We start from the raw sequence: 228432 nt of genomic DNA, 5'->3' as shown, positions 1-228432 counted from the left end.
CGCGGTCGGGCCGAGCATCGGGGCGTTGTCGGGGGAGCCGGGGCGCAGCCCGGCGCAGGTCTCCACCAGCGGCAGTTCGGTGATGCCGGGCACCACCTCATGGGCGTCCCGCAGCAGTTCGTACACCCCGCCCGCGGTGACCGTGGTGTCCCAGCCCAGCTCCTCGCTGGTGGCGCCGATGACCAGCTCGCCGTTCTCGCGCGGTACCAGGTAGACCGGCCCGCCGCGCACCACGGCCCGTACGGTCCGGGAGAGGAACGGCGCGTACCGCTCGGGCACCGACAGCCGCAGCACCTGCCCCTTGACGGGTCGTACGGGCGGCAGGACGCCGTCGGGGACGCCCGCGAGCCGTCCGCTGAGGCTGCCGGCGGCCAGGACGGTCCGCTCGGCGGCCAGGTGCGTGCCCCCGGTCAGCTCGATCCCGGTGGCGCGGTCGCCGTCCAGCAGCAGCCGCTCCGCGCGGGCGCGGTGGAAGGCGACCCCGGCCCGCTCGCACGCGGTGAGCAGCGCCGCCGTCAGCCGCCGCGGGTCGACCTGGTTGTCGCCGGAGACGCGCAGCCCGCCGTGGACGCCCGGCGCGAGCATCGGTTCCAGGCGGCGGCATTCACGCCCCGTCAGCCATTCGGACTCCAGCCCGAGCCCCTGCTGGAACGTGTGGAGCTCGCGCAGATGGGCGCGGTCGTCGGCGTCGAACGCCACGGCGAGCGTGCCGCACGCACGGTGTCCCACGTCCTGTCCGCTCGCCTCCTCCAGCTCGGCCACGAAGTCCGGATAGCGGCGCGCGGAGGCCAAGTTGAGGCCGAGCAGGGTCTGCTCGCCGTAATGAAGCTCGGTGACGGCAGCCAGCATCCCCGCCGCCACCCAGGCGGCTCCGCCGCCGGGTGCCGGGTCGGCGAGGGCGGTGCGCAGCCCCCGCTGGGCCGCCCGCCAGGCCGTGACCAGGCCGATGATGCCGCCGCCGATGACGAGGGCGTCGTAGCGCCCGTCGGGCGGCTCACCGCCAAGCCCTGAGGTGTGTGGTCCATCGTCGTGACCTGGTGCGTGCGTGGACACGCTGCCCCTCCCTTCGCCGGCATGACCCGGATCAGGTTCGTACGGTCGGAGGCCGTTTCAGCCTCCCTCTCAGCCCGGTACGTCCGGGCTCCCGCGAGTGCTCTGCCCCGCCACCCTAGTACGAGCCCCGAACCCCCCGAAAGACCGGTCACCCCCCACACAACAAGCCCGCACCGCGTTCCCCCGAACCCCACCGGCACCCCACCCCAGCCCCTCCGACGCCTCAACTCAGCTCCCGGCGCTTCCGGCAACTCCAGCCCCTCCGGCGTTTGAGGAGCGGGGTCCGGGGCGGAGCCCCGGCGGGGGTCGAGGGGGCGGAGCTCCTTCGTTCCGGGAAGGGGCGGGGTGGGGGACCACCCGCCGTAGGCGCCCACAGGCCCGCATCCGCTGTCCGACCGCCACCCCAGGTCTCGCTCGAAGCCCCAGCGGCAGCCGAGCAGGCCCAGCGCGGGGCCGAGCAGGACTCAGGGCGAGGGCCGAGCCGCACCCCGCCGGGAGCCGAGCCGCACCCCGCCGGGAGCCGAGCGCACCCCCACCGGGCCCCACCAGCCCCCACGGGGCCAAGGCGGGCCGGAAATCACCCCCACCCACCCCTCCCCTCTGTGCCCGAGATCTCCCCTCGCCCTCTGCGGTCCGCCCCACCAGCCGCAATACAGTGATCGTGTGAGCGATGAGACGACGACGAAGCCGTCCTCGAGCGGCGGCGGCGAACAGCGGGTGGTGATCGTCGGAGCGGGCATGGCGGGGGTGCAGACCGCCGTCGCGCTGCGCGAACAGGGCTGGACGGGGGAGATCGTCCTGCTGGGCGCGGAGACCCACCAGCCCTACGACCGGCCGCCGCTGTCCAAGGCCGTGCTGCTCGGTAAGGCCGAGGGATCGACGCTCGACGTGGACTTCGCCGGGCTCGGCGTCGCGCTGCGGCTCGGCGTCCAGGTCACCGGGCTCCGCACGGACAAGCGGCTCGTCGAGACCGCGACCGGGCAGCTTCCGTATGACGTCCTGGTGATCGCCACCGGCGCCGAGCCGGTCCCGCTGCCGGGCGGCGAGGGCGTGCCCGGCGTCCATCTGCTGCGCACCCTGGACGACGCGGTGCGGCTGCGCCCGGTGCTCGCCCGGCAGCGCGAGATCGCGGTCGTGGGGGCGGGCTGGATCGGTGCGGAGTTCGCCACGGCGGCGCGCGAGGCGGGCTGCGCCGTGACCGTCGTCGAGGCCGCGGACCGGCCGCTGGCGGGCGCCCTCCCGGCCGAGGTCGCGGCCCCCATGGCGGCCTGGTACGAAGACTACGGCGCCCGGCTGGTGACCGGCGCCCGGGTGGCCTCCGTGGACGAGAGCGGGCTGCTGCTCGGCGACGGCACCCGGCTGCGGGCGGGCGCGGTGGTCGTCGGGATCGGGGCCCGGCCGGCCACGGACTGGCTGGCGGGCTCGGGCGTGGAGCTGGCCGAGGACCGCTCCGTCGCCGCCGACGACCGGCTGCGCACCTCAGCGCCGGACGTCTACGCGGTCGGCGACTGCGCCTCCTTCCCGTCCGCCCGCTACGGCACGCGGCTGCTGGTGCACCACTGGGACAACGCGCTGCAGGGGCCGCGCACCGTCGCCGCCAATGTGGTCGGGAGCCGGACGGCCGCCCACTTCCCCGGCGCGGTCTACGACCCGGTGCCGTACTTCTGGTCCGAGCAGTTCGGGCGCTTCGTGCAGTACGCCGGGCACCATTCGGAGGCCGACGAACTGGTCTGGCGCGGCGATCCGGCCGGTGCCGCCTGGTCGGTGTGCTGGCTGCGCGAGGGCGCCCTGGTCGCCCTGCTGGCCGTCGGCCGTCCGCGCGATCTGGCCCAGGGGCGCAAGCTGATCGAGCGCGGCGCCCGGCTGGACCGGACGCGGGCCGAGGACCCCTCGGTGCCGCTGAAGTCGGCCGTCTGCTGACCGGCCGGCCGACCGGTGGGCGGGGCGTGTGGGGCGGGCCGGACGGCCCGCGCGGCGGGCGCCCGGCTACCCACTGTCAGTCCCAGATGGCAGGCTTGTTCCGTGACCGAGATTGACGCAAAGATCGATGCTCTCGTCCCCGCCTGGCTCACCCTCCCCGACGTCGCCGAACGGCTCGGTGTGGAGGTGACGCGCGTCCGGCAGCTGGTCAAGGAGGGCCAGCTGATCGCGGTGCGCCGTGGCGAGAACAGGGTGCTTCAGGTGCCCGAGGAGTTCATCGCCGACGGAAAGGTCGTCAAGGGCCTCGTGGGGACCTTGACGCTGTTGAAGGACGACGGCTTCAGTGACGAAGAGATGCTGGAGTGGCTCTTCACTCCCGACCCGAGCCTGCCCGGCACCCCGGCACGGGCCCTGGGCGAGAATCGCGGTACGGAAGTGAAGCGGCGCGCGCAGGCGCTCGCCGTCTGACGCCGTTTCCGTCCAGCCTTCCGCCGTCTTCCGTACGGGGCTCGTACACAGCTCGTACGGGGCGTGCACAGGGCTGGTCGCTCTCGCGCTTACGTCGACCTTGTCGCACGTAGTCGCACCTAGTCGCACGTTGTCGCACACGGCGTACGGGCCGGGCTCCGCGCACGGCCCGTACGCCGCCGACCCTCCGGGGGTACCGAACCATGTCCACCACCGCCACCGCTCGTGAGCAGCTGGCCGACGCCCGCCTCTATCTGTGCACCGACGCACGGAAGCGCCAGGGCGACCTGCCGGAGTTCCTGGACGCCGTCCTGGCGGCGGGGGTGGACATCGTCCAGCTGCGGGACAAGGAGATGGAGGCGTCCGAGGAGGTGGAGCACCTCCAGGTCTTCGCGGACGCCTGCCGCCGCCACGGAAAGCTGCTCGCCGTCAACGACCGTGCCGATGTCGCGCATGCCATCGGCGCGGATGTGCTCCATCTGGGCCAGGGCGATCTGCCGGTGCCCGCGGCGCGCGCGATCCTCGGCGCGGACGTGCTGATCGGGCGCTCCACGCATGCGGAGGCGGAGGTGGACGCGGCGGCCGTCCAGCCCGGTGTGGACTACTTCTGCACCGGCCCCTGCTGGCCCACCCCCACCAAGCCGGGCCGCCACGCCCCCGGGCTGTCCCTGGTGCGCCACGCCGCGGCGCTCGGCACCGAGCGGCCGTGGTTCGCCATCGGCGGAATCGACGCGTCCAACCTGGATCAGGTTCTGGATGCGGGCGCCCGCCGCATCGTCGTGGTCCGGGCCATCACGGCCGCCGACGACCCGGCGGCGGCGACGGCGGAACTGGCCAAGCGGGTGCGCGCGGCCTGACCGGAGCCCGGCCCCGGCTTTTCACCTGACTTTCACCCGGTTTTCATCCGGCCCGGCCCGTCCGCCGGTCGAGAACGCATCGAACTGTCCGCACTGCGGACAGAAAGCTGGCAAAACCCCCAAATCTCCGGGGTCGGGTGGGCGTAGCCGAGCCGGGTGGATAGCCTGCTCGTATGGCCCTAGGCACCGCTTCCACCAGGACCGATCGCGCCCGGACCGTGCGCGATCTGCTCGCATCGGGCGAGCAGTCGTATTCCTTCGAATTCTTCGCCCCCAAGACGGCGAAGGGCGAGCAGACGCTGTGGAACGCCATCCGCAGGCTGGAAGCCGTCTCGCCCACCTTCGTCTCCGTGACCTACGGAGCCGGCGGATCCTCCCGTGAGGGCACCGTGCGCGTCACAGAGCGCATCGCGACGGACACCACGCTCACCCCCGTCGCCCATCTGACCGCCGTCAACCACTCCCGGGCCGACCTGCGCAACATCATCGGGCAGTACGCCGATGCCGGGATCCGGAACATGCTGGCCCTGCGCGGCGACCCGCCGGGCGACCCCACGGGGGAGTGGATCCGGCACCCCGACGGCCTCACCTACGCCGTCGAGCTGGTCCGGCTGATCAAGGAGTCCGGGGACTTCTGTGTCGGCGTGGCCGCGTTCCCCGAGATGCACCCCCGCTCGCCGGACTGGGACACCGACATCCGTCATTTCATCGACAAGTGCCGCGCGGGCGCCGACTTCGCCATCACGCAGATGTTCTTCTACCCCGAGGACTATCTGCGGCTGCGCGACCGGGTCGCCGCGGCGGGCTGTACGACACCGATCATCCCTGAGATCATGCCCGTCACGAACGTCAAGCAGATCGAGCGGTTCGCGCAGCTCAGCAATGCGGCCTTCCCGCCCGAACTGGCTGAACGGATCCTGGCGGTGAAAGACGACCCGGCGGCGGTACGCTCGATCGGAATCGACTACGCCACAGAGGTGTGCGCGCGGTTGATGGCCGAGGAGATCCCCGGGCTGCACTTCATCACCCTGAACCACTCCCCGGCGACGCTGGAAATCTACGAGAATCTGGGACTGCATCAGCGGTCCTGATCCTGATGACGGCAGCCGACGGGCGGCCGCATTGAGAGGGGCGGGCATGGGCTGGACGGTCCTCTACATCGCATTCGGCGTCGTCGCGCTGTGGCTGCTGGGGGAGGTCCTCCTGCAGTACAAGGCGCGGTTGCGCTGGCGGCTGCTGGCCTTCGTCGGCTTTCTTGGCGTGGTCGTCGGCGTGCTGATCCCGTCGGTTCCGGTGATCGGGGTGGGGGCGATCGCCTTCGCCATAGGCCAGACGTATGTGACGCTCTCCTTCCGGCGCGGCTTCGCCGCGGGCTGGGCGCTGAGCGGCGGGCTGCCCGGGCTGCTCGGACGCGAGGAGCGCGGCCCCCGGCCGGACGACGCGGACAAGGAGCCGATCCTCGAGGTGTCCGACCTGGAGGCGGTCCCGGCGGCGCAGCCGGAGCCGCCCACGTACCGGCCTCAGCCGCTGCCCGACGACACCGGCGAGTACGGCGTCTACGAGGAGCCGTCGGCCTTCACCCCGGCCGCGGGCGCCTACGGCGGCGAGGCGGCCGGTGGCTACAGCGCGTACGAGACGTACGGCGGCTACGGCTCACAGCAGGATCACAGCCAGGGGCACGGCCAGAACTACGGCCAGGATGTCTACGCGGACCAGATGGGCCAGGGCGGGCAGTACGGCTACGGGAACGAGGCGTACGCGGCCTACGGCCAGGACCCGTACGGCGGCGCCCAGCCCGAGCCCCAGGCCCAGCCCTATGAGCAGCAGGCTTACGACCAGCAGGCTTACGGTCAGCAGCAGTACGGCGACCAGTACGCGGCCTACGGCCAGCAGGATCCGTACGGCGGCGGGGCCTACGGCGGCGACCACTGGGCGGCCGACGCCTCCTACCCCTCGCCGGATCCGGCGTACGACGTGATGCAGCCCGGCGGGCCCTGGGTGCCGCAGCAGCGCGAAGGCGACGCCGCGCCCGCGCCGGACCAGCAGGCGTACCCGTACCAGCAGCAGCAACAGGGTCAGGCCCAGGGCCAGGGCTACCCCCAGGGCTTCGACGAGCAGTACCGCTACTGAGCAGACGGCAGCGCCGCTGAGCCCCGCTGCCAGATGAGCCCGCTGCCAGATGAGCCCGCTCCCCGGGAGCGGGCTCGGGTGTTTCCTGGGGTCGCTCTACTGGGAGCCGCGCCAGTCCTCGCCCTCGACGATCAGCCCGGCCACCAGCGCGCCCGACATCCCGGCATGGGCCAGCCCGCCGCCCGGATGGGCCCAGCCGCCCGCCAGATACAGGCCCGGGAGCCGGGTGACATTGGCGGGCCGCAGAAACGCGCCGTCCGCCCCGGCGAGCACCGGGGCCGGCACGGCGCCGCCCCTGGCGCCCGTCTGGGCGCCGGTGTCGGCGGGTGTGCGGACCTCATGCCACAGCATCCGGTCCCGCAGCCCCGGTATCGCGGCCTCGGCGGCCGTGATCAGCCGCTGGGCGTCCCGCTCCGCCGCCGCGCCGTCCGTCCAGTCCACCGGGCCGTGCGGGGCGACGACGGCGGTAAGGGTGACGGCCTCGTGCTCCTCGTCCGGGCGCACCGTGGGGTCCTCCGGGCGCAGCACGGTCACCGTGGGGTGGGGGCAGGGCTCGCGGAGCCCGTGGCCGTCGCCGAAGACGGCGGCCAACTCCGCCTCCCGGTCCGGGGCGTGGACCACGGTGCGGTGTGCGGTGTCCTCGGTCCGGGCGCCGCGCAGCGCCAGAAAGACGGTCAGCCGCCCCGGTGTGCCGCCGTCCGTGCCGGGCTCCGGCCGCACATCCCCCTCCCGCCAGGGCGCCTGCCCGCCGAGCAGCGGGGGCAGCAGGGCGGGGTCGATGCCCGAGACCACCGCGTCGGCCTCCGCGACGGTGCCGTCGGCCAGCTCCACACCCGCCGCGCGGCCGTCCTTCTCCACGATGCCGGTGACCTCGGCCTCGAAGTGGAACTCGACCTTCCGCTGACGGCAGCGCTCATGGAGGGCATCGGCCAGCGCCCGCATGCCCCCGCGCACATACCAGGTGCCGAACGTCTGCTCGATATAGGGCAGCACGGTGGCCGCGGCGGGGGCGGAGCGCGGGTCGAGGCCGTGCGCCAGCGCATGGCTCTCCAGGAGGGCCGTGGCGCGCGGATCCTTCAGCTCACGGCGGGCCACCCCGGCGAGCGTGGGCGGGACATCGGCACCGCCCCGGCCGAACAGGCCGCCGAGCCGCCCGCGCCGCACGGGGGCGGCCGGATAGGGATCGCGGCCCAGGACCCGCCAGTCGGCGCGCAGCGGCTCCTCCAGGAGCGGCCTGCGGGTGGCGTCCCACACCTCGCGCGCCCGGTTGACCAGATCGCTCCAGCGCTCGCCTGCGCCCGCGCCGAAGGCGCCGTCCAGTGCCTGGAGCACCCCGGCCCGTGACGCGTTGGGCAGCCGGACATCCGTGCCGTCGGCGAAGAGATGCCGGCTCGCCGGGTCGACCTGGATGAGCTCGACGCTCTGCTCCAGGGTCTGCTTGCCGGTCTTCACGAACAGATCCCGGTAGACGGCGGGCAGGTGCAGCAGCCCCGGGCCGGTGTCGAAGCGGAATCCGTCCCGCGCGAAGCGGCCGACCCCGCCGCCATGGGTCCGCCCGCGCTCGTACACCACCACCCGGTGGCCCGCCACGGCCAGCCGGGCGGCCGCCGCCATGGCGCCCATCCCGGAGCCGATCACCACAATCCGTGCCATGACCGCGACTTTATCCGCCCCCACCGACAGCCGGGCCACCGCGCCTGGGGACGAGCGCGCAGACCTGAGTACGCGTACTCAGCCGGGGAGATGAGTAGTCGCGCGGATGGGCCGCCACCTGCTCGGACGAGAGAGTGGTGCATACGGAAGGGCCGCGCGCCGCACCGCCGGCACGGGGCGGCGGAACGGCGCGGCGGCCCGGACGAAAGGTGGGAGTCACCGGGAGTCTCCTGGACCAGGAGCCTCCAACGGGGGAAGTACGGGGGAGTTACGGGGGGAGGCGCTGTTCCGGTCAGCTCGACGAGAGTCGATCTGTCGGAACAGCGCCTTCTACGTGTCGCCTTCTACGCGTACCCGGGGGAGCTGAGCCCGCCACACCGGGCCGTCGGGAGGTTGCGGCCGGCTATCCGGAGGCCACGGTCCTGCCGACGCGGCCCTGCAGCAGCCGTGACAGCGCCGCGTGCACATCCTCCAGCGACCGCTCCGGCTGATAGGACTGCCAGTCCAGCGCGGCCACCAGTACCATCCCGAACAGCGCCGACGCCGTCAGCGGGATGTCGATCTCCCCGCTGAACTCGTGCGCGGCCACCCCGGCCCGCAGCTCGGCCTCGATCACCGCTATGGCCCGCTGCCGGACCATCATCAAGGTGGACTGCCAGGCGCGGTTGGTGCGCCACAGCTCGGCCACGTACAGCTGGGTCAGCGACGGATAGCGGGAGATGAAGTCCAGCCCGGCCCGGACCATGGCGTCCAGCGCGTCCACATGGCTGCCGCCGCGCTCGGCGTTCTCGTCGGCGGCGCTCTGGAGCGAGGCGGTCAGCAGCTCGATGCCGTGCTGCAGCAGCTCCTCGAAGAGCACGGTCTTACTGGCGAAGTTGTAGTAGACCGTGCCCTTGGCCACCCCGGCCCGCTCGGCGATCTCGTCCACGGTGGTGGAGGAGAAGCCCTGTTCGGCGATGAGGGTGACCGCTGCCTCGAAGAGTTTCTGGCGTGTGGCCTGGCGGCGCGTGCTGCTGCTGTCCATGGCGCCGATTCTGCCCGTTGTTGATGTTATGCCGCTCATAGGCTCAGCTCCGGATGCAGCCGGTCCACCGACCACACCTGCTTGCGCCGCGCGGACCACGCGGTGAGCGTCAGGGCCGCCACGCTGAATCCCAGGAGCACCCCGCAGGCCAGCCAGACCGGGCCGAGCCCGCCGCCAGTGATGAGCCGGCGCAGCCCGTCCACCACGTACGTCATGGGCAGGAAGGGATGGATGGCGTTGAAGAAGCGCGGACTGGTCTGCACCGGATAGGTGCCGCCCGCCGAGGTCAGCTGGAGCATCAGCAGGGCCAGCACCAGGATCCGGCCGGCCGGTCCGAAGCGGGCGTTCAGCCACTGCACGATCGCCGCGAAACAGGCCGTGACCAGCATCAGGAAGCCGAGGGTGCCCGCGGCCCGCGCCATCTGCAGGCCGATCGCCCAGTGCAACACCGCCATCAGGGCCAGCGTCTGGAACACTCCGATCGCGGCGACCGGCAGCCAGCCCGCGAACGCGATCCGCCAGGAGGATCCACCCACCGCGAGCGCGCGCCTGTTCATCGGCTGGATCAGCATGTAGGCCACCATCGCGCCGACCCACAGGGAGAGCGGGATGAAGTACGGAGCGAAACCGGTCCCGTAGTTGGGCGCCTTGTGCAGCGCCTGGTTGACCAGCCGCACTGGATCCGCCATCACCTCGGTCCGGGCGTCCCGGTCCTGCTTGCCGTAGTCGGGGATCTTGTCGGCGCCGTCGTGCAGCCCGCCGGAGAGCTTGCCCGAGCCGTCGACGAGCCGGAACATCCCGCCGCCCAGGGTGTCCGCGCCGCCGCGCGCCTTACCGACGCCGCTGTCGAGGTCGGAGGCGCCGGTCTTGGCGGTGCTCAGCCCGGTGTGCAGGGTTCCGGCGCCCTTGGCGACCTTCTGTGCCCCGGAGTTGAGGGCGTTGACCTTCCGTACGGCGGTGTCGAGGTCGGTGCCCAGGTGCGGGGCGTTCTGCGCGAGCCAGAGCGCCTGGTCGTGCAGATCGTCCAGATGACCGCCGAGGGCGTCGAGTTGGGTGGTGTTGTCCCGCACCAGCTTGTTGACGTCCTCGGCCACATCGGCGGCGGTGTCGGCCGCCGCCACCGACTTCTTGAGCGCGGGACAGTCCGGGCCGGCGGGCACCGCCCCCTCGCAGCGGGTCCGGTAGTCGGCGGCGAGGTCGTCGGACGCCTTACGGGCCTTGGTGGCCGCCGTGGAGGTCGTCTCGGGCAGGGTGTCGAGGCTGTCGGACGCCTTCTGGGAGGCGTCGGCGACCAGTTGGGAGACGACCCCGATCTCCTTGCCGTGCTCCTTGAGGAACGGGCGGACCTTGGCCGCCACGTCGTTGACCTTGTCGGACAGCGACTGGGTGCCGTCGGCGACGCCGCCCGCGCCGGTCTTGAGCGTCCCGGAGCCCTGGTAGAGCGTGCCGAGCCCGGACTTCAGATCGCGGCTGCCCTCCTTGGCCTTGGCCAGGCCCTTGGCGAGGTCGTCCGCGCCCTTCTTGGCCTTGCCGATGCCCTTACCGAGCTTGTCGGCGCTCTTGGCGGCCTTCTGGGTCTCGCCGTGGATATCGGCGAATGAGATGAAGATGTTGTCGTAGAAGCCGCGGGACGCCTTGGCGGAGGCCGCGGCGCGCACCTCGGAGAAGACCGAGCGGGAGATCTGGCCGACGATGTAGTTGTTGGCGTCGTTGGTGCGCACCTTGAGGGCGCCGGTCTCCGGGGACTTTCCGGAGCTGGTGGCGATCTGCCGGCTGAAGTCCGAGGGCACGGTCAGCGACAGGTAGTACGTGCCGTTCGCGACGCCCTTACGGGCCTCGGCAGCGCTTGTGCGGTGCCAGTCGAAGGTCTTGCTGTCCAGCAGCTTGCCGCTGATGTCATCGCCCGCGGTGAGGCGCTCGCCCTTCACGGTGGCGCCGGTGTCCGAGTTGACGAGGGCGACCGGGATCTTGTCCAGCTTGCCGTACGGGTCCCAGAAGGACCACAGGTACAGCGCACCGTAGAGCAGCGGCAGCAGGAGCAGGGCGGCCAGCGCCGCCCGGGGCAGCTTTCCCCTCCCGAACCGCTTCAGCTCAAGCGCGGCGAGTTTCGGCGAGCGCATCCGCCGCCCCCTTCTCGTTCTCGTCGTGTCCGGCCTCGTGTCCGGCCTCGTGGGCGCCGGGAGTGGCGGAGGCGTCCGCGTCGGCCTTCTGGCTCTTTTCGGCGGGGCTCTTCCGCGCGGTCCGGACCACGACCGCGTCGGCCGGGGCCTGGCTGCACACCGCGAGGACCGTGGTGCCGCCCTCCGCGATCTCCCGCAGCAGCGCCCAGGCGCGCTCGCGTTCGGCGTCCGAGAGCTTCATGTCGGCGTCGTCGACGGCCAGCAGCCGCGGCCGGGCGATGAGCGCGAGCGCGATCGACAGCCGCAGCGCCTCCAGCCGCTCCAGGTCCCGTACGGCCGTACGCGGCCCCTTGGGCAGCGTGTCGAGGTCCAGCCCGGCGGCCGTGAGGGCCGCGCCGATCCCGGCCCGGGACGCGGCGGCCCGCTCCCGGCGCGGACGCAGCAGCCCGCGCGGGGAGTCGGCGAACCGGCGCCGCAGCAGGGCCCGCTCCCGCAGATGCTCGGCGACCGTGAGCACTGGATCGAGCTCGATGACGCCCGGTACGTGCGCGAGCGCGCTGATCCGGCGTATGCGCGCCATCTGTTGGGGAACCCGGAAGCCCCCGATCACGCCGTGTCCCTCGGTGGGGCGCATCCGGCCGGTGAGCGTCAGCAGCAGGGAGGTGCGGCCCGAGCCGGACGGGCCCTCGATCGCGATCAGAGCACCGGAGTCGGCGGCGATGTCGGCACCGCGGAACGCCCAGCCGTGCGACCCCCTGACGCCGAGCCCCTCGGCCGTCACCGCCGCCCCGGTCTCCGCTTCTGGGGTGCCCCCCACACACATCACTTCCTTGATTTTTGAACTGACTGGTCAGTGCAAAAACAAGTATGGGTCATGGCGGGGCGAGGTGCGGCGTCGGGGTCGTTCGCGCTGGTCAGGGCCGATTGTCAGTGGTGTGCCCCACGATGGCCCCATACGGCGGTCGCTCTACCACACGACCGGCCGCCACGCGACGACAGGAGGTTCGTCATGGCCAGTACCGCCGCAGCGCGCCGGCACCGTGCCGCCGCCCCTGCCCCCTCGTTGACCGGCCCCGCGACCGATGTCCACCCCGTGCTGCGCCGCGCGTCCGCCCCGCCCGCCGCCGCCGGTCTGCTCACCCAGGCCCATCAGGGCCTGGAGGAGGCCGCCGCGCTCGAGACTGCCAACGAGCGCTTTGCGACCGCACATCTGGCCGCCCTGCGCACCGCCGCTGCCGTGCTCGCCGTGCGCGGCCGCCCCGAGTCCACCGCGCGCCGCCGCGCCCGGATCCGCAGCGCCTGGGAGGTCCTGCCGGAGGTCGCTCCCGAACTGGCCGAGTGGAGCGCGCTGTTCGCCTCCGGCGCCGAGCGCCGGGCCCGCGCCGAGGCGGGGATACAGGGCGCCGCGAGCCGGCGGGACGCGGACGATCTGCTGCGTGCCACCGGGATGTTCCTGCGGCTGGTGGAGCGCATGCTGCAGCCGACCCTGCCCCACCAGGCCCCGCCGGGTGACGAGCCGGGCCCGTCGGGAGCCTGAGAGGTGGCCCGGTGACCGCCCCGGCGCGGCCCGGTATCCGCTGGGGCGCGATGCGGCATCGGCTTGAGGGCCGTCCGGTATCCGCTCGGGCGCCGGTCGCTGTCCGTCCGGGCATCTGCCGCTATCCGCCGGGTACCGCTCGGGCGCCGGTCGGTGTCCGCCCGGTATCCGCTGGGGGCCGGTGGGGCCGGCCGCCTCGACGCACCCCGCTCCACGGAGGCAGACGCACCCCGCCCACGGAGGCAGACGCACCCCGCCCCACGGAGGCAGACGCACCCCGCCCCACGGAGGCAGACGCACCCCGCCCCACGGAGGCAATAGGCTGGGACCGCCGACGTCAGTAAGCCGTCGTCACCGCCTCCGGGCGGTGGCGGCACCGCGCCGAGGAGCCACCCGCCGTGTCAGACCCGCAGCGCCCCCGTGCGTCCCTCCGTACCGCCGTGGTCTGGGAGGTCCTGAAAGACGCCCTGGAACGGCGGGCCAAGGTCACGGGCCGGGAGGCCGTCGAGGGCGGGGCCGTGCACGGCGCGCTGGACGTCCTGGACACCGGCGGCGGCAGCGGTAATTTCGCCGTTCCCGTGGCCGGCCTCGGCCACCGCGTCACTGTGGTCGACCCGAGTCCGAACGCCCTGTTCGCACTGGAGCGGCGGGCCGCCGAGGCCGGGGTGGCCGACCGGGTGCGCGGAGTCCAGGGCGATGCCCACGGGCTGTTCGACGTGGTCGAGCGGGGCGGCTACGACGTGGTGCTGTGCCATGGCGTGCTGGAGTACGTGGACGACCCCGCCGAGGGCCTGCGGAACGCGGCGGGGGCCCTGCGTCCCGCCGGAACCCTCAGCGTGCTCGCGGCGGGCCTGGGTGGCGCCGTGCTGGCCCGCGCCCTGGCCGGCCATTTCACCGAGGCCCGGCAAGCGCTTACTGACCCCGAGGGCCGCTGGGGCTCCGGAGACCCGATGCCGCGCCGCTTCACCGCCGACCAGCTGTCAGAGCTGGTGGAGGCGGCCGGTCTGGAGATCGCCGCGGTGCACGGGGTGCGGGTTTTCGCCGATCTGGTCCCCGGAGTGCTCGTGGACACCGAGCCCGGGGCGCTGGACGCCCTGTTGCAGCTGGAGGAGGCCGCCGCTGGGCTGCCCGCCTTCCGCTCCGTCGCCACTCAGCTGCACGTTCTCGCCGAGCGGGACTGAGCGGCTCCTCCCGCCCCACCGGACGACGGGCGGCGCAGGTGGAGTCGGCCACAGGAGACCCGATTGGACGCCAGGCCCCGTATGATCGGGGTACACCGTCCGGCATGGCCAATCGGCGGGAGGGGAATGGACGTCTCAGCGTCAACTTTCGCCACGCCCGCGGGGGTGGGCGAATTGGCGTTGAGGGGCGGGTTTCACGGGGGCGATTCCCTGCCTATCCTGAAAGGGTCGCACCCGGTCGCCCCCCGCGACCGACGAGTAGGAGGACTCCGTGCCGCTCTCGGAGCACGAGCAGCGCATGCTCGAGCAAATGGAGCGAGCGTTGTACGCCGAAGATCCCAAGTTCGCGACAGCGCTTGAGGGAAGCGGCCTGCGCACGTACACCCGGCGACGGGTCTACCAGGCGGTCGCGGGTTTTCTGGTGGGCATCGCACTCCTCATGGTCGGAGTGATCGTTCCCCAGATTGCGATCAGCGTGGTGGGCTTCCTGATCATGCTGGGATGTGCGGTGCTCGCGGTGACCGGCTGGCGCAAGGCTCCCAAACCCGGTGAGGCGCAGGGCGGCGGCGGGGCGGCTCCCCGGCGTCAGGGCCGTCAGCGCCGTTCGATGATGGCGCGTATCGAGGAGCGGTGGCAGCGTCGCCGCGATGAGCAGGGCCACTGAGGATAATTCTTGGATGAGCGGTTGAGGGGCGGTCGCCGACTGGCGACCGCCCCTCAACCGTGCGGTAGCGCTCCCGGACCGTAGTCCTTCAACCATGCCCCAGCCCCGCAACCGTGTCCTGGACCGCAACCATGCCCCAGCCCTGCAACCGCGTCCCTGGCCCCCCGCGGGGCCTGGAGTGAGTTCGGGCCGCCCTGAGCCCCGTGGCGTGCCCGAGCGGCCTGAGCCCCCGCGCATGCCGCAGGGGCTCAGTCGCGGGGGGCTCAGCCGCCGGGCCTCAGCCGCAAGACCTCAGCCGCCGGGCCTCAGCCGCAAGGGTTCAGGGCCGCCCGGAGGTCAGCTCCCCTGACCGCGCGGGGGCCGGAGCTGGGAGGCCCAGCGGGCCCAGCGGGGTGCTCCCCACCGCTGGACCAGCGCGGACCAGCGCTGTCCCCACGCCCACACCAGCTGAGCGGCGGACCGCGGCGCCAGCAGTGCCCGCAGCCGCTCCCGCCGCCCCGCCTTGGCCCGGAATCCGGCCAGCACCTGCCGGACGTCGTCCGCGACGCCCGCGAACGGGCGCGGCTGCGGTGCGTACAGCACCTGCTCGACCGCCTCGGCCACCCGCTGCGCCGCCCGGGCCGAATCGTCGTCGAGGTCGGCGATCCGCACCATGCGGGCCACCGCCCTGCGTGAGGTCAGCGAGTCGTCCGGCAGCACGCCGAAGTCCCAGGCCGAATCGGTGAGTTCACGCCATGCGGCGAGGATCCGGTCGGCGGCGTCCTGCTCGGTGCGCCCGCCCGAGCCGTTCAGTCTGCGGGTCCGTATCCGCCGCCGCCACAGCATGGGCAGCAGGGGCACCACGGCCAGCAGCACCGCCAGCGAACTCCAGCTGGTGACCTTGGCCGCCGACCAGCCCCCGCCCGAGGCGCCGTTGTCCGGCTGCTGGGCCGCGGCACCTCCACAGGTGCCCAGCTTCTTCATCTCCAGGGAGCAGCTGTCGGAGGCGGTCGGGGCGGCCGTCGGCTCGGAGGTCGTGCTGGGCTCGGTGGTCGGCTCGTCGGACGGGGTGCCCGAGGGCGTCTGCTCCATCGTGTAGTCGGGCTGGGTGCCACGGCTCGGGGTGGGCTCGAAACGGGTCCAGCCCACGCCCTCGAAGTACAGCTCGGGCCAGGCGTGCGCGTCCTTCAGGCCCACCGACACCGAGCCGTCCGCCTGGGCGGTGCCGGGGGTGAACCCGACCGCCACCCGCGCCGGAATGCCCAGCGTCCGGGCCATCGCGGCCATCGAGAAGGAGAAGTGGACGCAGAAGCCCTCCTTCTGCTTCAGGAACCGGACGATGGCGGCCGAGCCGCTGCCGGACTGCACCTCGGTGTCGTAACGGAATCCTCCGTTCACCGCGAACCAGTCCTGGAGCTTGACCGCCTTCTCGTACGCGTTGGCCGCGCCGGCGGTCACCTCCCGCGCCGTACTGGCCACCACGGACGGCAGCGAGTCCGGCACCTCGGTGTACTCCTTCCGCAGCCGCGAGGGCGGTGCGGGCGCGGCCGCCAGCTGCTCGGCCGTCGGCTCCACCAGCAGGCTGGTGACCCGGTAGCGGGCGCCCCGGGTGGTCTGGCCGCGGTCGCCGACGAGCGTGCGGCCCTCGGGCTCATAGCGCCAGCGCCCGTCGATCTCGACCCTGGACGCGGGGTAGGGGAGGGGCAGCCAGTTCTGCGCGTACCAGTCGGCGGCCGAGATCGAGGTGTCGATCGAGGAAACCCGGACCGAGGGGCCGAGCCCGGCGGGCGAGGGGAGCTGGCCGGGCACATCGGTGACATGCCGCTCGGACGACTTCCACGAGGTGCCGTCGAACCGGTCCAGCGCCACGATCCGCAGATACAGGTCCTGTGTGGTCTGCGAGGAGGTGCGATAGCGCAGCACCTCCTTGTTCTCCGGCTGGTTCAGGCTGTCCTGCAGCGACACCAGCGGATTGACCGCCGAGATCGTGCCGCCGCCGCTGCCCGACCCGCCACCGCTGCCCTGCCGGTCCAGCAGCCCGCCGTCCAGGGACGGCAGCGCCGCGGGCACCACCAGCGCGATGCCGAGCGCCAGCACCCCGATCCTGCGGCCGGTGCGGACCGGGGCGAGCGCCGGGGCGCCTCCGGCCCCGGCCAGGCCCGAGGGCGGCATACCCGCCTGACGCGGGCCGCCGCCGCTGAACACCCGGCCCCACTGGGACAGCCGGTCCCGGCCCTCGGCGAGGAGCAGCAGCAGATAGCCGGCCGCCGCCAGCAGGAACCACAGCCAGTCGCTCCCGGCGTCGGACAGGCCGGCCGCGACCGAGTACAGCGCGAGCAGCGGCAGCCCGGCGGGGGCCGCGCTGCGGTACGTCACCGCGAGTGCGTCGACCACCAGGCCGATGGTCATCACTCCGGCCACCAGCATCAGCCGGATGCCATCGGTGAGCGGCGCGGGGATCGCGTACTGCCCCACATCGTCGGTGCCGTCGCGCAGCAGCAGCGCGAACTCGTGGAGGGCCTGCGGGCTCGGCAGCACCCCGCCCAGCGCCTGCTCGTGCGCGAAGACCAGGGTGAGCAGCAGCAGCGTCACCACGGCCTGCGCGGCCACCGTCAGCGGGCGGGCCAGCGGTACCCGGCGGGCCGCCACGCCCGTCCCGCTCTGGACCGCCAGCAACAGGGTGGCCTGCAACAGCCAGCTCGCCGGGTCCACCAGCGGCAGCAGCGCACAGGCCGCCGCCACCGTGGCCAGCGCCGCACATATCGCGAGCCGAACGCTCCCACTCATGCCCAGCTCCCTGTCATGCCGCCGATCGTGGGACCTCCGGCGTCCGCCCGGGTGGCGCCCTGGGTGTCGGCCTGCCGCCACAGCTGTGCCAGCGAGGCCCCCGGGCCGACCGGCAGCGCCGTCCACCCCGCCTCGCGCAGCTGCCGCAGCCGCTCCTCCAGCTCCCGGGTGCCCCCGAACTCCGCCCCGCGTGACCAGGCCGCGCCGTCCAGTACGAACGCCACCGCGGCCGTGGTGCGGTGGCGCATCCGGGCGGCCGTCGCCGCCTGCTCCTCGTCCAGATCGCCCAGGAAGGCCACCAGCAGCCCCTCACCGCCGCCCCGCAGCACCTCAAAGGCGGGCGAGAGCCCTCCGCCGTCGGAGTGGTCCACCACGGCGAGGGTGTCCAGCATCAGCCCGGCGGTCTCCGCCGAGTCATGGGTGGAGCCGGTGAAGCCGCCTCCGCCGTCCGGGCCCGGCACCGAGCTTCCGGAGTCGGTCAGCAGCCGGACCGCATAGCCCCGCTCCAGCAGATGGACCGCGGTCGAGGCCGCCCCGGAGACGGCCCATTCGAAGGCCGAGTCGGGCCCTGAGCCGTAGTGCGCCGCACGCCGGGTGTCCAGCAGCACTGTGCAGTGGGCCCGCTGCGGCTGCTCCTCCCGGCGGACCATGAGCTCCCCGTAGCGCGCGGTGGACCGCCAGTGCACCCGGCGCAGATCGTCGCCTATGCGATAGCCACGCGGGATGACATCGTCCTCACCGGCCAGGGCCAGCGAGCGGTGCCGTCCGTCCCCGTACCCCGCGGCCTCGCCGGTCAGGCGCACCGGGGGCAGCGGCTCGACCCGGGGGACGACCGTGAGCGTGTCGTAGGCGCTGAACGCGCGGGTGAGCTCGCACATCCCGAACGGATCGCTCAGCCGCAGCTGCAGCGGGCCCAGTGGATAGCGGCCGCGCAGATCCGAGCGGACCCGGTAGGACACCTCGCGCCGGCCGCCCGGCTCCACCCGGTCCAGCACGAACCGGGGGCGCGGCCCGAGCACATAGGGCACCCGGTCCTGGAGCATCAGCAGCCCGGTGGGCAGCCGCGAGACATTGTCCATCCGCAGATGCACCCGGGCCTCGGAGCCCGCCGGCACCCGCGCGGGCGCCAGCCGTCTGCTGCCCGCCACCCGGTACCGGGTGCGGTAGACCACGGCCACGCAGACCAGGGGCAGCGCGGCCAGCAGCAGCCCGACCCGCAGCAGGTCGGCCTGGCCCAGGACATAGCTGCACACCGCGGCGGCCACCCCGGCGGCCAGGAAGGAACGGCCGCGGGTGGTCAGACCGGCGAGGGCGGCCCGCAGCCCGCCCGAGTCCTCGCCGGCGCCGGGGCCCTCGGGGCCCAAGTCCGTCCCCCCTGCGGCCATCACAGCCTCCGCGCGCCCGGCTGCTGCCGGCCGAAGTCGGCCGGGGGCATGGGCGGCATCGGGGGCATCCCACCCGCGCCGCGCGAGCCGGAGGTGGGTACCGGGGTGCGCTGCACGATGTCCGTGACGACCTGCTCCGCGGTGCGGCGGTTCAGCTGAGCCTGCGCGGTGGGCAGCAGCCGGTGCGCTAGCACCGCCACAGCGAGGGACTGCACATCGTCCGGCAGCGCGAACTCCCGCCCGGCCAGCGCGGCCGACGCCTTGGCGGCCCGCAGCAGATGCAGTGTGGCCCGGGGCGAGGCGCCCAGACGCAGATCGGGGTGGTTGCGGGTGGCGGCAACCAGGTCCACCGCGTAGCGCCGGACGGCCTCGGCGACATGCACCGAGCGCACCGCCTCGACCAGCTTGACGATCTCGTGGGCGTGCGCGACGGGCTGCAGGTCGTCCAGCGGGGAGACGCCGCCGTGGATGTCCAGCATCTGCAGCTCGGCCTGCGGGCTGGGGTATCCGATGGAGACACGGGCCATGAAGCGGTCGCGCTGGGCCTCGGGCAGCGGGTAGGTGCCCTCCATCTCGACCGGGTTCTGCGTGGCCACCACCATGAAGGGGTTGGGCAGCTCGTAGCTCTCCCCGTCGATGGTGACCTGGCGCTCCTCCATCGACTCCAGCAGCGCGGACTGGGTCTTGGGCGAGGCGCGGTTGATCTCGTCGCCGATCACGATCTGGGCGAAGATGGCGCCCGGCTTGAACTCGAACTCCTTGCGCTGCTGGTCGAAGATGCTCACGCCGGTGATGTCGGACGGCAACAGGTCCGGGGTGAACTGGATCCGCCGCACGGAGCAGTCGATGGACCGCGCGAGCGCCTTGGCCAGCATGGTCTTGCCCACGCCCGGGACGTCCTCGATCAGCAGATGCCCCTCGGCGAGCAGCACGGTCAGCGAAAGCCGTACGACCTCGGGCTTGCCCTCGATCACACCCTCCACCGACCGGCGGATCCGCTCCGCTGTGGTGGTCAGATCGCTGAGGCTCGCTCGCTCGTCATAGGTCGTCACCCGGCCCTCCTCGGCCCGTTCTCAGGGCCGTTGCCCTCGGAACGGACCGGCCCACCGCAAACGCTGGCATCGGTCCCCCGCGTGGTTGCGGGGGACGATGTCACCTATGCATTCTTGCGGTCTCCGCGGCCTCGCGTCACTCGGCTGTGGATAACCCGGGGTTATTTGTCACGCTTGCACGAGTTCGGGTGCTGAATCCCTTCAGTAACCTCAGCATCCCTCAGGCGCGCGGCGTGACCTCCCGCAGCAGACCCGTCGTCACATCGAAGACGAAGCCGCGGACGTCGTCGGTGTGCACCAGGAACGGCGAGGTGCGCACCCGCTGCATCGACTGGCGGACGTCGGCGTCGAGGTCCTTGAACGCCTCGACCGCCCACGACGGACGCTGGCCCACCTCCTCCTCCAGCTCATGCCGGAAGTCCTCGGTGAGGTTCAGCAGACCGCAGCCGGTGTGGTGGATGAGCACGACGCTGCGGGTCCCGAGCGCGCGCTGGCTGATGGTCAGGGACCGGATGATGTCGTCGGTGACCACACCGCCGGCGTTGCGGATGGTGTGGCAGTCGCCCAGCTCCAGGCCGAGTGCCTCGTGCAGGTCCAGTCGGGCGTCCATGCACGCGACGACGGCGACGCGCTGCACGGGCCGCGCGTCCATTCCGGGGTCGGTGAACTTCTCGGCGTACTTGCGGTTGGCCTCCACGAGGCGGTCGGTGACCGTGTCTCCCGTACGGGCGTCGCGGTCGGTGGACGGATTCGGCTGCGGCGCTGATATCGACATGATGACGACGCTACCTCTCACCAGGGAATTTTGTCTTCTCTTTAGGTAGGGCAAACGAGGGCAACGGGATAGGCCGAGCGGGTGATGTGAGGCAACCCACAGCCTCCTGTGCCCCTCGGTGTGGTGACTGGGGGAGGTGATGCCACCCCCGGGGCGGGACGCGCTGGCCGGTTGGTTGACCGAAGGGACGAGTGGACTAAAGTGGCGCGAAGTGGGAGGCGTGACGCTCCCCTCGGATCCCGGAATTTCGCGTGAGCGCGGTGCGTACGTACCCCTCGGCCTCCTCCCGCTCCGGTCGCCTGACGTCACTTCCCCGGCGCCAGTAGGCCACTTCCCCTTCAGAGCGGGCGGGGACCCGGAGGTGCGTACCATCCTCGCCGATCCTCAGAAGGGCGCACCAGCAGCGCAATGAGCAGCAACGCTCTCCATGTTCCCGTCATGCTCCAGCGCTGCCTGGACATGCTGGCCCCCGCTCTCGCCCAGCCCGGCGCGGTCGTGGTCGACTGCACCCTGGGCCTCGGCGGCCACAGCGAGGCGCTGTTGCGCGACTTCCCCGAGGCCCGGCTCATCGCCCTCGACCGCGACCCGTCCGCGCTGCGACTCGCCGGTGAGCGGCTCGCCCCGTACGGCGATCGGGCCACGCTGGTCCACGCGGTCTACGACGAACTGCCCGAGGTCCTCGGCCGGCTCGGCGTCCCGCGCGTCCAGGGGATCCTCTTCGACCTCGGCGTGTCCTCCATGCAGCTGGACGAGGCCGAGCGCGGTTTCGCCTACGCCCAGGACGCCCCGCTGGACATGCGGATGGACCAGACCACCGGCGTCAGCGCGGCGGAGGTGCTCAACACCTATCCGCCGGGCGAGCTGGTGCGCATCCTGCGGGCGTACGGCGAGGAGAAGTTCGCCAAGAAGATCGTGGACGCGGTGGTGCGCGAGCGCGCCAAGGAGCCGTTCACCAACAGCGCCCGGCTCGTCGAGCTGATCCGCGCGGCGCTGCCGCAGGCCGCCAAGCGCACCGGCGGCAATCCGGCCAAGCGCACCTTCCAGGCGCTGCGGATCGAGGTCAACGGCGAGCTCGCGGTCCTGGAGCGGGCCATTCCGGCGGCCGTAGGGACGCTCGCGGTCGGCGGGCGGATCGCCGTGCTGTCGTATCACTCGCTGGAGGACCGCCTGGTCAAGCAGGTGTTCGCGGCCGGTGCCCGCAATACGGCGCCCCCCGGGCTGCCGGTCGTCCCCGAGCAGTACCAGCCCCGGCTGAAGCTGCTCACCCGCGGCGCGGAGCTGCCCACCGAGGAGGAGATCGCCGAGAACCGGCGGGCCGCCCCGGCCCGGTTCCGGGGGGCGGAGCGCATCCGGGAAGAGGTCGGTCCATGAGCGTGCGGGGGACGGGGCCGAAAGGCCGGCCGGTGCCGGGGGCCACCACGGCCAGGCGCACGCCCTTCGTGCTGCTCGTCGTGGTCCTGCTCGGCTCCGGCCTGATCGCGCTGCTGCTGTTGAACTCCTCCCTCAACCAGGGGTCGTTCGAGCTCAGCAGGCTCGAGAAGCAGACCGAGGAGCTCACCGACGAGCGCCAGGCTCTCCAGCAGGACGTCGACCAGCTCTCCGCGCCCGCCGAGTTGGAGCGGCGCGCCCGGGAGCTGGGGATGGTGCCCGGCGGCAGCCCGGCCTTCCTCAACCCGGACGGCTCAGTCAGCGGGGTGCCCGCCCCCGCCTCGGGGCAGCCCTCGGTGCTCGGCGCGCCCGGCCCGGTGCTGCCGTCCGCGCTCGACCCCACGCCGTCCCAGGCATCGCCCACCCCGTCCGTCCTCGCACCGCCAACCGCCACCCCGTCCGGGGCGGGCACGGGCACGGCGTCCGCCACGGCCTCCGTGACCCCGTGGGGGCCGCCCACCGCCCTCTCCACAACCTCCTCCGCCTCCGGGCAGTCCACCCCGGCCCCTCAGTAGGTGACACGGTGACGCGATCCCCAGCCCGCGCCCAGCCCGGCCCGCCCGCGCGGAGCACCGCCCGCGCGCGGTGGGCGGCCGCCGAGCCGAGGGCGGCCGTCGCGTGAGCGCGCCCCAGGATCCCCGCCGCCGCGGCGTGCCCGGCCCGGCCGGTCCGCGCGGCGACCGCCGCCCGCGCCAGGAGGCGGCGCGGCGCCCCGGTGAGCGCCAGAGAGGATCGTCCGGCCGTCCCGCCCAGCGCCCGCGCCCCGGTGCCGCCCGGCCGCTGCGGCTGGGCAGCCCGCGCCCCCGGCTGCGGCTGATCAGCCTCGGCCTCACCCTCGTCATGCTGGTCTTCGTCGTACGGCTGCTGCAGGTGCAGGCCGTCGACGCCAGCGCTTACGCGGCCAAGGCCAACGTCAACCGCTACATCCCGGTGAAGCTGTCCGCCGAACGCGGCTCCATCACCGACCGCAACGGTGTCGACCTGGCGACCACGGTGGACGCGTACGACATCACCGCCGCCCCCGATCTGCTCACGCCCAAGACGGCCAAGACCCGTGACGCGCCGCGCCAGGCCGCCGCCCTCCTCGCGCCGATCCTCGGCAAGGACGAGGCGGACCTGGAGAAGAAGCTCACCGACAACCCCAAGTCGCAGTACGTCGTGCTCGCCCGGCAGCAGTCCCCGCAGGTCTGGAACCAGATCAAGGACCTGAAGAGCGCCCTGGACGACGCGGCGGCCAAGGGCAAGGGCACCAATGTCCTGGCCGGGGTCAACCGCGAGGCGCACAGCAAGCGGGTCTATCCGAACGGGGATCTCGCCGCCGGGATACTGGGATTCGTGGGCGCCGACGGCCGCGGCGCCGCCGGCCTCGAGCAGCAGCTCAACAAGAAGCTCGCGGGCAAGGACGGCAAACGCGTCTACGCCCAGTCCGGTGGCCACCAGGTGCCCACCGGGGACCTCAAGGAGCAGCCCGCGGTCTCGGGCAGCGATTACGAGCTGACCATCGACCGGGACATCCAGTGGGCCGCCCAGAGCGCCATCGCCGACCAGGTCCGCAAGTCCGGGGCCGACCGCGGCTATGTCATCGTCCAGGACACCCGCACCGGACAGCTCCTGGCGATGGCCAACGCCCCCGGCTTCGACCCCGGCGACATCACCACGACGGACGCCGACGACCTGGGCAACGCCGCGGTCTCCGACGCCTACGAGCCCGGCAGCGTCAGCAAGCTCATGTCCATGGCCGCCGTCCTCCAGGAGGGCGTGGCCCGCTGGGACACCCATGTGGTGGTCCCCAACCGGCTGCCGCGCGCCGACCGGGCCTTCGCCGACGACATCGACCACCCCACCTGGTACCTCACGCTCAACGGCGTGCTCGCCAAGTCCAGCAACATCGGCACGATCCTCGCCACCGAGCAGCTGGGGAAGACCAAGAAGCAGAAGAACCAGATCCTCTACTCCTATCTGCGGAAGTTCGGGATCGGCCAGCCCACCGGGCTCGGCTTCCCCGGCGAGACCCCGGGCATCCTGGCCCGGCCGCAGGACTGGAGCGCCTCGCAGCAGTACACCATCCCCTTCGGCCAGGGGCTGTCGCTCAACGCCGTCCAGGCGGCGTCCGTGTACTCCACCATCGCCAACGGCGGCGAGCGCATCGCGCCCACCCTCGTCCGCGGCACCAAGGGGCCCGGCGGCGATTACACGGCCGCGCCCGCCCCCGAGAAGACCCGTGTCGTCAGCAAGGAGACCGCGAAGACGCTCGCCGAGATGCTCGAATCGGTCGTCGACGACCAGCAGGGCACCGGCGCCAAGGCGAAGATCCCCGGCTATCTTGTCGCGGGCAAGACCGGCACCTCCAACCGGGTAGACCCCAAGACCGGCCGCTACCGCGGCTACACCGCGTCCTTCGCCGGCTTCGCCCCGGCCGACAAACCGCGGCTGACCGTCTACTGTGCCGTTCAGAACCCGACGAAGGGCAGCTACTTCGGTGGTCAGGTCTGCGGACCGGTCTACAAGAAGGTCATGGAGTTCGGCCTCAAGGCCCTGCAGGTCCCGCCGTCCGGGAAGCAACCCAAACGGCTCCCCGTGAGCTACAACCCGGGCCAGTGAACGGACCCAGCAGTGACGACGATCACGCCGGACTCCGGGAACCACGGTCCGGTACGGCCCCGCTTCGCCGCCTCATTTCGCGGGGGAGCGGGTGTCCCGGGTACGCTCACCGCCGTGCCCCACGCTGATCAGTCCCAAACCCCTCAGAAGGACGTTTCTGTGGAATACCCGGGAGCGCCCCGCCCTCTCCAGGTCCGCCCGATCCCGCTGGCGGAGCTGGCGGATCAGCTGGGCGTCGATGCCCCCGAAGCCTCGGAGCGGGCCGCGGCCACCGGGATCACCCATGACTCGCGAGCCGTACGCCCCGGCGATGTGTACGCCGCGCTGGCCGGCGCCCGCCTCCACGGCGCGGACTTCGCCGCCCAGGCCGCCGACCTCGGCGCGGTCGCGGTGCTGACCGACCCGGCCGGGGCCGAGCGCGCCGCCGCCACCGGACTGCCGGTCCTGGCGGTGGACAACCCGCGCGGCCGGATGGGCGCGCTGGCCGCCACGATCTACGGCGAGCCGGGCGCGGACCTGCTGCAGATCGGCATCACCGGCACCTCCGGCAAGACCACGACCGCGTATCTCATCGAGGGCGGCCTCAAGGCCGCCGCGAAGCACGACGGCGGCCTTACGGGTCTCATCGGCACCGTGGAGACGCGGATCGGCGACGAGCGCATCAAGTCCGAGCGCACCACCCCCGAGGCCACCGATCTGCAGGCCCTGTTCGCGGTGATGCGGGAGCGCGACGTCCACTCGGTCGTCATGGAGGTCTCCAGCCACGCCCTGGTCCTCGGCCGCGTCGACGGCTGCGTCTTCGACGTCGCGGTCTTCAACAACCTCAGCCCGGAGCACATGGAGTTCCACTCCGGCATGGAGGACTACTTCCAGGCCAAGGCCCAGCTGTTCACCAAGGCCCGCAGCCGTGCCGGAGTGATCAACTACGACGACGAGTACGGCCGGCGGCTGATCGAGCAGTCCGAGGTACCCGTCACCACCTTCTCCGCCGAGGGCCACCCCGACGCCCACTGGCGCGCCGCGGACGTCGAGGTCGGCCCGCTCGGCTCGACCTTCACCGCCGTCGGCCCGAACGGTGAGTCCGTACGGGCCGCCGCGCCCCTCCCGGGCCCCTTCAACGTGGCCAACGCGCTCGCCGCCGTCGTCGCCCTCGCCGTCGCCGGGATCGACCCGCAGACGGCCGCCGACGGCATCGCCGCCGTCCCCGGCGTACCGGGCCGGCTGGAGCGGGTCGACGTGGGCCAGCCCTACCTCGCGGTCGTCGACTACGCCCACAAGACCGACGCCGTGGAGTCGGTGCTGCGTGCCCTCCGTAAGGTGACCGACGGCAAGCTGCACGCCGTCCTCGGCTGCGGCGGGGACCGCGACCGGCTCAAGCGCGGCCCCATGGGCGCCGCGGTGGCCCGGTACTCCGACACGGCCGTCCTCACTTCCGACAACCCGCGCTCCGAGGACCCGCTCGCGATCCTCGCCGCCATGCTCGCGGGCGCCGCCGAGGTGCCCGCTCACGAGCGCGGTGATGTGCTGGTCGAGGAGGACCGGGCCAACGCCATCGCGGCCGCCGTCGCCCGCGCCGAGCCGGGTGACACCGTCATCGTGGCCGGCAAGGGCCACGAACTGGGCCAGGACATCGCCGGCGTGATCCGTGCCTTCGACGACCGCCAGGTACTCCGCGAAGCCATCGAGCTCAGTGAGCGAGCCCACAGGCGCGATGCCACGCGCCCCGAGGCAAGCCCACAACACCGGGACAATCACCAAGACGACCAGGGATGACAGACCGCCATGCGCGCACCAGCCCCCTCAAGGCAGCTCTCCCGCACGGCCGGAGGTGATCAGTGATCGCACTGTCCCTCACCGAGATCGCCGGCCTAGTCGGTGGCCAGCCGCACGACATACCGGACCCGGACCTGAAGGTCACGGGCCCTGTTGTGATCGACTCCCGTGAGGTGCGGCCCGGCAGCCTCTTCGCCGCGCTCCCCGGGGAGCGCGTGGACGGCCACGACTTCGCCCGAAGGGCGATCGAAGCCGGCGCCACGGCGGTCCTGGCCGCCCGCCCCGTCGGCACCGCGGACGCCCCCGTACCGGCGATCGTCGTGCCCGATGTCATCGCCGCGATGGGGGCGCTCGCGCGCGCCGTCGTGGAGCGTCTGGACGCCACCGTGGTCGCACTCACCGGCTCCGCGGGCAAGACCAGCACCAAGGACCTCATCGCCCAGCTGCTCCAGCGCCGAGGCCCCACCGTATGGACGCCGGGCTCGCTCAACAACGAAATCGGCCTGCCGCTCACCGCGATGAGCGCAGACGAGGCCACCCTGCACCTGGTGCTGGAGATGGGGGCCCGCGGTAAGGGCCACATCCGGTACCTGACGGACCTCACCCCGCCCCGTATCGGACTCGTGCTCAACGTCGGCACCGCCCATATCGGAGAGTTCGGCGGCCGGGAGCAGATCGCCGAGGCCAAGGGCGAGCTCGTGGAGGCCCTGCCGCCCGCCGAGGAGGGCGGGGTGGCGGTGCTCAACGCCGACGACCCCCTGGTGCGCGCCATGGCGTCGCGCACCAAGGCCCGTACCGTCCTGTTCGGCGAGGCCGAGAACGCCGATGTGCGTGCCGTGAATGTCCGGCTCGCCGACGGCGGCCGCCCCGCCTTCACGCTTCACACCCCTACCGGGTGCAGCGAAGTGACCTTGCGCCTGTACGGTGAGCACCACGTGTCGAACGCGCTCGCCGCGGCCGCCGTCGCCCATGAGTTGGGCATGTCCGTCGACGAGATCGCCGTGGCGCTCTCCGAGGCGGGGCAGCTCTCCCGCTGGCGGATGGAGGTCACCGAGCGCTCGGACGGCGTGACGGTCGTCAACGACGCCTACAACGCGAACCCCGAGTCCATGCGAGCAGCGCTGCGCGCGCTGGTCGCCATGGGCGCTGCCACACCGGGGCGTCGTACGTGGGCGGTGCTCGGCCCGATGGCCGAGCTGGGCGAGGAGTCACTGGCCGACCACGACGCGGTCGGGCGGCTGGCCGTCCGGCTCAACGTCAGCAAGCTCGTGGCGGTCGGCGGCCAGGAGGCCGCCTGGCTGGACATGGGCGCCAAGAACGAGGGTTCGTGGGGTGAGGAGTCGGTGCACGTGTCCGACGTGCGGGCAGCGGTCGATCTGCTGCGCAGCGAGCTGCGACCGGGGGACGTCGTGTTGGTGAAGGCATCCAGGTCGGTCGGCCTGGAGCGGCTTGCGCAGGCATTGCTCGACGGTGAGGGTGAGGTCTCCGGCCGATGGGCATGAGGCAGATCCTCTTCTCGGGAGCCATCGGGCTCTTTCTGACCCTGATCGGCACACCGCTGCTGATCAAGCTGCTGGCCCGCAAGGGCTATGGCCAGTACATCCGGGACGATGGTCCGCGGACGCACGGCAGCAAGAAGGGCACGCCCACGATGGGCGGTATCTCCTTCATCCTGGCCACACTGATCGCCTACGCCCTGACGAAGGTGATCACGGGCAGCCAGCCGACCTTCTCGGGCGTGCTGGTGCTCTTCCTGTTCGCCGGTATGGGCCTGGTCGGCTTCCTCGACGACTACATCAAGATCGTCAAGCAGCGCAGCCTGGGCCTGCGGGCCAAGGCCAAGATGGCCGGTCAGCTGATCGTCGGTATCGCCTTCGCGATCCTCGCGCTGAACTTCGCCGACGCGCGCCAGCAGACCCCCGCCTCCGACCGGCTCTCCTTCGTCCAGGACTTCGGCTGGTCCTTCGGCCCCGTGATCTTCGCGATCTGGGCGCTGTTCATGATCCTGGCGATGTCGAACGGCGTGAACCTCACCGACGGTCTCGACGGTCTGGCCACCGGCGCCTCCGTGATGGTCTTCGGCGCCTACACCTTCATCGGCGTCTGGCAGTACCAGGAGTCCTGCGCCAACGCGCAGACCCTCACCAACCCGGCGTCCTGTTTCGAGGTCCGCGATCCGCTCGATCTGGCCGTCGTCGCCTCCGCCCTGATGGGCGCGTGCTTCGGCTTCCTGTGGTGGAACACCTCACCCGCCAAGATCTTCATGGGGGACACCGGTTCGCTCGCGCTCGGCGGCGCGCTCGCGGGCCTCGCCATCTGCTCCCGTACGGAGCTGCTGCTGGCCCTCCTCGGCGGCCTGTTCGTTCTGATCACCATGTCCGTGGTCATCCAGGTCGGCTCCTTCCGGACGACCGGGCGACGGGTCTTCCGGATGGCGCCACTCCAGCACCACTTCGAACTCAAGGGGTGGAGCGAAGTCCTTGTGGTGGTCCGGTTCTGGATCATCCAGGGCATGTGCGTGATCGTCGGCCTCGGCCTCTTCTACGCGGGGTGGCGAGCCTCGTGACATCCGACGCCGGCGCCCTCGACGTGTCCGACCTCGCCGGACGGCAGGTCACCGTCGCCGGACTCGGCGTCTCCGGGGTCCCCGCGGCGCGTGCGCTGCGGGGCCTCGGGGCCTCGGTGACCGTGGTCAACGGCAGCGACGGCGAAGCGCAGCGCGCCCAGGCGGCCGAACTGGAGCCGCTGGGCATCACGGTCCGCCTCGGCGACGGGGAGACGCTCCCCGAATCCACCGAGCTCATCGTGACCACCCCCGGGTGGAAGCCCACCAGCCCGCTCTTCCTGGCCGCCGCCGAGGCGAACGTGCCCATCTGGGGCGATGTGGAGCTGGCGTGGCGGCTGCGCGGCGAGGACGCCCCGCCGTGGCTCGCGGTGACCGGCACCAACGGCAAGACGACCACCGTAAGGATGCTGGCCGCCATCCTGGATGCGGCCGGGCTGCGCACCGCCGCCGTCGGCAACATCGGCGTCTCGCTCCTGGACATCGTTCTGGGCGACGAGCCGTACGACGTACTGGCCGTCGAGCTCTCCAGCTACCAGCTGCACTGGGCGCCCTCGCTGCGCGCCCACTCGGGGGCGGTGCTCAACCTGGCCCCGGACCACCTCGACTGGCACGGCTCCATGGCGGCGTACGCGGCCGACAAGGGCCGGATCTACGAGGGCAACCAGGTGGCCTGCGTCTACAACGTGGCCGACCCGGCCACCGAGGACCTGGTGCGCGCGGCCGATGTCGAGGAGGGCTGCCGGGCGATCGGCTTCACCCTCGGCACCCCCGGCCCCTCCCAGCTCGGCGTCGTGGAGAACATCCTCGTGGACCGGGCCTTCGTGGCGGACCGGCAGAAGCAGGCGCAGGAGCTCGCCGAGGTCTCCGATGTGAACCCGCCGGCCCCGCACAACATCGCCAACGCCCTCGCGGCGGCGGCGCTGGCCCGCTCCTTCGGCGTCCCGCCGAAGGCCGTACGGGACGGCCTGCGCGCCTTCCGGCCGGATCCGCACCGGGTAGAGCATGTGGCGGACGTCGACGGGGTGGCCTATATCGACGACTCCAAGGCGACCAACACCCATGCCGCGGAGGCGTCGTTGGGCGCCTATGAGCACATCGTGTGGATCGCGGGCGGCCTCGCCAAGGGGGCCACCTTCGACGAGCTCGTCCTTACGGCGGCCAAGCGGCTGCGCGGCGTCGTGCTGATCGGCGCCGACCGCGCCCTGATCCGCGAAGCGCTCGCGCGACACGCAGCAGATGTCCCGGTCGTGGACCTCGACCGGACCGACACTGGGGCGATGGCGGCGGCTGTGCGCGAAGCGGCGCGGCTCGCCCGGCCGGGCGATACCGTCCTGATGGCCCCGGCCTGTGCCTCGATGGACATGTTCATCAACTACAACAAGCGGGGCGACGCCTTCGCCGCGGCGGTTCAGGCCCTGGCCTCCGGCCGGGTGCCGGACGATCAGTAGCCCGCCGGTCCCCCGGCGAGGACCGCCCGCGCGGGGAAACCGGAGGGGATAAGAACATGACGCCTGACCAGCCCGCCGCCCCGCGCTCCCGGCCGGCCCGCCCCGGCACCGGCCGCCCCGCGCCGCGCTCGGGCGGCGCCCCCCGGGTGCGGGAGGCCGTCCGGGCGAAGGGCAGGGCGGCGTCCCCGGCCCGCCCGCGTGGCACAGCGGGCGCCTCCCGCCCTCCGCGCCGCCCGTCGAGGGGAAACGCCTTGGACGCGCTGCGCGGGCTGCAGCAGCGCCTCCGGAGGGCCTGGGACCGGCCGCTGACCGCGTACTACCTGCTGCTCGGCGGCTCGCTGCTGATCCTGGTGCTCGGTCTGGTCATGGTCTACTCCGCCTCCCAGATCAAGGCGCTGCAGTCCGGGCTCTCACCGTCGTACTTCTTCCGCAAACAGCTCTTCGCGGCCGTGCTCGGCGGCGCGCTGATGCTGCTCGCCGTGCGGATGCCCATCAAACTGCACCGCGCCTTCGCCTATCCGCTGCTCGCGGTCTCGGTCTTTCTGATGTGTCTGGTGCAGGTCCCGGGCATGGGCATCGCGGTCAACGGCAACCAGAACTGGATCTCCTTCGGCGGCCCGTTCCTGCTCCAGCCCAGTGAGTTCGGCAAGCTGGCGCTCGTGCTGTGGGGCGCGGATCTTCTCGCCCGCAAACAGGACAAGCGGCTGCTGGCCCAGTGGAAGCACCTGCTGGTCCCGCTGGTGCCCGCGACCGGCATGCTGCTCGGCCTGATCATGCTGGGCGGGGACATGGGCACCGCGATCATTCTCACGGCGATCCTTTTCGGCCTGCTTTGGCTGGCCGGCGCCCCCACCCGGCTCTTCGTGGGCGTCCTCGCCTTCGCCGGGGCCATCGGCATGCTGCTCATCAAGACCAGCGCCAACCGGATGTCCCGGCTCGCCTGTATCGGCGCCACCGAACCCGGTGCGCACGATCAGTGCTGGCAGGCAGTCCACGGGATCTACGCGCTCGCCAACGGCGGCTGGTTCGGATCCGGACTCGGGGCGAGCATGGAGAAATGGGGCGAACTACCCGAACCGCATACCGACTTCATCTTCGCCATTACCGGGGAGGAACTCGGCCTGGCGGGGACGCTGTCGGTTCTCGTTCTCTTCGCGGCTCTAGGCTATGCGGGTATCCGCGTGGCCGGACGCACGGAGGACCCCTTCGTGAGGTACGCCGCGGGAGGCGTGACCACCTGGATCACGGCCCAGGCCGTGGTCAATATCGGTGCGGTGCTCGGTCTGCTGCCGATCGCCGGGGTTCCGCTCCCGCTGTTCTCCTACGGAGGGTCCGCCCTGCTGCCGACCATGTTTGCCGTCGGCCTGCTGATCGCCTTCGCACGGGCTGAGCCCGGTGCGCGAGCGGCGCTGGCCATGCGGCAGCCTGCTTTGCGGAAGAAGCTGGCTCGGGTGAGACGGAAGACGATGCGACGGCCCGTCAAGAGGCGGCCGTCCGGAGAGCGGTGAATTTCGGTGCATGTCGTACTCGCCGGTGGGGGGACCGCCGGCCACATCGAGCCCGCGCTCGCCCTCGCGGACGCCCTGCGCAGGCAGGACCCGACCGTGGGGATCACGGCGCTCGGAACGGAGCGTGGGCTCGAGACCCGGCTCGTACCGGAGCGTGGTTATGAACTCGGGCTCATCCCGGCCGTACCGCTGCCGCGTAAGCCCACCCCCGAACTGATCACCGTCCCCGGGCGGCTGCGCGGCACCATCAAGGCCGCCGAGCAGATCCTGGAGCGCACCAAGGCCGACTGTGTCGTCGGCTTCGGCGGCTATGTGGCCCTGCCCGGATACCTGGCGGCCAAGCGGCTCGGAGTGCCGATCGTCGTCCACGAGGCCAACGCCCGTCCCGGGCTCGCCAACAAGATCGGCTCGCGCTACGCCAAGTACGTGGCGGTCTCCACCCCCGACAGCAAGCTCCGCAACGCCCGCTACGTGGGCATCCCGCTGCGCCGCTCCATCGCCACCCTCGACCGGGCGGCGGTCCGCCCCGAGGCCCGCGCGGCCTTCGGGCTCGACCAGAACCTGCCGACCCTGCTGGTCTCCGGCGGTTCGCAGGGCGCGCGCCGGCTCAACGAGGTGGTCCAGGCGGTGGCGCCGTTCCTGCAGCGCGCCGGGATCCAGGTGCTGCACGCGGTCGGTCCGAAAAACGAATTGCCGCATGTGGACAACATGCCCGGAATGCCACCGTACATCCCGGTATCGTACCTGGATCGGATGGACCTCGCGTATGCCGCGGCCGACATGATGCTCTGCCGCGCGGGCGCGATGACCGTCGCCGAACTGTCCGCCGTCGGGCTCCCGGCCGCCTACGTCCCCCTGCCGATCGGCAACGGCGAACAGCGGCTCAACGCCCAGCCGCTGGTCAAGGAGGGCGGGGGACTGCTGGTCGACGACGCCGAGCTGAGCCCCGAGTGGGTGCAGGGCAATGTGCTCCCGGTGCTCGGCGACCCGCACCGGCTGTACGAGATGTCCCGGCGGGCGGCCGAGTTCGGCCGCAGGGACGCCGACGAGCTGCTGGTCGGCATGGTGTACGAGGCGATCAGCGCACGCCGCCAGGCGTGAGAAGGCAGGGAGCGTGGCCGGACCGTCGACCGCCGAGCGCGGCGCACGAGGGACGACTCCGTCCGGCCCGCCCCCACGCTTCCTCCGGGCGCGCCGCAGGTTCCGGCTGCCCGGCCGCCGCCCCCTGGTGGTGACGGCGGTGGCGGTGACCCTGCTCGGCGCCGGCGCCGTCTGGCTGCTCTACGGCTCGAGCTGGCTGCGGGCCGAGCGGGTGCGGGTCGCCGGCACCACCGTCCTCACCGCCGAGGAGGTGCGCTCCGCCGCCGACGTTCCGCTGAACACCCCGATGGTCGCGGTGGACACGGCCGCGATCGAACACCGGTTGCGCGAGCGGCTGCCGCGGATTGCAAAAGTGGACGTATCCCGGTCATGGCCGCACACCATCAGTCTGGTAGTGACGGAACGCAGGCCCGAAGCCATTGTCGAAGAGGGCGGGAAGTTCCATGAAGTGGACGCAGCGGGAGTCCGGTTCTCGACCGTGAGCAAGCGTCCGAAGGCGGTTCCGCTGCTGGAAATGGAGCCGGACCGGTCGCCGAGTTCGCGCCATTTCGGACCCGCCGGACTGCGCCGCGAGGCGGTCCGGGTGGTCACCCAACTCCCCGAGAAGGTCCGCCAGGACACCCGTTCCCTCCGGGTCCGCTCGTACGATTCGATCACACTGGAGCTGACCGGAGGACGTACGATCGCCTGGGGGAGCGGAGAGCGAGGCGAGGCGAAGGCGAAGACACTCACCGCACTGATGAAAGCGCAGCCGGACGCGGACCACTTCGACGTCAGTGCGCCGAGCGCCCCCGCGGTGTCTCGCAGTTGACCTGATAGCGGCAGGCCAGCACCCTGGTTGGCTAGCCCACTGGGTGATCACATAGGGTGAAAAGAAAAGCGGGAGGTTCGGCGTGTTCATTGAACGCGCGCCACTTGTCGACTTAGTGTCCTGTTCCGAAGAGTCCGGGAAACAGAGGCACTGGTAACCCTAAACTTCAGCGTTAGGGTTGGGGTCGGCAATCGGAACCGTCCCATTCGGCATCAGTCGGCGCACCGCGGCAACGGCGGGGTGACGACACGTAACTCGAGGCGAGAGGCCTTCGACGTGGCAGCACCGCAGAACTACCTCGCAGTCATCAAGGTCGTCGGCATCGGCGGCGGTGGCGTGAATGCCATCAACCGGATGATCGAGGTCGGGCTCAAGGGCGTCGAGTTCATCGCGATCAACACCGATGCGCAGGCCCTGCTGATGAGTGACGCGGACGTCAAACTGGACGTCGGCCGTGAGCTCACCCGGGGCCTTGGAGCCGGCGCCAACCCGGATGTCGGCCGTAAGGCCGCCGAGGACCACCGCGAGGAGATCGAGGAGGTCCTCAAGGGGGCCGACATGGTCTTCGTGACCGCGGGCGAGGGCGGTGGCACGGGCACCGGCGGTGCGCCGGTGGTCGCCAATATCGCGCGTTCGCTGGGCGCCCTGACGATCGGTGTGGTCACCCGCCCGTTCACCTTCGAGGGCCGCCGCCGCGCCAATCAGGCCGAGGACGGCATCGCGGGTCTGCGGGACGAGGTCGACACCCTCATCGTGATCCCGAATGACCGGCTGCTGTCCATTTCGGACCGTCAGGTGAGCGTGCTCGACGCGTTCAAGTCGGCCGACCAGGTGCTGCTGTCCGGTGTTCAGGGCATCACCGATCTGATCACCACCCCGGGTCTGATCAACCTCGACTTCGCGGACGTCAAGTCCGTGATGTCCGAGGCCGGATCGGCGCTCATGGGTATCGGATCAGCTCGCGGTGACGACCGCGCGGTGGCTGCGGCCGAGATGGCGATCTCCTCGCCGCTGCTGGAGGCGTCCATCGACGGCGCCCGGGGCGTGCTGCTCTCCATCTCCGGCGGTTCCGACCTCGGTCTGTTCGAGATCAACGAGGCCGCCCAGCTGGTGAGCGAGGCCGCCCACCCCGAGGCCAACATCATCTTCGGTGCGGTGATCGACGACGCGCTCGGCGACGAGGTCCGGGTCACCGTGATCGCGGCGGGCTTCGACGGCGGTCAGCCGCCCCCCAAGAACCGCGACAAGGTGCTGGGTTCCTACGCCGGCAGCCGTGAAGAGGGATCCGGCAGCTCCTCAAGCCGTCCGTCCGGCCAGGACAACAGCCGCCCGTCCTTCGGCGGGCTCGGCAGCGTCACCCCGCGTGACGAGGAGTCCGCCCCGGCGGACCCGGCCCCGGTCGCTGAGGTGCCGCCGCCCCCGGTTCCCACTCCGCACCCCCAGGTCCCGCCGGCCCGCCCCTACCCGGAGAGCCAGGCCGAGGAGCTGGACGTCCCGGACTTCCTGAAGTGAGCCGTCCGGCATGGCTCGACGGCGATTTTGAAGTGAATCAGACGTGATAGCGCAACAGCACGACGCGAGCGGCGCGCACTTCGCCTTCACCGACCGGTGGGGCGGGGTGAGCGCCGCTCCGTATGACGAGCTCAATCTCGGCGGGGCGGTCGGCGACGACCCGCAGGCCGTACGGACCAACCGCGAACTGGCCGCCAAGGCGATGGGCCTGGATCCGGCGGCCGTCGTATGGATGAACCAGGTGCACGGCCGGGACGTCGCGGTGGTCGACGGACCGTGGTCGGACGATGAGATTCCGGCGGTGGACGCGGTGGTGACGCGGCGTCCGGGGCTCGCCTTGGCCGTCCTCACCGCCGACTGCACCCCGGTGCTGCTGGCCGATCCGGCGGCCGGAATCGTCGGCGCCGCCCACGCGGGCCGGCCGGGACTGGTCGCCGGAGTGGTCCCGGCGGTGGTGAAGGCGATGACCGAACAAGGCGCCGAGGCCGCCCGGATCGTCGCCCGCACCGGCCCCGCGGTCTGCGGCCGCTGCTACGAGGTTCCCGCGGATATGCGCGCCGATGTCGCGCAGACGGTGCCGGAGGCGTGGGCCGAGACCCGGTGGGGTACCCCGGCGGTGGATGTGGCGGCCGGTGTGCGGGCCCAACTGGCCCGTGCCGGTGTGCGGATGGACGAGAAGGATGGACAATCTCACATCTGCACCCTGGAGTCGGCGGACCACTTCTCGTACCGGCGCGAGCACACCACGGGGCGGCTCGCGAGCTACGTCTGGTTGGGCGGCTGAGCTGTGACGGATCGCAAGACGGAACTGGCCGCGAATCTGGCGCGGGTGACGGAACGTATCTCTGCCGCCTGTGCCGAGGCCGGTCGCAAGCGCGAAGAGGTGACCCTGATCGTGGTCACCAAGACCTATCCGGCGAGCGATGTCCGTTTGCTCGCGGAACTCGGCGTACGGCATGTCGCCGAGAACCGCGATCAGGAAGCCGCCCCCAAAGCCGCGGAATGCGCGGATCTGCCGTTGATCTGGCACTTTGTCGGGCAATTGCAGACCAATAAGGTGCGTTCCGTATCCAGTTATGCCGATGTGGTGCAATCTGTCGATCGTAAGCGATTGGTCGACGCGCTCTCCCGTGCGACTGTGGGGGCCGCGCGGGAGATGGGCGTCCTGATTCAGGTCGCGCTCGACGCGGACTCCGATGAACGGGGAGCGCGCGGGGGCGTGGGACCGGGCGGAGTGGAACGGCTCGCGGAGTCCGTGGCCGAGACCGAAGGACTCCGGCTCGACGGACTGATGACCGTCGCCCCGCTGACGGGCCCCTACGAGGGGCGGCCGCGGGCGGCGTTCGACCGGCTGATGGAAATCTCATCCCGCCTGCGCGTGGCTCATCCGGCTGCGAACATGGTCTCGGCGGGGATGAGCTCGGACCTCGAGGAAGCCGTGGCGGCGGGAGCGACACATGTGCGCGTCGGCACTGCGGTACTCGGAGTCCGACCCAGCCTCCGGTAACGTCGCGAAGAAGTCGGACCACAGCAGAAAATATGGTCATTCCCGTCAAAAGGCGGGCTGGCCACGTGGATCCATGGCATCCGGTGGCGGAGCCGATCCACCACAGAGCGGAGGACGCAGAGAATGGCCGGCGCGATGCGCAAGATGGCGGTCTACCTCGGCCTCGTGGAGGACGATGGGTACGACGGCCGGGGATTCGACCCCGACGACGACTTCGAGCCCGAGCCGGAGCCCGAACGGGAGCGGGACCGTCGGCGGCATCAGGTAGTGGAGACCGAACCGCGGCCGGAAAGGGGCGAATCTGTGCGAGTCGTCCACCCTCCCGCACAACGTGAACCGGCTCCTCTTGCGGTGGAAACCGGGCGACCCGCGCGAATTGCCCCCGTGGCGTCCATCACACCTGAACGTCAGAACTTGGAGAAGAACGCGCCAGTGATCATGCCCAAGGTTGTGTCCGAGCGGGAGCCGTACCGCATCACCACACTGCACCCCCGGACCTACAACGAGGCCCGTACTATCGGGGAACACTTCCGTGAGGGCACTCCCGTGATCATGAATCTGACGGAGATGGACGACACGGATGCGAAGCGACTTGTCGACTTTGCCGCCGGTCTGGTGTTCGGTCTCCATGGGAGCATTGAGCGGGTGACGCAGAAGGTGTTCCTGTTGTCTCCTGCTAACGTCGATGTCACGGCGGAGGACAAGGCCCGTATCGCAGAGGGCGGGTTCTTCAACCAGAGCTGAGACGCAAAAACGGCAAACCGGCAACACCGAGTCATCCGAGGCCGAAAGGCCGGGTACGAACCAGGGGAGAGGGACGCGCGGGATGGGCATCGCACTACAGGTGATCTACATCGCGCTCTACTGCTACCTGATCGTGCTGATCTTCAGGCTCGTGATGGACTATGTCTTCCAGTTCGCGCGCTCGTGGCAACCCGGTAGGGCGATGGTGGTCATCCTCGAGGCCACCTACACTGTCACCGATCCGCCACTCAAGCTGCTGCGGCGGTTCATTCCGCCGCTGCGTCTCGGGGGTGTGGCGCTCGACCTGTCCTTCTTCGTGCTGATGATCATCGTCTGGATCCTGATCACCGTCGTGAGCAATTTTGCGAGCAGGGTGTGAACGATACGGTCTTGCCGATTGCCGACGACTACGTTGAGGTGAAGTAGAGATGCCGTTGACCCCCGAGGACGTGCGGAACAAGCAGTTCACGACCGTCCGCCTCCGAGAAGGCTATGACGAGGACGAGGTCGATGCCTTCCTCGACGAGGTCGAAGCCGAACTGACCCGGCTGCTACGGGAGAACGAGGACCTGCGCGCCAAGCTGGCCGCGGCGACCCGTGCCGCCGCCCAGAGTCAGCAACAAGGTATGCGCAAGCCTCCCGAACAGCAGGAGAGGCCCGGCGCACCTGTGCCCGCCGCCATATCCGGACCGCAGCCGGTGCCGCCCGGCCAGCAGCAGATGGGTGGTCCGCCCCAACTCCCGGGCGGAGCCCCGCAGCTGCCGGCGGGTCCGATGGGCCAGAACGGCCCCGGACCGATGCAGCAGGGCGGACCCGGTCCGATGCAGCAGGGCGGGCCTGGCCCGATGCAGCAGGGCGGACCCGGCCCCATGGGTCAGAACGGTCCGATGGGGCAGAACGGCCCGATGGGTCCCGGCGGTCCCATGGGTGGGCCGATGGGCGGTCCCGGTGGTCCTGGCGGCCCCGGTGGCCCGCAGCTGCCCCAGCCGGGGCAGGGCCCGGGCGGCGACAGCGCCGCGCGCGTGCTCTCGCTCGCGCAGCAGACGGCCGACCAGGCGATCGCGGAGGCCCGTTCCGAGGCCAACAAGATCGTCGGCGAGGCCCGTAGCCGCGCCGAGGGCCTGGAGCGGGACGCCCGCGCCAAGGCCGACGCGCTGGAGCGGGACGCGCAGGAGAAGCACCGTGTCGCGATGGGCTCCTTGGAGTCCGCTCGTGCCACGCTCGAGCGCAAGGTCGAGGACCTGCGCGGCTTCGAGCGCGAGTACCGCACCCGGCTGAAGTCGTACCTGGAGAGCCAGCTGCGCCAGCTGGAGAACCAGGCCGACGACTCGCTCGCCCCGCCGCGCACCCCGGCGACCGCCTCGCTGCCGCCGTCCCCGTCGATGAGCGGCTCCATGGCCTCGGCCGGCGCCGGCTCGATGGGCGGCCACACCATGGGTGGCAACCAGACCATGGGCGGCCACAACCAGAACGGCGCAGCGCCGTCCTACGGTGGGCAGCAGCAGATGTCTCCCGCGATGACCCAGCCGATGGCACCGGTGCGGCCGCAGAGTCCGCAGCCGATGCAGCAGGCGCCTAGCCCGATGCGGGGCTTCCTCATCGACGAGGACGACAACTGACGCGGGCCGTCTAGCGCGGAGCGTTCGGCAATCACAAGGGCCGGGCCCGGGAGCATTGAGCTCCCGGGCCCGGCCCTTTGCTGTGCGGGTGGGGTGCCGCCGGAGGGCTTTCCCCTACCCGCCCCTTCCCGGCTCCTGTCGATATGCGGCTCCGCCGCGCGTGGGGCTCCGCCCCGGACCCCGGGCGCCCTTCGGGTGTGTCCTCCATCGCCGGACGGGCTGAATATCAGCCCGTCCGGCGTTCGGGAAGAGGGGAAACACAACCCCCGCCGGAGCGTTACGCCCTGCGGAGGCGGAAGGTCAGGCCCAGGGGGGCGTCCTCGAAGGGGGTGCCGTACGCGGCGTCGGCCTCGCCGGCGGCGAAGTCGGTCGCGAGGACCTCATCCGCGATCAGGCCCGCGTGATCCGTGAGCGCCTGCCGCAGCTCCTCGTCCGCAGCCTCCCACCGCAGCGCGATCCGGTCGGCCACATCCAGCCCGCTGTTCTTACGGGCCTCCTGGATCAGCCGGATCGCGTCACGGGCGAGGCCCGCGCGGCGCAGCTCCGGGGTGATCTCCAGGTCGAGGGCGACCGTGGCGCCCGCGTCGGAGGCGACCGACCAGCCCTCGCGCGGGGTCTCGGTGATGATGACCTCGTCGGGGGAGAGGGCTACCGTCTCGCCGTCAACCACGACCGACGCGTTCCCCTCGCGCAACGCGACCGACAGCGCGGCCGCGTCCGCCTCCGCGATCGCCTTGGCGACCGGCTGGGTGCCCTTGCCGAACCGCTTGCCCAGGGCGCGGAAGTTGGCCTTCGCGGTCGTGTCGACCAGCGAGCCGCCGACCTCGCTCAGCGACGCGAGCGAGGAGACGTTCAGCTCCTCCTCGATCTGGGCGCGCAGCTCGGCGCCGAGGGTTTCGAAGCCGGCCGCCGCGACCAGCGCGCGCGAGAGCGGCTGGCGCGTCTTCACACCGGACTCCGCGCGGGTCGCGCGCCCCAGCTCCACCAGGCGCCGCACCAGCGCCATCTGCGCCGAGAGTGCCGGGTCGATCATCGACCGGTCCGGCTCCGGCCAGGTGGTCAGGTGCACGGACGCGGGGGCCTCCGGGACCACCGGGACGACCAGGTCCTGCCAGACCCGCTCGGTGATGAAGGGCACCAGGGGCGCCATCAGCCGGGTGACCGTCTCGATGACATCGTGCAGGGTGCGCAGCGCGGCGGCGTCGCCCTGCCAGAAGCGGCGGCGGGAGCGGCGCACGTACCAGTTGGACAGATCGTCGACGAAGGCCGACAGCAGCTTTCCGGCGCGCTGGGTGTCGTACGCCTCCAGGGACTCGGTGACCTGCTCGGTGAGCGTGCCCAGCTCGCCCAGCAGCCAGCGGTCCAGCAGCGGCCGCTCGGCCGGGGCCGGGTCGGCCGCGGACGGCGCCCAGCCCGAGGTGCGGGCGTACAGCGCCTGGAAGGCGACCGTGTTCCAGTAGGTGAGCAGCGTCTTGCGCACGACCTCCTGGATGGTGCCGTGGCCCACCCGCCGGGCCGCCCACGGCGAGCCGCCCGCGGCCATGAACCAGCGGACCGCGTCGGCGCCGTGCTGATCCATCAGCGGGATCGGCTGAAGGATGTTGCCCAGGTGCTTGGACATCTTGCGGCCGTCCTCGGCCAGGATGTGACCGAGGCAGACCACGTTCTCGTACGAGGACTTGTCGAAGACGAGCGTGCCGACCGCCATCAGCGTGTAGAACCAGCCGCGGGTCTGGTCGATGGCCTCGGAGATGAACTGCGCCGGGTAGCGGCTCTCGAAGAGCTCCTTGTTCCGGTACGGGTAGCCGTACTGCGCGAACGGCATCGAGCCCGAGTCGTACCAGGCGTCGATGACCTCGGGCACCCGCTCGGCCGTCAGCGAGCAGCCGTCGGCGGTGCAGGTGAAGGTGACGTCGTCGATGTAGGGCCGGTGCGGGTCCAGACCGCTCTGGTCGGTGCCGGTCAGCTCGGAGAGCTCGGCGAGGGAGCCGACGCAGGTGAGATGGGACTCGGCGCAGCGCCAGATGGGCAGCGGGGTGCCCCAGTAGCGATTGCGCGACAGCGCCCAGTCGATGTTGTTATTGAGCCAGTCGCCATAGCGACCGGTCTTGACCGACTCGGGATACCAGTTGGTCCTCTCGTTCTCCCGCAGCAGCGCGTCCTTGATCGCCGTGGTGCGGATGTACCAGGACGGCTGGGCGTAGTAGAGCAGCGCGGTGTGGCAGCGCCAGCAGTGCGGGTAGCTGTGCTCGTACGGCACATGCCGGAACAGCAGCCCGCGCTCCTTGAGGTCCGCCGTGAGCGCCTCGTCGGCCTTCTTGAAGAACTGGCCGCCGATCAGGTCCAGACCCTCCTCGAAGGTGCCGTCGGGGCGGACCGGGTTGACCACCGGCAGACCGTAGGCACGGCAGGTCAGCAGGTCGTCCTCGCCGAAGGCGGGGGACTGGTGGACCAGACCGGTGCCGTCCTCGGTCGTCACATACTCGGCGTTGACGACGAAGTGCGCGTCGGGGATCTCCACCAGCTCGAAGGGGCGCCGATAGGTCCAGCGCTCCATCTCGGCCCCGGTGAAGGACTCCCCGCTGACGGTCCAGCCCTCGCCGAGCGCCTGCCCGACCAGCGGCTCGGCGACGACCAGCTTCTCCTCACCGTTGGTGGCGACCACATAGCGCACCTCCGGATGCGCGGCCACGGCGGTGTTGGAGACCAGGGTCCACGGTGTGGTCGTCCACACCAGCAGCGCCGCCTCGCCCGCCAGCGGGCCCGAGGTCAGCGGGAAGCGGACGAAGACCGAGGGGTCGACGACCGTCTCATAGCCCTGGGCCAGCTCGTGGTCGGACAGCCCGGTGCCGCAGCGCGGGCACCAGGGGGCGACCCGGTGGTCCTGGACCAGCAGCCCCTTGTTGAAGATCTCCTTCAGGGACCACCACACCGACTCGATATAGCCGGGGTTCATGGTCCAGTACGCGCCGTCGAGGTCGGTCCAGAAGCCCATCCGCGTGGTGAGCTCGGCGAAGGCGTCGGTGTGCCGGGTGACGGACTCCCGGCACTTGGCGTTGAACTCGGCGATGCCGTACGCCTCGATGTCCTTCTTGCCGTTGAAGCCCAGCTCCTTCTCGACCGCCAGCTCGACCGGCAGGCCGTGGCAGTCCCAGCCCGCCTTACGGTCGACGTGGTAGCCCCGCATGGTGCGGAAGCGCGGGAAGACGTCCTTGAAGACGCGGGCCTCGATGTGGTGGGCGCCCGGCATGCCGTTCGCGGTCGGGGGGCCCTCGTAGAAGACCCACTCGGGCCGTCCCTCGGACTGCTCGAGGCTACGGGCGAAGATCTTGTTCTCCCGCCAGAAGTCGAGCACGGCGTGCTCGAGGGCGGGCAGGTCGACCTGGGCGGGCACCTGGCGGTACTGCGGCGTCATCGGGGCTCTTCTTCCTCCGGCGGACACGTGCTCTTCCGTTTCCGTCGGAGGGACGAGAGCCGTGCGCTCCCGCGGTACCACCCTCCTTGACCGGCAGCTGGTCGGCTCCCGGCCCCCTCATTGGGATCGCGATGCCGGTTCTACTGACCCAGTGCGGGCGTTCTTCCGGCGGCTCCGGGGTGATCCTTCGCATCGCGCTCGCCCCCGGGCTCACACCGTCCCCGGGTCGCTCTGGGCCGCCTACGACGCTACTCGTCCCCATCCACGCCTCTCGCTGCGCCCCAGTGTACGGGGCCGAGGGGACCGGGGCCGACCGAATATGGCGCTGCGCCGAGTGGGGGACGGCCGGCTCCGGGGATTGACCCGAATGGCGGCACGCCGGGTGCTGTGGCCACGGTGGTCACGCTGGGTCACCGGTGGGTACCGGATTCCGGACGGATTACCGGACGCGGAGTGGGGCACAAAGGTGGGGACCGGGTTGTCGTACGGGCAAGCCGGGCGAATCGGGCGGCGTGCCCCGTTGCTGCCCGCCCGGAGTCGATTTATCGTTCCGGAACGATTCGCGCGCAAGATCACAATATGTGAAGGGGCCGCGGCCATGGTGGCGAGAAAGACCGCCGTGCAGAAGAGCACGGCGAAGGCGACGAAGGCCGCGCCCGGCAAGAAGAGCGCCTCGGGCAAGAAGGCCGTCAACAACAAGACCGCGGCGCCCGCCGGAGCCGCCGCGCAAGGCGCCGCCAAGGCGGCCAGGAAGAGCGCCCGGGGGAAGAACTCGGAGACGCCCACCAGGAAGCACGCATCCGCAAGGACGGCCACGCCGGCCGAGGACGGCGTGGCCGAGGAGACCGTGGCCGGGGCCACGGCCGGTAAGACCACGGCCAGAAAGGCCGCGCCCGCCGATGAGGCGGTGCCCGCGAAGAAGACGGGAGCCAGAAAAGTGGTTGCGAAGAAGACTCCGGGTGGTGCGCCGACCGACAAGAAGGCCACGACGACGGCACCCCCCTTGCCCAAGGCCCGTGCGGCGGGCGCGCCCGCCGACCCCAGCGAGCTCGCGGTCCGACCGGGCGAGGATCCCTGGTCCGCCGAGGAGGTGGACGAGGCGCGCGCCGGACTGCTGACCGAGGCCGGCCGGCTGCGTACCGAGATCCTCGCCTCCGAGCAGGCGATCACCGGGCTGATGCGCGACTCCGGTGACGGTGCCGGTGACGACCAGGCCGACACCGGCACCAAGAACATCACCCGCGAGCATGAGATGGCCCTGGCCGGAAACGCCCGCGAGATGCTGCTGCAGACCGAGCGCGCCCTGGAGCGGCTGGACACCGGCACGTACGGGCTGTGCGAGAACTGCGGCAATCCGATCGGCAAGGCCCGGATGCAGGCGTTCCCCAGGGCCACGCTGTGCGTCGAGTGCAAGCAGCGCCAGGAGCGGCGCTGACGCCCGTACGCATGTGCCGTACCCTCGTCCCTCACAGGGGGAGACTGGCCCGGACGAGTTGAGGGACTCACGTGACAGAGGCGGAGCAGGCCATCGGTACGCCGGATGCGGGGAAGGCAGAGGAGGGTGCCGGGACCAGCGCTGCCGGAACCGATGAGGCCGCGGCGGGCAGGGGGAAGCGGCGCGTCGGCGTGCTCCTTACGGTCGCGGCGCTGGCCTATCTGATCGATCTGGTCAGCAAGCTGGCCGTGGTCGCGAAGCTGGAGCACCACGCTCCGGTCGAGGTGATCGGCACCTGGCTGCAGTTCGAGGTGATCCGCAACCGGGGGGCGGCCTTCGGCTTCGGCGAGGCCATGACCATCGTCTTCACGGTGATCGCGGTCGGCGTCATCGTGGTGATCGCGCGGCTGGCCCGCAAGCTCCACAGCCTGCCCTGGGCCATCGCGCTCGGTCTGCTGCTCGGCGGGGCCTTCGGCAATCTCACCGACCGGATCTTCCGGGCGCCCGGGGACTTCCAGGGGGCGGTCGTGGACTTCATCGCGCCCTCCCACTTCGCGGTATTCAACCTCGCCGACTCGGCCATCGTCTGCGGCGGCTTCCTGATCGTGATCCTGTCCTTCCGCGGTCTGGACCCGGACGGCACGGTCCACAAGGACTGACCAGGGCCTGACGCCCCTACGGCCCCGGGAAGGGGCTGGGGCCCCGGGCGGCCGGTATCCGACGGGCGTACGAACCGGTGCTTCCGGTCCGGCATACTCGTCGGGTGAGTACGATTCCCGAGATCCGCACCCTGCCCGTACCGGACGGTCTGGAGGGTGAGCGCGTCGACGCCGCTATCGCCCGCATGTTCGGCTTCTCCCGGACCAAGGCGGCCGAGCTGGCCGCCGCCGGAAAGGTGCAGCTCGACGGCAGCGTCGCCGGGAAGTCCGACCGGGTCTCCGGGGGTGCCTGGCTCGAGGTCGAGATGCCGCAGGCCGCGCCGCCGGTGCGGGTCGTCGCCGAGCCCGTCGAGGGCATGGAGATCGTGCACGACGACGAGGACATCGTGGTCGTCTCCAAGCCGGTCGGCGTCGCCGCCCACCCCAGCCCCGGCTGGACCGGACCCACCGTGATCGGCGGGCTCGCGGCCGCCGGTTTCCGCGTCTCCACCTCGGGCGCCGCCGAGCGCCAGGGGATCGTGCACCGGCTGGACGTCGGCACCTCCGGGCTCATGGTCGTCGCCAAGTCCGAGCTCGCGTACTCCGTGCTCAAGCAGGCCTTCCGCGAGCGCACCGTGGACAAGCGCTACCACGCGCTGGTCCAGGGCCACCCGGACCCGCTGAGCGGCACCATCGACGCCCCGATCGGGCGCCATCCGCAGCACGACTACAAGTGGGCGGTGACGGCGGACGGCAAGCCGAGCGTCACCCACTACGACCTCATCGAGGCGTTCCGGGCCGCGAGCCTGCTGGACATCAAGCTGGAGACCGGCCGCACCCACCAGATCCGGGTGCATATGGCGGCCCACCGTCACCCCTGCGTCGGCGACCTCACCTACGGCGCGGACCCGACGCTCGCCAAGCGGCTCAAGCTGACCCGGCAGTGGCTGCACGCCATGCGGCTCGGCTTCGAGCACCCCGCCCACGGCCAGTGGGTCGAGTTCGAGAGCGCCTACCCGGACGATCTGCGCGGGGCGCTGGACATCGTGAGGGCCGAGAGCGCGTGATCGAGGTCGTGACCGACGGGGACCTGTCCGGCTGCTTCGCGGTCCGCCGGGAGGTCTTCGTGGTGGAGCAGCGGATCCCCGAGGAGGAGGAGATGGACGCGTACGACGCGCACGCCGTCCACCTCCTGGCCACCGACGGCGAGGGCCGCCCGGTGGGCACCGTGCGCTTTCTGCACGGCGCCGCCGCGGACAAGAAGTACGCCCACGCCGGTGTCGACGGCGCCACCACCGCCGTTCTCGGCCGCCTCGCGGTGGCCAAGGCGGCGCGGGGCACCGGGCTGGGGGCCGACCTGGTCCGGGCCGTCGAGGCGGAGGCCCACCGGCGCGGTCTGGCCGTGGTCTATCTGGAGGCCCAGACCCATGCGCTCGGCTTCTACGAGCGGCTCGGCTACGAGGCGTTCGGTCCCGAGTTCGACGAGGGCAGCGGCATCCCCCACCGCGCGATGCGACGGCCGCTGTAGCGGTCCGACGGTGCCCTCACCGTGTGTGCGGGGTGTCCTTACGGAGCCCGTCCTCGAAGCGGGCGAGACGGTCGTGACTGCCGTGGCGGTCGTGGAGCTCACGGGCCCGCTCGCGCTCCAGCCGTGCCAGCGGGGGCTGGGCCGCCGGGGCGGTGGCGATGCGCGGCAGGGCGTGGGGATGGGCGTCCCGCAGCCACGTGATCATCTTCTCGCGCACCTCACAGCGCACGGTCCAGGCGTCGTCCGGGTCCCGCGCCGTGATCAGCGCCCGCACCACGATGGTGCTCGGAGTGGTGTCCGTCACCACCAGGTTCCAGTCCCGGCCGTCCCAGGCCGGGGACTTCTGCACGATCTCGCGCAGCCGCTCGCGCATCTCCTCGATCGGCGCCGTGTGGTCGAGGTGGAAGAGGACGGTGGCCACCTTCTGGGTGCCGCCCCGCGACCAGTTCTCGAACGGCTTGTTGGTGAAGTACGACACCGGCATGGTGATCCGGCGCTCGTCCCAGGTCCGTACGGACAGGAAGGTCAGCGTGATCTCCTCGACCGTGCCCCACTCGCCGTCCACGACCACCGTGTCGCCGATCCGCACCATGTCGCCGAAGGCGATCTGCAGCCCCGCGAAGAGGTTCCCCAGGGTGGACTGGGCGGCGACACCGGCGACCACACCGAGGATCCCGGCGGAGGCCAGCATGGAGGTGCCGACCGTGCGCATCGCAGGGAAGGTCAGCAGCATGGCGGAGACCGCCACCACGCCGACGATCGCGGCCACCACCCGTTGGATCAGCGTCACCTGGGTGCGCACCCGGCGCACCCGCGCGGCATCGTGCGCGCTGGAGGCGTAGCGGAAGTAGGAGGACTCCACGACGGCCGACGAGACCCGCACCACGAGCCACGCCGTCGCCGCGATCAGCACCAGCGCGAGCAGCCGGCCGATCGCCGACTCGTGCTCCTGGACGACCCTCGCCTGCGCCTTGTCGTACGAACCGCTCAGCAGCGCCGTGCACACGGTCACCTGCAGCGGAAGCCGGCAGCGGCGCAGATGGCCCCACAAGGGGGTCTCGGGGTGCCGGGCATCGACCCTCCGCAGCAGCCAGTCGACGGCCCAGCCGATGAACAGCGTGATGGCCAGTGAGCCGCCGATGACGACGAGCGGACGCAGCACGTCCTCCATGGACACCTACCTCATCCTTCCCTCAGGGAGACTCCGGGTGTCCTGTCCCGCCTTCCCCGGATCCGGTCTCCTCAGACCGGGACTGGCACGATGGGAGGGGGCGATCCACGGAAAGGAAGTGACAGCGGTGGCCGATACCTCGACGATTGTTCTGTTCCACTCCGCGTACGGGCTGCGGCCCGCCGTACAGGAGGCGGCCGACCGACTGCGCGCGGCCGGGCATGAGGTGGTCGTGCCGGACCTGTACGAGGGGCAGACCGCCGAAACCGTCGAGGACGGCATGGTGATCAAGGAGCGGATCGGCCGCGACGAGCTGCTGAAACGGGCCATCACCGCCGCCGCGCCGTACTCGGACCGCGGGCTGGTCTACGCCGGTTTCTCGCTCGGCGGCGCCCTGGCGCAGAACCTGGCGCTGGCCGACGACAAGGCGCGCGGACTGCTTCTGCTGCACGGCACCTCGGACATCGCCGACGACACCACGGTCGATGAGCTGCCGGTGCAGCTGCATGTGGCCGACCCCGACCCGTTCGAGCCACACGACTGGCTCAACGCCTGGTATCTGCGGATGCGGCGGGCCGGCGCCGATGTGGAGGTCTTCCGCTACGCCGGGGCCGGCCACATCTTCACCGACCCCGAGCTGCCGGACTACGACAAGGAGGCCGCCGAGGCCACCTGGCGGGTGGCGCTCGGCTTCCTGGCCGACCTCTGATCCCGAGAACCGTCTGTGAACCGGTGCGTCAGCGCACGGGTGCGTCGGCGCGCTCGACCCGCTGGCTGCCCGCCTGGGTGCGGTACGACCGCGCCCAGGCGGTCGTGGCGTTGCGATCGGTCTTGTCGGAGACGGTGTAGAAGTCCATCTGGGCCCGCTGAGCGGTGACATCGAGCACGCCGTAGCCGTGCGAGTCCATGTCCACCCACGTCACATGGCGGTTGGCGGCCCGGATCGCGGCGGCCGCGGCCAAGGAAACCGTCTGCGGCGCCACATGGAGCAGATCGTCGAGGTTGTCCGAGGTTGTCCGAGGTCACCGAGGTGACGACTCGCCGCACTTCCTGCGCCGGGCGGAGAAGCGGCTCAAGAAGGCCCAGCATGCCCTGTCCCGCAAGGAGAAGGGCAGCAGGAACCGGGACAAGGCCCGGCAGAAGGTGGCCCGCGCTCATGCGCGCGTGGCCGACGCGCGGTGCGAGTTCCACCACCGGCTCTCTACTCGCCTGATCCGCGAGAACCAAGCGGTCGCGGTGGAGGACCTCGCGGTGAACGGTCTCGCCCGCACGCGCCTGGCCAAGTCGGTGTATGACGCTGGATGGTCGGCGTTCGTAGCCATGTTGGAATACAAGGCCGCACAGGACGGGCGTACCTTCGTGCGCATCGGCCGGTTCGAGCCCACCAGCCGGGTGTGCTCGCAGTGCGGCGTGAAAGACGGTCCCAAGCCCCTGCACATCCGTACCTGGACGTGCGGGGCGTGTGGGACCGTTCTTGACCGGGACATCAACGCGGCGGTTAACGTCGCTAAGGCCGCCGGACTGGCGGTGACAGCCCGTGGAGCGCAGGTAAGACCAGGATCCTCGATTCCGGCACAGCGCGGTGAAGCGGGAACCCACCCGGCACCGGAGCCGACACCGGCCCGGTAGGCGGGAATCGCGGCCTACCGGGTGGCGAGGATGTCAATTCTTGAGCCCCTGCTTGACGAGCGGGGTGAACTGGTCCGGAGTCATCGGCGGGTTGCCGCCCACCTCCAGCTTCTTCCCGTTGAGCTTGAAGGACGGGGTGCCGGTGATGTCCTTGGTGTCGTTGAACGTCTTGGACATGGCCAGCGCCCACCGGTCGTAGGTGCCGTTCTTCACGGCCTTCTCGAAGGCCGTGTTGCCCTTCAGCTCCTTGACCTGCTGTGCGACGTCGATCAGCTTCTGGTCGTTCGCGAAGGCGTCATCGGTCTCCTCGGGGTGGTTCTTCGGCGCGTACAGCGCCTCCTTGTAGTCCAGGAACGCCTGCGGACTGACGTTGAGGGCCGCGCCGAGCGCGCTCAGCGCGTTCTTCGAGCCGGCGCCGGGCATCTGCTTGTTGTCGTCGAGGAAGGTGCCCATGGTGAACTGCGCCTTGTAGGTGCCGTCCTTGATGTCCTTGAGCACGGTCGGGCCGGTGTACTTCTCGAACTGGGCACAGACCGGGCAGCGCATGTCCTCGTAGACGTGCAGGGTGTTCTTGGCCTTCTTCTCGCCGATGACGACCGTCGTGCCCTGGGAGCCGGTGGTGTTGGCGGGCTTCGCGAACGTCTTCTTCTCGGCCGCCGCCCGCCACTTCTGGTTGGCGTCGTCCGAGTTCATGTTGGTGACGGCGTAGCCGATGCCGCCGGCTATCGCGAGGACCGCGACGACCGCGCCGCCGACGAACAGCTGGCGCCGCGTCCGGTCCTTCTTGGCCTGGCGCTCACGCTCGGCGCGCAGCCGCTCGCGCGCGGCCTGCTTGTTCTGCTGGTTGTTGCGGTTGCTCATGATGGATCGATCTCCGTGGGTGTGCGTCGTCAGTGATGCGTACGGGGGTGTGGATCGCTGTGCTCAGGCAGCGGCCGAGCAGGGCGGTCCGCGACGCACCACGGAGTGCACGAGGAGAGGGAGCGCCGGCGCCGGGCGCACCGGCCGTACGGTCGGCGGGGCCGGGCGGCGACGGGGCCGCAGGGCCGCGGCGTGCACCGCGACGGCCAGCAGCAGCGGCCGGAAGGCGAAGGCGGCCAGGGAGGCCAGCAGACGGCTCAGGGCGGCCTCGCCGCGCCGCAGCCAGGCTGAGGCGATCAGACCCACCGCGACATGCGCGGCGAGCAGCAGCCAGGGGGTGGCGGAGCTCACGGCCGCCGCCAGCGGGGTGCCGACGCCATTCTGGGAGACCCCGGGCAGCGGACTGCCGAGATCGCCGCCGCACAGCACGGTGACCCCCATGGAGCGCAGGGAGCCCGCCACGGGGCCGCCGGACTGGCCGTAACACGCCTGCTGGCCGGTGGTGAAGATCGTGTCGGCGGCCAGCTCCAGCGGGATCAGCAGGGCCGCTATGGACCAGAAGCCCCGCTCCCGGCCCGCGAGGGCGTAGGCGACGGCGAAGACGGCCACCGAGAGCGCCGCGACGGTGCCCAGCGGCAGCGGGGCCGCCGACAGCAGGACATGCGAAGCCGAGGACAGCATGACGCACAGCGCGGTGAAGAGCGCCGCGCGCACTGCCCTCAGCTGCGGTCCGGTGCCGTCCATGACTTCGAATTCTGCCATGAACGGCTGTAGGGACCATGTGAAGAATCGGCCCCGGCGGCCTGCTAACCGCCCTTGAGCTGCTTGTTCACCGCTTCCGTGAACTCCGTCGCGGTCATCGGGGTGGAGCCGCCGCTGCCGGTCAGCTGGGAGCCGTCGAGCTTGACGGCGGGGGTGCCGTTCACCCCGGAGGCGTCGAAGTCGGCGATCATCTTCTGCGCCCAGGGGACGTAGGTGCCCTCGCGCACAGCCTCCCGGAAGGAGTCGTTCCGCTCGAGTGCGGGCACCTCCTGGGAGACGGTCAGCAGCTGGTTGTCGTCGGCGTAGGAGTCCTCGTTCTCCTCGGGGTGGTTCTTCGGCGACATCAGGGCGGCCTTGTAGTCGAGAAAGGCGTCGCTGCTCACGTCCAGCGCCGCCCCGAGGGCGCTCAGGGCACTCGTGGAGCCGCTGCCGCCCATGTTCTTGTCGATGATGGCGGCGAAGTGGAACGAGACCTTGTACTTACCGGCCTCGATGTCCTTCGCGATGGTGGGCCCGACCTTCTGGTCGAAGGTGGCGCACGGTGGGCAGCGGACGTCCGCGTAGACGTCGAGGGTGTGCCCGGCGCCGGCCTTGCCGATCACCACGGTGGTGCCGCTCGGACCGGAGCTGTGGGCGGGCAGGACGAGCTTCTGCGAGCCCCCTGAGCCGCCCGCTCCGCCCGGGTCCTCCGAGCTGTCAGAACCGCTGGAACCGCCGGAGCCCGCCGGGCCCTGGACGACATCGTCCACGGAATCGGCCCTGGAGTCCTTGCCGTCATCTGTGATCAGGAGAGCGCCCGCGACCACCGCGGCGGCCACCGTCACCGCCACCACGGCCGTGAGCCCGGCCTTGCGCTGCGGGTCCGCCGGGGCGGGAGCGCCACCCCAGGGCCCGCCGCCCGGGCCGGGCGGCGGGGGAGCGGGCGGGAAACCCAGGGGCTGGGCCGGAGGCGGCGGATGACCCGGCTGCGGGTGCTCCGGCTGCTGGTACGGGTTCTGCTGCGGGTTTTGCTCGCCCCCCGGCGGCTGCTGTCCAGGCCACATGACCGGTAACGATAGAGGAGCCAACCGGGAAGTGGTGCCGGCGGCCATGGCCGGGGGACGATCAGGGGCCAGGGTGGCGATCAGAGCCCGGGGATGCGGCCGTTGCGGAAGAGGTCCACGAAGATCTGGTGGTCGGCCCGGGCGCGGGCACCGTAAGAGTGCGCGAAGTCCACCAGGAGGTCGGCGAAGCCGTCCTCGTCGGCGGCGATCACCGCGTCGATGGCGCGCTCGGTGGAGAACGGCACCAGCGAGTGGCCGCTTTGGTCGTCGGCGGCCGCGTGCATGGTGGCCGTGGCCCGCCCCAGGTCGGCCACGACCGCCGCGATCTCGGCCGGGTCGTCGATGTCGGACCAGTCGAGGTCCACCGCGTACGGCGACACCTCGGCGACCAGCTGCCCGGCCCCGTCCAGCTCGGTCCAGCCCAGCCACGGGTCGGCGTGGGCCTGCAGCGCGCGCTGGGAGATCACCGTGCGGTGGCCCTCGTGGTGGAAGTACGACCGCACCTGCTCGTCGGTGATGTGCCGGGAGACCGCCGGGGTCTGCCCCTGCTTCATGTAGATCACCACATCGTTCTCCAGGGCGTCGCTGTTGCCCTCCAGAAGGATGTTGTACGAGGGGAGCCCGGCGCTGCCGATGCCGATGCCCCGGCGGCCCACGACGTCCTTGACGCGGTAGGAGTCCGGGCGCGAGAGACTGGACTCGGGGAGCGTCTCCAGATAGCCGTCGAAGGCGGCAAGGACCTTGTAGCGGGTGGCCGCGTCCAGCTCGATGGACCCGCCGCCGGCCGTGAAGCGGCGCTCGAAGTCGCGGATCTCGGTCATCGAGTCCAGCAGCCCGAAGCGGGTCAGCGAGCGGGCGTCACGCAGCGCGTCCAGCAGCGGACCCTCGGCGGTCTCCAGGGTGAAGGGCGGCACCTCGTCGTTCTTGGCGCCGGTGGCCAGGGCGTGAATGCGCTCGCGGTAGGCGCCGGCGTACGTCCGCACCAGCTCGGTGATCTTCTCGTCGCTGAGCGCCTTGGTGTAGCCGATGAGCGCCACGGAGGCGGCGAAACGCTTCAGGTCCCAGGTGAAGGGGCCGACGTACGCCTCGTCGAAGTCGTTCACATTGAAGATCAGCCGGCCGTTGGCGTCCATGTAGGTGCCGAAGTTCTCGGCATGGAGGTCACCGTGGATCCACACCCGGCCGGTGCGGTCGTCCAGGTACGGCCCGCCGGCGCGCTCCCGCTCCACATCGGAATAGAACAGACAGGCGGTGCCGCGGTAGAACGCGAACGCCGAGGCGGCCATCTTCCGGAACTTGACGCGGAAGGCGGCCGGGTCGGCGGCGAGCAGCTCGCCGAAGGCGGTGTCGAATACGGCGAGGATGTGCTCGCCGCGCTGTTCCGCCTGGGTCTGCTGGTTCGACATCGCGGAACGCCTCCTGGGGCATGAGGGATGTGATCGGTGTGGCAGATACGACAGGGTATGTTCCGTCGCGCCAGGTGCGCGGGAAGACCGGATGACCCGTCGGGATCAACGCCTGAGGCTACTCGCGAGTGCCCGGCTCGTGTCAGTGCGGAGGGGTAACCTTCGGAGCTGTCTCGCCCTGCCGTCATCGATTGTTCGCCGGAGGTCTTCCACCGTGACCAAGCCGCCCTTCACGCACCTGCATGTCCATACCCAGTACTCGCTGCTGGACGGTGCGGCGCGGCTCAAGGACATGTTCAACGCGTGCAACGAGATGGGCATGACGCACATCGCCATGACCGACCATGGCAACCTCCACGGCGCGTACGACTTCTACCAGCAGGCGACCGGCGCCGGGATCACGCCGATCATCGGGATCGAGGCGTATGTGGCGCCCGAGTCGCGGCGCTACAAGCGGCGTGTCCAGTGGGGCCAGCCGCATCAGAAGCGCGATGACGTCTCCGGTTCCGGTGGTTACACCCACAAGACCATCTGGGCGTCGAACAAGACCGGTCTGCACAACCTCTTCCGGCTCTCCTCGGACGCCTATATGGAGGGCTATTTCGTCAAGTGGCCGCGGATGGACAAGGAGACCATCGCCCAGTGGTCCGAGGGGCTGATCGCCTCCACCGGCTGCCCCTCGGGCGAGCTGCAGACCCGGCTGCGGCTCGGCCAGTTCGACGAGGCGCTGAAGGCCGCCTCCGAGTACCAGGACATCTTCGGCAAGGACCGGTACTTCCTGGAGCTGATGGACCACGGCATCGAGATCGAGCGCCGGGTCCGGGACGGACTGCTGGAGATCGGCAAGAAGCTGGACATCCCGCCGCTGGTCACCAACGACTCGCACTACACGTACTCCCGCGAGGCGACGGCCCATGACGCGCTGCTGTGCGTCCAGACCGGTAAGAACCTCTCCGACCCGGACCGCTTCCGCTTCGACGGCACCGGCTATTACCTGAAGTCCACGGAGGAGATGTATGCCATCGACTCCTCCGACGCCTGGCAGCAGGGGTGCGCCAACACCCTGCTGGTCGCCGAGCAGATCGACGCCACCGGCTGGTTCGAAAAGCGCGACCTGATGCCGCGGTTCGACGTCCCCGAGGGGTACACCGAGGTGACCTGGTTCCAGGAGGAGGTCCGCAAGGGGATGGCCCGCCGCTTCCCCGGCGGTGTCCCCGAGGACCGTCAGAAGCTCGCCGAGTACGAGATGGACGTCATCATCCAGATGGGGTTCCCGGGCTACTTCCTCGTGGTCGCCGACTTCATCATGTGGGCCAAGAACAACGGCATCGCGGTCGGCCCCGGCCGAGGCTCGGCGGCCGGTTCGATCGTCTCGTACGCGATGGGCATCACCGACCTCGACCCGGTCGAGCACGGGCTGATCTTCGAGCGGTTCCTCAACCCCGAGCGTGTGTCCATGCCCGATGTCGACATCGACTTCGACGAGCGTCGGCGCGGTGAGGTGATCCGGTACGTCACCGAGAAATACGGACACGACAAGGTCGCCCAGATCGGCACGTACGGCACCATTAAGGCCAAGAACGCCATCAAGGACTCGGCCCGGGTGCTCGGCTATCCGTACGCGATGGGCGACCGCATCACCAAGGCCATGCCCGCCGACGTCCTCGGCAAGGGCATCCCGCTCTCCGGCATCACCGATGAGAAGCACCCCCGCTACAGCGAGGCGGGCGAGGTGCGCGGGATGTATGAGAACGAGCCGGATGTGAAGAAGGTCATCGACACCGCGCGCGGTATCGAGGGCCTGGTGCGCCAGATGGGTGTGCACGCCGCCGGCGTGATCATGTCGAGCGAGACGGTGACCGACCATGTCCCGGTCTTCTCGCCGAAGAACGACGGCCAGGTCGTGACCCAGTGGGACTACCCCACCTGTGAGTCGCTCGGCCTGCTGAAGATGGACTTCCTGGGCCTGCGCAACCTCACCATCATGGACGACGCCGTCAAGATGGTGCGCGCCAACAAGGGCATCGACCTCAAGATGCTCGATCTGTCCCTGGACGACCCCAAGACCTTCGAACTGCTCTGCCGCGGTGACACCCTCGGCGTCTTCCAGTTCGACGGCGGCCCCATGCGCTCCCTGCTGCGCATGATGAAGCCCGACAACTTCGAGGACATTTCCGCCGTCTCGGCCCTCTACCGGCCGGGCCCGATGGGCATGAACTCGCATATCAACTACGCGCTGCGGAAGAACGGGCAGCAGGAGATCACCCCGATCCACCCCGAGCTGGAGGAGCCGCTCAAGGAGGTCCTGGGCATCACCTACGGCCTCATCGTGTACCAGGAGCAGGTGCAGAAGGCCGCTCAGGTGCTCGCGGGCTACTCGCTCGGCCAGGCCGACCTGCTCCGCCGTGCGATGGGCAAGAAGAAGCAGGAGGTCCTGGACAAGGAGTTCGTGCCCTTCCAGAAGGGCTGCCGGGAGCGCGGCTACTCCGACGAGGCCATCCAGGCCGTGTGGGACGTCCTGGTCCCGTTCGCCGGATACGCGTTCAACAAGGCGCACTCCTCCGCGTACGGCCTGGTCACCTACTGGACCGCGTACCTCAAGGCCAACTACCCCGCCGAGTACATGGCGGCGCTGCTCACCTCGGTCCGCGACGACAAGGACAAGTCGGCGGTCTATCTGAACGAGTGCCGTCGCATGGGCATCAAGGTGCTGCCGCCGAACGTCAATGAGTCCGAGGCCAACTTCACCGCTCAGGGTGATGATGTGATCCTCTTCGGTCTCACGGCGGTCCGGAACGTGGGTCAGAACGTGGTGGAAGCGATCATCCGCGGCCGTAAGGCGAAGGGGAAGTACGCCTCGTTCCCGGACTACCTGGACAAGGTCGAGGCGGTCGTGTGCAACAAGCGCACCACGGAATCGCTGATCAAGGCGGGCGCGTTCGACGAGATGGGCCACACCCGTAAGGGGCTCACGGCGCACTACGAGGCGCTGATCGACAATGTGGTCGCGGTCAAGCGCAAGGAGGCCGAGGGGCAGTTCGACCTCTTCGGCGGTATGGCCGGTGACGGCGGGGACGGCGAGGGGCCGGGCTTCGGCCTCGACGTCGAGTTCTCGGACGTCGAATGGGAGAAGACCTATCTGCTGGCCCAGGAGCGGGAGATGCTGGGCCTGTATGTCTCCGATCATCCGCTGTTCGGCATCGAGCATGTGCTGAACGAGAAGGCGGATGCCGCGATCTCCGCGCTCACCGGGGGTGAGCACGCGGACGGCGCGATCGTCACCATCGGCGGGATCATCTCCGGTCTGCAGCGCAAGATGACCAAACAGGGCAACGCCTGGGCCATCGCCACTGTGGAGGACCTGGCCGGCTCCATCGAGTGCATGTTCTTCCCCGCCACCTATCAGCTGGTCTCCACCCAGCTCGTCGAGGACGCGGTCGTCTTCGTCAAGGGCCGCCTCGACAAGCGCGAGGACGTGCCCCGGCTGGTCGCCATGGAGCTGATGGTCCCCGATCTGTCCGAGGCATCGGCCAACGCGCCCGTGACGATCACCATTCCCACGGTCAAGGTCACCCCGCCGCTGGTCGAGAAGCTGGGCGAGGTGCTCACCCACCACCGCGGTGCCACCGAGGTGCGGATCAAGCTCCAGGGAGCGCGGAAGACCACCGTGCTGCGGCTCGACCGGCACCGCGTCACCGCCGACCCGGCGCTCTTCGGCGATCTCAAGGTGCTGCTGGGGGCGTCCTGCCTGGCCGGATGACCGACCGGCCCCGCTGACGCGCCCTCGACGCTGACGAGGGCGCTGACGAGGGCGAGAGCGCACCAGGGGCGCGCCCGCATCGGGCGCGCCCCTGGGGGCCACGGTCGCGCGGCCTGCCACCGCGGTGGCCCAGCGCCGGTGCGCGGTGCGTCAGTTGTGGCCGAAGCTCTTCTGCCGGCCCTTGCGGGCCGTCGAGGGGCTGCCCTCCGGCCGCATCGCCTGCGACTGCCCCTCCATCGACGGCTGCTGCTCGGCGGAGCGGTCGGCCGTGCCGCGCTCCTGACGCTGTTCCTGCTGCTTGCGATCGCGGTTCTTGTTCTTGCCCATGGTGGTGTTCCTCCGGTTGGGATCAGCCCCCTGGCGAAGGGCCCTGCCAGGAGAAGCCCTTCGGGAAGAAACAGTGACATGCCGCGGTGACCCGTGCATTTCGGGCAATTACGGTGAGTGAGAAGGGGGGTATTGGCGGGTAAGCCGTATCCGCCACGCCGGTGATCCAGTTCGGACTGATAACCCCCGCACGGTCGGGCAGACTCGAAGGAAAGCCGAAAACCACATCCGGGGCACGGCTGTGCGCGGGGGGCGACCGAGGACTGGACCGTCAGGAAAGAGGGTGGAACGTGGACCGCTGCGTCGTCCTGGTGGACGCCGGGTATCTGCTGGGCGCCGCCGCGAGCCTGCTGGCCGGGGAGCCCGCCCGATCGCGTATCTCCGTCGACCACGCGACCCTCATCCAGGGCCTGCGGGAGCGGGCCGAGGCCGAGACCGAGTGCCCGCTGTTGCGCATCTACTGGTTCGACGGCGCCCCCGACCGTGTGCCTCAGCCCGAGCACCGGCGGCTGCGCGTGATGCCTCGGGTGACCGTACGGCTCGGTGCGCTCACCCGCAGTGACGGCCGCTGGGCCCAGAAGGGCGTGGACGCCGCCATGCACGCCGAGCTCACCGAGCTCGCGCGCAATCGGGCGTGCGCCGACATCGTCCTCGTCACCGGCGACGGGGACCTGCTCCCCGGGCTGATGTCGGCCAAGGAGCACGGCGTCGCCGTCCACCTCTGGGCGGTCCAGGCCGCCGACGGTGACTACAACCAGTCCGAGGACCTCGTCGCCGAGGCCGATGAGCGGCGCGTCCTCGACCGCGCCTGGATCACCAGGGCGGTGCGCGCCAAGGAGCTTCCCGGGCCCTGCGCGCCCGTCTCCGAGCCACGCCCGGAGATCGCGGCCATTCTCTCCGCCCCGCTGCCGGAGACGGCTACCGCCGCGGCCGCGACCGGGGCGCCCGGTACGGCGGAGGCTCCCGGTGGCCGTAACGGTGCCGCCCGGCCCGGCGCCGATGTGACCGGCCCGGCCGCCGCCCCCGGCCGTCCGGCGGCCCCGGCCCCCGAGGCGGGCGCGGACGGCGCGGCGGCGGGTGCCGGCAAAGGGGTGCCCACCCCCAAGGACCTCGCCGACCTGGGCCGCGGCCCGGCCGCGCCCGGCGGCCAGACGGAGCGCCAGCAGGCCGCCGGTGCCACCCTGCGCTGGTCCTCCGACAAGGGCTGGATCGACCGGGGTCCCGGCGCCGTGGGGGAGCCGCCGGAGACCGCCAACCTCCCCATGCTGGCCCAGCTCACCAGCGCCGAGCAGCGCTGGGCCGACCGTGAGGAGGACATCACGGCCGTCAGCGGCGACCCGTTCGAGGTCGGCCAGGTCTTCGCCCGCCGCTGGACCGACCGGCTCGCCGATCCGGGGCCCTTGCGCCAGATCTCCACGGAGTACCCCCGCATCCCGCACCGCATCGACGGTGAACTGCTGCGCTACGCGGCCCGCTTCGGGCTGCTGGCCCACAAGGACGACCAGATCGACGAGCACGACCGCTATGCGATCCGGGCGGGCTTCTGGCGCGAAATCGACCTCCGCTCGGCCGCGGAGCACGCCCAGACGGGCGGCTAGCGCCCTCTTCGGCGGATCTTGACGCCTGCGGCGAGCTGCTCCTCTTCCCGCAGCATCGATGTGGCTCTGCCCCGGACCCCGGCGTCCAGGGTCGGAGCCCCTGCCACGCGGCGGAGCCGCATATAGACGCTGCGGGAAGGGGCGGGGAGGGGAAAGCGTCGATATGCGGCACCGCCGCGTGGTCCGCCGGACGCCCCGCGGCCCCCGCCGTCAAGGGGGCTCGCTGCGGGCAGGGGGCTCGCGGCGGGCGTGCCGGCGCGGCCACCGGAACGTTCCCGCCGCGGACCGACGGCGAGCTCACGGTCACCACGCCCGCCCACACCACCCCCATCGCGGGCTGTACCGACACGGTGGACGTCACCGTCACCTCCCTCGGCCGGAACCAGCGTCCCCATGGGAGCGGCTGCGCGTACACCTCCTACGACGCCCCCAGCGCCGTCTCCGTCACCCCGACGGCGCAGCTTCCCGGCCGGAACGTCGCGATCAGCGGCACCTGTCTGCTCGACGCCACCGCGGTGGCCCTCAGCAACGGACTCACCCAGGCCCCCGCCACCTTCGTGAGCCTCTCGCCGACCCAGATCCTCGCCGTCGTGCCCGTGGTGCTCCCCGGGACGTCCGTTCTCGTCACGACCCCCGGCGGCACCGACACGACCGCGCCGCCGACCCTCCTCGTCCTGTGATCCTCCGATCCGTCCCCGAGGGCCCCGAGGACGGGAGCGGGTGTTTGGGCGCGTACCCTCATAGCTCGTGAGGACGGGCGCGAAACAGGCGACGAGCGGCGATGTGGTGTGCACCGTGCGCGGCCTGGTCAAGACCTATCCCGCGGCGCGCGGCCGCCGCGGCGCCCCCGCCACGCCCGCCGTCCGGGCCAGCGACGGCATCGACCTCGATGTGGTGCGCGGCGAGGTCTTCGGGCTGCTCGGACCCAACGGCGCCGGTAAATCCACCCTCGTACGGCAGCTCACCGGCCTGCTGCGGCCGGACGAGGGCAGCGTGCGGGTGCTCGGCCACGATCTCGTACGCCACCCCGAGCGCGCCGCCCGGCTGCTGTGCTATCTCGGCCAGGACTCGACCGCGCTGGACGAGCTGACCGTCGCCCTCGCCGCCGAGACCACCGCGCGGCTGCGCGGGCTGGAGGCCCGCGCGGCCCGTGCCGAGCGGGACGCGGTGATCGAGGAGCTGGGGCTCGGGGAGATCGCCGGGCGCCCGCTGAAGAAGCTCTCCGGGGGCCAGCGGCGGCTGGCCTGCGTCGCCGCCGCGCTGGTGGGGGAGCGGCCGCTGCTGGTGCTGGACGAGCCCACCAGCGGGATGGACCCCGTCGCCCGGCGCGCCGTATGGGCGGCCGTGGACCGGCGGCGGGCCGAGCGGGGCGTGACTGTGGTGCTGGTCACCCACAATGTGATCGAGGCGGAAACGGTTCTGGACCGGGTCGCCGTGCTGGACCGCGGCAAGGTCATCGCCTGCGACACGCCCGCCGGACTGAAGGCGCTGGTCGCCGACGAGGTACGGCTGGAGCTGGTGTGGCGCACCGAGCCGCCGCTGGACGTGCCCGAGGTCGCCGCTCTGCGGAAGGCCGCCGAGGCGGGCCGGGCCGCCGACGGCGTCTCCGGGCGACGCTGGACGCTCCGGCTCCCGCCGGACGAGGCGCGCGCCGCCATCGGCACCGTGACCGGTGGCCCCGCCTTCGCGGCGTTGGACGATTTCACCCTTGCCACGCCGAGCCTGGAGGATGTGTACATCGCCCTGGGCGGCCGTGCGGAGGGCGCGGAGGGGCTGGTGAAGGCGTGAGTGCCGGGGCGAGCCGGTGAACACGTCGGTGACCGTGACCGTGACCGTGACCGTGACCGTAAGAGCCGTAGAGGCGAAGAGGAGCCGCACAACGTGAGTGTCATGCCCGCCGTGTCCGGTGTGTCCGGGACCACTGGTGTGCCTGGTGTGTCCGGTGCTTCCGCTGGGCTGCCCAGTGCGCCCGGTGTCTCGTCCGGTGCCTCCGGTACGTCGGGGGCGTCCGGTGAGGCCGGGGACATCCCCGCGCCGCTGGCGGCGCGGGCGCGGCTCTTCCCCGCGCTCGCCGCGGTCTACCGCGCCCAGCTCTCGCGGGCCCGGGTCGCCCGGATACCGCTGCTCTTCGTGGCCACCTTCCAGTCCATCGGGATCATGATCCTGATGCGCGGGGTGGTGGACGGCGGGAGCGAGGCGCGGTCGGTGGTGGCCGGGTCGAGCGTGCTGGTCGTCGCCTTCGTGGCGCTCAACCTGCTCGCCCAGTACTTCGGCCAGCTGCGGGCCAGCGGCGGGCTCGACCACTACGCCACCCTGCCGGTGCCGCCCTCGGCCGTGGTGCTCGGGGCGGCCGCCGCCTACGCCTCCTTCACCGTGCCCGGGACCATCGTCACCGCGGTCATGGGCAGTGTGCTCTTCCAACTGCCCATGACGCATCTGTGGATCCTCCTCGCCGTGATCCCCCTCTCCGGCGCCGCCCTCGCCGGACTTGGCGCCGTGCTGGGGTTGCTCGCCCCGCGTCAGGAACTCGCCACGCTATGCGGGCAGTTGGGGATGTCCGCCGCGCTGCTGCTGGGGGTGCTGCCCGCGGACCGGATGCCGCAGGTGGTGTCGTACGCGCGCGATCTGCTGCCGTCGACGTACGGTGTGGAGGCCTTGGCCCGGACCTTCGACGGGCAGCCCGACTGGTGGGTGGTCTGTGCCGACCTCGGGGTGTGCGCCGGGGTGGCCGTGGTATCCCTCGCCGCCGCGACCTGGGCCTATCGGCGGGCGGCCGTGCGGTGACGCGCCGCAGCGAACGTCCCGCCGACCGAAGTACGCCGTCCGCCTGGCACGATGACGGGGTGACCGCACCGTTGACGCCACATGATCCGCCTCCGCCGCACGAGGACCCCGCCGAGGGCCGCCCCCCGGCTCACGGGCAGCCTGCCGGGGACTCCTCCGTGCCGAATCCCTCCGGATACCCGGAGCACCCCGAGCACCCTTCCGGGCATCCGGAGGGCTCGGAGCACTCCGAGTACTCCGAGCCGGGGCCCGAGTTGCGCGCCGAACTGGTGCAGGCGTCGCTGGTCGCCATCGCGGTGGCGGTCTCCGGGGTGCTTCTCGGGCTGCTGTGGCTGTGGTTGGCGCCCAAGGTTCCCCTGGTCTCGGACGGCTCCGCCGTCTATCTGAAGAACTCGGAAGGGGAGGACGCGATCGGCGCGGACGGTGTGTTCACGCTGCTCGGGCTCGCCTTCGGGGCCGTCTCGGCCCTCATCGTCTTTCTGCTCTTCCGCCACGGCGGTATCGCGCTGGTCATCGGTCTGGCGATCGGCGGGGTGCTCGCCTCGGTGATCGCCTGGCGGCTGGGCCTCTGGCTGGGGCCCACCTCGGACGTCGTGGCCCATGCCAAGGAGGTCGGTAAGGGCGTCACCTTCGACGGACCGCTCAAGCTGGGCGCGAAGGGTGCGCTGCTGGCGTGGTCGGTGGCGGCGATGGTGATCCACCTGGCCCTGACGGGGCTGTTCGGCCCCCGGGACCCGGAGCCCGCCCTGCCGCCCCCGACGATGCCGGGAGCGCGCTGAGCGGAACGCGGCGAAGCCCTGCCGGGACCCGGCGCTCAAGCGGGACCCGGCGCTCAGAGGGAGGGCCCGGCGCCGCGGCCCTCTCCTCGGGGCAGGGGCCCTTCCGGGGCAGGGAGCTCCCCTGGGTCAGTGCGAGCGAACGCTGGAGGCGCGGACGATGAGTTCGGGGCGCAGGCGCTTGGACTCCACGGCTTCGCCCTCCAGCAGCCGCAGCAGCGTCCGCAGCCCCTCGCGCCCCATGTCGAGCATGGGTGACCGCACCGTCGTCAGCGGCACCGGCAACTCCGCAGCCAACGGCGTGTCGTTGAAGCCCACGACGGCCACATCGACCCCCGCCCGCAGCCCCTGGTTGCGCAGCGCGCCTATCGCGCCGATGGCCGCGAAGTCGTTGACGGCGAAGATGGCCGTCGGGGGGTTCGGGGTGTCCAGCAGCCGCGCCGTCGCGGCGTGGCCGCCCGAGACGTCGAAGCGGGAGTGGGCGATGCGGTCCGCCGGAACGGACAGCCCCGCCTCGCGATAGCGGTCCACCAGGCCCGCGGTGCGGTCGATGCCGGTGCTGGCGTACGGCTCGCCCGCGACGACGGCGACATCGCGGTGGCCCAGCTTCAGCAGATGCTCGGCGACCAGCCGCCCGCCGAGATAGTCGTCGCAGGTCACCGAGGGGTGGGCCCCGGCGGTGCGGCTGACCAGGACGAACGGAATGCCGCGGCCGGCCACCTCGTCCAGGAACCGCCCGTCCACATACGCGTCGCCGAAGATCATGCCGTCGACGCGCCGTCCGATGACCATGTTGGTGCGGGTGCGCTGCGCCTCGGGGCGGTCGCCGGTGTTGGCGACGAACGTGGACAGCCCAGGGGCGCCTCCCAGCGGTGGCCGGGGGAGCTGGTGCGGTCTATCGAGAGGCGGGGCATCGCGGGCCGTACCCGGGCGCTGCTACAACGCGGTGGGCGGCCGTGCTGGGCGTCGGGAGCAGGGCGCCCCCTGAGACGGCAGGCCCTAGGAGCGGGCGATCGGCGCCAGCACCGCGTCGGTCAGCGACGCCAGGTCCCCCGGCGACAGCTCGACCTCCAGCCCGCGCCGGCCCGCCGAGACACAGATCGTCTCGTAGCCGGTGGCCGACTCGTCCAGGGCCGTGGGAAGGCGCTTGCGCTGACCGAGCGGGGAGATCCCGCCCCGCACATAGCCCGTGCTGCGCTCGGCCGCCGCGGGGTCCGCCATCGTGGCGCGCTTGCCGCCCACCGCCGAGGCGAGAGCCTTGAGGTCGAGCGTGGCCGAGACTGGCACGATGGCGACCGTAAGGCGGTCATCGACGCTCGCGACAAGGGTCTTGAAGACCCGGCCCGGTTCGACGCCGAGCGCCTGGGCGGCCTCCTCGCCGTAGGAGGGGGCTGCCGGGTCGTGCTCGTAGGAGTGCAGGGTGAAATCCGTGCCCGTCGCGGTGAGGGCGGTGGTGGCGGGGGTGCCCGCCGAGGTCTTCTTGGTCTTCTTGGGCATATTCGTCCGCGTCAGTTGGGGCTGGTGGGACCGCGGGTCAGATCGACGGCCGGGAGTGACGGGAGCTTACCGATGACGGCGCTCTCGGCGCGAAGGAGTTTCAGCTCGTCGGCCAGTCGGCTCGCGGTGTCCGGCGCCTGCAGCAGCCGCTGTTTCGCGGGCGTGTCGAGCACGGCCGCGGCCGCCACCAGGTAGGAGAGAACGGACGGTTCGCCCGGCAGGTCCTGCTCGTTCGCCAGGGTCCGCTCACGGGCGCCCGCGAGCCGCTTCTGGTACATGCGGAAGGCCCGTACCACCCCCGAGGCCAGCGCCCCGGCCCCCTCGCCCTGCTCCTCCTCCAGCTCCTTGACCTCGGCCGTCAGATAGGGGCCGGAGGAGTCCACGGAGACCAGTTCGAAGCGGGTGGTGCCGGTGGCCAGCACCTCGAAGGTGCCGTCCTCCTGCTCCCGGATGGTGGCCGCGTCCGCCACGCACCCCACGGCGTAGAAGGACTTGGCGGGATCCGGTCCGAACCCGGCCGTGGGGCCGGGGTCCGGCCGCGTGGCGGAGTCCGGGAGGCCGACCGCGCTCGGGGCGACCTCATGGCCGTCCCGGATCGCGATCACCCCGAACCGGCGCGGCGCGTCCTCGGGAAGCGCTGACAAATCGCGCATCAGGGAGCGGTACCGCTGCTCGAAGACGTTCAGGGGCATGACGAGCCCCGGGAACAGCACCGTGTTCAGCGGGAAGAGCGGAAGGCGCGCGGAGGTCACGGGGCGTAAGCCTAATGGCCCCGCGCGTTTCCTTTCACTGGCGCCGCAGGAGCCGGTCACTGGCGCCGCAGGAGCCGGTCACTGGCGCCGCAGGAGCCGGGACGCGCCGGCGGCTACCGCGGTGGCCAGCACCCAGCCCAGCAGGATCATGACGATGGACGCCCATTGGACGGCGCCGTCCGGCCTCCAGTAGCCGTCCATGCCCAGATCGATCACCGGGATCAGCAGATCGAGCGTGTACAGCGAGGCGTTCCAGTTCGGGGATTCATTCGGCTTCAGCGCCTCCGGCCGGTTGTGGGCGAAGAACACCGAGCCGACCGCCCACAGCACCGCCATCCACACCGCGGCCCGGCCCGGGCGGTAGCCGTAGGCCACCGTCCAGTCCTGGAGATAGCCCCACACCTTCCCGGCGACCGGCAGCGTCTCCCGGCGGCGGCGCTGCTTGGCGAGCTGCACCTCGCGTGCGTCGGCGTCCTCGCCGCTGGCCCGCATGGTGTTGGCCAGCATCTCGTACGGCTCGGGCGCGTACTCGGGGGTCGCCGCGGCCACCCACTCCAGCCGCCGGGCCAGCGGGAAGTGGCCGCGCGGAATCAGGCACTCATAGCTGAACCCGGCCATGGTCAGCCCGCCCGGCCCCGGCCAGCTCACCGACTTGTCGACAAGATTGACCACCCGGGCGCCGGAGAGGATCACCCGCCCGCGCTGCGGCCGCTCCCCGAGGAAGCGCAGTTCGGGCGTCTGGACCCGGCGCAGCGACAGCTCCTGGTCGTTCTCCATGATGAAGCGGGCCTGGTCGAAGTCGATGGCGTCGCCGATCCGCCCGTCGTCCAGCCGGATCCCGCCCTCGCATTCGAAGCGCTGGATCCGGGTGCCCCGGGTGGGGGTGGAGGCGGTGCCGTACGGCGGGGTGGAGCCGCTGGAGTACGTGCTCACCCCGCCCGCGGTGAGATAGAGGCTGCGCTCCACGGTCAGCTGCGGCGCGTTGAGCGCGCGGCGGCCGTAAGGGTTGCGCAGCCGACTGCCGCGCAGGCTGAGGGACACCCCGATCTGCGCCCCGCGCAGGCTCAGCTCGCCATAGGACTCGATCATGTCGGCCTGGAAGTCCTGGGCGACGGTCAGCCCGTCGGCGCTGATCGACATGCCCCGGCGGTCGCGGCGCACGATCAGCTGGTTGAGCAGTAAATCCGTGCCGATATGGGCGTCGGTGAGCCGGATCCCGTGTTCGACCACACACCGCGGCAGATGCAGATCGCCCTCGGTGCGCAGCCGGGCCGCCTCCAGCCGGGGAAGGGCGCAGCCCACCAGGCGCAGAGTGGTGAACTGCGCCTCGGGAAGCAGCACCTCCCGCTCGAAGCGGCAGTTCTTCAGCTCCACATAGGGCTCGATGTTCCCGCCGGCCAGGTCGAGCGTGCCGGTGATGTGCACCCCGTTGAGCTTGAGCGCGGCGACCCGGCCCGGCTGCGCGGGCGGCCCGTCCAGCAGCAGGAGGGCCACGACACGCGCACGGACACTGCGCTCCGGGCCCCAGGCGTACGGGCCGGAGGGATCGTTCCGCTGGGGGTGCGACGTGCGCAGATCATGGGTGCTGCCATTGCGGAACGCCTGCCACATGCCCCATTCGGCGGTGGTCAGATCGAGGCCCGGGGGTGGGTCGCCATCGTGCGGCTCGGTCACAGCCGTGTCCCCTCCTGATTCTCCGTGTCCCCGTACGGAGCACATTCCCGCTGAGTAACCGGTTGAACGCCAACGGTCAGGGTCAACTTAGGGCGTCCGTATCACTGACTGATACGGGGGGAGGGGCGTCGTGGCGGGTCTGAGACAATTGATCGCGTGATCTCCCGTATCGATCTGCGCGGTGCCGCCTTCCCGGAAGGCGGCATCGACCGCGACCTGCTGCCCCGTGCCGAGCTCGACGTCGAGGCCGCCCTGGAGAAGGTGCGGCCCATCTGCGACGACGTGCGCCATCGTGGTACCGCTGCGCTGATCGACTACGCCCATCGGTTCGACGGCGTCGCCATAGAGCGGGTGCGGGTCCCCGCGGAGGCGCTGGAGCGCGCCCTCGCGGAGCTGGACCCGGCCGTGCGCGCCGCCCTGGAGGAGTCCGTCCGGCGGGCCCGGCTGGTCCACCGCGACCAGCGGCGCACCGACCACACCACCCAGGTGGTGCCGGGCGGCACGGTCACCGAGCGCTGGGTGCCGGTCGAGCGCGTCGGGCTGTACGTACCTGGCGGGCGCTCGGTCTACCCCTCCTCCGTGGTGATGAACGTGGTGCCCGCGCAGGAGGCCGGGGTCGGCTCGATGGCCGTCGCCTCCCCGCCGCAGGCGGAGTTCGGCGGGCTGCCGCACCCCACGATCCTCGCGGCGTGCGCGTTGCTGGGCGTGGACGAGGTGTACGCGGCGGGCGGCGCTCAGGCCGTCGCCATGTTCGCCTACGGCACCGAGGACTGCCGTCCGGTCGCGATGGTGACCGGGCCGGGCAACATTTTTGTGGCCGCGGCCAAGCGGCTGCTCAAGGGCCGGATCGGCATCGACGCCGAGGCCGGGCCGACCGAGATCGCCATCCTCGCCGACGCCACCGCCGACCCGGTGCACGTGGCCGCGGACCTGATCAGCCAGGCCGAGCACGATCCGCTGGCCGCCTCCGTGCTGGTCACCGACTCCGAGGAGCTGGCCGCCGCGGTCGAGAAGGAGCTCGAGGTCCAGGTGGGGGCCACCAAGCACGTCGAGGACCGGATCCGTCCGGCGCTGGCCGGGCGGCAGTCCGGCATCGTGCTGGTCGACGGTCTGGAGCAGGGCCTGGCCGTGGTGGACGCGTACGCGGCCGAGCACCTGGAGATCCAGACCGAGGACGCGGCGGCCGTCGCGGCCCGGGTGCGCAACGCCGGGGCGATCTTCGTCGGGGCCTACGCCCCGGTGTCGCTCGGCGACTACGCGGCGGGCTCCAACCACGTGCTGCCCACGGGCGGCTGCGCCTGCCACTCCTCGGGGCTGTCCGTGCAGTCCTTCCTGCGCGGCATCCACGTGGTGGACTACAGCCGGGAGGCGCTGGCCGAGATCGCCGGCCATGTGGTGACGCTGGCCGAGGCGGAGGATCTGCCCGCCCACGGCGCCGCGGTGAAGGCAAGGTTCGACTGGAAGGTGCCACCGAGCAAGTGACCGGCATTGACGATCTCCCGATCCGGGACGAGCTCCGTGGCAAATCCCCGTACGGCGCCCCGCAGCTCGAGGTGCCCGTACGGCTGAACACCAACGAGAACCCCTATCCGCTGCCCGAGCCGCTGGTCGCCCGCATCGCCGAGCGGGTCACCGAGGCGGCCCGGAACCTCAACCGCTACCCGGACCGGGACGCGGTCGAGCTCCGCACCGAGCTGGCCCGCTACCTCAGCCGTACGGCCGGCCTTCAGGTCGGCGTCGCCCAGGTCTGGGCGGCCAACGGGTCCAATGAGGTGCTGCAGCAGCTGCTGCAGACCTTCGGCGGACCGGGGCGCACCGCGATCGGCTTCGAGCCCTCGTACTCGATGCACGCGCTGATCTCGCGCGGCACCGGCACCGGCTGGATTTCCGGTCCCCGGAACGCCGATTTCACCATCGATGTCGATGCCGCCCGTAAGGCCATCACCGAGCACCGCCCCGATGTCGTCTTCATCACCTCGCCGAACAATCCGACGGGGACCGCCGTCGCGGCCGAGACGGTGCTGGCGCTCTACGAGGCGGCGCAGGCCGCCAGGGCGGAGGCCGCCGGGGCCCTCGTCGTCGTGGACGAGGCGTACGGGGAGTTCAGCCACCGTCCCTCGCTGCTGCCGCTGATCGAGGGGCGGCCGCGGCTGGTGCTCTCGCGGACCATGTCCAAGGCGTTCGGCGCGGCCGGGCTGCGGCTCGGCTATCTCGCCGCCGATCCGGCGGTCGTCGACGCCGTCCAGCTGGTCCGCCTGCCGTACCACCTGTCCGCTGTCACCCAGGCCACCGCGCTGGCCGCCCTGGAGCACACCGATACGCTGCTGGGGTACGTCGAGTCGCTGAAGGCCGAGCGCGACCGGCTGGTGAGCGAGCTGCGCACGCTCGGCTGCGAGGTGACCGACTCCGACGCCAACTTCGTCCAGTTCGGCCGCTTCGAGGACGCCCACGCGGCGTGGCAGGGCCTGCTGGACCGGGGCGTCCTGGTCCGTGACAACGGCGTACCGGGCCGGCTGCGGGTCACCGCGGGCACACCGGCCGAGAACGACGCGTTCCTCGACGCGGTACGCGAGCTGATGAAGGAGAAGAGCGCATGACCCGCGTGGGACGTGTGGAGCGCACGACCAAGGAGACCTCGGTCGTCGTCGAGATCGATCTCGACGGCACCGGCCAGGTCGATGTGTCGACAGGTGTCGGCTTCTACGACCACATGCTCGACCAGCTCGGCCGCCACGGCCTCTTCGACCTCACGGTCAAGACCGAGGGCGACCTGCACATCGACACCCACCACACCATCGAGGACACCGCCCTCGCGCTCGGCGCCGCCTTCAAGCAGGCGCTCGGCGACAAGGTGGGCATCTACCGGTTCGGCAACTGCACGGTGCCGCTGGACGAGTCGCTGGCCCAGGTGACGGTTGACCTCTCCGGCCGCCCGTACCTGGTGCACACCGAGCCGGAGAACATCGCGCCGATGATCGGCACCTACGACACCACGATGACCCGGCACATCCTGGAGTCCTTCGTGGCCCAGGCCCAGATCGCCCTGCACGTCCACGTCCCCTACGGGCGCAACGCGCACCACATCGTGGAGTGCCAGTTCAAGGCCCTGGCGCGGGCCCTGCGCTACGCCAGCGAGCGCGACCCCCGCGCCGCCGGGATCCTCCCCTCCACGAAGGGGGCCCTGTGAGCGTCGCGCGCGCGGCCGCCGGGCCGCAGACGGCACGCGACCCGCGCTTTCGCCGCGCGGGCGGAGAAGCGAACGAGGTAGCGTCTTGAACGGCTTGTCGACCGTGTTCATCCTCGTGGGGCTGTTTCTGCTCGGCGGGGTCATCTCCTTCGTGAAGCAGGGCATCTCCAAGAGCATCGTCACGCTGCTCGGGATCGGCGCCACGATGGCGCTGCTCGCCGGGATCCTGCGGCTTGAGGTATGGAATTGAGCGACCTGACGCACAGCACGACCGCGAAGAACGTCGTCGTCTTCGACTACGGATTCGGCAACGTACGCTCCGCCGAGCGGGCCCTCGCCCATGTCGGCGCGCAGGTCGAGATCACCCGCGACTACGACAAGGCCATGGCGGCCGACGGCCTCCTCGTGCCCGGCGTCGGCGCCTTCGCCGCCTGCATGAACGGGCTGCGTGAGGCGCGCGGCGACTGGATCGTGGGGCGCCGGCTGTCCGGCGGCCGCCCGGTCATGGGCATCTGCGTCGGCATGCAGATCCTCTTCGGGCGCGGTATCGAGCACGGCGTCGAGGCCGAGGGCCTGGACGAATGGCCCGGCACGGTCGAGCCGCTGCGCGCCCCCGTCGTCCCCCACATGGGCTGGAACACGGTCAAGGCACCCGAGGACTCACAGCTCTTCGCGGGCCTGGACGAGGACGAGCGCTACTACTTCGTCCACTCCTACGCGGTCCGCACCTGGGAGCTCGAGGTCACCAACCCCCACATGCCCTCCCCCAAGGTCAGCTGGGCCACCCATGGCGAGCCGTTCGTCGCCGCCGTGGAGAACGGCCCGCTGTGGGCCACTCAGTTCCACCCCGAGAAGTCGGGTGACGCCGGAGCGCGGCTGCTCCGCAACTGGCTCGACACGCTCTGACCGGCCCGCGCCGGCTCCGGTCCGCACCCACCCGCACCGCCCGCACGCTCTCACCGAAGGTTGTCCGCAATGCGCTCGAACCGCCTCGAACTCCTCCCCGCCGTCGATGTCCGCGACGGCCAGGCCGTCCGCCTCGTCCACGGCGAGTCCGGCTCCGAGACGTCGTACGGCGACCCGATGGAGGCCGCCCTGGCCTGGCAGCGGGCGGGCGCCGAATGGCTGCACCTGGTGGACCTCGACGCCGCCTTCGGCACCGGGGACAACCGCCAGCAGATCGCCGAGGTGGCCCGCGCCATGGACCTCAGGGTCGAGCTGTCCGGCGGCATCCGCGACGACGCCTCGCTGTCCGCCGCCCTGGCCACCGGCTGCGCCCGGGTGAACCTCGGCACGGCCGCCCTGGAGTCCCCGGAATGGGTCGCCAAGGTCATCGCCGAGCACGGCGACCTCATCGCGGTGGGCCTCGATGTGCGCGGCACCACGCTGCGCGGCCGCGGCTGGACCCGGGACGGCGGCGATCTGTACGAGACGCTGGCCCGCCTCGACTCCGAGGGCTGCGCCCGCTACGTCGTCACCGACATCGCCAAGGACGGCACCCTCCAGGGCCCCAACCTGGAGCTGCTGCGCAATGTCTGCGCCGCGACCGAAAAGCCCGTCGTCGCCTCCGGCGGCGTTTCCTCGCTTGACGACCTGCGTGCCCTTGCGACTCTGGTACCGGAAGGTGTCGAGGGCGCCATCGTGGGCAAGGCACTCTACGCCAAGGCGTTCACCTTGGAAGAGGCGTTGGAGGCGGTATCCGTATGACCTCACCCGAGTCCGCGCGGCGGGTCCAGACCGACAGCCCCTGGGAGGAGACCATCGGGTTCGCCCGGGCCGTCGAGGTCGGTGACCTGGTGCTCGTCGCCGGGACGATGCCGCTGGCGGAGCGCGGCGTACTGGAGGGCGAGGGGGATCCGTATGAGCAGACGCTCGCCGCCTTCCGCCATGCGCTGGACGCGCTGAAGAAGTTCGACCTGGGCGTCGAATCGGTGGTCCGCACCCGTATGTACCTCACCCACGCCCGCGACGTGGACGAAGTGGGCCGTGCCCACAAGGAGCTCTTCGACGCCGTGCGCCCCGCCACGACGCTGGTCGTGGTGTCCGGTTTCGTCGACTCGCGCGTCCTGGTGGAAGTCGAACTGGAAGCATTCCGAGGAGCACGACAGTCATGACCCTGGCGGTCCGAGTCATCCCCTGCCTGGACGTGGACAACGGCCGGGTCGTCAAGGGCGTCAACTTCCAGAATCTGCGCGACGCGGGCGACCCGGTCGAGATGGCCAAGGTCTACGGCGAGGAGGGCGCGGACGAGCTGACCTTCCTCGACATCACCGCCTCCTCCGGCGACCGCGAGACCACCTACGACGTGGTCCGCCGCACCGCCGAGCAGGTCTTCATCCCGCTGACGGTCGGCGGGGGCGTCCGTACCCCGGAGGACGTCGACAAGCTGCTGCGCGCCGGGGCGGACAAGGTCGGCGTCAACACCGCCGCCATCGCCCGCCCCGAGCTCATCCACGAGATCTCCCAGCGCTTCGGCAGCCAGGTGCTCGTCCTCTCGGTCGACGCCCGCCGCTGCCCCGAAGGGACGGTGACCTCCTCCGGTTACGAGGTCACCACCCACGGCGGTCGCCGCGGCACCGGCATCGACGCCGTCGAATGGGCCCACCGCGCGGCGGAGCTGGGCGCGGGGGAGATCCTGCTGAACTCCATGGACGCGGACGGCACCAAGGACGGCTATGACACGGCCATGATCGAGGCCGTCCGCAAGCAGGTGACCATCCCGGTCATCGCCAGTGGCGGCGCCGGGAAGCTGGCCGACTTCCCGCCGGCGGTCGCCGCGGGTGCCGACGCGGTGCTGGCGGCGTCCGTCTTCCACTTCGGCGATCTGCGGATCGGCCAGGTGAAGGACGCGCTGCGGGAGTCGGGGCACCCGGTCCGCTGAGCGAGACACGCCGAAGCGGGGGATCACCGGATGGTGATCCCCCGCTTCGTGGTCTCACGCCATGGCCCTCAGGGCGTCACGGCAACCACGCCCACGCGCGCCACGGGGTGACCGACGGACCACGCGGCGGAGCCGCATATCGATGCTTTTCCCTCCCCGCCCCTTCCCGTTACCAGAGGCTTCCCCCCGGGACCCCGGGGTCTGGGGGAGCGCCCCATATCGATGCTGCGGGAAGGGCGGGGACGGGAGCAGCCTGCCGCGTGGCCCGAGGTTGGTTGTCACTTCGTGGCCCTTGCGGGCGTCACCTCGTGGCGGAGCCCGGCCGCTCGCGGTAGGCATCCACGATGCCGCGCTTCAGCACGGCGGTCTCCTCCATCACATCGCCCTTCTTGCCCGCCCCGACGTCCTTCGTCCGGTAGCCGCGCCGACCGAGGAAGGCCAGGCTGTCCCGGTCGAAGACCCACTCGGTGGCCACCCACGCCCGCTTGTCGACGCGGGCGATGCCGACACCGTGGCGGCCCGCCGCGTCCACCGCGTCCTCCTGCCGCGTCACCCCGGGGATCTTCGCGGCGGCCTTGTACAGGGCGGCGGCGTTCCGCGGCGGCATCACCGTCTCGCCCAGCAGGTAGCCGATCTGGTCGAAGACGGCCTGCGCCTTCTCCTGGCCCTCTTCCGGCTCGGTCATCCGCTCGATCTCCTTGAGCAGGACGTCCGGGTCGGTCGGCAGGGACGCCAGCCACTGGTACGTGGGGCGGTCGATGCCCGCCGGAGACCCGCCCAATTCGCGCAGCGGGGAGTAGCTCCCGCCCTCGCGGATCTCACCGGTCTGGGTGATCCGCTTCACCTGCTGCGACTTCCAGACCTCCCGCTCATGCGACGGCTCCAGCTTCGAAGCGCCGTTCTCCTCCAGCTCGGCCCCCGCCGTCACGCTCTTGACGTAGACGAACTGGTCCTGCCGCACCGGCTTGACGTCCGACTTCGCCGCGGTCCCGGCGATCCGGTCGAGCAGGACGGTGGCGGTCTCGCGGGGCTGGGCGGCGCTGTCGCCGGACCCTCCGCCCTCGGTGAAGGTGACGGCCAGCGCCCCGGCCAGCGCCAGGGCCGCGGCGGGCATCACCAGCGCGGGGCGCAGCAGCCGCGGCCGGGCCTTCCGTGCGGGGGCGGGGGTGCGGTTCTGGTCGTCATCGATGTGCTGCATCAAGCGGTCCTTGTGGTGGAGGTAGGGCTCGGAAGGAACGTCCCGCTCGGCCGGGGTGGGAAGCAGCCGGGCCAGTTCCTCGCGCTCCGCTTCCTCGTGCTCGGCCCGGTCGGGCCCGGAGCCAGCGGCGTTCATCGGGGTTCCTCCTGAAACTCCTGATAGGGCAGGGCCGCGAACGCGGCCTCACGCTGTACCTCTCCGCGGCGGTGTGGCGGTTCCGTCTTTTCTTCCGCGAGCCGCTGATCGGCGAGCTTGCGCAGCTTGGCGCGGGCCCGGGACAGCCGCGAGCGCACGGTGCCCACCGGAATCCCCAGCGCCTGGGCGGCCTGCGCGTAGTCCAGCCCGGACCACACGCACAGCGCCAGCACCTCCTGCTCGCCGCGCCGCAGCCGGCCGTACACCGTGCGCACGGCGGCGAGCCGGCGGGCGTCGTCGATCCGCCCGGCGGTCTCGTCGGCGAAGTCCGCCACCGGGGCGGGCGCCGGGCGTCGGGCCAGGAAGGCCAGGCGCCGGCCGATGCCGCGGTTGGCGTTGCGGGCCTTGTTCGTCGCCACGCCCAGCAGCCACGGTTTCAGCGTGCCGTCGCCCGGCTCCAGTTGCGCTCGGGTACGCCAGGCGTCGAGGAACGTGTCCCCCATCACCTCTTCGGCCACCGACCAGTCGCCGGTCAGCCGGTAGGCATGGTTGTAGACCGCACGCGCGTACTCTGCGTAGAGCTCCGCGAACGCCTCGCGGTCACCCGCTCGTACCCGCGCTCGCAGGCCATCACTCATGTTGTTTACACCTCACACCCGTGCCTCTCCGCACGACGGAGGTAGTTCCCGTGACCTGTGCCACACGTGGAGCGCGGGCGCTGAGGGGCCCGGTTACTCGGCCGGGACCGACGCCGCCTCGATCACCTCGTCCAGGACCTCACGGGAGCGGAGCAGGTCCGCGATCATGCGGTCGATGCGCTCCCGCTCCACCGTCAGGTCGGAGACCAGCTGCCCGTTGGCCACCCGCGACGGGCCGCCGTCCGAGTCGCGCATGCAGGGGAGCAGTTGGGCGATCTTCTCGCTGCACAGCCCCGCGGCGAAGAGCTCCTGGATGCGGATGACCCGGTCCACCGCACCCTCCGGATACTCACGATGACCGCCCGGCGTGCGCTCGGCCGTCATCAGCCCCTGCTTCTCGTAATAGCGCAGCGAGCGCTCGCTCACGCTGGTGCGCCGAGCCAGTTCGCCGATCCGCATGCTCACCTCGTCTGCCGGGCCGGGACATGAATCCGGGGACTTGAATCTCACACCCATGTCAAGTTCTACCGTACCGGCATGACGCACACACCCCGGATACCCCGCCTCTTCGAACCCGCCCGCCTGGGCCCGCTGGAGCTGCCCAACCGCCTGGTGATGGCCCCGATGACCCGCAACCGCGCCGCCGCCGACGGCGTACCTGAACCGATCATGGCCACCTACTACGCCCAGCGCGCCACGGCCGGGCTGATCGTCGCCGAGGCCGCCACACCCAACGCGGTGGGGCAGACCTACCCCGACATCGCCGCTATCCACAGCGCGGCGCAGGTGGCCGGATGGCGGCGGGTGACCGACGCGGTGCACGCGGCGGGCGGCCGGATGTTCCTCCAACTGCAGCACGGCGGCCGGGTCGGCCACCCGGACACCAGCGGGCTGCCGCCGGTGGCCCCCTCGCCGGTCCCGCTCCCGGAGACGATCTTCACCCCCGGCGGCCACCAAGAGGCCGTCGTACCACGCGAGATGACGGTCGACGAGATCCGCTCCACGATCGCCGACTTCGCCACCGCCGCGCGCAACGCCCTCGACGCGGGCTTCGCCGGAGTGGAGGTGCACGCCGCCAACGGCTACCTCCTCCACCAGTTCCTGGCCCAGAACACCAACCGCCGCACCGACGCCTACGGCGGCTCGGTCGCGGGGCGCATCCGGTTCGTGGCCGAGGTGGTCCACGCCGTCGCCGACGCGATCGGCCCCGAGCGGGTGGGCCTGCGGATCTCCCCCGGATCCACCGTCAACGGCATCGAGGAAGGCGACACCGAGACCCTCTACCCCGCCCTCATCAAGGAACTGACGGGCACCGGCCTCACCTACCTCCACATCGTCCGCGCCGAACCGGACCACCCCCTCTTCCGGGAACTCCGCGCCGCCTGGCCCGCCTCGCTGATCGCCAACCCGTCACTGCCCGGCGACGGCGTCCCCGCCGACGGCGGCATGCGCCAGGCCGAGCGGCTGCTGGCCGCCGGAGCCGACCTGATCGCCCTCGGCCGCACCTTCCTGGCCAACCCCGACCTGGTGACCCGCCTGCGCACCGGCGCCCCGCTCAACCCCATCCGGGACGCGTATCTGATGTACGTGGGCGGCGAGACCGGCTATACGGACTACCCCACGCTGACGGCGGCCTGAGCTCAGTCGACCCGGCTCAGCCGACCCGGATGGTCGGCTCGTGACGGACGGGAAAGTTGACCGAATTGGCGATGAAGCACGTCTGATGGGCGTCGTGGTGCGCCGAACGCGCCCGCTCCACCATCGCCGCGTCCGCGACGGTGACCACCGGATTGAGCACCACCTCGGTAAAGCGCCCACTGTGCCCGGCCGCTTCCTCCATGACCCCGGTGGCGACGTCCTCGTAGGCCGTGATCCTCACCCCGTCCCGGGCGCATACGGACAGGTAGGTCAGCATGTGGCGCTGCGAGAGCGAGACCAGCAGGAACTCCTCCGGATTCCAGCACCCCGGATCCCCCAGAAACGCCGGATCGGCGCTGCCCCGCAGGGCCGGCTTGCCGTCCCCGAGAATGTCGTGCGACCGCTCGTAGCCCCGGTAGCCACTGGTCCCCGAACCGGTGTTGCCGGTCCACCGGACGGTGGCGCGGTAGGAGTGCTGTCGGCCCATCGGCTGTGTGCTCCCTTCCGTTGTGAAGCGCTCGTTCAATAATGGCGCAGCGCACTGACAGGGTGTGCCGCACCCAGGAGAAGCGCGTCCTGGTACAGGGCCGCTGACCTGCCCAGACTCGGTAGGGCAGGGCAGAACGGGATCAGGAGCGAAAGGGATATCGCCATGAACGCCATCACCGAGACGGGCAAGGTCGTGCTCATCACCGGGGCCAGCAGCGGGATCGGTGAGGCGACCGCGCGTCGGCTCGCCGCCGAGGGGCACCGGGTGTATCTGGGGGCGCGGCGGACCGGGCGGCTGGGGGAGCTGGCCGGGCAGATCACCGCCGAGGGCGGCAGCGCGGCGTATCAGGGGCTGGATGTCACCGTGGCCGGGGACGTGCGGGCCTTTGTCGCGGCCGCCCGGGAGCGGTTCGGGCGGGTGGATGTGATGGTCAACAACGCCGGGGTGATGCCCCTGTCTCCGCTCGAGGCGCTGAAGGTCGACGAATGGGACCGGATGCTCGATGTGAATGTGCGCGGTGTGCTCCACGGCATCGCCGCGGCGCTGCCGGTGATGAAGGAGCAGGGCGGCGGGCATGTCGTGAACATCGCCTCGGTCGGCGCGTACGAGGTGTCGCCCACCGCCGCGGTGTACTGCGCCACCAAGTTCGCCGTACGCGCTATCTCGGAGGGGCTGCGCCAGGAATCGGCCGGTGACATCCGGGTCAGCCTGGTCTCCCCGGGCGTGACCGAGTCCGAACTCGCCGACTCCATCTCCGATCCGGCAGCCCGTGAGGCCATGAAGACCTACCGCTCGGTGGCCCTGCCCGCCTCCGCGGTCGCCGACGCCATCGCGTACGCCATCAGCCAGCCGGCCGAGGTCGACGTCAACGAGATCGTGGTGCGCCCGGCCGCGAGCGCCCAGTAGGGGCCGCGCGGGCGCGCGAACTGCCGCGGGGGGCGGGCGTCGTGGTGGTCGGATGACGGCCGCGGCAGCGGCCCGGTCCCGGGGGCTGCCGACTTGACGCCGTTGCCGGGGGCCGCTTTGATCACAACAGCCGCACGGGTGTACCGCCCCCGTGCCGCCCAAGAGGTACGCCCAGCCGGTGGGGGTCCGGTTCTGGTCCCGAGCCCGGACTCAGTCGCCAGGACGGCGGATGCCATCCGAGGCGGGGCCGTTACCCGCGAGTGTTGGAGCTTTCATGCCAGCCAGCCATGCCGTCCGCCTTCGTCGCCGCTGGGTCCTCGCGTCGGTGGCGGCGGCCGCGGCCGCCGCGGTCGCCGTCGTGGCCGTGTCCATGTCCTCGGGGGCCAGCGCGTCCGAAGTCGCGCTGCCGCCCGTCCACGGCGGCTTCGACTACCAGATCGGCGGGGAGTACACCCCGCCGAAGGGCGTCGACATCGTCAGCCGCGACCGCGCGGACTCCCCGGCGGACGGGCTGTACAACATCTGCTACGTCAACGCCTTCCAGGTCCAGCCGGGCGAGCGCGACCAGTGGCCCGACGATCTGCTGCTGCGGGACGGCGACGGCGATCTCGTCATCGACACCCACTGGAAGGAACCGCTGCTCGACATCAGCACCGCCAAGAAGCGCGAGCGCGTGGCGGACAAGGTCAACGGCTGGATCGACGGCTGCGCCGAGGACGGCTTCGACGCCGTCGAGCCCGACAACTACGACAGCTACGAGCGCTCCCAGAAGCTGCTGACCACCACTCACGCCAAGGAGTTCATGGCCCTGCTGTCGGAGCACGCGCACGCCCAGGGGCTGGCCATCGCGCAGAAGAACACCGCGGAGCTCCTCTCCGACCGTAAGGCGGCCGGGCTGGACTTCGCGGTGGTCGAGGAGTGCGGCCAGTACGACGAGTGCGGTGAGTTCGCCAAGGCTTACGACGACCATGTCGTGGTCGTCGAGTACGGCGAGGAGGGCTTCGCCAAGGCGTGCGAGGGGTGGGGCGACCGGCTCAGCATCGTCCTGCGGGACGAGGACGTCTCGACCGACGACGGTGCGGATTACGTCCGCGAGACCTGTTAGGGAATCCCGGCGCGTCCCCGCTTGCCCGCATGGCGGCGGGGACGCGCCACGGTCCGCGGGCGGCCCGGGCGGGCAGTGGCGCGCCCGGCTCAGACGCCCAGCTTGGCCTCACGCGCCGCGGCCACGGCCTCCTTGTCGCCCTCCAGCTCGACCCGGGCGGCCTCCTGCCGGCCGCTGAGGAAGAGCGCCAGCTCGCCCGGTTCACCGGTGACCGTGACGACCGGGACGCCGCGGTGGGCCACCGCCGTACGGCCGTCCGGACGCCGCAGCACCAGGCCGACGGGGGAGCGGCGGCCGAAGATCCGGGCGCCGCGCTCGATACGGGACCACAGCGTGTCGGCGAAGACCGGGTCCAGCTCGCGCGGCGTCCACTCGGGGCGGGCGCGGCGCACATCCTCGGCGTGGACGTAGAACTCGAAGCTGTTGGCCGCCTCGTCCACCTGCTTCAGCGCGAACGGCGACATCCGCGGCGGACCGGTGCGGAAGAGCTGGAGCAGCTCCTCGTACGGCTTCGCCGCGAACTCCTCCTGCACCCGGGCCAGCCGCGCGGCCAGCGGCTTGACCAGCACTCCGGCGGCCGCGTCGGGGCGGCGCTCGCGGACCACCAGATGGGCCGCCAGATCGCGGGTGTTCCAGCCCTCGCACAGCGTCGGGGCCCCGGGGCCCGCGCCGTCCAAGAGGTCGGCGAGGAGCAGGCGTTCGCGCTTCGCGTGAGTGGACATACGTCCACCCTACGACCGGGGCCCGCCCGCTGCCATGAGAAGCGCCGCCGGACTCGGCCATCGGGTCGGCTCCAATGCGGTGAGGCCAGCTCCACTGCCGTGAAGTTCGCGGTTGGGTAGGTCCTCAAGGGCCTGCGGGCGCGAGGATTTCGATGCCGGTGGTGGCCTTGTGACTGGTCCGGTCGATGCGGGGGCCTCGGGCCTGGACCTTGGGACGTCGCGTTTGACGGGACTCCGCTCCTCATGTCCGGCGAACCCACAGCTCATACCCTCTTCCGCCCAATTTTTAACCAAATTGGCCTATTTCTAGCCCGCGTGCCCCTGCTTGACAGTGCAGGGGTGAGTGGCAAGCATGGAGACTATGGAAACTAAATGCGTATCGAAAGTTTCTGAGGATCGGCTGCGTGCTGACGTGATCGTGGAGGTGGCCGATCGGCTGTTCTTCGCGCCGGGTTCCGTGCGGGTGAACATGGATGAGCTCGCTCGTGAGCTAGGGATGAGCAAGAAGACGATCTACCGTCATTTCCCGAACAAGCGCAGCCTGCTGGCCGCGGCGCTGGACCGGCGGTTCGCGGCGCTGGAGCGCGCACTGGTGGCGGCGGCCGAGGGCGCGGAAGCGCGGCCGTTCGGCGTGCGCGTACGGCGGTTCCTGATCGCGGTAGGCAGTGAGCTCGGGGGGATCGGTGCGGCTCAGCTCGCGACGGGGCGGGGCGATGCGATGCTGCGCCCATACGTGGAGCAGTGTATGGACGCGGTGGTCTACCGGCGGCTCGACGAGCTGTTCCGGGAGGGGCACCGCCGGGGACTGCTGTCGGCGCCGCCGGAGCTGCTGAGTGAGATCACCCGCGGCGCGGTGGAGCGGCTGGTCACCTCGCAGTTGCCGCGCGAACTCGACCGGACCGCGGCCGATCTGCTGCAGGCGACCGTTGACACCGTGCTCTACGGGGCGATCCGCTCAGCACGCCACAACGACGACGAACAACTCCGGGCGGTTCCGGCGGCCCGCGACGATGAGCACGACGTGGGCCCGTGACTGCGGCAACCGCAAGGGCACGCAGCGGAGCCGGTGCGACCACCGCGCGCGTTCTTGCCGCGCGAGGGACGCACGTGGTGGTCGACCACCTCCGCGGCGGCAAGCCAAGGAGGTCGTGGTCGAGATCGAGGCCGCGGGCGGCCAGGCCATGACCGCGGGGCCATACCGTCCCGGTCCGGCCGACGGCCTGACCGCATGCGATACATCGTCACCTCAAAGGAAAGCGTTCATGCACACGGTCGATCTCACCTACGTCGAGCGGGGCCCGCACGAGGAACTGGTCACCTATATCGCCGACCAGGAGGGCTACTACGAGGACGAGGGCGTCCACGTCGCACTGCGCGACGGCTGCACCTGGGACGCGGAGCAGCTGCGCCGCGGGGCCACCATCGGGCTCGGTCGGACCCTGGTGTCCCGGCTGGTTGAGGGCATCCCTTGGGTGGCGCTCAATGTCAACACCGACCGCCCGCTGTTCTGGTTCCTCGCCCGCTCCGGCGTGACCTCGCTGGCGGACCTGGCCGGCCGGCGGCTTGCGGTACACCCCCCGCGTACCGGACCCGGGCGTTTCGCGCGGATCGTGCTGCGCGAGGCCGGCCTCGACCTGGACCGCGACGTCCAGAGCGTCGTCCGCTGGCCCGGCGACTACGGCATGGATCTACGCCAGCTGCGCGACGGCACGATCGACGCGGCCGTGGTCGGCAGCACCATGGCTCCGGAGGCGGTGGCCGCCGAGCACGGCTGGCACATGCTGGCCTTTGTCGGCGACTACTTCCAGATCCCCACCGTGGGCGTGGCCGTCGACCCCACCTACATCGACCCGGACGACCCCGCGGTCCACGCCGTCGTACGAGCTCACCGGCGCGCCCTGCAGGTGATCCACAACGACCCTGACACCGCGCTGCGGCGTATGCACACGTTCCTCGGCCGACACACCGAGGACGAAGTCCGAGCGCACTTCGAGGCGTTCTACGCACCGTACTTCACCACCGACGGCCAAGTGGACCTCGCCGTCGGCGACACCGCGATCACCGCGGTCGCCGACGGACTCGGTGTCCCCGCCACCTTCACCGCGGCCGAGTTCTACCGCACCGCAACCACCACACCGTAGACAGGTCCGTCCGCATACGTTCAGCGGTCGTAGGCGGTCGGTGAGCGACTGATCGCCTGGCCGGTCCGGAAGTCGCGCCACACCGCGGCGGCGAGTGTCAGGACGCGCTGGGCTGCGCCTACGGCGACACCCTCGATGGTGCGTGCGCCGTGTTGTCGCAGGCCGAGGTGGTCTTTCACAGGGTTGTCGACCCACTCGACGAGTCGGCGGACCTTCTTGGGCCTCGGCCTGTCGCAGACGGTCGCGAAGCCCTGCGTCTCCCGAAGAAACAAGAGAGGAAGAGGCCATGAAGGAGTTCCTGGTCGAGCTGACCATCAGCGTGCCCAAGGGAACCGACCAAGCAGAAGTCGACCGGCGCCGCGCGGCAGAAGCTGTTCGGGCCGAGGAACTCGCCGCCGAAGGTCACCTGTCCCGGCTATGGCGCTCGGCCGGGGAGCCTCGCGTCATCTCCGTGTGGCGCGCCCACGACGAGGCGCAGTTGCGTGAGAAGGTCCTCGGAAGCCTGCCCCTGTGGCCTTGGGCGACCGCGGTGATCACCGCCCTGCGGCCGCACCCCAACGATCCGGGCTGGACCGGCTGAGTCTCCCGGTTCGGCACCTCACCGCCACGGCTCGCCGCGCCGATCACGACTGCCGCACTGAGGCGGAAGTCCATGCCCTGACCAGCCATCCGCTCACCGATCAGGACCCCGGTCGACCGGGAGGCCTGATCGGGTGGTCGCGGTGCGGTCGGTACATGGAGGCCGACGTCGCCGGCGCTGGTCGCCGCTGGAAGGCCGCGGCATGGGGGGCGGGCCACCTCGCGGCCCCTGGCGGCCCGGGGCATGCGCGTGGCGGTGAACTACCGCGCCATCGCACAGCCGGAGGACGCCGCCGAGGCGTCGCTTTTTCGCCAGATGTCATTGGAAGCAGGAGTGCCGCGATCGACAGCGGCCTCCTACGGAGGGAAACCCATGTCTGAAAAGAACTACGCCACGGTGGCGGTCACCGGGGTGACCGGGGCGCTGGGCGGCCGGATCGCGGCCCGGCTCGCCGACCATGGCGTGCCCCAACTCCTCGTCGGACGCAGCCCCGACCGCCTGCCCGAACTGCCAGGTGCCCAGCGACGCGGTCCGGCCGCGTACGCCGACGCCCTGGACATGCGCACGGCGCTCGAGGGCGCGTCGACCCTCATCCTGGTCTCGGGGCACCGCACGGGGCGCCGGCTGGAGGAACACGCCACCGCGGTCGAGGCCGCGATCGCGGTTGGCGTGGACCGGGTCCTGTATGTGTCCCTCGTCAGCGCGTCGCCCACCGCCACTTACATCAACGCCCGCGACCACTGGCTGACCGAACAGTTCCTGGCAGGGGCCGGGATCCGCCACACGGTGCTCCGGGCGGGCTTGTACACGTCGACGCCGGCCGCCCTCGCCGACGAGGAATTCGTCGTGAGCGGCCCCGCGAGCACCGGCCGGGCCGCCTTCGTCACCCACGAGGACATCGCCGACGTGATCACGGCCGTCGCCCTCGACGACGGTCCCCGCTCCGAGCACGACGGCGCGACCCTCGAGATCACCGGGCCCGAGGCCCTGACCCTCGACGAAGCGGTCACCCGGATCGCCGCGGCCACCGGTCGGCCCTACCGCTACGAACCCGTGACCCTTGAGGAAGCCTTCGCGCGGCGATGGCGACTGGGCATGGTCGGGGAACAGATCGAGACCTGGATCTCGTGGTACCAGGCGATCGAGAGGGGCGAGTTTTCCGTGGTCACCGACGTCGTCCCCCGGGTCACCGGCTCACTGGCGACCCCGATCTCGGACGCGGCCTGGTGGCCCGAGCCGAAGACGGCACGTGGTACCCGCTGAGCTCAGGCAGCAGATCAGCGCCGTGGCTGAGCGATTGCTCGCCGGGCCGGCCACACCAACACGGTCGCGGCCGGCTCATCCCGGACAGGTGCCGCTGACACACTGACCGGACAGCGGAGCTCCCGAACAACTCGTCTTGGCGGACAAGTCGTTCCACCGGGGCTCCGCTTCCTGTGTCCGGCACACGGCCAGATCGAGGCCACCCCTTGCCACCAGCCCTGATGTCATAGCTTCATGGCGTCGGGGCTAGCCCGGCAGGGGCTTGCTCAGCTTCTTGCCGTCGCGTGCGGCGCTCAGCGTGAGCGCGCAGGAGACCTGGTCCTCGCCCTGGATGGAGTAGGTGCCCAGCGCGGGATACAGCGCGTAGTAGTAATACATCCGGCCGTCGTTGGGGATGGTCTTGAGCCGCTTCTTGGCGTCCGTACCGCACAGCGACAGCGCCTTGGTCTGAATCGCCTTCTCGGAGGAGAAGTCGCCGCTCAGCTTCTCGTTGGCGATCACCTCGCCGTCGTGCGGGCCGTGGCAGGAGCGCTTCTCGACCTTGGTGACGCTGCTGTCCATCGCCGGGTGGTCGAAGCACTGGCCGGGGTCGAGCACCACATACGGCACCTTGTCACCGGGCTCGCCGGACTCCGACGCGTCCGGGGCCGCCGAATCCGAGGCGTCCGGATCCGCGTCGGGGGCATCGCTTCCGCCGCCCAGCGGCGCGCCCTGGCCGGGGTCCTCCGAGCCCGGCGGGGCGGCGGACGTCCCGCCGTCCGAGGGCGTGGAGAGGGGGCGGTCCGAGGTGGAGGCGGACGGGCCGGCGTCGGCCGACGTCTTCTTGTCTCCGTCGTCCTTCGTCCCGATGACGATCGCGCCGACGACCACCGCCACGGCCACCACCGCCGCGATGACGATCGCCGTGACCTTGGAACCGCCGGGGCCGGTCGGCGGGGGAGGCGGCGGCAGCGCGCCCGGGAGTATGGCCCCCGGCGGCAGCGCGCCCGGGGGCGGCCCGCCGGGCAGCAGGGCCGGTGGGGTGGGCGGGCCGAAACCGCCGCTCGGCTGCCCGGGCGGCCTCGGCTGGGCGTACGGCCCCGGCCCGCCCGGCTGCGCGGGCTGGTCCGCCGAGGGCGGCGGCCCGAAGCCCTGCTGCGGCTGCTGTGGAGGCTGCGGGGGCTGAGACGGTGGTTGCTGCTGTGGCTGCGGCGGTGGACCGAACCCCCCGCCGTTTCCAGGCCGGTTGGGGTCATTCGACGGCGGCGGAAACGTCATGCCCGAAGCATGCCCCATTCCACTGACAACCCGACCATCAGGCCCGGCATACCGGCCTGGCGGAGATCATTCGCTAAGACCCCCCTCCGGGCGTGCAGAATGGTCGCATGACCGGCTCCGACCGCCCCTCCGCCCTCGACCCGGCCCTCGCCGCCCGCCTCAAGCGCGGCGCCGACGGGCTGCTGCCCGCCATCGCCCAGCAGTACGACACCGGTGAGGTGCTGATGCTCGGCTGGATGGACGACGAGGCACTGCATCGCACCCTCACCACCGGCCGCTGCACCTACTGGAGCCGCAGCCGCCAGGAGTACTGGGTCAAGGGCGACACCTCCGGCCATGTCCAGCTGGTCAAGTCCGTCGCCCTCGACTGTGACGCCGACACCGTCCTCGTCAAGGTCGACCAGGTCGGCGCCGCCTGCCACACCGGCGACCGCACCTGCTTCGACGCCGACGACCTCCCGCTCGGCCGGTAGACCGGCCAGCGGACCGGCCAGCCCCGCACCCGCCCGCCGGGCTCCCCAGCCCTTGACCCAGGACGTTGTCACGATGGATCTCGAGACCTTCCGCAAGCTGGCGGCCGACCGCCGCGTCATCCCCGTCAGCCGCAAGCTGCTCGCGGACGGCGACACCCCCGTGGGCCTCTACCGCAAACTGGCCGCCGAGCGCCCCGGCACCTTCCTCCTCGAATCCGCCGAGAACGGCCGCTCCTGGTCCCGCTACTCCTTCATCGGCGTCCGCAGCTCCGCCACCCTCACCGAACGCGACGGCCGCACCCACTGGCTGGGCACCCCGCCGGTCGGCGTCCCCACCGAGGGTGACCCCCTGCAGGCGCTGCGCGCCACCGTCGAGACCCTGCACACCCCCCGCGACCTCGGGGGCCTGGTCCAGCTGCCGCCGTTCACCGGCGGCATGGTCGGCTACCTCGGCTACGACATCGTCCGCCGCCTGGAGAAGGTCGGCGAGCACGGGCGGGACGATCTGCGCCTGCCCGAGCTGACCATGCTGCTCACCTCGGACCTCGCGGTGCTGGACCACTGGGACGGCACCGTGCTGCTGATCGCCAACGCGATCAACCACAACGACCTCGACACGGGGGTGGACGAGGCGTACGCGGACGCCGTGGCCCGGCTCGACGCGATGGCCGCCGATCTGGTCCGCCCCGTGCCGACCGACCCCACCGCGTTGCCCGAGTCCGAGCTGCCCGAGTACACCGCGCTGTGGGGCGGCGAGGACTTCATGGCGGCCGTGGACGACATCAAGGAGCGCATCCGTGCGGGCGAGGCCTTCCAGGTCGTCCCCTCGCAGCGGTTCGAGACGCCGTGCTCGGCCAGTGCCCTCGACGTCTACCGGGTGCTGCGCGCCACCAACCCGAGCCCCTATATGTACCTCTTCCGGTTCGAGGGCTTCGACGTGGTGGGTTCCAGCCCGGAGGCCCTGGTCAAGGTCGAGGACGGCCGGGCGATGCTGCATCCCATCGCCGGCACCCGCCACCGGGGGGCCACCCCGCAGGAGGACGCGGCCCTCGCCGAGGAGTTGCTCGCCGACCCCAAGGAGCGGGCCGAGCATCTGATGCTCGTCGACCTCGGGCGCAATGACCTCGGGCGGGTCTGCGAGCCCGGCAGCGTGGAGGTCGTCGACTTCATGTCGGTCGAGCGCTACAGCCATGTCATGCACATCGTCTCGACGGTCACCGGCAGCCTCGCCGAGGGCCGTACGGCCTTCGACGTGCTCACCGCCTGCTTCCCCGCGGGCACCCTCTCCGGCGCCCCCAAGCCGCGGGCGCTGCAGATCATCGAGGAGCTGGAGCCGAGCCGCCGCGGGCTCTACGGCGGCTGTGTGGGCTATCTCGACTTCGCGGGCGACTCCGACACCGCGATCGCCATCCGTACCGCGCTGCTGCGCGAGGGCACGGCCTATGTCCAGGCGGGCGCGGGGATCGTCGCCGACTCCGAGCCGGCCGCCGAGGACGCGGAGTGCCGCAACAAGGCGGCGGCGGTGCTGCGGGCGGTGCACGCGGCGGGCCGGCTGGGGCGGTAGTTCCCGGTAGTTCCCATATCCCCCACCCGGGGACGGTCCCGTACCCGGGTGGGGGATAGTGGTAGGCGTGACTGCAGCAGCCGTACCCCAGCCAAGGGCCGAGAACGAGCCCTCCGCACCCGCCGCGCGCGGCCGCCGAAGCAGCCTTGCCATCGCCCTGCTCGCCGGTGCGCTCGGCGCCGCCCTCGTCCTGCTGGCCACCAGCCGCAAGTGGGCCGAGGGCACCGCCTCCGTCGCCCAGGGCTCTCTCCCGCAGAGTGCCAACGGCGATGACATCACCGGGCTGCCCGGTGCGCTGGCGATCGTCGGCCTCGCCGCGCTGGTCGCGATCTTCGCCGTGCGCCGCCTCGGCCGTGGCGCCGTCTCGGCGCTGCTCGCCCTCAGCGGCGCGGGCATCGTCGTCAGCTCGGCCCTCGGCGCGACCGACAAGGCGGCGCTGGAGGAGAAGGCGTCCAAGGTGAGCGGTCTGACCCACAGCCCCATCCACGACGTGGCGTACACCCCCTGGCCGTGGGTCGCCGCGGCCGGCGGTGTGCTGCTGCTGCTCGCGGGCGTGCTCGCCCTGGGGTACGGCCGCCACTGGCCGGCCATGTCCGGGCGGTACGAGCGCGCGGGCACCGCGGGCCCCGCGGGCCGGGCCCGCACCCGGCGCGGCGGCCCCGCCCCCGACCCGGACCGCCCCGAGGAGCTGTGGAAGGCCCTGGACCGGGGCGAGGACCCGACCCAGGCCCCGGCGCAGCAGGAGGCCGAGCGGGGCGCGTAAGCGCTCCGCTGGATGTGCCGCGCCGTGCCGTCGGTCGTCTGCGGCGCCATCGTGGCTGGCCGCCCACGCGGCGGAGCCGCACATCGACACAGCCCCGCAGGGCACCTGCCGAACCGCAGTGGACTTCGTCCGACCTGCTTAGCGGGGTCCTCGCGCCCCCCGTCCCGTCTCGGACCGCAATGTCCACCCCCGCTCAAGGGTATTTCGCGCGTCGGGGACAATGGCCTGGGAGCGTTCGCCCCCGAGCGCCCGGACCAGGCGCAGTACAGCTACGAGGAGAATTCATGGCGGGTCACAACCACGGACACACCCCGGCCGCCTGGACCGGTGTCACCATCGCCTTCATCGGCTTCTGTGTCGCCGGCGCGTTCACCGTGGCGGCCAGCCCGCTCGGCTTCTGGGTGGGCATGGTGATCATCGCCCTCGGCGGTGTCGTCGGCATGGCGATGCGCGCGGCCGGGTTGGGCCTGCCCAAGGAGCAGCACTCGCTCCCGCAGCCGCAGCCGCAGCCGCAGCCCACGGCGCAGGCGCAGGCACAGACCCAGCAGTGAGCCCGGGCGCGGCCCGGGGCCGCGCCCGCCTCCACCGCGCTCGGCACTGAGCCGTACGGAGGCCGGTGCACCGGCCCTGAGCTGCGCCTTCGTGGATCCCGGGGGAGACTTGGCGGTGTGAGCGAACCATCGCCGGCCGCCCCGGCCGGGGCGCGGCGTCTCGCGGCACCTTTCGGGGTGCTCGTGGGTGCCCTCGCCGCCTTTGGCTACGTCGGCGCCGTCGACCCCCGGGAGCCCGGTCACTACCCCGTCTGCCCGCTGCTGCGGTTCACCGGGCTGTACTGCCCCGGCTGCGGCGGGCTGCGCGGCGCCCACGCCCTGGCCCACGGGGATCTGGCGGCGGCGCTGCGTGACAACGCCCTCGCTGTCGGCTGTTACGCGCTCTTCGCCGTCTGCTGGGCGGTGTGGTGTGTGCGCGGACGCTTCCCGGCGGCGCGGCTGTGGCATGCGGGGGCGCTCGGCGCGGTGGCCCTGATCTTCACAATCGTCCGGAATTTTCCGTTCGGGGGACTACTGGCGCCGTGACCGCTGTTGTGTATGTGCATGTGGCGGCCGTCCGCGTCAACCGGATGCGAGACCTCTGCCTCCCGGCGGCTACCATCGCAGTGCCAGGTGAGGCGGCATGCCGCCACACCCGGCAGATTCAAAGCCAGCTTCATCCCCGTCACGGAAGGGGGCCCGCTCGATGAGTGTGCTCGACGAGATCATCGACGGAGTCCGTGCCGATCTCACGGAGCGGCAGGCGCGCGTCACCCTCGACGAGCTCAAGGAGCGGGCGGCCAAGGCCCGGCCGGCGAAGGACGGTGTCGCGGCGCTCAAGGGCGACAGCGTCAAGGTGATCTGCGAGGTCAAGCGGTCCAGCCCGTCCAAGGGCGCGCTCGCCGCGATCGCCGACCCCGCGAGGCTCGCCGCCGACTACGAGGCGGGCGGCGCGTCCGTGATCAGCGTGCTGACCGAGCAGCGGCGCTTCGGCGGTTCGCTGGCCGACCTGGAAGCCGTAAGGGCCAAGGTCGACATTCCGGTGCTCCGTAAGGACTTCATCGTCACCTCGTACCAGCTGTGGGAGGCGCGGGCGTACGGCGCCGACGTCATCCTGCTGATCGTCTCCGCGCTGGAGCAGGAGGCGCTGGTCTCGCTCATCGAGCGGGCCGTGTCGATCGGGCTGACGCCGCTGGTCGAGGTGCACGACGAGGAGGAGGTCGTCCGGGCGGTCGACGCCGGGGCCCGGGTCATCGGCGTCAACGCGCGCGACCTCAAGACCCTCCAGGTGGACCGTTCGACCTTCGCACGCGTCGCCCCGGAGATCCCGGACCACATCGTCAAGATCGCGGAGTCGGGGGTGCGCGGCCCGCACGACCTGATCGCCTACGCGAACGACGGCGCGGACGCGGTGCTGGTCGGCGAGTCCCTGGTGACCGGGCGCGACCCCAAGGCCGCGGTGGCCGATCTGGTGGCGGCGGGCGCCCATCCGGCGCTGCGCCACGGCCGGGACTGACGAGACGGGACCCGCGGACCATGGAGACGTACGCGCGCCTGGCCCGGGGCTGTCGGCCCCGGGGCTGCCGCGCGCCCGCGCGGCGGGTGCGGGGGCGGCGCGTGCGCTACCACATCGGATGCGAGCCGGGGCAGATCAACGGGCGGCGATGGCGCCAGGCCGCAGCGCGCTGAGAGTGCGCTGCAGGCCGTAGCCGTGGGCCGTACCGGAGGCTTTCTGCCCGGTGGGCCATGGCCTTCCCACCCATCACATCCGTTGCGGGGCGCTGCCCCGATAGAGGAGTACCACCCATGTCCTCTGATTTCTTCATCCCCGACCCGGAGGGTCGAGTGCCCAGCGCCGAGGGCTATTTCGGCGCCTTCGGCGGCAAGTTCATCCCCGAGGCGCTCGTCGCCGCCGTCGACGAGGTCGCGGCCGAGTACGAGAAGGCCAAGACGGACCCCGCCTTCGCGGCCGAGCTCGAGGATCTGCTGGTCAACTACACCGGCCGGCCCAGTGCGCTGACCGAGGTGCAGCGGTTCGCCGAGCACGCCGGGGGCGCCCGGGTCTTCCTCAAGCGGGAGGACCTCAACCACACCGGCTCCCACAAGATCAACAACGTGCTGGGGCAGGCCCTGCTCACCAAGCGCATGGGCAAGTCCCGCGTCATCGCCGAGACCGGCGCCGGTCAGCACGGCGTGGCCACGGCCACCGCGTGTGCGCTGTTCGGGCTCGAATGCACCATCTACATGGGCGAGGTCGACACCCAGCGGCAGGCGCTCAATGTGGCGCGGATGCGGATGCTGGGCGCCGAGGTCATCTCCGTGACGTCCGGCAGCCGCACCCTGAAGGACGCCATCAACGAGGCGTTCCGGGACTGGGTCGCCAATGTGGACCGCACCCACTACCTCTTCGGCACCGTGGCCGGCCCCCACCCCTTCCCGGCGCTGGTGCGCGACTTCCACCGGGTGATCGGCGTGGAGGCGCGGCGGCAGATCCTGGAGCGGACCGGGCGGCTGCCGGACGCGGTCGCGGCCTGCGTGGGCGGCGGATCCAATGCGATCGGGCTGTTCCACGCCTTCCTGCCGGACGAGAGCGTGCGCATCGTCGGCTTCGAGCCCGCCGGACACGGTGTGGAGACGGGGGAGCACGCGGCCACGCTGAGCCAGGGCGAGCCCGGGATCCTGCACGGCTCCCGGTCGTTCGTGCTCCAGGACGAGGACGGCCAGATCACCGAGCCGTACTCGATCTCGGCCGGTCTGGACTACCCCGGCGTCGGGCCGGAGCACGCGTATCTGAAGGACATCGGCCGCGCCGAGTACCGAGCGGTCACCGACGACGAGGCGATGCGGGCGCTGCGGCTGCTCTCGGAGACCGAGGGCATCATCCCGGCGATCGAGAGCGCCCACGCGCTGGCGGGCGCCCTGGATCTCGGCCGTGAGCTGGGGAGCGACGGTCTGGTGCTGGTCAACCTCTCCGGGCGCGGCGACAAGGACATGGACACGGCGGCTCGGTACTTCGGGCTCTACGACCAGCAGAGCGACCAGGGAGCGAAGTGATGGCCGGGAATCTGGAGCTGCTGGGATCCGTCCTGGCGGGCGCCAAGGACGAGGGGCGCGCCGCGCTCGTCGGCTATCTGCCCGCCGGTTTCCCCTCCATCGACGGCGGGGTGGACGCGATGACCGCCATGATCGAGGGCGGCTGCGACATCGTCGAGGTCGGGCTCCCGCACAGCGATCCGGTCCTCGACGGGCCCGTGATCCAGACCGCCGATGACATCGCGTTGCGCGGCGGGGTCAAGATCCGCGATGTGATCCGCACGGTGGGGGAGGTCCACGCCCGGACGGGCGCCCCGATCCTGTGCATGACGTACTGGAACCCGGTGGACCGGTACGGCGTCGAGCGGTTCGCCGCCGATCTCGCCGAGGCGGGCGGCGCGGGCTGCATCCTGCCCGATCTGCCGGTCCAGGAGTCGGAGATCTGGCGGAAGGCCGCCGAGCAGCACGGTCTGGCGACCGTGTTCGTGGTCGCGCCCAGCAGCCGCGATGAGCGGCTGGCGAAGATCACGGCGGCGGGCAGCGGTTTCGTCTACGCGGCGTCCCTGATGGGCGTCACCGGAACGAGGGAATCGGTGGGCCAGGAGGCGCGCGAGCTGGTCGAGCGCACCCGCCGCACCACCACGCTTCCGGTCTGCGTGGGGCTCGGCGTCTCCAACGCCACCCAGGCCACCGAGGTCGCGGCGTTCGCTGACGGGGTCATCGTGGGCTCGGCCTTCGTCAAGCGGCTGCTGGACGCCGAGGGTGACACCGAGGCCGGCCTGGCGGGGCTGCGCGAACTCGCGGGTGAGCTGGCCGAAGGCGTGCGCGCCGCCCGCTAGGGCCTAGCGCCTCGCCCGTTGGAGGGTCGCTCGTTAGAGGGAAGAACGGGGCGGAGGAGCTCAGCGGTGCTCCTCCGCCTCGTTGGCGAGGGCGTGAGTCAGAGAAACCGTGAGGGAAAGCGCGGCGCCCGAGAGCGCCTGAGGGAACAGCGCGAGCGGGAGCGGTCGCGCGCGAAGCGGAAGCGGACGCTGGGCGTCCTGGGGGCGGTGGTGGCCGTCCTCGCCGGGGCCGTGGGGGTGGGCATGGTCGCGTCCAGGACCGAAGACGACTCGGGCAAGTCGGGCGGCTCCGTGGTGCCACCGCGCGGAGCGGTCGGCAAGGGGCGCCTGGTGATCCCCTCGGGGATGGTGGAGAAGGCGGGGAAGGCCGGGCGGGCGGACAAGGCCGGGAAGCCGGCCCCGGTGACCCTGACGGTGTACGAGGACTTCCGCTGTCCCGGGTGCAAGCAGTTCGAGGACGTCTTCCGCAAGACCGTCCACGAGCTGCAGGACGAGGGCCGGATGAAGGTCGAGTACCACCTGGTGACGATCATCGACGGGAACCTCGGCGGCACCGGTTCGGTCCGCGCGGCGAACGCGGCGGCCTGCGCCCAGGACCAGGGCGCCGGGAAGTTCCGGGCGTACCACGATGTGCTCTACCGCCATCAGCCCGCGGAGACCCGGGACACCTACGCGAAGAACGCCCGGCTGATCAAGCTCGCGGACCAGGTCCCCGGGCTGGTCACCCCCGCTTTCCGCACATGCGTCGAGGAGGGCCGGCACGACGCCTGGGTGCGCAAGTCCAACGATGTCTTCGCGCACTCCGGCTATGCGTCCACGCCGACGGTGCTGCTGGGCGGAAAGTCCGTGTACGGCGACCCCGACAAGCCGCTGAGCCCCAACAAGCTCAAGCGCATGGTCCTCGCGGCGGCCCGGGACTGATCCTTGTTACGCAGCCGTTGCCGGGTGGGTTGCCGTATCTCCCGCCCGGCACGGTAGCGTCGGTCCTGTCATGGACCTCCTCGCTTACATCCCCAGCCCGTCGTCCGGCGTGATCTATCTCGGTCCGGTCCCGCTGCGCGGCTATGCCTTCTGCATCATCATCGGCGTCTTCGTCGCGGTCTGGCTCGGCGGGCGGCGCTGGGTCGCCCGGGGCGGCCGCGTCGGCACCGTCGCCGACATCGCCGTCTGGGCGGTGCCCTTCGGCCTGGTCGGAGGCCGCCTCTACCACGTCATCACCGATTACGAGCTGTACTTCACCGACGGCCGTGACTGGGTGGACGCGTTCAAGATCTGGCAGGGCGGCCTCGGGATCTGGGGGGCCATCGCGCTGGGCGCGCTGGGCGCCTGGATCGGCTGCCGCCGCCGGGGCATCCCGCTCCCGGCCTACGCGGACGCCATCGCGCCCGGCATCGCCTTCGCCCAGGCGATCGGCCGCTGGGGCAACTGGTTCAACCAGGAGCTGTACGGCAAGGAGACCACCCTGCCGTGGGCGCTGAAGATCGACGGCGACGCCGACGCGGGCCGGGTGGCCGGCACGTACCACCCGACCTTCCTGTACGAGTCGCTGTGGTGCATCGGCGTGGCCCTGCTGGTGATCTGGGCGGACCGCCGCTTCAAGCTGGGGCATGGCCGTGCGTTTGCCCTCTACGTCGCGTCGTACACCGTGGGCCGCTTCTGGATCGAGTACCTCCGGGTGGACGACGCCCACCATGTGCTGGGGCTGCGGCTCAACAACTGGACGTCCGTCGTGGTCTTCCTGGCCGCGGTGGCCTATCTGGTGATCTCCGCGAAGAAGTCCCCCGGCCGCGAGGAGGTCGTCGAGCCCGCCGCGGTCGAGGACGGCGCGGACGCGAGCGGCGGCGGACCGGCCCCGGCCACCACCACCGAGGCCGGCGACGGCGCTGCGGCCGGGAGCGGCGGCGCGGACGAAGCCGGTGCGGTGGCCGCCGAGGCGGAGCCCTCCAAGAAACCCTGACGCGCCCCGCGTCGCGTCCAACAGGCCGCCGGATCCCTCGGGGTTCGGCGGCCTCTTTACGTTTTCGCAGGTCAGCGAGGTAAGTTCGGCCTTCCTTGCTGGCGGAGCGGGGGAATTCGTGCGTACCTTCGAAGCGTTGGGGTGAGGCCGCATCGCCACACCCTTCTCGAAGGGAGTACATCTTCATATGTCCGTCATCGACGCCGCCGAGCCGCCGCACATCGCCCACCGCGACAACCACACCCACCGTGATGTGACCGGCGGCTGGCTGCGCCCCGCCGTCTTCGGAGCCATGGACGGACTGGTCTCCAACCTCGCGCTGATGACCGGCGTGGCCGGCGGCGCCGTGGACCGGCAGACCATCGTGATCACCGGCCTGGCGGGCCTCGCGGCCGGTGCCTTCTCCATGGCTGCCGGTGAGTACACCTCCGTCGCTTCCCAGCGCGAGCTGGTCCAGGCCGAGCTGGAGGTGGAGCGGCGCGAGCTGCGCAAGTACCCCGTGGACGAGCTGGAGGAGCTGGCGGCGCTCTACGTGTCGCGCGGTGTGGAGCCGGCGCTGGCCCGTGAGGTGGCCGAGCAGCTCTCCCGCGACCCCGAGCAGGCGCTGGAGATACACGCCCGCGAGGAGCTGGGCGTGGACCCGGACGATCTGCCCTCGCCGCTGGTCGCGGCGGTGTCCTCGTTCGGCTCCTTCGCGCTGGGCGCGCTGCTGCCGGTGCTGCCGTATCTGCTGGGTGCCACGGCGCTGTGGCCGGCCGTGGTGCTGGCGCTGATCGGGCTCTTCGGCTGTGGTGCGGCGGTGGCGCGGGTGACCGCCCGTTCCTGGTGGTACAGCGGTCTGCGACAGCTGGCGCTGGGCGGCGCGGCGGCGGGTGTGACCTATGCCCTGGGCACTTTGTTCGGAACGGCCGTAGGATGACAGGCATACGGTGAGCCGCATAACTACGCCGTTACTCCTCGGTTTCGATCCTTTTACAGGCGGGCATAAGCCGAAAGCGCTTGGGCAGAGTCGCCCGGTCCGCGCTATGGCGACGTTGGTCGCCCAGTCCACTACCGCCTGTATTGCCTGATATCGCCCCACCCTTGGGGTGTCCGCATGATGGAACGGAATTTCCGCTTCCCGAGATTCGCCCCATCATGTAACCTGCACGAAATTCTCGCGGAGGGCCAACGTCGTCCCTCGGCACACGCAAAATGCCATGACGACGACGGGAGAGCCGATGCGTTCCGCATCCCACCCCGCCCGCCAGGGGATGTACGACCCGCGCAATGAGCACGACGCCTGTGGCGTCGGCTTCGTGGCGACCCTCACCGGCGAGGCCAGCCATGAGCTCGTGGAGCAGGCTCTCACCGTGCTGAGGAACCTCGAGCACCGCGGCGCCACCGGTTCCGAGCCCGACTCGGGCGATGGCGCGGGCATCCTCGTCCAGGTTCCGGACGCCTTCCTGCGGGCCAGTGTGACCGGCTTCGAGCTGCCCGAAGCCGGTGCCTACGCGGTGGGCATCGCGTTCCTCCCGGAAAGCGAGACCGAGAGCGCCGCCGCCGCGGAGCACATCGAGCGGCTCGCCGCCGAGGAGGGCCTGACCGTCCTCGGCTGGCGCGAGGTGCCCGTCGCCCCCGAGCTGCTGGGCAACGGGGCCCGCGCCACCATGCCCGCCTTCCGTCAGCTCTTCGTCGCCGACGGCACCAGCACCGGCGTGGCCCTGGACCGCACGGCGTTCGTGCTGCGCAAGCGTGCCGAGCGCGAGGCGGGGGTCTACTTCCCCTCGCTGTCCGCCCGCACCCTGGTCTACAAGGGCATGCTGACCACCGGCCAGCTGGAGCCGTTCTTCCCGGACCTCTCCGACCGCCGCTTCGCCACCGCCGTCGCACTGGTCCACTCCCGGTTCTCCACCAACACCTTCCCGAGCTGGCCGCTGGCCCACCCGTACCGCTTCGTCGCCCACAACGGTGAGATCAACACCGTCCAGGGCAATCGCAACTGGATGCGGGCCCGGGAGTCCCAGCTGGTCAGCGACCTGTTCGGGGAGAAGGGGCTGGAGCGGATCTTCCCCCTCTGCACCCCGGACGCCTCCGACTCGGCGACCTTCGACGAGGTCCTGGAGCTGCTTCACCTCGGCGGCCGCTCGCTGCCGCACTCGGTGCTGATGATGGTCCCCGAGGCGTGGGAGAACCACCCCTCCATGGACCCGGCCCGGCGCGCCTTCTACCAGTACCACTCCACGATGATGGAGCCCTGGGACGGCCCGGCCTGTGTCACCTTCACCGACGGCGTCCAGGTCGGCGCCGTGCTGGACCGCAACGGTCTGCGGCCCGGGCGCTACTGGGTCACCGACGAGGGCCTGGTCGTGCTCTCCTCCGAGGTCGGCGTCCTGGACATCGACCCGGCCAAGGTGGTCCGCAAGGGCCGGCTGCAGCCGGGCCGGATGTTCCTGGTCGACACCGCCGAGCACCGCATCATCGAGGACGACGAGATCAAGGCCGAGCTGGCCGCCGAGCAGCCGTACGGCGAGTGGCTCGAGGCCGGTCTGATCGACCTGGCCGACCTTCCCGAGCGTGAGCACATCGTGCACACCCACGCCTCGGTCACCCGCCGCCAGCAGACCTTCGGCTACACCGAGGAGGAGCTGCGCGTCCTGCTCGCGCCGATGGCCAAGGCCGGCGCCGAGCCGATCGGCTCGATGGGCACCGACTCGCCGATCGCCGCCCTCTCCGAGCGGCCGCGGCTGCTGTTCGACTACTTCACCCAGCTGTTCGCGCAGGTCACCAACCCGCCGCTGGACGCGATCCGCGAGGAGCTGGTCACCTCGCTGATCTCCTCGCTGGGCCCGCAGGGCAACCTGCTGGAGCCGACCGCGGCCTCCTGCCGCAGCGTCACCCTGCCCTTCCCGGTGATCGACAACGATGAGCTGGCCAAGCTCATCCACATCAACGCCGACGGGGACATGCCGGGCCTCAAGGCGGCGAATCTCTCGGGCCTGTACCGGGTCGGTGGCGGCGGTCAGGCGCTCGCCGCCCGGCTGGACGAGATCTGCGCCGAGGCCGACCGCGCCATCGAGGACGGCGCCCGGCTGATCGTGCTCTCCGACCGCCATTCGGACGCCGAGCACGCCCCGATCCCCTCTCTGCTGCTCACCTCCGCGGTCCACCACCACCTCATCGGCACCAAGCAGCGCACCCAGGTGGGGCTGCTGGTCGAGGCGGGCGACGTCCGCGAGGTGCACCATGTCGCGCTGCTGATCGGTTACGGCGCCGCGGCCGTCAACCCGTACCTGGCCATGGAGTCGGTCGAGGACCTGGTCCGGGCAGGGACGTTCCTGCCGGGCGTCGAGGCCGAGACCGCGATCAAGAACCTCATCAAGGCGCTCGGCAAGGGCGTCCTGAAGGTCATGTCCAAGATGGGCATCTCGACCGTGGCGTCCTACCGGGGCGCGCAGGTCTTCGAGGCCGTCGGCCTGGACGAGTCCTTCGTGGACACCTACTTCCACGGCACCGCCACCAAGATCGGCGGCGCGGGCCTGGACGTCGTCGCCAAGGAGGTCGCCGCCCGCCACGCCAAGGCGTACCCCGCCTCCGGCGTTCCCTCCGCCCACCGGACGCTGGAGATCGGCGGCGAGTACCAGTGGCGCCGTGAGGGCGAGCCGCACCTCTTCGACCCCGAGACGATCTTCCGGCTGCAGCACTCCACCCGGTCGCGTCGCTACGACATCTTCAAGAAGTACACCGAGCGGGTGAACGAGCAGTCCGAGCGGCTGATGACGCTGCGCGGTCTGTTCTCCTTCAAGGGGGAGCGCCCCTCGATCCCGATCGACGAGGTCGAGTCCGTCAGCGAGATCGTCAAGCGGTTCTCCACCGGCGCCATGTCGTACGGCTCCATCTCCCAGGAGGCGCACGAGACCCTCGCCATCGCCATGAACCAGCTGGGCGGCAAGTCCAACACCGGTGAGGGCGGCGAGGACTCCGACCGGCTGCACGACCCCGCCCGGCGCTCGTCGATCAAGCAGGTGGCCTCCGGCCGCTTCGGCGTGACCAGCGAATACCTGGTCAATTCCGATGACATCCAGATCAAGATGGCGCAGGGCGCCAAGCCCGGCGAGGGCGGCCAGCTGCCCGGCCACAAGGTCTACCCCTGGGTCGCCAAGACCCGGCACTCCACCCCGGGCGTCGGCCTGATCTCCCCGCCGCCGCACCACGACATCTACTCGATCGAGGATCTCGCCCAGCTGATCCACGACCTGAAGAACGCCAACCCGCAGGCCCGGATCCACGTCAAGCTGGTCTCCGAGGTCGGCGTCGGCACGGTGGCCGCGGGCGTCTCCAAGGCCCACGCCGATGTGGTGCTGATCTCCGGCCACGACGGCGGCACCGGCGCCTCGCCGCTCACCTCGCTCAAGCACGCGGGCGGCCCCTGGGAGCTCGGCCTCGCCGAGACCCAGCAGACGCTGCTGCTCAACGGGTTGCGCGACCGCATCGTGGTGCAGACCGACGGCCAGCTGAAGACCGGCCGTGACGTGGTCATCGCCGCGCTGCTCGGTGCCGAGGAGTTCGGCTTCGCCACCGCGCCGCTGGTGGTCTCCGGCTGTGTGATGATGCGCGTCTGCCATCTGGACACCTGCCCGGTCGGCATCGCCACCCAGAACCCGGTGCTGCGCGAGCGCTACAGCGGCAAGGCCGAGTTCGTGGTGAACTTCTTCGAGTTCATCGCCGAGGAAGTCCGCGAGCTCCTCGCCGAGCTGGGCTTCCGCACCCTGGACGAGGCCATCGGCCACGCCGAGCTGCTGGACACCGCCCGCGCGGTACAGCACTGGAAGGCACAGGGTCTGGACCTCGCCCCGCTGCTGTACGTGCCCGAGCTGCCCGAGGGCGCCGTCCGCCACCAGGCCATCGCGCAGGACCACGGCCTGGCCAAGGCGCTCGACAACCAGCTGATCAAGCTGGCCGCCGACGCGCTGAACGCCGAGAGCGCCGAGGCCGCCCAGCCGGTCCGCGCCCAGGTCGCGATCCGCAACATCAACCGGACCGTCGGCACCATGCTCGGCCATGAGGTGACCCGGACGTTCGGTGGCGCGGGCCTGCCCGACGACACCATCGACATCACCTTCACCGGCTCGGCCGGCCAGTCCTTCGGCGCGTTCGTGCCCAGGGGCGTCACCCTGCGGCTCGAAGGCGACGCCAACGACTACGTGGGCAAGGGCCTCTCCGGCGGCCGGATCATCGTCCGCCCGGACCGGGGCGCGGACCACCTCGCCGAGTACTCCACCATCGCGGGCAACACCCTCGCGTACGGCGCGACCGGCGGCGAGATGTTCCTGCGCGGCCGGGTCGGCGAGCGGTTCTGCGTGCGCAACTCCGGCGCCACGGTCGTCTCCGAGGGCGTGGGCGACCACGGCTGTGAGTACATGACCGGCGGCCATGCGCTCGTCCTCGGGCCCACCGGCCGCAACTTCGCGGCCGGTATGTCCGGCGGCATCGCGTATGTGATCGACCTCGACCCGGACAACGTCAACGTCGATCTGCGGGGCGCCCTCGGCGCGCTGGACGACACCGACAAGCAGTGGCTGCACGACGCGGTGCGCCGCCACCACGAGGAGACCGGCTCCACCGTCGCGGGTGCGCTGCTCGACGACTGGGAGACCGCCCTCACCCGCTTCAGCAAGATCATCCCCGCTACGTACCAGGCCGTGCTCGCCGCCAAGGACGCCGCCGAGCGTGCCGGGCTCTCTGAGTCCGAGACCACCGAGAAGATGATGGAGGCGGCGATCAATGGCTGACCCCAAGGGCTTCCTGACCACTGGCCGCGAGGTCGCCGAGACCCGCCCGGTGGACGAGCGCGTCAAGGACTGGAACGAGGTCTACGTCCCCGGTTCGCTGCTCCCGATCATCAGCAAGCAGGCCGGACGGTGCATGGACTGCGGCATCCCGTTCTGTCACAACGGCTGTCCGCTGGGAAACCTCATCCCCGAGTGGAACGACTACGCCTACCGGCAGGACTGGCGCGAGGCCAGCGAGCGGCTGCACGCGACCAACAACTTCCCGGAGTTCACCGGGCGGCTGTGCCCGGCCCCGTGCGAGTCGGCCTGTGTGCTCGGCATCAATCAGCCCGCGGTGACCATCAAGAACGTCGAGGTCACCATCATCGACAAGGCGTGGGACGCGGGCGATGTCACCCCGCAGCCCCCCGAGCGGCTCAGCGGCAAGACCGTCGCCGTCATCGGCTCGGGCCCCGCGGGCCTGGCCGCCGCCCAGCAGCTCACCCGGGCCGGCCACACGGTCGCCGTCTATGAGCGGGCCGACCGCATCGGCGGGCTGCTGCGCTACGGCATCCCCGAGTTCAAGATGGAGAAGCGGCACATCAACCGCCGTATCGAGCAGATGCGCGCGGAGGGCACCAAGTTCCGCACCGAGACGGAGATCGGCCGCGACATCGACGCCGCCAAGCTGCGCAAGCGGTACGACGCCGTGGTCATCGCGGCCGGCGCCACCACCTCGCGCGACCTGCCGGCCCCCGGCCGGGAGCTGAACGGCATCCACTTCGCGATGGAGTACCTGCCGCTCGCCAACAAGGTGCAGGAGGGCGACCTCACCACCGCCCCCATCACCGCCGAGGGCAAGCACGTCGTGGTCATCGGCGGCGGCGACACCGGCGCGGACTGCGTCGGCACCGCCCACCGCCAGGGCGCCGCCTCCGTCACCCAGCTGGAGATCATGCCCAAGCCCGGCGACGATCGGAACGCCAACCAGCCCTGGCCGACCTTCCCGATGCTCTACAAGGTCACCTCGGCGCACGAGGAGGGCGGTGAGCGGATCTACTCCGTCTCCACCACCCATTTCGAGGGCGACGAGGACGGCAACGTCCAGTGGCTGCACCTGATCGAGGTGGAGTTCAAGGACGGCAAGCTGGAGCAGAAGCCGGGCACCGAGCGGAAGATCCCGGCCCAGCTGGTCACCCTCGCCATGGGCTTCACCGGCACCGACCAGAAGAACGGCCTGGTCGAGCAGTTCGGCCTGGAGCTGGACGAGCGCGGCAACATCGCGCGCGACGCCGACTTCGCCACCAATGTGCCGGGTGTCTTCGTGGCCGGTGACGCGGGCCGCGGGCAGTCGCTGATCGTCTGGGCCATCGCCGAGGGCCGCTCCGCGGCGCGCGGGGTGGACCGCTATCTGGCCGGGGCCAGCGAACTGCCCGCCCCGATCCGCCCCACCGACCGGGCCCTCATGGTCTGACCGGTCCGACCCCTGCCGGTCTTCCCGGCATCCGGTCTCCAGGGACTCCTGGGGCTCCCGGGACTGGACTCCCGGACTCCTGGATCTCCGCCCGTACAACGGCGTACGGACCGGCCGCGGGGGGGGGGGGCCCCCCCCCCCCCCCCGCGGCCGCGCCCCCGGGGGGGGGGGGGGGGGGGGCGCCCCCGGCCCCCCCCCCCCCCCCCCCCCCCCCCCCCCCCCCCCCCGCCCCCCCCCGCCGCGTGGCGTTTGCGGTCGACGTTCGCTCAGCGGCCGACCCCCGGCTCAGCAGTTGACATTGGCTCGGGCGCGCTCCACCATCATTCCACTAACTGATTAGTGAAAGGGTGGTGGACGGATGGTCGAGTACCGCATCGACCGGCGCAGCGGCATCGCCACCTACCTGCAGATCGTCCAGCAGACCAAACAGGCGCTCCGCCTCGGACTGCTGCAGCCCGGGGACCGGCTGCCCACGGCCAAGGAGGTCGTCGCGGCCACCGCCATCAACCCCAACACCGTCCTGAAGGCATACCGCGAGCTGGAGCGCGAGGGCCTGGTCGAACCCCGGCCGGGCCTGGGCACCTTCGTCCGCCGGTCGCTGGCCCGGCCCGGCGCCGCCGCGGACTCACCGCTGCGCGCGGAGCTCGCCGACTGGACCGACCGGGCCCGCGCCGCCGGGCTCGACCGCGAGGACGTGACGGCGTTGGTGGCCTCGGTCCTCGAAGAGCGCTTCGGCGAGACCGCCACCCTCAGCGAGCGTGGCCACGAGGAAGACGGTGAGAACGGGTGACCGACGAGATCGAGGCGGCCGGCGCCCTGGAGGCGTCCGGGCTGGGCAAGAAGTACCGGCGAGGCTGGGCCCTGAGAGATGTCGCCTTCCAACTGCCCGCCGGGCGGATCTGCGCGCTGGTGGGCCCCAACGGCTCCGGCAAGAGCACCCTGCTGTCCCTCGCCGCCGGCCTGCTGACCCCGACCACCGGCACGCTGCGGGTCTTCGGCCAGGTGCCTTCCGCGCCCGCCGCCCGCGAGCGCGTCGCCTTCGTGGCCCAGGACAAGCCGCTCTACCCGCGCTTCTCCGTCGCCGACACCCTGCGCCTGGGCCGGGAGCTCAACCCCCGCTGGGACCAGAAGGCCGCCGAACGGGTGGTGGAGGAGGCCGAGGTGCCGCTGTCCGCCCGCGTCGGCTCGCTCTCCGGCGGCCAGCGCACCTGTGTGGCCCTCGCCCTCGCCCTCGGCAAACGCGCCGATCTGCTCCTCCTGGACGAGCCGATGTCCGATCAGGACCCGCTGCGCCGCCACCGGATGATGGGCGTGCTGATGGCCGAGGCCGCCGAGCGCGGCACCGGCGTGGTCATCTCCACCCATGTGCTCGCCGAACTCGACGGAGTCTGCGACTACCTGCTGCTGATGGGCGGCGGCCGGATCCGCCTGGCGGGCGAGACGGACGCGATCCAGGCCGCCCACCGCGTCGTCACCGGCCCGAGCGAGACCGGCGGCGGAACACCGGCCGCGCTCGCCCGCCACACCGTGGTCGAGACCCGCACGACAGGCCGTCAGCTCACCGCGCTGATACGCCCGGAGGGCACCGCGAGCGGGGACGGCTGGATCGTCACCGAACCCTCCCTCGAAGAGGTCCTGCTCGGCTATCTGCGCACACCCGAGGCCCCGCCGCTGCTCGCGGACGACGCGCGGACACCCGATACGGAGGCGGGGGCATGAGCACGGTCGGCATACGGCTCGGCGCGCCCGGCGCACGGCCCCGCACCCGAGGGCTGGTGTGGCTGGTGGCGCGGCAGCACCGGGCCGCCCTCTGGGCGGGCCTGGTCGTGGTCGCGGCGGTCGCCGCGTACATCGTGTGGCAGCGCGCCGGGATGGTCGGCTATATGCGGGCGCACGACATCCAGGGCTGCGCGGACTGGAAGCGTTTCTGCCACGGCAGGCGCACCCATCTCGGCAGGGGAGCCGACCCCACGATCGACGCGCTCCGCCACCTCACCGACACCTACCGCACGCCGCTGCTCAATACCGGACGGCTGCTCATCGCACTGCCCGCGCTGATCGGCGTCTTCATCGGCGCGCCCCTGTTCGCCCGGGAACTGGAGATGGGCACCCACCAGTTGGTGTGGACCCAGTCCGTCAGCAGGACCCGCTGGCTCATCGCCAAACTCGCCCTGCCCCTGGTCGCCGTCACGGCCGGCACCGCGGTCCTCGCGGCCCTCTACACCTGGTGGTGGCGGGCGGCCCGGACCCAGTTCCAGGACATCGCCTGGGGCACCGCCGTGCCGTTCGACGCGACCGGCCCGGCGGCCGTCGCCCTCGCCCCGCTGTCCTTCCTTCTCGGCGCGGCGGCCGGGCTGCTGCTGCGGCGCACCGGGCCCGCCATGGCGGTCGCCCTGGGGGTCACCGCCGGCGTGCAGTACGGGCTCGGCGCGCTGCGTCCCCGTCTGATGACCCCGCGGACGATCGTCTCCGACGCGAGCGGCGACTTCGTGCACACCCCCCTTGACGTCTTCTTCACCTCCTGGCGCGGTATCGGCGACGGCTATCTGGCCCGCTCCGGGGCGAAGATCCCCTCGGACCGCTGCTCGTCCGCCATCGGTCAGGACGGCTGGAACCGCTGCCTCGCCCGGTTCGGCGCCACCGAGAGGCAGTACGAGGACCTGCACCCGGCGAGCCACTACTGGCCGATGCAGTGGATGCAGGCCGGGATCTGCCTGGCCGCGGCCGTCGCGCTCGCCGCGTTCTGCGTGTGGTGGATCCGGCGGCGGCCCGCGGTGAAGGAGGCGGCGTGAAGACCGGCACCGCCTCGCGCCCGGCCCCGCCGCACACCGGCTCCCCGCCGAGGCCGCGACGCACCGGCTCCCCGCTTAGCCCGCGCGGTCCCCTCTGGCTGGCCTGGCGCCGCCAGCGGACCGTCCTGGTGACGGGCGGAGTGCTGATCCTCGCCCTCGCCGGATATCTCGTGTACCAGCGCACCGGCATGGCCGCCCTGATCCACGACCGGGGCGTCGCCGACTGCCGGCTGTGGCGCGACTGCAATGGGGCGCCCCTGGAGTCCTCGGACAGGCTGTCCGAGGCGTTCGTCCGGCTGGAGACCTACCGCGCGGCGCTGCTCGACACCGCACGGCTGTTGCTCGCGATCCCCGCGGTCATCGGGGCCTTCGTCGGCGCCCCGCTGATCGCGCGCGAATTCGAGAGCGGCACCGCCGCGCTCGTCTGGTCCCAGTCGGTCGGCAGGGTGCGCTGGCTCCTCGCCACGCTCGCCCTCCCCGTCGTCGCCACCCTGGCCGCCACCACCCTGCTGGCCGCGCTGTTCACCTGGTGGTGGTGGCCGGTGCGCGGCACCTTCCCGGACGTCCAATGGGGCGACACCCTCCCCTTCGACGTGATGGGTCCGGCCTTCGTGTCGCTGTCCCTGCTGTCCCTCTTCCTCGGCACGGCCTTCGGCCTGGTGCTCCGGCGGACGCTGCCCGCCATGGCCTGCACCCTCGCCGTCACCGCCGGCGTCGTGTACGGCCTCCAGCAGCTGCGCCCGCATCTGATGCCCCGGTTCACCGTGACAGCGGGCGTCCGCGTTCACGCGGAGGCGCCGTTCGGAGGGTGGTACGTCGGCTCGGGGTATCTCGACGGGACCGGTGCCAGGGTCGATGGGTCGGTCTGCACGGGGCTCGGCGGGTGGCCGGCCATTTTCCGCTGCCTCGACCGCCGCCACCTGGCCGAGGAGTACGAGGACTACCACCCCATCGGCCACTTCTGGCCGATGCAGTGGGTACAGGCCGGGATCTGCCTGGCCGTGGCCGTCGCGCTCGCCGCGTCCTGCGTGTGGTGGATCGGGCGCAGACGGGCCTGACCGGCGCCCCCCTTCCGCGGCCCCGCACCTTTCCGCGGCACGTCACCTTTCCGCGGCTCCTCACCCTTCCGCTCCGATCGGAGTTCCCTTTCCCATGGCCATCTCGCCCGCCCTCGACACCGCCCGGGGCGCCCCACGCGTCCCCCCGGCGCCCCCGGCGCGCCGCCGCCCCGGCCCGGCCGTCGTCGCGCTCGCCCCGGCCGGGCTGGCGCTGGCGCTCGGGCTGTGGGGGATCCGCCGGGAGCACAGCATGTGGCGGGACGAGTCGACGACGTACCAGATCGCGCACCGAAGCGTCGGCGAGATCGGGCACCTCCTCGGCAACGCCGATGTGGCGCACGGCCTCTACTACCTGCTGATGCACGCCGTCTTCGCCCTCTGGGACGGCGGGCTGCTCGCCCTGCGGCTTCCCTCGGTGCTGGCCATGGCCGCCACCGCGGCCGGGGTGGGACTGCTCGGCCACCGGCTCGCCGGACCCCGCGCCGGACTCGTCGCCGGGCTGGTCTTCTCGCTGGCCCCGGCGGTGCAGCGGTACGCACAGGAGGGGCGGTCGTACGCCCTGGTCAGCGCCGTCGTCGTCGCGGCCACCCATCTGCTGCTGAGCGCCGTGGCCAGGCCCCGCAAGCGCACCTGGGCCGGATACGCCGCCGTCGCCTCGCTGGCCTGTCTGCTGCACGAGTTCGCGATCCTGGCCGTCGCCGCGCACGGCGTCGCGCTGTACCGGGCCCGGGTGGGCGCGCGGTCCGGCTGGGCGTGGGGGCAGGCGGCCTCCGTGGTGGCCGTGGTGCTGGCACCGCTGGTGATCGTCAGTCAGCAGCAGGCGGCGCTGGTCGGCTGGATCTCCGCGCCGGGCCCGCCCGAGCTGCTCGGCTTCGGCGCGCTCGCCCTGACCGGCCTCGTCTGCGCCCGGGGACCGCTGCCCGCCCGGGGCCCGGTCCCGCTGGGCGACCTCGCCCTGGCGCTGCTGCTCCTGCCACCGGCCGCGCTGATGGCCGTGTCGTATCTCCATCCGCTCTACGTCGACCGGTATGTGCTCTACGCCCATGTCGGTCTCGCGCTGCTGATCGGCGCCCGGCTGGACGCGCTGTCGCGCACCGTCGCCGCCCCACGCGCGCTGGCCGGGGGACTGGCGGTGGTCGCCGTGGCGGCCCTGTTGCCGTACTCGCTCCAGCTGCGGACCCCGCAGAGCCGGCTCGACGACACCCTCGCGGCCGCGCGCGCCGTACGGGAGCTGGGACGGCCCGGCGACGGGGTGCTCTTCCTGCCCGCCCGGCGCCGGGAGCCGATCATGTCCGGCCCGGAGGACTTCCGGGGCCTGCGGGAGCTGGCGCTGGCCCGGCACGCGATCCCCTCGGGCACACTGCACGGCATCGAACTGCCCGCACCGCGGATCCGGGCCCGGATGCTGACGGCCGGGCGGATCGTCACGGTGAACGACCCGCCCGGCCAGCCGCTGGACGAGACCCCTCGGGAGCGGGTGAAACGCAAGGTGCTCGCGGAACACTTCCACCGATGTGCCGTCAGGGACGTCACCGGGATGCGGATCGTGCTCTACGGGCGCGCGGGGCGCTGCTGAGCGCTGGGGGCTCGTAGGCGGGGTTGAGCGCTCACGCCTCGCGGGGCGTGCTTACGCCTCGTTCTCGACCAGCCGGGCCGGGAAGCCGCCCGTGGCGACCGGGCCCCAGCGCTCGGGGGTGACCCGGATCAGCGACTTGCCCTGCTTGCGCATGGCCTCGCGGTACTCGTCCCAGTCCGGGTGCTCGCCCGCGATATTGCGGTAGTACTCGACCAGCGGCTCGACGGACTCCGGGGTGTCGACCACCTCGGCGGTGCCGTCGATCTGCACCCAGGGGCCGTTCCATTCGTCGGACAGCACGACGAGGCTCACGGCCGGTTCGCGCTTGACGTTGCGCACCTTGGCGCGCTCGGGGTAAGTGGACATGACGATACGGCCGGAGTCGTCGACTCCGCAGGTCAGCGGGGACGCCTGGGGCGAGCCGTCCGCCCGGCGGGTCATCAGCAGCGCACGGTGACGCGGGCGTACGAACTCCAGCAGTTCGTCGAGGCCGACACGGGTGTTGGTGGCGATGGAGGGGCTCATGCAGGCGAGCGTACGACGTCGAGCGCACTCCAAGCCCGCACGGCCACGGACCGGACCGGCGCCGCGTCGGATATGGCGTGAGGTGCCGCTTCACGTATCGCGTCAGGTGCCGCTCACGTATCGCGTCAGGTGTCGCACTCCAGCACCGTGCGGCACAGCCCGCAACGGGCCCGCACCCGGCCGCGCACCGGGACCCGGATGCGCTGACGGCAGGTCGGGCAGGGGAAGGAGACGCTCAGCGGAGGGCCACTGTCGAAGGCGTAGTCGCCTCCGGTGGGGGAGGGGTCGCCGGACTGGGCCGACCGGCGGTCCTTGGCGTAGCGGCGGCGGCCGGTCCAGCCGGCGGCGGCGAGCGGCGGCCGGGCCTGGTCGTGGCGCGCCAGCTCCAGCCCCTTGGCGTACGCCTCGTATGCCTGCGGAGAGGTGAACCAGGGGGAGGGGTCCTCATCGAAGAGGAGCGCCCGCTTGGCCAGTACGTAGCCGAACTCCTCCGGCGTCAGATAGCCCAGTTTCTGGCTGGAAAGCGAGTCCTGGCGGAAGGCGTCGAGCAGCAACCAGCCCGTGCCGAGATAGGCGGCGGTGGTGTCGGTGAGGATTTCGTTGTCGCGTGTGCCGGGGAACGAGAGGTCGAGGCGGTGCAGATACACATGCGTGACCTCATGGGCGAGGGCCGCGCCGATGTCCCGACGGTGCGCCTTGAAGCGGGAGTTGAGCTCGATGAAGTACTCCGGGCCCGCGGCGAGCTCCACGTTTCCCGCATGCCGCATCTCCCGGAAGCTCACGATCATCCGGGCGTCGGGCAGCCGCAGATGCTGCACCATCACCCCGGCCACCCGCTGAACGCCCAGGTAGAGGTCGTCCTGATCGGAGAAGGCCACATCGCCGGGGAGCACGCTGAGCCCGAAGGTGTCCACCGTGTCGCGGGACAGCCTGTGGTAGAGCGCGGTGATCGAGGCCCGGACGGTGTCCAGGTGGGGATAGCCGTGCTCGATGTCGCTGCCCGGTGCCGCCACGCCGTCACCCCGTGCCCGTCGCCAGCCGTGCGCCCTGTCTCATCTCAACCTTACGGTCGTTCGGTGGGGCAGCGGGTAGGCCGCGCTGGCTGAAAACCGACCCTTGTCACCCCGTTCACCCGCTCCACATAATCACAGGGCGTTTTACCGGCTCATCCACGGGATTTCGGAGAGGTTTCCGGATTTTTTGGTTGGCATGAGCCTGACATGCGCGCCGAACCCCCCACGAAAGGACAGTCCGTTGCGGAAGACCCTGAAGCACCTCAAGAGAGCCTCGGCCGCCGGCGCAGTCGCCCTCGCCGCCTTCAGCCTCACCCCCGGCAGCGCCACCGCCGCGCCCACCGGCCCCGAGCCGAGCCCCTCCGTCGTCGGCGGCACCCGCGCCGCCCAGGGCGAATTCCCCTTCATGGTCCGGCTGTCCATGGGCTGTGGCGGCGCCCTCTACACCCAGGACATCGTGCTCACCGCCGCCCACTGTGTGGACGGCAGCGGCGCCGACACCTCCATCACCGCCACCGCGGGCGTCGTCGACCTCCAGAGCTCGAGCGCCATCAAGGTCAAGTCCACCGAGGTGCTCCAGGCCCCCGGCTACAACGGCACCGGCAAGGACTGGGCGCTCATCAAGCTCGCCAAGCCGATCAACCAGCCCACCCTGAAGATCGCCGACACCACGGCGTACAACCAGGGCGACTTCACCGTCGCCGGCTGGGGCGCGGCCGTCGAGGGCGGCGGCCAGCAGCGCTACCTGCTCAAGGCCACCGTGCCGTTCGTCGACGACGCCACCTGCAACTCCGCGTACGACGAGCTCGTGCCCGGCGAGGAGATCTGCGCCGGCCGGATGGCCCAGGGCGGCGTGGACACCTGCCAGGGCGACTCCGGCGGCCCGATGTTCCGCAAGGACGACAGCGGCCAGTGGATCCAGGTCGGCATCGTCAGCTGGGGCGAGGGCTGCGCGCGGCCCGGCAAGCCCGGCGTCTACACCGAGGTGAGCACTTTCGCCAAGGACATCAAGGCGGCCGCGAGCGAGCTCGGCGGCTGACGCCTCCTCAGCCTCGCCTCCGCCAAGAGCTGACCGGGGTCCGGCCATCGGGCCGGCCCCGGTCGGGGCTGCGGTGCCCTCAGCTCTGTCCGTAGCAGATGCAGAACGGGTGCCCGGCCGGATCGTTGAAGACCCGGAACCCCGACCGCTCCCCGCCGCTGTCGTGCAAGAACGTCGCCCCGAGCTCGATCAGCTCCTGCTGCGCCCGCTCCGCGTCCTCGATCGTGTCCACGTCGAAGTCGAGATGGATCTGCTGCGGATACGCCGGGTCCGGCCAGCGCGGCGGCTGATGGTCCGGTGCCAGCTGGAAGGCCAGCCGCCGGCCGTCCTCGGCCGTCAGGTTCGCCCACTCGGGATCGCTGTCGTCCACCCGCCAGCCCAGGATCCGTCCGTAGAAGGCGGCCAGCGCGGCGGGGTCGGGACAGTCGATGACGGTGCACTGAAGCGTCGCGATCATGCTGCGGACCCTAGCCCGGAACGGCCCTGCCCGGAACGGCTCAGCCTGGAACTGCTCCACCTGGAGCGGCCCCGTCCGGAACGGCCCTGCCCGGAACGGCTCGGCCACGGCTCCGCCCGGTACGAGCCCCGGGAAAATCGGCCCGGAAGTGGAACCTCCCCCCGCCCAGGCGACTCCTCCACGGTGGAGACACCGCCTCGGGAGCGGCCCTCCACCATGACCGCCCCGCCCCCTTCCGGCCCCTCGAGGGCCGGTTCCGAAACCCCCCACAGGGGTCGGGGCGGTCCGGGGCCCGGGGCCGTGACCGGCCCGGGCACAGGGTGCCGCGGGGCCGGGCCGCCTCCCGGCGGCAATAGGCGCAGGCCGAAGCGCCCCGAAGAGGAACCGAGCCCCGAGAAAAAGTAGTCTCGGGAGGCATGACGCACAGCATGAGCGACCACACCGCCGGGCAGCCGGCGACGCCGGGAGACCCCGAGGGGATCGACCCGTCCGTCCTCGACGAGCTGACCAGGTTGCGTGACAGCATCGACAACATCGACGCGGCCGTGGTCCATATGCTCGCCGAGCGCTTCAAATGCACCCAGCAGGTCGGCCACCTCAAGGCCGCCCACCGCCTCCCCCCGGCCGACCCGACCCGTGAGGCGCGCCAGATCACCCGGCTGCGGCAGCTCGCCGAGAGCGCCAAGCTCGACCCCGGCTTCGCCGAGAAGCTGCTCAACTTCATCATCGCCGAGGTCATCCGGCACCACGAGACCATCGCCCGCTCCTGACCCCGGCCCCGAGGGCGCACTCCGGTGGTGCGCCCGTACGGCCGTCCGCCCCGGGCAACCATCTCCCACCCATGTGCGGCCCGCCGCACGTAAGGCAGCATGTCCCCATGTCCGTACTGACGCGCGAGGAAGCGCAGATCCGAGCCCGCCTCATCGAGGTCCACCGCTACACCATCGACCTCGACCTCACTCGCGGGGAGGAGCTCTTCGGCTCCACCACGACCATCCGCTTCAGCGCGCGCCAGGCGGGCGCGGACACCTTCGCCGAACTCGCGCCGGCCGCGCTCCACCGTGCCGTACTCGACGGCCGCGAGCTCGACCTCACCGGCGACATGGCCGAGGCGCTCGCGGACGGCCGGCTTCCGCTCACCGGCCTCACCGAGGGGGAGCACGAGCTGCGGGTCGAGACGGACATGCGCTACTCCCACACCGGCGAGGGCATGCACCGTTTCACCGACCCCGCCGACGGCGAGACGTACCTCTACACCATGTGCTGCATGGCGGACGCGAACGACGTCTTCGCCGCGTTCGACCAGCCCGACCTCAAGGCCGTCTTCGACGTCCGTGTCACCGCCCCGCCCGAGTGGACTGTCCTCGGCAACGGCATCGCCACCCGCGTCGGCGCCCCCGAAGAGGGCCGCTGGCAGCTCGCGCCCACCCCGCCCATCAGCACCTATCTGATGGCCCTGGCCGCCGGCCCGTACCACTCGGTGCGCACCGAGCACGCCGGGCTCCCCTTCGGGCTGCACGTCCGCCGCTCCCTCGCGCCCTACCTCGAGGCCGACGCCGACGAGCTCTTCGACATCACCCGGCGCTGCTTCGACCGCTACCACGAGATCTTCGAGGAGCCGTACCCCTTCGACTCCTACGACCAGGCGTTCGTCCCCGAATTCAACAGCGGCGCCATGGAGAACCCGGGCCTGGTCACCTTCCGCGACGAATTCGTCTTCCGCTCCGCCGTCACCGATGCCGAGCGCCAGACCCGAGCCATGGTCATCGCCCATGAGATGGCCCATATGTGGTTCGGCGACCTCGTCACCATGAAGTGGTGGGACGACATCTGGCTCAACGAGTCCTTCGCCGAGTACATGGGCTACCAGATCCTCACCGAGACCACCCGCTACACCGACACCTGGGCTGACTTCGGCGTCCGCCGCAAGAACTGGGGCTACGACGCCGACCAGCGCCCCTCCACCCACCCGGTCGCCCCCGCCCCCGAGCTGGTCCCCGACACCGCCGCCGCCCGGCTCAACTTCGACGGCATCTCCTACGCCAAGGGCGCCTCCGCGCTGCGCCAGCTCGTCACCTGGCTCGGCGAGAAGACGTTCCTCGACGGCATCAACGACCACTTCACCCGGCACCGCTTCGGCAACGCCACCCTCGCCGACTTCATCGACTCCCTCGCCCGCTCCTCCGGCCGCGACGTCCATGCCTGGGCCGACCGCTGGCTGCGCACCACGGGTGTCGACACTCTCGCCCCCGTCGTCACCGCCAACGGCGACCGGTGGAGCGCCGAGATCCACCACCAGAGCGGCGGCCCGGACGGCGACGCCCCCACCAGGCGCCCGCACCGCATCGCCATCGGCCTCTACGACCACGCGCCCGCCGCCCCGCACCAACTGGTCCTGCGCGAACGCGTCGAGGCCGAACTCGACGGCGCCGGGGCCGCCCTCAGCCTCTCCTTCACCGGGCCCCGCCCCGATCTGCTGCTCCTCAACGACGGTGACCTCACCTACACCAAGATCCGGCTCGACCCCGGCTCCTGGAAGGCCGTCCACCGCGCCCTGTCCGGCCTCCCCGACGCCGTCAGCCGCGCCGTGGTCTGGAACGCCGCCCGCGACATGGTGCGCGACGGCGACCTCCCGCCCGCCGACTTCCTCGAGGCCGCCCGCGCCCATCTGCCGCACGAGACCGACATAGCGATCGTCCAGGGCGTCCTCGCCTTCGCCCGCACCCAGATCGCCGACCGCTACCTCCCCGCCGACCAGCGCCCCGCCGCCCTGGCCGCCATCCGCGACACCTGCCGCGATCTGCTGCGCCGCACCGAGGACGGCTCCGGCGCCGGGCTGCGGCTCGCCGCCGTGCGTACGTTCATCGGCAGCGCCACCGACCCCGCCGAGCTCACCGACTGGCTCGACGGCGACACCGTCCCCGGCGGCCCCGCCCTCGACCCCGAACTGCGCTGGCAGACCCTCGGCCGGCTCGCCGCCCTCGGCGCCGTCGGCCCGGCCGACATCGACGCCGAACTCGCCCGCGACTCCAGCGCCACCGGCCAGGAGGGCGCCGCGCGCTGCCGGGCCGCCCTGCCCGACGCCGCCGCCAAGGAGGCCGCGTGGAAGACCCTCTTCGACCCTGAAAGGGACGACCAGGGAACCGAACTCTCCAACTACCTGGTCACCGCGACCCTCGCCGGCTTCTGGCAGCCCGAGCACCACGACGTCCTCGCCGACTACGTGCCGCGCTACTTCCCGGCCGCCGTCACACTGGGCACCCGCCGCGGCCCCGCCATCGCCGACACCGTCGCCCGTTTCGGCTTCCCGAGCACCGTGGACGCCGAAACCCTGCGACAGGGCGAGGAATGCCTCGCGAACCCGGACGCCCTGCCCGCCCTGCGCCGCCGCCTCGCCGACCAGCTCGACGACCTGCGCCGCGCCCTGCGCGTACAGGAGAAGCAGAGCGAGTAACCACCGCCGACGCGGCAGCCCCCGCCCCGTCCAGGCCATGGCCCGGACGGGGCAGACTGACGGGCATGGATCGAGAAACTCTTGAGCGGACGTTGATAGTCGACGGGGAGAGCTTCGATGTCGCCGAGCGTCCCGACGAGCCCGGAACCTACGACTTCACCTGGCTGACCGGGCCGAACCCCGGATACGGCTTCACCACCCGTGTCCATGGAGCCGACTCCCTCAGCACACAGCAACTGGAGGACTCCGCACGGGAGTTCCTCGGCCAGGTGGACCCCGGCACCGGGCATATCGAGTAACCGGGCGGGCGAATCAATCCGTGTGACCGGGCCGTACCACGTACGGGTGCACTTCCCGCCGACCCCGGACCGGACCGCGGGTGCGCGAAGTAGTTTGGGCAACCCTGACCGCCGCCCGACCGCCTCCACCTGCCCGACTCCCAGACACCCCCTAGGGGCACACCCATGCCCGTGCCCGCATCCGGAACCGCCCGCCTCCTCGCCGGGGGCCATGGCGGACCGGGCGCGCTCCGCCCGATGGTCGACACCGTCCTCGACGCCCTCGCCCACGGGGCCGCCGACCGCGGCGGGCCACTCCCGGCCGGGGGACCGGCCGCGGTGGACCGGCGGATACGCGGTGCGGCCCGGCCACTCATCCCCGACGAGGGGGAGGGGCCCCACCACGCGCTGCGCACCCTCGTCCGCGCCCTCACCCACGGCGCGGCCGACCCCGCGGACCCGCGCTGCACCGCCCATCTGCACTGCCCGCCGCTCGCCGTGGCCACCGCCGCCGACCTCGCGGTGTCCGCGCTCAACCCCTCCCTCGACTCCTGGGACCAGGCCCCCGCCGCCTGCGCACTGGAGGCGCTGGCCTGCCGTGCCCTAGCCGAGCTCGTCCACCCCGACGGCCCCGCCCCCGACGCCCTCGTCACCACCGGCGGCACCGAGTCCAACCAGCTCGCGCTGCTCCTCGCCCGCGAAGCCGCGGGCGGCATCGGCAGCCCCCTGCGCGTCATCTGCGGCGGCAACGCCCACCACAGCGTCCACCGCGCCGCCTGGTTCCTCGGGCTGCCCGCACCCCACACCCTCCCCACCCCCACCGGCGTCCTCGACCCGGCCGCGCTCCACACCGCCCTCGACCGGCTGCCCGACGCCGACGCCCCCACCCTCGTCGTCGCCACCGCCGGCACCACCGACACCGGAGCCATCGACCCGCTCCCCGACATCGCCGACATCTGCGACCACCACACCGCCACCCTCCACATCGACGCCGCCTACGGCGCACCCCTCCTCTTCAGCGACACCCTCCACAAACGGCTCCACGGACTCGACCGCGCCGCTACCGTCGCCCTCGACCTGCACAAACTCGGCTGGCAGCCGGTCGCCGCGGGCCTCCTCGCCGTCCCCGACAGCGGCGCCCTCGCCCCGCTGGCCCACCAGGCCGAGTACCTCAACGCCGACGACGACACCGAAGCGGGGATGCCCGACCTGCTCGGCCGCTCCGTCCGTACCACCCGCCGCCCCGACATCTTCAAGATCGCCGTCACCCTGCGGGCGCTCGGCCGGCGCGGCCTCGGCGACCTCGTCGACCACGTCTGCGCGTCCGCCCAGCACCTCGCCGACCTCATCGAGGCCCGCCCCGGGCTCGAGCTCTACGCCCGCCCCACCATCAGCACTGTCCTCTTCCGCCCCACCGGGGCACCGCCCGCCGCCGTCGCCGCGCTGCGCCGCCGCCTCCTCCACCACGGCACGGCCGTCCTCGGCCGCGCCGTCACCCCCGAGGGGCTGTGGCTCAAGGCCACCGTTCTCAACCCGCACACCCAGCCCGACGATCTGCGCGGGCTGCTCGAACTCGTGGAAGGCCACACCACCCCATGAGCACCGAACAACCCCCCGCCCCCGCCGCCGGGTCCGCCCCCGGCGTCGACCGGCCCCTGGACCTGGCCGGCATCGGCATCGGCCCGTTCAACCTCTCCCTCGCCGCCCTCGCCCACGGCGTCCCCGCCCTGCGCACCGCCTTCTACGAACAGCGGCCCGCCTTCCACTGGCACCCCGGCCTGCTCATCGACGGCGCCACCATCCAAGTCCCCTTCCTCGCGGACCTGGTCACCCTCGCCGACCCCGGCAGCCCCTGGACCTTCCTCCAGTACCTCAAGGCCCATGAGCGGCTCTTCCCCTTCTACGTCGCCGAGCGCTTCCACATCGAGCGCGCCGAATACGACGCCTACTGCCGTTGGGTCAGCGAGCAGCTCCCCGGACTCCACTTCGACCACCGCGTCGACGCCGTCCGCTGGGACCACGAATACGAGCTCTTCGAAATCGACTTCACCCGGCCCGGCGGCCCGGGAGACGACGCCCACGCGCCCCACCCCACCGGAGCCGACGAGGAGGGCAGGGCCCTCGGCCGCGCCTACGCCCGCAACATCGTCCTCGGCGTCGGCACCGAACCGTACGTCCCCGAACCCCTGCGCCCCCTCGCCGACGCCCCCAACGTCCCCGTCCTCCACTCCTGCGACTACCTCGAACACCGCGAGCGGCTCCTGGCCACCGGCCACGTCACCGTCATCGGCTCCGGCCAGTCCGGTGCCGAGGTCTTCCTCGACCTGCTGCGCCACCGGCCGCTGGGCGCCGAAGGACTCCACTGGCTCGCCCGTACCCCGTCCTTCGCGCCCATGGAATACAGCAAACTCGGCCTGGAGCAGTTCAGCCCCGACTACACCCGTTACTTCCACACCCTCCCCGAGCCCGTCCGCGACCAACTGCTGCCCCGCCAGTGGCAGCTCTACAAGGGCATCGCCCACGAGACCCTCGACGCCATCCACCACGAGCTCTACCGCCGCGCCCTCCACTCCGACGGCTGGCCCGGCGCCGTCCTCACCCCCGGCGTCACCGTCCGCACCGCCGGCCGCATCGCCGCCGCCCGCCTCGAACTCCACCTGGAACACACCGAGCAGGGCACCCGCGCCCGCCACACCACCGAGGCCGTCGTCCTCGCCACCGGCTACCGCGAGCGTCGCGTCGACACCCTGCTCGCCGCCCTCGACCCCTACGTCCGCCGGGACGCCTCCGAGCGCCCCCGCGTCGACGCCGACCACCGCCTGGTCCTCGACCCCATGATCAAGGGCTCGGTGTACGTCCAGAACGCCGAACGCCACACCCATGGCGTCGGCACCCCCGACCTCGGCCTCGCCGCCTGGCGCTCCGCCGTCATCCTCAATTCGCTGCTCGCGGAACCCGCCTATCAGCTGCCGTCCCGCACCGCGTTCACCGCCTTCGGCCTCCAGCCGTCGGGGCGGTGCGGCACCGTCATCGGCGGCCCGCACCTTCCCGACCAGCGCACAACCCTGGCCCCTACACGCACCTGACCGCGCCGGGGCCCCGAATCCCGTGCCCCGAGACTTGTGCCCCGGCCCGGAACGCCGGACCGAACTGGAACACCGGACCGGCCCGGAACACCGGACCGAACTAGAACACCGGAACGCCGTCGCGGGTCAGCTTCCAGTCCACCGACGCGAACCGCGACACATCGATCGACTTCTCCGCCTGCACCCAGGCGATGATCGTGTTCCGGATCTCCTCCGAATTGGCCCACACCTGCTTCGCGGCGGCCACATGCGGGAAGTTGCCGCCCCCGCTCGCCCGGTAGTTGTTGACCGCCAGCACGAACTGCGCCTTCTCGTCGATCGGCTTGCCGTCGAAGCTGAGCCCCGCGATCCGCGAGCCCGGCGCCTTCGCGATGTCGATCTCGTACGTGAGGCCGCCGACCGCGTCGTAGTTGTAGTCCGGGATGTCCGAGGCGTTCGTCAGCTTCGACGGATCCACATCGCCGCCCGCCGGAGTCTGCACGTAGTACCGCGCCGAGAACTCCAGGTACTCCTTGATCTGGGCGCCGGTCAGCACCCGCGCCTCCAGCGTGTTCTCGAACGGATACAACCCCGCCACCTGCCGGATCGTGACCTCCCCGGCCGGGATCGACGCCGTACGGGAGAAGCAGGACGCCTGCGAGAGCACCGGCAGCGCCGCGTACTCCGTCCCCGCCAGCGCCGCCTTCACCGTCTCCGACTGCACATGGTTGATGAAGTCGAGGATCGGCACGTCCTTGTACGGCGCCTCGGTCGCCGTCATCGCCGCCGAGCAGGTGCCGATGGCCTGGTTCACATAGCCGACGACCTTCTTGTGCTCATCGCCGAGCAGCCCCACGATCCGCGGGTCCTCCTCGGCCGCATTGGAGTTCAGCACCTTCGCCGACACCGACGCCACCTGCCAGCGGCCCCGCTCCCACTCCAGCTCGAAGTCGAAGAGGGTGAGCCGCTGACCCCACTTGAGCGGCTCCGACAACACGACTTCGCGTCCGGTCTCCTTGTTGACCACCCGTGACTCCGGGATCTCCACATGCGCGTGGCCCACCAGGATCGCGTCGATCCCCGCCACCTTCTCGGCCACCAGCGCCGCCGCGTTCTCCACATACGGCACCTGGTCGCCGTAGCTGGAGGTGCCGCTGGTCCCCGAATGCGCCGAGACGATCACCACGTCCGCGCCCATCGACCGCAGCCGCGGCACCCACTTCGCCGCCTGCTCCTCCAGACCCGGGAAGGTCATCTTCCCCTGCACATTGACCTTGTCCCAGATCGCGATGCCCGGATTGGTCAGCCCCAGCACCGCCACCTTCACATCCCGCCCGCACGGGGTGCGCAGCCGCGTCATCCAGTACGGCGCGAAGGCGGGCCGCAGCGTCTTCGCGTCCAGCGCGTTCGCCCCCAGCAGCGGGAACTCGCACTGCTCCTCGAACTTCCGCAGCACCGGGATGCCGTAGTTGAACTCATGGTTGCCCAGCGCCGCCGCGTCATAGCCGATCGCGTTCATCGCCTGCGCCATGGGATGCACCGGGCCGCCTTCCCCGGTGATCGGGTCGACCCTGGCGTAGTAGTACGACAGCTGGGTGCCCTGGATGGTGTCGCCCGCGTCGATCAGCAGCGTATTGCGGCGCCCCTTCTCCTTACGGACCTGGTCCACCAGCGTGGAGATCTTCGCCAGGCCCACATCGTTGTGCGCCGTGTCGTCGAACTCGGCATCGGTGAAGTAGTCCCAGTTGAAGACGTTGCCGTGCAGATCGGTCGTGCCCATCACGGTGAAGGCGTACCGCCGCCGGGGGCGCCCGTGCCCCCGCGCCTCGGCCGGGACGGCGGCCGCGGCCGAGGCGAGGGCGGCCCCCGCACTGGTCGCAGCGGTGCGACCCAGGAACTTCCGACGGTTGAGCGGCATGGCTGATCTCCTCTGAGATACCTGCGAAATGAGCACAACGCGCGTAGATTCTGGCCCAGCCGCGCCGCTCCGCACCACCCCCGGCAGATTGCGATCAGGTTGCCCCCGGCGCTTCTTGAGGGGTGGGCAGGCAAGAATTCAACGGCCGGGTCGTCCCACCCCGCCGAGGCCCCGGGCGTCGTACGCTCCGGACACCACCCCGCGCACACCCGACCAGGAGCCGCCATGGACCAGCCGGCCCACCCCAGCCAGCCGCCGCAGCCCGCCGCCCCCGCGCCTGCCGCCCCCGTGCCCTACGGCACCCCCGACACCCCGCGCGTCGCCGTCCGCGGCGAGGCGACGCTGGAGGTCGACCCCGAGATCGCCCGGCTCACCATCACCGTCAGCGCCCGCGGCGCCGACCGGCGCGCCGCGCTCGATGACCTCACCCGCCGCAACAACCAGGTCCTCGCGTTGGTGAAGCCCTACGGCGAAGCGGTCGAGAAGCTGGAGACCGGCGCCTTCTCGGTCACCCCCGAGATCAACCCCAAGAGCCGCCATGAGCGCGTACGGGCCTACCACGGGCGGGTGCACCTCACCGCGACCCTCACCGACTTCACCGCCCTCGGCGAGCTCACCACCCGCCTCGCCGACCTCGACCTCACCCGCGTCGACGGCCCCTGGTGGGGGCTGCGCCCCGACTCGCCCGCCTACGGCCGGGCCCGGCAGCAGGCGGTGCGGGAGGCGGTGCAGCGGGCCCGCGAGTACGCCGGAGCACTCGGCTCCCGGCTGGTCGCGCTCACCGAGCTCGCCGACCTCGAGGCGGAGCAGGGCCCGCTCCAGCCCGTGGCCGCCGCCACGCGCGGCCGGTCCGCCTTCGGCGGCCCCGCGGACCGGGACGCCGTCGCCGCGCTCGACCTCGAACCGCAGCGCCAGACCGTGTATGCGCATGTCAACGCGCGCTTCACGATCACCCCTCCCGAGCTCTGAAGGCCCTGCTTCCGAGTCTTGAAACCATCCTCCGAAACGCTCATCGGAGCACCCCGCTGCACGTTTCATTAGTTGTCAATGGCCCGCCATCCAAAGGCCATGGAGGAGTGTGAAGTTCCGGGCTCTTTACTCGCCGGTAAGTCATAGGCTCGGCACCATGCGCCGAGCAAAAATCGTCTGTACTTTGGGACCCGCCACCGACTCGTACGAGCAGATCAAGGCACTCATCGAAGCCGGAATGGATGTGGCCCGCTTCAACCTCAGCCACGGCACCTATGCCGAGCACGAGGAGCGTTATCGGCGAGTGCGCAAAGCCTCGCTGGAAACCGGCCGCAGCGTCGGCATCCTCGCCGACCTTCAAGGTCCGAAGATTCGGCTCGGCCGCTTCCGTGAAGGACCCGTACTCCTTGAACGCGGAGACGAGTTCATCATCACCGTCGAACCCATCGAGGGCGACCGGTTCCGCTGCGGCACCACCTACGAGGGGCTGGCCGGCGACGTCAGCAAGGGTGAGCGGATCCTCGTCGACGACGGCCGGGTCACCCTCGAGGTCGTCGACATCGACGGACCCCGGGTGCACACCATCGCCATCGAAGGCGGCATGATCTCCGACCACAAGGGGCTCAACCTCCCCGGCGTGGCCGTCTCCGTCCCCGCGCTGTCCAAGAAGGACATCGAGGACCTGCGCTGGGCACTGCGCATCGGCGCCGATGTCATCGCCCTCTCCTTCGTCCGCAACGGCAACGACGTCGTCGACGTCCACCGGGTGATGGACGAGGAGGACCGCCGGCTCCCCGTCATCGCCAAGATCGAGAAGCCGCAGGCGGTCGAGAACCTCGAGGGCATCGTCGACGCCTTCGACGGCATCATGGTCGCCCGCGGCGACCTCGGCGTGGAGATGCCGCTCGAGCAGGTGCCGATGGTCCAGAAGCGCGCGATCAAGCTGGCCAAGCGGAACGCCAAGCCGGTGATCGTCGCGACCCAGATGCTCGACTCGATGATCGAGAACTCCCGCCCCACCCGCGCGGAGGCGTCCGACGTAGCCAACGCGATCATCGACGGCACGGACGCGGTGATGCTCTCCGGCGAGACCAGCGTCGGCAAGTACCCGATCGTCACGGTCAAGACGATGGGCCGCATCGTCGAGGCCGCCGAGGAGGACATCCTCGCCAAGGGCCTCCCCCCGCTCACCGAGCGCAACAAGCCCCGCACCCAGGGCGGCGCGGTGGCCCGCGCGGCGGCCGAGATGGGCGACTTCCTCGGCGCGAAGTTCCTCGTCGCCTTCACCCAGTCCGGCGACACCGTCCGCCGCCTCTCCCGCTACCGCTCCCCGATCCCCCTCCTGGCCTTCACCCCGGACCCGGGCACCCGCTCCCAGCTCAATCTGACCTGGGGCGTCGAGACCTTCCTCGGCCCGATGGTCAACTCCACGGACGAGATGGTGGCCCAGGTCGACGAGGAACTGCTACGCCTCGGCCGCTGCCGCAAGGGCGACCTCGTCATCATCACCGCCGGCTCCCCGCCCGGCGTCTCCGGCTCCACCAACCTCGTGCGCGTCCACCACATCGGCGCGGACGACCTGAGGTAGCCGAACCTCGCTCCCTTGGGGCCGAAGTACTGGGATTCAGTACTTCGGCCCGACGTGCTTGTCCATGAGGGCGACGGAGGCGCGGCGGGCGACGGAGATGTTGAACGGATCGCTCCCGCGCGCGAGCGTGGTCCACTCGACGCCGACCGTGGTGAGGGTGTCGGAGCAGAGCTTGCGGATGTCGTCGGACTTGTTGGTGAAGAGGTACCGAGGGTATTCGTAGCGCTTCGGCTTCCCGGCGACGATGCGCGTGGTCCAGTTGGTGACGCGGCAGCCGTCGGAGTGGTATAGCCCGCGGATGAATTCCCATGGGTGTGCGTCCACGATCGCCTGTTGCCAAGGCTCCAGGGCTATGACGCGGTCATGCTTCTTTCCCGGCCCATGTTGCGGGAACATGCACGTCCAGTGCTTCGTGTAGGACTTCACCTCGGCGCAGCCGTTCTTCTGCCGCCGCTGCACGCTGGGCTTGGGCATCACCTTGCGCATGGCGGTCTCCGCCTCGTCGATCAGACCGGGCCAGGCGTCGGCGCAGAAGATGGACAGATGGTGCTGTTTGGGCTTGGAGACGATATGGCCGTCGCCGAGATAGAGGCCCAGAAGGTACGCATACGACCGGTGGTCGAATGCTCGGTCAGTGCATTGGGGGCAGTCCGTAGGCTGCACGAAGAGCTCGCCCCGCTGCTTTCGGTCCTGATATCGCCACCAGCCAACGGTGCCCCGTGGGATTCCGAGAAGCTCGGCCACGTCACGATTGGCGACACCCTGTCGCATCAGCATCACAGCGTCGTGTCGAATCGACGGACTGTAATCGTTCATGTATCGAGCGTCGCACTCGTGGGGATGAGGCTGCGGCGAATTCGGTGCCTACCACGCGAATGTGAACGTCCGCTTGAGTACCGGGTGCGGGATTCGAACCCGCAAGCCCTCTCGGGCAGAGGTGTTTGAGACCTCCGTGTATACCATTCCACCAACCCGGCAAGGAGTTGCAGCGCGCACAGCTTACCGTGTGCGAACCGATCTCGTCTCGCAGGTAGGCTCAAGGTGCAGTACCTGCCAGGAACGAGGAGCCCCGTGAGCGCCACCGAGCCCGTCGACGAGCAGTCGCACATTCCGCCGCACACCACCCGCGTCGTCATCGCCGAGGACGAGGCGCTCATCCGCCTCGACCTGAAGGAGATGCTCGAGGAGGAGGGGTACTCCGTCGTCGGCGAGGCGGGCGATGGTGAGACGGCTGTCGCGCTCGCCCAGGAGCACCGCCCCGACCTCGTCATCCTCGACGTCAAGATGCCGGTTCTCGACGGCATCTCCGCCGCCGAGCGGATCGCGGCCGACCGTATCGCGCCCGTCCTGATGCTGACCGCCTTCTCCCAGCGCGAGCTGGTCGAGCGGGCCCGGGACGCCGGGGCGATGGCGTATCTGGTGAAGCCGTTCAGCAAGAGCGATGTGGTCCCGGCCATCGAGATGGCCGTCTCCCGCTTCACCGAGCTGAAGACCCTGGAGCAGGAGGTCGCCGACCTCTCCCAGCGGCTGGAGACCCGCAAGCTCGTGGACCGGGCCAAGAGCATTCTGCAGACGCAGTACGGGTTGACCGAGCCCGCCGCCTTCCGCTGGATCCAGAAGACCTCGATGGACCGTCGGCTGTCGATGCAGCAGGTGGCCGAGGCCGTCATCGAGGACGCGGCGGAGAAGAAGGCCAAGGAGTAGTAGGGGACGAGCGGAAGGGGCCCGTACCGCCGCGTCGGCGGTACGGGCCCTTACCGTTTCTGCCAGTCCTCAGTCCTCAGTCCTCAGTCCTCGCCGAGGTACGCCTTCCGCACGGACTCGTCGTGCAGCAGCGCATCCCCCGTCCCCGACAGCACGATCTTGCCGATCTCCATCACATGGCCCTGGTCGGCCAGCGACAGGGCCGCCTGGGCGTTCTGTTCGACCAGCAGGATCGTCGTGCCCTGGGACTTGAGCTCGGCGATGGTGTGCATGATCTTCTGCATCATGATCGGCGAGAGGCCCATCGAGGGCTCGTCGAGCATCAGCAGCTTGGGGCGGGACATCAGCGCCCGCCCCATCGCGAGCATCTGCTGCTCACCACCGGAGAGGGTGCCGGCCGCCTGGGCGCGGCGTTCGCCGAGGATGGGGAAGAGCTCGTAGGCGTGGCGGATGTCGGCGGCTATGCCGTCCGCGTCCTTCCGGAGAAACGCTCCGAGCTGGAGGTTCTCGGCGATCGACAGCCGCGGGAAGATATGCCGCCCCTCGGGCGAGTGGGCCAGCCCCAGGGCGACGATCTTGTGCGCGGGGACGCCCTTCAGCGGTTGGCCGTCGAAGCGGATCTCCCCGCCGAGGGGCTCGAGCAGGCCGGACAGGGTGCGCAGCGTGGTGGTCTTGCCCGCGCCGTTGGTACCGATGAGGGTGACGACCTGGCCGGCCTCGACGCTGAACGAGATGCCCTTGACGGCCTCGATCTTGCCGTAGGCGACGCGCAGGTCCTCGACCTCGAGCAGTGCGGTCACTGTCCGTCCTCCGTACGTGCTGTGGTGCCCGTGGTGCCCCGCTGGGTCTCGTCCTGCGGGGCACCGGTCGTGGCGCCGGTCGTGGCGCCGGTGGTGGCTCCGGCCTCCGCGGCCTCGACCTCGGCGGCCTCCTCCGCGCCGGGTGCGCCCTCGAAGGGGGTGCCGAGGTAGGCGGCGATGACGCGCTCATCGCTCTGGACGACCTCGGAGGTGCCCTCGACGAGCTTCTGGCCCTGGACGAGCACGGCGACCCGGTCGCAGAGGTTGAAGATGAAGCGCATGTCGTGCTCGATGACGAGCACGGCGGTGCCCAGGTCCCGGATGGCGAAGACCAGTTCCTCGGTGGCGCGGGTCTCCTGGGGGTTCATTCCGGCGGTGGGCTCGTCGAGGAGCAGCAGTCCGGGGTCGCTGGCGAGGGCGCGTGCGATCTCCAGCTTGCGCTGTTCGCCGTAGGGGAGGTTGCGGGAGAGGTGGTCGGCCTTGTCGGCGAGGCCGGTGAACTCCAGGAGTTCCATGGCGCGGGCCTTGGAGGCGGCCTCGGCGCGTTTGAAGCCGGGGCCGCGCAGGAGGGCCGACCACAGGCCCTCCTTGGTGCGGGTGTGGCGGCCGACGAGGACGTTCTCGAGGACCGTCATGTTGGCGAAGAGCCGGATGTTCTGGAAGGTGCGGGCGATGCCGGCCTGGGTGACGAGGTGGGGCTTGGGCGGCAGGACGGTGCCCTGGTAGGCGACGCTGCCCTCGGTGGGGATGTAGAGGCCGGTGAGGCAGTTGAAGAAGGTGGTCTTGCCCGCGCCGTTGGGGCCGATGAGGCCGACGATCTCGCCGGGGTGGACGTCGAGGTTGACGGATTGTACGGCCGTGAGCCCGCCGAAGCGCATGGTGACGCCGGTTGCGGTGAGCACGGGGGAGGTCGTGGTGGTGGTCATCTGTGTCATGCCTCCGCCTTGGTGACGCCGACGGCACCGTCCTTGAGTCCGGTCGCGCCGGGGACGTCGAGCTGGCCGGTCTCGTGGTATTCGAGCTGCTGCCGCCGGTTCGGGACGATCCCTTCGGGGCGGAAGCGCATCAGCAGGATGAGCGCGATACCGAAGGCGAGGAGCTGGTAGTCCTGGAGGAATTCCAGCTTCTTGGGGATCAGGTAGAGCAGGGTGGCGCCGAGCAGCGGGCCGCCGATGGTGCCCATGCCGCCGAGGATGACGGCGGCGACCAGGAAGGTGGAGTTGGGCGGGACGGGGCCGGCGAAGACGTACTGCTCGGGGACGACGGTGGACTGGAAGTGGGCCCATACGGCGCCGGCGACTCCGGCGAGGGTGGCGCCGAGCGCGAAGGCGACCAGCTTGACCCGGAATCCGTTGATGCCCATGGCGGTGGCGGCGGTCTCGTCCTCGCGGATGGCGACCCAGGCGCGGCCGATGCGGGAGTTGCCCGCGCGGCTGAAGATCAGCACGACGACGATGGTGACCAGCAGCATCAGCAGGTAGTAGTTGCCGTTGGAGTCGAGGCTGAGTCCGGCGATGGTGTGGTCGTCGTTGAAGTTGAACCCGAAGATCTCCAGCGGCGGGATGTTGGGGATGCCGTCGGGGCCGTTGGTGACGGAGGGGCCGGAGGTGCCGTCGAGGTTCAGCATGGCGAGACGGAAGATCTCTCCGAAGCCGAGGGTGACGATGGCGAGGTAGTCGCCGCGCAGCCGCAGGGTGGGGGCGCCGATGATCACGCCGAAGATCAGCGAGACCACACCGCCGGTGATCACGGCGGCCCAGAAGGGGAACTTGACGTCGATGGTCGAGGCGGTGGAACCGGAGACCAGGGCGGCGGTGTAGGCGCCGACGCCGAGGAAGGCGACGTATCCGAGGTCGAGGAGGCCCGCGAGGCCGACGACGATGTTCAGGCCGAGGGCGACGGTCGCGAAGATCGCGATGTTGACGCCGAGTTCGGTGAAGCTGGACTTGTCCTGGAAGAAGGGGAAGACGATCGCGGTGATCAGCGCCGCGACCAGGGTGGTGGAGCGGTAGGCGCTGGTGAGTTCGCTGATCCGGCTGACGAGCCCGGCCTTGACCAGGGCGACGGCGGCGAACGCGACGGCGATGAGGTAGCCGATGAACGGCTCGGGGTGGTCGGCGTCGGTCTGGATGCCGTAGTTGACCACGTAGAGGCCGAGGGCGAAGACGCCCGCGATGATCAGGATCTCGGCCCAGGAGGGCAGCTGCTTGGGGCGGCACAGGGGGCGGGTGTCGTCCGGGAGCAGGAAGGTGGTGGCCACGGGGGCGGCGGTCACCACCGCGGCGATCCAGCCGCCGGGTTCGAGGTTGACCAGGCCGTCCAGGTCCACGGCGATGGCGATGACGGTGAACCAGGTGATGGCGAAGGTGCCGAGGGCCAGCATCCGCAGGGCCTGGGTGGAGCCGCTGGGGGTGAGCCAGCGCAGGCCCTTGAGGTCGAGGGCGGCCAGCGCGAAGACGGCGGTGGCGATGCCGAGGACGAGGGTGAGGAGCTGCAGTCCGCCCGGGTAGCCGTAGACGGTCAGGTCGCCGGGGAATTCGGCGGTCCAGGTCCAGGCGAGGAAGGTGGAGACGACGGCGGCGGCGCCGCCGGCCGCGGTGAGGGCGCGGAGCAGGGTGGTGCGCGGCGCGGTGGCGCCGGCCTCGGCCTCGTTCACGGGGGTGGGCTGGGTCTTGTCGGTGGTCATCGGTTCACTCCCTCACGCCCGGTCCGCGACGCGTTCGCCGAGCAGGCCCTGTGGCCTGACCAGCAGGACGACGATGAGCAGGGTGAAGGCCCATACGTCCTTCCAGGCGCCGCCGCCGAGTTGGTCCATCCCGGGGATGTCCTGGATGTACTTGATGGCCAGGGCCTCGACGATGCCGAGGACGACGCCGCCGAGCATGGCGCCGTAGATGTTGCCGATGCCGCCGAGCACGGCGGCGGTGAACGCCTTGAGGCCGGCGATGAAGCCCATCTCGAAGTTGATCTGGCCGTACTTGAGCCCGTGGGAGAGGGCGGCGACGGCGGCGAACGCACCGCCGATGGCGAAGGCCATCACGATGATGCGGTCGGTGTTGATGCCCATGAGCTTGGCGGTGTCGGGGTCCTGTGCGGTGGCCTGCATGGCGCGGCCGGCGCGGCTCTTGGAGACGAACAGCCCGAGGGCGAGCATGCACACCGGGGCGGCTATGAGGAGGAAGGCGTCGCCGCGCTGGATGTGGAGATCGCTGAAGATCTCGAACGAGGAGCCTTCGAACTGCGGGAAGCTGCGGGGCTTCTTGGCGTCGGGGTAGAAGGCCCAGACGGCCTGCTGCAGTGCGATGGACAGGCCGATCGCGGTGATCAGGGGGGCGAGCCGGGGGCCGCCGCGCAGGGGCCGGTAGGCGAAGCGTTCCGCCGCGGTGGCGATGGCGACCGAGGCGATGACGCCGCCGATCAGCATGAGGGGCAGGGCGAGGGAGAGCGCGGTGCCGCTGGGCAGCCAGATGTAGATGGTGAGGGCCCCGAAGCCCCCGATCATGAAGATCTCGCCGTGGGCGAAGTTGATGAGCTGGACGATGCCGTAGACCATGGTGTACCCGATGGCGATCAAGCCGTAGAGGGCGCCAAGGGTCAGGCCGTTGACCAGCGTTTGCGGCAGTTCGTGCACCGCAGGGCCTCCGATGAGCGTGTCGGATATGACGCCGCGCGAGGGCGATGGTGTACGCCCTCGCGCGGATTCGTTTCGTGGGTGTGCGGATCGCCGCCGGGGGTCAGTCCTTGAAGGTCTCGCTCTTCACGGACTTCCAGGCGCCCTTGGTGACCTTGTAGACGGTCAGCTGCTTGTTGGTGGTGTCGCCGTACTGGTCGAAGGAGACCTTGCCGGTGACGCCGTCGAAGGAGACCTTGCCGAGCGCCTCGGTGACCTTGGCGCGGGCGTCGTCCGGGAGCTTGCCGTCGTTGTCCTCGACGACGGCCTTGACGGCCTGGATGATGGCCCAGCCGGCGTCGTAGGAGTAGCCGCCGTAGGCCGCGTACGGGTCCTTGTAGTGCTGGTCCCCGTAGTTCTTCACGAAGGTCTTGGCGGAGTCGAGCTGCTCGACCGGGTAGCCGACGGAGGTGGCGAGGTCGCCGTCGTTGTTGGTGCCCGACGCCTTGATGAAGGCGGGGTCGTAGATGCCGTCGCCGCCCATGATCGGGACCTGCGCGCCGGCCTGCTTGACCTGGTCGGACAGCAGACCGCCCTCGGGGTACTGGCCGCCGAAGTAGACGGAGTCGGCGCCGGTGGACTTGACCTTGCTGGAGATGCCGGAGAAGTCGGTCTCCTTGACGGTCAGGTGGTCCCGGCCGACGACCTTGCCGCCGAGGCGCTTGAACTCCTCGGCGAAGATGGTGGCGAGGCCGTTGCCGTACGCCTGCTTGTCGTCGACGACGAAGACCTTCCGCTTCTTCGCGTCCTTGTAGTAGTACTGCGCGGCGAAGCGGCCCTGGATGATGTCGGTGGTCGCGGTGCGGAAGTAGGTCTTGAAGGGGCGCGACTTCTTGCCCGAGGCCCAGTCGTCACCCTGGCTGAGGGCCGGGTTGGTGTTGGCGGGGGAGACCTGGGCGAGGTCGGCCCGGTCGAAGACGCCCTGCATGGACTGGGCGACGCCCGAGTTCAGCGGCCCGACCGCGCCGAGGATGTCCTCGTCGTCGACCATCGAGGTCGCGTTCGCCTTGCCGGAGGAGGGCACGGCCTGGTCGTCGAAGGACTTGACCTTGAAGGTGACCCCGTCGACCTCGTTGTTCTTGTTGGCCACCTTCGCCGCGAGGTCGACGGAGTTCTTGATGCCCTGGCCGAGGGCGGACAGCGAGCCGGTGAGCGGGGCGTCGACACCGATGACCACGGTGGTCTTGCTGTCCTTGCCGCCACTGTCGTCTTTGTCGTCGCGCGACCCGCAGGCGCTGAGGGTGAGTGCTCCCGCAGTTATCGCGGTCGTGATGATGAGCAAGGAACGGTGTCGCACGAGGAATCCTTTCGCTGGCCCGGCACCCCGGGTTCATGGGGTGCCGTGTCCTCGCCGGATGAACCTGGAATGGCCGTGCGGGTGCGGCGTACACCCCACGGGGCCGTGACTGGCTGTGACTCTAAGCGCGGGGCGCGATCGGGGGCAGAGGTCTAGACGATGATGTGACTGTCTTGTTATGACGCGCGTCACCCCAGGATGTCCGTGTAGCGGAACGTAAGGGACGAATGGGGCGAATCTGATCCAACCATTAGGTCCGGATCCTGAGAAGCTGCAGTTCCGCTAAGGAGTGCGGGGGACTGGTGAACGATGCGCGAACCGCCGTGTGCGGATGAGCGGAGAAAGATCGAGTTCAGGGGCGTCGCGGGTGGCGGAAACGCGATCTTATATTGCGTCAGTGTTACGGAGTGTTACGACTGTCGACGTCGGTCCGGTGCGGTGGCGGGGCTGCCGGACGGGTGCGGCTCAGGTCGGCGGGCGCCAGTTCTCGGAGCTGTGGGTGGCGCCGTTCGCGGCCGCGCAGCGGCGCTCGGCCAGGCGCTTGATCAGCGCTTTGGCGGCCGGGGTGCCATGCCGCCGCCGCTCGGCGCGCGCGGCGTGGACGATGTCGCCGTAGATCTCGTACTGCTGGTTGGAGAGCCCCTTCTGCTCCCAGTCGAGCCCGGCCCAGCGGCTGCCCGCGAGGTCCTGTTCGGCCCAGTAGGAGATGAGGTCGGCGCACAGCCGTACGGGCGAAGGCGCCTGTGGCGTGGGGCTGTCGGGGCCGGGGCCGGACGCGGACGGGGGGCTGTCACCCGAGCCGCGAGAGCCGTCAGGGCTGCCGGAACCGGATCCGCCGCATCCGGTCAGTGTCACGGCGAGTACGAGAGCGCAGCCACAGGCGGTGGCGGGCCAGGAACCCGCCCGGGTCGTTGCCCCCATGGGGAGCCACGCTAGACCCGGCCTCCCGGGGGGACAACGGCGATGACGCGGGCCGTTGCGGCGAGGGCCGGATCGGCCGGGGCCGGAAGCGGGGCGCTGGATGCCGCCCGGGGCTGGGAACGGAACACCGGACGCCGCCCGGGGCCGGATGCCGTCCGGGGGCGTCCGGCCCGCCGGGCGTCACGCTTCGCCGCGCTCCCTGGCCTCGGTGACCTCGGCGACCGTCTTGGCCTGACCGGCTCCGTCGACCTCGCGCAGCAGGCAGGTGAGGCGGGCGGTGCACACCCGCCGGTCCTGCTCATCGCTGATGACGATCTCGTAGGTGGCGGTGGAGCGGCCCCGGTGGACAGGGGTGGCGACGCCGGTGACCAAGCCGGAGCGCACTCCGCGGTGGTGGGTGCAGTTGAGGTCGACGCCGACCGCGATCCGCCCGCTGCCGCCGTGGAGCATCGAGCCGACCGAACCGAGGGTTTCGGCCAGCACGGCGGAGGCGCCGCCGTGCAGCAGTCCGTACGGCTGGGTGTTGCCCTCCACGGGCATGGTGGCCACGACGCGGTCCGCGGAGGCTTCCAGGATCTGCACGCCCATGCGGGTGCCCAGGTGTCCTGCGGAGAACAGCGCGGGAAGGTCGACGCCGAGCGCCGCGTACTCGTCGACTACCTCTTGGGGGAACTTCACGCTGGTCTGCTCGCCCATCGGACCGGCTCCGTTCGGTTGCTTGTGGTGGCCACCTTCTTACCAGGCCCACTGAGCAAACGCTTAGGCCGGGGGTGTCTGTTCCAGGCGGACCACCACGGACTTGCTCGCCGGGGTGTTGCTGGTGTCGGCGGTGGCGTCCAGCGGGACCAGGACGTTGGTCTCCGGGTAGTACGAGGCGGCGCAGCCGCGCGCGGTCGGGTAGTGGATCACGCGGAAGCCGGCGGCGCGCCGCTCGGTGCCGTCCGTCCACTCGCTGACCAGGTCGGCGTAGCTCCCGTCGGCCAGCCCGAGCTCCTGGGCGTCCTCGGGGTGCACCAGCACCACCCGGCGGCCGTTCTTGATGCCGCGGTAGCGGTCGTCCAGGCCGTAGATGGTGGTGTTGTACTGGTCGTGGGAGCGGAGGGTCTGCAGCAGCAGCCGGCCCTCGGGCGCTGTGGGGTACTCGACGGGGGCCGCGGTGAAGTTGGCCTTACCGGTGGTGGTGGGGAAGCTGCGGCTGTCGCGCGGGGCGTGCGGCAGGGCGAAACCGGAGGGGTCGCTCACCCGGGTGTTGAAGTCCTCGAAGCCGGGGATGACGGCGGCGATACGGTCGCGGATCAGCGCGTAGTCCTTCTCGAACTCCTCCCAGGGGGTGCGGCTTTCGGGGCCGAGCACCCGGCGGGCCAGTCGGCAGACGATGGCCGGTTCGGAGAGCAGATGGGAACTCGCGGGCTCCAGGCGCCCGCGGGAGGCGTGCACCATGCCCATGGAGTCCTCGACGGTGACGAACTGCGGGCCGCCGCCCTGCAGATCGGCCTCGGTGCGGCCGAGGGTGGGCAGGATCAGCGCCCGCGCCCCGGTGACCACATGGGAGCGGTTGAGCTTGGTGGAGACATGGACGGTCAGCCGCGCGGCGCGCATCGCGCCCTCGGTGACCTCGGTGTCGGGGGAGGCCGCCACGAAGTTGCCGCCCATGGCGAAGAAGACCTTCGCCTGGCCGTCGCGCAGGGCGCGGATGGCCCGCACGACATCGAAGCCGTGCTCACGTGGAGGGGCGAAGCCGAACTCGCGCTCCAGGGCGTCGAGGAAGGCCGGGGCGGGGCGCTCGAAGATGCCCATGGTGCGGTCGCCCTGCACATTGCTGTGGCCGCGCACCGGGCAGACCCCGGCGCCGGGGCGGCCGACGTTGCCGCGCAGCAGGAGGAAGTTGACGACCTCCCGGATGGTGGGCACCGAGTGCTTGTGCTGGGTCAGGCCCATCGCCCAGCACACGATGGTGCGCTTGGAGTCGAGGACCATGCGCAGCGCGCTGTCGATGTCGGCGCGGTCGAGGCCGGTGGCGCGCAGCGTCTCGTCCCAGTCGGCGTCGCGGGCGGCCTTGGCGAACTCCTCGAAGCCGTGGGTGTGCTCGCCGATGAACTGCTCGTCGGTGGCGCCCTCGGTCTCCAGGATGAGCTTGTTGAGGAGGCGGAAGAGGGCCTGGTCGCCGCCGAGCCGGATCTGCAGGAAGAGGTCGGTGAGCGCGGTGCCGCCGCCGGCGATGCCGCGCGCGTTCTGCGGGTTCTTGAACCGTTCCAGCCCGGCCTCGGGCAGCGGGTTGATGGAGATGATCTTCGCGCCGCCGGCCTTGGCCTTCTCCAGGGCGGAGAGCATGCGCGGGTGGTTGGTGCCGGGGTTCTGCCCGGCCACGATGATCAGGTCGGCCTGGTAGAGGTCCTCGAGCAGCACACTGCCCTTGCCGACGCCGAGGGTCTCGGTGAGCGCCGAGCCGGAGGACTCGTGGCACATGTTGGAGCAGTCGGGCAGGTTGTTGGTGCCGAATTCGCGGGCGAAGAGCTGGTAGAGGAAGGCCGCCTCGTTGCTGGTGCGGCCCGAGGTGTAGAAGACCGCCTCGTCGGGGGAGTCGAGCGCGGTCAGCTCGTCGCCGATGATGTCGAAGGCCCGGTCCCAGGACACCGGCTCGTACCGCTCGGCGCCCTCGTCCAGATACATCGGCTGGGTGAGCCGGCCCTGCTGGCCGAGCCAGTAGCCGCTCCGGGTGGCGAGGTCGGCCACCGGGTGGGCGGCGAAGAAGTCGGGGGTGACCCGGCGAAGGGTGGCCTCCTCGGCGACGGCCTTCGCCCCGTTCTCACAGAACTCGGCCGCATGGCGCTTGTCCGGCTCGGGCCAGGCGCAGCCGGGGCAGTCGAAGCCGTTCTTCTGGTTGACGCGCAGGAGGGTGAGCGCGGTGCGGCGCACCCCCATCTGCTGCTGGGCGATGCGCAGCGAATGCCCCACGGCCGGCAGCCCGGCGGCGGCATGTTGCGGGGGTGTGACTTCGGGCGCGTCCTGGATCGGATCGCCTGCGGGCGGCTTGGCTGCCATCGTCGCTCCCCTTGGGCTCGAACGTTGCGGGACCTGTGCGTGGACCTGTGGGTCAAATCCTGTCACGGGCCCATGACAGCCGAGGCGGCGGCCCGGTCCGGCTGCGCGGGCACGATCTTGTACGCGGTCTGGTCTGGTCTTGTGCCCGGTCCGGCTCGGGGGGCCGGAGGCGGTCCGGTCCGGTGGCCGGGGCGGGAGGCATTGTCGGTGGGCCGTGGCAGGATCGGGGGCGTGGCAGAGAAAGCATCGAAGAAGACCGCAGCGCCCGCGCCCGACCGCACGGGGGAGGACCGTCCCCGCCTGCTCCTGCTGGACGGGCATTCCCTGGCATACCGGGCGTTCTTCGCGCTGCCGGCGGAGAACTTCAGCACGACCACCGGCCAGACCACCAACGCGGTCTACGGCTTCACCTCGATGCTGGCGAACACGCTCCGTGATGAGCAGCCCACGCACCTCGCCGTGGCGTTCGACGTCTCGCGCAAGACCTGGCGCTCCGAGCAGTTCACGGAGTACAAGGCGAACCGCTCCAAGTCCCCCGACGAGTTCAAGGGCCAGGTCGAGCTGATCGGCGAGCTGCTCGACGCCATGAACATCACGCGCTTCGCGGTGGACGGCTTCGAGGCCGACGACGTGATCGCCACCCTCGCCACCCAGGCCGAGGAGCAGGGCTTCGATGTGCTGATCGTCACCGGCGACCGGGATTCGTTCCAGCTGGTCACGGACCATGTCACGGTGCTCTACCCCACCAAGGGCGTCTCCGAGCTGACCCGGTTCACCCCCGGGAAGGTGCACGAGAAGTACGGCCTCACCCCGGCCCAGTACCCCGACTTCGCGGCCCTGCGCGGCGACCCGTCGGACAACCTCCCCGGCATCCCGGGCGTCGGCGAGAAGACCGCGGCGAAGTGGATCAATCAGTTCGGCTCCTTCAAGGAGCTGGTGGAGCGGGTCGACGAGGTCAAGGGGAAGGTCGGCGAGAAGCTCCGCGACCACCTGGAGTCCGTCAAGCTCAACCGCCAGCTGACCGAGCTGGTGCGGGATGTGGAGCTGGCCGCCGGCCCCGAGGGGCTGGGTCGCACTCCGTACGACCGGGAGGCGCTCTCGGTGATCCTGGACGCGCTGGAGTTCCGCCACCAGAACTTCCGCGACCGGATCATGGCCGTCGACCCGGGCGCGGCGGCGGATGAGCCCGCGGCCGCGGAGCCGGGTATCGCGGTCGACGGCATGGTGCTGAGCGCGGGCGAGCTCGCCCCCTGGCTGGAGAGCCACCGCGACGCCCCGCTGGGCCTGGCCACCGTCGACACCTGGGCGCTGGGCAGCGGCAGCGTCAGCGAGATCGCGCTGGCCACCGGCTCCGGCCCCGCCGCGTTCTTCGACCCCTCGCAGCTGGACGAGGCCGACGAGCGGGCGTTCGCCGAGTGGATCGCGGACCCCGACCGCCCCAAGGTGCTGCACAACGCCAAGGGCATCATGCGGGTCTTCGCCGAGCACGGCTGGTCCGTCGCGGGCGTCACCATGGACACCGCCCTCGCGGCCTATCTGGTCAAGCCCGGCCGCCGCTCCTTCGAGCTGGACGCCCTGTCGGTGGAGTACCTGGGCCGTGAGCTGTCCCCGGCGGTGGCCGCGGACAGCGGGCAGCTGGCCTTCGGCGCCGACGACGAGGCCGAGCGGGACGCCTTGATGATCAAGGCGCGGACCATCCTGGACCTTGGCGAGGCGTTCGGCGGCCGGCTGAAGGACGTGGGCGCGGCCGGGCTGCTGCACGACATGGAGCTGCCCGTCTCCGAGCTGCTGGCCCGGATGGAGCGGTCGGGCATCGCCGCCGACCGCGGCTGGCTGGAGCGCATGGAGCAGCAGTTCGCGGCCGCCGTGCAGCATGCCGTGCAGGAGGCGCACGCCGCGGTGGGCCATGAGTTCAACCTCGGCTCGCCCAAGCAGCTCCAGGAGGTGCTCTTCGGCGAGCTGGGCCTGCCCAAGACCAAGAAGACCAAGACCGGATACACCACGGACGCCGATGCGCTGGCGTGGCTGGCCGCGCAGACCGACCACGAACTGCCGGTGATCATGCTGCGCCACCGGGAGCAGGCGCGGCTGCGCTCCACCGTCGAGGGCCTGATCAAGACCATCGCCCCCGGGGGCCGTATCCACACCACCTTCAACCAGACCGTGGCGGCCACCGGCCGGCTCTCCTCCACCGACCCCAATCTGCAGAACATCCCGGTGCGCACGGACGAGGGCCGGGCGATCCGGCGCGGCTTCGTCGTCGGCGACGGCTTCGAGTCGCTGATGACCGCCGACTACAGCCAGATCGAGCTGCGCGTCATGGCCCATCTCTCCGAGGATGAGGGTCTGATCGAGGCGTTCACCTCCGGTGAGGACCTCCACACCACGGTCGCCTCCCAGGTCTTCTCCGTCGACAAGTCGGCGGTCGACCCGGAGATGCGCCGCAAGATCAAGGCCATGTCCTACGGGCTGGCGTACGGCCTCTCGGCGTTCGGCCTCTCCCAGCAGCTGGGCATCACCCCCGATGAGGCCCGCAAGCTGATGGAGAACTTCTTCGAGCGGTTCGGCGGAGTGCGCGACTATCTGCAGCGGGTCGTCGAGGAGGCGCGCGCCACCGGCTATACCGAGACCATGCTCGGCCGCCGCCGCTATCTCCCGGACCTCACCAGCGACAACCGCCAGCGCCGCGAGATGGCCGAGCGGATGGCGCTCAACGCCCCGATCCAAGGCACCGCCGCCGATATCGTGAAGATCGCGATGCTCAAGGTGGACGCGGCGTTGACGAGGGAGAAACTCTCGTCGCGGATGCTGTTGCAGGTCCACGACGAAATCGTGCTGGAGATCGCGCCCGGTGAGCGGGAGCGGGTCGAGGAGCTGGTCCGCCGGGAGATGACGGACGCCTTCAGCCTGAGCGCTCCGCTGGGCGTATCGGTAGGATCCGGGTCGGACTGGGAATCGGCGGCTCACTGAAGGTTCCACTGATGCGGTGTTTGCACCGGTAGCTGCGGGCCATAAGTTGTCGTAGTGTCACCAGAGTTGACGCGCCGGGGGAGCGCACTGTGTTCGACGGGAGGGACACACGGATGGCACCGCTTATCGGCCGACGACTGCGCAAGGGGGCCGCCACGACGGCGGTGGCGGCGGCCGCGATGGCCGCCCTCACCGCGTCCCAGGCACCCGGGTTCGCCCACTCCGACCAGGGCGACCGGAACCGGGAGCAGCGGGCGGGGGAGGCACCGGCGGCCGACGACACCCCCATTGACGGTGGTTCGTCGTACCACACCGATCTGCCACCGCTGGTCACCCCGGACAAGCCGGGCTCCTCGATCGATCTGCCCGGGCTCCCCGGGAGTGGCAACACCAAGCCCGAGGCGGGCATACCCGCGAGCGTGCTGGACGCCTACAAGAAGGCGGAAGCGGCCCTGAGGGAGTCCAACCCCGGCTGCAATCTGCCCTGGCAGCTGCTCGCCGCGATCGGCAAGGTCGAGTCCGGCCAGGCCCGCGGCGGCAATGTGGAGGCCGACGGCACCACCGTCTCGCCCATCCTCGGCCCGGTCCTCAACGGCGACGGCTTCGCCCTGATCAAGGACACCGACGGCGGTGCCTACGACGGCGACAGTACGCATGACCGCGCGGTCGGCCCCATGCAGTTCATCCCGTCCACCTGGGCCAACTGGGGGCGGGACGGCAATGGTGACGGCGAGAAGGACCCCAACAACGTCTATGACGCCGCCCTCGCCGCGGGCAACTACCTCTGCGCGGACGGCCGCGATCTGTCCGTCAAGGCCGATCTGGACCGCGCGATCCTCGGCTACAACCACTCGCAGGAGTATCTGAACACCGTCCTGTCGTGGTTCGAGTACTACAAGCGCGGCACCCACGAGGTCCCCGACGGCACCGGCGTGCTGCCCTCGGGCGACGGCTCCGGCGGCTCGGGCTCGGGCGACAAGGGCAAGGACTCGGGCAAGGGCGGCGGAAACGGCAAGGACACCGGGAAGGGCCCGGAGGACGCCCACACCCTGCCCAAGCCCGACGACGAGCCCGACACCTCCACCCCGACCCCTCCGGCCGGCGAGCACGGCGGGACCCCCGGCACCGGGACCCCGACCCCCAAGCCCCCGACCACTCCGCCGTCCACCCCGAGCGGCACCAGCAAGCTCACCACGGTCGGCGCGAAGGAGCTGTCCGCCGTCGCGGGCACCGGCTTCGCCCAGTCGCCGCGCGTCAAGGCCGTGGACGCCGCGGGCAAGCCGGTGGCCGGTGCGCGGGTGCGGTACGAGATCCTCGGCGAGACCGACGCGCGCTTCCTCGGCCTCGTCAAGTCCGCCACCATGCTGACCGGCATCGATGGCACCGCCACCGCGCCGAAGCTGCTCGCGGGCGAGAAGACCGGCACCTTCACCGTGCGCGCCACCGCGGTGGGGCGGGAGGCCGCCCCGGTCGAGTTCGCCGCGACCGTCAAGGCCCGTCCCGTACCGCAGGCCGATGCGCTGGCCCGCCTCGGCGACGAGGAGCTCACGGCCCAGACCGGCGCCTCCTTCGCCGACGCGCTCGCCGTCACGGCCACCAGCAAGGGCAAGGCCACGGCGGATGTGCCGGTGACCGCCACCATGATCACCTCGGCGAAGGACCCCGAGCTCAACGACAAGGGGCCCTACTTCCTGGACGACAAGGGCAAGCCGGTGCGCACCCTGACCGACCTGAAGACCAACGACCTCGGGCAGCTCACCCTGCCGAAGATCCTCACCGATGACCACGCGGGCACCTTCCTGCTCCGCCTCACCGCCGAGGGTGGTGCCGTCCTGGACATCGAGCTGACGGTCACCCAGGCCCAGCCCCCCGCCTCGTAAGCCGCCCGGCAACCGAACACCGCCGCGGATCACGCGGTTCCTCGCGCCGCCCCTGAGCCCTCACCGGGCCAGGGGCGGCGCGACGCTTTTCCGCCTTCGTGTTCTCATCTGCGGCCCCCGTTGCTACGGTGCCCCAGCTCTGACGAACCGTCAGGCAGTGCCTCGTACCGGACCACGAGGAGGCCCGTATGCGCGCCCTCGCCGCCGCCGCGATCGGACTCGCCGCCGCCCTCGCCATCGTCCTCACGATGACGGCCATCGGCGCCCCCAGCGGTGAGACCTCCCCGGAACCCCTGCTCACCACCGTCCCCAAGCACCCCTGAGGGAGGGACATCCGCCATGCGCCGCAGAGCAAGCCTGGTGCTGCTGGCCTTCGCCGTCTTCTTCGCCGCCCTCGCGCCGCTGCTGCGCTGGTACGCCTATCCCCGGCTGGCCAAGATCCCGCCCGGCGAGTACCAGACGGCGGTCCTGGAGGCCAGTCCGGCCACCCTGCTCGACTACGGCACCATGCAGCCCCGCAAGGTCTCCAAGGTCAGCATCGTGCAGACCCTGCGCGGCAATGTGCCCGCCGCCGAGAAGACGGGGAAGGCGACCGGGCGCGATGTCGTCGTCTGGGACGCCCTGTCGTATGTGGCCGGGCCCGACGGCAAGATGGTCTCCAAGATCCCCGAGCGCTATGTCTTCGACGCCCACTCCCAGGACCCGGTGCACGCGGGCGGGGAACATGTCGACGGGGACGCGGTGCGCCGCGACGGCATCGAGTTCAAATGGCCGTTCCTCACCGAGAAGCGCGACTACCGCTACTTCGACGCCCAGACCCGCACCTCCGCCCCCATCCACTACAAGGGCACCCAGAACTTCCGCGGCCTGAAGGTCTACTACTTCGAACAGACCATTCCCTGGACCAAGGTGGCGCTGCCCAAGACCATGCCGGTCGAGGGCGTCACCCCCGAGACCGTCCGGAAGGCCGGCACCTCCCGCTGGTACAGCACCAAGCGGATGTTCTGGGTCGAGCCCACCACGGGTGCCCCGGTCAACGGGCAGGAGATCCACAAGGAGGAGCTGCGCGGCGGCACGCTGCTGGGCGACCGCGACCGGGTGACCGTCTTCAGCGGCCATGTGAAGATGCGCGAGGACTACATCCGGCACACGGTCGACATGGTGAAGTCCCAGCGCCAGCTGGTCCTGCTGCTCACGGCCTATCTGCCGTGGGGCTTCCTGATCCTCGGCATGGCCCTGCTCGCGCTCGCCCTGCTGCTGGAGGCCCGCGGGCGCGCGGCGCGCCCGCCGTCGGCCCCGGCGGCGCCGACCCCGTTGTCAGTGGCCGGCCATAGCGTATGACCATGCCAGTGAACAGCTGCGTCCCCGGGCCCGAACTCATCGGCCACATCGTCGAATTGGCGCGCCTGGAATGGACTCCGGGCGCCACGGCGGCCGCCGCCGAGCGCTTCGGCTGGGTGCCCGACGGCTCCCATACGTCCTCCCATGCCACCAACACCGGGCACTATGTCCGCCCGGAGTGGTTCGGCGGGCCCGATGACGCGGACACCGAATGCCTGATCCCGTTCTGCTACTACTACGAGCCGGACGACTTCGACGCGGAGTTGCAGGCCGACGGGCTCAGCGGCAATGTCGACTGGCTCGCCGAGTACCACTCCGAGGACCCCGCATGGGTCTTCCACCGCGACGCCGACCGCTCCGTGTTCGACGGCCGGTGGCGCGCCGCCGTGGACGCCTTCGGCGAGCGCCTGGGCGAGCCGGAGACCGTCGTGCGGGACGAGAAGGGCGACCACCCGTGGAACTACGCCGCGTGGCGCTGCGGCGGCAACGCGGTGGTGGTGGGCCAGTGCGTCGACAACGGCTCGTATATGACCTTCGAGCAGGCGCTCATATGGGTCGGGCCGCACCCCGTGGAGGAACCGTTCCCGACGGGGGAGCAGTTCGCCCTGAGGCTGGAGTGCTGAGCGGCGCGGCCGTCGCGTCAATCGTCGTGTCAATCGCCGCGTCAACCTGCGTCCCCGCGATTCGCTCGTGGTGGCCAAGCCGGTAGTGATCAGGGCGGAGGCGTGGCTAGCATGCCGCCCATGCCTGGCATCACGATTGAGTTCACCGAGCAGGAGCTGGCCGAGCTGCGTGCCGAGGCGAGGGAGAAGGGCGTCGCGATCAAGCGCCTGGCGCACGACATACTGACCGAGGACGTGGTCCGGCGGCGTCAGAAGCAGCGTTTCGTCGAGGGCGCCGTGAAGTTCGCCCTGGAGTACAAGCCCGAGTTCGAGCGGGAGTTCCCGCACGGCATGCGGTGATCCTGTATGTCGACGCCGGTTGGGTGCTGAACGTCCAGGTCGAGGTCTCCCCGGTGAACACCCCGGTCCGGGACTGGGGTGCGCTGCACTGCATGACCGAACGCCACCGCTATGAGCGGTTCTCGGGCGAGCCCTATTACGAGGAGGCCGCCGCCCGCGCCGCGACCTTTCTGCACACCTCACTGATCCTCGAGCCGTTCTCCGACTACAACGCCACGATCGGCGCGGCCTGCGCGCGGATGTACATGGAGGAGTCGGGAGAGCCGATCACGCCTCCGCCGGGCGGCATGGTCAAACTCGTCCGCGAGATACGGGAGATCAGCGGATTCCGGCTCGGTGAGACCGCGCGTCGGCTGCGCGACTGGGCCGACTGATGTCCGACGTGGCCCGTTGATGCCCGATGGGGTCGGCTGATGTCCGACGTGGCCCGCTGAGCGGCCCCCGTCGGCCGTGGGCTGAGCGGGCGGGCGTTGGCGGGCTCAGCGGCGGCGGGGCTCAGTGACGGGCATTGGGCGGGGCTCAGCGGCGGGCGTTGGTCCGCCGGGTCGGCTCGGCCGTCGCCGGATCCTCCGGCCACGGATGCCTGGGGTACCGGCCGCGCAGCTCGGCCCGCACCGAGCGGTAGCCGTCCTTCCAGAAGGACGCAAGATCGGCGGTGACCGCGGCCGGACGCCCCGCCGGGGACAGCAGATGCACCAGCAGCGGCACCCGCCCGCCCGCGATCCGGGGCGCCTCCTGCCAGCCGAACAGCTCCTGCAGCTTCACCGCCAGCACGGGCCGGTCCGCGCCGTAGTCCACCCGCACCCGCGAGCCGCTCGGCACTTCGATCCGCTCCGGCGCAAGCTCCTCGAACCGCGCGGCCTCGCCCGTGGCCCACGGCATCAGCCGGGCCAGCGCCCCTCCCGCGTCCACCCGCCCCAGATCGGCCCGTCCGCGGGCGCGCGCCAGCTCCACGCCGAGCCAGTCGTCCGCGCGGTCCAGCAGCGCCGCGTCGGAGACATCCGGCCAGGCCCCGCCCAGCTCCCGGTGGAGAAACGCCATCCGCTGCCGGACCGCCGTGGCCTGCGCCGACCAGCGCAGCAGCCCCGTCCCCTCACGGCGCAGCCCCTCCAGCAGCGCCTGCCGCACCAGCTCCGGATCGGGCTTGGCCAGCGGACGGGACACCAGCTCGATCGCGCCGAGCCGGGCCACCCGGCGCGCCACGACGTCCCCGTCGGCCCAGCGCACCTCCGCTCCCTCCGAGGCCAGCGCCGCGGCCGCCGCCCGGGCGGTGTCCTCGTCGGTCACGGCCGCGAGCCGCACCCGCGCCGATGCGGAGGTCACCGGCCGGTCGGCGACGGCCACCGCGAGCCACGGCGCCCCGCCCAGCCGCGAGCCGTCGCCCAGCTCCGCGCCCGTCCCGGCGGCCATGAGGTACGCCCGCTCGCCGCGCCGCCGGGCCACCCGCTCCGGGAACGCCAGCGCGGCCAGCAGCCCCGCCACGGCGTCATCGCCGCGCGCCGCCCGCTGCGCGCCACGTGCGCCATTGGGCCGCGCGTCACCCGCGCCGGTCAGGGCCTGTTCGAGCCGCCGGGCCTCCTGGCGCCAGCGGGCGGCGTAGGGGTCACCCCCGTGGCGGGCGGTGCGCCAGGCGGCGGCGAGGTCGTCGCCGTACTCCCTCGGGGGCTCCTCGCTCAGCAGGGCCACCACCTCGGCCGCCCGGCGTGCGCCGACCTCCTTCGCGCCGTCGATGAGCGCCCGCGCGAGGCGGGGGTGGAGGCCGAGGCGGGCCATCCGGGTGCCGCGCTCGGTGGCCCGTCCGGCGGCGTCCACGGCGCCGATCGCGGTCAGCGTCTCGCGGGCGGCCGTCATCGCCCCGGAGGGCGGCGGATCGAGCAGGGCCAGCCCCGAGGCGTCCGGATCGCCCCAGCACGCCGTCTGCAGCGCGAAGGCCGTAAGGTCCGCGCCGGCGATCTCCGGGGACGGGAAACGCGGCAGCCGGGCGTCCTCCGCCTCCGGCCAGCAGCGGTAGACCGCCCCGGGCGCCTCGCGGCCCGCACGGCCCGCGCGCTGCCGGGCGGCCGCCCGTGACGCCCTTACGGTCGTCAGCGCGCTCAGCCCGCGTGCGTGGTCCATCCGGGGCTCACGCGCCAGCCCGCAGTCCACGACGATCCTCACGCCCGGCACGGTCAGGCTCGACTCGGCGACCGAGGTGGCCAGCACCACCCGCCGCCGTCCGCCGTCCGCACCGGCCAGCACCGCCTCCTGTACGGCAGCCGGTGCCCGCCCGTGCACCTGCAGGACCTCCGCCTCGGCGAGCCCGCCCAGCTTCCCGGCCACCCGGGCGATCTCGCCCACGCCCGGCAGGAAGCACAGCACATCGCCCTCCCGCTCGCGCAGCGCCCGCCGCACCACGGCCGCGACATGGTCCAGCAGGGCGGGGTCCACCCGCATCCCGTGCGGCGGCCGTACGGGGCGCTCGGGCGGCGCCCACACCACCTCCACCGGATGGGACACACCCGGTGCCGAGACGACCGGCGCGGGCCCCTCAGAGCCGTCCCCGCCGTCCGTCGCCCCTTTCCCGCCGTCCGTCCCGCCGTCGCCGAGCAGCCGCGCCCAGCCCTCCGCGTCCGTGGTCGCCGAGGCGGCGATCAGCCGGAGGTCGGGGCGCAGGGCGGCCCGGACGTCCAGCAGGAAGGCGGCGGCCGTGTCCGCGTCCAGATGGCGCTCATGGCACTCGTCGAGAACGACCACATCGACGCCGGCCAGCTCCTGGTCGCGTTGCAGCCGTTGCAGCAGCACGCCGGTGGTGACCACCTCGACCACGGTCCCGCGGCCGGCCTGCCGCTCGCCGCGCACGGTGAAGCCGACCTTCCCGCCCGGCCGCTCGCCCAGCAGCCACGCCATCCGCCGCGCGGCGGCCCGTGCCGCGATCCGCCGCGGCTCGGCGACCAGCACCCGCCGCACCGGCCCGCCGCCCACGAGCCCGGCGAGCACCAGTGGCACCAGCGTCGTCTTGCCGGTCCCCGGGGGCGCGCACAGCACGGCGACCCCGCGGTCCTCGAGCGCGCGCAGCAGCGCGGGCACGGCCTCGCGTACGGGAAGGCGGTCGAGGGCCTCGGCGCGCGGGTCCCCAGGAGTGGTCAACGCCTCTGCCCCGATCCCGCTCAGTCCCGCTCGCATACGAAGATCGCCGTGCCCGGGATGAGGTTCCCCCGCAGGGGGGACCAGCCGCCCCACTCCTGGTGGTTCCACGCGGGCCACTCCGGCTCGATCAGGTCGACCAGCCGGAAGCCCCCGGCCACCACGTCCCGCACCCGGTCGCCCAGCGTCCGGTGGTGCTCCACGTAGACGGCCCGGCCCGACTCGTCCTGCTCCACATAGGGCGTGCGGTCGAAGTAGGAGCCGGCGACGGACAGCCCCTCGGGCCCCGGTTCGTCGGGGAACGCCCAGCGGATGGGATGCGTCACCGAGAAGACCCACCGCCCGCCCGGCCGCAGCACCCGGCGTACCTCGCGCATCACCCGCACCGGCTCGGCCACGAACGGCACCGCCCCGTACGCCGAGCACGCGAGGTCGAACGAGCCGTCCCGGAAGGGCAGGTCCGTGGCGTCGGCCTGCACCAGCGCGACCCCGGCCCGCTCGCCCGCCCCGTCGCCGCCCCCGGCGGCGGCCTCCGTGTCGATCCGCCGCGCGTGCCGCAGCTGCCGGTGGGAGAGGTCCAGGGCCACCGGCCGCGCCCCCTGGGCGGCCAGCCAGCGGGCGCACTGTGCGGCGCCCGCGCCCACCTCCAGCACATCGCGCCCCTTGAGCGCCTCCACCGGGCCCAGCAGCCCGGCCTCCGCCTCGTCCAGCCCCTCCGGGCCCCATATGAACCGGTCGTCGCCCAGGAAGGCGCCGTGTTCCTCCTGGTACTCGTCCGCGTTGCGGTCCCACCATCCCCGGCTGGCCCGGCTGCTCTCCGCCTCGTCGGCGATCCGGCGGGTGGCCGTCGGCTCGGCCGCCTCCTCCGGGGTGCTGGGCTCGTGTTCTTGGAGCATCGCGCGCGTCGTCGTACTCTCTGTATCGACCTGTGGCTGCGGGGCACGGTGAAGACCGCGTCGCAGTACGGACCATGCAATTTGCCGGGTTCGGGGAGTTAATCCCCACGTGTGCTCTTCGTGCATTGACCATGCCCGGCTGCCCCCGTATGCTACAAGTTGCGCTGCGGGCCTGTGCGCCTCGGACCGAGCAGGCCGCACTCGCATCTGTTGTATGTCCCCTCGGTTGTCGAGGTACATGGGCTTTTCGATCATTCGAAATCGGAAAGATTCGGTGCCTCCAAGGCTGTCCGGCTTCGGCAGTGCGATAAGGGCCCCCGGCGTAGCAGTACCTACGACTTCATGTCCGTACCGGAGCCCTTTTCCACATGACGAGCAGCACCGAGGCAACCCGCACCACCCCGCAGGTGGCGGTAAACGACATCGGTTCCGAGGAAGCCTTCCTCGCCGCGATCGACGAGACGATCAAGTACTTCAACGACGGCGACATCGTCGACGGCGTCATCGTGAAGGTCGACCGGGACGAGGTCCTGCTCGACATTGGTTACAAGACCGAAGGCGTCATCCCCTCCCGCGAACTGTCGATCAAGCACGACGTCGACCCCAATGAGGTCGTCGCCGTCGGCGATGAGATCGAGGCCCTCGTCCTCCAGAAGGAGGACAAGGAAGGCCGGCTGATCCTCTCGAAGAAGCGCGCCCAGTACGAGCGCGCTTGGGGCACCATCGAGAAGATCAAGGAAGAGGACGGGATCGTCACCGGTACCGTCATCGAGGTCGTCAAGGGTGGTCTCATCCTCGACATCGGCCTCCGTGGCTTCCTTCCCGCCTCCCTGGTGGAGATGCGCCGCGTTCGCGACCTCCAGCCCTACGTGGGCAAGGAGCTCGAGGCGAAGATCATCGAGCTCGACAAGAACCGCAACAACGTGGTCCTGTCCCGCCGCGCCTGGCTGGAGCAGACCCAGAGCGAGGTCCGCCAGACCTTCCTCACCACCCTCCAGAAGGGCCAGGTGCGCTCCGGCGTCGTCTCCTCCATCGTCAACTTCGGTGCGTTCGTGGACCTCGGCGGCGTCGACGGTCTCGTCCACGTCTCGGAGCTGTCCTGGAAGCACATCGACCACCCCTCCGAGGTTGTCGAGGTCGGCCAGGAGGTCACGGTCGAGGTCCTGGACGTCGACATGGACCGCGAGCGCGTCTCCCTGTCGCTCAAGGCGACCCAGGAAGACCCGTGGCAGCAGTTCGCCCGGACCCACCAGATCGGTCAGGTCGTCCCGGGTAAGGTCACCAAGCTCGTTCCGTTCGGTGCGTTCGTCCGCGTGGACGAGGGCATCGAGGGCCTGGTCCACATCTCCGAGCTGGCCGAGCGCCACGTGGAGATCCCGGAGCAGGTCGTCCAGGTCAACGACGAGATCTTCGTCAAGGTCATCGACATCGACCTCGAGCGCCGCCGCATCAGCCTCTCGCTGAAGCAGGCCAACGAGGCGTTCGGTGCCGACCCGTCCGTGGTCGAGTTCGACCCGACCCTGTACGGCATGGCCGCGTCCTACGACGACCAGGGCAACTACATCTACCCCGAGGGCTTCGACCCCGAGACCAACGACTGGCTCGAGGGCTTCGAGACCCAGCGGGAGGCGTGGGAGACCCAGTACGCCGAGGCGCAGCAGCGCTTCGAGCAGCACCAGGCGCAGGTCATCAAGTCCCGCGAGGCCGACGAGCAGGCCGCTGCCGAGGCGGGCAGCGGCGCCGCTCCGGCGCCCGGCGGGCAGGCGTCCGGCGGTGGCGGTTCGTACTCCTCGGAGTCGGCCGACAACTCCGGCGCCCTGGCTTCGGACGAGGCGCTGGCCGCGCTTCGCGAGAAGCTGGCCGGCGGCCAGAGCTGATCACCGGCCGCTAGTCGGCACCAGCTGAATGGGTAAGGCCCGCTCCCCCTGGGGAGCGGGCCTTACGCATGCCCGGGTCGCCGCACACTGACCGAAACGGCGTCCACGGTCACGCTCCGGGCGGCGTCGATCCTGATGCCCTCCCGGCCGCCGCGGACGGTGATCCCCCTGACGGTCCAGTACGAGGCGCCGTTCAAACGCAGCCCATAGCCGCCGCTCGCGCTGAGGACCGCCTTCGGCGAGCCGGTGAGGGTGATCCGCGAGCCGGAGGTGCCGGAGGCGGTGATCTCGAAGCTGCCGCGATACCGGCCGTCGGCGAGCCGGATCGTATCGCCGGGCCGGGCCCCGGCAAGGGCCTCCCTGAGCCCGTCCGCGTCGTGCACGGAGATCGGGACGGCGGTGGCGGCGGGGGCCTCCCGCGCGGACGTGCCGGCCGCGATCAGCCCGCCGGCGGCGACCAGCCCGGCGGCGGCGACCAGCCCGGCGGCGGAGGCGGTGACGAAGGTGCGTAACCGGGTGGGAGTGCGGCCGGGGGAGTGCATAGGAGGCTGCCTTCCTGTGCCGTGGCCAGAGGTGAACACGCTGGGTTCTGGTCAGTGAACGCCGGATGACATGATGAACCGCTGACGGCTGGCGAAGATAGGCGTGCCGCATATGCGCGTCAACCCCGCGACGTGCGCCGACGTCGAGTTCGGGCCGCTCCCGTTAGCCCAAGTGGGCTCCTTCGCAGCGCGGTTCACGGCCGCCGGGCCATCGCGGATCCCGCCCGGGGAATGCCCCCGCCCTTGTTCGGTGTTCTTCGGAACGGACACAAGGAGGAGCGGTCACAGTGCAAGATCCGCAGGAGTTGTACGCATGGGAACCGAGCGGGCTGGCGGAGGTCGACGCGATAGCCTCGCGGGACTCGGCCGGGCTGGTGCTGCTGTACCACTTCGACGGCTATATCGACGCCGGCGAGACGGGGGACCAGATCGTCGAGCGGCTGCTCGACGGCCTGCCACGCAAGGTCGTCGCGCGCTTCGACCATGACCGGCTGGTCGACTACCGGGCCCGGCGCCCCCTGCTCACCTTCCAGCGCGACCGCTGGACCGCGTACGAGACCCCGAAGCTCGAGCTGTATCTGGTGCGCGACGCGACCGCGGCCCCGTTCCTGCTGCTCGCCGGGCCGGAGCCGGACGTGGAGTGGGAGCGGTTCGCGGCGGCCGTGCGCCAGATGGTCGAGCGGCTGAACGTGCGGCTCGCGGTGAACTTCCACGGCATCCCGATGGGCGTTCCGCACACCCGGCCGGTCGGCATCACCCCGCATGGCAACCGCACCGACCTGACGCCTGGTCATCGCGGCTTCTTCGACGAGGCCCAAGTACCCGGCAGCGCCGAATCCCTGATCGAGTACCGGCTCGCCGAGGCGGGCCGCGATGTGCTCGGCGTCGCCGCGCATGTGCCGCACTATCTGGCCCGGTCGGCCTATCCGGACGCGGCGCTCACCGCGCTGGAGGCCATCACCGCGGCCACCGGCCTGGTCCTGCCGGGGCCCACGCACGCCCTGCGCAACGACGCCCTCAAGACGCAGGAGGAGATCGAGCGGCAGATCTCGGAGGGGGACGAGGAGCTGGTCGCGCTCGTACGGGGCCTTGAGCACCAGTACGACGCGGTGGCCGGGGCCGAGAGCCGCGGCAATCTGGTCGCGGAGCCGGCCGAGCTGCCCTCGGCGGATGAACTGGCCGCGGAGTTCGAGCGGTTCCTGGCGGAGCGGGAGGGCGAGGGCGGAGCCTGAGGGAGGACGCCACCGGTGCGCCGTATAGCGTGGGCACCATGCTGAAGCTGGGGCTCACGGGCGGAATCGGCGCGGGCAAGAGCGAGGTCTCACGGATCCTGACCTCACTGGGAGCGGTGCTGATCGACTCCGATCGGATCGCTCGCGAGGTGGTCGAGCCGGGAACGCCTGGTCTGACCGCCGTCGTCACCGAATTCGGCCCCGAGGTGCTGACCGCCGACGGCCATCTCGACCGGCCCAGGCTCGGCGGGATCGTCTTCAACGACCCGGAGCGGCTGAGCGCACTGAACACGATCATCCACCCGCTGGTCCGGGACCGCTCCGCCGAGCTCCAGGCGGCGGCCGCCCCCGACGCCGTCGTGGTCCATGACGTCCCGCTCCTGGCCGAGAACAAGCTGGCCCCGCTCTACGACCTGGTCATGGTCGTGGACGCCACGCCCGAGACCCAGCTCGACCGGCTGGTACGGCTGCGCGGCATGGCCGAGGACGAGGCCCGGGCCCGGATGGCGGCGCAGGCCACCCGCGCCGACCGGCTGGCGATCGCCGATGTCGTGATCGACAACAATGGCCCGATCGAGGCGCTGGAGCCGCAGGTCACCAAGGTCTGGGCGGATCTGGTGGCGCGGGCGGCCGGCGCGGAGGGCTGAGCGGGGGGCGTGGCGCGGAGCGTGCGGGGCTGAGCCGGGGCGCGGCCCGGAGCGTGCGCGCGCCCGTGGCGGGGAATGCGGCGTGCGGGGTGATTGTTGTGCTGCTCGTAGCGAACGATCATCCGTGACGGTTCATCCCATCCCCTCACCCGATCCACCGCCTCATCACCGAGCACGTACCCGGGGAAGGAAACGGCTGTGCCCGAGCCCACGCCCGAGACCCATGTCATCGACTACCGCGCCGCGGAGCAACTGCTCGCAGCCCGAGATCCACGGGGCGCCGTGAAGCTGCTCGACTCCGTCATCAGCGCCCACCCAGAGAACACGGCGGCCCGGCTGCTGCGGGCGCGCGCGTTCTTCCTCGCGGCGCAGCTGCGCTCGGCGGAGCTGGAGTTCCAGCTCGTCATCGAGCGCGAGCCGGACAACGCCTTCGCCCACTTCGCCCTGGCCCGCACCCTGGAGCGGGCCAACCGCTCGGCCGAGGCCACCCGCCACTTCCGGCTGGCCGCGGCGCTCGATCCGCGCCCGGACTTCGTCGAGGCGGCTCGGTTCGGCGAGAGGGACTGAACGGCCGGACAGGCGGGGCGTGGACCGGGGCCGCGGCGCGTGCCGGGCCTGGACTCCGCCCCCTCCGCCGGTTTCGGCCCGCGGCAGGCCCGGGCGAACTGTCGCCCGCGTACCCGGCGGCCCATGCCGGGCCGCTGTGGGCGGCCCGCCCCCGGTCAGCGCCAGAGGGCGAACCCGCCGAGGACCACCGCGCCCAGCAGCACCACCCCGCCGAGCCCCAGCGCCACTCCGCGCTGCCGGACGAGGTCGTACGGGTCGGCCTCCCGTCCCGGCTGCGCCTCCCGCCGCTCGTACGGCTCTCCGGTTCCCGACAGCATCAGCCCGAGCGCACAGAGCGCGATGCCGATCGCCAGCACCCCCATGACGGCCCCCTGTCGCGGCAGGTACCCAGCAGATACTCGGCAGTATCTCCCGGAATGGGAGCTCCCGGCCGTCGATATCCCGTCACCCCCGGAGCGCCGTGCACGCCTTACGGCGTCCATGTTGTGCGGCCTCCCCGCCGTGCACGCCTTACGGGGCCCGGCGCCGCTCGCGGCTGCGCCCGCGCCCGCCGATCGGTGCGTACGGCGGCACATCCGGGCCGGGCTGATAGTGCGGCCCCTGCCGGATGTGCCGGATCACCAGGACCAGATCGACCAGGGTGACGACGGCGAGCGCCCCACACGCGGCCGCCCATCCCGGCCGGCCCACGACCGCGAAGGCCACCGCGCCGCCGAGCGTCCAGAGAAGCCCCCACGTGGCCAGCCCCAGCCGCATCCGCAGCGGGCTGCGCGCGTGTACCGGTTCGTCACCCGTTCGGATCAACCGCGTCGGCATGGGCATCGTATCTCCCGTTTTTGTCATCTTTCTTCTATTTTGCTCCGCTTTGTGACTCCTCGAATCTACCGCCGAGGGGCGCCCCCCGATACCTGAGATCATGTCGTGAGCATCCACACGGGACGGCATGGGACCAGGACGATGAGGAGCTGCCAGTGATCCGCCAGTCATGGGACGAATCGGCCGCCAAGCGGGCCCGTATCCGCGGCTGCCTGCTGGGCGGGGCGATCGGGGACGCCCTCGGCAATCCGATCGAGTTCCTCTCCCTGCGGTCGATCCGCGAGACCTATGGCGGCACGGGCATCACCACCCTCGTCCCGGACGGCAGCGGAGTCGTGGGCCGGGTCACCGATGACACCCAGATGACACTCTTCACCGCGGAGGGCCTGATACGGGCCCACGCCAGATCCTCGTCCAAGGGCAGCGAAGGGTCCGAGACCGCCGTCGTCCGCCATGCCTATCTGCGCTGGCTGGACACCCAGAACCACCCCGGGCCGCCGCCCGCCGAGGGCACCGGGGACCTGGTCCGCTCCGGCTGGCTGCGCACCCAGCCCTGGCTGTACGCCCGCCGCGCCCCCGGCAACGCCTGCCTCTCGGGCCTCACCGCGCAGCATGTCCCCGCCCCGCGGGCGCCCCTGGACGGCACCCCCGGCCCGGTGAACCCCGGCTCCAAGGGCTGCGGCACCGTGATGCGCTCGGCTCCGTTCGGCCTCACCGGGCTCGACCCCCGCGACTGCTTCGAACTCGCCGCGCGCTGCGCCACGATCACCCATGGCCATCCGACGGGCTCCTACGCGGCCGGCGCTCTGGCCGCCATGATCGCGTGCCTGCTCGACGGCGAGTCCCTCGAAGGTGCGACCCTGCGCGCCCTGGAACTCCTCGCCCGCTACCCCCGCCACGAGGAAACCACCGCCGCCCTCCGTAAGGCCGTCGACCTGGCGGCAGAGGGCGATCCGACCGCCGAGAAGGCCGAATCGCTCGGCGGCGGCTGGGTCGCCGAGGAGGCGCTGGCCATCGCGGTCTACAGCGCCCTGGCCCGTACTCCCGCCCAGCAGATCCTCTACGGCCCCGGCGGCAAGATCAGCTACGATCCGGCGCCCCCGCGCACCCCCGTCCAGGCGGCCCTTCTGCTCTCCGTCAATCACTCGGGCGACAGCGACTCGACGGGCTCGATCTGCGGCAACCTCCTCGGCGCCCACCACGGCGACCTTCGCCTTCCCCCCTCCTGGCTGGCCCGGACCGAGGGCCGCGGCACGATCGCCGAACTGGCCGACGACTTCGCCTCCGAGTTCCACCGCTCCGTGGAGCTGTACGAGCCCTACGACGACGTGGTCTTCCCGCGCGACCGCTACCCGCTCAGCTGACCACGCCACGGAGCCGGGGTGCGCGGCCCCCGGACCCCGCTCAGACAGCCGTGGAGCCGTCCTTACGGTCGCGCCGGATCCGGCGCTGGATCTTGTGGAGGAAGAGAAAGCGCTCGCGCTTCTCGCGGGTGCTGCGGTCGAGCTCTTCCATGAGGCGCTTGGAGCGCTGCTCCATGTCGAGTTCGTCGAGGATGCGGTCGATCTCCGCGAGCAGGGCACCGTGGAGCTGCCACTGGCGAGGGTGCTCCTGGACGCGGCGCAGCAGGAGATCGGCGCCGCGATCGCGGCTGGCGTGGGCCTTCACGAGCTCGCTGGAGAGGCGGGATTCGGCTTCTTCGGCGTTGGCGCTGACCTGCGTGGTGACCAGGATGGCGAAGCTCTCGACGGCGGCGGCGAGATGGACGAAGAGATCCTTGAGGGCCTCCGCCACCTCCGGGGGGAAGAGCGGCTCCTCCGTCCGCGCCTTGGCGAGGTCGGTCAGGGTCCGGGACATGACGCGCAGGATGACGGTGGAGATCTCCAGCGTGTCCAGGCCGGTGCGGAGCACCACGCGGTAGAGGAGGCCCTCCTTGACGCGGGGGTTGAGCCGCACGCTGTCCTCCGCCTGGCGGAGTGCGGCGTCGACCTGGGTGATGTCGTGGTCGAGCCGCCGGGCCTCGTAGAGACGGGCGGCGGCGCGGTCGACGGCCATCTGGCTGCCGAGCTCCTGGCCGATGTGCAGCATCAGCTGGCGCATCCGGCGGGCCAGGTCCTCGATCGACTTGCCGGCCGTCTCGACCCACACCGGAGGGGCGAGGAAGAAGTTGAAGGCCATCCCGACACCGGCCCCGATGAGGGTCTCCAGCACCCGGTCCCAGGCGTAGGTGGTCACCTGTGTCACGCCGAGGACCAGCATGGCGCTGATCGCCACCTCCTGGACCCAGTCGCCCACCCGCGTGAGATAGCCGGCGGTCTGGGCGGCGAGGATGATCAGGCACAGGCTCCACCAGGTCAGCCCGACCAGCACGCTGAAGGCGACGGCGATCAGGACGCCCACGATCACGGCCTCGACCCTGCGCAGGCTCCGGGTGAGGGTCGCGTAGAGGGTGACCTGGACGACGAGGAGGGCGGTCAGCGGGGCGGTGAGCGGAGCGGGCTCCTTGCTGAGCTCGAGGGCGACGACGTACGCGATGGTCGCGGCCGCCGTGGAACGCACTGTCTGGACGACGACCGGATCGTGGCGCCGTCTGACGAGCTCTGCCACCGGGTCGGGAACATCAGGCACGTACATGCCCTTTCCACGCGGAGGGGGCCGCCATGTCATCGGCCGCCGCGTACGGGTTAACGTGTCGCGCGTGATCAGGCCATTCAACGGAACGCAGGGGACGGAGGACGGCGCGGCGCTTCCCGGAAGCACCGGTCCCGCCGCCACCGTCGAGGCTCATCCGCGCCAGGTCGGGCGGGTACGGACGGAGTACGCACCCGATCCGGACGGGGACCCGGACCCCGGGGAGATCGTCTGGACATGGGTGCCGTACGAGGAGAACGACGGCCGCGGCAAGGACCGGCCGGTGCTGGTGGTCGCGCGGGAGCGGGGCGGGACGCTGCTCGCCGTGCAGCTGTCGAGCAAGCGGCATGACGCCGACCGCGAGTGGGTGCCGATCGGCTCCGGGCCCTGGGACCGGGCAGGGCGGGACTCCTGGGTCGATCTGGACCGAGTGCTGCGGGTCCACCCGGACGGGATGCGGCGCGAGGCGTGCGCACTCGACCGGCCGCGCTTCGACCTGGTCGTGATGCGGCTGCGGCAGCGGTACGGCTGGAGCTGAGAAAGCCTCACGCCGGTGAATGCGCCTCGGGTTTGAGGGGGCTTTCCTCGGAGGTTGCGGGAGGGCGTGCCTCTCGCCGAGGAGACGTCTCAGGCGTCGGCCAGCGCCAGCAGCTTGGTGACCGTGTTCCAGTTGCGGGCGGTGGCCGGCACGCCGAGCCGGGCGTTGGAGACCTTCGCCGCCAGCTTGGAGCGGCCGACCCCGTCCGGGCAGCGCAGGAAGATCTCGCGGTCGATGAGGCGGAACCCGTCCGGAGCGTAGGCGGCCGGATCCAGCGCGTCCAGCGCGGCCGTGTCCGTGGGCACGTCCGCCAGGAAGACCACATGCAGGGTCTTGGGCTCGGCTTCGGCCTCCGGATAGGGGTTGGCCTCGATCGCCGCGGCCAGCTCATCGCGCGTACGGACCATGACGGGCACGGGAAAGCCGAGGTCGGCGGCGAAGCCGTCCTCGAGGGTGCGGGCCGTCCGCTCGGGCGGGGTGCCGGGGTCGGCGAAGACGATATTGCCAGTCTGGAGGTGGACGGTGACGTCCTTGAAGCCCAGCTCGGCCATCAGCTCACGCTGCCGGGCCATGGGGAACTTCCTGTTCCCGCCCACATTGATGCCGCGGAGCAGCGCTATCTGAAATGCCATGGCCGGAGAGTACCTCTCCCCGAGCCGGGGAGCCGGGCCCCCGCGGCCCAAGCCGGCGGGCCCACGGCATGATGGGGGCGTGCGGCTCGAAGCGATCACCTGGGAACGGCTGACCGACGCGACCGCCGACCGCATCGCCGGGCTGACGGCGGCGGACGGCGGCCCCTGGCTGAGGGTGGCCGTCGACGGGGCTCCGGCGGCGCCCACCGCCGAGCTGGCGCGGGATCTGTCGGAGGCGCTGCGGATCCGGGGGCGTCCGGTGCTGGTGGTCGGCTCGGCGGGGTTCTGGCGGCCCGCCTCGCTGCGCTATGAGTACGGGAAGCGGGACCCCGACGCGTATTACGACCGCTGGCTGGACACCGGCGCCCTGTGGCGCGAGGTCTTCGATCCGCTGGACCCGGGGGCGGGCGGCACCGGGCGGGTGCTGCCCGACCTGTGGGATCCGGTGACCGACCGGGCCACGCGCAGCCCGTACGCCGAACTTCCGCGGGGCGGGGTGCTGCTGCTGCACGGCGCTCTGCTGCTGGGTCACTGGTTCCCGTTCGATCTGTCGGTGCATCTGCGGCTGTCCCCGGCCGCCCTCGCCCGCCGCACGGAGGAGGACGACCGCTGGACCCTGCCGGCCTTCGCGCGCTACGAGGACGAGGTGGCCCCCGGTGAGGCGGCGGATGTGGTGGTGCGGATGGACGACCCCCGGCATCCGGCCTGGCACCGCCCCGAGACGTAACCGGGTACGTCTCGGGGCGGTGCGCAGGACATCATGTCCGGGGTGGTGCGCGGAAGGTCACTTCTTGGCCGGCGGGCATTCCTTCCAGGCGAAGTGATAGGTGGTGCTCACATCGCCGTCGGTCGAGTCCATCGCGATAAAGCTGGTCGTTTCCTTGGTGTTGGACGTTCCGGCGTTGGCCCGCAACTCGGTGTTGATGTTGAAGTTGCGGAGTTCACCGCAGGGCGACCACACCACGGTCGCGATATCGGCCGTGTCGGTGACCTGCCAGTTGTCGTCGTAGGAACCGGCGAACTCATGCGTGTTGGACGAGGTCTGGGACTGCCCCTGGAAGTAGTACGAGGCTTTCTGTGTGGCGGACGCACCCTTTTCCAGATGGGCGAAACCACGGTAGTCGACACTGGCGATGGCGTAGGAGAAGCCCTGTGGCACATGCGTGACCAGACTCAGCTGACAGTTCTTTCTGAAGTCCGTCGGCTTGGCTCCCTTGCCCACCTGGGCGAGATACTCGCTGTAGGTCACGGTGAAGGCCGTGTTGTCGGGGGACACGGCGATCGCCGCGGTGCCCGCCGGGCAGCCCGATCCGTTCACGGTCGCGACCGTAATCACGATCTTGTCGGGTGGCACGGTGTCGAACGGGGGTTGCGCATATGCCTGGGAAGTGAGCGTCGAGGCGAATAACGCCGCGACCACGCCGCCTGCGTACAGAACACCGGGCATGATTCTCCATTCGATGGTGGATTTACCGTGCTACTGGACGGCGGAGGGGCATTCCTTCCAGGCGAGGTGGTAAATGGTGCTGACGCCGCCGTCCGTCGAGTCCATGGCCATGAAGCTGGTGCTGCCCGCAGACGAGGTGCCGGCGCTGACCCGCAGCTCGGTGTTGACGTTGAAGTTGCGGTCCTGGCCGCAGGGGGCCCATACCAGGGCGCTGTAGTCGGTGCTGTCGGTGGTCTGCCAGTTGTCGTTGTACGGACCGCTGAATTCATGGGTCCGTGACGCGGTGTCCGCCGAGCCCTGGAAGTAGTAGCTCGCCTTCTCGGTGCCCTTGGCGCCCTTTTCGAGGTAGCCATAACCTCGGTAGTCGACCTGGGCGATGGCATACGTGAATCCCTGCGGCACATGCACGCCGAGACTGAGCTGGCAGTTCTTACGGATGTCGGTCGGGTCCGCGCCGGGGCCCACCTGGGCGAGATAGTCGCTGTAGGTCACCGTGAAGGCCGAGTTGTCGGCGGCGGTGGCCACGGCGGTGGTGCCCTTGGGGCAGCCCGAGCCGTTCACCGTCTTGACGCTTATCTGGATCTTTTCCGGCGGCGCATCAGGAGCCGAGGAAACACCTTGGGTGGAAAGGGCCGAGGCGAATAGCGCCGCGGCCGCGCCGCCCGCGAGCAGAACACCGGACATGGCTCTCCAATTCGATCACTTGTGGGGACGTAGTTGAGCGGTGAATTTCCAAGGAGCGGGAAGAGCAGGGCGTGCGAGTAGGGCAGGGGGAACCGCAAGAGCGGGTGGAGCGGAAGATCGACGGAACGAGGAAGAGCGCAAGAGCGGAAGAGCAGAAGAGCAGAAGAGCGGGGAAGAGCGTTATCGCGCGGTACGGTTCGTACGGCCGAACGCAATGAGAGCCCCATGCCCGGCGGGTGACGGAAAGCCAGGGCGATGGGCGCTCCTAAGATAGGGGTGATAGGCAAGCGCCACAAGACGGCCGAGGAATTCCGGAACAAGATATTTCCGTCCCGGCCGGGAAGAACGATTCAGAAGAGCGGTTGCGGAAGAACGCCTTCCAGCGCCAGCAGGGAGCGCTTGGTCTCCAGCCCGCCGCCGAAGCCGCCGAGGCCCCCGTCGCTCTCGACCACCCGGTGGCAGGGCACCACGACCGGCAGCGGATTGCCCCCCATGGCCATGCCGACGGCGCGGGCCGCGCCCGGCTCGCCCACCCGGTCGGCGAGGTCCTGATAGCCGACGACCGTGCCGTAGGGAACATGGGCGGCCAGCTCGCGCAGCACCCGGCGGTTGAAGCCGGTGGTCAGGGACCAGTCCAGGGAGAGGGTGAACGCCTTGGTGCCCTCGGCGAAATAGCTCTCCACCTGGCCGATCGCCTCGGCGAGATGCTCGGCGCAGCGAGGCGCCGCCAGGGCCGCCGCGGTGCCGGAGGCCGCGGAGGGCACGGGCGTGGGGTCGGCGCCCAGGCGGCGCGTGAGCCTGGCGACCGCCTCGGCCGCCGTCTTCTCCTCCGCGTGGAAGACGACCTGGACCAGCCCCTCGTCCGTGGCCGCGAGCAGCAGCGGGCCGATGGGCGTGGCCGGGACCGCCCAGGCCCAGGCACGCGCCTCCGGCCGCTCCCGCGGGTCCCGCTGTGTCTGCCGCTCTGCGATCGTCACGCCCTCAGCGTAGGACCCACCACCGACAGCGCCCCGCCGGTCGGCCGGCGGGGCCACTCGTCCGGGAGCCGTGGGTCACGAGGCGTCGTCGAGGGCGTCCCGGATCACATCGGGCTTGTTGGTGATGATGCCGTTCACACCCATGCCCGCGACCGAGACCGCCGTCGGGCCGTCGTTGACGGTCCAGGTGTAGACCTCCAGCGGCTTGCCGTGCGCCCCGTCCACCGACCGCACCGCGGCCACATAGCCGGCGTCGATGGTTTTGTAGCTGGGGTTGATCTGGTCGGAGAACTCGGCGTACTCCGGCAGGTCGGCGACGGCCGGGGTGCCCAGGAAGCCGGTCTTGAGGTCCGGCCGCAGCCGGTGGACCGACCGCACGGAGTCGGCGCTGAAGCTCTGGATGATCAGCCGGCGCTTGTGCCGGTGGTCCAGCCAGCCCTCTCTTCGCAGCTCCCGCAGCGTCTGGCGCTCGATCCCCGGATAGAGCTCAGGAGCCTTGAGCTCCAATAGGAGCTTTTGGTGATTGTCCGAAACCCGGTCCATGTACTCCTCCAGGGTCGGCACCGTCTCGCCCTGGAACTCGGCGCCGAACCAGCTTCCGGCGTCCAGCTTCTCGATCTCGTCGAGGGTGAAGTCGGAGATGTTCCAGGGCGCCCGGTCCGGGAAGACCTGCTCGACGTCGGTGGTCCGGCTCAGCGTGGTGTCGTGCATCACGATCAGCTCGCCGTCCCTGGTGCGCTGGACGTCGTTCTCCACCCAGTCGATGCCCAGGTCGTCGGCGGCGTCGACGGCGGCCAGGGTGTTCTCGGGGGCGTACGCGGAGGCACCGCGATGGGCCACGGTGACCGTGTGGTGGTGCGTCTGGCCGGAGGCCTGGGCCGTCGCCGTGGCCGTGGGGAGGAAGAGCGCGGACATCCCGATGAGCGCGCCGGTTAACGCGGCGGCCGGGCGGATCTGCATACGGACTCCTCGCGTCGTCTGACTCTTGTCTGACTCATGGACGGGCAGAGGGTCCCAGATGCGCGGTAGCGGAGGATAGGTATCGGATGGACGTAAAATTCATGCCACGGGCGACATCATGCGCATGATCGCCTGAATCCGGCCAGAGGTCCGCGAGGTGAGCGGCGCACGGGAACGCCCCGCCGTTGTCAGTGGGGAGTCGTACGGTTGGTCTCATGCGGCCCGTAACTCAGCTCGAACGCAAGGTGGCGCCCTTCGAGGTCGTCAGCTCCTATCAGCCCAGCGGTGACCAGCCCACCGCCATCGCCGACCTCGATCGGCGCGTCCGCGCTGGTGAGAAGGATGTCGTGCTGCTCGGCGCGACCGGCACCGGTAAGTCGGCGACCACCGCCTGGATGATCGAGAAACTTCAGCGGCCCACGCTGGTCATGGCTCCGAACAAGACGCTGGCCGCCCAGCTGGCCAATGAGTTCCGCGAGCTGCTGCCGAACAACGCGGTCGAGTACTTCGTCTCGTACTACGACTACTACCAGCCCGAGGCGTACGTCCCGCAGTCCGACACCTATATCGAGAAGGACTCCTCGATCAACGAGGAGGTGGAGCGGCTGCGCCACTCGGCCACGAATTCGCTGCTCACCCGGCGTGACGTGGTCGTGGTGGCATCCGTCTCCTGTATCTACGGCCTCGGTACGCCGCAGGAGTACGTGGACCGCATGGTGCCGCTCAAGGTCGGCGAGGAGATCGACCGCGATCAGCTGTTGCGTCGCTTCGTCGATATTCAGTACGCCCGTAATGACATGGCGTTCACCCGGGGCACCTTCCGGGTCCGCGGCGACACCATCGAGATTTTCCCGGTCTACGAGGAGCTCGCGGTCCGCATCGAGATGTTCGGCGACGAGATCGAGGCGCTCTCCACGCTCCACCCGCTCACCGGTGAGGTGATCAGCGAGGACCGGGAGCTGTATGTCTTCCCGGCCAGCCACTATGTGGCCGGGCCCGAGCGCATGGAGAAGGCCATCGCCGGGATCGAGGCCGAGCTCACGGAGACCCTGGCCCGGCTGGAGAAGCAGGGCAAGCTGCTGGAGGCCCAGCGGCTGCGGATGCGCACCACCTACGACATCGAGATGATGCGCCAGATCGGCACCTGCTCGGGCATCGAGAACTACTCGCTGCACATCGACGGCCGTGAGACCGGCTCCCCGCCGCACACCCTGCTGGACTACTTCCCGGAGGACTTCCTCCTGGTCATCGACGAGTCGCATGTCACGGTGCCGCAGATCGGCGCGATGTACGAGGGCGACGCCTCCCGTAAGCGGACCCTGATCGAGCACGGCTTCCGGCTGCCCTCGGCGCTCGACAACCGCCCGCTGAAGTGGGAGGAGTTTCTCAAGCGCGTCGGCCAGACGGTCTATCTCTCCGCGACCCCGGGCCCGTTCGAGCTCTCCCGGGGCGATGGCTTCGTGGAGCAGATCATCCGCCCGACCGGCCTGATCGACCCCGAGGTCGTCGTCAAGCCGACCGAGGGCCAGATCGACGATCTCATCCATGAGATCCGCACCCGCACCGAGAAGGACGAGCGCGTCCTGGTCACCACCCTCACCAAGAAGATGGCCGAGGACCTGACGGACTACATGCTCGAGCTCGGCATCCAGGTGCGCTATCTGCACAGCGATGTGGACACCCTGCGCCGGGTCGAGCTGCTGCGCGAGCTGCGCGCCGGTGAGTTCGATGTGCTGGTCGGCATCAACCTGCTGCGGGAGGGCCTCGACCTTCCGGAGGTCTCCCTGGTCGCCATCCTCGACGCCGACAAGGAGGGCTTCCTGCGCTCGGGCACCTCGCTGATCCAGACCATCGGCCGTGCCGCTCGTAACGTGTCGGGCCAGGTGCATATGTACGCGGACAAGGTCACCCCGGCGATGGAGAAGGCCATCGACGAGACCAACCGCCGCCGCGAGAAGCAGATCGCGTACAACAAGGCGAACAAGATCGATCCGCAGCCGCTGCGCAAGAAGATCAACGACATCGTGGCCCAGATCGCCCGCGAGGACGTCGACACCGAGCAGCTGCTCGGCACCGGCTACCGCAAGCTGAAGGACGGCAAGGACGCGAAGACCCCCGTACCGGCGGCCGGCGGTAAGGCGGCCAAGGGCGGCAAGGCCGCCAAGGGCAAGGCCAAGGCCAAGGAAGAGGTCCTGACCGACCGGCCCGCGGCCGAGCTCGCCGAGCAGATCGAGGAGATGACCGACCGCATGCGGGCCGCTGCGGCGGAGCTCCAGTTCGAGGTGGCGGCACGACTGCGCGACGAGGTGTCGGAGTTGAAGAAGGAGCTGCGGCAGATGAGGGAGGCGGGAGTCTCCTGACGGCCGGGCGCCCCGGGTCTTCGCCGGGGCGCCCGCACCTTCGCTGTGTTGCAAGACCGACACAAAAGCCCGCTCGTCCGGCCGGAGCCCTGGCGGCAGTGCATAGGGTTTTCGGAGGGCCGTGCATACGGCGCGGCCACGGCCGCACACCCGCGGCGGCCACGGGGAATCGAGAGACGAGAGTAGGGACAGCGCGTGACGGTCAACATGTCCAAGGGACAGGCCATCAGCCTGCAGAAGGCCGACGGGGGCGCTCTGACCGCGGTGCGGATGGGGCTGGGCTGGCAGGCGGCGCCCCGCCGCGGACTGTTCGGCTCCCGTACGAGGGAGATCGACCTCGATGCGTCGGCCGTCCTCTTCGCCGACAAGCAGCCGACCGATGTCGTCTTCTTCCGCCACCTGGTCAGCGATGACGGCTCGGTCCGCCACACCGGTGACAACCTCGTGGGCGGTGCCGGGCAGGGCGGCGACGACGAGGCGATCCTGGTCGATCTGCAGCGGGTGCCCGTCCACATCGACCAGATCGTCTTCACGGTGAACTCCTTCACCGGCCAGACCTTCGCCGAGGTGCAGAACGCGTTCTGCCGGCTGGTGGACGAGACCAACGGGCAGGAGCTCGCCCGCTACACCCTCACCGGCGGCGGGCAGTACACCGCCCAGATCATGGCCACGGTCCAGCGCGCGGGCGGCGCCTGGCAGATGAAGGCGGTCGGCGAGCCGGCCAACGGTCGCACCTTCCAGGACCTGATGCCGCACATCGTGCCGCATCTGTAAAACGGCTGTCACCGCCGCTCGGACGAGCGGCGGACACGTCGACCAGCGGAGACGCCCCGGAGGCGAACCGCCCGCATGAGCGCGTCGGCCCGGTGGAGCACAGCTCGCCGGGCCGACGCGTTCACCGCACACATACGGCATCAGCGGAATACAACGAGGGGACGCAGCCATGACGGCCGAGCTGGTCCGAGGGCAGAACCACCCCCTGCCCCAGACCCGTTTGGAGATCCGGATCTCTGCGGGCAATCCGATCGTGGCCGGGGCGACACTCGGCGATGAGCGGGGCACGGTGCACGGCGCCGAGTGGGTCGCGCATCCCGCCTCGCCCCAGCTGGCCGGGATAGAGGTGCCCAAACAGGCGGCGGCCGACCACCGGCTCGCCATCGACCTCGACGCGATGCCCGACCACATCCACCGGGTCACCGTGCTGCTCGCGCTGCCGGCCGGCGTCGGCGGCCCGGCCCGGTTCGGCGCCATGGCCGCGCCGTTCGTCGCCGTCACCGGCCTCGACGGCACCGAGATCGCCGGCTACACCATCACCGATCTGGACTCGGAGTCCGCGGTGACCGCCCTGGAGCTCTACCGCAGGCAGGGCGCCTGGAAGGTGCGCGCCGTCGGCCAGGGGTACGCGGGCGGGCTGGCCGCCATGCTGCACGACCAGGGGCTGGCGGAGGCCACCGACCTCGCGGCGCGGATCAACGAGGCGGTGGCGCGGGGCATGGCCCGCTCGGTCGCCCAGCCCCCGCCCCGCTCCGAGGGCGACGGCAGGGTGCGCACGTCCGCCGTGGGCGGTGACGCCGACCCGGCTCCCGTGGGCGGCGGCGCCGATCCGGCCCCCGCTCAACCGCAGACCCAGCCGCAGCGGCCACAGGGCACGCCCGTCACCGGCGGGCCGGTCAACTACGAGCACCCGGCCCGCCGTACGGCCGCGCCGCCCACCCCCGCGCCCGCCGCACCGCCCGCCGCACCCGGACAGCCCGCCCAGCCGGTCGCGGGCGACGCCTCCGGCTGGACCATGGACGAGCGGCTCTACAACCAGGTCTGGGGGATGTTCGAGGACCTGGCCCGGACGACCGCGGCCTACCGCAGCGCCGTGGACTTCGCCGAGTCCCGGATGGAGCAGGAGCTGGACCGGGTGCTCTCCGACCCGCGTACCCGGGTGGGCCCGGCCGCCGACTCCGCCCGTGCCGAGGCGCGCGCCAAGCACGCCGACCTCGTCGAGCAGGCCCGCGCCGCCCTCGACCGCGATCTGGCGCAGCTCACCGCCGAGGCCGAGGTGGTGGAGCCCGCGCTGCCGCCCGCCTACGCCCGCTGGGACAGCCCGGTGTGGCAGGCGTACCAGGTGCCGATGGAGGTCCCGATGGCCCTGCGCGTGGGCGATCTGCACCTCCCGGAGCGCATCGGCCTGCGCATCCCCATGCTGGTGCGGCTGCCGCTGGAGCGGGGGCTGTGGATCGACGCCGGACGTTCGGGAGGGTTCGGCGAGGGGCCGGCCGACTCCGGTGAGCTGCGCAGGCTGGCAGCGGACGCGGCGGTCGCGATCGCCGCGCGGCTGCTGGCCGTCTATCCGGCGGGGGAGATCGCGGTGCATGTGATCGACCCGGCGGGCTCGGCCGCGGGCTCGTTCGCCCCGCTGGTGGGGTCGGGCGCGCTGGCCGAGCCGCCGGCGGCCGGAGCCCAGGGGGTCTCCTCGGTGCTGGCCGCCCTGACCCGGCGTGTCGACCTGGTGCAGATGGCGGTCCGCAGCGGTGCCACGGACGCGCTGCCGCCCGATCTGGACACCGCCGAGCAGCTGCTGATCGTCCACGACTTTCCGCACGGCTTCGACGACCGGGCCGTCACCCAGCTGCGCTATCTGGCGGACGAGGGGCCCGCCGTGGGCGTGCACCTGATGATGGTCGCCGACCGTGAGGACGCGCGGGCCTACGGTCCGGTGCTGGACCCACTGTGGCGGTCGCTGCTGCGGCTCACCCCGGTCGCCGACGACCACCTCGCCGACCCCTGGGTGGGCCATGCGTGGACGTATGAGCCGTCGATGGTGCCGCGGGGCAGCCGGGTGCTGGACCAGGTGCTGGGGGAGGCGAGCCGGGCCGCGAAGGCTCTGAAGGCTGCCAGGGCCCGGCCGTCATATGGCAACTGACCTGCGCTTTTGTCCATCTCTTTACTCTTTCATGGGAATTCCTGTACTCTCGTGTACGCGGAGGGGAGTACTCCTGTAGCGGTGTTCCCGTCACCACGGATTTTGTCCGGCCCCAGGAGGCCGGACGGAATCCCGGGGCGCCGGTCCGTGGCGCGGTCCATGGGCGGAAGAGACCTCCGGCAGCGACGACGCTGAGATTGCCGTACGAATGCCGGAGGAACTGTGGACGTTTCCGTGACCATGTGGGGGCTGACCATCGTCGGCCTCTGCGCCCTCATCGCCGCCGACTTCTTCATAGGCGGCCGCAAACCGCATGAGGTCTCCATCAAGGAGGCCGGGATCTGGACCGCCGTCTGGGTCGCGCTCGCCGCGCTCTTCGGGCTCGGGCTGCTGGTCTTCGCGGGCGGCCAGCCCTCCGGTGAGTTCTTCGCGGGCTTCATCACCGAGAAGTCGCTGAGCGTCGACAACCTCTTCGTCTTCGTCCTGATCATGGCGAAGTTCGCCGTGCCGACGATCTACCAGCAGCGCGTGCTCATGGTGGGCGTGCTCATCGCCCTCGTACTGCGTGCGGTCTTCATCGCCGCCGGCGCCGCGATCGTCTCGACCTTCTCCTGGGTCTTCTTCATCTTCGGCGCCTTCCTCATCTGGACGGCCTGGAAGCTCGTCCAGGAGGCGCGGGCCGATGAGGAGGAAGAGGAGTTCGAGGAAAACCGGCTGCTCAAGGCGGTCGAGAAGCGGTTCCCGTCCACCGACCAGTACCACGGCACCAAGCTGTTCATCATGGAGAACGGCAAGCGGCTGATGACCCCGATGCTGATCGTCATGCTGGCGATCGGCACCACGGATGTCCTGTTCGCGCTGGACTCGATACCTGCGATCTTCGGCCTCACCCAGGACCCGTACATCGTCTTCACCGCCAACGCCTTCGCGCTGATGGGCCTGCGCCAGCTGTACTTCCTGATCGGCGGCCTGCTCAAGAAGCTGGTCCACCTCTCGTACGGGCTGTCGATCATCCTTGGCTTCATCGGCGTCAAGCTGGTGCTGCACGCCCTGCACGAGGCCGGGGTGCATGTCCCGGAGATCAGCATCCCCGTCTCGCTCGGCGTCATCTGCGCGGTGCTCGCCGTCACGACGGTCACCAGTCTCTACGCCTCGAAGAAACAGGCCCTGGCGGAGGCGGGGAGCGGGGAGGACCGGGCCCGGGACAAGGACAGCGTCGACGTCTGACGGTGTCTTCCGCGGCGTCACCGCCCTGACACGCCCGACAGCGTCAGAAGGCGCGCGGCGACTGTCCGCGTCCCGGATCCGGGAGACGGCTCACACCGCCGCCTCCCCGGCCTCCAGAGGCCGTACGGCCGACCGTCCACCATCCGGGCGGTCGGCCGTCGGCCGTGTCTCCGGCAGCAGGACGAAGCAGCCCAGGCTCAGCAGCGCGGCGGCGGTCAGATACGCGGCGACGCCCCAGGGCGGGCCGTTCCCGTGGGACATCGCCGTCGCGACGATCGGGGTGAGCGCCCCGCCCAGGACGCCCGCGAGGTTGTAGCCGAGCGCCGCTCCCGTGCAGCGCACCCGCGCCTCGAACAGCTCGGGCAGATAGGCCGAGGTCACGGCGAACATGGTGATGAAGGCGAGCAGTGCGCCCAGGAAGCCGAGGAACATCAGCGGCGGCTCACCGGTGCGCAACAGCGCGACCAGCGGAAACATCCACACCACGGTGGCCACGCAGCCCACCAGGCACAGCGGCCGCCGCCCGAAGCGGTCGCCGAGATGGGCCGCCAGAGGCGTCAGGACGCCCATGACCGCCACGGCCGCCATGATGCAGCCCAGCAGGGTGGTGCGGGCGACACCGAGCCGCTCCGTGCCGTATGCCAGGGACCAGGTCGTGACCGCGTAGAAGACGGCATAGCCCACCGCGAGCCCGCCCGCGGTCAGCAGGACCAGCCGCCAGTGAGCGCGCACCACCTCGGCCAGCGGCGCGGCGGCCCGGTCGCCGTGCTCGGCCAGCTCCTGGAACCGGGGGGACTCGGTCAGCTGGGCCCGCAGCAGCAGCCCGGCGCCCGCCAGCAGCCCCGCGCCCCAGAACGGCACCCGCCACCCCCAGGACCGGAACTCGGCATCGCTCAGCGTGGCCGACAGGGCCAGCATCGTGCCGTTGGCCAGCAGAAAGCCGATGGCCGGGCCGACTTGCGGAAAGCCCGACCACAGCCCGCGCCGCGCCGCGGGCGCGTGCTCGGCGGTCAGCAGCACCGCGCCGCCCCATTCGCCACCGAGCCCCAGCCCCTGCAGAAAGCGCAGCACGAGCAGCAGGACGGGGGCGGCGATGCCGATCGAGTCGTAGGTCGGGACGAAGCCCACGGCGACGGTCACGACGCCGGTGAGCAGCAGGGAGGCGATGAGCACCGGCCGGCGCCCGTGGCGGTCGCCGATGGGCCCGAAGAGCATCGAGCCCAGGGGCCTGGAGACGAAGCCGACGGCGAAGGTGCCGAAGGCGGCGAGGGTGCCGGCCAGCGGCGAGAAGGTGGGGAAGAACAGCGGGCCCAGGACGAGCGCGGCGGCCGTGCCGTAGACGAAGAAGTCGTAGAACTCGATCGCGGTGCCGGCCAGGGACGCGGCGGCGAGGCGGGCCATGGACGGAGAGCGGTCATGGTGCATGACGCGACAACCGCCATGGCCCGCCGGGGGTCACGGGGCGTACGGAGGTGCGCGGCGCTCTGGGGCCGTGTGCGCGTCGCTACGAGCCGCGCGTTACCGCCGGCGTCGTCTACCAGCCGCGCTCGCGCCACTCCCCGAGGTGCGGGCGCTCGGCGCCGAGCGTGGTGTCGTCGCCGTGGCCGGGGTAGACCCAGGTCTCGTCCGGAAGCTGGTCGAAGAGCTTGGCCTCGACGTCGTTGATCAGGCTCTCGAACGCCTCGGGGTCCTTCCATGTGTTGCCGACACCGCCCGGGAACAGGCAGTCGCCGGTGAACACGTGCGGATGGCCGTGCGGGTCGTTGTACACCAGGGCGATGCTGCCGGGCGTGTGGCCGACCAGATGGCGCGCGGTCAGCTCGACCCGGCCGACCCGCACCGTGTCGCCGTCCGCGACCGGCACATCGGTGGGCACCGGGATGCCCTCGGCGTCGTACTGGCCCGCGTAGGTGCGGGCGCCGGTGGCGTCCACCACCTCGCGCAGCGCGCTCCAGTGGTCCTGGTGGCGGTGGGTGGTGACGACGGAGGCGATGCCGCTCTCGCCGATCAGGGAGAGCAGGGTGTGCGGCTCGGCGGCGGCGTCGATCAGGAGCTGCTCGTCGGTGGCCCGGCAGCGCAGCAGGTACGCGTTGTTGTTCATGGGGCCGACCGCGACCTTCGAGATCATCAGATCGGGCAGTTCGTGCACGTCCGCCGGTCCACCGACCGTCACTACTCCGCTGTAGGTCATGGCCTCAGCCTAGTGCGGGGAGGACGGGCAAGGGGCCGTTCGGGCACGAGAGGCCGGAGCCGTCCGTACGGCCGGTGAGCCAGCCCAGCAGGGCGGCGGGGGAGCCGGTGACGGTGACCGGGGAGTCCCCGGGGGTGGCGGCGCGGCCGGTGTGCCGGACGTCCCCTTCGCCGGGCCCGGTGGCCAGCCGCAGCGGGGGAATATCCGGGCGCCCGGCGAACCTTGTACGGATGAGCACGGAGAGCTGGCTCTCGACGAAGGTGGCGGGCAGATCCGCCACGGTGTAGCCGATACCGAGATCGACATGATGCAGCTCGACCTCGGCGAGGCGGCGCAGTGGCAGCCCGGCCGCCGGCTCCCGCACCCCGCCGCGCAGGGTCACCTCGTACGGCAGGCGCTCCGGGGGCAGTGCGGTGGCCGCCGCGTCGAAGCGGGTCGCGCTCGTGCGCAGGTCGTCCAGGTGGACGGCGAGCGGCCGGGCGGCGTCGCGCAGGATCTCGGCGTCGCGCGTCTGGGCGTCGGCGTACATCGGGGTCTCCTGGCCGGTCCGAGCCCAGGTGAGCAGGTTCACCAGGGCGTCCGCGTTGCGGGCCAGGTGGGCCAGGACATGGCCGCGGCTCCAGCCGGGGAGCTCCGAGGGGCTCACGAGGGACGCGTCGTCGAGAGCGGCGACGGCGGTCAGCAGCCGATCCGTCGCCTCCTGTACGGCGAGGGCGTCCCTGAGGTAGTCGGTCATGACCCGACCGTAGTCCGCACTACACGATCGGGTGAAGTCGGTTCCCGTCGCCCGCAAATCGAATGTGCGTGCTATAGGCTCGGTGTGCTGCATCCTTAAGACATTGTCGTCGTGCCCCCATACCCTGGGTTGGGGGTTTCGCTCCGCTCCGCCTCTGCTCCGTCCGGCAGGGCCGCCCGGCGAGCGGGCTCGGCGCACCCCGTCTCTCTCAAGAAAGGTGCCGACCGGCGTGGCCGACCGTCTCATCGTTCGTGGCGCTCGCGAGCACAACCTCAAGAACGTCTCACTCGACCTTCCTCGCGACTCGCTCATCGTCTTCACCGGGCTGTCCGGGTCGGGCAAGTCGTCCCTCGCGTTCGACACGATCTTCGCCGAGGGGCAGCGCCGCTACGTCGAGTCGCTCTCCTCCTACGCCCGCCAGTTCCTGGGGCAGATGGACAAGCCCGATGTGGACTTCATCGAGGGCCTGTCCCCCGCGGTGTCGATCGACCAGAAGTCGACCTCGCGGAATCCGCGCTCGACGGTCGGCACCATCACGGAGGTCTATGACTACCTCCGGCTGCTGTTCGCCCGCATCGGCAAGCCGCACTGCCCCGAGTGCGGCCGTCCGATCGCCCGCCAGTCGCCGCAGGCGATCGTGGACCGGGTGCTGGAGCTTCCCGAGGGCAGCCGCTTCCAGGTGCTCTCCCCGCTGGTGCGCGAGCGCAAGGGGGAGTTCGTAGACCTCTTCTCCGATCTCCAGACCAAGGGCTACAGCCGCGCCCGGGTGGACGGCGCCACGATCCAGCTGTCCGACCCGCCGAAGCTGAAGAAGCAGGAGAAGCACACCATCGAGGTGGTCATCGACCGCCTCACCGTCAAGGACAGCGCCAAGCGCCGGCTGACCGACTCGGTGGAGACCGCGCTCGGCCTCTCCGGCGGCATGGTGATCCTCGACTTCGTCGACCTCGACGAGGACGACCCGCAGCGGGAGCGGATGTTCTCCGAGCATCTGTACTGCCCGTACGACGACCTGTCCTTCGAGGAGCTGGAGCCGCGCACCTTCTCCTTCAACTCGCCCTTCGGCGCCTGCCCGGACTGCACCGGCATCGGCACCCGTATGGAGGTCGACCCCGAGCTGATCATCCCGGACGAGGAGAAGTCGCTCGACGAGGGCGCCATCCACCCCTGGTCCCACGGCCACACGAAGGACTACTTCGGGCGGCTGGTCGGCGCGCTCGCCGATGCCCTCGGCTTCCGTACGGACATCCCCTGGGCCGGGCTTCCGCAGCGTGCCAAGAAGGCGCTCCTCAACGGCCACCGGACCCAGATCGAGGTCCGCTACCGCAATCGCTACGGCCGCCAGCGGGCGTATACCACGGCCTTCGAAGGCGCGGTGCCCTATGTGAAGCGGCGCCACTCGGAGGCGGAGAGCGACGCCAGCCGGGAGCGGTTCGAGGGCTATATGCGCGAGGTGCCCTGCCCCACCTGTGAGGGCACCCGCCTCAAGCCGATCGTTCTCGCGGTCACCGTGCAGGACAAGTCCATCGCGGATGTCTCGGCGATGTCGATCAGTGAATGCGCCGAGTTCCTGCGTGCCATGGAGCTGAGCCCGCGCGAGAAGACCATCGCCGAGCGGGTCCTCAAGGAGGTCAACGAGCGGCTGAGGTTCCTGGTCGACGTCGGCCTGGACTACCTCTCGCTCAACCGCGCCGCGGGCACCCTCTCCGGTGGCGAGGCCCAGCGCATCCGGCTGGCCACCCAGATCGGCTCCGGTCTGGTCGGCGTGCTGTATGTGCTGGACGAGCCGTCCATCGGCCTGCACCAGCGCGACAACCACCGGCTGATCGAGACGCTGGTGCGGCTGCGCGACCTCGGCAACACCCTGATCGTCGTGGAGCACGACGAGGACACCATCAAGACCTCGGACTGGGTGGTGGACATCGGCCCGGGCGCGGGTGAGCACGGCGGCAAGGTGGTGCACAGCGGGCCGCTGAGCGAGCTGCTGGTCAACGAGGACTCGGTGACCGGGCACTATCTGTCCGGTAAGAAGGCCATCCCGCTGCCGTCGACGCGCCGGGCCGTGGACCCCAAGCGGCATCTGACGGTCCACGGCGCCCGGGAGAACAACCTCCAGGACATCGACGTGTCCTTCCCGCTGGGAGTGCTCACCGCCGTCACCGGTGTCTCCGGATCGGGTAAGTCCACGCTGGTCAACGACATCCTCTACACCCATCTGGCCCGCGAGCTGAACGGCGCGCGGGCGGTGCCGGGGCGGCACACCCGGGTCGCCGGCGACGATCTCGTCGACAAGGTGGTCCATGTCGACCAGTCGCCCATCGGCCGCACCCCGCGGTCCAACCCGGCCACGTACACCGGCGTCTTCGACCATGTGCGCAAGCTGTTCGCGGAGACGATGGAGGCCAAGGTCCGCGGGTACCAGCCCGGGCGGTTCTCCTTCAACGTCAAGGGCGGCCGCTGTGAGAACTGCTCCGGCGACGGCACCATCAAGATCGAGATGAACTTCCTGCCGGATGTGTATGTGCCGTGCGAGGTCTGCCACGGCGCGCGCTACAACCGGGAGACCCTGGAGGTGCACTACAAGGGCAAGTCCATCGCCGAGGTGCTGGACATGCCCATCGAGGAGGCCCTGGACTTCTTCGAGGCGGTGCCCACCATCGCCCGCCATCTGCGCACGCTCAACGAGGTCGGGCTGGGCTATGTCCGGCTCGGGCAGCCCGCGCCGACCCTGTCCGGCGGTGAGGCCCAGCGCGTCAAGCTGGCGAGCGAGCTGCAGAAGCGGTCGACCGGCCGCACGGTGTATGTCCTGGACGAGCCGACCACCGGTCTGCACTTCGAGGACATCAGCAAGCTGATCAGCGTGCTCTCCGGCCTGGTCGACAAGGGCAACACCGTGATCGTCATCGAGCACAACCTCGATGTGATCAAGACGGCCGACTGGGTCGTGGACATGGGTCCCGAGGGCGGCAGCGGCGGCGGTCTGGTGATCGCCGAGGGCACCCCGGAGGATGTGGCCTCGGTCCCGGCCAGCCACACCGGGAAGTTCCTGCGCGACATGCTGGGCGACTGGGTGAGCGACGCGACGGTGCCCGCCGCGCGCAACGGCGGCGCGACCGCCAAGAAGGCGCCCGCCAAGAAGGCCGCCGCCAAGAGCACGGCGGCCAAGAAGACCGCGGCGAAGAAGACCGTGGCCAAGAAGGCGGCGGCCAAGTCCACGGTCGCCTCCAAGCGGACGGCCGCGAAGTAGCCCCCGGCCCCCGCGCTCGCGATGGCCACACGCCGCGCCGTGCCCGGATCGACCGGGCGCGGCGCGGCGTATGCCGTGGAGTGGGTCAGGCCAGCTCGGACGCGTAGGGCGGCTCCGCGCCCGCGCGGGAGCAGGTGATCGCGGCGGCGCGGGCGGCGAAGCCCAGCACATCGCGCCAGGCCGCCTCGTCCAGCTTGGCCAGCGCGGGCGCCGACAGCGCCTGGTGCCCCGCCAGCCGGTGCAGCAGCGCGGCGTTCACGGTGTCGCCCGCCCCGATGGTGTCCACGATGTCCACCCGCTCGCCCGGCACCGAGAGCACGGAGTCGTCCTGGCGCCGTACGCTCAGCCCCTCGCCGCCATGGGTGAGCACCACGGCCGCCGGGCCCGCCGCCAGCCACTCGCCCACGGCCGTCTCCACATCGTCCGCATCCTCCGAGTCGGCCAGCCACCGCGCGTCCTCTATGGACAGCTTCAGCAGGCCGACATGGGGCAGCCAGCCCTGGAAACGGGCCCGGTAGGCGTCGGCGTCGGGGATCAGCCCGGTGCGGATATTGGGGTCCAGCGTGGTGAAGACACCGCGCGCGGCCTCACGCCGCAGCAGCTCCTCATACGCGCTCGCACCCGGCTCCAGCACCAGCGAGCAGGTGCCCAGCGACAGTGCGCTCACCCCCTCGGGAAGGGACGGCGGCAGGGTGAAGAGCCGGTCCGCGGTGCCCTGCACATAGAAGCCGTATCCGGCCGAGCCATCGGCCCCGATGGAGGCGACGGCGAGGGTCGTGGGCTCCTGGCCGCGCTGCACCAGCGCGGTGTCCACGCCGTCCTTCCGCAACCCCTCCAGCAGCGCCTCCCCGAAGCCGTCCGTGGAGACCCGCGAACAGAACGCGGTGGGCGAGCCGAGCCGCCCCAGCGCCAGCGCGGTGTTGTACGGGCCGCCGCCGCGCGCCGGACGCAGCGCGGGCAACCGGTCGCCCGCCGCGGCGCTCGACGTGCGCTCGGGCACGAGGTCGATCAGGGCTTCTCCGGCGACGACGATCACGAGACGGGGTCCTTTCCGGGGAGTCCGGGGAGTCCGGGGAGTCCGGGGGTTCCGGGGAGCGAGCGGTCGAGCGGTCGGTCGGCGGCTTCGGCCACACAGCCGCAGGAGGTGCGGTGGACGAAGGCGCAGGGCAGCCGGACGGTGCGCGGCGGCCGCCCCGGGTTCTCCAGCCGGTCGAGCAGCAGCCGGACGGCGGTGGCGCCGACCTCCCGGCTGGGCTGGGAGATCGCGGTGAGCCCGGGGGAGAAGACATCCGCCCAGGAGAAGTCGTCGAAGCAGACGAGCGCGAGATCGTCCGGCACGTTCAGGCCCGCCGTGCGCAGGGCGCGCAGCGCACCGATGGTCATCGCGTTGTTCGCGGTGATGATCGCGGTGGGCGGCTCGGGGGAGGCCAGCAGCCGGTGCGCGGCGTCCTCCGCGCCCCGTGCCTCGGAGTGACCCTCGGCCAGCAGCCCGGGGCGGAACGGCAGCCCGTGCCGCTCCAGCCCGGCCCGGTAGCCCGCGATCCGCTCGGTGGTGGTGCTCAGCCCCGGAAGCCCCGCGACCAGTCCGATGCGGGTGTGGCCGAGGCCGGCGAGATGGTGGACCAGCTGTTCGACGGGGCGGGTGTTCTCGGCGCACACCTGGTCATGGGCGTCGCCGACCAGCCGGTCGAGGAAGACGGCGGGGACCTTACGGCGGGCCAGATACTCCAGCAGCCCGGCGGGCTCGGCCGACGGGGCGACGATCACACCGTCCACCCGCCGCTCATGGAGCAGCCGGACGACCTTGCGCTCATGCTCGGGATCGTCATGCGGATCGGCGATCAGCAGCCCGTACCCCTGCTCCAGGGCGCTGGACTCGACACCCTGGAGGATCTCGGTGAAGTACGGATTGCTGATCGCCGAGACGGCCAGCCCGATCGAGCGGGTGCGCGCGGTCACCAGGGAGCGCGCCAGCGTATTGGGGATGTACCCGAGGTCGTCGATGGCGTCCAGCACGGCCTTACGGGTGTCCGGACGGACCGGCCGGGTCTCGTTGAGCACATGCGAGACGGTGGCCACGGACACCCCGGCCCGCCGGGCGACGTCGACCATGGTTGCCATCCGCTGCGGTCCTCCGCGTCGAGGGTCGTCTGGTCGTCGGGGTCACCGGATTCCTGGGACCACCGGATTTCATGGGGGCCACCAGGCCCTGGGGGCACGTAACGTATCGCATTCGCGGTCCGACGTAAACGTTTGCGCAAGCGTTTACGTCCCCTCTGGGAGGCGGCGGCGAGCGGAGGGATCTGTGCCGGTATGGTCGGAGGGCCCTCACACCTCCAGGAGCCGTATATGTCCAGCCAGCCCGCCTCCCGCCGAACCGTGCTGTGCTGCGCCGCGCTGGCCGGAGCCGCCGGGCTCGGGGCGGCGGCCTGCTCACCGGACGGTTCGGGCCGGAAAGCGTCCTCGACGCCCACCGCCCCCGTCGAGCTCGGCTCGGCCGGTGCCGTCCCGGTCGGCGGCGCCAAGATCTACCGCGAGCAGCGGGTGGTGGTCGCCCAGTCCGCCAAGGGCGAGTTCACGGCGTTCAGCGCGGTGTGCACCCACGCCGGGTGCGTTGTCGACAGCGTCGAGGACGGCAAGATCAACTGCCCCTGCCACGGCAGCCAGTTCGACGCCCGCACCGGCAAGGTCCTCCAGGGGCCCGCGGAGAAGCCGCTGCCGTCGATCCCGGTCACCGCGAAGGGCGGACGGCTCGTGGCCGGCCCCGACGCCTGAGCGGAGCGGGACGCCTGGACGGGCCCCGGCGCCTGAGCGGAGCCGGACGCCTGGGCGGGCCCCGACGGCTGAACGGGCGCCCGGCGCGCGCCCGAGCGGCCGCGGAATCCCCAAATCCACTGGACCTCGGCCGACCACCTCCCGAGGGCCCGGATGTGTCACTCCCCGCAAGTAGGGTGGTGACCATGGCCGACCCGAGCAGCTACCGCCCCAAGCCGGGACAGATCCCCGACTCGCCGGGGGTCTACAAGTTCCGTGATGAGCACGGCCGGGTGATCTACGTAGGAAAGGCGAAGAGCCTGCGCCCGCGGCTCTCGTCGTACTTCCAGGACCTGGCGAACCTCCACCCGCGCACCCGGACCATGGTCACCACGGCCGCCGCCGTGGAGTGGACCGTGGTCTCCACCGAGGTCGAGGCCCTGCAGCTCGAGTACTCCTGGATCAAGGAGTTCGACCCCCGGTTCAACGTCAAATACCGTGACGACAAGAGCTACCCCTCCCTTGCCGTGACCCTGAACGAGGAGTTCCCCCGGGTCCAGGTGATGCGCGGCGCGAAGAAGAAGGGCGTGCGCTACTTCGGCCCTTACGGACACGCCTGGGCCATCCGCGAGACCGTCGACCTGATGCTGCGCGTGTTCCCCGTCCGGACCTGCTCCGCCGGGGTGTTCAAGCGCTCCGCCCAGATCGGCCGCCCCTGCCTGCTCGGCTATATCGGCAAATGCTCGGCCCCCTGCGTCGGCCGTGTCACCCCCGAGGAGCACCGCGAACTCGCCGAGGAGTTCTGCGACTTCATGGCGGGCCGCACCGGCACCTATCTGCGCCGTCTGGAGCAGCAGATGCACGAGGCCGCCGAGGACATGGAGTACGAGAAGGCGGCCCGGCTCCGTGACGACATAGGGGCGCTCAAGCGCGCCATGGAGAAGAACGCGGTGGTTCTCGCCGACGCCACCGACGCCGATCTGATAGCGGTCGCCGAGGACGAGCTGGAGGCCGCCGTCCAGATCTTCCATGTGCGCGGCGGCCGGGTGCGCGGTCAGCGCGGCTGGGTCACCGACAAGGTCGAGGCCGTCGACACCGCCGGGCTGGTCGAGCACGCCCTGCAGCAGCTGTACGGGGAGGAGCGCGGCGACGCCGTCCCCAAGGAGGTCCTGGTGCCCGCCGTGCCGGACCCGGCCGAGCCGGTCACCCAGTGGCTCACCGAGCGCCGGGGCTCCTTGGTGGATCTGCGCATCCCGCAGCGCGGCGACAAGAAGGACCTGATGCAGACCGTCCAGCGCAACGCCCAGCAGGCGCTCGCGCTGCACAAGACCAAGCGCGCCTCCGACCTCACCACGCGCTCGCGGGCGCTGGAGGAGATCGCCGAGGCCCTGGGGCTGGACTCCGCCCCGCTGCGCGTCGAGTGCTTCGACATCTCCCATCTGCAGGGAGATGACGTGGTGGCCTCCATGGTGGTTTTCGAGGACGGGCTCCCCCGTAAGAGTGAGTACCGCCGCTTCCAGATCAAGAGCTTCGCCGGGCAGGACGATGTCCGCTCCATGCATGAGGTCGTCAGCCGCCGCTTCCGCCGCTATCTGTTGGAGAAGCAGAAGACGGGGGAGTGGGAGGAGCAGGCCACCGGGGCCGGTGTGGGTCCGGAATCCACCGGGACTCCGGAATCCACCGGGACTCCGAAGTCCATCGAGGCCACAGAGGACACAGGGACCACAGAGGACACAGGGACCACCGGCATCACCGCACCCGCCGGACAGTCGCTCGGCGGTCCCGCCGGACAGCCCCTCGACGGCCCCTCCGAGGGACCCTCCGGCCCGATCGACGAGGAGGGCAGGCCGAAGCGGTTCGCCTACCCGCCCCAGCTCGTCGTGGTCGACGGTGGAAAGCCGCAGGTGGCCGCCGCCCAACGGGCTCTGGACGAGCTCGGCGTCGACGATGTCGCCGTCTGCGGCCTCGCCAAGCGGCTCGAGGAGGTGTGGCTGCCGGACGAGGAGGACCCGGTGGTGCTGCCCCGCAGCAGCGAGGGGCTCTACCTCCTCCAGCGGGTCCGCGACGAGGCCCACCGTTTCGCCATCACCTACCAGCGCAGCAAGCGCGCCAAGTCGATGAAGGCCGGGCCGCTGGACACCGTTCCGGGCCTCGGTGACAGCCGTAAGCAGGCCCTGCTGAAGCACTTCGGCTCGGTCAAGCGGCTGCGCGCCGCCACGGTCGAGCAGATCTGCGAGGTGCCGGGCGTCGGCCGTAAGACGGCCGAGTCGGTCGCCGCGGCGCTCGCCGGGTCCGCCCCGGCCGCGCCCGCTGTGAACACCGCCACAGGAGAGATCATTGAGGACGAGGCCGCCGGTGCGGCGTCCTCATCGAACGGGGGGACCAGACCATGACCGAGCACGAGAACCATGGAGACGGAGCGCAGGTGAATACGGGCACGTCGGGCGAGCCCGCCGAGGCGGCGGCCATCCCCGAGCTGGTGATCATCTCTGGAATGTCGGGCGCGGGCCGCAGCACCGCGGCCAAGTGTCTGGAGGACCTCGGCTGGTTCGTCGTGGACAACCTGCCGCCCGCGCTGATCCCCACCATGGTCGACCTGGGAGCCCGCTCCCAGGGCAATGTGGCCCGGATCGCCGTGGTGGTGGACGTCCGCGGCCGCCGCTTCTTCGACAACCTCCGCGAGTCCCTCGCCGACCTCGCCGCCAAGAGCGTCAAGCGGCGCGTGCTGTTCCTGGAGGCGTCCGACGAGGCCCTGGTGCGCCGCTTCGAGTCCGTGCGCCGCCCGCACCCCCTCCAGGGCGACGGCCGGATCGTGGACGGCATCGCCGCCGAGCGCGATCTGCTGCGCGAGCTGCGCGGCGACGCCGACCTGGTGATCGACACCTCCAGCCTCAACGTCCATGAGCTGCGCGCCAAGATGGACGCCCAGTTCGCGGGCGAGGAGGAGCCCGAGCTGCGGGCCACTGTGATGTCGTTCGGCTACAAGTACGGGCTGCCGGTCGACGCCGATCTGGTGGTGGACTGCCGCTTCCTGCCCAATCCGCACTGGGTCCCCGAGCTGCGCCCCTTCACCGGGCTCAACGAGGAGGTCTCCAGCTATGTCTTCAACCAGCCCGGCGCCAAGGAGTTCCTCGACCGCTACGCGGAGCTGCTCCAGCTCATCGCCGCCGGCTACCGCCGCGAGGGCAAGCGCTATGTGACCATCGCCATCGGCTGCACCGGCGGTAAGCACCGCAGTGTGGCGATGTCCGAGCGGCTCGCCCCGCGGCTGGCCGCCGAGGGAGTGGAGACCGTCATCGTCCACCGGGACATGGGGCGCGAGTGACCATTCGTACCAAGCGGCTGCGACGGCTGGTCGGAGCACGGACCAGCCGGAGCGCGCAGCCCAAGGTCGTCGCGCTCGGCGGCGGCATGGGCCTGTCCGCGTCGCTCGCCGCACTGCGCCGGATCACCGGCGACCTCACCGCCGTCGTCACCGTGGCCGATGACGGCGGCTCCAGCGGACGGCTCCGCGACGAGCTGGGCGTGCTGCCGCCCGGCGATCTGCGCAAGGCCCTGGCCGCGCTGTGCGGCGACGACGACTGGGGCCAGACCTGGGCGCGGGTCATCCAGCACCGCTTCATCAGCGAGGGCGAGCTGCACGGCCACGCGGTCGGCAATGTGCTGATCGTCGCCCTGTGGGAGCAGCTGGGCGACCATGTGAAGGCGCTCGACCTGGTCGGCAAGCTGCTGGGCGCCCATGGCCGGGTGCTGCCCATGTCGGCCGTCCCCCTGGAGCTCCAGGCGTACGTCCGGGGCCATGACCCGGCGCGCCCGGACGAGGTGTCCACCGTCGCCGGGCAGGCCACCGTGGCGCTGACCCGCGGCGAGGTGCAGTCGGTCCATCTGGTGCCGCACGATCCGCCGGCCGTTCCCGAGGCCGTCGAGGCGGTCATGGACGCCGACTGGGTGGTGCTGGGGCCCGGCTCCTGGTTCTCCTCCGTGATCCCGCATCTGCTGGTCCCCGATCTGCTCCAGGCCCTCACCGAGACCAAGGCCCGGCGGGTGCTGTCACTGAACCTCGCCCCTCAGCCGGGAGAAACCGATGGCTTCTCTCCGCAGCGTCATTTGGAGGTTTTGGCCCGACACGCCCCTAAACTCGCCTTCGACGTGGTGCTGGCCGATGAGGCCGCCGTCCCCGACCAGAGCAGTCTGTGCGACGCGGCCAAGCGGCTGGGCGGCACGGTCGAGCTGGCGCCGGTGGCCGCGACCGACGGTGCCCCGAAGCACGACCCGGAGCTTCTGGCGGCCGCGTACGACCGTATTTTTCGGATGCATGGAAGGATCGGCCCATGGCGATGACGGCAGCGGTGAAGGACGAAATCTCCCGGCTCCCCGTCACCCGGACCTGCTGCCGGAAAGCGGAGGTCTCGGCGATCCTGCGGTTCGCTGGCGGGCTGCACCTGGTCAGCGGGCGCATCGTGATCGAGGCGGAGCTGGACACCGGGATCGCGGCTCGCAGGGTGCGCAAGGACATCCTGGAGATCTTCGGCCACTCCTCGGATCTGGTGGTGATGGCCCCCGGTGGGCTGCGCCGCGGCAGCAGGTACGTGGTGCGGGTGGTGGCGGGCGGTGACCAGCTGGCGCGGCAGACCGGCCTGGTCGACGGCCGCGGCCGGCCGATCCGCGGACTGCCGCCGCAGGTCGTCTCCGGCGCCACCTGCGACGCCGAGGCCGCCTGGCGCGGGGCCTTCCTCGCCCATGGCTCGCTCACCGAGCCCGGCCGCTCGTCCTCCCTGGAGGTGACCTGCCCGGGCCCGGAGGCCGCGCTCGCACTGGTCGGCGCCGCGCGGCGGCTGCAGATCGCCGCCAAGGCGCGCGAGGTGCGCGGGGTGGACCGGGTGGTCGTCCGGGACGGTGATGCCATCGGCGCGCTGTTGACGCGGCTGGGGGCGCATGAGTCGGTCCTCGCCTGGGAGGAGCGGCGGATGCGGCGCGAGGTGCGGGCGACCGCCAACCGCCTCGCCAACTTCGACGACGCCAATCTGCGCCGCTCGGCCCGCGCCGCCGTCGCCGCCGGGGCCCGGGTGCAGCGCGCCCTGGAGATCCTGGCCGACGAGGTGCCCGAGCACCTCGCCGCGGCCGGCAGGCTGCGCATGGAGCACAAGCAGGCGTCCCTGGAGGAGCTGGGCGCCCTGGCCGACCCGCCGCTGACCAAGGACGCCGTCGCGGGCCGCATCCGCCGGCTGCTGGCCATGGCCGACAAGCGCGCCCAGGACCTGGGCATCCCCGGCACCGAGTCCAGCCTCACCGAGGAGATGGCCGAGGGCATGGTCGGCTGACCGCCCCGAGGGCGGCTGCCCCAAGGGCGACCGCCCCGAGAGCGGCACCGAAGCCGCACCCCGCGCCCCCGGATCACGCGAGCGATCCGGGGGCGTATCCGTCCCCAGGGTTGTGTACGGACCGGTTCCGCGCGCCGCTGTTGACATGGCCATGTGTCCTGACAAGTCTGGTGCGCCTGCGTACCCGCGGGTCTTCACACGACAGCCAGGGGGGCTGATGAAGCTCAGACGCACGGTGAGATCGAGCGGCGCGGTGGTGGCACTGGCCGCGTTGCTTCTGGGGGGACTGGCCGCGGCACCCGCGGCCCCCGCACAACCGTCGGCGAACCCCGCCGGCGACGGGCTGTCCGTATGGACCGCCCAGGTCAACAAGGGTCAGATTCCGCTGCTGCTGCGTGCCGGGGCGGACGGCACCGAACTGGGGCGGCAGGTGCCCGAGAAGGGCACCGGCCCGGTCGAGCTCTACCTCACCGGGAAGCAGGCCGCCGCACTGCGCGGCAAGGGCGTGCGGCTCGCCGAGAAGAAGATCTCCGCCCAGACCAGCAACCGCCTGAAGGCCGCGGGCGACGGCGTCTTCCGCCCCTACAGCGGCGAGGGCGGGCTCCAGCAGGAGATCGTCGAGACCGGCCGGGCCCACCCCGGCCTCACCAAGGTCGTCAGCATCGGCAAGACCGGCCGTGGCAAGGACATCCTCGCGCTCAAGCTGAGCAAGGGCGCCGGGAAGACCCGCGATGGCAGCAAGCCGTCGGTGCTGTACATGTCCAATCAGCACGCCCGTGAGTGGATCACGCCGGAGATGACTCGTCGGCTGATGCACTACTACCTCGACAACTACGGCAAGGACGACCGCGTCACCCGGATCGTGGACCGTACCGAACTGTGGTTCGTCCTGTCCGCCAACCCGGACGGCTACGACTACACGCATCAGAGCCCGGACAACCGCCAGTGGCGCAAGAACCTGCGCGACAACAACGGCGACGGCAAGATCACCGCGGGCGACGGAGTCGACCTCAACCGGAACTTCGCCTACAAGTGGGGCTACGACAACGAGGGTTCGTCCGCCGACCTGGCCGACGAGACCTACCGCGGCCCCGCTCCGGGCTCCGAGCCGGAGACCAAGGCGCTGGACGCCTTCGAGAAGCGCATCGGCTTCACCTACGGCATCAACTACCACTCGGCCGCCGAACTGCTGCTCTACGGCGTCGGCTGGCAGGTCGCCACCCCGACCCCCGACGACGTCCTCTACAAGGCGCTGGCCGGCACCCCGGAGCACTCCGCGATCCCCGGCTACCACCCACAGGTCTCCTCCGAGTTGTACACCACCAACGGCGAGGCCGACGGCCACGCGGCGAACGTCAACGGGATGATGATGTTCACCCCGGAGATGTCGACGTGTCAGACCGCCTCCGGCGTCGACCCGAACGACGCCTGGCTGCCGCGGGACTGCGCGTCCGTCTTCACCTTCCCCGACGACGAGAAGCTGATCGCGCAGGAGTTCACCAAGAACATCCCCTTCGCGCTCTCCGTCGCCGAGACCGCCGAACACCCCGACCGGCCGGCCTCCTCCGTCGGCCTGGCCGCGCCCGACTTCACCCCGGAGACCTTCACCACGTCCTACGCCCGCGGCGGCGACCAGGACGTCTCCGTCACCGTCCGCAAGAGTGTTCGCGACAAGCGGCTCAACTACCGCGTGGACGGCGGCCGTACCCGCACCGCCCCGCTGAAGGCTTGGAAGGGCGGCGAGACCTACGGCGGCGAGGACAACGTCCTCTTCGACCAGTACCGCGCCGCCGTCAAGGGCGCGGACCCCGGGCAGAAGGTCGAGGTCTGGTTCACCGGCCGTACGAAGAGCGGCAAGCGGACCGTCAGCGAGCCGTTCACCTACACCGTGGCCAAGCGGCCCCGCGCCGACACGCTGGTGATCGCCGAGGAGGGCGGTACCTCCCCGGCCCGGCACACCGCCGCGTACACCGGCGCGCTGGCCGACAACGGCCGTAAGGCCGCCGTCTGGGACGTGGCCACCCAGGGGGCGCCGTCCGCGCTCGGGGTGCTGAGCCACTTCCGGACCGTGCTCTGGTACACCGGCGCCGAACGGCCCGGCGGCCCGACCCTGCTCGCGGTGCGCGACTTCCTCAACGAGGGCGGCAAGCTGATCACCACCGGTGAGCGGGCGGGCGGCAGCTCCGAGGTGGGGCCGGCCGACACCGACGACTTCAGCCAGTACTACCTCGGCGCCGACAGCCGGCTCACCCTGAAGTCGCCCACCGCCTTCCAGGGCGCCGGCGCGCTCGCGGGCACCGGCGCGAACCTCGGCGACGCCCCCGGCAATCCCCTGGACGCCGCGGGTGCCTACACGGTCACCTCCGATGTGCTGCCGCCGAAGGACTTCCCCCAGTTCCGCAGCGCGGGCGCGGGGGCGTACCCGGGCACGCGCACCCCGTACCAGCCCTATGAGGGCGACTGGATGGCGGCCGCGGGCCACCGTGACAACTCCTGGATGCGGCTGTCCCGTACGGTCGACCTGACCGGTGTGGCCGCCGCCGACAAACCGGCCCTGGCCTTCCGGCTCAGCTATGACACCGAGCCCGGCTACGACCATGTGGTCATCGAGGCGCACACCGCGGGCCAGGACGACTGGACCACCCTCCCCGACGCGAACGGCGGTTCCTCCACCGAGGTGCCCACCGAGTGCGAGGCGGGCTTCCTGCTCAATCTGCACCCGTTCCTGAAGCACTACCTGACCCCCGGCGACGACGGCTGCAGCGCGCAGGGCAGCACCGGGGCCTGGAACAGCCTGACGGGCTCCTCCGAGGGGTGGCGGCCGGTCTCCGTGGACCTGAGCGGCTACGCGGGCAAGAAGGTCGAGCTGGCGCTCTCGTACGTCACCGACCCGGGCACCGGCGGCCGGGGCGCCTTCGTGGACAACGCCGAGTTCACCGTCGGCGGCACCGCCGAGGACTCCGAGGGCTTCGAGACCGCGCTCGGCCCCTGGTCGGTCTCGGGGGCGCCGGAGGGCAGCCCGGCGAACTCGGGGGACTGGTCCCGTTCCCGGGAGCTCTTCCACACCGTCGCGGGCGTCACCACCCGGGACACCGTGCTGCTGGGCTTCGGCCTGGAGCATGTCCCGGACGCCGCCCAGAGGGCGCGGCTGGTGGCCGACGCGCTACGTGCGCTGCGTCGTTGACAGCGCGTGACAAATCGTGACTGAATCGGCGGTCCGTACCACTTTCCGGTGGTCATGGGCCGCCGATGCCAATGTCACGTACGTCCCGTGATAGCGGTAGGGTCGGAGGCGGTCGGGGACATCCCATATACGTTCGCCGGCGTCCAGACCGGCACACCAACGAGGAGATCGGTTCGTGACGATCCGCGTAGGCATCAACGGCTTTGGCCGCATCGGTCGCAACTACTTCCGCGCGCTCCTTGAGCAGGGTGCGGACATCGAGATCGTCGGTGTCAACGACCTGACCGATAACGCCACCCTGGTGCACCTGCTGAAGTACGACACCATCCTCGGTCGGCTGAAGCACGAGGTCAGCCACACCGAGGACACCATCACGGTGGGCAACCAGACCTTCAAGACGATGGCCGAGCGCGACCCGGCGGCCCTTCCGTGGGGCGAGCTCGGCGCCGACATCGTGGTGGAGTCCACCGGCATCTTCACCAAGCGCGAGGACGCCGCCAAGCACCTCGCCGCCGGCGCCAAGAAGGTCCTGATCTCCGCGCCCGCCAAGGACGAGGACATCACGATCGTGATGGGCGTCAACAACGACAAGTACGACCCGGCGAACCAGCACGTCATCTCCAACGCCTCCTGCACCACCAACTGTGTGGCGCCGATGGCCAAGGTCCTCGACGAGAACTTCGGGATCGTCAAGGGCATGATGACGACGGTCCACGCGTACACCAACGACCAGCGCATCCTGGACTTCCCGCACAAGGACCTGCGTCGCGCCCGCGCGGCGGCGGAGAACATCATCCCGACCTCCACCGGTGCCGCCAAGGCCACCGCGCTGGTCCTCCCGCAGCTCAAGGGCAAGCTGGACGGCATCGCGATGCGCGTCCCGGTCCCGACCGGTTCGGTCACCGACCTGGTCCTGGAGCTCGACCGCGAGGTCACCAAGGACGAGATCAACACCGCCTTCCAGAAGGCCGCCGAGGGCCAGCTCAAGGGCATCCTGGAGTACACCGAGGACCCGATCGTCTCCTCGGACATCGTCAACTGGCCCGCGTCCTGCACCTTCGACTCCTCCCTGACCATGGTCCAGGGCAAGCAGGTCAAGGTCGTCGGCTGGTACGACAACGAGTGGGGCTACTCCAACCGCCTCGTCGACCTGACCGTCTTCGTCGGCGAGCGGCTCTGACCGCTGTCCCGATGAGCTAGGAATGGGGCCCGCTACGACGGCGTCGTAGCGGGCCCCGATCCATGATCAAGGAGTCATCCCAGTGAAGACGATTGACGATCTTCAGGTCGCCGGGCAGCGGGTCTTCGTCCGCGTCGATCTGAATGTCCCGCTCGACGGTGAGAAGATCACCGACGACGGCCGGATCCGCGCCGCCGTCCCGACGATCAACAAGCTCCTGGACCGGGGCGCCAGGGTGATCGTCGCCTCGCACCTGGGCCGCCCCAAGGGCGCCCCGGACCCCCAGTACTCGCTCGCCCCCGTCGCCCAGCGGCTCGGCGAACTCCTCGGCAAGCAGGTCGCCTTCGCGACCGACACCGTGGACGAGAGCGCCCAGGCGACCGTGGCGGCGCTCGGCGACGGCGAGGTCGCGCTGCTGGAGAACCTGCGCTTCAACGCCGGCGAGACCAGTAAGGACGACGCCGAGCGCGGCGCCTTCGCCGACCGGCTCGCCGCCCTCGCCGACCTCTACGTGGGCGACGGCTTCGGCGCGGTCCACCGTAAGCACGCCTCCGTGTACGACCTCCCGGCCCGGCTGCCGCACGCCGCGGGCGAGCTGATCGCCGCCGAGCTCTCGGTCCTGAAGAAGCTCACCGAGGACGTCAAGCGGCCCTACGCGGTCGTCCTCGGCGGCGCCAAGGTCTCCGACAAGCTCGGCGTCATCGACCACCTGCTGGAGAAGGCCGACCGCATCCTGATCGGCGGCGGCATGGCCTACACCTTCCTCAAGGCCCAGGGCCATGAGGTCGGCGGCTCGCTGCTGCAGGAGGACCAGGTCCCGGCGGTCCAGGACTATCTGCGCCGGGCCAAGGAACGCGGGGTGGAGTTCGTGCTCCCGGTCGATGTCACGGCCGCGTCCGAATTCCCGGACCTGAAGACCAAGGCCCCCGCGAACCCGCAGGTCATCGCTGCGGACGCGATCCCGGCCGACCTTCAGGGGCTGGATATCGGCCCGGAGACCCGCAAGCTGTACGCCTCGAAGCTGGCCGACGCGGCCACCGTCTTCTGGAACGGCCCGATGGGCGTCTTCGAGCACCCCGACTTCGCCGAGGGCACCCGGGCCGTGGCCCAGGCGCTGCTGGACAGCCCGGCCTTCACCGTGGTCGGCGGCGGCGACTCCGCCGCGGCCGTACGGATCCTGGGCTTCGACGAGAACGCTTTCGGCCACATCTCGACCGGCGGTGGAGCGAGCCTCGAATACCTCGAGGGCAAGACGCTCCCCGGCCTCGCCGCACTGGAGGACTGAACACTGTGAGTGACCGTACGCCGCTGATGGCGGGCAACTGGAAGATGAACCTCAACCACCTCGAGGCCATCGCCCACGTCCAGAAGCTCGCCTTCGCGCTCGCCGACAAGGACTACGAGGCCGTGGAGGTCGCGGTGCTGCCGCCCTTCACCGATCTGCGGTCGGTGCAGACCCTGGTCGATGGCGACAAGTTGAAGATCAAGTACGGCGCCCAGGACATCTCCGCGCAGGACTCCGGCGCCTACACCGGCGAGATCTCCGGCCCGATGCTGTCCAAGCTCAAGTGCACCTTCGTCGTCGTCGGGCACTCGGAGCGGCGCCAGTACCACTGCGAGTCCGACGAGCTGTGCAACGCCAAGGTCAAGGCGGCCTTCCGCCATGACCTCACCCCGATCCTGTGCGTCGGCGAGGGCCTCGAGGTCCGTAAGGCGGGCAACCAGGTCGCCCACACCCTCGCCCAGGTGGACGGAGGTCTCAAGGACATCCCCGCCGAGCAGGCCGAGACCATTGTGATCGCCTACGAGCCGGTCTGGGCGATCGGCACCGGTGAGGTCGCGACCCCCGAGGACGCCCAGGAGGTCTGCGGGGCCATCCGCGGCCGGCTCGCCGAGCTCTACGGCCAGGAGGTCGCCGACAAGGTCCGGATCCAGTACGGCGGCTCCGTGAAGTCCGGGAACGTCGCCGCGATCATGGCCCAGCCGGATGTGGACGGCGCCCTGATCGGCGGCGCGGCGCTGGACGCGGACGAATTCGTCAAGATCGTTCGTTTCCGCGACCAGTGAGTAGGCCCTAGCGCGCGCGTCGTCGTACCCTGTCGGGGGTCGAGGCGGTGGGAATCGCACCGTCCGGCCCCCGACGTCCGTACAAGCCCGAGAAGGTTGGTCCAGCTGTGATCATGGGGTTTTCGATCGCCCTCATCATCTTCAGCCTGCTGTTGATGATGTTGGTGCTCATGCACAAGGGGAAGGGCGGCGGCCTGTCCGACATGTTCGGTGGCGGCATGCAGTCCTCGGTGGGCGGCTCCTCGGTCGCCGAGCGCAACCTGGACCGCATCACCGTGGTGGTCGGGCTGCTGTGGTTCGTCTGCATCGTCGTGCTCGGGCTGCTGATGAAGCTCGACTGAGGCTCCGGCGGGGCCCGCTCAGGGCCCGGCCGACGCCCGATAACTGACGTACCGTCGTCAGCGGGGCCCATATGCGGCCTATGATGGCATGGCGTCCTCGGGGACGGGTGTAACTCCTCTCACTGGACGCGCGTTGGGCCTTACGTAGACTGGGGCGCCGGGCGGCGAAGCTGCCAATCGAGGCTTCGCGGCACCATCACGCAGGGAGTTACGACCGTGGCAAGTGGCAACGCGATCCGTGGAAGCCGGGTCGGAGCGGGGCCGATGGGAGAGGCCGAGCGAGGCGAATCGGCGCCGCGCCTGCGCATCTCCTTCTGGTGCTCGAACGGGCATGAGACCGTGCCGAGCTTCGCCAGCGACGCGCAGATCCCTGACACGTGGGACTGCCCCCGCTGCGGCTTCCCGGCCGGCAAGGACCGGGACAACCCGCCGGACCCGCCGCGCACCGAGCCGTACAAGACGCATCTGGCGTACGTACGGGAGCGGCGCAGCGACGCCGACGGCGAGGCGATCCTCGCCGAGGCACTCGCCAAGCTCCGGGGCGAGATCTAGACACAGAACGCGGTACGACGGCCCGGCCGGGCACCTCCTGTGAGGGGTGCGCGGCCGGGCCGTTGTCAGTGATGCGGGCTACGGTCATGGGGTGCTGAATCACCGGGGGGAGCCGTCGGAGCCGTCCCACCGGGCGGGGCGGATGCATAAGGGGGATCGTCATGGCCGCGGTGGACGCCGGTGAGCTGGGCGCCGGGAAACCGGCGGTGCCCGCGTGGCGCGGGGGGTTCGGGCGGCTGTGGGCGGCCGCGGTCGTCTCCCGGTTCGGGGACGCCCTGCGGGGTGCGGCGCTGCCGCTGCTGGCCGTCTCGCTCACCGATTCGCCGGTGCCGGTCTCGCTGGTGACCGCCTGCGGCTTCCTGCCCTGGCTGCTGTTCGGGCTGATCGGCGGGGCGATCGCCGACCGGGTGGACCAGCGGCGGGCGATGTGGGCGGTGGACGGCGCGCGGGCCGTCCTGATGGCGGGGTTCACCGTCGCGGTCTGGCTGGACCAGGCCACCATCGGGCTGCTGCTCGCCCTCGCCTTCGCCCTGACCACGCTGCAGACCCTGTTCGACAACGCCGCCACGGCGCTGCTGCCCTCGGTGGTCGGGCAGGAGGCGCTGGGCAGGGCCAACGCCCGGCTGATGACCGGGCAGGAGGTCATGGGCCGGTTCGTGGGCGCCCCGCTGGTGCCGGTGCTGCTGGGTCTCGGCGCCGCGATGCCGTTCGCGGCGGACGCGGCCACCTATCTCGCCGCCGCCGTGCTGGTCGCCTCGCTGGGGGTGACGCCCCCTCAGCGGGCCCCGCGCCCGCCGGGCGGATCGCTGCGGCGCGATATCGCCGAGGGCCTGGCCCTGCTGTGGCGGGACCGGACGCTGCGGGCGCTGTGCGCCTCCACCACGCTGTGCAATATCGGCATCGGCGCGCTCATCGCCACCCTGGTGCTGCACATCACCGGCTGGCTGGGCGCCGGGAACACCGGCTATGCGGCCGTCATCACCGTGTACGGCATCGGGAGTGTGATCGGGGGACTGGTGGCCGCCCGGCTCACCGAGAAGCTGGGCCGCGCCCGTGCCCTCGTGGTGTGCGGCACCGCGCAGATCGGCGCCCTGGTCGTCCTCGGGGCGATACGGAGCCTGCCGGTCGCGGTCGCCGCCATGGGCCTCTTCGGCTTCGCGGGGATCGTCTGGAACGTGACCGAGGTGACGATGATGCAGCGGCGCAGCCCCGACGGGGCACTGGGGCGGGTGAGTTCAGCCTTCCGCACGCTCTCGATAGCGGGCACCCCGCTCGGCGCGCTGCTGGGCGGGGTGATGGCCGAGGCGTGGGGGCTCAACACCCCCGCGCTGGGGGCCGCGGCGCTCTTTGTCTGCGGGGTGGCGGCCCTCGTTCCGGGAATGCGGTCCGTCATCAATTAGGTTGGTGGCCACGGGGGCCAGGCACCGACGAGAAGTGGGCTGATGTCCGAGATGACCATGGAAGGCCGCACCAGGCTGGACCAGCTGCCGGAGTGGCATGCGCTGGCCGCACACCGCAAGGATCTGGGCGATACGCATCTGCGCGACCTGTTCGAGGGCGACCCGGAGCGCGGGCGCCGCCTCACCCTTCAGGTCGGCGATCTCCACGTCGACTACTCCAAGCACCTGGTGACCGACGAGACCCTGCGGCTGCTGCGCGAGCTGGCGCGGGCCACCAAGGTGGCCGAGCTGCGGGACGCCATGTTCAGCGGCCAGCGGATCAACACCACCGAGGACCGCGCGGTGCTGCATATCGCCCTGCGCGCACCGCGCTCCGCGGATATCAAGCTGGGCGGCGAGGACGTCGTCGGCGAAGTGCACGCCGTGCTCGCCAAGATGGCCGTCTTCGCCGACCGCGTCAGGTCCGGCGACTGGACCGGCCACACCGGCAAGCGGATCAAGAACGTTGTCAACATCGGCATCGGCGGCTCCGATCTGGGCCCGAAGATGGCGTACGAGGCGCTGCGCGCCTATTCCGACCGCTCGATGACATTCCGGTTCGTCTCCAATGTGGACGGCGCGGATATGCATGAGGCGGTGCGCGACCTGGACCCGGCCGAGACGCTGTTCATCGTCGCCTCCAAGACCTTCACCACCGTCGAGACCATTACCAACGCCCTCTCCGCCCGCGACTGGCTGCTGACCGGGCTGCGGGCCGGTGAGGAGGCCGTCGCCAAGCACTTCGTGGCGGTGTCGACCAATGCCGAGAAGGTCGCCGAGTTCGGCATCGACACCGACAACATGTTCGGGTTCTGGGACTGGGTCGGCGGGCGCTATTCCTATGACTCGGCCATCGGCCTTTCCCTGATGGTCGCCATCGGCCCGGACTGCTTCCGCGAGATGCTGGCCGGCTTCCACTTGGTCGACGAGCACTTCGCCACCGCCCCGCCGGAGGAGAACGTCCCCCTGCTGATGGGCCTGTTGGGCATCTGGTACAACAATTTCCATGACGCCCAGGCGCATGCCGTCCTGCCGTACAGCCACTATCTGTCGAAGTTCACCGACTATCTGCAGCAGCTGGACATGGAGTCCAACGGCAAGTCCGTGGACCGGGACGGCAATCGCGTCAGCTGGCAGACCGGCCCCATCGTCTGGGGCACCCCCGGCACCAATGGCCAGCATGCCTACTACCAGCTGCTCCACCAGGGCACCAAGCTGGTCCCGGCCGATCTGATCGGCTTCGCCCGGCCGGTGAAGGACATGCCGCCCGGGCTGGAGTCCCACCATGACCTGCTCATGGCCAACCTCTTCGCCCAGGGCCAGGCGCTGGCCTTCGGCAAGACCTCCGAGGAGGTCGCCGCCGAGGGGGTCGCCGAGGAGCTGGTGCCGCACAAGACCTTCGCCGGCAACCGCCCCACCACCACCATCCTCGCCTCCGAGCTGACCCCGTCGGTGCTGGGCCAGCTGGTCGCCCTCTATGAGCACAAGGTCTTCGTCCAGGGCGCTGTCTGGAACATCGACTCCTTCGACCAGTGGGGAGTGGAGCTGGGCAAGGTGCTTGCCAAGCGCGTCGAGCCCGCCCTGACCGAGGGCGCCGAGGTGCCGGGTCTGGACACCTCCACCGAGCAGCTGGTCGCCACCTACCGCTCGCTGCGCGGCCGCTGACGTCCCGAGGCACGGAAGAGCACGCAGAGCACGGAACAGCAGGGGAAACGCGACGATCCCCCGGGCGCCCGAGGCGCGCGGGGGATCGTGTGCGATACGAGGGTTACGGAGACGCCGGGGGATACAGCTCGCGCGGCAGGCCCGCCGCCGCGGCCCGGTCCAGCAGCCACAGCGTGCGGCTGCGGCCGTACGCACCCGCCGCCGGAGCCTGCACCTCCCCGGCACCCGACAGGGCTATCGTGACCGCTCTCGCCTTGTCCTCACCGGCCGCCAGCAGCCACACCTCCTGTGCCGCGCGGATCGCGGGCAGGGTCAGCGAGGTCCGTACGGGGGGCGGTTTGGGCGCGCCGCGCACCCCGACCACCATCCGCTCGGTCTCCCGGACGGCGGGCAGCTCGGGGAAGAGCGAGGCCACATGGGTGTCCGGGCCGACGCCCAGCAGCAGCACGTCGAACGACGGCACCGCGCCGTGGTTCTCCGGCCGCGCGGCCCGCGCCAGCTCGGCGGCGTACGCCTCGGCCGCGGCGTCCACGTCGCCGCCGTTCGCCCCGTCGGACGCGGGCATCGCGTGCACCCGCGCCGGATCCAGCTCCACCGTGTCCAGCAGCGCCTCGCGGGCCTGGGTGACATTGCGGTCGGCGTGGCCCTCCGGCAGGAATCGCTCATCGCCCCACCACAGGTCCAGCCGCGACCAGTCGACCGCGTCGCGCGCCGGGGAGGCGGCGAGCGCGGCCAGCAGGCCGTTGCCGTTGCGCCCGCCGGTCAGGACGACCGAGGCGGAGCCACGGGCGGCCTGGGCGTCCACGATCTTCGTGATCAGCCGGGCCGCCGCGGCCTGGGCCATCAGCTCCTTGTCGCGGTGGACGACCACCTGTGGTGCGGTCACTTGTCCGCCTTCCCGTCCGCCTTCCGCTCCTGGGCCTTCGCCGGGGGGTGAGGCTTGGGAGCCGGCGGCTGTGCCGGTGCCTGCGGTGGGTTCTTCGGCGAGCCGGGCGCATGCTCCGGCGGCGCCTCCGGGTCCCGGGTCGGCAGCGGCGGCCGGTCCGGCCCCGGTGCCACCTGAGTCGCCGGGGCGGCCTTGGCGTCCCGCTCCAGTGTGGCCACGCCGCCCTTGCCCAGCTTGTTCACGCCGAACTTCACCGACGACGCGTAGATCTCGTCGGGGTCCAGCCGGCGCAGCTCCTCGGCGATCAGCTCCGACACCTCACGCCGCTGCAGCGCCACATGCCGGTCGGGCTGGCCCGGCATCGCCAGCTCGGCCAGCGAGCCGTTCGCCCGGTCCAGGCAGATCACGCCGTCGGCCGTCTCCAGCCGCACCGCGGTGAGCCCGGGGCCCTCCGAGACCTGCCGGTTCACCGGCACCCCCAGCCGCTCGGCGAGCCACAGCGCGAGCAGCTCGCTGCTCGGGTTGTACGCCTCGCCCTCGACGACCGCGGAGGTGATCGGGGAGTGCCGCTGGTCCAGGGCGGCGGCCAGGACGCTGCGCCACGGGGTGATCCGGGTCCAGGCCAGGTCGGTGTCGCCCGGGGTGTAGGTCGCGGCCCGCAGCCCGAGGGCCGCGACCGGGTCCTCGGTGGCCTGGGCGTCGGTGATCCGGCGCTGGGCCAGCTGTCCGAGCAGGTCCTCGCTGGGGTGCTCCGGGGCGTCCTCCGGCCACCACACCACCACCGGGGCGTCCGGCAGCAGCAGGGGCAGGACCACCGAGTAGGCATGGTTGGCGAGTTCGCCGTGCAGCCGCAGCAGCACCGTCTCGCCGGTACCGGTCTCGCCGCCGACCCGCACCTCGGCGTCCATCCGGGCCATCTTGCGGTCGCGCGGCGACCGGCCCGGACGCTTGATGACGACCAGGATGCGCGAGGGGTGCTCCTTGGACGCCTCGCTCGCCGCCCTCAGCGCGTCGTAGTGATTGCCCTCGTCGGTGACGATGACCAGGGTCAGCACCATGCCCACGGCCGGCGTGCCGGTGGACCGGCGCGCCTGGATCAGAGCGGAGTTGATCCGGCTGGACGTGGTGTCCGTGAGATCGATGTTCATGGCCGCCGCCAGCTCCGTCCGTCTCGTGCGAGCATCTCGTCCGCGGCTTTCGGCCCCCAGGTCCCGGACGTGTACTGCTCGGGCCTGCCGTGCTTCTCCCAGTACTCCTCGATCGGGTCGAGGATCCGCCAGGACTGCTCGACCTCCTCATGGCGGGGGAAGAGATTCGCCTCGCCCAGCAGGACATCGAGCAGCAGCCGCTCGTACGCCTCGGGGCTGGACTCGGTGAAGGACTCGCCGTACTGGAAGTCCATCGTCACGTCCCGGATCTCCATGGAGGTGCCGGGCACCTTGGAGCCGAACCGGATGGTGACGCCCTCGTCCGGCTGCACCCGGATGACCAGGGCGTTCTGCCCGAGCTCCTGGGTGTCGGTGGCGTCGAAGGGGGAGTGCGGGGCGCGCTGGAAGACCACCGCGATCTCGGTGACCCGCCGCCCCAGCCGCTTGCCGGCGCGCAGGTAGAAGGGGACACCCGCCCAGCGGCGGTTGTCGATCTCCAGCTTGATCGCGGCGTAGGTGTCGGTCTTCGAGTGGGGGTCGATGCCCTCCTCCTCGAGATAGCCGTGCACCTCCTGGCCGCCCTGCCAGCCGGGGGCGTACTGCCCGCGGACCGTGTGCTTGCCCAGCTCCTTGGGCAGCTTGACCGCCCGGAGCGCCTTCAGCTTCTCGGTGACCAGGGAGGACGCCTCGAAGGAAGCGGGCTCTTCCATGGCGGTCAGCGCGAGGAGCTGCAGCAGGTGGTTCTGGATGACGTCACGGGCCGCGCCGATGCCGTCGTAGTAGCCCGCACGCCCGCCGATGCCGATGTCCTCGGCCATGGTGATCTGCACATGGTCGACGTACGACCGGTTCCAGATCGGCTCGAACATCGTGTTGGCGAAGCGCAGCGCCATGATGTTCTGGACCGTTTCCTTGCCCAGGTAGTGATCGATCCGGAAGACATCACCGGGCCGGAAGACCTCGTGGACGACCTGGTTGAGCTCCTGGGCGCTCTTCAGATCGTGGCCGAAGGGCTTCTCGATGACCGCGCGCCGCCAGGAGTCGCCCTGGCCCTGCGACAGCCCGTGCTTCTTGAGCTGCTGGACGACGGTGGGGAAGAACTTCGGCGGGACCGACAGATAGAAGGCGAAGTTCCCGCCGGTGCCGCGCGCCTTGTCGAGCTCCTCTATGGTCGCCCGCAGGGTCGTGAACGCCTCGTCGTCGGAGAACGCGCCGGGTACGAAGCGGAACCCCTCGGCCAGCTGCTGCCAGACCTCCTCGCGGAACGGGGTCCGCGCGTACTCCTTGACCGCGTCGTGCACGACCTGGGAGAAGTCCTCGTCCTCCCAGTCGCGGCGGGCGAAGCCGACCAGGGAGAAGCCCGGCGGCAGCAGCCCGCGGTTGGCCAGGTCGTAGATGGCGGGCATCAGCTTCTTACGGGACAGATCGCCCGTGACGCCGAAGATCACGAGGCCGGATGGCCCCGCGATGCGCGGGAGCCGTCGGTCTCGTGGGTCACGCAGCGGATTGCTGCTGGTCACGGTTTCACGCCTCCGAGGGTGCGAGGCGCTTGAGCTCCGCCTCGGTGGACTTCAGCAGGTCGTTCCAGGAGGACTCGAACTTCTCGACGCCCTCGTCCTCCAGGACCTGGACGACGTCGTCGTAGGAGATCCCGATCCCGGCCAGCGCGTCGATGTCGGCCTTGGCCTGCTCGTAGGTGCCGCGCACGGTGTCGCCGCGGATCTCGCCGTGGTCGGCGACCGCCTCCAAGGTGGCCTCCGGCATGGTGTTGACGGTGCCGGGGGCGACCAGTTCCGTGACGTACATGGTGTCCTTGTACGCCGGGTCCTTGACGCCGGTCGAGGCCCACAGCGGACGCTGCTTGTTGGCGTTCGACCGGTCCAGGGCGGCCCAGCGGTCGGAGCTGAAGACCTCCTCGTACGCCTGGTACGCGAGGCGGGCGTTGGCGATGGCGGCCTTGCCGCGCAGCGCCTTGGCCTCATCGGTGCCGAGCTTGTCGATGCGCTTGTCGATCTCGGTGTCCACGCGGGAGACGAAGAAGGACGCCACCGAGTGGATCTTCTGCAGGTCCAGGCCCGCGGCCTTGGCCTTCTCCAGACCGGCCAGGAAGGCGTCCATGACCGCGCGGTACCGCTCCAGGGAGAAGATCAGCGTGACATTGACGCTGATGCCCAGGCCGATCACCTCGGTGATCGCGGGCAGCCCCGCCTCGGTCGCCGGGATCTTGATGAAGGTGTTGGGCCGGTCCACCAGCCAGGCCAGCTGCTTGGCCTCGGCGATGGTGGCGGCCGTGTTGTGGGCCAGGCGCGGGTCGACCTCGATGGAGACCCGGCCGTCCTGGCCGCCCGTCGCGTCGTAGACCGGCCGGAGGATGTCGGCCGCGTCGCGGACGTCCGCCGTGGTGATCATGCGGACGGCTTCCTCGACGGTGAGCCTGCGGACCGCGAGGTCGGCCACCTGCTGCTGGTAGCCCTCACCGCTGGAGATCGCCTTCTGGAAGATCGACGGGTTGGTGGTGACGCCTACGACATGCTGCTGGTCGATCAGCTCGGCCAGGTTGCCGGAGGTGATCCTCTTGCGGGAGAGGTCGTCGAGCCAGATCGCGACGCCTTCGTCGGCCAGCCGCTTGAGTGCGTCTGTCATGGGGTGTGTTCTCCTACTCGTCGCTACTAAGTCGTCTGCGGGGTGTCAGCGCCCTGCGGCGTCGAGAGATTCGCGGGCGGCGGTGACCACGGCCTCGGCGGTGAGGCCGAATTCCCGGAAGAGCACCTTGTAGTCGGCGGAGGCGCCGAAGTGCTCCAGCGAGACGATGCGGCCGGCCTCGCCGACGTAGCGGTGCCAGGTCAGGCCGATACCCGCCTCGACGGCCACGCGGGCCTTGACGGACGGCGGCAGCACTGTCTCCCGGTACCCCCTGTCCTGCTCCTCGAACCACTCGACCGAGGGCATTGACACGACGCGGGTCGGAATCCCGGCGGCCTGGAGCTGCTCACGCGCCTCCACGGCGAGCTGCACCTCCGAACCGGTGCCGATGAGGATGACCTGCGGCTGGCCGCCCTCGGCCTCGAAGAGGACGTAACCGCCCTTGGCGGCGTCCTCGCTGGCCTCGTAGGTCGGCACGTTCTGCCGGGTCAGCGCGAGGCCGTGCGGAGCCGGGTTTTCGCTGTGGCGGCGGGTGATCTCGCGCCAGGCGATGGCCGTCTCGTTGGCGTCGGCCGGGCGGACCACGTTCAGGCCCGGGATGGCACGCAGCACCGAGAGGTGCTCCACCGGCTGGTGGGTCGGGCCGTCCTCGCCGAGGCCGATGGAGTCGTGCGTCCACACATAGGTGACCGGCAGCTTCATCAGCGCGGCGAGCCGGACGGCCGGGCGCATGTAGTCGGAGAAGACCAGGAAGGTGCCGCCGTAGACACGGGTGTTGCCGTGCAGCGCGATGCCGTTCATGGTCGAGCCCATGGCGTGCTCGCGGATGCCGAAGTGGACGGTGCGGCCGTACGGGTCGGCCTCCGGCAGCGGGTTGCCCTTCGGGAGGAAGGACGAGGACGCGTCGATCGTGGTGTTGTTGGAGCCCGCGAGGTCGGCGGAGCCGCCCCACAGCTCGGGGAGCACCCCGCCGAGCGCCTTGAGCACCTGGCCGGACGCCTTACGGGTGGCGACGTCCTTGCCCGGCTCGAAGACCGGCAGCGCGGACTCCCAGCCCTCGGGCAGCTCGCCCGCGGTGATCCGGTCGAACAGGGCGGCCCGCTCGGGGTTGGCGTTCCGCCACTCCTGGACCTTCTTGTCCCAGGCGGCGTGCGCCTCGCGGCCGCGGTCGACCAGGGCGCGGGTGTGGTTGATGACGTCCGTCCCGACCGCGAAGTGCTGCTCGGGGTCGAAGCCGAGGACGCGCTTGGTGGCGGCGACCTCGTCGGCGCCGAGCGCCGAGCCGTGCGACGCCTCGGTGTTCTGCGCGTTCGGGGCGGGCCAGGCGATGATCGTGCGGGCCGCGATGATCGAGGGGCGCTCGGTCTCGGCCTGCGCCGCCTTGAGCGCCGCGTACAGCGCGTGGATGTCGAAGTCGCCGCTCTCGGCCTGCTCGATGCGCTGGACGTGCCAGCCGTACGCCTCGTAGCGCTTCAGCACGTCCTCGGAGAGCGCGGTCGCGGTGTCGCCCTCGATCGAGATGTGGTTGTCGTCGTACAGGGCGACGATGTTGCCCAGCTTCTGGTGGCCGGCCAGCGAGGACGCCTCGGCGGAGATGCCCTCCTCCAGGTCGCCGTCGGAGACGATCGCCCAGATGGTGTGGTCGAACGGAGAGGCGCCCTCGGGCGCCTCCGGGTCGAACAGGCCACGCTCGTAGCGGGCGGCCATCGCCATGCCCACCGCGTTGGCGATGCCCTGGCCCAGGGGGCCGGTGGTGGTCTCGACACCGGTGGTGTGGCCGTACTCCGGGTGGCCCGGGGTCTTGCTGCCCCAGGTGCGGAACGACCGCAGATCCTCGAGCTCCAGCCCGAAGCCCGCCAGGTACAGCTGGACGTAGAGGGTCAGGCTGGTGTGCCCCGGAGACAGCACGAAGCGGTCGCGGCCCGTCCAGTCCGCGTCGGAGGGGTCGTGCCGCATCAGCTTCTGGAAGAGCAGGTACGCGGCGGGTGCGAGGCTCATGGCCGTGCCAGGGTGGCCGTTACCGACCTTCTGTACGGAGTCCATGGCCAGGACCCGGGCCGTGTCGACGGCCTGCCGGTCCAGATCGGTCCACTCGAGGTCTGTGGTAGTCGGCTTGGTGCTCACCCTGAGTCAGGGCTCCTCTCCACAATGTCGAAATCCGGTGACCGTATGTGCACCGGCGATGTCGAGCCTACCCCTGGAACAACGGTCATCTTTTCGAGTTCCACTCAACGGGATAAGGAACGAATTCCGAGGTTGCCGCATTCCCTCCGGGGCCCGTCCGGATGGCGTCCCGGGCCCTACGGAAGGCGCCGTTCCGGACCGTGCCCGGCCCGTCGTCCGCCGGGGGTGGCCGCCTTGGGGGCGCCTTGCGGTGCCCCTTCAACACGAGGGACCCCGGCGGCGGGCGGCGTATCCGCTACGTCTAGAGTGGCGTGGTACGCGCAAGTCTTTACCGGCTCTTCATGTCCGGTGCTTGCTGGTTCTTGCTTCCACCAGGGGTGTGCGTGACGGCCGTCGAATCCCGTCCTGCGGGGGTGCTCGAGACGAGCGAAACGAGCTCCGGTCACCGGCCGTTCGGGGCCCGTGTCATGGCGTTCGTGGCGCTGACGAAGCCGCGCGTCATCGAACTGCTGCTGATGACGACCGTGCCGGTCATGTTCCTGGCCGCCCAGGGCGTCCCGGATCTGTGGCTGGTGGTCGCGACCTGTGTCGGCGGCTATCTGTCGGCCGGGGGCGCGGCCGCGTTCAACATGTATTACGACCGGGACATCGACGCGTTGATGGAGCGCACCGCGCAGCGCCCGCTCGTGACCGGCATGGTCTCGCCGCGCGAATGCCTCGTCTTCGCCTTCGCGCTCGCGGCGGGGTCGACGGCCTGGTTCTGGGCGCTGGTCAACCCGCTGTCCGCGATGCTGTCGCTCGGTGCGCTGGTCTTCTACGTCGTCGTCTACACGATGTGGCTCAAGCGGCGCACCTCGCAGAACATCGTGTGGGGCGGCATCGCTGGCTGTATGCCCGTCTTCATCGGCTGGTCCTCGGTGACCAACGAGGTCTCCTGGGCCGCCGTCATCCTCTTCCTCGTGATGTTCTTCTGGACGCCGCCGCACTACTGGCCGCTGTCGATGAAGGTCAAGGACGACTACGAGCGGGTGGGCGTGCCGATGCTGCCCGTCGTCGCGGGCAACAAGGTGGTCGCCCGGCAGATCGTCCTCTACAGCTGGGCCATGGTCGGCGTCTCCCTGCTGCTGTGGCCGCTGGGCTACACCGGCTGGTTCTACCCGGTGGTCGCGGCGGTGCTCGGCGGGTTCTGGCTCATGGAGGCGCACGCGCTCCAGGGGCGTGCCAAGGCCGAGATCACGGGCGCGAAGCTCAAGGAGATGCGGCTGTTCCACTGGTCGATCACCTATGTGTCGCTGCTGTTCGTCGCCGTGGCCGTGGACCCTTTCCTGCGGTGATTACCGGCGGGTAGCATCGCCTGTATGGCAGACACCACCCAGCCGGAGCCGACCGAGAGCGGCGCGTCGGCCGCAGAGCCCTCGGCCCCGGCCGCAGCGTCCAAGCCGCCCAAGCCCTCGAAGGACGAGAAGCGGGCCGAGCGGCTCGCCCGCCAGATCACGGCCTTCGCCACCGGCCACGGCGGTAGCGCCGAGGGGCAGATCGCGCACATCGGGCGCGGCTCCGTCCGGATCGCCCTCGTCGGCGCCGACGGCGAATGGGGCGTTCTCGTCGCCCCTTCCCAGGAGAGCGCGCGGCGCGCGGCCGAGATCGCCGGGCTGACCCTCCAGGACGCCTTCGACGGCGAGCTCGCCGCCAAGGTCCGCACCGGTCCGTACGAGTGGGCGCGCATGGCGGGCATCCAGCTCGGCGGACCCGGCAACCCTCCGGCACCCGCCTCGTAGAACGCCTGAGAACGGGTCCGGCGACACCTCGCACCCCTTCCGTCCGTTAAGCCCGTCGATGCCGGAGGGCGAGAGGCGGCGGCGATGCACGAGGCGACGGACTCCCCGAACACCCTGGGCCCGCCGACCGGCCCGGTCCCCCGGGACGGGCCGGGCCCGGTGGCGGGACCGATCACGCTGCCGCCGCTGGTCGACCAGCACAGCCGCGGCACGGTCGACGGCGAGCTCGGCGTCGGCTCGTTCGAAACCCATCTGGCGGCCGCCGCCGGGTCGGGCGCGGCCCCGGCCGGCACCACCTTCTTCGACAGCTGGACCGGTCTGGCCGTGCGCCGCTGGTGCCCCCCGCTCCTGGGCATGGAGCCCCACTGCGCGCCCGTCAGCTATCTCGCCCGCCGCCGTGAGCTGGGCGCCTACCGCGCCGCGCGGCTGCTGCTGCGCGGCGCCGGCATCGGCACCTTCCTGCTGGAGTCCGGCGCCCGGGACGACCTCAGCACCCCCGAGGAACTGGCCGCGACCGCCGACGGCGCGGTCCATGAGGTGGTCCGCCTGGAGCCGCTGGCCGAGCAGGTCGCCGACACCTCCGGCACGGTCGACGCCTTCATCGGCAACACCGCCGAGGCGCTGTACGCGGCGGCCCAGCACGCGACCGCCTTCGCCATGGGGATCGCCTTCTGCGACGAGCTGCCGCCCGATCCGCGCGAGGTCCGGCGCGCCGCCGCCCGCTGGCTCGCGCTCACCGTACGCCCGGCCCCGGGCCGCGCCCCCGACCCCGCGCTCGCCCAGCATCTGCTGTGGAGCGCCGTCGCGACGGGCCTACCGGTGCAGCTGCACTGCGCCGATCCGCAGTCGCTCGTCGGCTTCCTGCGCGCCACGGCCGGCTTCGGCACCGATCTGGTGCTGCTGCCCGACCGGCCGCACCACCGGCGGGCGGCCCAGCTCGCCGCGGCCTTCCCGCATGTCTACGCGGACGCCGGGCCGCGGCCCGGGGAGACCCTGGGCGAGGCGCCGTTCGGCAAGCTGCTCTTCTCGACGGGCGCGCGCGGGCTGCCCGAGCTGTATGTGACCGCGTCCCGGCTCTTCGGCCAGGCCATGGCCCGGCTGGCGGACGAGTGGGTCGGCGAGGAGATCTGCACCCGGTCCGAGGCCCAGCGAATCGCCGGGCTGGTCGCGGCCGGGACCGCGCGCCGCGTCTACCGGCTGGACGCGGCCGGCTCGGGCTGAACGGTCTCGTGGTCGCCGGTCGGGGCGGGGACGGCCGCCGGAAGCGCGGCGCGCTCGCGCTGGGCGAGCAGCACCCGCAGCACCGCGATCCACACCAGGCAGGAGCCGAGCATATGGATGCCGACGACGACCTCGGGCAGATGGGTGAAGTACTGCACGTACCCGACCACGCCCTGCAGGAGCAGGACGACGAGGAGCTCCAGGACCGTACGGCGCTGGGCGGCCGGGGCCTTCACGGCCCGCAGTGTGAACCACAGGGCGACGGTGAGGCCCAGCACGATGTAGACGAAGTCCACGTGCAGCTGGGTGATCTCCTGCCAGTTCAGCGGGATGCGGTGCACCTTACGGGCGTCACCGGCGTGCGGACCAGCGCCGGTGACCACGGTGCCGATGACGATGAGCACGCCGGTGGCGGCGATCAGCAGCCGGGTCAGCTGGCGCACCGGCGCGGCCACGAGATCGCGCGGCTCCGCGTCGCCCTCGCGCGCCCGCCACCAGGTCGCCACGGCGACCGTGAGCAGCACGGAGGACAGCAGGAAGTGCGAGCTGACGATGTACGGGTTGAGGCCGGTGAGCACCGTGATGCCGCCGACCACGGCGTTGCCCATGACGATCCAGAACTGGGCCCAGCCGAGCCGGGTCAGCGAGGTGCGCACGGGCGTACGGGCGCGGGCGGCGATGATCAACAGCCCCACGACCACGCAGAGGACGTACGTCAGCATGCGATTGCTGAACTCGATGACGCCGTTGATCCCCATTTCAGCGGTCGGCGTCAGGCTGCCGGAGGTGCACTTGGGCCAGGTGTCACAGCCCAGCCCGGACTGGGTGAGCCGGACCGCGCCACCGGTCACGACGATGACCACGGCCATCACCACGGTGGCCAGCGCGGCCCGCTCCACGAAGCGCGCGGAGGGCTGCCAGCGTCGGGCGATCAGCTCGAACGGATTCAGCGAATTCGGCACGCGCCCATCGTAGGCCGCCGCTTGTGCAGCTTTTCACGAGGGGTAGTGCTTCGGTAAAGCCGCAGCTCGCAGAGGTGTTCGTGGCTACTCCCAGCGGAGCTGCTCCCAGCGGAAGCTACTCCCAGCGGAAGAAGCGCGCCGCCGCGCCCAGCCCCAGCACCGCCCAGACCGCCAGGATCCCCAGATCCCGCCACGGCGTCCCGGCCCCGTCCTGGAGGACGTCCCGCAGCCCGCCCGAGAGCGCCGAGATCGGCAGCAGTTCCAGTGCGCCGCGCACCGCGCCCGGGAACTTGTCGAGCGACACGATCACCCCGCCGGCCACGAGCAGCAGCAGGAAGACCAGGTTGGCGGCGGCCAGGGTCGCCTCGGCCTTCAGGGTGCCCGCCATCAGCAGCCCGAGGCCGGAGAACGCCGCCGTGCCGAGGATCAGCAGCAGTGCCACGGAGAGCGGGTCACCGTGCGGTGACCAGCCCAGCGCCAGCGCGATCGCGGTCAGCAGCACGATCTGCAGGACCTCGGTGACCAGCACCGCGAGGGTCTTGGCGGTCATCAGCCCCCATCGCGGCAGCGGTGAGACGGCGAGCCGCTTGAGCACGCCGTAGCGCCGCTCGAAGCCGGTGGCGATGGCCTGTCCGGTGAATGCCGTGGACAGCACGGCAAGCGCCAGCACACCGGGCGTCAGGAAGTCCACGGTGCTGCCGTCGGCGCCCGTGTCGACGACGTCGACGGTGCTGAAGAGCACCAGCAGCAGGGACGGGATGACGACGGTCAGCAGCAGCTGCTCGCCGTTGCGCAGCAGCATCCGGGTTTCCAGCGCGGCCTGCGCCCGGATCATCCTCATCAGCGGGGCCGCCCCCGGCTTGGGAAGAAAAGTGCCCGTGGCGGTCACGCTCGCAGCTCCTTACCGGTGAGCTCCAGGAAGACGTCCTCGAGGGTGTGGCGCTCGACCGAGATCCGGTCCGGCAGCACACCGTTCTGCGCGCACCAGGAGGTGACGGTGGCCAGCATCTGGGGGTTGACCTTGCCGGTGACGCGGTACGAGCCGGGGGTCAGCTCGGCGGCCGTGGAGTCGGCGGGCAGCGCCTTGAGGAGCGAGGCCAGGTCGAGTGCGGGGCGGCCGCCGAAGCGCAGGGTGTTCTCGGCGCCGCCCCGGCACAGCTCCTCGGGGCTGCCCCGGGCGATCACCTTGCCGCCGTCGATGATCGCCACATCGTCGGCGAGCTGCTCGGCCTCGTCCATGTAGTGGGTGGTCAGCATCACGGTGACCCCGTCGTCGCGCAGATCGCGGATGAGGTCCCAGGTGGCGCGGCGGGCCTGCGGGTCGAGTCCGGCGGTCGGCTCGTCCAGGAAGACCAGCTCGGGGCGGCCGACGACGGCCATGGCGAGCGCGAGCCGCTGCTGCTGGCCCCCGGAGAGCCGCCGGTAGGTGGTGCGGCCGCAGGAGCCGAGGCCGAGCCGTTCGATCAGCAGGTCGACGTCGACCGGATGTGCGTGCAGGGAGGCGGTGTGGCGCAGCATCTCTTCTGCGCGCGCGCCGGAATAAACGCCTCCGGACTGCAGCATCACCCCGACCCGGGGGCGCAGCGCGGGGGCGTCCGCGACCGGGTCGAGCCCGAATATCCGGACCGTGCCGGCGTCGGGGCGGCGGTACCCCTCGCAGGTCTCGACGGTGGTGGTCTTACCGGCTCCGTTGGGGCCGAGAACGGCGGTCACGGCGCCCCGGTCCACGGACAGGTCGAGCCCGTCGACCGCGGTCTTCGGGCCGTACCGCTTGACCAGGCCGACGATGTCGACCGCGGGCTCTTCTCGCATGTCCGGCAGTCTACGAATCGCCGGGCCCCCTGTGGGCGGCAGGGCCGGAAGCCGCGGTGCCCGCCGCCCGGCCGCAAAGGCGTCGCCACAGGTGAAACCGGGGCGCGGACCCTCTCGGACTTAGGTACACCTAAGTGACGTACCCCACCGGACCTGCAGATCTCCCCGCTTGTGCCGCGCCGGGGAATTACGCAACAATGGCGTTGTGAAATACGCGAGCGAGGCTCCGAACGGACGCGCGGCCGAACTGGTCGCGCGGTCTGGCGCGCCCGCATCCGCGCCGGAAGAGCAGCACGGCACCCGCAACCGGGTCGCGCGCTCCATCCTCGACCATGGTCCCTCCACCGCGGCGGAGCTCGCCCAGCGGCTGGAGCTGACCCAGGCGGCCGTCCGCCGCCACCTGGACACCCTCGTCGCCGACGGCGTCGTCGAGCCCCGAGAGAAGAGGGTGTACGGGGCGCGGGGGCGCGGCCGCCCGGCCAAGGTCTTCGCGCTCACCGACTGCGGCCGCGACGCCTTCGACCAGGCTTACGACAAGCTCGCCGTCGACGCCCTGCACTGGATCGAGCAGAGCGCCGGAGGCGGCGAGGCGGGCCGCGCCGCGGTCGCCGCGTTCGCCCGCGCCAGGCTCGCCGCCCAGGCGGAGGGATACCGCGGCACCGTCGAGGCCGCCGCCCCCGGCCGCCGCACCGAAGCCCTCGCCGACGCGCTCTCCGCGGACGGGTACGCTGCTACGGTGCGCAGCGCGCCGGTCGGCGAACAGCTCTGCCAGCACCACTGCCCGGTCGCCCACGCAGCCGAGCGATATCCGCAGCTGTGTGAGGCGGAGACCGAGGTCTTCTCCCAGCTGCTCGGAACTCATGTGCAGCGTCTGGCCACCATCGCCCATGGCGACGGAGTGTGCACGACGTTCATTCCGAAGACCGGCAAGGTCGAGAAGACCGACACCCGCACCACCAAGACCACCACCGCATCTGCCAGCACGGCCGGGAGGAACCCCGAATGACTCTCCCCACGGAGACCGCTCACCCCGAGCTTGAGGGCCTGGGCAACTACGAGTACGGCTGGGCCGACTCCGACGTGGCCGGCGCCTCGGCCAAGCGCGGCCTCTCCGAGGAGGTCGTACGCGACATCTCGGGGAAGAAGTCCGAGCCGGAGTGGATGCTCAAGCTCCGCCTCAAGGGCCTGAAGCTCTTCGGCAAGAAGCCCATGCCCACCTGGGGCTCGGACTTGTCGGGCATCGACTTCGACAACATCAAGTACTTCGTCCGCTCCACCGAGCAGCAGGCCGCCTCCTGGGACGACCTGCCCGAGGACATCAAGAACACGTACGACAAGCTGGGCATCCCGGAGGCCGAGAAGCAGCGCCTCGTCGCGGGTGTCGCGGCCCAGTACGAGTCCGAGGTCGTCTACCACCAGATCCGTGAGGACCTGGAGGAGCAGGGCGTCATCTTCCTGGACACCGACACGGCGCTCAAGGAGCACCCGGAGCTGTTCCAGGAGTACTTCGGCACCGTGATCCCCGCGGGCGACAACAAGTTCGCCTCGCTGAACACGGCGGTCTGGTCCGGCGGCTCGTTCATCTACGTGCCGAAGGGCGTGCACGTGGAGATCCCGCTGCAGGCGTACTTCCGGATCAACACCGAGAACATGGGTCAGTTCGAGCGGACGCTGATCATCGTCGACGAGGACGCCTACGTCCACTACGTCGAGGGCTGCACCGCGCCGATCTACAAGTCGGACTCGCTGCACTCCGCGGTCGTCGAGATCATCGTCAAGAAGGGCGCCCGCTGCCGCTACACGACCATCCAGAACTGGTCGAACAACGTCTACAACCTGGTCACCAAGCGCGCCGTGGCTTACGAGGGCGCGACCATGGAGTGGGTCGACGGCAACATCGGCTCCAAGGTGACCATGAAGTACCCCGCCGTCTACCTGATGGGTGAGCACGCCAAGGGCGAGACCCTGTCCATCGCCTTCGCGGGCGAGGGCCAGCACCAGGACGCGGGCGCCAAGATGGTCCACATGGCCCCCCGCACCTCGTCGAACATCGTCTCCAAGTCGGTGGCGCGCGGCGGCGGCCGCACCTCCTACCGCGGTCTGATCGAGATCGGCGAGGGCGCCGAGGGCTCCAAGTCCAATGTGCTCTGTGACGCCCTGCTCGTCGACACGATCTCCCGCTCGGACACCTACCCGTATGTGGACGTCCGCGAGGACGACGTGTCCATGGGCCATGAGGCGACCGTCTCCAAGGTCAGCGACGACCAGCTCTTCTACCTGATGAGCCGCGGTCTGTCCGAGGACGAGGCCATGGCGATGATCGTGCGCGGCTTCGTCGAGCCGATCGCGCGCGAGCTGCCCATGGAGTACGCGCTGGAGCTCAACCGGCTGATCGAGCTGCAGATGGAGGGCGCGGTCGGCTGACGCCACCCCCTTCCGGCCCAGGCGGGGGCACCGTCCTCCGCCCGGGCATCCCGTTCAGGCCCATCAGGCAGAAAGAGAGCAGTACGACAGCCATGGCTGAAACCATCCCGGCCGGATCCACCACGGACGGCGTCATCCAGGTGGGCCAGCCCACCGATGCCCGGGTGAGCGCGCCCGCGTCGTACGACGTGGCCGACTTCCCGGTGCCCCATGGCCGCGAGGAGGACTGGCGGTTCACCCCCCTGGAGCGGCTGCGCGGTCTCCATGACGGCACGGCTGTCGCCGACGGCGGCGTCAAGGTCGAGGTGACCGCCCCCGAGGGCGTCACGGTCGAGACCGTGGGCCGTGACGACGCACGCCTGGGGAAGGCCGGCAAGCCGGTGGACCGGGTGGCGGCCCAGGCGTACAGCTCCTTCGAGAAGGCGTCGGTCGTCTCGGTGCCCAAGGAGACGGTGCTCACCGAGCCGGTGCGGATCGCCGTGCACGGCGAGGGCGGCACCGCCTTCGGCCACCAGGTGATCGAGGTCGGCGCCTTCGCCGAGGCGGTCGTGGTCATCGACCACACCGGTGACGCCACGCTCGCCGCCAATGTGGAGTACCTGATCGGCGACGGCGCCAAGCTCACCGTGGTCTCGGTCCAGGACTGGGGCGACACCGCGGTCCACGTCGGTCAGCACACCGCGCTGGTCGGCCGGGACGCCACCTTCAAGTCCGTGGTCGTCACCTTCGGCGGCGATCTGGTGCGGCTCCACCCGCGCGTCGTCTACGGCGCCTCGGGCGGTGAGGCCGAGCTGTACGGCGTGTACTTCACCGACAACGGCCAGCACCAGGAGCACCGGCTCTTCATCGACCACGACACCCCGCACTGCCGGAGCAACGTGGCCTACAAGGGCGCGCTGCAGGGCGCGGAGGCGCACGCGGTGTGGATCGGCGATGTGCTGATCCGGGCCGCCGCAGAGGGCACCGACACCTACGAACTCAACCGGAACCTTGTCCTCACCGACGGCGCCCGTGTCGACTCGGTGCCGAACCTGGAGATCGAGACCGGTGAGATCGTCGGCGCCGGGCACGCGAGCGCGACCGGCCGCTTCGAGGACGAGCAGCTGTTCTACCTGATGGCGCGCGGCATCCCGGCCGACGAGGCCCGCCGTCTGGTGGTCCGCGGCTTCTTCGCCGAGGTCGTCCAGCAGATCGGGATCCCCGACCTGGAGGAGCGGCTCATCGCCAAGATCGAGGCCGAGCTGGAGGCGTCCGTAGGATGACCAACACCTTCGTACGCGCCTGTGCGCTGGACGAACTCGAGGACGGCACCCCCAAGCGGGTCGAGCTCGAGGGCGTGCCGGTGGCACTGGTGCGCACCGAGGGCGAGGTGTTCGCGATCAACGACATCTGCTCGCATGCGAACGTCTCGCTGTCCGAGGGCGAGGTGGAGGACTGCCAGATCGAGTGCTGGCTGCACGGCTCCAGCTTCGACCTGCGCACCGGCAAGCCGTCCGGCCTTCCCGCGACGCGCCCGGTCCCCGTATACCCCGTAAAGATCGAAGGGGACGATGTGCTCGTCTCCGTCACCCAGGAGTCCTGAGGCACCCATGGCCACGCTTGAGATCCACGACCTGCACGTTTCCGTCGACGCCGAGGGCGGCCCCCGCGAGATCCTGCGCGGTGTCGACCTGACCGTGAAGCAGGGCGAGACGCACGCCATCATGGGCCCCAACGGCTCCGGCAAGTCCACCCTCGCCTACTCGCTCGCCGGGCACCCGAAGTACACGATCACCGGCGGCACCGTGACGCTGGACGGCGAGGACGTGCTCGCGATGTCCGTCGACGAGCGCGCCCGCGCCGGTGTCTTCCTCGCCATGCAGTACCCGGTCGAGGTGCCCGGAGTCTCCGTCTCCAACTTCCTGCGCACCTCCGCGACCGCGATCCGCGGCGAGGCGCCCAAGCTGCGCACCTGGGTGAAGGAGGTCAAGGAGGCCATGGAGCGCCTCAACATCGACCCGTCCTTCGCCGAGCGGAATGTGAACGAGGGCTTCTCCGGCGGTGAGAAGAAGCGCCACGAGATCCTCCAGCTGGAGCTGCTGAAGCCGGCCATCGCGATCCTCGACGAGACCGACTCCGGCCTCGACGTCGACGCACTGCGGGTGGTCTCCGAGGGCGTCAACCGGGTCCGTGAGTCCGGCCAGGTCGGCACCCTGCTGATCACCCACTACACCCGCATCCTGCGGTACATCAAGCCCGACCACGTCCACGTCTTCGCGGCGGGCCGGATCGCCGAGTCCGGCGGCCCGGAGCTGGCCGACAAGCTGGAAGAAGAGGGCTACGAGGCGTACGTGAAGGGAGGCGCGTCCGAGTGACACAGTTGCCGGGCCTCCTCGACACCGAGGCGATCCGCAAGGACTTCCCGATCCTGGACCGTGTCGTCCATGACGGCAAGAAGCTCGTCTACCTGGACAACGCGGCGACGTCGCAGAAGCCGCGCCAGGTGCTGGACGTGCTCAACGACTACTACGAGCGCTCCAACGCCAATGTGCACCGCGGCGTCCATGTGCTCGCCGAGGAGGCCACGGAGCTGTACGAGGGCGCCCGCGACAAGGTCGCCGCCTTCATCAACGCTCCCAGCCGCGACGAGGTGATCTTCACCAAGAACGCCTCGGAGTCGCTGAACCTGGTCGCCAACATGCTCGGCTGGGCCGACGAGCCCTACCGGGTGGACCAGGACACCGAGATCGTCATCACCGAGATGGAGCACCACTCCAACATCGTTCCGTGGCAGCTGCTCTCGCAGCGCACCGGCGCGAAGCTGAAGTGGTTCGGCCTCACCGAGGACGGCCGGCTCGACCTGTCGGAGATAGAGCAGGTCATCACCGAGAAGACCAAGGTCGTCTCGTTCGTGCTGGTCTCCAACATCCTCGGCACGGTCAACCCGGTCGAGGCGATCGTCCGCCGCGCCCAGGACGTCGGCGCCCTCGTGGTGATCGACGCCTCCCAGGCCGCCCCGCACATGCTGCTGGACGTGCAGGCGCTCCAGGCCGACTTCGTGGCCTTCACCGGCCACAAGATGTGCGGCCCGACCGGAATCGGTGCGCTGTGGGGCCGCCAGGAGCTGCTGGAGGACCTGCCTCCGTTCCTCGGCGGCGGCGAGATGATCGAGACCGTCTCGATGCACTCGTCCACCTACGCCCCGGCGCCGCACAAGTTCGAGGCCGGTACGCCCCCGATCGCCCAGGCCGTCGGCCTCGGCGCGGCCGTGGACTACCTCACCTCGATCGGCATGGACAACATCACCCGCCATGAGCATGCCCTCACGCACTACGCGGTCGGCAGGCTCCTGGAGGTGCCGGACCTGCGCATCATCGGCCCCACCACGGCCGAGGAGCGCGGCGCCACGATCTCCTTCACGCTCGGCGACATCCACCCCCACGATGTGGGCCAGGTGCTCGACGAGCAGGGAATCGCGGTCCGGGTCGGCCACCACTGTGCTCGCCCCGTATGCCTGCGCTATGGAATTCCGGCGACCACCCGAGCGTCGTTCTATCTGTACTCCACTCCGGCCGAGGTCGACGCCTTGGTGGACGGCCTGGAGCACGTACGGAACTTCTTCGGGTAGGGGCGTGCCGCGTGAAGCTGGATTCGATGTACCAGGACGTGATCCTGGACCACTACAAGAACCCCCATGGACGGGGCCTGAGGGACGGCGACGCAGAGGTACACCATGTCAATCCGACCTGCGGTGACGAGATCACGCTCCGGGTGCGGCTTGACGGCGAGACCATCGAGGACGTGAGCTACGAGGGCCAGGGCTGTTCCATCAGCCAGGCCAGCGCCTCCGTGCTCAATGAGCTGCTGGTGGGCAAGGAGCTGGCCGAGGCCCGCAGGATCCAGGAGACCTTCCTGCACCTGATGCAGTCCAAGGGCAAGGCCGAGCCGGACGACGCCATGGAGGAGGTGCTGGAGGACGCGATCGCGTTCGCCGGTGTCTCCAAGTACCCGGCCCGTGTGAAATGCGCCCTGCTGAGCTGGATGGCATGGAAGGACGCCACGGCACAGGCACTGGGTGAGACCGCCGGAGGGAAGACCGCATGAGTGACAACGTGACCACCACCAAGCCCGCCAGCGAGGAAGAGGTCCGCGAGGCCCTGTACGACGTCGTGGACCCCGAGCTGGGCATCGACGTGGTCAACCTCGGGCTGATCTACGGCATTCACATCGACGACGCCAACATCGCGACGATCGACATGACGCTGACCTCGGCGGCGTGTCCGCTGACCGACGTCATCGAGGACCAGGCCAAGTCCGCGACCGACGGCATTGTCAATGAGCTCCGGATCAACTGGGTCTGGATGCCGCCGTGGGGCCCGGACAAGATCACCGACGATGGACGTGAGCAGCTGCGCGCCCTCGGCTTCAACGTCTGACCTCTCGCCTCCTGGGCTTTGAGAGCGGCCCCCGCGCTTCGGCGCGGGGGCCGCTCTCATATTCCGGGGCCCGCGGTCTCCTCGTTACGTACAACCGTACGCATCGTTGTGTACGGTTGTACGCATGGGATATGTGATGCTCTCCGGAGCGATCCTGGCCGAGATCCTCGCCACCACCTCGATGAAGTACAGCGACGGTTTCAGCAAGCTATGGCCCTCGCTGGCGACCGCCGCGGGCTATCTGATCGCCTTCGCCCTGCTCGCCCAGACGCTCAAGACGGTGTCCGTGGGCACCGCGTACGCCATATGGGCCGGAGCGGGCACGGCCCTCATCGCGGTGATCGGCATGCTCTTCCTGGGGGAGGCGGCCACCGCCGCCAAGGTGCTCGGCGTGCTGCTGATCATCGCCGGAGTGGTGGTGCTCAATCTGAACGGCGCCCACTGATGGGGCGCCGCTACGACCCCGACCGGCGGCAGCGGATCATCGACGCCGCGGCCGCCGTGGTCCGCGAGCGCGGCATCACGGGGCTCGGCCACCGGGCCGTGGCCGCCGCCGCCGATGTGCCGCTGGGCTCGACGACCTACCACTTCGCGACCCTCGACGACCTGCTGGTCGCGGCGCTCGGCCAGATCAACGCGGAGTGGCTGGCGGAGGTGGAGCGCTGGGTGGAGGGCGTCGATCCGGCCGCGCCGCCCGCGGACGAGCTGGCCCGGTGGCTGGAGGAGCAGCTCACGGGCGACCGGGCGCGGATGGAGCTGGAGTACGAGCTGTACTTCGCCGCGCTGCGCCATGAGGGGCTGCGGCCGCTCGCCGCCGTGTGCCTGGACGAGATGGCCCGGATGCTGACGCGACTGGTGCCCGACGCGGCCACGGCGCGCGCGGTGGTGGCTCTGATCGACGGGCTGACCCTGCAGGTGCTGCTGGCGGACCGCCGGTACGACCGGGAGGGCACCCGTGCGGCGCTGGCACGGATCATGGGTGGAGACGGCGATGACGGGCCGCCCGGGACCGCTCGATGAGGCGGCATGACGGGCCGCCCGGGATCGGTCGCTGAGACCGGTTCGCCTCCCGGCCCCGCCTCCGGTTAGCGTTCTGACCATGACCGATGCATCCACCACCGCCCCCACCGGCGCCGTCGCCGCCGGTCTCGCCACCCTCACCGAGGACGGCACCGTTCTGGACACCTGGTTCCCGGCCCCCGAGCTGGCCGCCGAGCCCGGCCCGGCCGGGACCGAGCGGCTCGACGCCGAGCGGACCGCGCAGCTGCTGGGCGAGACCGCCCTCAAGGCGGTCGGGCCGGACCCCCGGCGCGGCGTCGAGGTCGTCGCCGTCCGCACGGTCATCGCCTCGCTCGACGAGAAGCCGCTGGACGCGCATGACGTCTATCTGCGGCTGCATCTGCTCAGCCACCGGCTGGTCAAGCCGCACGGCCTGAGCCTGGACGGCCAGTTCGGCCTGCTGGCCAACGTCGCCTGGACCTCGCTCGGCCCCGTCGCCGCCGACCAGGTGGAGCGGGCCCGGCTGGCCGCCCGCGCCGAGGGGCTGCACCTGTCGGTGACCAGTGTCGACAAGTTCCCCCGGATGACCGATTACGTCGTCCCCTCCGGCGTCCGCATCGGCGACGCCGACCGGGTCCGCCTCGGCGCGCACCTCGCCCCCGGGACCACGGTCATGCACGAGGGCTTCGTCAACTTCAACGCCGGCACGCTGGGCACCTCCATGGTCGAGGGCCGGATCAGCGCGGGCGTCGTGGTCGGCGACGGCTCCGACATCGGCGGCGGCGCCTCGATCATGGGCACCCTCTCCGGCGGTGGCAAGCAGACGATCAGCATCGGCGAGCGGTGCCTGCTCGGCGCCGAGGCGGGCCTGGGCATCCCGCTCGGCGACGACTGCATCGTCGAGGCGGGGCTGTATGTGACGGCGGGCACCCGCGTCACCCTCCCGGACGGCAAGATCGCCAAGGCTCTGGAGCTCTCCGGCGCCGACAACCTCCTCTTCCGCCGCAACTCCATCACCGGCGCGGTCGAGGCGCTGCCCCGCACCGGTTCCTGGGGCGGGCTGAACGAGGCGCTGCACAGCCACAACTGATCAACGGCCGACAGCCACAACTGATCAACGGCGGTACGGCGGCGGCCCGGTGGGGGACTCCCTTCCCCACCGGGCCGCCGCTTGTACGTCGGCTGACGCCTCAGGGGCGCACCCGCACCACCTGCGGGTCGTGGTCGCTGGACTGGTCCGCGAACTCGGCGTTGAGGTGCACGATGTCGTAGTCGGCACGGCGCAGCGCGCGGCTGGTCAGGATGTGGTCCAGCACCTGCGAATTGCCGTTGTAGACGTAGCCGTAGCGCTCGTCCCTCGGCAGCCGGGTCACCAGGTCAGTCAGCACACCGCCCTTGGTGAGGTCGGCCAGCGCGGGCGAGAACTGGTAGTCGTTGAGGTCGCCCGCGACGACCACCGCCGCCTTCGGGTCGGCGTTCAGCAGCGCCTTGACGAAGGTGTTGACCGCTGTGGCCTGTCCGGTGCGCTGGGTCTCCGAGGAGCGGGCCGGGGGCTGGAAGCGGCTGTCCAGGCCCTGGTCGCCGCCCTTGGAGTTGAAGTGGTTCGCGACCACGAACACCGGGCGGCCGCGGAAGGAGAACTGCCCGGCCAGCGGCTTGCGGCTGGCCTTCCAGACGCCGTTCGCCGGGTCGATACGGCCTGGGGAGGCCGACAGCGTGGCCTTGCCGCCCTTCTTCTCGACCGTCACCGGGGTGGTGGAGTCGCCGCCGGGGATGTCGGTGAAGGAGACCCGCTTCGGGTTGCAGAGGAACGCCACCCGGATGTTGCCGCCCGGCTCGCCGCCGTCCTGGTCGTCAACCGGGTCGATCTGGCGCCACTCGTACGAGGGGCCGCCCGCCGCCTTGATCGCGTCGGTGAGCTTCGTCAGCGTGGTGTCGGCGCCCACCACCGAGTCGTTCGTCGCGCCGTTGTCGTCCTGGACCTCCTCCAGCGCGACGATGTCCGGCGAGGCGAGGTGCTCCACCAGCCCGGTGGCCAGCCGGTCGAACTTCGACTGGGCGGTCTTGGGGGAGAGGTTCTCCACGTTGTAGGTGGCGATGGAGAGTTCGTCCGCCTTCTGCTTGCGGGTGCTCTCCCGCTTCGGGCCATGGTCGGCGAGGTCGCCCATCGTGGTGGCCGCGAGCGTGTAGCCGCCGAAGTTGTCGTAGTCCAGCGGTCCGGCCGTGGTGCCGGTCAGCGCGTCGCCGACGTCCGCGACGGGGAAGGGGTGCTCGGCGTAGGGGAGGAGGGAGACCACCTTCACCCGGCCCGCGTTCGGGTCGCGATACGAGCCGTAGAGGGCGCCGCCGCGCGCGGTCCGCCGGTGGCGGGGCTCCGCGGTGACCCACAGCTCCTTGTAGGTGTTGGTCGCGCCGACCACGGGGGCGTTCTCGACCGAGACCCGCATGCCCTCCAGCGACTCGTAGCGGTCCAGGGCGTACGAGCGCGGCCGCAGCGTCAGCCCCTCGATGGAGTCGCCGCCCGCGTCCGGGGTGTAGCGGTCGGGGATCGTGGAGGGGTTGAGCCGGTATGCGGCGGGCAGCGCGTTGCCGGAGGACCGGACCGTCCAGGTGGCCTTGGAGATCTCGGTGAGCGACTGCAGACCGGCGTCCTTGCCGCCCGGGTAGTACTCGGACACCGTCCCGGAGACCAGCACCGAGTCGCCCACGGCGACCGAGGGCGTGGTCGATCCGGTGAAGACGAAGATCGCCTCACTGGTGGCCGCGTCCCGGTCGGGCTCGGTGTCCTGGATCCAGAAGCCGCGCGACGAGCCGAAGGCGCGTATCGCCGTGACCGTGCCGGGGACCTCGGTCACCTGCTGTCCGGCGAGCGGGGATATCCGGGTGCTGCCCTGGATGTCATGGATGCGGATCTCGGCGGCGGAGGCCGACGAGGGCACGACGAGCAGCCCGGCCGCGAGGGCGGAGGCGGCGACGGCGGTGACGGCGACGGGTCCGCGCGGTGCGCGAAGGGACATGGTGGTGGCCTCCGGAAAGGAGTGAACGGCGAGGAAATCGCCTCTACGCGCGTCAATCTCTTTCCTGGGCACGGAAGTTGTCAAGACAGGACGGGTGGCGTGCGGATGGCGGGAGCGGGGCGGGGACATGAACGAAGGGGCGCCGCCCGCCCCCTCGCCCCGGCCGGTTCCCGCGGCCCGTCGGCCGAATTCACCGCTTGCCGCGGTGCGGGATCGGGCGCGGGACCACATCGGGACGAAAGTGCCGTCCCGTTCCGTCTACGCTGGGGTCCGGGCCGTGCCGTGGCGCCCGTGCCCGTACAGCCGCATATCCGTACCCCCATGGCTCCACAGCGGGGTCCTGAGACCCATAGCTCCATAGCCCCTACAGCCCCATAGCCCCCGCGACTTCCGCGCCCCGAGGAGTGACGTCCGCCCATGCCAGAAGAGCGCCCCACCATGCCGCCCGTGCGGCTTCGCACCGACGCGGAACTCGCGCGGGACGCACTCGCCGCGCCGCTCCTCGCCCGCGCGGTCCGGCTCGCCCGCTGGGCCGAGCCGGGGAAGCCGGTGGCGTCGGGCGGGGTGCTGCCGGAGGGCGAGCTGCGGGCGGCGATCGAGCTGCTGGGGCTGTCGGGGGACGAGGACGGGCCCGAGCACACGGCGCAGGCGTGGCAGCTCGCCGTCGACACCGGGCTGGTCGAGATCGACGAGTCCGAGGAGGCGTCGGGCGCCGAGGCGACCGCGCGGTCCGATCGCGAGGGTGACGGCGATGGCGACGGTAAGGGTGACGGCGACCGCGCGGACGGCGAGGCTCCGCTCGGGGACGAGTTCTCCGCCCTCGCGACCAGCGGCGAGGAGCTGCGCCTGATCACCGAGGGCGGCCCCCGCGACATCCTGGACATCTGGCTCGACGGCTTTGAGACGGTGCTGGCCGACGCCGCCGCCCCCGACCTGGGCGACATCGCCGCCCAGATCAGCGAGGGCGGTGAGCTCGACCTCGACGCGATCGACTGGAACCCGGAGGAGGAGGCCGAGTTCCTCGACGGGGTGCTGGGCAACCTCTATCTGCTGACCGCCCTTGACGAGGAGGCCGCCGCGGCCTCCGTACCGCTGCCCGCGCTGGCCGCCTCCATGATCGTCCCCGAGGACATGGACGAGCCCACCGACGACATCCTCGAAGAGGTCTCCGAGGCGATGGTGCGGCTGGACGACCAGTTCCGCCTGCTCGCCCCGACCGGCCTCATCGACTACCAGCCGGTGGACGAGGCGCTGATCCAGGAGGTCGACGGCGAGGGCCGGATCCAGGAGCCCGAGACGGCCGAGGAGCTCGAGGACGAGGACGTCTCCCGCTACGGCATGGTGCGGCTCACCCCGCTCGGCATCTACGCCGTACGGGCCCGGATGATCGAGGCGGGCATCGACGCCCCGGCCGTCGGCGACCTGGCCGACAAGGGCGCCGACATCCTGCTGGACGCCCTCCCAGGCCACCCCGAGCCTGCCGCGCAGGCCGAGGCCGAGCAGTGGCTGGCCCGCCGTACGCCCGAGGAGGCCGCCCGGGAGCTGCTGGCCGCCGCGCGAGGCGACGACGAGGACGCACCGCTGCGCCGCCTCACCTGCCAGCAGACGCTCTCGCTGGTCGGGACCGAGGCCGAGCCCGCCCTGCGCGAGGTGCTCGACGACCGCCACCTGGGCGGGCTGGCCCGGGTCTGGCTGGCCGAGCACGGAGTGGCGGGCGTCCCGGAGCCGTCGGAGGCGATGGTCTTCTGGCTGACCGTGGACACCCTCGCTGCCCAGCTCGCCACCGAGGGCGACTCGGCCGAGCTGCGGGACCTGGTGCGCGGCCTGGTCGACCAGTCCGGGAGCTTCTTCGACTCGGCCTGGCGGGTGGACCACCCGGCGACCGCGGAGGTCCTGGAGGCGATGGGCCGGCTGCACCCGGACAAGCAGGCCGCCAAGGAGGCCCGCAAGGCCGCCTTCAAGGCCCGCTCAAGGGCATAGCCACACGGGGCTTCACCGAGGCCGTGGCCGGCCTGCGGCGCGGACTCACCGCGGCCCGGGCCGGCCCGGGCCGTCTTCCCGGAACGCCCGCCCGGCCCGGCGCCGCCCGCGCCCCCGACACCCCGGGCCCCGGGCGCGCCACGCCTCGCAACGCCGATGGGCGTAGCGCCGGGGCGTCTCGCGCCTCCGTCGCGCGGGAGACCCCGCTCGGAGATATCCGACGGATCGTGCCGCTTGCGACGGGGCTGTTCCCTCCCCGCCCTTTCCCGCGGTTTCGATATGCGGCTTCGCCGCGTGGTGGGGCTCTGCCCCGGACTCCGGGTCCAGGGGCGAGTCCTGGTGACGGGCGCGGTCGGGCAGGGCTGCTCTCGACCCCGCGCCTTCCTGCGGCACCGAAATGCGGCTCCGCCGAGTGGTGGGGTTTCGCCCCGGACCCCGGAGTCGCGAAGCTCCTGGTGACGGGCGCGGTCGGGCAGGCTGTTCCCGTCCCCGCGCTCTCCCGTGACACCGATATGCGGCTTCGCGGCGTGGCAGGGCTCTGGCCCGGACCGGGGTTCAGGGGCGGAGCCCTTGGTATCGGGAAGGGGGAAGGGGCGGGGAGGGGAAAGATCCGCCGGGCACCCCCTGGCACGGACACGGACACGGGCGCGGAGAGGGGCGCGGACAGGGGCGCGGGCGGGGGCGTGGTGGGCCCCGTCCCGGGGCCGGTGTGGCGCTTGCGTGTCGCGGTCCGGTGCGGGCGTCCGTCCGCTGGACGGACGTGCCGCCGGACGTTTCGCCCCCCGTCGCGCCGGAGGCCCCTCGCGGGGCGTCGGCCCCGCAAGGGGCTCGCGGCGTCCCCCGCCCGGAAAGTTGAGCGCTGCCTAGAGCCGTATCGGCCTCCGCGCCGTATAAGGCGTCGGCGGCTATTCGTCCCTTGATGTCGCGCTCCGTTCAACTGATGTTCGGCCTGGGACGGGAACGTATGGCCGCAGTCGGAGGACACCATCCTGCGTTCAGGAGAAGACATGTCGCTCAGCCGAAGAGACTTCGCGAAGCGTTCCGCGTACACCGGGGCAGGGGTCGCCCTGGTCGGAAGCGCGGGAGTGCTCGCCACCGCCCCCGGTGCGCTCGCCGCCGAGGCGGCCGACGCGGGCGCCGCGGGCGCCGCGGGCCACCAAGGTCACGGCGGCGCGTCGCTCGGCTACGGTCCGCTCGTCGAGGACCCCAAGGGCATCCTGGCGCTGCCCAAGGGGTTCCGCTACAAGATCATCACCCGCACCGGTGAGACGAAGCTGGAGACCGGCGAGTCCACCCCGTCCAACCACGACGGCACCGCCACCTTCGAGGGCTCGCGCGGTGCGACGCTGCTGGTCAACAATCACGAGTTGGCCGGCCCCCGCAGCGACTGGCCGCACCCGGTCCCGCTGATCGAGGGGCTCGTCTACGACCCGGCGGCCTCCGGCGGCTGCACCGTCGTCGAGGTCTCCAAGCACGGCGACCATGTCACCGAGTGGGTCGGCATCGCGGGCACCGCCACCAACTGCGCCGGTGGCCGCACCCCCTGGGGCACCTGGCTGACCTGCGAGGAGACCGAGGACAAGGCCGGCCAGAACGGCATGACCAAGGACCACGGCTACGTCTTCGAGGTCGACCCGCACGACCGTAAGGCCAACCGCGACCCGAAGCCGATCAAGGCCCTGGGCCGGTACGCCCACGAGGCCGTCGTCGTGGACCCCAAGCGCGGTCACCTCTACCTCACCGAGGACGCCTCCGGCCCGAACGGCCTCCTCTACCGCTGGGTGCCGCCGCACGGCTTCGAGCACGGCCGCGGCAAGCTCGACCGGCTCAAGGACGACGCGGGCGTGCTCCAGGCGCCCAAGTGCTACGACTCCGGCGGCAACTTCGTGGACGACCTGTCCCGCGCCACCAAGACCGGCACGGTCTACGGCGTGGACTGGGCGCCGGTGCCGGACCGCGACGCGAAGTCCGTGTCGGTGCGCAAGCAGTTCAAGGACGGCGAGATCACCCGGGCGCGCAAGCTCGAGGGCATGTGGTGGGCCGACGGCGGCGCGTACATCGTCTCCTCGTTCGCCCGTGAGGAGAGCCCGGTCCAGCACGACGGCCAGGTCTGGTTCTACGACCCCAAGCGCCGCACCCTCACCCTCAAGGTGCTGCTCGGCGTCAACCCCGACCCGTCCAAGGACGGCGCCTTCGACGGTCCGGACAACATCACCGTCTCGCCGTACGGCGGTCTGGTCATCGCCGAGGACGGCGAGGGCATCCAGCACCTCTTCGGCGCCACCGAGGACGGCCGGACCTACCCGATCGCGCGCAACGACCTGAACATCGCCACGGCGCAGGAGCCGGAGTTCAGCGAGTTCACCGGTGTGGTCTTCTCACCCGACGGATCGACGCTGTACGCCAACATCCAGGTGCCGGGCATCATGCTCGCGATCACCGGGCCCTGGCGCCGCCAGCGCTGACGTAGGTCGATCAGGCCGAAGGCGAAGGCCGGACGGCCGCAAGGCCCGGGGGAATCCTCCCGGCCGGGGGATGCGTTGACGTGAAGGTGACCTCACGTCTGCGCACCACCCCCTTCTCCATCCTGGACCGCTCCCGTACCCGCCAGGGCCGGGAGCGGTCGCAGGCGCTGCGCGACACCGTGCGGTTCGCCCAGCAGGCCGAGGCCCTCGGCTACCACCGCTTCTGGGTCTCCGAGCACCACAGCGTGCCCGGCGTCGCGGGTTCGGCGCCCACGGTGCTGGCGTCCGCCGTCGCGGCGGCGACGGTCCGCATCCGGGTGGGCACGGGCGGGGTCATGCTGCCGAACCACCGCCCGTTGGTCGTGGCGGAGCAGTTCGGGGTGCTCGAATCCCTCTTCCCGGGCCGGATCGACATGGGCCTGGGCCGCTCCGTCGGCTTCACCGACGGCATCCGCCGCGCCCTGGGCACCGAGAAGGACGCCGCGCAGGACTTCGGCGTCCAACTGGACGAGCTGCTCGGCTGGTTCACCGGCGAGCAGGGCGCCCACCCCCAGGTCCACGCCCATCCGGCGGAGGGGCTGCGGCTGCCCGTCTTCGTCCTGGCCACCGGCGCCGGCGCGGATCTGGCGGCGCAGGCCGGGCTGTCCCTGGTGATCGGCGATCTGCGGGGCCGGGACGAGATGCTGCGCGCGATCGACCGCTACCGCGCGGGCTTCCGCCCCTCGGCGTGGTCCTCCGCCCCGTATGTCGTCGTCTCGGGCAATGTCGCGGTCGCCGGCACGGCGCAGGAGGCCCGCAGGCTGCTGCTCCCCGAGGCATGGGCGATGGCCTACTCCCGCACCCACGGCGCCTTCCCGCCGCTGGCCCCGGCTTCGGAGATCGAGGCCCGGGAGATGACCGAGAAGGAGCGCGGCTTCTACGAGCGGGGCCTGCGCGGCCAGTTGTACGGCACGGAGGACGAGGTCGCCGCCGCGCTCGACGAGCTGATCGAGCGCAGCGGCGCCGACGAGGTGCTGGTCACGACGAGCACATACGACCGCGAGGCCCTGCTGGATTCGTACCGGCGCCTGGCCCGCGTGGCGGGGCTGTCCACCGCATCCACAGAGGCAGAGGCCGTTGCCGGTGGGCTCGGGCCTTGACGATGCGTACGCGGCCCTCGCAGAGCATGCGCATGTCCTCGGGATCCGAGGCGAGCATCACCTGTGGGTGAGGGAGTACGCAGTGCGGTGGCGGCCCACCACCGCGTCGATGGCGTTCTGGTGCCCGTGCAGGCCTGCCTCCACGAGGAGATCGATCGCTGCCCGGCCGATGTCCTCGGTGACCGGCTCGACCGTGAGCCGGGACACAAGCCACCGGAAGCGTGCGCTGTTCACTCGGCGGTGGTGAGCTTCCACGAGCGTCAGGACGCTCACCACCACTCTCATGTCTTCTTCTTCTGCTCCACGGATGAGCGCCATGACGTGATGGTCGTTGAGGACAGCCTTGGACAGCCCTTCGCTGTCCAGTACAAGGGTGCCGCCTTGTCCCATCAGGCGGCGGGCTCAGCGGTGGCGGTCTCATCCCCGCGGAGGAGTGCCCGCGCCGCGTCGACCTCGGCACGGCTCAGCGGGCCTGTTCAGCCTCGTACGCCGCGGTCAGCTCGGCGAGGTTGTCCCTTTCGATCTGCCGTTGTACGGCTGCGTCGACGTAGGCGGAGAAGCCGCGCTTGCCGACCCGCGCATGCACGGCCGCGATGTTGCCCGCGTGCAGACTCACCGAGACGTTCGAGGTCGGCCCTCGCCGACTCCGTAGATGGCTTCTGGTCGGCCGCTTTTCGGCGATCCGAGCGATCGTCAGAGGGCCTTGCCGGCGGGCTTGGCCATGCCGCGCACGGTGCGTGAGTCCACGTACTCGCCCATCGCGGTCATCTCCCACTCGCCCGAGAACTGCTTGATCAGCTTCGCCATCATCACGCCCGTGCGCGGCTCGGCGTGGGTGAGGTCGAAGCGGACCAGCTCCTCGCCGGACTGGGCGTCGAGCAGGCGGCAGTACGCCTTGGCCACATCGGTGAACTTCTGGCCGGAGAAGGAGTTGACCGTGAAGACCAGGCCGGTGACCTCGGGCGGGAGGCCGCCGAGGTGGACGGTGATGGACTCGTCGTCGCCTCCGCCCTCACCGGTGAGGTTGTCGCCGGAGTGCTGAATGGCGCCGTTGAGGATGGCCAGCTTGCCGAAGAAGCAGGCGTCGATCTTCTTACGGTCGACACCGAAGGCGATCACGGACGCGTCCAGGTCGATGTCCTTGCCGCGGAAGGCGGGCTCCCAGCCCAGGCCCATCCGCACGGAGCTGAGCAACGGGCGGCCGCCCTTGACCAGCGACACCGTCTGGTTCTTCTGGAGGCTGACGCGGCCCTTGTCCAGATTGATCTTCCCGGTGGCCGGGGCCGGTGCGGCGGCGGGCGGCGAGGCCGGGGCGGCGGCCGGCGGGGCGGTCGGCATGGGCGGCGGGGGCTGGAAACCGGCGGGCGGGCCGCTCGGCGGGGCCGGCGCCTGGGCGGCAGGCGCGGCGGGCTCCTCGACCGACACCCCGAAGTCGGTGGCGATGCCCGCCAGGCCGTTGGCATACCCCTGCCCGACCGCGCGCACCTTCCACGCCCCATTGCGCCGGTAGACCTCCACGATCACCAGCGCGGTCTCGCTGCCCAGCTGTGGCGGGGTGAAGGAGGCGATCACCGCGCCGTCGTCGGCGCCGCGCACGGTGGCGGTCGGCTCGGTGCCCGCGAACGTCGCCCCGGGCGCGTCCAGACTCGCGGTCACCACGATCTTCTCGATGTCGGCGGGGACGGCGGCGGTGTCCACGGTGATGGTGTCGCCCGCGCCCGCCGCACCGGCGCGATGGGTCACTCCGGGTCCGGCGGGCTGGTTGTAGAAGACGAAATCGTCGTCGGAGCGCACCTTGCCGTTGGCGGTGAGCAGCAGGCCCGATACGTCGAGCCGCACCGGAGCGGTGACGTCAACCGCCACGCGCGCGACGGAGAGGGGGAGGTTCGAGCCGGGTGTCATAGCGGTCATGCCCGGGGTAACGAACGTCCCCGCTTTACGGTTCCTTGACCTGCGTCCGACTTCCGTCAAGACCTGCCCCGCCGTGGTGGCCGTGGCCTGCCCTCCCATGGTCGGCCGTGGCCTGCCCCGCCCCGATCGCCCCGGTCCGACTGTCGGTGGCCCCCGCCATCATGGTCCGCATGACGACCGAGCCCGCCGCACTGCACACCCTGGCCCGCACCCACCTGCCCGCCGACCTCGCGGCCCGCTGGACCGGACTGCTGCGCCCGGCCGCCCACCTCCGCCCGGCCGGGACGGCCGATCCGGTCGTCGGCCGGCTCGGCGGGCTGCCCCGGCTGCCCGAGGGCATGGACTGGCCGGTGTGGGAGGAGCACGGCCCGCTGGGCTTCGTCGCGGAACTGGACTGCGCCGCGCTGCCTCGCGAGGAGCTGGACATACCGCTGCCCGCCGACGGCCGCCTGACCTTCTTCTACTACGGCGACGAGGACGACGACGCGCTGGTCGACACCGCCGACCCGGACACCTGGGCCGGTGCCCGCGTGCTCCACCTCCCGCCCGCGTCCGCCGACGCGCCCGAGCGGCCCGCACCGGCCGGTCTCACCCCCTACCCGGAGCTGCCACTGACCGTCCATATGGGCCCGAGCGCCCCCGACTTCGATCTGCCCGCGCTGACCGTCGCGTTCGGCGAGTACGCGTTTCCGGACGCGTTCGAGAGGGCGATATGGGACCACCAGAGCGGTATCGCCCATCAGATCGGCGGCCATGCCCAGTCCGTTCAGGGCGCGGTGGAGATCGTGGTGGCGCATGGCGCGCTGGGCGGGCGGGACGTGTCGTGGGAGGATCCACGGCTCGACGAGGAGGCGGGGCGCTGGGTGCTCCTCGCGCAGTTCGACTCCGACGAGGACGCGGACATGATGTGGGGCGACAGCGGCGCCCTGTACTGGCTGATCCGCCCCGACGACCTCGCCGCGGGCCGCTTCGAGAAGGCCATGTTCACCTGGCAGTGCTGCTGACGGTTTTGCCGCCCCGGCAAAACCCGTTGGGGATCCGTCGGGTGCCGATCGATTCTGCGGGCTGATCCCGTCAGGGAGGCCGACCCTTCAGAAAGGCACCCGCCCATGCATGTCTTCGTCACCGGCGCGAGCGGCTACATCGGCGGCACCGTCGCCGTCCGCCTGCTCCGAGCGGGCCACCACGTCAGTGGGCTGACCCGCGATCCGGCCAAGGCCGGGCAGCTCGCCCGGCTGGGCATCGAGCCGGTGGTGGGTTCGCTCGACGACGCGGGCCTCCTCGCCGCGCGGGCCCGCCGCGCCGACGCCGTGGTCAACGCGGCCGACAGCGACCACCGCGCGGCCGTGGAGACGCTCATCGCCGCCCTGGCCGGATCGGGTAAGGCGCTGATCCACACCAGCGGCTCCAGCACGGTCGGCATCGGCACGGAGGGCGAGGTGTCGGAGGCGGTTCACGACGAGGACGTCCTGGCCCCGGGATCGGCCTGGGAGCCCGACCACCCCGTCCGGGCGGCCCGCGTCGCCATCGACCGCCTGGTGCTCGGCGCGGCCGAGCGGGAGGTGCGGTCGGCTGTGCTGTGCGACAGCCTGATCTACGGGCAGGGGCGGGGCCCGGGCCGGGACAGCGTCCTGATCGCCGCACTGGTCCGGCAGGCCCGCGCCGGTGGAGTCGTCCGCCATGTCGGCCCCGGCCGCAACATCTGGTCCACCGTCCATGTCGACGACGTCGCCGACCTCTATCTCCTCGCGCTGGAGAAGACGCCCCCGGGTGCTTTCTACTTCGTGGAGAACGGTCAGGAGTCGTTCGGCGCGATCGCCGGGGCCATCGCCCGCTCCCTCGGCCTGCCCGGCCCCCGCCCCTGGGACCCCGACGCGCCGGACAACGTCTGGGACGCCCAGTTCGCCCGGCACGCCCTGGGCTCCAACAGCCGCGTACGGGCGCGCCGCGCCCGCGACCTACTCGGCTGGGACCCGCGACACCGCTCGATCACGGACTGGATCCTCCGCGAGCTGCGCTGACCGATCCGGGCGGCGGCGCACGGTGGCGGCCGTCACGCCGATCACGCACACCGCCATGCCCGCGAGGGCGGTCCATCCGGGCGCGTCCCCGAACATCGCGTAGGCCCACACCAGCGTGGTCGGGGGCGTGAGGTAGATCAGCGCGCTGGTGCCGGTGACGCCGTTGCGGCGCAGGCTCAGCCAGTAGAAGCCGTAGCCGCCGACCGTGGAGAGCAGCACCGTCCAGACCACCGCGGCCCAGAAGCCACCGCCCGCCGGGGGCGCGGCATGGCCCCCGACGAGGGCGACCCCGGTGAACAGCACGGCACTGACGAGGCAGTGGAGCGGTATGGCGTCCACGGGGGCGAGCGGCGCCCGCGCCCTGCGTTCGAGGAAGCTCGCGGCCAGCAGCGCCGCCATGGCGGCGAAGGGCAGCCCGTACGCCCAGGCCGGCGCGGCGGCCGGGCCCGCCGACAGATCGCCCTGGACGACGAGCGCGACCCCGCCGAGCCCGATGGCCAGCCCCGCCCACTGGCGCGGGCTGACCGTCTCCCCGAGCAGCCGCCCGGCCAGCGCGCCCGCCGCGAGCGGCTGCAACGCGGCGATCAGCGCGGCGGTGCCGGACGGCACGCCGAGCCCGACCGCCCAGACGATCCCGCCGAGATAGCCGCCCTGCGAGAGCGCCCCGATCGCCGCCTGCTCGGCCAGGGCGCGTGGGCGCAGTCGGCGGCGCCTGAACAGCGCCCAGGCGCCGCCCAGGATCGCCGCCGCCGCGAGGAAGCGCCACATCAGCAGGGTGTCGGCGGCGGCCTCCCGGGTGCCGAACTCCGCTCCGATGAAGCCGGAACTCCACATCACGACGAGGCCGATGGAGGTGACGGCGGCGCTGACGGGCATGGGGATGTCCTCGTTCTGGTGGGGGTCTGGTGTCTGGGCTCTGAGGTCTGGGATCTGCGTCGGGTATACCGATCTGTTTAGTTCCCTCGTCCACTAGACTAAACAGATCGGTATACACGTCAACCCCGACCCGGAGGTGATCACGGCATGGAAGCGCCTACGGGAGTGCTCACCCCCGCCGCGCGCCGCATCCTCGACACCGCGGCCGAGCTGTTCTACGGGCAGGGGATCAACGCGGTCGGCGTGGATCTGATCGCCAAGCGCTCCGGCGTCACCAAGAAGACGCTGTACGACCGCTTCGGCTCCAAGGAGGCCCTGGTCGCCGCGTATCTGCGGGAGCGCGATGAGCGGTGGCGGGCATGGCTCACCGCCGAGGTCGAGAAGTCGCCCCCGGCGGATCGCGCCCTGGCCACGTTCGACGCGCTCGCGCTGTGGGTGGCCCGCGATAACCCCCGCGGCTGCGGTTTCGTGAACGCGGCGGCCGAACTGCCGGACGCCGGGCATCCGGCCCGGCAGGTGATCGCCGACCAGAAGCACTGGCTGCGGGGCTATCTGCGGCGGCTGTGCGAGGAGGCGGGCGTGGCGGCCCCCGGCGAGCTGGCGGACGAACTGCTGCTGCTCCACGAGGGCGCCACGGTGCTGAACGGGCTCTCGGTGGTCGCCGACCCGGTCGCCATCGCGCGTGAGCTAGCCCTGCGGGCGCTGGAGCGGGCCGGAGCGGTCTGACGGTTTGGTCTCGGCCGCGATCTCGGCCCATACGGTCTTCCCGGGCCCGCCGCCGCGCCGGGGCCCGACCGCCCAGCGCTCGGCGAGCCGTGAGACGAGATACAGGCCGCGTCCGGTTTCGGCGTCGGGCGCGGCGTCGGTCGCGGTGGGCGCGGGCCGCCTCTCGGCGCGGGCGTCCGACACCTCGATCCGGATCGTCCCGGCGGTGTCGCCGCCCAGGGGCGCGGTCAGCCGTACGTGGAAGTCCCGCCCCGGGACCCGGCCGTGCCGCACGGCGTTCGCGGCCAGCTCGCTCGCGATCAGGGTCGCGGTCGCGTTGGGGCCGGAATCGTACGGGTAGCCCCACGCGGCGAGTCGGTGCGCCACGAGCCGCCGGGCGAGGCGCGCACCGCGCGGTGTCGAGGTGAACCGCATGGCGAACTCGCCGGGCGCGGGGGTCGGTTGTCCCTGGGCTGTACCTCGTGAGGGGGCATTTTCGGTCGTCATGGGCACGAGCCTTGCGGGGGCGTGCCTAGCCTGACCAGCAAGCGCGTAACTACGGAGCGTGTCTGTAGGAGTGCGGTGGCTTCGGTGTCGGAGTTGTCGACCGTGACCTGTGGTCGGCGCGGCGGAGGTGAGGGGATATGGCGAGTGCGGGACGGCCGGAGTTGCCGGACGGGGAGGATTCCGGGGCGTTCATCAAGAGCTTCGGGCTCCAGATCAAGCTCTTACGGGAGCGCGCCGGGCTCACGCAGGCGGAGTTGGGCTCGCGCGTCGGTTACGGCGCGGACCAGATCGCGGCGGTCGAGCAGGGGCGGCGCATCCCCAAGCCGGAACTGATCGACAAGGCGGATGAGGTGCTGAGCGCCGGGGGGCTGTTGAAGGCGATGAAGGGGGAGGTGGCGAGGGCGCGGTATCCGGCGTTCTTCCGCGACGCGGCGCGGTTGGAGTTGGATGCGATTGAGCTGCATGCTTACGACGCGCTTCTGGTGAACGGCCGATTGCAGACCGAGGAATACGCGCGAGCGGTCTTCACCATGTGGCGGCCGCTGCTGGACGAGGAGACCATCGAGCAACGCGTCGCCGCCCGACTTGCGCGTCAGGAGATCTTCTCCAAGTGGCCCGCGCCGTTGATGAGCTTCGTTGTTGAGGAATCCGTCCTTCAACGGCCGATCGGTGGTAGGCAAGTGCTTCGCGGGCAGCTGGAGCAGTTGCTGCTGATTGGTCAGAAGCGGAACATCGAGATCCAGGTTATGCCTACGGAGCGGGGCGACGATCACGCGGGTTTGGGAGGCTCGTTGACGCTCATCGAGACGGCTGGGCAGCAGCGAGTGGGGTACGTCGAGGTACAGGAAGTCAGCCGTCTCCTGGTTGAGCGGAATATGGTCCGAGCATTGCACGCTCGCTATGGGATTATCCGGGCGCAGGCTCTCCCCCCAAGGGAGTCGCTGGCCTTCATCGAGAAATTGCTAGGGGAAGCATGAGCATCGAAGAGACAGCTGGCGGTATAAACGATCTGACGTGGTTCAAGAGCAGCTACAGCAGTGGGGCGGGCGGCGAGTGCGTAGAGGTCGCCGTGGACTGGCGTAAGAGCAGCTACAGCGCGGGGAATGGCGGCGAATGCGTCGAGGTCGCCTCGTGCCGTCCCGACACCGTGCATGTCCGGGACAGCAAGGGCAGCACCGGTCCGATCCTCACCTTCACCGCCCGTGAGTGGGCCGAGTTCGTGGGGTTCACCGCGAGCGCGAAGACGGACGTCTGACGCACAGCGATCTCTGATGAGGGGCCGTCAGCCTGCTGACGGCCCCTTTGTCGTGCGCCGCTTCGGAGCGGGCCTCATGGGCAGGTCAAACTGTTCAGCTGAAACTGGACAGTCTGGACTGAAGGAATTACCGTGAGGGGCATGGCAGAGACCTCTCGCGGCATGTCCGCGTCCGCCGTGCGCGCCGCGCATGAGATCCGTGTGGTGATCGGCCGGCTGCGGCGGCGGATCAAGGAGACGTACGACAACGAGGAGCTCACGCCCTCCCAGACGTCCGTGCTCAGCAGGCTCAGCAAGGAGGGTCCCGCCTCGGCCAGTGCCCTGGCGGCGGCCGAGCGGGTCCGGCCGCAGTCGATGGCGGCCACGCTCGCCGCGCTGGACGAACGCGGGCTGATCCAACGGCGTCCCGACCCCGATGACGGGCGGCGGCAGCTCGTCTCGGTGAGCGAGACCGGCGGCGCGTTCCTGGACGACAAGCGGCGGGCGGGCGAGGAGTGGCTCACCCGGGCGCTGGAGAGTGGCTACACGGAAGCGGAACGGCAGACCATCCTCGAGGCGCTGGCCCTGCTGGACCGGCTCACCCGCGCATGAGCGCCCCGCTGGACCGCCTCGCCCGCCTCGTGGGGCGACGGGCCACGGCGGACGCGGCCACGGCTGATGCCGACAAGGCGGACGCGGATAAGGGGAACGCCTTCGATCGGAGGCTCCTCGCGCCGATGATGCTGGGTTCGATGCTGAACCCGGTCAACTCCTCGATCATCTCGGTGTCGTTGGTGCCCATCGGCGCCGCGTTCGGGGCGCCGCCGTCGCAGACGGCCTGGCTGGTGTCCGCGCTCTACCTGGCCACCGCGATAGGCCAGCCGGTCGTGGGCCGGATGATCGACCTCTACGGACCGCGCCGCCTCTTCCTCCTCGGGACGACGCTGACCGGGATCGCCGGGCTGATCGGGCTGCTGGCCCCGAACCTGGGCGTACTGATCGTCTCCCGTGTGGTGCTCGGATTCGGCACCTGTGCGGGCTATCCGGCCTCGATGTCCCTCATCCGCAGCGAGGCCCGGCGGACCGGCCGGGACAGCCCCGCCGGAATCCTCGCGGCGCTCGCGGTCGCCAGCCAGACCGTCGCCGTCGTCGGCCCGCCCCTGGGCGGGTTGCTGATCGGGCTCGGCGGCTGGCGCACCACGTTCGCCGTCAACATCCCCCTCGCGGCGGCCGGTCTGGTCCTCGGCGCCCGGCGCCTGCCGAAGGAACGGCGGCCCCCGGCGGAACGCACCGGCGAGCGCGTCCGGCTGGACCTGGCCGGTATGGCGCTGTTCGCCGCCATGCTCGTCTCGCTGCTGCTGTTCCTGATGGAGCCCCGGGCCGACCGCTGGTACCTGCCGGTGCTGATGGCCGTGGCGGCGGCCGGGTTCGCGGCGCGGGAGCTGCGGGCGGCCGAGCCGTTCATCGATCTGCGGGTGTTCGGCGGCAACGCGCCCCTGCTGCTCACCTACGGCCGTGCCCTCCTCACCGCCGTCGTCTCCTACGTCTTTCTGTACGGCTACACCCAGTGGCTCCAGGACGGCCGGGGGCTGACGGCCTCCCAGGCGGGGCTGGCCCAACTGCCGCTCTTCCTCACCGGTATCGCGGTCTCCTCCGCGACCGGCCGCCGCGCCGAGGTGCGCGGCAAGCTCCTGGTGGGCGGTGTGGCACAGGTCGTCGCATGCGTCCTGATACTCCTGCTCCAGCCGCACAGCGCGCTGTGGCTGCTGATCGCCGTCGCGCTCGTCTTCGGCGTACCGCAGGGGCTGAACAACCTCGCCCTGCAGAACGCGGTGTACCACCAGGCCGATCCGGAACGGATGGGCTCCTCGGCGGGTTTGCTCCGTACGTTCTTCTACCTCGGCGCGATGGTCGCCTCCAGCGCCAACGGGGCTTTCTTCGGCGCCCGCGCCGACACCGGCGGGCTGCACGGCCTGGCCTGGTTCATGCTCGCCGTCGCCGGTCTGTTCCTGATGGTGACGGTCGTGGACCGCTCACTGGGGCGCATCGGTCCCGCCGGCGACTCGTCCGATCCCCCGTCCGACTCCTCCTCTCCGCACGAACCCCAACAGCGAAAGGCTTGATGAACATGACCACGCACCACACCGCTCTGCTCGCGATGGACCTCCAAGCGGCCATGGTGGGTCAGGTCCAGGACGCGGACTACCTGCCGCGTGTGCGCCGCGCGATCGACGCCGCCCGCACCGCCGGGATTCCGGTTCTGCACGTCGTGGTGGGCTTCCGGTCCGGCCGTTCCGACATCTCCGACCGCAACAAGGCGTTCGGCGGCCTGCCCGAGGGCGTGTTCCGTCCCGGGGACCCGAACGCGGCCATCCACGCCGATGTCGCGCCCAGGCCCGACGAGGCCGTGATCACCAAGAAGCGGGTCAGCGCGTTCGCCGGAAGCGACCTGGAGCTGGTGCTGCGCTCCGGCGGTATCTCCCACCTCGTCCTCGCCGGGATCGCGACCAGCGGTGTCGTGCTGTCCACACTGCGCCAGGCAGCCGACCTGGACTACCGGCTCACCGTGCTGGCCGACGGCTGCGCCGACTCCGACGAGGAGGTCCACCGGGTGCTCACCGAGAAGGTGTTCCCCCGGCAGGCGGAGGTCACGACGGTGGAGGAGTGGGCCAAGACGGTGAGCTGAGGCGGCGGGGCCGAGTTGTTCGGTAGGCCGTTCGGGCCGAGTTGTTCGGGCTGGGCCGTTCGGGCTGATGGTTCGCGCTGGGCTGTTCGGGGTTGAGCGGCTCGGTCGGGTGCGGCGCCGTCTCGCGCCTTCGGCGCATGTGAGCAGCGGGGCAGGGGGCGCCCGGCCCGGCCCCCGTCGCCGGGCGGCGGGCCGGTGGGGGCGGGGCCCGGTGGCGGCACCGGTGCTCCGGGGCCCGGACCGGTGCCGGGCTGCCGGGCCGCCGAGCTGCACCGGCCCGCCCGGCATCGGGTACCCCCTCTGGAAAACCCTTGACAAATTAGTTGCGTCAGATCAAACAATTTGTGGAGGGGTACCCGGAGAGGCCGGTCGGGCAGTGAGATTGAGAGCCACCGTTCACACAGTGGTGTCAGGCTCGTCGGACCGTTCCGGTGCCGTCACGCCCGTCAGCGAGGTAGGCCGAACGGCGGTATCCATCGACGGGCTGGCGGTGGCACCCCATCGGCAGGTCGGCGGCGACACGGCTTCCGGTGCGGCTGACCGGCGACGTGCTCAGCACCTCACGGTCGGCTTGTTGTCATCACAGCGGCCGCTGGAGAAGTGGCTCTCTACCCACGGCGGTGGGTCCGGTGTCAGGCGGGCTTGCGGGCCTCGATGAGGAACCGAGCGGTGTGCGCGACGAACGGACCCTCGCTCTGGATCTGGTCGTGCAGCTGCCGCAGCCGGTCCCGGTACTGGTCGACGGTGAACCCCGGCACCATCCAGATCACCTTCCGCAGGAAGTAGATCACCGCGCCGACGTCGAAGAACTCGGTGCGCAGGGACTCCGAGCGCAGGTCCTCGACCTCCAGCCCGGCCGCCTCGGCCGCCCAACGGGCGTCGTCGGGGTGCCGCTTGCGGCGCACCTCCTCCGGCTGCGGGCCGAGGAAGTACTCGACCAGCTCGAAGACGCTGGCAGGGCCGACCTGCTGGGAGAAGTACGCGCCTCCCGGCCGGAGCACCCGGGCGATCTCCTCCCACCAGACGGTCACTGGGTGTCGGCTGACCACCAGGTCAAATGCCTCATCGGCGAACGGCAGCGGCGGCTCGTCCTCGTCTGCGACGACCACCACTCCCCGTGGATGCAGCAGCGCGGTGGCCTTGGCGATGTTCGGCTGCCAGGACTCCGTGGCCACCACCAGCGGCGGCAGCTTCGGCACCCCGGCCAGAACCTCCCCGCCGCCGGTCTGGATGTCCAACGCGGCCGAGGCCCGTGCCATCCGCTCACCCATCAGACGCTGGTAGCCCCACGACGGGCGCTGTTCGATGGCCCTCCCCTGCAGCCAGGAGAAGTCCCAGCCCTCCACCGGGGCCGACTCCGCCTCCGCCACCAGATCCTCAAACGTTCCTGTCATACCTGAACCGTCCCAGCTCGGCCCGTGGATCGGCGACCGGATATCGCTGTCCCGGCGCATGCGTCGGCTGCTGCCGCACCCGAGACGCTCTCGAAGTCACCAGGGGTTGCTCGATCACCAGGCTTCCCCTGCACCCAGGTCGCTCGAACGAGTGACATCAGGCGTTGCAGGCATGCCGAGAGCTGAGGCTCCAACCGCCAATTCACAAGGGTGCAAGCGGCTCTCATTTCCGTTGC

206 protein-coding genes, 1 tRNA gene, 2 pseudogenes and 1 riboswitch (1 of these 210 only partly in view) are annotated in these 228432 nt (G+C 71.1%); of the genes and pseudogenes, 136 read left to right on the top strand and 73 right to left on the bottom strand.

The genetic code is table 11. The annotated features are described in order from the left end of the window. Nucleotides 1-963, bottom strand: partial view of a glycine oxidase ThiO gene (gene thiO, locus ACFYOY_RS10860; RefSeq protein ID WP_388586292.1) — the 5' portion only. It extends 228 nt beyond the left edge of the window; the window shows 963 of its 1191 coding nt (coding positions 1-963); its start codon is at nucleotides 961-963; the stop codon falls past the left edge of the window. Nucleotides 964-1044: 81 nt separating this feature from the next. Further along, nucleotides 1045-1158: riboswitch (TPP riboswitch) on the bottom strand. Nucleotides 1159-1716: 558 nt separating this feature from the next. Here thiO and ACFYOY_RS10855 point away from each other — a divergent pair. The 5 genes from ACFYOY_RS10855 to ACFYOY_RS10835 all read left to right on the top strand — a co-directional run bounded on the left by ACFYOY_RS10855 (nucleotide 1717) and on the right by ACFYOY_RS10835 (nucleotide 6428). After that, a complete protein-coding gene (locus ACFYOY_RS10855) occupies nucleotides 1717-2973 on the top strand; it encodes an FAD-dependent oxidoreductase (protein ID WP_351894560.1) in 1257 nt (418 codons plus the stop codon). Nucleotides 2974-3075: 102 nt separating this feature from the next. Then, nucleotides 3076-3441 carry an Rv2175c family DNA-binding protein gene (locus ACFYOY_RS10850; protein WP_014060030.1) on the top strand — a complete coding sequence of 122 codons (366 nt, stop codon included), beginning with the start codon at nucleotides 3076-3078 and terminating at the stop codon, nucleotides 3439-3441. Nucleotides 3442-3644: 203 nt separating this feature from the next. Beyond that, on the top strand, nucleotides 3645-4298 hold the full coding sequence (gene thiE / locus ACFYOY_RS10845; RefSeq protein ID WP_388586086.1) for a thiamine phosphate synthase: 654 nt from the start codon (nucleotides 3645-3647) through the stop codon (nucleotides 4296-4298). A gap of 173 nt (nucleotides 4299-4471) precedes the next feature. Beyond that, complete coding sequence (gene metF, locus ACFYOY_RS10840; RefSeq protein ID WP_351894576.1) at nucleotides 4472-5389, top strand: methylenetetrahydrofolate reductase [NAD(P)H]; 918 nt, start codon at nucleotides 4472-4474, stop codon at nucleotides 5387-5389. 46 nt (nucleotides 5390-5435) lie between these two features. Further along, entirely contained in the window at nucleotides 5436-6428 is a 993-nt protein-coding gene (locus ACFYOY_RS10835; RefSeq protein ID WP_351894579.1) for a hypothetical protein, read from the top strand. A gap of 96 nt (nucleotides 6429-6524) precedes the next feature. Here ACFYOY_RS10835 and ACFYOY_RS10830 read toward each other — a convergent pair whose 3' ends face one another. The 4 genes from ACFYOY_RS10830 to ACFYOY_RS10815 all read right to left on the bottom strand — a co-directional run bounded on the left by ACFYOY_RS10830 (nucleotide 6525) and on the right by ACFYOY_RS10815 (nucleotide 12048). Further along, nucleotides 6525-8081, bottom strand: a complete 1557-nt coding sequence (locus ACFYOY_RS10830) for an NAD(P)/FAD-dependent oxidoreductase (protein ID WP_351894582.1) — start codon at nucleotides 8079-8081, stop codon at nucleotides 6525-6527. Between the two features lie 403 nt (nucleotides 8082-8484). Next, entirely contained in the window at nucleotides 8485-9105 is a 621-nt protein-coding gene (locus ACFYOY_RS10825; protein ID WP_093461124.1) for a TetR/AcrR family transcriptional regulator, read from the bottom strand. 35 nt (nucleotides 9106-9140) lie between these two features. Next, nucleotides 9141-11225, bottom strand: a complete 2085-nt coding sequence (locus ACFYOY_RS10820; protein ID WP_351894585.1) for a YhgE/Pip domain-containing protein — start codon at nucleotides 11223-11225, stop codon at nucleotides 9141-9143. Continuing rightward, entirely contained in the window at nucleotides 11197-12048 is an 852-nt protein-coding gene (locus tag ACFYOY_RS10815) for an ATP-binding cassette domain-containing protein (RefSeq protein ID WP_351895153.1), read from the bottom strand. The genes ACFYOY_RS10820 and ACFYOY_RS10815 overlap by 29 nt, the downstream gene beginning before the upstream one ends. A gap of 186 nt (nucleotides 12049-12234) precedes the next feature. Here ACFYOY_RS10815 and ACFYOY_RS10810 point away from each other — a divergent pair, with 186 nt between their 5' ends. From ACFYOY_RS10810 to ACFYOY_RS10800, 3 genes are all read left to right on the top strand, one after another. Beyond that, complete coding sequence (locus ACFYOY_RS10810; RefSeq protein WP_351894592.1) at nucleotides 12235-12762, top strand: SAV_6107 family HEPN domain-containing protein; 528 nt, start codon at nucleotides 12235-12237, stop codon at nucleotides 12760-12762. 398 nt (nucleotides 12763-13160) lie between these two features. Continuing rightward, nucleotides 13161-13943 carry a methyltransferase gene (locus ACFYOY_RS10805; protein WP_351894600.1) on the top strand — a complete coding sequence of 261 codons (783 nt, stop codon included), beginning with the start codon at nucleotides 13161-13163 and terminating at the stop codon, nucleotides 13941-13943. Nucleotides 13944-14214: 271 nt separating this feature from the next. After that, nucleotides 14215-14607: a DUF3040 domain-containing protein gene (locus ACFYOY_RS10800; RefSeq protein WP_351894605.1), complete on the top strand. Its 393-nt coding sequence runs from the start codon at nucleotides 14215-14217 to the stop codon at nucleotides 14605-14607. Nucleotides 14608-14943: 336 nt separating this feature from the next. On the opposite strand, the gene ACFYOY_RS10795 is transcribed toward ACFYOY_RS10800, so the two are convergent. The 4 genes from ACFYOY_RS10795 to ACFYOY_RS10780 form a co-directional block, all read right to left on the bottom strand. Beyond that, complete coding sequence (locus tag ACFYOY_RS10795; protein WP_351894610.1) at nucleotides 14944-17373, bottom strand: DUF3488 and transglutaminase-like domain-containing protein; 2430 nt, start codon at nucleotides 17371-17373, stop codon at nucleotides 14944-14946. Continuing rightward, nucleotides 17370-18758, bottom strand: a complete 1389-nt coding sequence (locus ACFYOY_RS10790; protein WP_351894615.1) for a DUF58 domain-containing protein — start codon at nucleotides 18756-18758, stop codon at nucleotides 17370-17372. Before ACFYOY_RS10790 ends, ACFYOY_RS10795 begins: the two co-directional genes overlap by 4 nt. Next, nucleotides 18758-19810: a MoxR family ATPase gene (locus ACFYOY_RS10785; protein WP_351894622.1), complete on the bottom strand. Its 1053-nt coding sequence runs from the start codon at nucleotides 19808-19810 to the stop codon at nucleotides 18758-18760. The genes ACFYOY_RS10790 and ACFYOY_RS10785 overlap by 1 nt, the downstream gene beginning before the upstream one ends. A gap of 220 nt (nucleotides 19811-20030) precedes the next feature. Continuing rightward, nucleotides 20031-20585, bottom strand: coding sequence for a carbonic anhydrase (locus tag ACFYOY_RS10780; protein ID WP_351894628.1), 555 nt, complete (start codon nucleotides 20583-20585; stop codon nucleotides 20031-20033). 408 nt (nucleotides 20586-20993) lie between these two features. Between ACFYOY_RS10780 and rsmH the strand changes: the two genes are divergently transcribed. The 16 genes from rsmH (at nucleotide 20994) to ACFYOY_RS10700 (ending at nucleotide 39203) form a co-directional block, all read left to right on the top strand. Next, complete coding sequence (gene rsmH, locus ACFYOY_RS10775) at nucleotides 20994-21956, top strand: 16S rRNA (cytosine(1402)-N(4))-methyltransferase RsmH (RefSeq protein ID WP_388586077.1); 963 nt, start codon at nucleotides 20994-20996, stop codon at nucleotides 21954-21956. After that, nucleotides 21953-22528: a septum formation initiator family protein gene (locus tag ACFYOY_RS10770; RefSeq protein ID WP_351894639.1), complete on the top strand. Its 576-nt coding sequence runs from the start codon at nucleotides 21953-21955 to the stop codon at nucleotides 22526-22528. Before rsmH ends, ACFYOY_RS10770 begins: the two co-directional genes overlap by 4 nt. Before the next feature lie 103 nt (nucleotides 22529-22631). After that, nucleotides 22632-24614 carry a penicillin-binding transpeptidase domain-containing protein gene (locus ACFYOY_RS10765; protein ID WP_388586073.1) on the top strand — a complete coding sequence of 661 codons (1983 nt, stop codon included), beginning with the start codon at nucleotides 22632-22634 and terminating at the stop codon, nucleotides 24612-24614. Nucleotides 24615-24626: 12 nt separating this feature from the next. After that, nucleotides 24627-26387, top strand: coding sequence for a UDP-N-acetylmuramoyl-L-alanyl-D-glutamate--2,6-diaminopimelate ligase (locus tag ACFYOY_RS10760; RefSeq protein ID WP_388586070.1), 1761 nt, complete (start codon nucleotides 24627-24629; stop codon nucleotides 26385-26387). 62 nt (nucleotides 26388-26449) lie between these two features. Then, nucleotides 26450-27889 (top strand): UDP-N-acetylmuramoyl-tripeptide--D-alanyl-D-alanine ligase, encoded by a 1440-nt coding sequence (murF, locus tag ACFYOY_RS10755; protein ID WP_388586067.1) that lies wholly within the window; start codon nucleotides 26450-26452, stop codon nucleotides 27887-27889. After that, nucleotides 27886-28953 (top strand): phospho-N-acetylmuramoyl-pentapeptide-transferase, encoded by a 1068-nt coding sequence (mraY, locus tag ACFYOY_RS10750; protein ID WP_086884991.1) that lies wholly within the window; start codon nucleotides 27886-27888, stop codon nucleotides 28951-28953. Before murF ends, mraY begins: the two co-directional genes overlap by 4 nt. Beyond that, on the top strand, nucleotides 28950-30401 hold the full coding sequence (gene murD / locus ACFYOY_RS10745) for a UDP-N-acetylmuramoyl-L-alanine--D-glutamate ligase (RefSeq protein WP_351894660.1): 1452 nt from the start codon (nucleotides 28950-28952) through the stop codon (nucleotides 30399-30401). The genes mraY and murD overlap by 4 nt, the downstream gene beginning before the upstream one ends. 56 nt (nucleotides 30402-30457) lie before the next feature. Then, nucleotides 30458-31909: a putative lipid II flippase FtsW gene (gene ftsW / locus ACFYOY_RS10740; protein ID WP_351894665.1), complete on the top strand. Its 1452-nt coding sequence runs from the start codon at nucleotides 30458-30460 to the stop codon at nucleotides 31907-31909. A gap of 6 nt (nucleotides 31910-31915) precedes the next feature. Continuing rightward, nucleotides 31916-33010 carry an undecaprenyldiphospho-muramoylpentapeptide beta-N-acetylglucosaminyltransferase gene (gene murG / locus ACFYOY_RS10735; protein ID WP_093461098.1) on the top strand — a complete coding sequence of 365 codons (1095 nt, stop codon included), beginning with the start codon at nucleotides 31916-31918 and terminating at the stop codon, nucleotides 33008-33010. Nucleotides 33011-33023: 13 nt separating this feature from the next. Next, nucleotides 33024-33821 (top strand): FtsQ-type POTRA domain-containing protein, encoded by a 798-nt coding sequence (locus ACFYOY_RS10730; protein WP_351894674.1) that lies wholly within the window; start codon nucleotides 33024-33026, stop codon nucleotides 33819-33821. 276 nt (nucleotides 33822-34097) lie between these two features. Then, nucleotides 34098-35333, top strand: a complete 1236-nt coding sequence (gene ftsZ, locus ACFYOY_RS10725; RefSeq protein WP_351894680.1) for a cell division protein FtsZ — start codon at nucleotides 34098-34100, stop codon at nucleotides 35331-35333. A 43-nt stretch (nucleotides 35334-35376) separates the two neighbouring features. Beyond that, on the top strand, nucleotides 35377-36117 hold the full coding sequence (gene pgeF, locus ACFYOY_RS10720) for a peptidoglycan editing factor PgeF (protein WP_351894684.1): 741 nt from the start codon (nucleotides 35377-35379) through the stop codon (nucleotides 36115-36117). 3 nt (nucleotides 36118-36120) lie between these two features. Beyond that, a complete protein-coding gene (locus ACFYOY_RS10715) occupies nucleotides 36121-36840 on the top strand; it encodes a YggS family pyridoxal phosphate-dependent enzyme (RefSeq protein WP_388586062.1) in 720 nt (239 codons plus the stop codon). Nucleotides 36841-36963: 123 nt separating this feature from the next. Next, complete coding sequence (locus tag ACFYOY_RS10710; RefSeq protein ID WP_014060002.1) at nucleotides 36964-37584, top strand: cell division protein SepF; 621 nt, start codon at nucleotides 36964-36966, stop codon at nucleotides 37582-37584. Between the two features lie 82 nt (nucleotides 37585-37666). Continuing rightward, a complete protein-coding gene (locus ACFYOY_RS10705; protein ID WP_014060001.1) occupies nucleotides 37667-37963 on the top strand; it encodes a YggT family protein in 297 nt (98 codons plus the stop codon). 49 nt (nucleotides 37964-38012) lie between these two features. Continuing rightward, nucleotides 38013-39203 (top strand): DivIVA domain-containing protein, encoded by a 1191-nt coding sequence (locus tag ACFYOY_RS10700; RefSeq protein WP_351894697.1) that lies wholly within the window; start codon nucleotides 38013-38015, stop codon nucleotides 39201-39203. Between the two features lie 277 nt (nucleotides 39204-39480). On the opposite strand, the gene ileS is transcribed toward ACFYOY_RS10700, so the two are convergent. Next, the gene (gene ileS, locus ACFYOY_RS10695) at nucleotides 39481-42618 is read right to left on the bottom strand and encodes an isoleucine--tRNA ligase (protein WP_351894704.1); all 3138 of its coding nucleotides are present in this window, start codon (nucleotides 42616-42618) and stop codon (nucleotides 39481-39483) included. 598 nt (nucleotides 42619-43216) lie between these two features. Between ileS and ACFYOY_RS10690 the strand changes: the two genes are divergently transcribed. The 4 genes from ACFYOY_RS10690 to ACFYOY_RS10675 all read left to right on the top strand — a co-directional run bounded on the left by ACFYOY_RS10690 (nucleotide 43217) and on the right by ACFYOY_RS10675 (nucleotide 46219). Continuing rightward, entirely contained in the window at nucleotides 43217-44053 is an 837-nt protein-coding gene (locus ACFYOY_RS10690) for a TraR/DksA C4-type zinc finger protein (protein WP_388586059.1), read from the top strand. 71 nt (nucleotides 44054-44124) lie between these two features. Then, nucleotides 44125-44712 carry a signal peptidase II gene (gene lspA, locus ACFYOY_RS10685; RefSeq protein WP_351894716.1) on the top strand — a complete coding sequence of 196 codons (588 nt, stop codon included), beginning with the start codon at nucleotides 44125-44127 and terminating at the stop codon, nucleotides 44710-44712. Between the two features lie 104 nt (nucleotides 44713-44816). Continuing rightward, on the top strand, nucleotides 44817-45758 hold the full coding sequence (locus tag ACFYOY_RS10680) for an RluA family pseudouridine synthase (RefSeq protein ID WP_059143467.1): 942 nt from the start codon (nucleotides 44817-44819) through the stop codon (nucleotides 45756-45758). A gap of 8 nt (nucleotides 45759-45766) precedes the next feature. Beyond that, nucleotides 45767-46219: a GNAT family N-acetyltransferase gene (locus ACFYOY_RS10675; protein WP_351894727.1), complete on the top strand. Its 453-nt coding sequence runs from the start codon at nucleotides 45767-45769 to the stop codon at nucleotides 46217-46219. Between the two features lie 16 nt (nucleotides 46220-46235). Here the strand turns inward: ACFYOY_RS10675 and ACFYOY_RS10670 are convergent, their stop codons facing one another. Then, a complete protein-coding gene (locus tag ACFYOY_RS10670; protein ID WP_351895164.1) occupies nucleotides 46236-47390 on the bottom strand; it encodes a mechanosensitive ion channel domain-containing protein in 1155 nt (384 codons plus the stop codon). 118 nt (nucleotides 47391-47508) lie between these two features. On the opposite strand from ACFYOY_RS10670, the gene ACFYOY_RS10665 reads away from it, so the two are divergent. Then, nucleotides 47509-48099 (top strand): dienelactone hydrolase family protein, encoded by a 591-nt coding sequence (locus ACFYOY_RS10665; protein WP_211126133.1) that lies wholly within the window; start codon nucleotides 47509-47511, stop codon nucleotides 48097-48099. Between the two features lie 28 nt (nucleotides 48100-48127). On the opposite strand, the pseudogene ACFYOY_RS10660 reads toward ACFYOY_RS10665, so the two are convergent. Further along, nucleotides 48128-48403, bottom strand: a pseudogene (locus ACFYOY_RS10660) (alkaline phosphatase); the annotation flags it as partial. Nucleotides 48404-48425: 22 nt separating this feature from the next. Here ACFYOY_RS10660 and ACFYOY_RS10655 point away from each other — a divergent pair. After that, nucleotides 48426-49063 (top strand): annotated as a pseudogene (locus ACFYOY_RS10655) (RNA-guided endonuclease TnpB family protein); the annotation flags it as partial. Here the strand turns inward: ACFYOY_RS10655 and ACFYOY_RS10650 are convergent. The 4 genes from ACFYOY_RS10650 to ACFYOY_RS10635 all read right to left on the bottom strand — a co-directional run bounded on the left by ACFYOY_RS10650 (nucleotide 49053) and on the right by ACFYOY_RS10635 (nucleotide 53091). Further along, a complete protein-coding gene (locus tag ACFYOY_RS10650; protein WP_351894738.1) occupies nucleotides 49053-49880 on the bottom strand; it encodes a thioredoxin domain-containing protein in 828 nt (275 codons plus the stop codon). The pseudogene ACFYOY_RS10655 and the gene ACFYOY_RS10650 overlap by 11 nt on opposite strands. A gap of 63 nt (nucleotides 49881-49943) precedes the next feature. Continuing rightward, nucleotides 49944-50624, bottom strand: a complete 681-nt coding sequence (locus ACFYOY_RS10645; RefSeq protein WP_388586288.1) for a hypothetical protein — start codon at nucleotides 50622-50624, stop codon at nucleotides 49944-49946. 62 nt (nucleotides 50625-50686) lie between these two features. After that, nucleotides 50687-51685 (bottom strand): thioredoxin domain-containing protein, encoded by a 999-nt coding sequence (locus ACFYOY_RS10640; protein ID WP_388586053.1) that lies wholly within the window; start codon nucleotides 51683-51685, stop codon nucleotides 50687-50689. Nucleotides 51686-51765: 80 nt separating this feature from the next. Then, complete coding sequence (locus ACFYOY_RS10635) at nucleotides 51766-53091, bottom strand: DUF2252 domain-containing protein (RefSeq protein ID WP_351894755.1); 1326 nt, start codon at nucleotides 53089-53091, stop codon at nucleotides 51766-51768. 214 nt (nucleotides 53092-53305) lie between these two features. Here ACFYOY_RS10635 and dnaE point away from each other — a divergent pair, with 214 nt between their 5' ends. After that, nucleotides 53306-56851, top strand: coding sequence for a DNA polymerase III subunit alpha (dnaE, locus tag ACFYOY_RS10630; RefSeq protein WP_351894761.1), 3546 nt, complete (start codon nucleotides 53306-53308; stop codon nucleotides 56849-56851). A gap of 150 nt (nucleotides 56852-57001) precedes the next feature. Here the strand turns inward: dnaE and ACFYOY_RS10625 are convergent, their stop codons facing one another. Then, complete coding sequence (locus ACFYOY_RS10625; protein ID WP_351894767.1) at nucleotides 57002-57178, bottom strand: hypothetical protein; 177 nt, start codon at nucleotides 57176-57178, stop codon at nucleotides 57002-57004. Nucleotides 57179-57468: 290 nt separating this feature from the next. Between ACFYOY_RS10625 and ACFYOY_RS10620 the strand changes: the two genes are divergently transcribed. From ACFYOY_RS10620 to ACFYOY_RS10600, 5 genes are all read left to right on the top strand, one after another. Continuing rightward, nucleotides 57469-58776 carry an NYN domain-containing protein gene (locus ACFYOY_RS10620; protein ID WP_351894773.1) on the top strand — a complete coding sequence of 436 codons (1308 nt, stop codon included), beginning with the start codon at nucleotides 57469-57471 and terminating at the stop codon, nucleotides 58774-58776. Nucleotides 58777-59126: 350 nt separating this feature from the next. Next, the gene (locus ACFYOY_RS10615; protein ID WP_351894779.1) at nucleotides 59127-59456 is read left to right on the top strand and encodes a hypothetical protein; all 330 of its coding nucleotides are present in this window, start codon (nucleotides 59127-59129) and stop codon (nucleotides 59454-59456) included. 67 nt (nucleotides 59457-59523) lie between these two features. Then, on the top strand, nucleotides 59524-60564 hold the full coding sequence (locus ACFYOY_RS10610) for an ABC transporter ATP-binding protein (RefSeq protein WP_351894785.1): 1041 nt from the start codon (nucleotides 59524-59526) through the stop codon (nucleotides 60562-60564). A gap of 102 nt (nucleotides 60565-60666) precedes the next feature. Continuing rightward, on the top strand, nucleotides 60667-61560 hold the full coding sequence (locus ACFYOY_RS10605) for an ABC transporter permease (protein WP_351895170.1): 894 nt from the start codon (nucleotides 60667-60669) through the stop codon (nucleotides 61558-61560). A 158-nt stretch (nucleotides 61561-61718) separates the two neighbouring features. Next, complete coding sequence (locus tag ACFYOY_RS10600; RefSeq protein ID WP_388586047.1) at nucleotides 61719-62339, top strand: ABC transporter permease; 621 nt, start codon at nucleotides 61719-61721, stop codon at nucleotides 62337-62339. 126 nt (nucleotides 62340-62465) lie between these two features. Here ACFYOY_RS10600 and ACFYOY_RS10595 read toward each other — a convergent pair whose 3' ends face one another. From ACFYOY_RS10595 to ACFYOY_RS10580, 4 genes are all read right to left on the bottom strand, one after another. Then, the gene (locus ACFYOY_RS10595; RefSeq protein WP_388586284.1) at nucleotides 62466-63188 is read right to left on the bottom strand and encodes a substrate-binding domain-containing protein; all 723 of its coding nucleotides are present in this window, start codon (nucleotides 63186-63188) and stop codon (nucleotides 62466-62468) included. Between the two features lie 147 nt (nucleotides 63189-63335). Continuing rightward, entirely contained in the window at nucleotides 63336-63833 is a 498-nt protein-coding gene (gene ybaK / locus ACFYOY_RS10590) for a Cys-tRNA(Pro) deacylase (RefSeq protein WP_351894797.1), read from the bottom strand. Nucleotides 63834-63844: 11 nt separating this feature from the next. Continuing rightward, complete coding sequence (locus ACFYOY_RS10585) at nucleotides 63845-64585, bottom strand: LON peptidase substrate-binding domain-containing protein (protein WP_351894802.1); 741 nt, start codon at nucleotides 64583-64585, stop codon at nucleotides 63845-63847. Nucleotides 64586-64663: 78 nt separating this feature from the next. Beyond that, nucleotides 64664-66259, bottom strand: coding sequence for an oxidoreductase (locus ACFYOY_RS10580; RefSeq protein WP_351894809.1), 1596 nt, complete (start codon nucleotides 66257-66259; stop codon nucleotides 64664-64666). A gap of 156 nt (nucleotides 66260-66415) precedes the next feature. On the opposite strand from ACFYOY_RS10580, the gene hisD reads away from it, so the two are divergent. The 8 genes from hisD (at nucleotide 66416) to hisF (ending at nucleotide 72327) form a co-directional block, all read left to right on the top strand. Continuing rightward, nucleotides 66416-67741 carry a histidinol dehydrogenase gene (hisD, locus tag ACFYOY_RS10575; protein ID WP_351894815.1) on the top strand — a complete coding sequence of 442 codons (1326 nt, stop codon included), beginning with the start codon at nucleotides 66416-66418 and terminating at the stop codon, nucleotides 67739-67741. Continuing rightward, nucleotides 67738-68856 carry a histidinol-phosphate transaminase gene (locus ACFYOY_RS10570; RefSeq protein ID WP_351894822.1) on the top strand — a complete coding sequence of 373 codons (1119 nt, stop codon included), beginning with the start codon at nucleotides 67738-67740 and terminating at the stop codon, nucleotides 68854-68856. Before hisD ends, ACFYOY_RS10570 begins: the two co-directional genes overlap by 4 nt. Next, nucleotides 68853-69446, top strand: a complete 594-nt coding sequence (hisB, locus tag ACFYOY_RS10565) for an imidazoleglycerol-phosphate dehydratase HisB (protein ID WP_014059975.1) — start codon at nucleotides 68853-68855, stop codon at nucleotides 69444-69446. The genes ACFYOY_RS10570 and hisB overlap by 4 nt, the downstream gene beginning before the upstream one ends. A gap of 85 nt (nucleotides 69447-69531) precedes the next feature. Beyond that, complete coding sequence (locus ACFYOY_RS10560; protein ID WP_162952980.1) at nucleotides 69532-69696, top strand: hypothetical protein; 165 nt, start codon at nucleotides 69532-69534, stop codon at nucleotides 69694-69696. Next, nucleotides 69693-70352: an imidazole glycerol phosphate synthase subunit HisH gene (gene hisH, locus ACFYOY_RS10555; RefSeq protein ID WP_388586040.1), complete on the top strand. Its 660-nt coding sequence runs from the start codon at nucleotides 69693-69695 to the stop codon at nucleotides 70350-70352. The genes ACFYOY_RS10560 and hisH overlap by 4 nt, the downstream gene beginning before the upstream one ends. A gap of 69 nt (nucleotides 70353-70421) precedes the next feature. Beyond that, entirely contained in the window at nucleotides 70422-71153 is a 732-nt protein-coding gene (priA, locus tag ACFYOY_RS10550) for a bifunctional 1-(5-phosphoribosyl)-5-((5-phosphoribosylamino)methylideneamino)imidazole-4-carboxamide isomerase/phosphoribosylanthranilate isomerase PriA (RefSeq protein ID WP_388586037.1), read from the top strand. Next, the gene (locus tag ACFYOY_RS10545) at nucleotides 71150-71560 is read left to right on the top strand and encodes a RidA family protein (protein WP_351894846.1); all 411 of its coding nucleotides are present in this window, start codon (nucleotides 71150-71152) and stop codon (nucleotides 71558-71560) included. The genes priA and ACFYOY_RS10545 overlap by 4 nt, the downstream gene beginning before the upstream one ends. Then, complete coding sequence (hisF, locus tag ACFYOY_RS10540; protein ID WP_351894853.1) at nucleotides 71557-72327, top strand: imidazole glycerol phosphate synthase subunit HisF; 771 nt, start codon at nucleotides 71557-71559, stop codon at nucleotides 72325-72327. The genes ACFYOY_RS10545 and hisF overlap by 4 nt, the downstream gene beginning before the upstream one ends. Before the next feature lie 301 nt (nucleotides 72328-72628). On the opposite strand, the gene ACFYOY_RS10535 is transcribed toward hisF, so the two are convergent. The 3 genes from ACFYOY_RS10535 to ACFYOY_RS10525 form a co-directional block, all read right to left on the bottom strand. Then, nucleotides 72629-73660 (bottom strand): CU044_5270 family protein, encoded by a 1032-nt coding sequence (locus tag ACFYOY_RS10535; RefSeq protein WP_388586034.1) that lies wholly within the window; start codon nucleotides 73658-73660, stop codon nucleotides 72629-72631. Further along, nucleotides 73657-74298: an RNA polymerase sigma factor gene (locus tag ACFYOY_RS10530; protein ID WP_351894864.1), complete on the bottom strand. Its 642-nt coding sequence runs from the start codon at nucleotides 74296-74298 to the stop codon at nucleotides 73657-73659. The genes ACFYOY_RS10535 and ACFYOY_RS10530 overlap by 4 nt, the downstream gene beginning before the upstream one ends. Nucleotides 74299-74391: 93 nt before the next feature. After that, a complete protein-coding gene (locus tag ACFYOY_RS10525) occupies nucleotides 74392-74757 on the bottom strand; it encodes a MerR family transcriptional regulator (RefSeq protein WP_351894870.1) in 366 nt (121 codons plus the stop codon). 78 nt (nucleotides 74758-74835) lie between these two features. Here ACFYOY_RS10525 and ACFYOY_RS10520 point away from each other — a divergent pair, with 78 nt between their 5' ends. Continuing rightward, the gene (locus ACFYOY_RS10520) at nucleotides 74836-75936 is read left to right on the top strand and encodes an alkene reductase (RefSeq protein WP_351894875.1); all 1101 of its coding nucleotides are present in this window, start codon (nucleotides 74836-74838) and stop codon (nucleotides 75934-75936) included. Between the two features lie 16 nt (nucleotides 75937-75952). Here the strand turns inward: ACFYOY_RS10520 and ACFYOY_RS10515 are convergent, their stop codons facing one another. Then, a complete protein-coding gene (locus tag ACFYOY_RS10515) occupies nucleotides 75953-76423 on the bottom strand; it encodes an OsmC family protein (RefSeq protein ID WP_388586030.1) in 471 nt (156 codons plus the stop codon). 165 nt (nucleotides 76424-76588) lie between these two features. Here ACFYOY_RS10515 and ACFYOY_RS10510 point away from each other — a divergent pair, with 165 nt between their 5' ends. Both ACFYOY_RS10510 and ACFYOY_RS10505 read left to right on the top strand, forming a co-directional pair. Further along, nucleotides 76589-77332: an SDR family oxidoreductase gene (locus ACFYOY_RS10510; protein ID WP_351894889.1), complete on the top strand. Its 744-nt coding sequence runs from the start codon at nucleotides 76589-76591 to the stop codon at nucleotides 77330-77332. 274 nt (nucleotides 77333-77606) lie between these two features. Then, nucleotides 77607-78437, top strand: coding sequence for an endo alpha-1,4 polygalactosaminidase (locus ACFYOY_RS10505; RefSeq protein WP_351894892.1), 831 nt, complete (start codon nucleotides 77607-77609; stop codon nucleotides 78435-78437). Nucleotides 78438-78526: 89 nt separating this feature from the next. Here the strand turns inward: ACFYOY_RS10505 and ACFYOY_RS10500 are convergent, their stop codons facing one another. Continuing rightward, nucleotides 78527-79159 carry a TIGR03085 family metal-binding protein gene (locus tag ACFYOY_RS10500; protein WP_014059960.1) on the bottom strand — a complete coding sequence of 211 codons (633 nt, stop codon included), beginning with the start codon at nucleotides 79157-79159 and terminating at the stop codon, nucleotides 78527-78529. A 352-nt stretch (nucleotides 79160-79511) separates the two neighbouring features. Here ACFYOY_RS10500 and ACFYOY_RS10495 point away from each other — a divergent pair, with 352 nt between their 5' ends. Both ACFYOY_RS10495 and ACFYOY_RS10490 read left to right on the top strand, forming a co-directional pair. Then, nucleotides 79512-80192, top strand: a complete 681-nt coding sequence (locus ACFYOY_RS10495) for a TetR/AcrR family transcriptional regulator (protein WP_388586026.1) — start codon at nucleotides 79512-79514, stop codon at nucleotides 80190-80192. A gap of 229 nt (nucleotides 80193-80421) precedes the next feature. Next, entirely contained in the window at nucleotides 80422-81300 is an 879-nt protein-coding gene (locus tag ACFYOY_RS10490; protein WP_351894896.1) for an ABC transporter substrate-binding protein, read from the top strand. Between the two features lie 20 nt (nucleotides 81301-81320). Here the strand turns inward: ACFYOY_RS10490 and ACFYOY_RS10485 are convergent, their stop codons facing one another. Next, nucleotides 81321-81572, bottom strand: coding sequence for a hypothetical protein (locus ACFYOY_RS10485; RefSeq protein WP_351894902.1), 252 nt, complete (start codon nucleotides 81570-81572; stop codon nucleotides 81321-81323). A 14-nt stretch (nucleotides 81573-81586) separates the two neighbouring features. Between ACFYOY_RS10485 and ACFYOY_RS10480 the strand changes: the two genes are divergently transcribed. Further along, nucleotides 81587-81880: a muconolactone Delta-isomerase family protein gene (locus ACFYOY_RS10480; protein ID WP_351894909.1), complete on the top strand. Its 294-nt coding sequence runs from the start codon at nucleotides 81587-81589 to the stop codon at nucleotides 81878-81880. 372 nt (nucleotides 81881-82252) lie between these two features. Next, nucleotides 82253-83143, top strand: coding sequence for an NAD(P)H-binding protein (locus ACFYOY_RS10475; RefSeq protein WP_351894916.1), 891 nt, complete (start codon nucleotides 82253-82255; stop codon nucleotides 83141-83143). 246 nt (nucleotides 83144-83389) lie between these two features. Here ACFYOY_RS10475 and ACFYOY_RS10470 read toward each other — a convergent pair whose 3' ends face one another. After that, a complete protein-coding gene (locus ACFYOY_RS10470) occupies nucleotides 83390-84400 on the bottom strand; it encodes a hypothetical protein (protein WP_388586022.1) in 1011 nt (336 codons plus the stop codon). Nucleotides 84401-84507: 107 nt separating this feature from the next. On the opposite strand from ACFYOY_RS10470, the gene hisI reads away from it, so the two are divergent. From hisI to ACFYOY_RS10375, 19 genes are all read left to right on the top strand, one after another. Further along, a complete protein-coding gene (gene hisI, locus ACFYOY_RS10465; RefSeq protein ID WP_351894928.1) occupies nucleotides 84508-84873 on the top strand; it encodes a phosphoribosyl-AMP cyclohydrolase in 366 nt (121 codons plus the stop codon). A 73-nt stretch (nucleotides 84874-84946) separates the two neighbouring features. Beyond that, complete coding sequence (locus ACFYOY_RS10460) at nucleotides 84947-86437, top strand: anthranilate synthase component I (protein WP_137965344.1); 1491 nt, start codon at nucleotides 84947-84949, stop codon at nucleotides 86435-86437. A 67-nt stretch (nucleotides 86438-86504) separates the two neighbouring features. Then, a complete protein-coding gene (locus ACFYOY_RS10455) occupies nucleotides 86505-87200 on the top strand; it encodes a TIGR02234 family membrane protein (protein ID WP_351894936.1) in 696 nt (231 codons plus the stop codon). Nucleotides 87201-87484: 284 nt separating this feature from the next. Next, nucleotides 87485-87751: an HGxxPAAW family protein gene (locus ACFYOY_RS10450; protein WP_388586018.1), complete on the top strand. Its 267-nt coding sequence runs from the start codon at nucleotides 87485-87487 to the stop codon at nucleotides 87749-87751. Between the two features lie 117 nt (nucleotides 87752-87868). Continuing rightward, on the top strand, nucleotides 87869-88276 hold the full coding sequence (locus ACFYOY_RS10445; RefSeq protein ID WP_351894948.1) for a DUF2752 domain-containing protein: 408 nt from the start codon (nucleotides 87869-87871) through the stop codon (nucleotides 88274-88276). Nucleotides 88277-88436: 160 nt separating this feature from the next. Continuing rightward, the gene (trpC, locus tag ACFYOY_RS10440) at nucleotides 88437-89246 is read left to right on the top strand and encodes an indole-3-glycerol phosphate synthase TrpC (RefSeq protein ID WP_351894951.1); all 810 of its coding nucleotides are present in this window, start codon (nucleotides 88437-88439) and stop codon (nucleotides 89244-89246) included. A gap of 20 nt (nucleotides 89247-89266) precedes the next feature. Continuing rightward, nucleotides 89267-89419, top strand: a complete 153-nt coding sequence (gene trpM, locus ACFYOY_RS10435) for a tryptophan biosynthesis modulator TrpM (RefSeq protein ID WP_388586015.1) — start codon at nucleotides 89267-89269, stop codon at nucleotides 89417-89419. 117 nt (nucleotides 89420-89536) lie between these two features. Then, entirely contained in the window at nucleotides 89537-90784 is a 1248-nt protein-coding gene (gene trpB / locus ACFYOY_RS10430) for a tryptophan synthase subunit beta (protein WP_014059952.1), read from the top strand. Next, on the top strand, nucleotides 90784-91602 hold the full coding sequence (gene trpA / locus ACFYOY_RS10425; protein ID WP_351894955.1) for a tryptophan synthase subunit alpha: 819 nt from the start codon (nucleotides 90784-90786) through the stop codon (nucleotides 91600-91602). The genes trpB and trpA overlap by 1 nt, the downstream gene beginning before the upstream one ends. 93 nt (nucleotides 91603-91695) lie before the next feature. Further along, complete coding sequence (locus ACFYOY_RS10420) at nucleotides 91696-92523, top strand: thioredoxin domain-containing protein (protein ID WP_351894961.1); 828 nt, start codon at nucleotides 91696-91698, stop codon at nucleotides 92521-92523. 70 nt (nucleotides 92524-92593) lie between these two features. Beyond that, on the top strand, nucleotides 92594-93559 hold the full coding sequence (gene lgt / locus ACFYOY_RS10415) for a prolipoprotein diacylglyceryl transferase (RefSeq protein ID WP_351894968.1): 966 nt from the start codon (nucleotides 92594-92596) through the stop codon (nucleotides 93557-93559). Between the two features lie 187 nt (nucleotides 93560-93746). Further along, a complete protein-coding gene (locus ACFYOY_RS10410; RefSeq protein ID WP_351894974.1) occupies nucleotides 93747-94478 on the top strand; it encodes a VIT1/CCC1 transporter family protein in 732 nt (243 codons plus the stop codon). Between the two features lie 301 nt (nucleotides 94479-94779). Further along, nucleotides 94780-99330: a glutamate synthase large subunit gene (gene gltB / locus ACFYOY_RS10405; protein ID WP_351894981.1), complete on the top strand. Its 4551-nt coding sequence runs from the start codon at nucleotides 94780-94782 to the stop codon at nucleotides 99328-99330. After that, complete coding sequence (locus ACFYOY_RS10400) at nucleotides 99323-100783, top strand: glutamate synthase subunit beta (RefSeq protein ID WP_351894988.1); 1461 nt, start codon at nucleotides 99323-99325, stop codon at nucleotides 100781-100783. The genes gltB and ACFYOY_RS10400 overlap by 8 nt, the downstream gene beginning before the upstream one ends. A gap of 358 nt (nucleotides 100784-101141) precedes the next feature. Beyond that, nucleotides 101142-101573 (top strand): GntR family transcriptional regulator, encoded by a 432-nt coding sequence (locus ACFYOY_RS10395; RefSeq protein ID WP_351894994.1) that lies wholly within the window; start codon nucleotides 101142-101144, stop codon nucleotides 101571-101573. After that, nucleotides 101570-102502: an ABC transporter ATP-binding protein gene (locus tag ACFYOY_RS10390; protein WP_351895000.1), complete on the top strand. Its 933-nt coding sequence runs from the start codon at nucleotides 101570-101572 to the stop codon at nucleotides 102500-102502. Before ACFYOY_RS10395 ends, ACFYOY_RS10390 begins: the two co-directional genes overlap by 4 nt. Further along, nucleotides 102499-103575 (top strand): translation initiation factor IF-2, encoded by a 1077-nt coding sequence (locus tag ACFYOY_RS10385; protein WP_388586008.1) that lies wholly within the window; start codon nucleotides 102499-102501, stop codon nucleotides 103573-103575. The genes ACFYOY_RS10390 and ACFYOY_RS10385 overlap by 4 nt, the downstream gene beginning before the upstream one ends. Further along, on the top strand, nucleotides 103572-104633 hold the full coding sequence (locus tag ACFYOY_RS10380) for a transporter (RefSeq protein WP_351895012.1): 1062 nt from the start codon (nucleotides 103572-103574) through the stop codon (nucleotides 104631-104633). The genes ACFYOY_RS10385 and ACFYOY_RS10380 overlap by 4 nt, the downstream gene beginning before the upstream one ends. Before the next feature lie 94 nt (nucleotides 104634-104727). Beyond that, nucleotides 104728-106209, top strand: coding sequence for a glycosyltransferase family 39 protein (locus tag ACFYOY_RS10375; protein ID WP_388586005.1), 1482 nt, complete (start codon nucleotides 104728-104730; stop codon nucleotides 106207-106209). A gap of 51 nt (nucleotides 106210-106260) precedes the next feature. On the opposite strand, the gene ACFYOY_RS10370 is transcribed toward ACFYOY_RS10375, so the two are convergent. Together ACFYOY_RS10370 and ACFYOY_RS10365 are read right to left on the bottom strand one after the other, a co-directional pair. Beyond that, entirely contained in the window at nucleotides 106261-106734 is a 474-nt protein-coding gene (locus ACFYOY_RS10370) for a PPOX class F420-dependent oxidoreductase (RefSeq protein ID WP_078640871.1), read from the bottom strand. A gap of 125 nt (nucleotides 106735-106859) precedes the next feature. Next, nucleotides 106860-107747 carry a hypothetical protein gene (locus ACFYOY_RS10365; protein ID WP_351895022.1) on the bottom strand — a complete coding sequence of 296 codons (888 nt, stop codon included), beginning with the start codon at nucleotides 107745-107747 and terminating at the stop codon, nucleotides 106860-106862. Between the two features lie 241 nt (nucleotides 107748-107988). Between ACFYOY_RS10365 and ACFYOY_RS10360 the strand changes: the two genes are divergently transcribed. Then, on the top strand, nucleotides 107989-108786 hold the full coding sequence (locus ACFYOY_RS10360; protein WP_351895027.1) for a serine protease: 798 nt from the start codon (nucleotides 107989-107991) through the stop codon (nucleotides 108784-108786). A 79-nt stretch (nucleotides 108787-108865) separates the two neighbouring features. Here ACFYOY_RS10360 and ACFYOY_RS10355 read toward each other — a convergent pair whose 3' ends face one another. Continuing rightward, a complete protein-coding gene (locus ACFYOY_RS10355; RefSeq protein ID WP_161561667.1) occupies nucleotides 108866-109243 on the bottom strand; it encodes a VOC family protein in 378 nt (125 codons plus the stop codon). A gap of 428 nt (nucleotides 109244-109671) precedes the next feature. Between ACFYOY_RS10355 and ACFYOY_RS10350 the strand changes: the two genes are divergently transcribed. The 5 genes from ACFYOY_RS10350 (at nucleotide 109672) to ACFYOY_RS10330 (ending at nucleotide 116061) form a co-directional block, all read left to right on the top strand. Then, nucleotides 109672-110013, top strand: a complete 342-nt coding sequence (locus tag ACFYOY_RS10350) for a chorismate mutase (protein WP_351895188.1) — start codon at nucleotides 109672-109674, stop codon at nucleotides 110011-110013. Nucleotides 110014-110120: 107 nt separating this feature from the next. Further along, entirely contained in the window at nucleotides 110121-112697 is a 2577-nt protein-coding gene (pepN, locus tag ACFYOY_RS10345; RefSeq protein WP_351895037.1) for an aminopeptidase N, read from the top strand. A 65-nt stretch (nucleotides 112698-112762) separates the two neighbouring features. Beyond that, on the top strand, nucleotides 112763-112996 hold the full coding sequence (locus ACFYOY_RS10340) for a hypothetical protein (protein ID WP_351895044.1): 234 nt from the start codon (nucleotides 112763-112765) through the stop codon (nucleotides 112994-112996). Nucleotides 112997-113161: 165 nt separating this feature from the next. Next, nucleotides 113162-114574: a pyridoxal phosphate-dependent decarboxylase family protein gene (locus ACFYOY_RS10335; protein ID WP_388585999.1), complete on the top strand. Its 1413-nt coding sequence runs from the start codon at nucleotides 113162-113164 to the stop codon at nucleotides 114572-114574. Then, entirely contained in the window at nucleotides 114571-116061 is a 1491-nt protein-coding gene (locus ACFYOY_RS10330; RefSeq protein WP_388585996.1) for a lysine N(6)-hydroxylase/L-ornithine N(5)-oxygenase family protein, read from the top strand. Before ACFYOY_RS10335 ends, ACFYOY_RS10330 begins: the two co-directional genes overlap by 4 nt. Before the next feature lie 100 nt (nucleotides 116062-116161). Here the strand turns inward: ACFYOY_RS10330 and ACFYOY_RS10325 are convergent, their stop codons facing one another. Beyond that, the gene (locus ACFYOY_RS10325) at nucleotides 116162-117958 is read right to left on the bottom strand and encodes a bifunctional metallophosphatase/5'-nucleotidase (RefSeq protein ID WP_388585993.1); all 1797 of its coding nucleotides are present in this window, start codon (nucleotides 117956-117958) and stop codon (nucleotides 116162-116164) included. 225 nt (nucleotides 117959-118183) lie between these two features. On the opposite strand from ACFYOY_RS10325, the gene ACFYOY_RS10320 reads away from it, so the two are divergent. Then, on the top strand, nucleotides 118184-118927 hold the full coding sequence (locus ACFYOY_RS10320; protein WP_351895069.1) for an SIMPL domain-containing protein: 744 nt from the start codon (nucleotides 118184-118186) through the stop codon (nucleotides 118925-118927). 157 nt (nucleotides 118928-119084) lie between these two features. Further along, nucleotides 119085-120515 carry a pyruvate kinase gene (gene pyk, locus ACFYOY_RS10315; protein WP_078640861.1) on the top strand — a complete coding sequence of 477 codons (1431 nt, stop codon included), beginning with the start codon at nucleotides 119085-119087 and terminating at the stop codon, nucleotides 120513-120515. 36 nt (nucleotides 120516-120551) lie between these two features. Here pyk and ACFYOY_RS10310 read toward each other — a convergent pair whose 3' ends face one another. After that, a complete protein-coding gene (locus tag ACFYOY_RS10310) occupies nucleotides 120552-121331 on the bottom strand; it encodes a helix-turn-helix domain-containing protein (RefSeq protein ID WP_351895078.1) in 780 nt (259 codons plus the stop codon). A gap of 78 nt (nucleotides 121332-121409) precedes the next feature. Continuing rightward, nucleotides 121410-121492 (bottom strand) — tRNA-Leu (locus tag ACFYOY_RS10305). 94 nt (nucleotides 121493-121586) lie between these two features. On the opposite strand from ACFYOY_RS10305, the gene ACFYOY_RS10300 reads away from it, so the two are divergent. After that, nucleotides 121587-122219, top strand: coding sequence for a response regulator (locus ACFYOY_RS10300; protein ID WP_351895085.1), 633 nt, complete (start codon nucleotides 121587-121589; stop codon nucleotides 122217-122219). Nucleotides 122220-122302: 83 nt separating this feature from the next. On the opposite strand, the gene ACFYOY_RS10295 is transcribed toward ACFYOY_RS10300, so the two are convergent. The 8 genes from ACFYOY_RS10295 to ACFYOY_RS10260 all read right to left on the bottom strand — a co-directional run bounded on the left by ACFYOY_RS10295 (nucleotide 122303) and on the right by ACFYOY_RS10260 (nucleotide 131949). After that, complete coding sequence (locus ACFYOY_RS10295; RefSeq protein WP_093460985.1) at nucleotides 122303-123019, bottom strand: ABC transporter ATP-binding protein; 717 nt, start codon at nucleotides 123017-123019, stop codon at nucleotides 122303-122305. Beyond that, on the bottom strand, nucleotides 123016-123954 hold the full coding sequence (locus ACFYOY_RS10290) for an ABC transporter ATP-binding protein (protein WP_351895095.1): 939 nt from the start codon (nucleotides 123952-123954) through the stop codon (nucleotides 123016-123018). The genes ACFYOY_RS10295 and ACFYOY_RS10290 overlap by 4 nt, the downstream gene beginning before the upstream one ends. Further along, entirely contained in the window at nucleotides 123951-125705 is a 1755-nt protein-coding gene (locus ACFYOY_RS10285) for a branched-chain amino acid ABC transporter permease (RefSeq protein WP_351895102.1), read from the bottom strand. Before ACFYOY_RS10285 ends, ACFYOY_RS10290 begins: the two co-directional genes overlap by 4 nt. Nucleotides 125706-125717: 12 nt before the next feature. Then, nucleotides 125718-126650 (bottom strand): branched-chain amino acid ABC transporter permease, encoded by a 933-nt coding sequence (locus tag ACFYOY_RS10280; protein WP_014059924.1) that lies wholly within the window; start codon nucleotides 126648-126650, stop codon nucleotides 125718-125720. Nucleotides 126651-126753: 103 nt separating this feature from the next. Continuing rightward, nucleotides 126754-127986, bottom strand: a complete 1233-nt coding sequence (locus tag ACFYOY_RS10275) for a branched-chain amino acid ABC transporter substrate-binding protein (protein ID WP_351895111.1) — start codon at nucleotides 127984-127986, stop codon at nucleotides 126754-126756. A 465-nt stretch (nucleotides 127987-128451) separates the two neighbouring features. After that, on the bottom strand, nucleotides 128452-128907 hold the full coding sequence (locus ACFYOY_RS10270; RefSeq protein WP_388585984.1) for a hypothetical protein: 456 nt from the start codon (nucleotides 128905-128907) through the stop codon (nucleotides 128452-128454). 180 nt (nucleotides 128908-129087) lie between these two features. Beyond that, nucleotides 129088-129603, bottom strand: a complete 516-nt coding sequence (locus ACFYOY_RS10265; protein WP_351895124.1) for a hotdog fold thioesterase — start codon at nucleotides 129601-129603, stop codon at nucleotides 129088-129090. A 63-nt stretch (nucleotides 129604-129666) separates the two neighbouring features. Further along, nucleotides 129667-131949: an FdhF/YdeP family oxidoreductase gene (locus ACFYOY_RS10260; RefSeq protein WP_388585980.1), complete on the bottom strand. Its 2283-nt coding sequence runs from the start codon at nucleotides 131947-131949 to the stop codon at nucleotides 129667-129669. A gap of 231 nt (nucleotides 131950-132180) precedes the next feature. Between ACFYOY_RS10260 and polA the strand changes: the two genes are divergently transcribed. The 7 genes from polA to ACFYOY_RS10225 all read left to right on the top strand — a co-directional run bounded on the left by polA (nucleotide 132181) and on the right by ACFYOY_RS10225 (nucleotide 139476). Next, complete coding sequence (polA, locus tag ACFYOY_RS10255; protein ID WP_388585978.1) at nucleotides 132181-134919, top strand: DNA polymerase I; 2739 nt, start codon at nucleotides 132181-132183, stop codon at nucleotides 134917-134919. 113 nt (nucleotides 134920-135032) lie between these two features. Then, nucleotides 135033-136799, top strand: a complete 1767-nt coding sequence (locus ACFYOY_RS10250; protein ID WP_388585975.1) for a lytic murein transglycosylase — start codon at nucleotides 135033-135035, stop codon at nucleotides 136797-136799. Between the two features lie 188 nt (nucleotides 136800-136987). Next, nucleotides 136988-137122 carry an SPW_0924 family protein gene (locus tag ACFYOY_RS10245; RefSeq protein ID WP_107417375.1) on the top strand — a complete coding sequence of 45 codons (135 nt, stop codon included), beginning with the start codon at nucleotides 136988-136990 and terminating at the stop codon, nucleotides 137120-137122. A gap of 16 nt (nucleotides 137123-137138) precedes the next feature. Further along, a complete protein-coding gene (locus tag ACFYOY_RS10240; RefSeq protein ID WP_351891828.1) occupies nucleotides 137139-138140 on the top strand; it encodes a DUF3068 domain-containing protein in 1002 nt (333 codons plus the stop codon). 2 nt (nucleotides 138141-138142) lie between these two features. After that, entirely contained in the window at nucleotides 138143-138763 is a 621-nt protein-coding gene (locus tag ACFYOY_RS10235) for a hypothetical protein (protein WP_351891822.1), read from the top strand. Between the two features lie 120 nt (nucleotides 138764-138883). Continuing rightward, nucleotides 138884-139102 (top strand): hypothetical protein, encoded by a 219-nt coding sequence (locus ACFYOY_RS10230; protein WP_043240610.1) that lies wholly within the window; start codon nucleotides 138884-138886, stop codon nucleotides 139100-139102. Nucleotides 139103-139125: 23 nt separating this feature from the next. After that, complete coding sequence (locus tag ACFYOY_RS10225; protein ID WP_237298834.1) at nucleotides 139126-139476, top strand: hypothetical protein; 351 nt, start codon at nucleotides 139126-139128, stop codon at nucleotides 139474-139476. A 145-nt stretch (nucleotides 139477-139621) separates the two neighbouring features. Here ACFYOY_RS10225 and hrpB read toward each other — a convergent pair whose 3' ends face one another. Then, nucleotides 139622-142264 (bottom strand): ATP-dependent helicase HrpB, encoded by a 2643-nt coding sequence (gene hrpB, locus ACFYOY_RS10220; protein ID WP_351891815.1) that lies wholly within the window; start codon nucleotides 142262-142264, stop codon nucleotides 139622-139624. Beyond that, entirely contained in the window at nucleotides 142249-143121 is an 873-nt protein-coding gene (locus ACFYOY_RS10215; RefSeq protein WP_351891812.1) for a methyltransferase domain-containing protein, read from the bottom strand. The genes hrpB and ACFYOY_RS10215 overlap by 16 nt, the downstream gene beginning before the upstream one ends. A gap of 368 nt (nucleotides 143122-143489) precedes the next feature. On the opposite strand from ACFYOY_RS10215, the gene rpsA reads away from it, so the two are divergent. Further along, nucleotides 143490-144998 (top strand): 30S ribosomal protein S1, encoded by a 1509-nt coding sequence (gene rpsA / locus ACFYOY_RS10210; RefSeq protein WP_093460957.1) that lies wholly within the window; start codon nucleotides 143490-143492, stop codon nucleotides 144996-144998. A gap of 62 nt (nucleotides 144999-145060) precedes the next feature. Here the strand turns inward: rpsA and ACFYOY_RS10205 are convergent, their stop codons facing one another. Next, entirely contained in the window at nucleotides 145061-145540 is a 480-nt protein-coding gene (locus ACFYOY_RS10205) for a hypothetical protein (protein ID WP_388585968.1), read from the bottom strand. Between the two features lie 287 nt (nucleotides 145541-145827). On the opposite strand from ACFYOY_RS10205, the gene ACFYOY_RS10200 reads away from it, so the two are divergent. From ACFYOY_RS10200 to ACFYOY_RS10190, 3 genes are all read left to right on the top strand, one after another. Further along, nucleotides 145828-146772, top strand: coding sequence for a PAC2 family protein (locus ACFYOY_RS10200; protein WP_093460953.1), 945 nt, complete (start codon nucleotides 145828-145830; stop codon nucleotides 146770-146772). Nucleotides 146773-146810: 38 nt separating this feature from the next. Continuing rightward, entirely contained in the window at nucleotides 146811-147419 is a 609-nt protein-coding gene (gene coaE, locus ACFYOY_RS10195) for a dephospho-CoA kinase (RefSeq protein ID WP_351891793.1), read from the top strand. A gap of 198 nt (nucleotides 147420-147617) precedes the next feature. Continuing rightward, complete coding sequence (locus ACFYOY_RS10190) at nucleotides 147618-147986, top strand: tetratricopeptide repeat protein (protein WP_059144952.1); 369 nt, start codon at nucleotides 147618-147620, stop codon at nucleotides 147984-147986. Nucleotides 147987-148141: 155 nt separating this feature from the next. On the opposite strand, the gene ACFYOY_RS10185 is transcribed toward ACFYOY_RS10190, so the two are convergent. After that, the gene (locus ACFYOY_RS10185; protein ID WP_351891786.1) at nucleotides 148142-148348 is read right to left on the bottom strand and encodes a hypothetical protein; all 207 of its coding nucleotides are present in this window, start codon (nucleotides 148346-148348) and stop codon (nucleotides 148142-148144) included. Between the two features lie 148 nt (nucleotides 148349-148496). Next, the gene (locus ACFYOY_RS10180; protein ID WP_388585963.1) at nucleotides 148497-148808 is read right to left on the bottom strand and encodes a DUF6343 family protein; all 312 of its coding nucleotides are present in this window, start codon (nucleotides 148806-148808) and stop codon (nucleotides 148497-148499) included. Between the two features lie 149 nt (nucleotides 148809-148957). Between ACFYOY_RS10180 and ACFYOY_RS10175 the strand changes: the two genes are divergently transcribed. Further along, on the top strand, nucleotides 148958-150166 hold the full coding sequence (locus ACFYOY_RS10175) for an ADP-ribosylglycohydrolase family protein (RefSeq protein WP_351891781.1): 1209 nt from the start codon (nucleotides 148958-148960) through the stop codon (nucleotides 150164-150166). Nucleotides 150167-150206: 40 nt separating this feature from the next. On the opposite strand, the gene ACFYOY_RS10170 is transcribed toward ACFYOY_RS10175, so the two are convergent. Then, a complete protein-coding gene (locus ACFYOY_RS10170; protein WP_351891774.1) occupies nucleotides 150207-151436 on the bottom strand; it encodes an aromatic acid exporter family protein in 1230 nt (409 codons plus the stop codon). A 64-nt stretch (nucleotides 151437-151500) separates the two neighbouring features. On the opposite strand from ACFYOY_RS10170, the gene ACFYOY_RS10165 reads away from it, so the two are divergent. After that, complete coding sequence (locus tag ACFYOY_RS10165) at nucleotides 151501-151971, top strand: type II toxin-antitoxin system PemK/MazF family toxin (RefSeq protein ID WP_059144947.1); 471 nt, start codon at nucleotides 151501-151503, stop codon at nucleotides 151969-151971. An 89-nt stretch (nucleotides 151972-152060) separates the two neighbouring features. On the opposite strand, the gene ACFYOY_RS10160 is transcribed toward ACFYOY_RS10165, so the two are convergent. Further along, nucleotides 152061-152603 (bottom strand): DUF1697 domain-containing protein, encoded by a 543-nt coding sequence (locus tag ACFYOY_RS10160; protein WP_351891763.1) that lies wholly within the window; start codon nucleotides 152601-152603, stop codon nucleotides 152061-152063. Nucleotides 152604-152682: 79 nt separating this feature from the next. Here ACFYOY_RS10160 and ACFYOY_RS10155 point away from each other — a divergent pair, with 79 nt between their 5' ends. Further along, nucleotides 152683-153330, top strand: coding sequence for a uridine kinase (locus ACFYOY_RS10155; RefSeq protein WP_351891757.1), 648 nt, complete (start codon nucleotides 152683-152685; stop codon nucleotides 153328-153330). 57 nt (nucleotides 153331-153387) lie between these two features. On the opposite strand, the gene ACFYOY_RS10150 is transcribed toward ACFYOY_RS10155, so the two are convergent. The 4 genes from ACFYOY_RS10150 to ACFYOY_RS10135 all read right to left on the bottom strand — a co-directional run bounded on the left by ACFYOY_RS10150 (nucleotide 153388) and on the right by ACFYOY_RS10135 (nucleotide 156671). Next, entirely contained in the window at nucleotides 153388-154050 is a 663-nt protein-coding gene (locus ACFYOY_RS10150; protein ID WP_351891751.1) for a DUF4360 domain-containing protein, read from the bottom strand. 30 nt (nucleotides 154051-154080) lie between these two features. Next, the gene (locus tag ACFYOY_RS10145; RefSeq protein WP_351891745.1) at nucleotides 154081-154734 is read right to left on the bottom strand and encodes a DUF4360 domain-containing protein; all 654 of its coding nucleotides are present in this window, start codon (nucleotides 154732-154734) and stop codon (nucleotides 154081-154083) included. A gap of 350 nt (nucleotides 154735-155084) precedes the next feature. Next, the gene (locus tag ACFYOY_RS10140; protein ID WP_351891740.1) at nucleotides 155085-155711 is read right to left on the bottom strand and encodes a methylated-DNA--[protein]-cysteine S-methyltransferase; all 627 of its coding nucleotides are present in this window, start codon (nucleotides 155709-155711) and stop codon (nucleotides 155085-155087) included. A gap of 75 nt (nucleotides 155712-155786) precedes the next feature. Continuing rightward, complete coding sequence (locus ACFYOY_RS10135; protein WP_351891734.1) at nucleotides 155787-156671, bottom strand: glycerophosphodiester phosphodiesterase family protein; 885 nt, start codon at nucleotides 156669-156671, stop codon at nucleotides 155787-155789. Nucleotides 156672-156886: 215 nt separating this feature from the next. Here ACFYOY_RS10135 and uvrB point away from each other — a divergent pair, with 215 nt between their 5' ends. The 4 genes from uvrB (at nucleotide 156887) to ACFYOY_RS10115 (ending at nucleotide 163172) form a co-directional block, all read left to right on the top strand. Then, the gene (gene uvrB / locus ACFYOY_RS10130; protein WP_351891729.1) at nucleotides 156887-159031 is read left to right on the top strand and encodes an excinuclease ABC subunit UvrB; all 2145 of its coding nucleotides are present in this window, start codon (nucleotides 156887-156889) and stop codon (nucleotides 159029-159031) included. Nucleotides 159032-159226: 195 nt separating this feature from the next. Continuing rightward, nucleotides 159227-159805: a TerD family protein gene (locus ACFYOY_RS10125; protein WP_014059893.1), complete on the top strand. Its 579-nt coding sequence runs from the start codon at nucleotides 159227-159229 to the stop codon at nucleotides 159803-159805. A gap of 169 nt (nucleotides 159806-159974) precedes the next feature. Further along, the gene (locus tag ACFYOY_RS10120; protein ID WP_388585955.1) at nucleotides 159975-161945 is read left to right on the top strand and encodes a TerD family protein; all 1971 of its coding nucleotides are present in this window, start codon (nucleotides 159975-159977) and stop codon (nucleotides 161943-161945) included. A gap of 222 nt (nucleotides 161946-162167) precedes the next feature. Continuing rightward, the gene (locus ACFYOY_RS10115; protein ID WP_351891711.1) at nucleotides 162168-163172 is read left to right on the top strand and encodes a TerC family protein; all 1005 of its coding nucleotides are present in this window, start codon (nucleotides 162168-162170) and stop codon (nucleotides 163170-163172) included. Between the two features lie 90 nt (nucleotides 163173-163262). Here the strand turns inward: ACFYOY_RS10115 and ACFYOY_RS10110 are convergent, their stop codons facing one another. From ACFYOY_RS10110 to ACFYOY_RS10100, 3 genes are all read right to left on the bottom strand, one after another. Continuing rightward, entirely contained in the window at nucleotides 163263-164573 is a 1311-nt protein-coding gene (locus ACFYOY_RS10110) for an MFS transporter (RefSeq protein WP_351891894.1), read from the bottom strand. 133 nt (nucleotides 164574-164706) lie between these two features. Then, on the bottom strand, nucleotides 164707-165363 hold the full coding sequence (locus ACFYOY_RS10105) for an MBL fold metallo-hydrolase (RefSeq protein ID WP_351891706.1): 657 nt from the start codon (nucleotides 165361-165363) through the stop codon (nucleotides 164707-164709). A gap of 4 nt (nucleotides 165364-165367) precedes the next feature. Beyond that, nucleotides 165368-166099, bottom strand: a complete 732-nt coding sequence (locus tag ACFYOY_RS10100) for a maleylpyruvate isomerase family mycothiol-dependent enzyme (RefSeq protein ID WP_351891701.1) — start codon at nucleotides 166097-166099, stop codon at nucleotides 165368-165370. Nucleotides 166100-166328: 229 nt separating this feature from the next. Here ACFYOY_RS10100 and uvrA point away from each other — a divergent pair, with 229 nt between their 5' ends. After that, a complete protein-coding gene (gene uvrA / locus ACFYOY_RS10095) occupies nucleotides 166329-169346 on the top strand; it encodes an excinuclease ABC subunit UvrA (protein WP_351891694.1) in 3018 nt (1005 codons plus the stop codon). Nucleotides 169347-169431: 85 nt separating this feature from the next. Here the strand turns inward: uvrA and ACFYOY_RS10090 are convergent, their stop codons facing one another. Continuing rightward, a complete protein-coding gene (locus ACFYOY_RS10090) occupies nucleotides 169432-170382 on the bottom strand; it encodes a carbohydrate kinase (RefSeq protein WP_351891691.1) in 951 nt (316 codons plus the stop codon). Next, a complete protein-coding gene (locus ACFYOY_RS10085) occupies nucleotides 170379-171467 on the bottom strand; it encodes a LacI family DNA-binding transcriptional regulator (RefSeq protein WP_351891687.1) in 1089 nt (362 codons plus the stop codon). Before ACFYOY_RS10085 ends, ACFYOY_RS10090 begins: the two co-directional genes overlap by 4 nt. Before the next feature lie 228 nt (nucleotides 171468-171695). On the opposite strand from ACFYOY_RS10085, the gene ACFYOY_RS10080 reads away from it, so the two are divergent. From ACFYOY_RS10080 to pgi, 13 genes are all read left to right on the top strand, one after another. Continuing rightward, nucleotides 171696-172121 (top strand): ubiquinol-cytochrome c reductase iron-sulfur subunit, encoded by a 426-nt coding sequence (locus ACFYOY_RS10080; protein WP_388585950.1) that lies wholly within the window; start codon nucleotides 171696-171698, stop codon nucleotides 172119-172121. A gap of 185 nt (nucleotides 172122-172306) precedes the next feature. Continuing rightward, nucleotides 172307-174493 (top strand): excinuclease ABC subunit UvrC, encoded by a 2187-nt coding sequence (uvrC, locus tag ACFYOY_RS10075; protein ID WP_388585947.1) that lies wholly within the window; start codon nucleotides 172307-172309, stop codon nucleotides 174491-174493. Further along, the gene (rapZ, locus tag ACFYOY_RS10070; protein ID WP_059144931.1) at nucleotides 174490-175425 is read left to right on the top strand and encodes an RNase adapter RapZ; all 936 of its coding nucleotides are present in this window, start codon (nucleotides 174490-174492) and stop codon (nucleotides 175423-175425) included. The genes uvrC and rapZ overlap by 4 nt, the downstream gene beginning before the upstream one ends. Further along, nucleotides 175422-176441 (top strand): uridine diphosphate-N-acetylglucosamine-binding protein YvcK, encoded by a 1020-nt coding sequence (gene yvcK / locus ACFYOY_RS10065; RefSeq protein WP_078640818.1) that lies wholly within the window; start codon nucleotides 175422-175424, stop codon nucleotides 176439-176441. The genes rapZ and yvcK overlap by 4 nt, the downstream gene beginning before the upstream one ends. After that, nucleotides 176432-177421 carry a DNA-binding protein WhiA gene (gene whiA, locus ACFYOY_RS10060; RefSeq protein ID WP_059144929.1) on the top strand — a complete coding sequence of 330 codons (990 nt, stop codon included), beginning with the start codon at nucleotides 176432-176434 and terminating at the stop codon, nucleotides 177419-177421. Before yvcK ends, whiA begins: the two co-directional genes overlap by 10 nt. 217 nt (nucleotides 177422-177638) lie before the next feature. After that, nucleotides 177639-180605, top strand: a complete 2967-nt coding sequence (locus ACFYOY_RS10055; protein WP_351891662.1) for a M14 family zinc carboxypeptidase — start codon at nucleotides 177639-177641, stop codon at nucleotides 180603-180605. Nucleotides 180606-180780: 175 nt separating this feature from the next. Then, nucleotides 180781-181785 (top strand): type I glyceraldehyde-3-phosphate dehydrogenase, encoded by a 1005-nt coding sequence (gene gap / locus ACFYOY_RS10050; protein WP_059144928.1) that lies wholly within the window; start codon nucleotides 180781-180783, stop codon nucleotides 181783-181785. Nucleotides 181786-181867: 82 nt separating this feature from the next. After that, on the top strand, nucleotides 181868-183070 hold the full coding sequence (locus tag ACFYOY_RS10045; protein WP_351891652.1) for a phosphoglycerate kinase: 1203 nt from the start codon (nucleotides 181868-181870) through the stop codon (nucleotides 183068-183070). A gap of 5 nt (nucleotides 183071-183075) precedes the next feature. Then, on the top strand, nucleotides 183076-183852 hold the full coding sequence (tpiA, locus tag ACFYOY_RS10040) for a triose-phosphate isomerase (protein ID WP_351891648.1): 777 nt from the start codon (nucleotides 183076-183078) through the stop codon (nucleotides 183850-183852). A gap of 113 nt (nucleotides 183853-183965) precedes the next feature. Further along, nucleotides 183966-184193 (top strand): preprotein translocase subunit SecG, encoded by a 228-nt coding sequence (gene secG / locus ACFYOY_RS10035; RefSeq protein WP_014059875.1) that lies wholly within the window; start codon nucleotides 183966-183968, stop codon nucleotides 184191-184193. Between the two features lie 216 nt (nucleotides 184194-184409). Next, nucleotides 184410-184745, top strand: coding sequence for an RNA polymerase-binding protein RbpA (locus tag ACFYOY_RS10030; RefSeq protein ID WP_009718803.1), 336 nt, complete (start codon nucleotides 184410-184412; stop codon nucleotides 184743-184745). A 161-nt stretch (nucleotides 184746-184906) separates the two neighbouring features. Beyond that, nucleotides 184907-186145 carry an MFS transporter gene (locus ACFYOY_RS10025; protein WP_388585940.1) on the top strand — a complete coding sequence of 413 codons (1239 nt, stop codon included), beginning with the start codon at nucleotides 184907-184909 and terminating at the stop codon, nucleotides 186143-186145. A gap of 51 nt (nucleotides 186146-186196) precedes the next feature. Next, on the top strand, nucleotides 186197-187849 hold the full coding sequence (gene pgi / locus ACFYOY_RS10020; RefSeq protein ID WP_351891887.1) for a glucose-6-phosphate isomerase: 1653 nt from the start codon (nucleotides 186197-186199) through the stop codon (nucleotides 187847-187849). A gap of 103 nt (nucleotides 187850-187952) precedes the next feature. Here the strand turns inward: pgi and pgl are convergent, their stop codons facing one another. Genes pgl through tkt form a run of 5 tightly spaced genes read right to left on the bottom strand, consistent with a single transcriptional unit; the run spans nucleotide 187953 to nucleotide 194650 of the window. Next, nucleotides 187953-188735, bottom strand: a complete 783-nt coding sequence (gene pgl, locus ACFYOY_RS10015; RefSeq protein WP_351891630.1) for a 6-phosphogluconolactonase — start codon at nucleotides 188733-188735, stop codon at nucleotides 187953-187955. Beyond that, nucleotides 188732-189883, bottom strand: coding sequence for a glucose-6-phosphate dehydrogenase assembly protein OpcA (gene opcA, locus ACFYOY_RS10010; RefSeq protein ID WP_351891624.1), 1152 nt, complete (start codon nucleotides 189881-189883; stop codon nucleotides 188732-188734). Before opcA ends, pgl begins: the two co-directional genes overlap by 4 nt. Continuing rightward, nucleotides 189880-191403 (bottom strand): glucose-6-phosphate dehydrogenase, encoded by a 1524-nt coding sequence (gene zwf, locus ACFYOY_RS10005; RefSeq protein WP_059144923.1) that lies wholly within the window; start codon nucleotides 191401-191403, stop codon nucleotides 189880-189882. The genes opcA and zwf overlap by 4 nt, the downstream gene beginning before the upstream one ends. A gap of 4 nt (nucleotides 191404-191407) precedes the next feature. Then, nucleotides 191408-192526, bottom strand: a complete 1119-nt coding sequence (tal, locus tag ACFYOY_RS10000; protein ID WP_351891615.1) for a transaldolase — start codon at nucleotides 192524-192526, stop codon at nucleotides 191408-191410. Between the two features lie 45 nt (nucleotides 192527-192571). Continuing rightward, on the bottom strand, nucleotides 192572-194650 hold the full coding sequence (tkt, locus tag ACFYOY_RS09995; RefSeq protein WP_351891609.1) for a transketolase: 2079 nt from the start codon (nucleotides 194648-194650) through the stop codon (nucleotides 192572-192574). 383 nt (nucleotides 194651-195033) lie between these two features. Between tkt and ACFYOY_RS09990 the strand changes: the two genes are divergently transcribed. The 3 genes from ACFYOY_RS09990 (at nucleotide 195034) to ACFYOY_RS09980 (ending at nucleotide 197649) form a co-directional block, all read left to right on the top strand. After that, on the top strand, nucleotides 195034-195984 hold the full coding sequence (locus ACFYOY_RS09990; RefSeq protein ID WP_351891605.1) for a heme o synthase: 951 nt from the start codon (nucleotides 195034-195036) through the stop codon (nucleotides 195982-195984). A gap of 24 nt (nucleotides 195985-196008) precedes the next feature. Then, nucleotides 196009-196428 (top strand): hypothetical protein, encoded by a 420-nt coding sequence (locus tag ACFYOY_RS09985; protein ID WP_351891598.1) that lies wholly within the window; start codon nucleotides 196009-196011, stop codon nucleotides 196426-196428. 84 nt (nucleotides 196429-196512) lie between these two features. Beyond that, on the top strand, nucleotides 196513-197649 hold the full coding sequence (locus ACFYOY_RS09980; protein WP_388585934.1) for an amidohydrolase: 1137 nt from the start codon (nucleotides 196513-196515) through the stop codon (nucleotides 197647-197649). Here the strand turns inward: ACFYOY_RS09980 and ACFYOY_RS09975 are convergent. The 3 genes from ACFYOY_RS09975 to ACFYOY_RS09965 form a co-directional block, all read right to left on the bottom strand. Then, entirely contained in the window at nucleotides 197619-198611 is a 993-nt protein-coding gene (locus tag ACFYOY_RS09975) for a COX15/CtaA family protein (RefSeq protein WP_351891588.1), read from the bottom strand. The genes ACFYOY_RS09980 and ACFYOY_RS09975 overlap by 31 nt on opposite strands. A gap of 115 nt (nucleotides 198612-198726) precedes the next feature. Continuing rightward, nucleotides 198727-199500, bottom strand: a complete 774-nt coding sequence (locus ACFYOY_RS09970; RefSeq protein ID WP_351891583.1) for an ABC transporter permease — start codon at nucleotides 199498-199500, stop codon at nucleotides 198727-198729. Further along, entirely contained in the window at nucleotides 199497-200423 is a 927-nt protein-coding gene (locus ACFYOY_RS09965) for an ABC transporter ATP-binding protein (protein ID WP_351891577.1), read from the bottom strand. Before ACFYOY_RS09965 ends, ACFYOY_RS09970 begins: the two co-directional genes overlap by 4 nt. Nucleotides 200424-200628: 205 nt before the next feature. Here ACFYOY_RS09965 and ACFYOY_RS09960 point away from each other — a divergent pair, with 205 nt between their 5' ends. From ACFYOY_RS09960 to dapD, 11 genes are all read left to right on the top strand, one after another. Next, the gene (locus ACFYOY_RS09960; RefSeq protein WP_388585931.1) at nucleotides 200629-201429 is read left to right on the top strand and encodes a helix-turn-helix transcriptional regulator; all 801 of its coding nucleotides are present in this window, start codon (nucleotides 200629-200631) and stop codon (nucleotides 201427-201429) included. Then, a complete protein-coding gene (sufB, locus tag ACFYOY_RS09955) occupies nucleotides 201426-202847 on the top strand; it encodes a Fe-S cluster assembly protein SufB (RefSeq protein WP_078640802.1) in 1422 nt (473 codons plus the stop codon). Before ACFYOY_RS09960 ends, sufB begins: the two co-directional genes overlap by 4 nt. Before the next feature lie 92 nt (nucleotides 202848-202939). Then, nucleotides 202940-204109 carry a Fe-S cluster assembly protein SufD gene (gene sufD / locus ACFYOY_RS09950; RefSeq protein ID WP_351891565.1) on the top strand — a complete coding sequence of 390 codons (1170 nt, stop codon included), beginning with the start codon at nucleotides 202940-202942 and terminating at the stop codon, nucleotides 204107-204109. Next, entirely contained in the window at nucleotides 204106-204429 is a 324-nt protein-coding gene (locus tag ACFYOY_RS09945) for a bifunctional 3-phenylpropionate/cinnamic acid dioxygenase ferredoxin subunit (RefSeq protein WP_351891560.1), read from the top strand. Before sufD ends, ACFYOY_RS09945 begins: the two co-directional genes overlap by 4 nt. A 7-nt stretch (nucleotides 204430-204436) precedes the next feature. After that, entirely contained in the window at nucleotides 204437-205201 is a 765-nt protein-coding gene (gene sufC, locus ACFYOY_RS09940; RefSeq protein ID WP_351891551.1) for a Fe-S cluster assembly ATPase SufC, read from the top strand. Beyond that, the gene (locus ACFYOY_RS09935) at nucleotides 205198-206454 is read left to right on the top strand and encodes a cysteine desulfurase (RefSeq protein WP_388585925.1); all 1257 of its coding nucleotides are present in this window, start codon (nucleotides 205198-205200) and stop codon (nucleotides 206452-206454) included. The genes sufC and ACFYOY_RS09935 overlap by 4 nt, the downstream gene beginning before the upstream one ends. Nucleotides 206455-206465: 11 nt before the next feature. After that, nucleotides 206466-206930 carry a Fe-S cluster assembly sulfur transfer protein SufU gene (gene sufU, locus ACFYOY_RS09930; RefSeq protein ID WP_093460899.1) on the top strand — a complete coding sequence of 155 codons (465 nt, stop codon included), beginning with the start codon at nucleotides 206466-206468 and terminating at the stop codon, nucleotides 206928-206930. After that, nucleotides 206927-207262 (top strand): metal-sulfur cluster assembly factor, encoded by a 336-nt coding sequence (locus ACFYOY_RS09925; RefSeq protein WP_059144908.1) that lies wholly within the window; start codon nucleotides 206927-206929, stop codon nucleotides 207260-207262. The genes sufU and ACFYOY_RS09925 overlap by 4 nt, the downstream gene beginning before the upstream one ends. Before the next feature lie 124 nt (nucleotides 207263-207386). Then, nucleotides 207387-207707 carry a multidrug efflux SMR transporter gene (locus ACFYOY_RS09920; RefSeq protein WP_351891530.1) on the top strand — a complete coding sequence of 107 codons (321 nt, stop codon included), beginning with the start codon at nucleotides 207387-207389 and terminating at the stop codon, nucleotides 207705-207707. After that, entirely contained in the window at nucleotides 207707-208282 is a 576-nt protein-coding gene (locus tag ACFYOY_RS09915) for a TetR family transcriptional regulator (protein ID WP_351891523.1), read from the top strand. The genes ACFYOY_RS09920 and ACFYOY_RS09915 overlap by 1 nt, the downstream gene beginning before the upstream one ends. 79 nt (nucleotides 208283-208361) lie before the next feature. Next, nucleotides 208362-209351, top strand: coding sequence for a 2,3,4,5-tetrahydropyridine-2,6-dicarboxylate N-succinyltransferase (gene dapD / locus ACFYOY_RS09910; protein WP_351891519.1), 990 nt, complete (start codon nucleotides 208362-208364; stop codon nucleotides 209349-209351). A gap of 100 nt (nucleotides 209352-209451) precedes the next feature. Here the strand turns inward: dapD and ACFYOY_RS09905 are convergent, their stop codons facing one another. Further along, nucleotides 209452-211278 carry an endonuclease/exonuclease/phosphatase family protein gene (locus ACFYOY_RS09905; protein WP_388585922.1) on the bottom strand — a complete coding sequence of 609 codons (1827 nt, stop codon included), beginning with the start codon at nucleotides 211276-211278 and terminating at the stop codon, nucleotides 209452-209454. Nucleotides 211279-211695: 417 nt separating this feature from the next. On the opposite strand from ACFYOY_RS09905, the gene ACFYOY_RS09900 reads away from it, so the two are divergent. From ACFYOY_RS09900 to ACFYOY_RS09890, 3 genes are all read left to right on the top strand, one after another. Next, nucleotides 211696-213258, top strand: coding sequence for a hypothetical protein (locus ACFYOY_RS09900; protein WP_388585920.1), 1563 nt, complete (start codon nucleotides 211696-211698; stop codon nucleotides 213256-213258). Between the two features lie 1007 nt (nucleotides 213259-214265). After that, nucleotides 214266-215723 (top strand): alkaline phosphatase PhoX, encoded by a 1458-nt coding sequence (locus ACFYOY_RS09895; RefSeq protein WP_388585918.1) that lies wholly within the window; start codon nucleotides 214266-214268, stop codon nucleotides 215721-215723. Nucleotides 215724-215809: 86 nt separating this feature from the next. Then, a complete protein-coding gene (locus ACFYOY_RS09890) occupies nucleotides 215810-216862 on the top strand; it encodes an LLM class flavin-dependent oxidoreductase (protein WP_351891880.1) in 1053 nt (350 codons plus the stop codon). 57 nt (nucleotides 216863-216919) lie between these two features. Here the strand turns inward: ACFYOY_RS09890 and ACFYOY_RS09885 are convergent, their stop codons facing one another. The 3 genes from ACFYOY_RS09885 to ACFYOY_RS09875 all read right to left on the bottom strand — a co-directional run bounded on the left by ACFYOY_RS09885 (nucleotide 216920) and on the right by ACFYOY_RS09875 (nucleotide 218764). Continuing rightward, the gene (locus tag ACFYOY_RS09885; RefSeq protein ID WP_388585915.1) at nucleotides 216920-217147 is read right to left on the bottom strand and encodes a hypothetical protein; all 228 of its coding nucleotides are present in this window, start codon (nucleotides 217145-217147) and stop codon (nucleotides 216920-216922) included. A gap of 178 nt (nucleotides 217148-217325) precedes the next feature. Beyond that, entirely contained in the window at nucleotides 217326-217478 is a 153-nt protein-coding gene (locus tag ACFYOY_RS09880) for a hypothetical protein (protein ID WP_388585912.1), read from the bottom strand. Nucleotides 217479-217555: 77 nt separating this feature from the next. Further along, nucleotides 217556-218764, bottom strand: coding sequence for a TerD family protein (locus ACFYOY_RS09875; RefSeq protein WP_351891873.1), 1209 nt, complete (start codon nucleotides 218762-218764; stop codon nucleotides 217556-217558). 179 nt (nucleotides 218765-218943) lie between these two features. Here ACFYOY_RS09875 and ACFYOY_RS09870 point away from each other — a divergent pair, with 179 nt between their 5' ends. Both ACFYOY_RS09870 and ACFYOY_RS09865 read left to right on the top strand, forming a co-directional pair. Then, a complete protein-coding gene (locus ACFYOY_RS09870; protein ID WP_351891499.1) occupies nucleotides 218944-219777 on the top strand; it encodes a YwqG family protein in 834 nt (277 codons plus the stop codon). A gap of 105 nt (nucleotides 219778-219882) precedes the next feature. Then, nucleotides 219883-220794, top strand: a complete 912-nt coding sequence (locus tag ACFYOY_RS09865) for an NAD-dependent epimerase/dehydratase family protein (protein WP_351891496.1) — start codon at nucleotides 219883-219885, stop codon at nucleotides 220792-220794. Here the strand turns inward: ACFYOY_RS09865 and ACFYOY_RS09860 are convergent. Beyond that, entirely contained in the window at nucleotides 220732-221670 is a 939-nt protein-coding gene (locus ACFYOY_RS09860; RefSeq protein ID WP_351891493.1) for a DMT family transporter, read from the bottom strand. The genes ACFYOY_RS09865 and ACFYOY_RS09860 overlap by 63 nt on opposite strands. A gap of 147 nt (nucleotides 221671-221817) precedes the next feature. Here ACFYOY_RS09860 and ACFYOY_RS09855 point away from each other — a divergent pair, with 147 nt between their 5' ends. Next, nucleotides 221818-222396 carry a TetR/AcrR family transcriptional regulator gene (locus ACFYOY_RS09855; protein ID WP_351891488.1) on the top strand — a complete coding sequence of 193 codons (579 nt, stop codon included), beginning with the start codon at nucleotides 221818-221820 and terminating at the stop codon, nucleotides 222394-222396. Here the strand turns inward: ACFYOY_RS09855 and ACFYOY_RS09850 are convergent. Continuing rightward, nucleotides 222358-222882, bottom strand: coding sequence for an ATP-binding protein (locus tag ACFYOY_RS09850; RefSeq protein ID WP_351891485.1), 525 nt, complete (start codon nucleotides 222880-222882; stop codon nucleotides 222358-222360). The genes ACFYOY_RS09855 and ACFYOY_RS09850 overlap by 39 nt on opposite strands. A gap of 137 nt (nucleotides 222883-223019) precedes the next feature. Here ACFYOY_RS09850 and ACFYOY_RS09845 point away from each other — a divergent pair, with 137 nt between their 5' ends. The 5 genes from ACFYOY_RS09845 to ACFYOY_RS09825 all read left to right on the top strand — a co-directional run bounded on the left by ACFYOY_RS09845 (nucleotide 223020) and on the right by ACFYOY_RS09825 (nucleotide 226802). Continuing rightward, nucleotides 223020-223859: a helix-turn-helix transcriptional regulator gene (locus ACFYOY_RS09845; protein ID WP_351891480.1), complete on the top strand. Its 840-nt coding sequence runs from the start codon at nucleotides 223020-223022 to the stop codon at nucleotides 223857-223859. Continuing rightward, nucleotides 223856-224137 (top strand): DUF397 domain-containing protein, encoded by a 282-nt coding sequence (locus ACFYOY_RS09840; RefSeq protein ID WP_351891474.1) that lies wholly within the window; start codon nucleotides 223856-223858, stop codon nucleotides 224135-224137. Before ACFYOY_RS09845 ends, ACFYOY_RS09840 begins: the two co-directional genes overlap by 4 nt. A gap of 162 nt (nucleotides 224138-224299) precedes the next feature. After that, complete coding sequence (locus ACFYOY_RS09835) at nucleotides 224300-224728, top strand: MarR family winged helix-turn-helix transcriptional regulator (RefSeq protein ID WP_388586279.1); 429 nt, start codon at nucleotides 224300-224302, stop codon at nucleotides 224726-224728. A gap of 125 nt (nucleotides 224729-224853) precedes the next feature. After that, a complete protein-coding gene (locus ACFYOY_RS09830) occupies nucleotides 224854-226239 on the top strand; it encodes an MFS transporter (RefSeq protein WP_388586276.1) in 1386 nt (461 codons plus the stop codon). Between the two features lie 5 nt (nucleotides 226240-226244). Further along, nucleotides 226245-226802, top strand: a complete 558-nt coding sequence (locus tag ACFYOY_RS09825; protein ID WP_351891456.1) for a cysteine hydrolase — start codon at nucleotides 226245-226247, stop codon at nucleotides 226800-226802. 632 nt (nucleotides 226803-227434) lie between these two features. On the opposite strand, the gene ACFYOY_RS09820 is transcribed toward ACFYOY_RS09825, so the two are convergent. Next, nucleotides 227435-228196 carry a methyltransferase domain-containing protein gene (locus ACFYOY_RS09820; protein ID WP_351891450.1) on the bottom strand — a complete coding sequence of 254 codons (762 nt, stop codon included), beginning with the start codon at nucleotides 228194-228196 and terminating at the stop codon, nucleotides 227435-227437. Nucleotides 228197-228432 lie beyond the last annotated feature (236 nt).

It is taken from the genome of Streptomyces sp. NPDC007875 (assembly GCF_042868035.1).
In the GTDB taxonomy this organism is placed as follows: Bacteria; Actinomycetota; Actinomycetes; order Streptomycetales; family Streptomycetaceae; genus Streptomyces; species Streptomyces antimycoticus.
This window is presented reverse-complemented; position numbering and strand designations above follow the sequence as displayed.

Coding starts and splice junctions, on each gene's coding strand:
- ileS (WP_351894704.1), bottom strand. CDS start 42,618: ATGACGCCGCAGTACCGCCAGGTGCCCGCCCAGGTCGACCTGCCCGCC.
- gltB (WP_351894981.1), top strand. CDS start 94,780: ATGCGTTCCGCATCCCACCCCGCCCGCCAGGGGATGTACGACCCGCGC.
- ACFYOY_RS10325 (WP_388585993.1), bottom strand. CDS start 117,958: ATGCCGCTCAACCGTCGGAAGTTCCTGGGTCGCACCGCTGCGACCAGT.
- ybaK (WP_351894797.1), bottom strand. CDS start 63,833: ATGCCCAAGAAGACCAAGAAGACCTCGGCGGGCACCCCCGCCACCACC.
- ACFYOY_RS10520 (WP_351894875.1), top strand. CDS start 74,836: ATGACGCACACACCCCGGATACCCCGCCTCTTCGAACCCGCCCGCCTG.
- ACFYOY_RS10080 (WP_388585950.1), top strand. CDS start 171,696: ATGTCCAGCCAGCCCGCCTCCCGCCGAACCGTGCTGTGCTGCGCCGCG.
- uvrB (WP_351891729.1), top strand. CDS start 156,887: ATGCGGCCCGTAACTCAGCTCGAACGCAAGGTGGCGCCCTTCGAGGTC.
- whiA (WP_059144929.1), top strand. CDS start 176,432: ATGGCGATGACGGCAGCGGTGAAGGACGAAATCTCCCGGCTCCCCGTC.
- trpC (WP_351894951.1), top strand. CDS start 88,437: ATGAGTGTGCTCGACGAGATCATCGACGGAGTCCGTGCCGATCTCACG.
- mraY (WP_086884991.1), top strand. CDS start 27,886: ATGAGGCAGATCCTCTTCTCGGGAGCCATCGGGCTCTTTCTGACCCTG.
- ACFYOY_RS10395 (WP_351894994.1), top strand. CDS start 101,142: ATGGTCGAGTACCGCATCGACCGGCGCAGCGGCATCGCCACCTACCTG.
- priA (WP_388586037.1), top strand. CDS start 70,422: ATGCGCTCGAACCGCCTCGAACTCCTCCCCGCCGTCGATGTCCGCGAC.
- ACFYOY_RS09840 (WP_351891474.1), top strand. CDS start 223,856: ATGAGCATCGAAGAGACAGCTGGCGGTATAAACGATCTGACGTGGTTC.
- ACFYOY_RS09925 (WP_059144908.1), top strand. CDS start 206,927: ATGAGTGACAACGTGACCACCACCAAGCCCGCCAGCGAGGAAGAGGTC.
- ACFYOY_RS10835 (WP_351894579.1), top strand. CDS start 5,436: ATGGGCTGGACGGTCCTCTACATCGCATTCGGCGTCGTCGCGCTGTGG.
- ACFYOY_RS10605 (WP_351895170.1), top strand. CDS start 60,667: ATGCCCGCCGTGTCCGGTGTGTCCGGGACCACTGGTGTGCCTGGTGTG.
- ACFYOY_RS09875 (WP_351891873.1), bottom strand. CDS start 218,764: ATGACACCCGGCTCGAACCTCCCCCTCTCCGTCGCGCGCGTGGCGGTT.
- ACFYOY_RS09825 (WP_351891456.1), top strand. CDS start 226,245: ATGACCACGCACCACACCGCTCTGCTCGCGATGGACCTCCAAGCGGCC.
- ACFYOY_RS10470 (WP_388586022.1), bottom strand. CDS start 84,400: ATGACGTTTCCGCCGCCGTCGAATGACCCCAACCGGCCTGGAAACGGC.
- ACFYOY_RS09895 (WP_388585918.1), top strand. CDS start 214,266: ATGTCGCTCAGCCGAAGAGACTTCGCGAAGCGTTCCGCGTACACCGGG.
- ACFYOY_RS10635 (WP_351894755.1), bottom strand. CDS start 53,091: ATGTCGAACCAGCAGACCCAGGCGGAACAGCGCGGCGAGCACATCCTC.
- ACFYOY_RS10625 (WP_351894767.1), bottom strand. CDS start 57,178: ATGGGCAAGAACAAGAACCGCGATCGCAAGCAGCAGGAACAGCGTCAG.
- hisF (WP_351894853.1), top strand. CDS start 71,557: ATGACCCTGGCGGTCCGAGTCATCCCCTGCCTGGACGTGGACAACGGC.
- ACFYOY_RS09905 (WP_388585922.1), bottom strand. CDS start 211,278: ATGTCCCTTCGCGCACCGCGCGGACCCGTCGCCGTCACCGCCGTCGCC.
- ACFYOY_RS10700 (WP_351894697.1), top strand. CDS start 38,013: ATGCCGTTGACCCCCGAGGACGTGCGGAACAAGCAGTTCACGACCGTC.
- ACFYOY_RS10355 (WP_161561667.1), bottom strand. CDS start 109,243: ATGATCGCGACGCTTCAGTGCACCGTCATCGACTGTCCCGACCCCGCC.
- ACFYOY_RS10110 (WP_351891894.1), bottom strand. CDS start 164,573: ATGGCCCGCCTCGCCGCCGCGTCCCTGGCCGGCACCGCGATCGAGTTC.
- ACFYOY_RS09855 (WP_351891488.1), top strand. CDS start 221,818: ATGGAAGCGCCTACGGGAGTGCTCACCCCCGCCGCGCGCCGCATCCTC.
- ACFYOY_RS10490 (WP_351894896.1), top strand. CDS start 80,422: ATGCACACGGTCGATCTCACCTACGTCGAGCGGGGCCCGCACGAGGAA.
- ACFYOY_RS10105 (WP_351891706.1), bottom strand. CDS start 165,363: ATGACCTACAGCGGAGTAGTGACGGTCGGTGGACCGGCGGACGTGCAC.
- trpA (WP_351894955.1), top strand. CDS start 90,784: ATGGCCGGGAATCTGGAGCTGCTGGGATCCGTCCTGGCGGGCGCCAAG.
- ACFYOY_RS10690 (WP_388586059.1), top strand. CDS start 43,217: ATGGTGGCGAGAAAGACCGCCGTGCAGAAGAGCACGGCGAAGGCGACG.
- ACFYOY_RS10310 (WP_351895078.1), bottom strand. CDS start 121,331: ATGAACGATTACAGTCCGTCGATTCGACACGACGCTGTGATGCTGATG.
- ACFYOY_RS10370 (WP_078640871.1), bottom strand. CDS start 106,734: ATGAGCCCCTCCATCGCCACCAACACCCGTGTCGGCCTCGACGAACTG.
- ACFYOY_RS10335 (WP_388585999.1), top strand. CDS start 113,162: ATGCCCGTGCCCGCATCCGGAACCGCCCGCCTCCTCGCCGGGGGCCAT.
- ACFYOY_RS10205 (WP_388585968.1), bottom strand. CDS start 145,540: ATGCACTCCCCCGGCCGCACTCCCACCCGGTTACGCACCTTCGTCACC.
- ACFYOY_RS10085 (WP_351891687.1), bottom strand. CDS start 171,467: ATGGCAACCATGGTCGACGTCGCCCGGCGGGCCGGGGTGTCCGTGGCC.
- rsmH (WP_388586077.1), top strand. CDS start 20,994: ATGAGCAGCAACGCTCTCCATGTTCCCGTCATGCTCCAGCGCTGCCTG.
- ACFYOY_RS09885 (WP_388585915.1), bottom strand. CDS start 217,147: ATGAGAGTGGTGGTGAGCGTCCTGACGCTCGTGGAAGCTCACCACCGC.
- ftsW (WP_351894665.1), top strand. CDS start 30,458: ATGACGCCTGACCAGCCCGCCGCCCCGCGCTCCCGGCCGGCCCGCCCC.
- ACFYOY_RS10495 (WP_388586026.1), top strand. CDS start 79,512: ATGGAGACTATGGAAACTAAATGCGTATCGAAAGTTTCTGAGGATCGG.
- ACFYOY_RS10710 (WP_014060002.1), top strand. CDS start 36,964: ATGGCCGGCGCGATGCGCAAGATGGCGGTCTACCTCGGCCTCGTGGAG.
- hisI (WP_351894928.1), top strand. CDS start 84,508: ATGACCGGCTCCGACCGCCCCTCCGCCCTCGACCCGGCCCTCGCCGCC.
- ACFYOY_RS09845 (WP_351891480.1), top strand. CDS start 223,020: ATGGCGAGTGCGGGACGGCCGGAGTTGCCGGACGGGGAGGATTCCGGG.
- ACFYOY_RS10330 (WP_388585996.1), top strand. CDS start 114,571: ATGAGCACCGAACAACCCCCCGCCCCCGCCGCCGGGTCCGCCCCCGGC.
- ACFYOY_RS10340 (WP_351895044.1), top strand. CDS start 112,763: ATGGATCGAGAAACTCTTGAGCGGACGTTGATAGTCGACGGGGAGAGC.
- trpM (WP_388586015.1), top strand. CDS start 89,267: ATGGAGACGTACGCGCGCCTGGCCCGGGGCTGTCGGCCCCGGGGCTGC.
- ACFYOY_RS09980 (WP_388585934.1), top strand. CDS start 196,513: ATGCACGAGGCGACGGACTCCCCGAACACCCTGGGCCCGCCGACCGGC.
- ACFYOY_RS10145 (WP_351891745.1), bottom strand. CDS start 154,734: ATGTCCGGTGTTCTGCTCGCGGGCGGCGCGGCCGCGGCGCTATTCGCC.
- ACFYOY_RS10150 (WP_351891751.1), bottom strand. CDS start 154,050: ATGCCCGGTGTTCTGTACGCAGGCGGCGTGGTCGCGGCGTTATTCGCC.
- ACFYOY_RS10235 (WP_351891822.1), top strand. CDS start 138,143: ATGCCAGTGAACAGCTGCGTCCCCGGGCCCGAACTCATCGGCCACATC.
- ACFYOY_RS10525 (WP_351894870.1), bottom strand. CDS start 74,757: ATGCGGATCGGCGAACTGGCTCGGCGCACCAGCGTGAGCGAGCGCTCG.
- ACFYOY_RS10265 (WP_351895124.1), bottom strand. CDS start 129,603: ATGGGCGAGCAGACCAGCGTGAAGTTCCCCCAAGAGGTAGTCGACGAG.
- ACFYOY_RS10230 (WP_043240610.1), top strand. CDS start 138,884: ATGCCTGGCATCACGATTGAGTTCACCGAGCAGGAGCTGGCCGAGCTG.
- ACFYOY_RS10500 (WP_014059960.1), bottom strand. CDS start 79,159: ATGTCCACTCACGCGAAGCGCGAACGCCTGCTCCTCGCCGACCTCTTG.
- ACFYOY_RS10515 (WP_388586030.1), bottom strand. CDS start 76,423: ATGGGCCGACAGCACTCCTACCGCGCCACCGTCCGGTGGACCGGCAAC.
- ACFYOY_RS10480 (WP_351894909.1), top strand. CDS start 81,587: ATGAAGGAGTTCCTGGTCGAGCTGACCATCAGCGTGCCCAAGGGAACC.
- ACFYOY_RS10320 (WP_351895069.1), top strand. CDS start 118,184: ATGGACCAGCCGGCCCACCCCAGCCAGCCGCCGCAGCCCGCCGCCCCC.
- ACFYOY_RS09860 (WP_351891493.1), bottom strand. CDS start 221,670: ATGCCCGTCAGCGCCGCCGTCACCTCCATCGGCCTCGTCGTGATGTGG.
- dapD (WP_351891519.1), top strand. CDS start 208,362: ATGACCGATGCATCCACCACCGCCCCCACCGGCGCCGTCGCCGCCGGT.
- ACFYOY_RS10025 (WP_388585940.1), top strand. CDS start 184,907: ATGGCCGCGGTGGACGCCGGTGAGCTGGGCGCCGGGAAACCGGCGGTG.
- ACFYOY_RS09865 (WP_351891496.1), top strand. CDS start 219,883: ATGCATGTCTTCGTCACCGGCGCGAGCGGCTACATCGGCGGCACCGTC.
- ACFYOY_RS10385 (WP_388586008.1), top strand. CDS start 102,499: ATGAGCACGGTCGGCATACGGCTCGGCGCGCCCGGCGCACGGCCCCGC.
- ACFYOY_RS09945 (WP_351891560.1), top strand. CDS start 204,106: ATGACCAACACCTTCGTACGCGCCTGTGCGCTGGACGAACTCGAGGAC.
- ACFYOY_RS10250 (WP_388585975.1), top strand. CDS start 135,033: ATGGCACCGCTTATCGGCCGACGACTGCGCAAGGGGGCCGCCACGACG.
- tal (WP_351891615.1), bottom strand. CDS start 192,526: ATGACAGACGCACTCAAGCGGCTGGCCGACGAAGGCGTCGCGATCTGG.
- ACFYOY_RS09920 (WP_351891530.1), top strand. CDS start 207,387: ATGGGATATGTGATGCTCTCCGGAGCGATCCTGGCCGAGATCCTCGCC.
- secG (WP_014059875.1), top strand. CDS start 183,966: ATGGGGTTTTCGATCGCCCTCATCATCTTCAGCCTGCTGTTGATGATG.
- ACFYOY_RS10650 (WP_351894738.1), bottom strand. CDS start 49,880: ATGAGCAACCGCAACAACCAGCAGAACAAGCAGGCCGCGCGCGAGCGG.
- ACFYOY_RS09850 (WP_351891485.1), bottom strand. CDS start 222,882: ATGACGACCGAAAATGCCCCCTCACGAGGTACAGCCCAGGGACAACCG.
- hisB (WP_014059975.1), top strand. CDS start 68,853: ATGACCCGCGTGGGACGTGTGGAGCGCACGACCAAGGAGACCTCGGTC.
- thiE (WP_388586086.1), top strand. CDS start 3,645: ATGTCCACCACCGCCACCGCTCGTGAGCAGCTGGCCGACGCCCGCCTC.
- ACFYOY_RS10260 (WP_388585980.1), bottom strand. CDS start 131,949: ATGGCAGCCAAGCCGCCCGCAGGCGATCCGATCCAGGACGCGCCCGAA.
- ACFYOY_RS10820 (WP_351894585.1), bottom strand. CDS start 11,225: ATGCGCTCGCCGAAACTCGCCGCGCTTGAGCTGAAGCGGTTCGGGAGG.
- rapZ (WP_059144931.1), top strand. CDS start 174,490: ATGACCGAGCACGAGAACCATGGAGACGGAGCGCAGGTGAATACGGGC.
- ACFYOY_RS09965 (WP_351891577.1), bottom strand. CDS start 200,423: ATGCGAGAAGAGCCCGCGGTCGACATCGTCGGCCTGGTCAAGCGGTAC.
- ACFYOY_RS09900 (WP_388585920.1), top strand. CDS start 211,696: ATGCCAGAAGAGCGCCCCACCATGCCGCCCGTGCGGCTTCGCACCGAC.
- ACFYOY_RS10170 (WP_351891774.1), bottom strand. CDS start 151,436: ATGTACGTGCCTGATGTTCCCGACCCGGTGGCAGAGCTCGTCAGACGG.
- coaE (WP_351891793.1), top strand. CDS start 146,811: ATGCTGAAGCTGGGGCTCACGGGCGGAATCGGCGCGGGCAAGAGCGAG.
- ACFYOY_RS10815 (WP_351895153.1), bottom strand. CDS start 12,048: ATGTGTGTGGGGGGCACCCCAGAAGCGGAGACCGGGGCGGCGGTGACG.
- ACFYOY_RS10350 (WP_351895188.1), top strand. CDS start 109,672: ATGAGCGACCACACCGCCGGGCAGCCGGCGACGCCGGGAGACCCCGAG.
- lgt (WP_351894968.1), top strand. CDS start 92,594: ATGGACCTCCTCGCTTACATCCCCAGCCCGTCGTCCGGCGTGATCTAT.
- ACFYOY_RS09870 (WP_351891499.1), top strand. CDS start 218,944: ATGACGACCGAGCCCGCCGCACTGCACACCCTGGCCCGCACCCACCTG.
- sufD (WP_351891565.1), top strand. CDS start 202,940: ATGGCTGAAACCATCCCGGCCGGATCCACCACGGACGGCGTCATCCAG.
- ACFYOY_RS10795 (WP_351894610.1), bottom strand. CDS start 17,373: ATGAGTGGGAGCGTTCGGCTCGCGATATGTGCGGCGCTGGCCACGGTG.
- ACFYOY_RS10530 (WP_351894864.1), bottom strand. CDS start 74,298: ATGAGTGATGGCCTGCGAGCGCGGGTACGAGCGGGTGACCGCGAGGCG.
- ACFYOY_RS10055 (WP_351891662.1), top strand. CDS start 177,639: ATGAAGCTCAGACGCACGGTGAGATCGAGCGGCGCGGTGGTGGCACTG.
- ACFYOY_RS10830 (WP_351894582.1), bottom strand. CDS start 8,081: ATGGCACGGATTGTGGTGATCGGCTCCGGGATGGGCGCCATGGCGGCG.
- ACFYOY_RS10240 (WP_351891828.1), top strand. CDS start 137,139: ATGCGCCGCAGAGCAAGCCTGGTGCTGCTGGCCTTCGCCGTCTTCTTC.
- ACFYOY_RS10450 (WP_388586018.1), top strand. CDS start 87,485: ATGGCGGGTCACAACCACGGACACACCCCGGCCGCCTGGACCGGTGTC.
- ACFYOY_RS10510 (WP_351894889.1), top strand. CDS start 76,589: ATGAACGCCATCACCGAGACGGGCAAGGTCGTGCTCATCACCGGGGCC.
- trpB (WP_014059952.1), top strand. CDS start 89,537: ATGTCCTCTGATTTCTTCATCCCCGACCCGGAGGGTCGAGTGCCCAGC.
- ACFYOY_RS10545 (WP_351894846.1), top strand. CDS start 71,150: ATGACCTCACCCGAGTCCGCGCGGCGGGTCCAGACCGACAGCCCCTGG.
- ACFYOY_RS10640 (WP_388586053.1), bottom strand. CDS start 51,685: ATGTGGCCTGGACAGCAGCCGCCGGGGGGCGAGCAAAACCCGCAGCAG.
- ACFYOY_RS10460 (WP_137965344.1), top strand. CDS start 84,947: ATGGATCTCGAGACCTTCCGCAAGCTGGCGGCCGACCGCCGCGTCATC.
- ACFYOY_RS10670 (WP_351895164.1), bottom strand. CDS start 47,390: ATGGAGGACGTGCTGCGTCCGCTCGTCGTCATCGGCGGCTCACTGGCC.
- ACFYOY_RS09915 (WP_351891523.1), top strand. CDS start 207,707: ATGGGGCGCCGCTACGACCCCGACCGGCGGCAGCGGATCATCGACGCC.
- ACFYOY_RS10120 (WP_388585955.1), top strand. CDS start 159,975: ATGACGGCCGAGCTGGTCCGAGGGCAGAACCACCCCCTGCCCCAGACC.
- ACFYOY_RS10780 (WP_351894628.1), bottom strand. CDS start 20,585: ATGTCGATATCAGCGCCGCAGCCGAATCCGTCCACCGACCGCGACGCC.
- ACFYOY_RS10245 (WP_107417375.1), top strand. CDS start 136,988: ATGCGCGCCCTCGCCGCCGCCGCGATCGGACTCGCCGCCGCCCTCGCC.
- pepN (WP_351895037.1), top strand. CDS start 110,121: ATGTCCGTACTGACGCGCGAGGAAGCGCAGATCCGAGCCCGCCTCATC.
- ACFYOY_RS10375 (WP_388586005.1), top strand. CDS start 104,728: ATGGCCATCTCGCCCGCCCTCGACACCGCCCGGGGCGCCCCACGCGTC.
- ACFYOY_RS09820 (WP_351891450.1), bottom strand. CDS start 228,196: ATGACAGGAACGTTTGAGGATCTGGTGGCGGAGGCGGAGTCGGCCCCG.
- ACFYOY_RS10825 (WP_093461124.1), bottom strand. CDS start 9,105: ATGGACAGCAGCAGCACGCGCCGCCAGGCCACACGCCAGAAACTCTTC.
- ACFYOY_RS10535 (WP_388586034.1), bottom strand. CDS start 73,660: ATGAACGCCGCTGGCTCCGGGCCCGACCGGGCCGAGCACGAGGAAGCG.
- ACFYOY_RS10290 (WP_351895095.1), bottom strand. CDS start 123,954: ATGACACAGATGACCACCACCACGACCTCCCCCGTGCTCACCGCAACC.
- metF (WP_351894576.1), top strand. CDS start 4,472: ATGGCCCTAGGCACCGCTTCCACCAGGACCGATCGCGCCCGGACCGTG.
- ACFYOY_RS10400 (WP_351894988.1), top strand. CDS start 99,323: ATGGCTGACCCCAAGGGCTTCCTGACCACTGGCCGCGAGGTCGCCGAG.
- ACFYOY_RS10270 (WP_388585984.1), bottom strand. CDS start 128,907: ATGGGGGCAACGACCCGGGCGGGTTCCTGGCCCGCCACCGCCTGTGGC.
- opcA (WP_351891624.1), bottom strand. CDS start 189,883: ATGAACATCGATCTCACGGACACCACGTCCAGCCGGATCAACTCCGCT.
- uvrC (WP_388585947.1), top strand. CDS start 172,307: ATGGCCGACCCGAGCAGCTACCGCCCCAAGCCGGGACAGATCCCCGAC.
- ACFYOY_RS10410 (WP_351894974.1), top strand. CDS start 93,747: ATGTCCGTCATCGACGCCGCCGAGCCGCCGCACATCGCCCACCGCGAC.
- ACFYOY_RS10810 (WP_351894592.1), top strand. CDS start 12,235: ATGGCCAGTACCGCCGCAGCGCGCCGGCACCGTGCCGCCGCCCCTGCC.
- ACFYOY_RS10160 (WP_351891763.1), bottom strand. CDS start 152,603: ATGGCATTTCAGATAGCGCTGCTCCGCGGCATCAATGTGGGCGGGAAC.
- pyk (WP_078640861.1), top strand. CDS start 119,085: ATGCGCCGAGCAAAAATCGTCTGTACTTTGGGACCCGCCACCGACTCG.
- hrpB (WP_351891815.1), bottom strand. CDS start 142,264: ATGCGAGCGGGACTGAGCGGGATCGGGGCAGAGGCGTTGACCACTCCT.
- ACFYOY_RS10215 (WP_351891812.1), bottom strand. CDS start 143,121: ATGCTCCAAGAACACGAGCCCAGCACCCCGGAGGAGGCGGCCGAGCCG.
- ACFYOY_RS09985 (WP_351891598.1), top strand. CDS start 196,009: ATGGCAGACACCACCCAGCCGGAGCCGACCGAGAGCGGCGCGTCGGCC.
- ACFYOY_RS09830 (WP_388586276.1), top strand. CDS start 224,854: ATGATGCTGGGTTCGATGCTGAACCCGGTCAACTCCTCGATCATCTCG.
- pgi (WP_351891887.1), top strand. CDS start 186,197: ATGACCATGGAAGGCCGCACCAGGCTGGACCAGCTGCCGGAGTGGCAT.
- sufC (WP_351891551.1), top strand. CDS start 204,437: ATGGCCACGCTTGAGATCCACGACCTGCACGTTTCCGTCGACGCCGAG.
- ACFYOY_RS10100 (WP_351891701.1), bottom strand. CDS start 166,099: ATGACCGACTACCTCAGGGACGCCCTCGCCGTACAGGAGGCGACGGAT.
- ACFYOY_RS10285 (WP_351895102.1), bottom strand. CDS start 125,705: ATGACCACCGACAAGACCCAGCCCACCCCCGTGAACGAGGCCGAGGCC.
- sufB (WP_078640802.1), top strand. CDS start 201,426: ATGACTCTCCCCACGGAGACCGCTCACCCCGAGCTTGAGGGCCTGGGC.
- ACFYOY_RS10790 (WP_351894615.1), bottom strand. CDS start 18,758: ATGGCCGCAGGGGGGACGGACTTGGGCCCCGAGGGCCCCGGCGCCGGC.
- ACFYOY_RS10705 (WP_014060001.1), top strand. CDS start 37,667: ATGGGCATCGCACTACAGGTGATCTACATCGCGCTCTACTGCTACCTG.
- ACFYOY_RS10185 (WP_351891786.1), bottom strand. CDS start 148,348: ATGGGGGTGCTGGCGATCGGCATCGCGCTCTGTGCGCTCGGGCTGATG.
- ACFYOY_RS10645 (WP_388586288.1), bottom strand. CDS start 50,624: ATGGACGGCACCGGACCGCAGCTGAGGGCAGTGCGCGCGGCGCTCTTC.
- ACFYOY_RS09835 (WP_388586279.1), top strand. CDS start 224,300: ATGTCCGCGTCCGCCGTGCGCGCCGCGCATGAGATCCGTGTGGTGATC.
- ACFYOY_RS10505 (WP_351894892.1), top strand. CDS start 77,607: ATGCCAGCCAGCCATGCCGTCCGCCTTCGTCGCCGCTGGGTCCTCGCG.
- ACFYOY_RS10180 (WP_388585963.1), bottom strand. CDS start 148,808: ATGCCCATGCCGACGCGGTTGATCCGAACGGGTGACGAACCGGTACAC.
- ACFYOY_RS10475 (WP_351894916.1), top strand. CDS start 82,253: ATGTCTGAAAAGAACTACGCCACGGTGGCGGTCACCGGGGTGACCGGG.
- ACFYOY_RS10135 (WP_351891734.1), bottom strand. CDS start 156,671: ATGCAGATCCGCCCGGCCGCCGCGTTAACCGGCGCGCTCATCGGGATG.
- ACFYOY_RS10770 (WP_351894639.1), top strand. CDS start 21,953: ATGAGCGTGCGGGGGACGGGGCCGAAAGGCCGGCCGGTGCCGGGGGCC.
- rpsA (WP_093460957.1), top strand. CDS start 143,490: ATGACGAGCAGCACCGAGGCAACCCGCACCACCCCGCAGGTGGCGGTA.